Consider the following 230,686-nt stretch of genomic DNA (forward strand, 5'->3'; position numbering starts at 1 on the left):
ATTATATGCGCTCCAAGCATCCAATATATCGAGCAAATGGATGAAAAGCCGGAGGACTACTCACAAGAAGATGATGCAGGGCTTGATTTGATTGATTTCTATGTTCTTCCGCATTATCTTACAGCACCATTTAAGAAAGTTACCGAGAAAATAATGACTGAGTTTTCGGATTTGAATCTATGCCCTATTAACAACCATCAGGGAATTGTAATTGATGGTGAAGGTTCAAAGGTTATTTGCAAAGACTAATTTGAAAAATCCTTTTTGGAAACTGGAAAATCGGAATTTTCTTGATGGTGGAGGATGCGTATGGAACATAAGGGCACAATTAGAATAGAAACAGATAGATTAGTTCTTAAACGACATGTATTAGATGATGCAGAAATCATGTTTAAAAACTGGGTAACAGAAAAAGATGTAACAAAGTTTTTAAGTTGGCAACCGCATAAAAATGTCGACGAGACAAAGCAATTACTAATTGATTGGATAGAATCGTATGATAAGCAGGATTTCTATTTTTGGACAATTGAGTTAAAAGATTCGCATGAACTGGTTGGAGATATATCAGTAGTAAGTCTCGATGAGGCAACAGAAAGTGTGGAGCTCGGGTATGGTATTGGAAGCAGATGGTGGGGAAAAGGTATAACTGCAGAAGCAGGAAGGGCATTGGTAAAATTCTTTTTTGAAGAAGTAAAAGTCAAACGTGTATATGCAAAGCATGCTGCAGGTAATCCAAACTCAGGAAGTGTAATGCAGAAAATGGGAATGAAAAAAGAAGGAATAATTAGGCAGTCGGGAACCTGTAATCAAGGTATTGTGGATGAAGTTTATTATTCCATACTTAGAAATGAGTATTTTAGTAATGATAATTGATGAAAAAATCTAATTTAGCGACACACTCGAAAATTTCAGTTTGTAGGGAACAAATCAGACAATTTTATAATAAAACAGCGTTAGAGCATTTATGTGTGAGAGAAAAATCAAGTGTAGGAGAATACATGACATGAAATATACGAATAAGCATATAAAAGAAGAATACAAATTCAATCAAATGTGGCGGACGATCGGAATGATTCTCTTATTGATAGGAATATTTTTGGTGGCATTTGGATTGATTCAGACAAAGAGAAAGATGGATTGTGTTCGACCATTTGAACAGGTATTACAGGAAGAAGCCAATCCTGCGAATCAGACAGCATATATTGATATTATCCAGGTACCGGAGAAACTGGCAGAAAATAAATATGAAGGATATTACCTTGTAACAACGGCAGAGGAAAGCTATATTGTAGGGATGCAACCGGAACAGTTTGCAGATTTGAAGCAGAGAGTTGAAGAGAATGGTACGGCAAGAGTGGAAGGCATGACGAAAGTTGTGACTGACGAGAACGTAAAAAAAATAATAAGTGAGTATATCAATTACAAATTTATTTATATATGTATGACGAAGCTTACCTATGGAAAAATACTCAAGGAAGGATATTTTGTGAATCTGGATATCGGAGGCATCTTAATATTGATTGGAATTTCGATGGTATTAACCCAGGTGCGTGCGATTAAAAAATACAGACATCCATTGGCAGAGCAGATTGACGAAGAATGTAATCAGCCGGAAGCTCTCTGGTTTAATGATTTTAGGATATATTTGACAAAGAACTTTCTTGTATCTGTATATGGTGGAAAGCTGACTGCACTGGATCTGGCAAAGGTACGATTGACAAGACTGTTTGAAACAGTGAAGGGAAGCATGAACGTTATCACTTTGGAGGTAACGACAACAGAACAGGAGAAAATAACTGTCAGCGAGAATGAATGGTCATTTTTTACAATGAATGAAGAAGAGATTACTTATCTGACAGATGTATTCGGTAAAAGAAATATTGAATTTGTTTGTGAGATTCAACCAGATGAAGAAATCGATGAAGACGAAGAGTTTTGAAACGGAAATATTCAAAGGATGGAATTGGGATATTGCATACAATATAATAAAAAAGGTACAGATTTGAGTGAAGAAGATGTGGCTTTACATTTAAATGGGATGATTATAAAGAATTTAAGAAACTTTTAGATAAAGAATATAAAGATTATTTAAGTGTATAACCAGTATTATGAGCAAATTATATGAAGGGACAGATTTGATATATGGGTTTATTTAATAAAATGAAAAATTTTTTTTCGGGCTTTAAGTATAAGCTGGACAGAGAGATTTTAAGGGAATATCTCCAGCATACAATTGATTTTGCTGTCGAGAATAAGTTGCCATTTTGTGATGAATTTTATATTGCCGACAGTCTTGATGCAAAGGATAGATTACATGTCACTATCCTAAATTATGATGTACCGGGAGATGCTGTTTATGAGATTGAGAAGAGTTTTGAGGGAATAGTTATTTTTGCAAATCATGAGAAATGTTATGATCCGGAAAATGATCATAAGTATATTGATGCGGAAGATTTTATAAGCCAAGAGCTTTGCACGTTGCCAGAAGAGTTTTTTGTAGCCATGGATATCGCACCGACTATGCTTGAACAGTATATGATAAAATGAGCATTAGAAGACCGATGGTGTGGAGATTGTTTTGTTCACATAAAATGGAAAAGGTAGGATGGATTGTCGTGATTGTTATCGTGACTATCTTATATTAATTGGAGTAAAAAAGAAATTGAGGGGATATAAGTATCATACGGAAAAATAACTATATTATTTTGAAGAAAAGTACATAGTTTATCCCATTTCTAATATGATTTAATTATGTTACACGTTGATAAATCGGAATTTGGAGGGGAATAACATGAATAGATTTGGTGTAAAGCTAATTCTTTCAATCGTTTCTTTTTTGGCAGTCAATATCTGGCTTATAGGTAAGGGTGTAGCAAAGGGCGCTGCTGACTTTTTCATATCTGCAACGGTTGAGGAAACAATACTATTTATCATTTTACAGCTATTAGTTGTACTGATATATTTTATATATCCTCTTACGGTAAAAAAATATAAAATCATTTACTGGTCTGTATCTGAAGCCTTAGTCATTATTACAGTTCTCTTTTGGGGAATATTTATTGTCGGTCCGATTTGGTTAAAATAAGCAAATTTGAAGTTGTATTATTGAATAAAATGGAGATTTTGATATGAAAGACAAGGCAAACAAGGGTTATTGGCAACGACTTGCAAAAATATATGCACCTTTGATGGAGTCAGATAAGAAGTTTTATAATGCAATCTGCGGATATATTAGAGATTATCTCAAATCTGATATGAATGTATTAGAATTAGCTTGTGGAACAGGGCAGCTATCTTTCCCATTGTCCGATTGTACTAATAGCTGGACGGCAACCGATTTTTCGGAAAATATGATTAAGCAAGCGAAAAAGAGAGGTACAACAGAAAAACTTAGTTTTTGCGTAGCCGATGCAACGGCACTTTCATATGAGAATGAAAATTTTGATTGTGTAGTAATTTCAAATGCACTGCACATTATGCCAGAGCCTGAAAAAGCAATGCAGGAAATTCGTAGAGTATTAAAAAAAGATGGTATTTTGTACGCACCAACCTTCTTATGGGCAGAGAAAAAATCAAGTGGTTTACGAAAGCGATTGATGTCTATTACAGGATTTAAAGCATACAAAGAATGGAACAAGGAAAATTTTTGTGAGTTTATTACGAATTATGGCTTTACAGTCGTCAAAGTGAATTTGGTGGATGGCGGTTTAGCTCCTGTTGGAGTTTTGATTGCGAAAAAAACTAATTATTAAATTCCAGTTTATGAGGATAAAAGGAGGAGAAAAATGAGATATCCGAAATTTTTAGAAAAAGGTGGAACGATTGGTTTTGTTGCGCCATCTTTTGGTTGTAATATAGAACCATATCGGACAGCATTTGGTCATGCACTTGATACATTCCATGCTAAGGGCTATCAGACGGAGCTTGGTCCGAATTGTTATGAAGGCTGTGGTATCGGTATCAGTAACACGCCGGAGAAATGCGGTCAGGAGATTAATGAAATGTACACATCAAAGAAAAATGATGTTCTGATATCCTGCGGCGGTGGAGAGCTGATGTGTGAGACTCTTGATCATATTGATTTTGAACGCTTAAAGAAAGCAGATCCGAAATGGTTTGTGGGATATTCGGATAATACGAATCTAACCTATCTGCTGACAACGATCTGTGATACAGCTTCTGTTTATGGCCCATGTGCGGCAGCGTTTGGCATGGAGCCGTGGCATGCATCGATAGAAGATACATTTGCGCTGCTTTGTGGTGAGAAGAAAAGCCTGCAGGGATATCGTGGATATGAGAAGGAATCCCTGAAGGATGAAGAACATCCGCTTGCACCGTATAATATCACTGAACAGAAGGAACTTCACCTGTATGAAACAGATGCGACGCATGGATCGACTGCTGTCGATGAAGTATTCATGGCAGGCAGACTGATCGGCGGATGTATGGATTGTCTGGTGAATCTGCTTGGAACGAAATTTGATAAAACAACAGATTTTCTGGAACACTATAAAGAGGATGGCTTCATCTGGTTCTTAGAAGCCTGTGATCTGAATGTGATGGCGATCCGCCGTGCTATGTGGCAGATGGAGCATGCGGGATGGTTCCGATATGTGAAGGGATTCCTGATCGGACGCCCGCTGGTGCATGGACAGGAGATGATGGGGCTTGACCAGTATCATGCGGTACTGGATATTATCGCCCACCACAATGTGCCGGTTATCATGGATGCCGATCTTGGACATATCGCACCGATGCTGCCATTGATCTCCGGCAGCTATGCAAGCATTACCGCCTCCGGAAACAACCTTGTGGTTGACATGAAACTGAAGTAGAATGCCCCCTTTGGGATAACGTTGTGTTGAGATTATCTGTTTGAATGTATTTTAGTCGATTGTCAGTCTGTACTGGACTGGCTCAGAATCAATAATAGAAAAACTCGTATAGCATTCTATTCCATGCATATGCCTGATTCGCTCATGCTTATGTGCAAACTCGCCTTACGGGCTCAGACATGCACTCGCATTCGCTGGCAATATGCATGTCATAACGAATTCTATACGAATGTTTTTGTCTATTATCGATCTGATCCAGACCAATGAAGACTGACAACCAGCTATACTGTTCCAAACAGATAATCTCAATTCAGTTTAGTACTCCAAGGGGGATTTTTTAAGTTTGTTTCATTCTAGTGATAAGGCTGATCACGCGTTTATTGGTTTAGATGATAGGCAACAGTAATCCCATTCGGGGAAGTATTTTTATTGATAAGAATATCTTTTAAGCGCACGACAGCCCATCGTTTAAAAATCAATAGTGCAGTCGACTGAGTTTCCTATGATTTTGTGCCATGTCGTCGCCGCAGATGATTTTATTGCGGCAGAGACATGTGCATATAACCATATTGTCTCTTATGATATTACAAAACGGCTGAATTGGTTATACTCTGGCACTAACAAAACAATAGCATAGATTTCGTTATATAATGCATATTGCCAGCGAATGCGGGTGCATGTCTGAGCCCGTAGGGCGAGTTTGCACAGGGGCATGAGCGGATAAGGCATATGCATTAAATAGAAATCTATGCTAGTTTTTTATGTGTCAGAGTATAAGCAATTCAGCCGCTTGGAGTATCAGGCTAAATGCAGTATTCGTCGCCGGCTTCAGGTCGGCTGTTGCAGAGATCCGCGATGGTGGTTGTGTCAACAACACTGCAGATCGCACTGTAAAGCCGCTTCCACAGATTGTAAGTGGAGCAGATGGATTCACGCTCACATTCAGGCGCATCCTCTTCGACACAGGCAACAGGGGCAAGCGTTCCTTCTGTCAGACGAAGAACTGCACCGACTGTAATGTCTTCCGGTGCTTTTCGTAACAGGTAGCCACCCTGTGGACCACGGACGCTTCGGACAAGTCCGCCGGAATTTAATATAGAAATGATCTGTTCCAGATATTTATCAGAGATATCCTCGTTTTTTGCTACATCCTTTATGCTGACCGGCTTACCATTAGAGTTGGCTGCTATATAGATCATAAGCCGTAATGCATATCTTCCTTTTGTTGATATTTTCAATGTAATACACCTCCAAATTACACTATCATAATTCATACTAATTTTCTATGAATTGATTATACACCAGTTTAAAAGAAAAAGCTACAGAAATATTTCTATTTTCCTATTGATAAAGTAGGAATATAAAAGTAAGAATTAAAAATTGAGTTTTCATCAATAATTTGGTATATTGATTTTGTAAAAGGTGGTATATGGGGAATTGGTACTGACTGTTTCTATAAGAAATAGGATAGGATATAGTCAGACCAAACGACAATATAACGGGGGTATGGCAATCAGACAATTTATTATCAAAGAGCACGTTTTTCAATGGGGTATTAGGAAAATCGTTCAGGATACAGGCAATAGAATACTGCCGTCATCTCGATATTGACGTTTCACATCCAACCGGTCAAGGTCTTCGACCGGATTCAATCCATTAAGAAAAAATTTCTAAGTCTTCTGTTAGTGTTGTGCTTTGTTATGGCATTTGGTTCAATAACAGCACTGGCAGCAGAGGGACAAACAACAGACATATGGGATGGTACAGCAGATACAAGCTGGTACACGGGTCATGAGACAGAGAGTGAGTACCATATAACGACGGCAGAACAGCTTGCCGGACTTGCGCAGCTTATTAACACAGGTACTATAACCTTTGAGGGAAAGACTGTTTATTTGGATAATGATCTTGATCTGGATAAACGTGAATGGATATCTATTGGCAAAGGTAAAGGTGGAAGTCAGGCAGCATATAGTTTTTGTGGTATATTTGACGGACAGGGACATGTAATTTCTAATTTGTATTCCCGTGATTCGCTGATGCCAAAAACGAATGTGGGGGATGATGAGGAAAATTGTTATAGACAGGGCTTATTTGGAAATGTCTATGATGGGGAGGTCAAGAATCTTGGTATTGAAAATGCTGATATTATAGTTGATCTCAATGATGCATCTACATATGGGAAAGGTATATTAGTAGACTGGCTTTGTAATTCCAAAATTACAAATTGCTGGACATCCGGTTCTATTTCGGGTGGTGCATATCTGGAGCATTATGTTGGCGGACTTGCAGGATGTACCTTGAGAAATAGTACTCTTACAGGATGTTATTCGACTGCAACTATTACAGGAAATTATAAGGGAACTTGTTATAAAGAAGAAGATGTAATGACGTATTTTGACTGTCTGGGTGGTATTGCAGGAGGAATGCTAGACGGAAGCCTTACAGTCGAAGATTGTTGGTTTTCTGGAAAAATCAATGTTAATTCTGTACAGGCAACAGTTGGTGGAATGGTTGGATATTCAGACAATGCAAGTGTTACTAATTGTATGGTAACTTCTGCAGACCTTGCTGCAGATGAAGGTGGCAATACCTGTTGGCTTGTCTATAGTGGACTTAGTCTTGGTACGGCAGAAAACAATTACTGGCCGGCAGATGACCGGTATCAGGCAACGCTTCTTAAAGAGCAGGATGGAACCGCTGTGTCAGATTTCACATCTGCGGATGTGCTTTCCGGACTTCAGGCAAAGCAGGGAGCAGGCATTGAATGGGTAGCAGGAATCGATCATCCTACATTTGCATGGGATGACAGAAATATTCCGGCAGATTATACAGCAGTTGATGCGGCTATTGCAAAAGCGGACAAGATAGATGGAACACTGTATTCTAATTATGAAGATGTAAAGGCTGCCATTAATGCTGTTGACCGTAAAAAGAGCAAGTATGAGCAGAAGATAGTAGATGCAATGGCAAAATCTATTGAGGATGCTGTTGCAGGTCTGAAAGAGAAAGACAACAATAAAGATAATAATACCCCGGTTACCCCACAGATAAAGACATATACAGTAACATTTAAAGCAGCAGGTGGAAGTGCAGTTAAGGCTCAACAGGTAGAAGAAGGTAAGTTGGTAGGTAAGCCGAAAAAACCAACGAGAAAGGGCTATAAGTTTGCAGGTTGGTATGCAGGAAAGACTGCATATAAGTTTGATACTCCGGTTAAAGCCAATCTGACATTAACTGCAAAGTGGACAAAGATCAAGGTGAAGAAGATCAAGATCACAGGAATGTCCAAGCAGATTGCAGCAGGTAAGAAGATTAAGCTGAAAGTAACCGTAACTCCAAAGACTGCAGCAAATCGTACAGTAAAATGGAAGAGCAGCAATAAGAAATATGCAACTGTAAATTCCAAGGGTGTTGTAACTGTAAAGAAAGCAGGAATAGGCAAGAAGGTAACGATAACAGCGATTGCAAAGGATGGAAGCGGAAAGAAAGCAACCTACCGTATAAAGATCATGAAGAAAGCTGTTAAGAAAATTACCTTAAAAGCATCAAAAACAAAAGTAACTGCCGGTAAAAAGGTAACAATAAAAGCAACTGTCACTCCTGGAAAGGAAGTAAACAAAAAGCTGACATATAAGAGCAGTAACAAGAAGTATGCAACTGTAAATTCCAAGGGTGTTGTTACTACCAGGAAAGCAGGAAAAGGGAAGACTGTAAAGATCATAGCAACTGCAACAGATGGAAGCGGTAAGAAAGCAACTATTAAGATCAAAATTAAATAATGCTTAAAGCAGTTGTATGTAACAAATAAATATAAACCGATAAGTTAAAATAAAGGATGCTGAACCACGGGATAAAGCCTGTGGTTTGGCATCTTTTTCTATTTTCTGAAAAATATTTCTATTATCCTATTGACAAAGTAGGAATAGAGGTGTAATATACATGCATAAGCTAAATCATAGTTTGTTGATAGGAATAAGCGGGAACGAGGTAAAAGGTATGTTGAACAAGTATTATCAACCACAATATTTGAATGAAGACAATCGAATGTGTACTACCAGACAAACGCTATCAGCGGGCGGAATTTACAGATGTTGTCGCTAGAGTAAGCCCGGATAAGAATATCCATGAATGACGAAATGATAAGCTCCGGCATAGGGAGCAAATAACGAATACAGAATAAAATGACAGATAATAAAACGGCAGTACATAATGATAGAAGAAACGGATACGTACATCAGCCGGGAGAAAAGAACAGGAGATTAAAAATTATGGCAAAGAAATCATACAGCGAAAGAAATTTAAAATTTGAAACATTACAGTTACACGTAGGACAGGAAACACCGGATCCTGTAACAGATGCAAGAGCAGTTCCGATCTATCTTACATCATCATATGTATTCCATAACAGCCAGCATGCGGCAGACAGATTTGGCCTCAGAGATGCAGGTAACATTTACGGAAGACTTACAAATCCTACAGAAGACATTTTCGAAAAGAGAATCGCAGCATTAGAGGGTGGCGTAGCAGCACTTGCAGTTGGTTCGGGAGCAGCAGCTCTGACATATGCACTTCAGGCAGTTGCACATAAGGGTGACCACATCGTAGCAGCAAAGAACATCTACGGTGGAACATATAACCTTCTTGCACATACACTTCCGGATTTTGGAATCGAGACAACATTCGTTGATCCATTTGACTATGATGCAATCGAAGCTGCTATTCAGGACAATACAACCGGTATCGAGATCGAGACACTCGGAAATCCTAACTCAGAGGTTGTAGATATCGAGAGAATCGCAAATATCGCACATGCACATAACATTCCATTGATCGTAGATAATACATTTGCAACACCATATCTCGTTCGCCCGATCGAGTACGGCGCAGATATCGTTGTACATTCAGCTACCAAGTTTATCGGCGGACACGGAACAACGATTGGTGGTGTCATCATCGACAGTGGTAACTTCGACTGGACATCCAGTGACAAATACCCATGGTTAACAGAGCCGAACGTATCTTACCATGGAGTAAGCTTTGCAAAGGATACAGCACCTGCTGCATTTGTTACTTACATCAGAGCAATCCTGTTAAGAGATATGGGAGCAACTATCTCACCGGTACATTCATTCATCTTCCTTCAGGGACTTGAGACATTATCCTTACGTGTAGAACGTCATGTTGAAAATGCACTTAAGGTTGTACAGTATCTGAAAGATCAGCCACTGGTTGAGAAGGTAAATCATCCATCCATCTCAGAGGATCCTGAACAGCAGGCATTATATAAGAAATATTTCCCAAATGGCGGTGGATCAATCTTCACATTTGAGATTAAGGGCGGAGCAAAAGAAGCACAGGCATTTATTGATCAGCTTGAGTTATTCTCACTCCTTGCAAATGTTGCAGATGTAAAATCCCTTGCTATCCATCCGGCATCAACCACTCATTCAGAGTGCAACGAGGCTGAGTTATTAGATCAGGGTATCAAGCCGAATACAATTCGTCTGTCCATCGGAACAGAGAACATCGACGATATTATCGAAGATCTGGATGAAGCATTTAAGGCAATCGCAGAATAATCAATAATAAAAACAGTAGATAATTGAACATAAAAATAATAAAAAAATATGGGTGATCGAAGATCATCGGTCACCTGCAAAACGAATAATAGAATCAGAATAGGAGATTAAAGTTATGAGTAAAATTTATAAAGACGCAACAGAGTTAATCGGAAATACACCATTAGTAGAGTTCAATCACATTGAGAAAAAGGAAGGCTTAAATGCAAAGATCCTTGCAAAGTTAGAGTATTTTAATCCGGCAGGAAGCGTAAAAGACAGAATCGCAAAAGAGATGATCGAAGATGCTGAGAGAAAGGGCACATTAAAGCCGGGCGCTACGATCATTGAGCCTACATCCGGAAATACAGGTATCGGTCTTGCATCTATCGCTACAGCAAAGGGGTATAAGGCAATCATCGTTATGCCGGAGACCATGAGCGTTGAAAGAAGAAATATCATCAAAGCATACGGCGCAGAGATCGTTCTGACTGAAGGTGCAAAGGGTATGAAGGGTGCGATCGCAAAAGCTGAGGAGCTCTCTAAGGAGATCCCTGACAGCTTCGTTGCAGGTCAGTTCGTAAATCCTGCAAATCCGGAAGCACACAGAAAGACAACAGGTCCGGAGATCTGGAATGATACAGATGGAAAGGTTGATATCTTTGTAGCAGGTGTTGGTACAGGCGGAACGGTAACAGGTGTCGGTGAATATCTGAAGCAGCAGAATCCGGATGTTAAGGTTGTAGCAGTAGAGCCGGCTACATCACCGGTTCTTTCAAAGGGAACTGCAGGAGCACATAAGATTCAGGGTATCGGTGCAGGATTTGTACCGGATACATTAAATACAAAAATTTACGATGAGATCATCACAATCGACAATGATGCAGCATTTGAAGGCGGCAAAGAGATCGCAAGTATAGAAGGTATTCTCGTTGGTATCTCATCCGGTGCAGCTTTCGTAGCAGCAAAGGAACTTGCAAAGCGTCCTGAAAATGCAGGAAAGACAATCGTAGTTCTCCTTCCGGACAGTGGTGACAGATATTACTCAACTCCGCTCTTTGGATAAAACCAATAAGATTTACATGTGAATATAATATCTTTTCAAAATAATCATTTATCTCAAAACAGACACGCTTCACCATACAGCAATGTGGTGGGGCGTGTTTGCTGTTGTGTCTTTTATACCTGTACAGCTATGCCATACATTATGATAAAAACTTGTGTAAGTTTTTATTCCATGCATATGCCTTATTCGCTCATGCTCCTGTGCAAACTCGCCTTCGGCTCAAACATGCACCCGCATTCGCCGGCAATATGCATGTCATAACGAAACTGACCCAAATGTTTTATATCATAATGTATGGCATAGCTGTACAGGCAATAAAAACTTGTGTAAGTTTCTATTCCATGCATATGTCTTATTCGCTCATGCTCCTGTGCAAACTCCCCTTTTTTGTTGTCGGTGAGCGTGTGGATATGGTATATTATATGAGTATATGAATATTTGGAGGATGAATATAGAGCAAAATGATTTTTTTGAGGATGCTGCATATATGGAAGTTGAGTAACAATAGATAAAAGATACGGAGTAATAAGTTGAGTATGAAGAAATTAACAGAAACACAGAAAAGTATTATAAAGTGGGCATTTGTGCTGGTGCTTCTTGGCCTGATCGTATATGTGTTCCGGGATATGGCAGGACCGATCGCAAAGCAGCTTGTGAAGACAAGCCCTTGGATCGTCGTGCTGATCCTTGTGGCGACATTGCTGTATGGTGTGTTTGAGAGTACGATCACGATGTTATTTGCCAGACAGTATAATCCGACGTTTACATTCAGACAGGCGTTTGGAATGACATATTTTGTGTCATTTTACAGAACGGCGACGCTTGGAAGCGGAGCGGGTGTGTCGGCTCTGGTTTACCTGAATGAGTATGGAGTGAAGACATCAGAAGCATTTGGTATGTATATGATTGAATATGCAGTGCACAAATTAGGCATCGGAATCATGGCGGTGATCCTGTATCTGCTGCATTTCCATTATATGAATGAAACCTTTGCGGAATATGAAGCATATATTGGAATTGGATTTGTGGCTACAGTTATTATTACGATATGTTTACTGTTGTTTGTATGTGCCGGATGGTTCCATCAGATCTTAAAGAAGCTGATGAATCTGGTGAATTACAGAGGACGATTTACAGAAAAGTTTGATAAAATCAAAGAACAGTGTGATATCATGGAAACGGAATCAAAGGAATTGCTGCGCCATTGGAAGCTGCTGCTTGGCGTTCTGCTGATCAACATTTGTAAATTTTCCTGCTGGTTTATGATTCCGTATATTGTACTGTACAAGAGCGGTGCATTTTCGCCGGATGTGGCACTGGCGATCACGACGGTATCAGTCATGCTGGCGGCAGTTATTCCTACGCCTGCAGGAATCGGTTCCAGTGAGTTTGTAATGATCGCAATGTTTGGTGCGATCGTGGGAAGTGCGAAAGCAGGAGCTATGGCACTGCTATACCGTTTTGCAACATTTGTATTTCCATGTGCACTGGGCGCGGCCTATGCAGCGAAGTTTGCAGTTATAAAACAGAGAAAGAATAAGAAGAAGGAAGTCTGACCCGTATGAAATGTGGGATGGATGGAAAAATATCCATCAGCTATATGCTCGATATGATATATGATGGACAGAAACAGGGTAAATACAGATATGAAAAAGTTGGTGGTGGGTATTCTTGCCCATGTTGATTCGGGAAAAACTACATTATCGGAAGCCATGTTATATACGGCAGGCAAGATCCGTAAGCTTGGACGGGTGGATCATAAGGATGCTTACCTGGATACGGATGCACAGGAGCGGGAGCGTGGGATCACGATATTTTCCAAGCAGGCGGTATTTACATATGATGGCATGGAGATTACACTGCTTGATACGCCGGGGCATGTTGATTTCTCGGCGGAAATGGAACGAACCTTACAGGTGCTTGACTATGCGATTCTTGTCATTAATGGTGTGGACGGGGTACAGAGCCATACCGATACATTATGGAAGCTGTTGAAGCGGTACGAGATCCCGACATTTATATTTGTAAATAAGATGGACATGGATGGGGCAGATAAAGATGCTGTTTTCCAAAATATACGAAAAAAGCTGGATGGGGATTGCGTTGATTTCTCATCCGGGGACAGAGATGAACAGATCGCGATGGCAGACGAGAGACTGTTAGATACCTATCTGGATAGTGGTATGGTTGAGGTAGAGGATATCATCGAAGCAATTCTTGACAGAAAGATATTTCCTTGTTTCTGGGGATCGGCACTCAAACTCTCCGGTGTGCAGGAATTGTTGGATGCGATGAATACCTATATGGTGATGCCTGCATATAATGCAGAATTTGGCGGACGGATCTTCAAGATATCGAGAGATGCAAAAGGGGAACGTCTTACCTATATGAAGGTGACCGGAGGAAGCTTAAAGTGCAGAGAGCAGATCGAGGGAACCGAAGGAAAAGTCAACCAGATACGGATTTATTCCGGTGCGCGTTACGAGCCGGTAGAGGAGGCTTCTGCCGGAACGGTATGTGCGGTCACCGGGCTTGGTGAGACATCCGCAGGTCAGGGCGTTGGATGTGAACAGGAAAATGTATTTGCCGGACTGGAACCTGTGTTATCTTATAAAGTCAGCTATCCGGAGGACAAGGATGCAGTTGTCGTGCTCCGGGATATCAGGCAGTTAGAGGAAGAAGAACCTGAGTTACATGTGGAGTTTGCACAGGAGACCGGAGAGATCTTTGTGAAGGTTATGGGACAGGTGCAGCTTCAGGTGCTGACGCAGATCGTAAAAGACAGATTTGGCTATCTCATATCATTTGGTATGGGAAGGATCATATATAAAGAGACACTTGCAGAACCGGTAATGGGAGTCGGACATTTTGAGCCGCTTCGTCACTATGCCGAAGTGCATTTGCTGATGGAACCGTTGGAGCCGGGAAGTGGCATGCAGTTTGATACGATATGCAGTGAGGATGTACTCGATAAGAACTGGCAGAGACTGATCCTGACACATCTGGAAGAAAAGGAATACCGAGGCGTGCTGACAGGCGCACCGATCACGGATATGAAGATCACAGTGACCGCAGGACGGGCACATCAGAAGCACACAGAGGGCGGTGATTTCCGTCAGGCGACATATCGTGCAGTAAGGCAGGGGCTTATGATGGGAGAATGCAGGCTGTTAGAACCCGTGTATGCGTTCCGACTGGAGATCCCTACAGAGATGACCGGTCGGGCAATGAACGATATCACACGGATGCATGGACGATTCGCACAGCCGGAGATCGAGGGTGAAATGAGTATCCTGACAGGAACTGCACCGGTTGCTACGATGCAGGAGTACCAGCAGGATGTAACGGCATATACCAGAGGACAGGGTAAGTTATCCTGTACCTTGCAGGGATATGAGCCATGCCACAATGAAGATGAAGTGCTGGCGGCAAGTACCTATGATCCGGAGCTTGATATGGCAAATCCGGCATCATCGGTATTCTGTGCACATGGAGCCGGATATATCGTGGACTGGTACGATGTGTATGATATGATGCATGTAAAAGAAGATCCGGGATTTGCACTTGCAGGAATGGAAGATGTCCTGCGGAATATAACGTCAGAGCCTACTGAGGCAGACGAGGATAACCGAAAACGGATGGCGCGCGAGCGGCAGGACGCAGGTGCTCCGGTGTATGATGAGAAAGAGTTAGAGGATATATTTGTCCGCACCTATGGTTCAAACAGCCGGGAAAATGCAGCTTATAATAAAGCAGGTTTCAATCGGCATAATAAGAGTGTATCGGAAGCGGACTGGTATGTGAAAAAGGCGGCAGAACATGGTAAAAGCAAAACTACCGGTGCGCAGACACTGTCTGCCGGATCAAAGACGGCGGATACCGGAATTGCCAGACCTGGGGCATACAGGAAGCAAAAGGGTGAGAAAGAATATCTGTTAGTTGATGGGTATAACGTGATATTTGCATGGGATGATCTGAAAGCACTGGCGGCGGTGAACATTGACAGTGCCAGAGATAAGCTGATCGATATTATGTCGAATTATCAGGGGTATGTCGGCTGTGAATTGATCCTTGTATTTGATGCTTATAAGGTGAAGCAGAATCCGGGCAGCATCACAAAGCATGGAAATATCCATGTGGTCTATACGAAGGAAGCAGAGACTGCTGATATGTATATAGAAAAGACGACACATGAGCTTGGCAGAAAATATAAGGTGACGGTTGCCTCATCAGATGGACTGGAACAGTTGATCATCATGGGGCAGGGCGCACTTCGGATGTCCTCCAGTGGGCTTCGGGAAGAAGTAGAACGTGTGAACCAGATTTTGAGAAATGATTATCTCAAATAAAACGGACATGTTTCTGGTATGATCCTGAAAAGATATTAGAGGGAATCGATTCCAAAACAGCTATATGTATGAAATTTGTTAAAAATAGAATGTAAAAGTGAGTATTCTTTTCACAAAATTATATTATATAGATAAAAATATTTGGAATGTTTAAATAAATTTGGAAAAAATAACCAAAGAAAACCATATATTCCTTGAAGTTAATAACAAAATCTGCTAAAGTGAATAGTATGAGCGTACGAATTCAGATGAGATATGGAGGAGGAAGTATGGGAAATAAATTATTTGTAAGACAGATGAAGAGAACCGTTGCCTGCGTTGCGGCAGCAGCTACTGTTTTCTCAATGAATCCGGCAGGACTTCCGTATGCAGGGGGACAGGCTGGGGCATTTGTTGTAGATGCAGCGACTGAGAGTACGGCAGTGGAGATCAGTACATATGAACAGTTTGCAGCTTTTGCAAAAGCGGTAAATGCAGGTACGGCAGAGTCATATGCAAGTGTAAAGCTGACAGCGGATATTACGATACCGGCAGGAACCACATGGACACCAATCGGTAGTGCTGCTAATCCATATACGGGAGTATTTGACGGGGCGGGACATACAGTGTCAGGACTTACGGCAAGTATAACGGCTGCAGAATATAGTCCTGAAGCTCCGTTTGGTTTATTTGGAAAGACACAGGGAGCAACGATCAAGAATCTGAAGATGAGCAATGTAGTACTTTCCGGAGAATCGAGTTCGGGCAGTGGTATTTTATGCGGTCTGGCTGAGAAGACCGAGATCAGCGGATGTACGATTGATAGCAGTTGTTCAATCGTAAGTGATGGTGCATTGATCGGTGGTCTGGCATGTATGCTTACAGGAAGTACGGTTAAGGATTGTGTGGTTGCTGCGGACATTCAGTTGAATGGACAGGCACCGTCTGGTGGTTATGTTTATCAGGCAAATGGTTCCCAAATTATTAACAGTGTATTTAAGGGAACGATCAAGGGCACTGGTGCAATTGTATATACGGGTGGATTTGTTGGAATTAATAATGGTCTGATTGCAAACTGTATCTATTCAGGTTCAATGACTGCGGTTGCTTTTACAACCTGTAGTGCTTTTGCAGGAGAGGCATCGACTTCAGGAACGATAGTTAACTGCTTTGCAAATGGTAAGTTTTCATTAACAGATGGTTCAACAGGTACTACAACAGGTATTTTCAGAGGAAATGGTAACGGTAATAAAGTTGCAAACTGTATTGCAAATACTGCTATGGAACCGATGAATCTGATAGCTGTAGCAGGCAATGTTACCGATTGTGCATTCATGGAGCCATCAGAGATCGCAGCCGGTAATGCTTCTTACAAATTGAATGGATATGCAGCCTCTTTGACAGATGCTGAGAAGAAAGAATACCATACATCCGAATGGAAATCTTTTGTAGAAACGGACAATGGTTCACTGACATTCAGTTCAGAAACCAAGGTTACAAGAAAAGTAACATTTTATGATACAGACAATAATGTGATCAGCGGCGGTTCAAGCTTTATGGAGGAGGGCGCAAAACTCGTATATCCGGAGGCAGCAGACCCTTCCTATATTGCATGGGTAGACAGCAAGGGAAGAATATATGATGAGAATTCAGTTGTTGGTTCTGAAGACCTGAATCTGTATCCACTGACAGAAGGTTATGTGGATTCACTGTTGAATATAAAACAGGTATCGATCACACTGGATAGTGATATTTCTCTGGTATATCTGGTAGATCCGGCTGTTCTGGAACGTTATCAGAATGCGACAATTGTGTACCGGGATGCATCCGGAACGATACAGGGAGCATCGGGCTTGTCAAAAGAACTTACAAAGACCGTAAATGGCAAGACATATCTGTATGGAGAGTTTACAGGAATTGCAGCAAAGGAAATGACGAAAGATATAACAGCAACGCTCGAAGGTACCAGTGATGGTGGAATGACAAATTGCTACAGCAAGGCTTATACAACCAGTGTTGCTGATTATGCAAAACGGCTGATCGCAATGGAAGGCACAAGCAGTGTATTAAAGACACTCTTGGTTGATTTGGTAAACTATGGTGCATCCGCTCAGACCTATTTTGGATATAACACTTCAGATATGGCAAATGCAGATTTTGATGATTATCAGACCTATGCGAGTGCAAAGCATTCATTAACAGGATTTACGAATTCCGGAAGCTCAGTTACAAATTCCGGTGTTGTAAAGATCAGTGGACGAACATTGGTGCTTGAGAACCGTGTTGGTATTGCAGTGATCATTGATACATCTGAATATGACGGAGATGTTTCAGATATTACGATTAATGTCAGTGGAACAGGAGTTTCAGATGTTATAGCAGGTCAGGATCTAAAGCCATATGGCACGAACAAATATTATGGTGTTACATATGAGATTCTTCCGACAAAGATGGATGAAACTTATACATTTACAGTTCAGGTAAATGGTGAAGCGTCAGCACGTATGACCTATGGTATATCTGCTTATGCCTATAATATGAGAAACAACAGCAATACAAAGCTGGTTGCATTACTGCAGGATATCATGGAATACGGTAATTCCGCATTAAACTACTGGCTTGCAAACTAAGAACGATAAGATATTAATATAAAGATATTGAAAATATAAGGAGGGTTTAAAAAATGAAAAAACAGTATGAATCACCAGTTATGGAGATCGTAGAATTTGAGGCAGAGGATATTATTACAACTTCAGGTAATATGCTTCCAACAGATCCAGCAAGCCAGATGTTGGAATAAAAAAAGCTAAATGTATAAAACACAAAATATAGTCACAATATGAAATTGTTTATTATAATATAACAGTTAACACAATAAAATACGGGGGCAGGGAAGTCTTGTACCAAAACCTGCCTCCGTATTTTGTTCATTTGTTATGGTAACGAGGGAAACGCAGCATAAGACAGGCAGAAGTTAGAACAGCCTGAGAAATTGTTATTTATAAAGAGGATATACAATGCAGAAATACATAATGGCGCTGGATCAGGGAACAACCAGTTCAAGAGCAATTTTATTTGGAAAAAATGGAGAGATGGCTGCTGTATCACAGAGGGAATTTACACAGTATTTTCCGGAAAATGGCTGGGTAGAGCAGGATCCGAAGGAAATATGGGCATCTCAGATGAGCGTAATGATGGAAGCAAGAGAGACACTTGGTATTCCAGTAGAAGAGATTGCAGCGATCGGAATTACGAATCAGAGAGAGACAACGATTGTCTGGAATAAAGAAACAGGAGAACCGATTTATCCGGCTATTGTATGGCAGTGCAGAAGAACCGCTGACCGGATCGATGCATTAAAGGCAGAAGGGTATGATACTGTGATCCGGCAAAAGACCGGACTAATCGCAGATCCGTATTTTTCCGCTACGAAGATCGAGTGGATCCTCGATCATGTTGACGGAGCAAGAGAGATGGCAGAGCAGGGCAAGCTGTATTTCGGTACAGTGGATACTTGGCTGATCTATAAGCTTACCGGCGGCAGGGTTCATGCAACGGATTATACAAATGCATCCAGAACGATGCTGTTTAATATTCACACATTAGAGTGGGATAAGGAATTGCTGGAGAAATTCCGGATACCGGAAAGTATGCTGCCGGAGGTGCATAATTCCAGTGAGATCTATGGATACACGGATGAACGGTTATTCGGCGGTTCGATACCGGTTGCAGGTGTTGCCGGAGATCAGCAGGCAGCTTTATTTGGACAGTGCTGTTTTGAACCGGGAGATACGAAGAACACATATGGTACCGGCTGTTTCCTGTTGATGAATACGGGAGACAGGGCTGTTTATTCCGAACATGGACTGCTTACTACGATAGCGATCGGACTGAACGGCAAGGTACAGTATGCACTGGAGGGCAGCGTATTTGTTGCAGGAGCGGCGATCAAATGGCTGCGCGATGAAATGAAGCTGATCGAGAAAGCCGGTGATACAGAGAGAATAGCATTATCCGTTAAGGACAGCAATGGTGTCTATGTGGTTCCGGCATTTACAGGACTTGGCGCACCATATTGGGATGCATATGCCAGAGGTGCGATCCTGGGACTAACCAGAGGCACCACAAGGGAACATATTGTTCGGGCGACCGTGGAATCACTGGCATATGAAACCTACGATGTGTTAAAGGCAATGGAGAATGATTCTGGCATGGAGCTGAAACGGCTGCGTGTAGATGGCGGTGCGAGTGCAAATAATTTCCTGATGCAGTTCCAGGCTGACCTGTTAGCAGGGGAAATTGTGCGTCCGGTCGTAACAGAAACGACAGCACTTGGTGCGGCATATCTGGCAGGACTGGCTGTTGGATATTATGACAGTATAGAAGAGATAAAGCAGAACTGGCAGGTGGAGCGGATATTTGAGCCGCAGATTGATGAAGAGATGCGGAGGATGCTGCTTTCCGGCTGGGAAACCGCAGTAAAGCGGGTGCTTTTATAAAATCAGAATTTAGTAGATAGAATTTGTAAGCTGTTTTCAGATGAATAGAAAATAGCTGCAAATAGCAGGAGATAAAAATATGACAGATAAGATCAAGAAAATACTGGAACAAATGACAATAGAAGAAAAGGCTGACATGGTATGCGGTGCAAGTAATTTCTGCACAGCAGATGCTTCCAGATATGGGGTGCCTGCGATCCGTATGCTGGATGGCGGAACCGGGATCAATTATGAACAGTTGATCGCAGATCTGATCCTTTCCTGGCGTACAAATCCACGCGATGAGGAAGAAGCATGGCTGATGAAGAATTTTAGTGCAACAGAAGAAAGAAATGTTATATTTGATTATTTCCGTCCGGACAAGCTGACAGAAAAGGAGACAAAGGTCTGGAAAAAAGTCCGGGAATATCTGAAGGAACAATTTATAAAGCATACAACCAATAATGATACGACGCTTGCATTTGTTGAAATGGCAGGCGATGCGGCGGCTGATATTATGTCCCCGGCATGCTTTCCGTGTGGCATGATGCTGGGAGCAACCTTTAATCCCGATGTTGTCAATCAGACAGGACATGCACTTGGAAGAGAAGCAAGAGCGTATGGCGTGAGTATGCTTCTTGGAACACCGAATATCAATATCCACAGAGATCCACTGGGCGGAAGACTGTTTGAGGGATTTTCTGAGGATCCGTGTCTGGTAGCAAAACTTGCCCCGGAATATGTAAAGGGTGTGCAGGAGGAAGGTGTTGCAGCAAATATCAAGCATTTTGCTGCCAATAATCAGGAGAAGAACCGTCAGGGAATTAATGAAACGATATCAGAACGGGCATTGCAGGAGATTTATTTTCCTGGTTTCCGTGCCTGTGTAGAGCAGGCGCAGCCTGCGACAGTTATGGCAGCCTATAATAAGATCAATGGAACAGCCTGTACGGCAAATGAATGGCTGTTAGACGGTATTCTGCGTAAATACTGGGGCTTTGAAGGTATGGTCGTATCAGACTGGGGGGCAGTATATGATCCGATCGCAGCGTTAAAGGCAGGCAATGATCTGAATATGCCGGGAATCACAGCAGATCCGGAGAAGGTTGTTCAGGCAGTGGAAGCCGGGGAGCTGACAGAGGAGGAGCTTGACCGGAATGTGGCGAGAGTGCTGGAGCTGATGGACACCTATGGTTCACCGGAATGCTATGATATGTCAGCACAGTATATTATGGATATGTCGAAGCAGGCAGCATATAAGGCAGCCTGTGAGGGAATTGTATTATTGAAAAATGAAAATGAAATCTTCCCAATCCGGTCGAAAGGAAAGGCGGGCAATGATTCTGTATTTGAAACTGTATCAGACGAGGAGGTAATGTCCGGGGTTGTTCTGTGCGGAAGCGGAGCTATCCGTTTATATGACTGTGGTACCGGAAGTGCAGGTATTACGACAGATAAGGACAGCAGCATCTACGAGGGGCTGATCCAGAATGGTGTCGAGGTGAGTATCGGAATACCGGCAGCAGGGAAGCGTGCAGGCATTTCCACCTATATCTGCGTTGCCAGAATACCGGGCATGGAAGGAAATGACCGGAAGAATATGAAGCTGTCCGCGGAGGATGCACAGATTTTGAATCAGATGTTAGATCTGAAACGGGAAAATCCTATGGTCAAATTAGGATTGATCTTAAATGTAAGCGGCCCGGTTGATCTGGCACTCTGGGAGCATGAGCTGGATGGTATTTTCTGTATGTTCCTTCCGGGAATGGAGGGCGGACATGCGATGGCAGATATTTTAACCGGACGTGTTAATCCATCCGGAAAGCTGCCGCTGACCTTCCCGAAGAAGCATAAGGATACACCGACGTATCTGAATTTCCCCGGGGATGGATATCAGGTCAATTATGGAGAAGGGATTTACGTTGGATACAGATATTATGATAAGAAGATGGTAGAGCCGTTGTATCCATTTGGACATGGATTATCCTACAGTCATTTTGAGATCAGCAATGAGCGTGCGATTGCGGATTCTGTTCCGGTGGAACTGGTTTATCCGGATGGCAAAGTGGATAATAAGAAGATGCCGGTGCTGACGGATTCTCTCCGGATCGCTGTGGATGTGATCAATCAGGGACCGGAAGAGTTTTCAGAGGGTATGGAAGTCGTTCAGCTTTATATCAGTGATCCGTATGCGACGATATCAAAGCCTGTAAAGGAACTGAAAGCTTTTAAGAAGATCCGGCTGGCATATGGTGAGCGTGAAAAGGTGACATTCACATTGACGAAGGAGGATTTTGCATCCTTTGACAGTGACCTGCATCAGTGGGTAGCAGAGGAAGGCGTCTATAATATTCTGATCGGCAACAGCTCACGAAATATCGTGTGCAGTATGCCTGTTTATCTGGATGCGAAGACAGAGTACAGCTACAGTCTGCAGACACCGATCAAGGTGCTGTATGAGAATTCTGTGACGAAAGCGCATATGAATCATCTGTGGCTCAGACTGGGACTTGATCCGGCGGATATTGACAATAAATACGAATATGAACCACATACCAGACTGATCAATCTGGTTCATCTGAAATGTGAGAATCCGGATCAGGAAGCACTGGATGAATTCGAACTCCGGGTTGGAAGTCTGAAGCGGGCGTAATGATATATTATTATTAAAAGCTCCCGGGCACTCCATCCCTGCTGCATACTGCCTATACGAAATAACTTGCTGCGATTTCTGCTCATTGCACATGTCTGATTCGTAAATGCTCCTGCGCAAACTCACCTTCGGTGAGAACCTGCGCCCGCATTTACTGACAATGTGCAGTGAACAACGAAATTCTCGCAATGTTATTTCGTATAGGCAGTATGCAGCAGGGGTGGGATGTCCGGGAGCTTTTTCTATGATAGGACAGTCATCGCGGAACTTTAAAGTGAAAAAGTTTATTGCGTTGAAGTAAAAAAGTGCTTGCATTATTTCAAAAAGCTGTTATACTATACTCACGCCAACGCGTTAAAGTGAGAAAATAAATAGAAAGAGCGTTGGATACCCCTGAGAGTTTGAGCGGCTCATCAGGTGATAAAAAAGATTTAGGAGGAAACAGCGATGATAGGCGGAGATATGATCACGTACAGACCTGATATTCAGGTGCTTGATGCTACAATTCGAGATGGAGGACTTGTCAACGATTTTTATTTTACAGATGAATTTGTAAAAGCACTTTATGAAGCAAATTTGAAGGCTGGTGTTGATTATATGGAATTCGGCTACAAGGCTTCCAAGGAGATGTTCGATGTAGAGAAGTTCGGAAAGTGGAAGTTCTGTGACGAAGAAGCCATTCGCAGTATAGTCGGAGAGAATAATACAGAGATGAAGATATCTGTTATGGCGGATGTCGGAAGATGCGATTACAAGACAGATATTATTGACAGAGCAGACAGTGTTATTGACATGATACGTGTGGCTACATACATCAACACCATGCCTGCTGCGATCGAGATGATAGAGGATGCACATGCAAAGGGATATGAGACGACCTGTAACATTATGGCGATCTCAAAGGATCAGGAGTCAGAGATCGATATCGCCCTTGAGATGTTAGGCAAATCAAATGTAGACGGAATCTACATTGTAGACAGCTACGGCTCTTTATACCCGGAGCAGATCCAGAGACTGACACAGAAATATGTGGCAGTTGGAGAGAAATACGGTAAGAAGATTGGTATTCATGCACATGACAACATGAAGATGGCATATGCAAATACTGTTGAAGCAATGAGACATGGAGCAAGCATGTTAGATGGAACGGTAAGCTCTATGGGACGAGGTGCAGGAAATTGCGCGATGGAATTGCTGCTTGGCTTCCTTCGTAATCCAAAGTACAATCTGTACCATATCCTGAAGTTCATTGAGCGTTACATGGTTCCGTTAAAGGAAAAGGGTGATGCTGTATGGGGCTATGATGTACCTTACATGCTGACCGGTATGCTGAACCAGCATCCAAGAGATGCCATTGATTTCATCAAACAGGGCAAACACGAATACGCTGACATGTACAGCTACTTACTTTATCGCGAGTAAGCAACTGTGAGTAGTAGCTTGTGCTGTATTACAGATATTGTTCAGCTTGGCAGATAATAATATATGAAATAAAAATGGAAGACAGTATTTACTATATGTAACAAGTTGGATGTCAAGACTTGCGAATCATATGTAAAACTGTCTTCCATTTTATTTGCGCTTTGGAGACTGTAGATATAATATAAGTTCTGCGAACTTCGAGCAGTATCTTCAAGACGTACTCCGTTCAGAAAAAGCATTGCCAGCCAATGCCGGTATAAGGAAGCACACCAGAAATTTTTCGCAAGTTAATTTCCCAAGTCGGTACCAGCCGACAGTATGGGTTGACGGATATCAACGATCATAGCGAGGCTTTCGTAATGAGGTTTGCGCTAGCTGCCTGCATTAAGCCCATTGTTTGAGCCTGAAAGGCGAGTTTGGGCGACTGCAGGCAAATGGGCGCGTGAACCGAATAGAAAACGAAGCGTATCGGAGATATCCGTCAACCCATACTGTACGGCGTACGGTGGTGTACAGGAAATAAACAACTGTACAAAATGTGGGGTTTGTGGTATTTTTTACTATATGTGTTTTGACAGTCGATTAGGTGCTGTCAGGCGGTCAGAAACGAAAAATAGATTTGATATAAGAGGTGGCAGATAAGATGGATTATAACAAATTAGCAGAATTAATATTCCCGGATATAACAGGAACGGTAGACGATCTCGAAGCAAGATTTCCAAAGAGAGACTTGCCGGAGGGTGCGAAGGTAACGAGATTTGCGCCAAGCCCAACCGGATATATGCATATCGGTGGTTTATATGCTGCTATGATATCAAGAAAACTTGCAAAGCAGAGCGGTGGTGTGTTCTATCTTAGAATAGAAGATACAGACAGAAAGAGAGAGCTTGAAAATGGCGTGGAGGAGATCATCAATTCCTTAAACAAGTTTGATCTTGGATTTGACGAGGGACCATTTGAAGGAAGCCCTGTCACATATGCACCATATAAGCAGAGCGAGAGAAAAGAGATCTATCAGATCTGCGTTAAGAAGCTGATGCAGGAGGGATATGCATATCCTGATTTTACAACTGCGGAAGAACTGGATGCGATAAGAGCAAAGCAGGAGGCTGCAAAGGTAGATATCGGATATTATGGAGAGTATGCAGTTGGCAGAAATCTGACATACGAGCAGATCGAGGAGAAACTAGCAGCCGGAGAACCTTATGTTGTCAGACTTAAGAGCCCGGGCGAAGCAGGAAAGACGGTTGTTTACAGTGACCCGATCCGTGGTAAGATCGAGATGCCTGAGAATATGATGGATGTTGTACTGTTAAAATCTGACGGAATTCCAACCTATCATTTTGCACATGCAGTAGACGATCATTTCATGAGAACAAATATGGTCATCCGTGGTGATGAATGGCTTGCATCCTATCCGCTTCATAAGCAGTTATTTGAACTGTGCGGATTTGAACTTCCTGAGTATGCACATATTTCACCAATTATGAAGATGGAAATATCTGTGGATGAGGATGGAAATGAACATCAGCACAAGAGAAAACTCAGTAAGAGAAAAGACCCGGAGGCAGCCGTTGGCTTCTATCAGGAGCAGGGTTATCCATCCGAGAGTGTATTGGAATATCTTATGACGATTGCAAATTCCAATTATGAGGAATGGCATGCGGCAAATCCAGATAAGACGATTGATGATTTCACATTGTCACTTGCGAAGATGCCGGCTTCCGGTGCATTATTTGATATAGTGAAGTTAAATGATGTCAGCAAAGAGATGATCTCCACATTTTCAGAAGAGAAGTGTTATGAGAAGATCATGGCGTGGGCAAAAGAATTTGATGAGAAGCTGTATGCATTTGGAACAGAAGATAAGGACAGCTTCATGAAGACGATCAGTCTTTGGAAGATGTCTGGAAATAAAGTCCGTAAGGATGTTGGTAAGTGGTCAGATCTGGCAGAGATGTTCGGCTATCTCTATGTGCCGGAGGATGAACTGAAGCTTTCCTACGAGATCGACGAGAAGTATAATGCAGATCAGATGGCAGAGATCATCAATGAATACAAGAAGGATCTGTTCTTAGATGCTGAGAACTGGTTTGCCGAGATGAAGGTAATGGGCGACAAGCTGGGCTATTGCCCGAATGTCAAGGAATATAAGAAGAACCCGGATGCTTACAAGGGATCGATCACAGATGTCTGCACGATTGTTCGTGTAGCAGTAACCGGTAAGAAGAATTCACCGGATCTTGCTACGATCATGAACGTGATCGGCAAGGATCGTACGATCGGAAGACTGGACAAGTTCCTGGCAGCGATCGGCAAGTAAGATAATAGAAATACAGGCAGAGTTTTATATATCTTAAAAAGGAGGCAGTGGCGAATCACTGATCGACAGCGGCGGAACAGAATGTGGAAGTCGACAGGATTTGGCTGCGGATGATTATGAAGAAGAAAACATACGAAGGATACACATATGTAGATGGTGGTGTCTGTGCGGCAAAGGGATTTGTGGCAAATGGTATAAACTGCGGACTGAATTCCGATAAGAATAAGAACGATCTGGGTATGGTTTACAGCAGTACAGTCTGTAATGCAGCAGCCGTATATACACAGAACAAGGTAAAAGGTGCACCAATCCTTGTAACCAAGGAGCATCTGAAGGCAACAGGCGGCAAAGCCATGGCAGTTGTCGTTAATTCAAAGAATGCAAATACCTGTAATGCAGACGGCGTGGAAAAGGCAGAGCGGATCTGTGAGCTGGCAGCAGATGCACTGGGAATCGATGCAGATATGATCATCAATGCATCGACTGGTGTTATTGGTCAGATTCTTCCGATCGAACCATTTGAAGAGCACATGAAGGAGCTTGCTGACGGTTTAAGTGCCGATGGCAATGATAAGGCAGCAAATGCGATCATGACGACAGATACAGTTGATAAGCAGGTTGCAGTAGAATTCACACTTGGTGGCAAGACCTGCCGCCTGGGCGGAATGGCAAAGGGAAGCGGTATGATCCATCCGAATATGGCAACCACGCTGAACTTTATCACAACGGATGTTGCAATCTCAGCCGATATGATCCAGAAGGCTCTGAGTGAGATCGTAAAGGTAACCTATAATTGTCTGTCTATAGATGGTGATACATCGACAAATGATACTTTAAGTGTCATGGCAAACGGACTTGCAGGAAATGAAGAGATCGTAACAGAAAATGACGACTATGCAATTTTCAAGAAAGCACTGTACATCGTTATGGAGTGTATGACGATGATGCTCGCAAGTGATGGAGAGGGCGCAAGCAAGATGCTGGAATGTACAGTATCTGGAGCACCGGATCAGGATACAGCGATCATCGTTGCAAAGAGCATTATCCGTTCCCCACTGACCAAATGTGCGATGTTTGGTGAAGACGCAAACTGGGGACGTATTCTCTGTGCGATCGGATATGCAGAAGCGGATTTCGATATCGATAAAGTAGATGTAGATCTTGAATCTGAGAAGGGTATCGTAGAGGTATGCAGAAACGGTTCCGGTATTCCATTTTCTGAGGAAAAAGCCTCTGAGGTATTATCTGAGGATGATATCTATATCAACGTCAATCTGAATCAGGGCGAAGCATCCGCCAAGGCGTGGGGCTGTGACCTGACTTATGATTACGTTAAGATCAACGGTGATTATCGTTCATAAATAAAAAGTGCCACCGATAGACGGTTAGCCTTGATATGATGAGTTAAAAATAACCCCTTTTATTAGACCTTTTTGTCTAATAAAAGGGGTTCACTTCAAGGCTGGGAGATTATTTTTTATACTTATAGTGCGCTGATTAGCGTGTTCCAAATGAATCTGTCCAGAGTGGCATATAGCCGCTTCGGCTGGCTACTGCTTGGGAAGCCAGATTTGTAACAGACGCACTATATTTAACTGGTAAGTTTTGCCCTTCTTCAGCTTTAAAGATGTTTTATTCAGCGCGGCTTTCTTGGCCGTGGTCTTGCTTGCAGTAAGGGTGGCATCATTTGTGGTTGTATTTGTAGTAGAAGTGGCAGTATTTATAGCTGCGGTCTTACTTGTGGCAAGGGCAACATTGGTGCCTGTGTATGTACTGACAGCGGAAACTGTGCGCTCATTTAAAGTTGCTGCCTGAACTGCTGCCTGTGCTGGCAATGCAGTTACGATAACCATACCAAGCAGGCTGCATCCGATGATTGTACGTTTCCAGAAAGAATTGGAATGTTTCATAGAAATTACCTCCGAATTATGTAATTAAAATATTTGATCTGTTAACTTAATAAGTCCCCCATATCAGCGAATGCAGATATTTATATTATATATGTAATTTTAGACAGGAACAACCGGAAATATATGGTGACGTCCCATTTTATATTTTAGAATTTCGTATGCAAAAAAGAACTCTATAATGAGATCCTTTTTGGAAGAGACGCAGCTATGACCCTTTGGCTGATGTCATATATCAATCAGCAGGAAGTCTTATAACGAGACTGCCTGCTTTCTTTAATTCCGTTTCTTTCATATTTGTTCAAAAAACTTCAAAAAAGTGCAAATTAATGATTGATTCTGAACGAAATGTGTGCTAATATAAACCTAAGTTGAACGAATATGATTGATTTTGAACGAAAAAACGGTTATAATGCATATATATGAATTGAATTGCAAATAATAAAATGATTTGATAATAAGGAGACCTATATATATGCTTACGGAAGAAAGATATAACAAGATACTGGAAGCTCTGAAGAACAAAGGAACGATCACAGTTGCAGAAATGACAGAGTGCACAGGAGCATCAGAATCAACCATACGGCGGGATCTTATCGCTCTCGATGAAATGGGAAAACTGAATAAGGTACACGGAGGAGCTACAGCAGTTGCACACCAGTTTATTGCAGATGAGATTGCGGTCAGTGTAAAAGAGCAGCTCTGTGTGGAAGAAAAGAAAGCAATTGCGCGGTATGCGGTGAATATGATCAATGATGACGATTTTATTTTCATAGATGCAGGAACAAGTACCGGATGGATGATCGAGTATCTGGAATCAACCAGAGCGACATTTGTCACAAACGGAATTGCACATATCAAACGGCTGATGAACAAAGGACTTCGGGCATACATGATCGGAGGACTCGGAAAGCCGGTCACAGAATCTACGGTAGGTGCAGATGCTGTAAATAATATGAAGATGTTCAATTTCTCAAAATGCTTCCTTGGAACCAACGGTGTACATACAGATTACGGTTTCACGACAGTTGATGTAGAAGAAGCACTTGTAAAGATGGAAGCGGTCAACCGATCTTATGCGAGTGTTGTCCTTGCCGATCACACGAAGTTTGACAAGGTTACAGCGGTTACATTTGCAGGAATCAAGAAGGCGTGTATTATCACCGACCGACTTGTAAATGATAAGTATGCAGATGCAACAGTCATAAAGGAGGTAATGAAGGAATGATCTACACAGTAACTTTCAATCCGGCAATCGATTATGTTGTCAGAATGGAAAAACTGGAAATCGGTTCGGTAAACAGAAGCAGAGAAGAAGCCCTGTTCTACGGTGGAAAGGGAATCAATGTTTCGACAGTCCTTAAGAATCTGGGCGTAGATTCTGTAGCACTTGGATTTGTTGCAGGCTTTACCGGAAAAGCGATTGAAGAAGGAGTCGCTGCCCTTGGTGTAAAAGCTGATTTCATCACGGTTTCAGATGGCGTTAGCAGAATCAATGTTAAGCTGAAAGCCGGAGAAGAAACAGAGATCAATGGAAAAGGCCCCAATATCAGCGATGCAGAACTGGAAGAACTTTATAAGAAATTAGATGGTTTAACAGACGGTGACTGTCTGGTTCTGGCAGGAGCGATCCCACCATCTTTACCATCTGATGTGTACGAGAAGATCATGGCAAGACTTGCAGGCAAGAAGGTTGATATCGTAGTCGATGCTACGAAGGATCTCCTGTTAAATGTTCTCAAGTATCATCCGTTTCTTATCAAGCCGAATAACTTCGAGCTTGGAGAAATGTTTGGCGTAACACTTCATTCCGATGAGGAGATTGAAGAATATGCAAAGAGATTACAGACACTTGGAGCAAGAAACGTAGCGATCTCCATGGCAGGAGACGGATCTATGCTGCTCACAGAGACCGGAGAGACATACAGAATGGGCGTTCCAAAAGGAAAAGTTGTTAATTCTGTAGGAGCCGGAGATTCCATGGTGGCAGGATTTATCGCAAGCTATTTTGCAGAGCATGATTACAAGAAAGCATTAAAGTACGGCGCAGCAACAGGCAGTGCAACTGCATTTTCAGAAGGACTTGCAACAAAAGACCAGGTTGAGAAACTTTTAGGACAATTTTAACAGTTGGGGAAAAGGGAGAAGAACCGACTGACCTGACCAGATCCTGATAAACCGGTATTTGAGTAAAGGAGAATGAGTATGAGAATAAGGGAGTTATTAAAAAAAGAAGGAATTGCCCTTGGTGTAAAAGTAGATTCTAAAGACGCAGCGATCGATTATCTGATCGATCTTCATGCAAAATCGGGCAATATAACAGATAAGGCAGAATTCAAGAAAGGAATTCTTGCAAGAGAGGAATCCGGTTCGACCGGAGTTGGAGAGGGAATCGCAATTCCTCATTCCAAGAATGCAGCAGTTAAGCAGCCGGGACTTGCAGCTATGACAGTACCGGACGGTGTAGATTATGATTCATTAGACGGACAGCCTGCAAACCTGTTCTTCATGATCGCAGCACCGGAAAAGGGCGCAGATGTACATCTGGAAGTATTATCAAGACTCAGTATGTTGCTGATGGATGAGAACTTCAGAGCAGAACTTCTTGCAGCAAAGAATGCAGATCAGTTCTTAGATATCTGCAGCAAATATGAGATGGAAAAGTTCGCGGATGAACTTGGAGAAGCAACAGAAGATAAGAAAGAAAACGCACCGGAAAAGACAGGATACAGAGTCCTTGCAGTTACAGCATGTCCGACCGGTATCGCACATACATTTATGGCAGCGGAAGCCCTTGAGAAAAAAGGAAATGAAATGGGCATTTCGATCAAGGTTGAAACAAATGGATCCGGCGGTGTTAAGAATCGTCTGACAGCAAAGGAGATTGAAGAATGTGACGGTATTATCGTAGCAGCCGATAAGAATGTAGAGACCGCAAGATTTGACGGCAAGCCAGTTCTTTTTACAAAGGTAGCAGATGGTATCCACAAACCGGAAGAGCTTATCAATAAAGTGATCGATGGCAAGGTTTCGGTGCATCATGAGAGTGGAAAGAAAGCAGAGGAAGAAAGCGCAGGCGGTGTTGGAAGTCAGATCTACAAGCATCTGATGAGCGGTGTATCCCATATGCTTCCATTCGTTATCGGTGGCGGTATCATGATCGCACTGGCATTTCTGATCGATACAATCTGTGGATATGGTTCAACCGGTGGTTCAAACTTCGGTACCTGTACACCACTTTCTGCATTCTTTAAATATGTCGGAGATCTGTCCATGGGACTGATGGTTCCGGTACTTGCAGGTTATATCGCATATTCGATCGCAGATCGTCCGGGTCTTGCAGTTGGATTTACCGGCGGACTTCTTGCTTCATCCGGTAATGCAGCGATCGCAAAATATATATGGGCAGGTGCAAGCCTTTCCCCATTCCAGAATTTTATCTCAAAATTCGGTTTTGTAGGCGAAGGCTCCGGTAATACAGTATCCGGTTTCTTAGGTGGTATTCTTGCAGGTTTCCTTGCAGGTTATATCGTACTTTTATTAAAGAAGATGTGTTCAAAGTTCCCTCAGTCATTAGAGGGTATCAAGCCAACATTGATCTATCCGTTAGTTGGTATTTTCCTTGTAGGCGTATTGATGGTATTTATCTTTAATCCATTGATCGGCCTTGTAAATACAGGACTTTCCAATATGCTTACATCACTTGCAGATAAGAATCTGTTAGCTCTCCTTGGTCTGATCCTCGGAGCAATGATGGCGATCGACATGGGCGGTCCTATCAACAAGGCAGCTTATGTATTCGGCTCGGGAATGCTTTCTACAGCAGCAGACCTTGTATCAGCCGGTGCATCCCAGAGTGATGCAGCCGTTCAGGCATGCTACATTTCCATGGCAGCCGTAATGATTGGCGGTATGGTTCCACCAATGGGAATTGCACTTGCATGTAAGCTGTTCCCTAAGAAATTCACAAAGGCAGAAAGAGGATCAGCCGTTTCTAACTTTGTAATGGGTTGTTCCTTCATCACAGAGGGTGCGATTCCATTTGCAGCAGCAGATCCGCTTCATGTTATCCCATGTACCCTGGTTGGTGCAGGTGTAGCAGGAGCATTATCAGCAGCATTCAAATGTACACTGATGGCGCCACACGGAGGAATCTTCGTATTTGCAACAGTAGGACATCCATTATTCTACATTCTTTCATGGGTGATCGGTTCTGTAGTAACCTGTTTACTGCTCGGTCTGATCAAGAAAAATGTAGCAGAAGAATAAAAACAAAAACCCTATCCTTTTTAACAACGGTGGGAACAGAAAGAATCTGTTCCTGCCGGATATAAATAAAACAGGGATATTTCAAATATTAAATCAAAAGTAACAATGTTGATCATGCGTTTGTCCGAATCGGACAAATGATAAAAGAGATATAAAAAGGAGAAGATAATTATGGTATCACAGACAGTTAAAGTTATTAATGAGCAGGGATTACACATGAGACCGGCAGGAGTATTTGCAAAGGAAATGACAAAGTTCAAATGTAACGTAACAATCGATATTGCCGGTAAGAGAATCAACGCAAAGAGCGTTATGCTGATCATTGCAGCATGTATTAAGTGTGGAACAGAGATGACAATTGAGTGTGACGGTGAAGACGAGCAGGCAGCTCTCGCAAAGGCAGTAGAGTTGGTTGAATCCGGTCTTGGCGAATAGTCAGACAGCATTCTTTCATCTGGAAAGCGGGGTAGAAGATATGTTAAAAGGAATAGGCGGCTCAGCCGGTTATGGCATCGGAAAGGTTGTCATCATCAGTGATGGCAAACCGGAATATAAGCAGCATACAGTAACAGATACAGATGCTGAACTTCAGAGATTTGAGAATGCTATGGAAGTTTTTGTTGAAAAGACTCAGAAAATGGCAGATGCAATGAAAGAAAAGGTTGGAGAACATAATGCAGAGATCCTGGAAGGGCATATCGTTTTGATAAGTGATCCATTTATGCAGGATCAGGTCAAGGAGTTGATCGGTAATGGCGAATGTGCAGAAGCAGCCGTTGACAGTGTATGTGATATGTTCGTATCCATGTTCTCCCAGGTAGATGATGAACTGACCAGACAGAGAGCAACTGACGTAGGAGATATCCGTGTCCGTATGCTTAAGATCCTTACCGGTACGCCGGATATTAATATCGGAGATGTTCCGGCAGGTACAGTGATCGTCGCAAAGGATCTGACACCATCCATGACAGCAGGAATCGTAAAGGAAAATGTAGCAGGTATTATCACCGAGATTGGCGGTAAGACTTCTCATTCAGCTATTCTTGCAAGAGCACTTGAGATCCCTGCTGTACTTAGTGTAGATGGTATCGTAGATCAGGTGTCCGATGGTATGATGGCAGTTGTAGACGGATGCGAAGGCGTTTGCATCTTAGAACCTGCGATGGATGAGATCGCAGAATATGAGACAAAGCGTGCAGATTACCTGAAAGAGAAGGAACTGCTTCAGATCTACAGAGGAAAAGATACAGTAACTGCTGATGGAACAAAGGTAGCTTTATATGGCAATATCGGCAATCCAGAGGATGCCAAAGGTGTTGTTGCAGCTGATGGTGAAGGCGTAGGCTTATTCCGTACTGAGTTCCTGTTCATGGGAACAGACAGTTTGCCAACAGAGGACGAGCAGTTTGAAGCATATAAGGCAGCAGCCGAGACGATGCAGGGTAAAGAAGTTATTATCCGTACACTGGATGTCGGCGGTGACAAAGATATCCCGTATCTCGGATTGGAAAAAGAAGACAATCCGTTCCTTGGTTTCCGTGCAGTCAGATATTGTTTGAAAAATGAGGACAGCTACAAGGTACAGCTTCGTGCATTGCTTCGTGCGAGTGCATTTGGCGATATTAAGATCATGGTTCCGCTTGTTACCTGTGTGGATGAGATCCGACGGGTAAAAGAACTGGTAGCGGAACTTAAGAAGGAGTTAGATTCAGAGAAAATCGCATATAACAAGGATATTCAGGTCGGCGTTATGATCGAGACTCCTGCAGCCAGCCTGATCGCAGATCTTCTGGCAAAGGAAGCTGATTTCTTCAGTATCGGTACAAATGATCTGACCCAGTACACAATGGCAGTTGACAGAGGAAATGCCAAGGTTGCATATCTGTATTCCGCATACAATCCTGCTGTTCTTCGTTCTATGAAGAATGTTATTGAAGCAGGAAATGCAGCAGGCATCATGGTAGGTATGTGTGGTGAAGCAGCTGCTGATCCGTTACTGATCCCACTTCTGATCTCCTTTGGACTGGGAGAGTTCAGTGTATCGGCAACTTCTGTTTTAAGAACCAGAGGCACAATTGCCAAATGGTCAAAGGCAGATGCAGATGCGCTTGCAGCAAAAGCATTGTCCTTATCCACAGAAGCTGAGGTGGCTGAACTGTTAAAAGCCTTCGCAAGATAAGCCAAAAGCCCATATCTGTTTTGTTTGGAACAGAATGAAAGATATTAAAAGCAACTAGTACTATAATTACACCTATTATTCCGCAAGTCGTTTGCACTTTATTTTAACGCAGCGGTACTAAGCTCCTTGCCTATGGCAACTCGCTAAGGACCGGCGTTGAAAAAGGCTTGCTACATAATAGTGTAATATATAGTAACTGTTGCTTTTGTAATATATCGGATAGTTCCAAACAAAACAGATATGAAAGTTTCTGCAATTAGCGCAGGCGAGGCTTAAAAAGTGCATTATTTTCTGAGACGGTTTTCTGCATATTTGAATAGCAGGGTAAATGTCAAGAATACATTTTTTACAAAATTTGAAAGCTTGAGTGTGGGGTTTTCACGAATTTCTTACGAAAATTAATTTGCACTGGAATTTTATGGAAAATATTTGGTAATATTAATAATATAGAAGTCTGAAATAAAAAAGTTATTTTTTAGCCGTAGCGGCAAGACGAAACAGGGCACATATTGGCAGTTGGAGATGTTTTCAATAGGTAGAGAGGAAGATAGGTTATGTTTGAAAACGAAAAAGTGAAACATGTAAAATTTGGTGAGGGAAATGTAGTTGAATGTGATGGTACACACATCCGTATTTTATTTCAGTGTGAGAATATAGAAAAGACTTTCACTTATCCAACCGTATTTGAGAAGTTTGTAAGATTTGACAGTCAGGACGCACAGGACAGGGTCACAGATGATCTGAATACCGCAAAAGAGGAGGCTGCAAAGCTGGAAAATCTCAGAAAATTATTCATGGCTGAGCAGGCAAAGAAGCGAAAGCTGGAGAAAGCAGCCAAGGCGGCAAAGAAAAGATAAAGCAAGAGCACCCGGTCGGGTGCTTTTTCAATTGTCTTGTGTTCTTCTCTGGTATCCGTTACTATCCATGCATAGTGGAGATAATAGCTATGAAAAGGGTTAATCACTATGTATGGCTTTTTTTTACATTTGTTTATAGGCGTTACCCCATTCGACCATAGAGTCAAGGATTGGCTTTAAGGTCTGTCCGAGGTCGCTTAACGCATATTCTACGCGTGGCGGAACCTCCGGGTATACGGTTCGGGTGATCAGCCCGTCTTCTTCCATTGAGCGAAGGCTGTCGGTCAGAACCTTCTGGCTGATACCGGTCAGATCGCGTTTGAGTTCGTTGAATCGCCATGGACGCTGTAACAGATTTCTTATAATAAGCAGCTTCCATTTACTTCCGATCAGAGCAACGGTCGTTGCAACCGGACATTCTGGTAATTCTTCTTTTGTTAACATAACATTACCTCCATGTATTTGTTTTATATCTAACATTTATTTTGTACCCAATATTCTTTTTTCTTGTTACATCCAATTATAATCTAACATCCTATGTGTGGTCAATTAGTTACAAAAAGGTAACCGGGGTTACTTTTTTGTGACCAGGTAATAAAAAAGTGCGTACTTTTTTCGAAAATCAGAATTTGTTATGTTGATAATGCAAGAGGGCAACAGCCCAAAAATAAAATTATCAGGAGGTAACAGAAGATGGCATTATCAAATATTGCAGATTGGGAAGACGATAAGGACAAGCAGGCAGGTGCAGCATGTGGAGCATCCGACAAACCGGCAGCGTGCGGAACAGCATGTGGAGCGTCTGACAAGCCGGAGCAGAAATAAGATGAAGAAATAAGGAGGCATGGACAGGATGAGTCAGTATTTTGCATTTCAATGGCATATCACAGATGAGTGTGATCAGCGGTGTAAGCACTGTTATATATTTTCAGGGACAGGATGTAAGGAATTAAAGAGCATGACCTGGGAGCAGATGCAGGAGGTTGTGGCGAACTGTGAAGATTTCTGTAAGGTCTATCACAGAGTACCGTACTTCTATATTACTGGCGGCGATCCTATCCTGCATCCTGATTTCTGGAAATTGATGGTTCTGTTAAAGAGCAAAAATATTCCATTTACAATCATGGGAAATCCATTCCATCTGAACGATGAGATCTGTAAAATGTTAGCCGTTTGTGGCTGTGAAAAATACCAGATGTCGTTAGATGGAATGAGAGAGACCCATGACTGGTTTCGGAAACCGGGCAGCTTCGATCTGACGCTGGAAAAAGTCGGCTGTCTGAATCGGGCAGGAATCCGGAGCATTATCATGAGTACGGTTTCAAAGACAAATATGCATGAGATACCGGATATTATCGATGCAGTTGTTCAGGCTGGCGTGGATGTGTATGCATTTTCAAGATATGTACCGACCGGTGGAGAGGTCGATACCAGCATGACACCGGAGGAGTACCGGGAGCTTTTGTCTGTCTGTGATGCGAAGTATAAGGCATATGAAGCGGCAGGCTGCAAGACGTATTTTAATAAAAAGGATCATCTGTGGACGTTATATGAGTATGAAACAGGAGCGTTTACGCTGCCGGAAAATGCACAGGTAGGCATGATCTATGCGGGTTGTAATTGTGGTAACTGCCATATCACGATCTCATCAAATGGTGACGTGATGGCATGCAGGCGTGTTATGGACAGCAAGGTGGCAAATGTATTTGAGGACCGGCTGGCAGATGTGTGGATCTGTCAGATGGAGAAATACAGAGATTATGAGAAATTCAGCAAATGCAGCAAGTGTGAATTAAAAGCATGGTGTAGAGGGTGTCCGGCTGTTGCAAATGGAACGACCGGGAGCTTTTACGGAGCAGATCCTCAGTGCTGGAAGACAAGAAATGAGATTACTGGGGAGGTGCTTCCATGTTAACAAGAAAACAGGGAAGAATTAAAATTGTAGAGTAAACAAACGCAAACAGGAATGCGGATGTCTGGTTATTTTGTATTGGAGGAACGATAGATGGATTTAAAAACATGCTTAAAGAAGATGCAATTGGTAGGAGTTCTTGCATTTGCAACAGTGGATAAGGATGGTGCGCCGCAGATACGGAATATCAGTGCGATCCATTATGAATCGGATGCCCTGTATTTTTATACGGCAAGGGGGAAGAATTTCTGTCAGGAACTTCTGGAAGATGGACGGGTTCAGATCCTTTGCTATACAAAATATAAAGAGATGATACGACTGTCGGGAAAGGCATATGCGGTGCGCGAGGAAGAACAGGAGAAATGGCGTGATACCATCTTTGAGGAGCAGCCTTATCTGGCAAATGTCTATCCGGGTAATACCAGAAGTATAGGTATTATATTCTGTATTGATCAGGGTGAGGTAGAATATTTTAATCTGGGCGTGAATCCGATATTTCGTGAGACATACAGCCTTGGAAATGCTATAATCCGGGAAAAGGGGTATGTGATAACAGATGCCTGTATCGGCTGTGGTAAATGTGAGAAACTCTGTCCTCAGAGGTGTATCGAGAGAGGAACACCATATAAGATCAATCAGCAGCATTGTCTGCATTGTGGAAATTGTTATGAGAACTGTCCTGTTCAGGCAATCATGCGAAAGTGACCGATAGAAATAATGAAATGGATATACAGACAGAAACAGAGCGACAGATTATGAAAAAGATTAAGTATAGAAATGATAAAATAACATTTGAAACATTTTTGTCCGGGACACCTGCCAGAGATTATGTGTTCCAGAAGACGCCATATGAGGAACAGATCCGTTTGGCTTCCCAGATGTTACAGGATGCAGAGTACGTTCTGGTTGGAGCAGGAGCAGGGATGAGTGCAGCGGCAGGCGCGCAGTATGGCGGAACATTTTTTGAGGAGAATTTCGGAGAGTTCCAGAAGAAATATGGAAAAGGGCCATATATGCAGGATATGTATTCTGCAGGCTTTTACCCGTACCCGGATGAAGAAAGCTACTGGGGCTACTGGTCGAAACAGGCGATCCTTGGCGGTATTGATCTGGATGTGACACCGCTTCATAAAACGTTTTTAAGTATGTTTTCCGGTAAGAAGATATTTGTCTTAAGCACAAATGCAGATGGTCAGTTTGTCAAAGCAGGGTTGCCGGAAGATCAGATCTTCTGCACACAGGGAGATTATTTCCATATTCAGTGCGGAAAAGGCTGTCATGATAAACTTTACGATGCGGTAGATCTGTTCCGGCAGATGGATCAGGCACGGAGGGATTGCAGGATACCGATCTATATGGTTCCGAAATGTCCGGTGTGCGGCGGGGCTATGGACATGAATCTGCGAAAAGATCAGCATTTCGTTCAGGATGCAGCATGGTATGATGCGGAGCAGAGATTTGGAGATTTCCTGTCTGAGGCAGAGAAAGGCAGATTGGTGCTGCTGGAACTTGGCGTTGGATTTAACACACCAATGATAATTAGATTTCCATTTGAAAAACTGGTCAGAGAGAATAAAAATATCTCGATAATCCGTCTGAATCTGAATGAAGCAGTTGTGCCGGAGAGTCTTGGTGACCGCGCGGTCGGAATTAATGCAGATATGAAAGAAAGCATTACGGATATAGAGCGTTGTGTGGCTGGGATGTAACGGACATTTGGCGCTATGCGGCAGAAAAATAACGGATGAAGGATTTCCAGAGATAGTGTAATAAATAGTAAAACAGAAAGTCTAAATATGGAAGGAAGCAGAGATTGATGAATCACGAGGAACAGAGAAAATGGCTGATCCGGAATTTGCTGGATGAAGATACATATTATAAGAATTACAGAATTCCGGAAGATGAACAGGAACAGAAGGATCTTCTGCGCTCCCTGATGAATGTACGGATGCCGAAGAAGATCAGTCAGGAATTTTTAAGGATTCAGGACGAATATCTGACGGAGGAAAATGAAAAGGCAGGAGTCATAGATCTTACAGAGTTGTTTCCGACAAAATCAGATGACCGGATCTATCTCTGGCAGGGAGATATAACAGCACTAAAGGTGGACGCAATCGTGAATGCCGCAAACAGTCAGATGTGCGGTTGCTTTCGTCCAATGCATAATTGTGTGGACAATATCATTCACTCAAAGGCAGGAATAGAGCTCAGGCTGCGCTGTAATGATATCATGCAGGCGCAGGGACATGAGGAGCCGACCGGACAGGCAAAGATCACACCGGCATTTAACCTTCCATGTAAATATGTACTTCATACAGTAGGTCCGATCGTGCAGGAACGGCTGCGGAAGGAACACGAAGAATTGCTGGCATCCTGTTATTGTTCCTGTCTGGAGCTTGCAGAAGAAAATGGAGTATCAAGTATTGCCTTTTGCTGCATTTCGACAGGCGTATTCATGTTCCCGAATAAACGGGCAGCGGAGATCGCAGTAGAAACCGTGCAGAAGTATCTGGAAGAAACAGGAAGCCGGATGCAGGTGGTATTTAACGTGTTCAAGGATGAGGATTTACATATATACAAAAGGTTACTTGAATACTGAGAATACTTACTTCATAAAAACTTCATACAAAAAAGTTCTTGACTTGGAGTAAAGTTCAAAGAGTATGATAGGAGTGTACGAAAAAGGTATACTCCTTTTTAGTATATAAATACGGAAAGCATCAGAGCATAGGCGCATAAGCGCTGAAACAAGTTTAAGTAAGATGGAGAGTGATAGTATGAAGACTACAAACAGAGAAGAATTTGAGAAGCAGAACGTATTTGGAACAGGAAATGCAAATACAGCATTTGCACAATATTTTATTGGGGATTCCTTTTTGAATCCGCTGACAGACACGAAAACAGGATTGTTTCTTGCAAATGTAACCTTTGAGCCGGGATGCCGGAATAACTGGCATATCCATCACGCAACAAAGGGCGGCGGACAGCTCCTGATCTGCACAGCCGGAGAGGGCTGGTATCAGGAAGAAGGAAAAGAGGCAGTCAGTCTTGTACCGGGAACTGTAATCACGATTCCGGCAGAGGTAAAGCACTGGCATGGTGCAAAGAAGGATAGCTGGTTTTCCCATATCGCAGTAGAAGTACCGGGTGAGAACTGCAGTAATGAATGGTGCGAACCGGTCACGGATGAAGAATATAATAAGTTAGCATAGGAAAGGTGGATCTATCATGGCAGTAAAACAGACAGCAGGAAGAACACAGCTTGGAGAATTTGCTCCAAAATTTGCAGAATTAAATGATGATGTATTATTTGGCGAGGTATGGAGCAGAGAGGATAAGCTGTCCCTCAGAGACCGGTCACTGGTAACTGTAGTTGCATTAATGGCACAGGGGCTTACCGATGAATCCTTCCGTTATCATCTGATGAGTGCAAAGGCAAACGGAATCACACAGGAGGAAATTGCAGAGATCGTTACACATGCAGCATTTTACTGTGGATGGCCGAAGGCATGGGCAGTATTTCGTATGGCAAAAGAAGTCTGGGCAGAAGAAGATAAGTAGTATAGAGTCTCTTGCATTTCTTCTAATCCTGTGGTAGTGTGAAACGAGATATACAGACAGGAGACAGCATGGAAAAGTTAATATTAATACATGTAACAGACAGCGAATACCGTAAAATACAGAATATTGCAAGCCGGATGAAGATCACCGTAGATCGGATACCGGATGAGATAGTGACAACGAATTATAAGTTGGGTGAGCTTGTAAATGGAACCTATAAAAAAGTAGCAGAAATGGCAGATGCAACGGATCAGACTGGGAAAAACGCAGCTAAACATTCTTCGAGTGCAGTGACTGCGGGTATGCAGACAAAGAGCCGGGCAGACAGCCTGATTCTTTTATGTAATTTGAAGGAAAAACGTCTGGACAAGATGCTATTCGAGCTTCGGCATGGTGATGTGAAAGTGGATTACAAGGCGATCCTGACACCGAGCAATCAGAACTGGACAGTGAAGCTTCTTATGCAGGAGCTTCGCAAGGAGCGGTTTGTAATGATGCGAAAGTAGAAAATGGAGCGTACAGAGAGAACTCTGTATGCTCCATTTTTTGTAGTGAATTTCGGTGATGCAATAGCAGATTTGCTATGATAAAGATGGCAGACATCATGTCAGGCTTTCGGCTGCTGCTGGGTGATACAGTGGATATTGCCGCCGCCGTAAGCAATTTCTTCGGTACGGACACCGACAACCTTACGTTCCGGGAACATGGACTGTACCTGACGGATTGCAAGAGCGTCATTTTCATCACCGTACTGTGGCAGGATGATGCCGCCATTTACGATCAGAAAATTCAGATAAGAGGCGATCGCAAGGTCACCGTTTTTTCTTGGAGTGCTTCCGGGAACTGCATCGACTGTTTCCATGCCCTTCAGATAAACCGGAGCTTTGGTTGTACAGAGCTTATGGACGATCAGTTTCCTGCCTTTGGCATCTACAGCATTTGACAGGGTGTGGTAAGCGGCCTGTGCTTCTTTATAGAATGGGTCAGTCGGATCATCCGTATAGATGCAGGCAACTTCACCGGGACGGACGAAGCAGGCGACATCATCGATATGTCCATTTGTCTCGTCGGGATCGATGCCGTCCTTGATCCAGATGATCGTATCGACATTCAGATAATCTTTTAATTTCTGCTCGATCTGAGCTTTTGTGAGATGAGGATTTCTTCCCTTTGACAGCAGGCACATCTCGGTGGTGATCAGTGTACCTTCCCCATCGACATGAAAAGAGCCGCCCTCTAATACGAAATCATCAGTTCGGTAAGAATCAATCTGTTCCAGTTCGCAGATCTTGGATGCGATCTGATCATCCTTATCCCATGGAAAATACAATCCGTCGACCAGTCCGCCCCAGGCATTAAAGGTCCAGTCACAGGCACGGGTTTTGCCTTTATCATTTATCAGAAAAGTTGGTCCCATATCTCTGCACCATGCATCGTTACTGCTCATTTCAACGATCCGTACGCCGGCAGGCAGCATGGTTTTTGCATGTTCATATTGTGCGGCAGATACGCACATTGTAACAGGTTCGAATTCTGAGATCGCAGCAGCTACATTTGCAAATGTTTTTTGTGCCGGTTTCGCACCGGCTCTCCAGTTGTCGGTTCGTTCCGGCCAGATCATAAAGATCTGCTTTTGTTCTTCAAATTCTCCCGGCATACGGAAACCGTCAGCCTTTGGGGTCGAGTTTGTAATAAGTTTCGCCATTCCTGTATCCTCCTTGTATCGCAAATAAAATATCCATATCGTGTTTGAAAAATCATCTCTTGCAGGCAGGAGATTTTTCAGTCTTATATTTGATAAAACAAAAAAAGAAGCAACTCATTTTCTGAATTGCTCCGTTGCATGTGTCTGTATTTATTTCTTATTACGATAGCACAGAGATTATTGAAAATCAATATGGAATTGGATCTTACAGATCATTTACCCGTCCCATGAACAGGATCATTCCGGTATCCTGATCTTCAATGACATAGACAAATGGCTGGTCAACGATGAAGTTATAGGTTTCTTCCGGTGGCATCATAGCAGTTTCCTTTATTATGATATCCGTCTCCGCGGCAGCCTTTGTTCCGTTTTCATCAACGATCACTTTTGCTTTGTGAGAAACGGAAGATACCGCGATGCCATCTGCGATCTTTGAGAAATCAGCAGAAGCATATGCAGACCGGATTCCAAGTCTGTTCAGGATATCATCCAGACCGTTGATACTCTGTTCATCTGTGAATTTTGGAAGCTGAATGGTCTCTATCTCAGGAGAATCAGCATTATCCAGAGAGTCGATAAGTGCCTGTTTCTCATCACTGCTTAAAGCATCGAACAGGTTGGTGATCGTATCGCCTTCTTTAGATGGAAGGAATACTTTCATTACAACAGAATCACCATCGTAAGGAAGTACGATTCCTTTTATCGATCCGCTATCCGCATAAGAGAATCGTTCATCGTACAGATGCATCATTGGTACGGTAGAATCTCCGTTTGTTCCGTGAAAAGTATCATCGTATGTGTTACCCTCTGTAAATGGTGTCTGCCATTTTCCTTCAAAGTAAACCGCATTAATGAGCATCATAACAGTATTTGTCGAAAGTTCATTCATGATGGATGGGATCATCTGATTTGTATGTTCATTTACCCAGTTGTTTACATCCTTCACAACCTGATCGGCATGATCCGTAAAATCGGCTTCATATATCTCACCATGGTAATAGGTCTTGGCCGGAAGCAGAAAATCATCTGAGATATTAGCCGCCCAGTCTTTTCCGGTGGTCATCCAGATGGAATTTGCAGTATTTACATATGTCTGCTTGGACCAGTCTTTGTTCAGATAGCTTTGCATTTCCGTATTCCAGGTTGAAAGATCTTTGATGCCAAGTGTTGATTCCAGTTCCGTTTTCGTTTCGCCCCCGGCACCCTGATCGAGCATGGACAGTGCACTGGAAATACTGTAAGGGGAATAAAAACAGTTGCTGTCTTTTGGAAGTGCATCATACAGGTCAAATGCAAAATTGTTGACACCGTTTTTAAGTTCCTCATAGGAATCGACGGGCGCCGGTTTTGCTCCGACTGCGATGTCACTTCCGAGTTCCTTTGATGCTAAAAGTTTTTGTTTGGTGACGCTGCCGCCATTATTATCTGCGTTTCTGCATCCTGCAAGACTTGTGCACAGACATGCACCAAGTAATAAGCTGATTATCTTTTTATTCATAAATAATCCTCCATTTCTTTCGTGGTCAGATATGAATAATACTAACATATATCAGTGAATAAGAATATTCAAAAAAATATATAGTCTTATCAATGTCCGGTTTATTTGCTTCTTTAATTTACATACGAAAGAAAATGGAGGATTTATGGAATTATTTTAAAAATTTTTATTCTTCGGTCACGGAATAGGTGGCAGCTTCATCCGATAAGGATTCCGCATCTACACCGAGATCTTTTTCCGCATTTACAAACCATGCCGGAGTATCGGAAGATACATTCATGTTGTTGAAGATATAAGTACCATCTGCATCAAACAGATATTCGGCATAGCCATAATCATCGGCAGTTCCGCCTATGACGATCACATGTGTGATATGATCGGCATCCGTGTAATCATATCGGAAGTAGGTATCTGTACTGCATTTGTCTGTGATATCGGTCTGCTGTCCGTTCAGGGTGAAATACAGTCTTCCGGCTTTCGCGGTGACATAGGTTTGATCGGTTGATTCGATACGGAAAGACATGGTAGCGTCTTCTGCATCGTATTCGACCTTCGTACCATTTGCAGTAGAGAATACCTTATGCACCCAGGTGCTTCCGGTTGCTGCCAGACAGATGCCATTTGACAGACAGAAGATGGCTGCCAGTCCGGCAACTGCGTAGGAAAGTCTGCGTGTGATCGTGTGGATCCGCAGCTTCTTTGAGCGTTCCGTGGTGATGTTGATGACTGCATCTGAGTGGATCATGTCAAATGTTTTCTTATAGCGTTCTTTATTCTGATTGTTCATAGTCCCAAGCCTCCTTTAGGGTGTCACGAAGCACGGTACGTCCGCGGTTTAACCGGACCTTTATGTTGCTTTTGCTGATCTTTAGAATGTCTGCAATTTCCTTAATGGAATAGTCTTCATAATAAAACAGATGGATCACTGTCCGGTATTTTTCCGGCAGCTTCATGACTGTTTCAAATAATTCCTGGCTTTCAGTATCAGAAAAATTCAGTTGTTCCATATAATCTTCCAATGATGTCCGGTTCCTGTGCCAGAGGGCTATACTTTAGTAGGACGATAAATAATGCGTTTCTAAATTGAAAATAGGCTATCAAAATCGGTCTTGGAACTTCAAAAAAATATTTTGATTTTCTTGAAAAACAGTTCCGCTTTGTACCCCTATTTTCTCCTATTAGCAGAGGGAGTAATCCCTGTAATGCTAAATCGGATTACATAAGGAAAGGAGGATAAGAGAATGTCAAGGAGTTCAAAGATTACAGCACTCTATGAGCGTTTGTCGAGAGATGATGATCTTAATGGTGAGTCAAATTCAATCACCAATCAAAAGCAATACTTGGAAGATTACGCCCGAAGAAATGGTTTTACGAATATCCGTCATTTTACTGACGATGGTTTTTCGGGTGTAAATTTCAATCGTCCGAGTTTTCAGGAGTTGATTAAGGAAGTAGAAGCAGGAAATGTCGCAACGATTATTGTTAAGGATATGAGCCGATTAGGGCGAAACTATCTGCAAGTCGGTTTTTATACGGAAGTTCTGTTCCCACAGAAAGATGTCCGTTTCCTTGCGATAAATAACAGTATCGACAGCAATAATGCTTCTGACAATGACTTTGCCCCATTTTTGAATATAATGAACGAATGGTACGCAAAAGACACAAGCAATAAAATCAAGGCTGTGTTTGACGCCCGTATGAAAGACGGAAAGCGTTGTAGCGGTTCAATTCCCTATGGATATAACCGATTAGCAACCGACAAACAAACGCTTGTCGTTGACCCTGTGGCTTCTGCGGTGGTAAAGCGTATCTTTTTGCTTGCCAACGAGGGCAAAAGTCCGAGAGCAATCGCTGAATTGCTTACCGAAGAAAAGGTTTTAATTCCGGCTGCACACGCAAAGGAATATCACCCCGAACAGTATAACGGAACAAAGTTTTCAGACCCGTATCTTTGGGGAATGTCAACCATAAGAGCGATTTTAAGCAGACAGGAATATCTCGGTCATACTGTTTTGCGTAAATCGGTCAGCACCAATTTCAAACTGCACAAAAGAAAGAATACCGATGAAGATGAACAGTATGTATTTTATAATACGCACGAGCCTATCATCTCGCAGGAACTTTGGGACAGCGTTCAGAAGCGAAAGAAACGAGCGAACAGGACAGCGGCAAGAGGAACGCATAGCAACCGTTTAAGCGGTTATCTGTACTGTGCGGATTGTGGCAGAAGAATGACCCTGCAAACGCATTACAGTAAAAAAGACCGTTCGGTGCAGTATTCTTACCGTTGCGGCGGATATGCAAGCAAAGTAAACTCCTGCTCTGCCCATTCAATTAGTGCTGATAATGTTGAAGCCTTGATATTATCGGCTGTCAAACGATTATCAAGATTTGTTCTGAATGACGAAGAAGCCTTTGCAAAGGAACTTCAAGCACTTTGGAATGAAAAGCAGACAGAAAAGCCAAAGCACAATAAATCGGAATTGCACCGTTTTCAGAAGCGATACGATGAATTGTCTAAACTTATTCGTGGCTTGTATGAAAATCTTGTTTCGGGATTACTGCCCGAAAGACAGTATAAGCAACTGATGAAGCAGTACGATGACGAACAGGCTGAGCTGGAAACGAAGATTGAGGAAATGGAAAAGGAACTTACCGAAGAAAAAGTAAATGCTGTTGATATTAAGCATTTCATTTCTTTAATTCGCAAGTGCAAAGAGCCGACAGAAATTTCCGATTTGATGTTTGCTGAACTCATTGACAAGATTGTGGTTTATGAAGCAGAGGGTGTGGGAAAAGCAAGGACACAAAAGGTTGATATTTACTTCAACTATGTCGGGCAGGTCGATATTGCCTATACAGAAGAAGAACTTGCTGAAATAAAGGCACAGGAAGAACAGATTGAGATGGAACGCTTGGCAAAACAGCGTGAGCGTGAAAAAGCCTACCGAGAGAAGCGAAAGGCGAAAAAACTCGCTGAAAACGGTGGAGAAATCGTCAAGACAAAGATATGTCCTCACTGTCAAAAAGAGTTTGTGCCTACAAGTAACCGACAGATATTCTGTTCAAAAGATTGTTGCTATCAGGCAAGGCAGGACAAGACAAAAGCCGACAGAGAAGCTGAAAAAGGAAATCATTATTATCGTCAGCGTGTCTGTGCTGTGTGTGGCAGTACCTACTGGCCTACACACAGTCAGCAGAAATTCTGTTCCGAAGAATGTCAAAAGATAAACCATAACGAGAAGTCTTTGGAATTTTATCACAAGAAGCAGAAGGAGAAATCAGAATGCAAAGATTTATTACAGACGAAAGAACTGGTATCCAGTACGAACTCATCGGAGATTATTACTATCCCTGCTTGACGATAGAAAACGAAGAACCGCCTACGCTCACAAAATACGGAAGAATGAGGGAAAGATATTTGAGGGAGCATAGGAAAGTCTTATATTGCAATCTGCTTACAAGCGGAAAGTTATATGAACACCTTGCTGAAATTGATACTTCGGCGTGTAATATGGCGGAGTATCTGATAAAGGAAATGGCAAGAAAACAAGGTGTGACGGAACAACTGAAAGCGGAGGATATGATGAGATGGGTCGGATTGATGAATAATATCCGAGCCTGTGCAGATGAGATTGTATTGAACGATATTGTGTATTCCTAATAGCATACCAGCCGAAAAGGAACTGCTGTCTTTACTGATGGCAGTTTTCTTTTTCGGGAAGTATTCAAGAAGTCATTAAGTCGTGAGTGTAATGGAAGTGGTTAAATTGAAAGTTCATAAAGATGGTATGATGTGTTAAAATGAGAGTGATGAATTGTAATTTTCCGCATTGAATATTAAGAGACTTGTAGGTGTAAGCCTTTTGCTGTTTTATTATATTCTTTCAAAAAATGAAAGCTAATCTTTGAATAAATATTTTTTGAATTTAAGTGACGCTTGACACATTTTTCCCGTTTATTAGGGTGAAAGGCCTTAATACAAGGGAAAGGAGGAGAAGCCTATGGATGATAAGCAGATATTAGATTTATATTGGGAGCGCTCCGAAGCTGCTATATCCGAAACTTCAAAAAAATACGGAAAGTATTGCAGATACATAGCCTTTAATATTCTTCACAATGACGAAGATAGCGAGGAATGTGTAAATGATACTTATTTAAGAGCTTGGAACAGCATACCGCCTAACCGTCCATCTGTCCTAAAAACTTTTTTAGGGAAGATTACTCGCAACCTATCTTTGGACAGGTACGAACTGCTTAATGCAAAGAAACGTAATGGTGGGCAAATGCCATTGGTTTTTGATGAAATACAAGAGTGCATACCATCGTTGGATAGTACAGAAAACATTGTTGAAGAAATCGCTCTAACGGATATTCTCAACCGCTTTCTTTCTTCCCTGTCATTAGAACAGCGAAAAATCTTTATGAGAAGATATTGGTATTTATCGCCCATTAAAGAAATTGCAACGGAATATGGTATGAGCGAGAGCAAAATCAAGATGTCATTATTTCGTTCAAGGAACGAACTCAAAAAATTGTTAGAGAAAGAAGGTATCTCTGTATGAAAGAAAAGAAACTTTTAAGGGCATTGGGAAATGTCGATAATCAGTATATTAAGGAGGCTGAACCTATGAAAAAAACAAGTAAAATAACTAATCGGCAAAAATGGGTGTCTGTTGCAGCTTGCTTCGTACTCGTTGCTGTGATTGGAGTGGGAGTTTTTCAAAGCAATCTGTTTGGTACAAAAAACGATATTGCCACGCTGAATGATGGAGAAACAATTACTTTTGTTAAAAATGACTTATCACAATCTTCAATTAACTTAAATGTAACAACAAGACCTTTGAGCGATGCTGAAATTGAAATGCTTTTTGCAGACTTGCCTGTTACCGCAGATGCTTATTTTGATGCTGACAATCATAATATTCTGGGTTTTGAGGGAAAAATTGATGATACAAGAATGGTAGTTTCTAAACAGGGTGTAAATCTATTAGATACTATCATTGATGGAAATACAATCACTTCAAGTGTAGACGGCGTTGATATCAACGCAGGATATTTCGTAACAAAGTCAAATAGTCAAGGTGTCAAAACCGTAATATATTATGCAACCTTTGATATGGGAGAGAACACTATTTATGTAGAGTATTCTGGCGTTGAAAATGAAAGTGAAACTGTAAAAAACAACTTGGCAGACACAATTTTGAAGTTGATTGAGAACGGTGCATTTGATTTGAGCCAAATCCAAGAATAATCTGCAAATTTCATATACTAAGAACTTGATGTAACACCCTATACCCTTAAAAAATAGGGAAAGTAATATAAAGCCCCAAAAAACAAGTCTAAAAAGCTCTATTAGAACGGTATCTTCGCTTTTTGCCTGTTCTTATGATTATAATTTTAGTGGTCACGTTTTTTGCTACTTGAATGACAGAAAACATCGTAGAAATACGGTGTTTTTTGTTGCCCCAAACCCTACAATTTCATACATAACCACAGGTTAGTACAAATACCTTGCGTGATTTTTTTGAAAGGCTTAGAAAGGCAATTTTGCCCGATTTTCGCCCCGAAAAATGACAGAAACAAGGCTCTGAGTATCTTTCCTGTGGTTTTTTTATTTTCAGACGGAAAGGAGGATTGATATGCCGAGAATGAGTAAGAAACGGAAACAAGATTGGGCATTGTTTCTGAACGAAAGAAATCGCATTACCTACAACGAACTTTGCAGAAAATGCAGTAATGACTGCAAGCAGAGTTTCCGTTGTATCGTGGTGCTTTGCCCTAAGTATTTATCGAAAAGGAGAACGAAGAAAAATGAAGCAAATGGAAAATGAAATGAATGTAAATGTCCCTCTCGAAGTTATTAAGGCAAGTGAGATTGAGCCGAAGGAAGTGAAATGGCTGTGGTATCCGTATATTCCGTACGGCAAGGTTACGCTGTTGCAGGGCGATCCGGGCGATGGAAAAAGCAAGTTAATGCTGTCAATCGCCGCACTGCTCTCTAAGGGCGAACCTCTGCCTTTTACTGAAACGGAAGAAAATGAGCCTATGACTATCATCTATCAGACAACGGAAGATGATGCAGACGATACGGTAGTACCCCGATTTAACTCTGCCGGTGGGAACGGAGAAAACCTTATCTTCATCAAGGAAGATGAAAAGTCTTTATCCTTTGGAGATAACCGTATTGCTGAAGCAATCGAAAAGTATCACGCAAAACTTTTAATTCTTGACCCGATGAGTTCCTATATCGGAGAGAACTGTTCAATGAACAATGCCAACGAAACAAGGGCAGAGTTTAATCACTTGATTGCAGTTGCAAAAAATACTGGCTGTGCCATCGTGATTATCGCCCATATGAACAAGATGAGAGATATAAATCCTCTTTATCGCACCAACGGTTCGATTGATATTGCGGGTGCTGCAAGAAGTATTCTTGCAATCACACGCACACCGAACAAAGAAGCACCAGCGGAACGATATATGGTGCAAGTGAAATCTAACCTTGCCCCGACAGGCTCGGCAATTCTTTTTGAGGTGGCAGAAAAGGGAGTGGACTTTATCTCTGAAATGGAAATGACAGCAGAAGAAGCGTTCCAATCCCTCGCACCCAAAATGGGCAGACCGAACGAAAAGGAAATCAAGGCGAAAGAATTTCTTTTGGAAATGCTGAAAGACGGAGAAATGCTTTCTTCGGATTGCGAAGAAAGACTTGAAGCCGCTGGGTTCAAAAAATCGACCATCAAAAAGGCAAAGAAGAAAGCAGGAGTTATCTCCCGAAAACAAGGCTTTCTGTGGTACTGGTCTTTGCCGATGGGCGATATACCGAGAGAATAAAAGCAGGCTGTCTGATGGCGGGACAGTCTGTTTTTATGATGGAGGTATCAAAAGGAGGTCAAGGGGGAACACCCTTGCCCACGACATCTTTGCAGACGAAGTCTGAAAGTGTCATAGTGGGTTACACACATTCAGAGAATGTTGTGTAATGGCTTCGCCCTGTCTGGAAAGGAGAGAAAAATGGCAAAAACCAATAAGGCGGATATGAGTTGTGCAAGGGTAAAACAGTACACCGCTTTTGATGTGAGCAAGGCGGAAAGGCACAATGAACGCAAGAATGAAACCTATGAAAATATGAATGTGATTACGGAACGCATAGCCCTTAATGTGCATTTCAAAAAACCGACTGTCCCAACCTATATGGAGCAGTTAAAGCAGATGGAAACAGACGGGTTAGTATCGCTTCGTGGACTGAGGAAAGACGCTACCCTTTTCAATGAGATTGTGATTGATGTGAATACGATGTACTTCGAGCGTAACGGTGGTTATGAATATGCAAAGCAGTTTTATGAAGAAGCCTATCATTTCATCGAAGAAAAATTCGGTGCTGATAATGTTATATCGGCAGTAATGCACGCTGATGAAATCAATGTAGCCGCAACCGAGGAACTGGGAAAAGAGGTTTACCATTATCATCTTCACGCAATGGTTCTGCCTGTTGTGGAGAAAGAAATCTTATGGAGTAAGCGTTGTAAAAACCCCGAACTGCGAGGAACGGTCAAGGAAGTGGTTAATCAGATAAGCCATTCAAAGAAATGGAAATCGGATATTCCAATGACCGATGAAAAAGGAAATCCATTGTTAAAGAAGAACGGCAAGCCGATGTTTCGAGCTTCGTACAGCATACTGCAAGATGAACTGTTTAATTATATGACGGAACGAGGGTTCAAAGGCTTTTAGCGTGGCGAATACGGAAGTACAGCAGAGCATTTAACTTCCCTGCAATATCAAATCCAACAGGACAAAGAACGATTGGAGAAGTTGCAGAAGCGTATTCAAAAGGAACAGGTTAAATATGAGCCTGCCCGTCATATCTCAAAGACCTTAAACGAGATTGACGGTATGGGACAGAAAACCTTTACGGGCAAGATGGCAATATCCAAAGAGGACTACTCACAACTGACTGCCCTTGCAAAAGAGGGAATTACCAGTCGTGCGGAAATCAATAAGTTGGAGCAGAGTGCAAATTATTACCGACAGAAATATTTTGACAGTGCAAACGCATTGGAGAGAATGAAAACCAAATACAACGAACTGAAAGAAAAGTGCAGACCTTTTCTTGAAGCGTTGGAGCATTTCCCCGAAGTTGCTAAACTTTTTACCGAAAAAGTGAAGCAACTTTTTTCTTTTAAGGAAGCACAGGAACGAGCCGAAAAAGAAGCGAGGGAAAAAGAAAGACAAGAGCGTATTAAGGCACGAAGAAACAAGCGTGGTATGGAAAGATAACCATTTCCATTATACTCACGACTTAATGACTTCTTGATATGTTCCGATGAAACAGGCTGTATTTGTGGGGTGTTCCAAACGGAATGCCCCACAGTCAATTTATGAAAAGGAGAAACGGACTATATGAAAGAAAACACTTTATCTTATACAACGCGAATAGGCAAAACAACTTTTATTGTCAATGTGAAGCAATCGGAAAGTGCGAAGAAGCCTTTGAATACGGTGTTTCAAGAAATATGCCGACACGAGATGTTAGGCGTTTTTTCAGCAGATAAATATTTGAATTTAGAAAACTTACAAAAATCATCTTGACAAACTCGTTCCCGAAGGTGCGAAGCATATTTTTTGACTGATTGATCGTAACCCGGATCAGCCATGCCCGGATATGCATTTCATCGTTAAAATCCACGGCACCTGAATGATAGCGTAGAAATGTTTCCTGAACAACATCTTCGGCATCCTCCCGGTTCTGACAAATGGAAAATGCAATGCGGAACAGATTGTCCTGATACATTTGTATAACAGTTTGTGTTGGTAATCGCATAGTCACATCCTCTTTTCTTGTGTTAAAAGGCCTTTCAATAATAACACAATTCATCCGGTTTAAAGGTTACAAAAATACAAATTATACTTGCATAAAATTTGTATTGTTTTATCATTTGATAGTGTAGGTATGAAATGACAGAAAGAGAGAAAAGATAAAATGGTAAAATGTTTGTTAGTTGGCGTTGGAGGCGGCATAGGTGCAATTCTTCGATATTTGATTGGTTTAATACCGGTGGGAGCACAAAACAACTTTCCGATAAAAACATTATTGATTAATGTAATAGGAGCATTTGTTATTGGCTTAATTTCTGTGTCGGCAGAAAAGTATCAGGTATCACCACTTCTGGTTTTGACATTAAAGACGGGAGTGTGTGGTGGATTTACGACGTTTTCTACATTTGCGTTGGAAACAGATCAATTAATACAGAGCGGGAATTACGGATTTGCGATACTTTATATAGGATTAAGTGTGATATTAAGTGTTGCTGCGGTGTTTGCTGCACAAATACTTATGAAGTAACGATGAAACGATGAAGATTTATGGGAATAGAGGGCTGACGATATGGATAAGAGAGAGCAATATATAGATAAACAGATTATAGAGCAAATAATGGAACTGCGAAAGCAGCTCCACCGGATCCCGGAGCATTCCATGCAGGAAGTAAAGACAAAACAGTTGCTGATGGATTTCTTAAAATCGCATACAGCATTAGAGATCGTAGATTGTGGGGCATGGTTTTATGCGGTGAAAAGAGCATATGATCGGGTAACCACAGAAAATGATAAAACATTCCATGTGAGTGAAGTGGCTGCGGAAATACCAGAGCAAATGACGGAATATAAGCCACCGATTGCATTCCGGGCAGATATGGATGCGGTATGTGGCAAGGATGGAAAGCCGGGACATTTCTGTGGACATGATGGACACAGCAGTGTGCTATGTGGACTTGGCTTGTATCTGGACAGCAGAAAAGATCCGTTGACACAGGATGTATATCTGATCTTCCAACCGGCGGAGGAGATTGGAAAGGGCGCAGAGCTTTGCAGAAGCCTGATCAAAGAAAAGCATATCGGAGAAATCTATGGCTTTCATAATATACCGGGGAAGTCGCTTGGAACGGTACTTGTGAAGGATGGAACATTTGCATGTGCTTCAACGGGCTTAGAGATCCACATGACAGGAACGCCGAGCCACGCAGCATATCCGGAAGCTGGCAGAAATCCCGGATATGCACTTGCCGGACTCTTGCTTCAGATTGAAGAACTGACAGAGCAGTTTAATGAGACAAAAGGATTTGTCCGCATGACTTTGATCGGGATGGAACTTGGAAGTGAGAACTATGGTGTAGCGGCATCGGACGGATATCTGAGACTTACCGTTCGAGGTGAAGGCGAACAGGTATTTCATGATTATCTGGCAGAGATTCGTAAGCTGGCAGAAGTTATGGCACAGAAGGAAGCTCTGGAACTTTCGATAAAGGAGATTGAACGGTTTCCATCTACGGATAATCATGCGGAACAGGTGCAGAAGATCCGGGCGTGTGCGGCTTCTCAGCAGATTCCATATATGGAGCTGCCTGAACCGATGCGCTGGTCGGAGGACTTCGGTTGGTATTTGCAGGAGACAAAGGGAGCATTTTTCGGCATTGGTGACGGAGAGGATTATGCTCAGCTTCATACGGAACATTTCGAATTTCCCGATGCCATACTTGAAACCGCAGTTACTATGTTTGCCGGGTTGTGTGTTGACATAAAAGAGGGGGAATGTTAATATAATATCAAAAGATGCTACCGATAGACGGTTAGCCTTGATAATGTTTTGGTCACAAAAAGGACCGCTCACAGTTTACCGGGCTGGGCGGTTTTTTTGTGCCTATTTATTGCTCTTAGAACCAACGGTATAACCAAGAGCAAAGCAAGTAATGCATAAGCTGATAATGGCTATAAAAAGCTCCGTTGTAAGCATAAGCACCGACCTCCTCAACAGATTTCCATAAATGGATTTCTATGTAAACACAGGCTATAACTCCTGTGGAGAAGACTGACCGCCTACCGAATAGGGTAGCACCGTGATTATTATATCAAACAAATGTTCTGCATGCAACTTTAAATAATTATAAATGTTCACTTGTCAGATAACACAAATCTGGTATATAATGAAAAAAGAGCAGAGAGGTTCGACGATGTGCGAATTCTCTGTTTTTTTTACTTTATAGGAAAGTACGCCCTATTCATAAGTTTATTGTTGATGATTGAGGGATGGAAAATATGTCTTTAATAATTATTTTAAGCCCAATGTGGCTGAAAGGAGAAAATAGATGAGAAGACAGGACAGAGCAGTTACAGATCCGGTGAAGATCGAGCAGATCATAAAGAAAGCAGGCGTGGTTCATCTTGGAATGGTGGATGAGGGAAAGGCATACATCGTTCCATTGCATTATGGATATATTTATAAGGATGGAGGACTCACGTTATATATGCATGGCGCAACGGAAGGACGCAAATATGACGTGATCGCAGCCAATCCAAATGTATTTATCGAGATTGATACAGATATGGTACTGACCAGTGGTGGTGAAGTTCCATGTGAATATGGGGCAAATTATGCTTGCGTGATGGGAGAAGGAACTGCCAGCATTCTGACCGATGTTGATGAGAAGGTTATGGGACTGGAGCTTATAATAAAGAGTCAGCTGGGAAGAGATTTTATCATTACAGAACCAATGACAAAATTGGTGAATGTGATCAAGGTTGTTGTTCCGGAATTATCGGTAAAAATGAACCAAGAAAAATAAATAGTTGGCAGTAGTTGAATGATGTAAGAGACAGAGATTAGGAAATTTAGGAGAATCCAAAATGGAAGCGAATCGTATCGAAGAAAAAATATATAAATATGGTGCGGATATCCTGGCATCAGAGGGTATGCAGAAAGAAAAAACATTTGTGCAGCATGGTTCAATAACCTGTTACGATCATTCCCTGCGGGTGGCGGAGAAAAGTCTGGAGCTTGCAGAGAAATGTTCCGCATATATTGATGAACGGTCGCTGGTGCGTGGAGCACTGCTTCATGATTATTTCTTGTATGACTGGCATGAGAAGGATGGCGGACATCGGCTGCATGGTTTTTTTCATGCAGAACGAGCCTTGCATAATGCCAGACGGGATTTCAATTTGAACTTCATTGAGCGGGATATCATCCGAAAGCATATGTTCCCACTCAACATAACACCTCCAAAGTTCCGGGAGAGCTGGATCGTAACATGGGCGGATAAGTTGTGCGCCGCCGAAGAAACCACCAGAGTCCTCCGCCTTGCCGTCACAAAAACCGTCAGAGGCTGATCATAATGCAGCATGCTGCATATAGCTAAAGAATAATATTGACATCTATAGAAAAAGAACAACATTATACATATTTTCGCAAGCTGTTTGCAGCCCGATAAGTGTATGATCTTGTTCTTTTTTTATTACGTTTTTTGATAGAAATTATTGATTTATGTAAGTACATCCTATAAAATAAAAAAGGTTTTGTAAAAAAACGAAGAATTATCACTGAAGAAAATATTGATATGAATTGACAAAGAGATATGAGATTGTACTAGAAAACAGAGATGTAGACATATATATTTTTATGTAACAGACCTCTTTTTACGCCGGTCCTTAGCAATCTGCGATTAGCAGAGAGCTTAGTACCGTTGCGTAAAAATAGAACGCAAGTGTTCTGTGAAATAAAGAATATATATGGATACATCTCGTTATGGAAGCATTTGTTGAGGAATGTCATGAGAGTTTTAGAAAAGAGAGGAAAAGGCAATGGGCGGATTTTTTGGCGTAGCATCAAAGCAGGATTGTGTATTTGATTTGTTCTTTGGTATCGACTACCATTCACATCTGGGAACAAGACGAGGCGGAATGGCAGTATACGGAGAAGACGGATTTAATCGTGCGATCCACAATATTGAGAATGCACCATTTCGTACAAAATTTGACAAAGATGTTCAGGAAATGAGTGGTCATATGGGAATCGGATGTATCTCCGATTACGAACCGCAGCCATTGATCGTACGTTCTCATCATGGCACTTATGCACTTACAACAGTCAGTAAGATTAATAACATAGGTGAACTTACAAAGAAGCTGTTCGAGAATGGACATTCTCACTTCTTAGAAATGAGCGGCGGCGATATCAATGCAACGGAGTTGATCGCAGCACTGATCAATCAGAAGGAAAATCTGATCGAAGGAATTCAGTTTGCGCTTGATTCTATCGATGGTTCTGTATCCATTCTGTTGATGAATCAGGCGGGAATCTATGCAGCCCGTGACAAATACGGCAGAACACCGGTTGTTATCGGTAAGAAAGAAGATGCCTATTGTATAACCTTTGAGAATTTTGCATATAAAAATCTTGGATATAAGGACTATAAGGAACTTGGACCGGGAGAGATCGCTGTCGTGACAGACAAGAACTGTATCACGCTGGTCAATCCGAATAAAGAAATGAAGATCTGTACCTTCCTCTGGGTATATTATGGTTATCCATCCAGTTCCTATGAGGGCACAAGTGTAGAGCAGATGCGGTATAATTGTGGCAAGGCGATGGCGAAGCGTGATAACGTAAAGCCGGATATTGTAGCCGGGGTACCGGATTCCGGTATTGCTCATGCAATCGGCTATGCAAATGAATCCGGAATCCCATTTTCCAGACCATTTATCAAATATACACCGACCTGGCCACGTTCCTTCATGCCAACGATCCAGAGTAAGAGAAATCTGATCGCTAAGATGAAGCTGTTAGCAGTGGATGAACTAATCCGTGATAAGAGCCTTCTTCTGATCGATGACTCGATCGTACGAGGAACCCAGCTTCGTGAGACAACAGAGTTCTTATATGAGAGTGGTGCGAAGGAAGTACATATCCGTCCTGCCTGCCCGCCATTATTATATGGATGTAAATATCTGAATTTCTCTCGTTCATCATCAGAAATGGATCTGATCACCCGTCGTGTGATCGATCGTCTGGAGAATGGAAATGTAACCGATGAGGTATTACAGGAGTATGCAGATCCGGAATCTGAGAAATACGAAACAATGGTTGAGGAGATCCGTAAGGAACTGAACTTTACATCATTGCGTTTCAATCGCTTGGACGATATGCTGGAATCCGTTGGAATCGATAAGTGCAAGCTGTGTACTTATTGTTGGGATGGTAAAGAATAGGGAAAAATCATTCAGAAAAGGTCAAAAAAATTTAAAATCGCTCTTGACAACAAAAAAACAGAGTGCTAAATTAGCAGTTAACAAAGAGCAAATGCAACGAACAGAATACGATCATTAAAAAAGGAGTATTTCAGAGAGCCGCCGGGTGGTGTGAGACGGTGTATGTTTTTAGTGATTATCCTCTGCGAGCAGTGCACTGAATTCCAGATATGGACATTAGGTGTCACCGGTTTTCTACCGTTACAAAGAAACTTATTTCTACAGTGTGAGCTTATGAGATGAGGTTGAGTGGTCATTTTTTTGAATGGCAAATAAAGTGGTAACGCGGAAGTTTAAAGGCTTTCGTCTTTATGAAATTACATGAAGACGAAAGCTTTTTTTAATTTATAGGAAAGGTTGTCCTATAAAAGATATGTTTTTGTATAAACTCTTTGTGAACATACTATAATCAAGTATCTGCCACATGGCGGAAGGAAGGAGAATGATATGAATAGTTTGGTAATTATTCTTATCGCAGTAGTAGTTTTAGGAGCTGGCTATTTAGGTTACGGAAGATGGCTTGCTAAGAAATGGGGCATAGATGCAAATGCAAAGACCCCGGCCGTTGCAAATGAAGATGGAAAGGATTATGTACCATCATCAAAGCTTACAGTATTTGCACATCAGTTTTCATCCATCGCAGGTGCGGGACCTGTACAGGGACCAATCATTGCGGCAATGTTTGGATGGGTACCGGTTTTACTCTGGCTGCTTGTCGGAGGCGTATTCTTCGGTGCAGTACAGGATTTCGGTTCTCTGTATGCATCCGTTAAAAATGAGGGTAAGTCCATCGGACTTGTTATTGAGAAGTACATAGGCAAGGCAGGAAGAAGATTCTTCTCACTGTTCTGCTGGCTCTTTACACTTCTTGTTATTGCAGCCTTTACATCTATGGTTTCATCAACATTTAACGGATTTACAACAGGTGCTGACGGAGCAGTAACAAAGAACTTTAACGGCGCAGCAGCCGCTACAGTATCTATGTTATTCATTGTTGTCGCTATGGTGCTCGGTGTTGTTATGAAGACCTGCAAGAATATGAAGGAGTGGGTGAAAGCAATCGTAGCTATCGTCCTCATCGTTGCAATGTTTGCAGTAGGTATGAAGCTTCCTTGGTACTTAAACGGTAACCAGTGGAACTACGTTATCATGGCATATCTGTTCCTTGCATCCGTACTTCCTATGTGGTTACTTATGCAGCCAAGAGATTACATGACAACATTCATGCTTGTTGGTATGTTGGTTGGAGCATTTGTCGGTGTTCTGGTTGGACATCCGGATATGGGACTGAACGCTTTCAATGGTTTCACAGTTGTATCGTCAACAGGTGCTAAGAGTTATCTGTTCCCAACACTGTTTGTAACGATCGCCTGTGGTGCGGTTTCCGGTTTCCACAGCCTTGTTTCATCAGGAACATCATCAAAGACGATCAGAAATGAAAAAGATATGTTATTTGTAGGTTATGGTGCAATGATCCTTGAGACACTCCTCGGTGTTATCTCATTGATCGTAGTTGGTGCAGTAGCAGTTGGAGGAAAAGCACCGGAAGGACTTACACCATTCCAGATCTTCTCACAGGGTATCGCAGGTTTCCTTGAGAAGTTCGGACTTCCAAATTCAGTAGCGAATGTATTCATGACCATGTGTGTATCAGCACTTGCTCTTACATCACTTGATTCAGTCGCACGTATCGGACGTATGTCATTCCAGGAGCTGTTCATGGGAGATACTACAGATCCATCCCAGATGCCTGTATGGCAGAAGATTCTTACAAATAAGTATTTAGCTACAGTTATAACATTGTTCTTTGGTTACCTTCTCTGCAAGGGTGGATATTCAAATGTATGGCCACTCTTCGGATCAGCAAACCAGATGCTTGCAGCACTTGTACTGATCGGTGTAGCAGTATTCCTCAAGGCAACAAGCAGAAAGCATGCAATGCTTTATCCACCAATGCTTATAATGCTTGCTGTAACATTTACAGCTATCGTTCTCAACGTAATTGGAAATATCCAGAAGTTCCAGGCCGGAACCGCTACATTCCTTGTTGAAGGACTTCAGCTCATTGTTGCAGTATTCCTTATCGTACTTGGTATCATTGTAGCAATTACATGTATCAGAAAACTTGTTCTTATGAAGCATGAGAAGACTGCTGAAAAGGAAGCATAAAATAATATTCAAATAAAAAACAATAAACGTAAAATAAATAATAATTCTAAATCGTAAAAATAATATTCATTGAAAAACTGTGGATGGGAAGATATACAGATATCCTCCCACCACAGTTTTTGCGTTATAGAGAGGTATATAATAAAAACAATATAATAAGGAAATTTTCTATATAATACTGGATAAACATTTTTTATACATAAGAGTTGTCTTTAAAATACCATGGAATTGACAATCTTTATCAAAACGCGTATGTTTAATTAAATGTTAGTTTATAACTGGATAAAATCAGTTCAAGATAAAAGCAAATAAATCGTCTATTTAAGCAGATAGTGTTTATAATAAAACATGGCACGGGAATATAGCGGTTATCAGTGTATTTAGCAGAAGCGTAGCGAGCATTTCGTAAATGAGGAACACACTAGCAGCGAATGCGGTGTGCTGTTTGAGCCCGAAGGGCGAGTTGCACAGAGAGCATGAGCGGATAAGCCGGTGTGACGAATAGAAAGCGGAGCGTATTTGCTAAATGCACTGGTAACCGCTATATAACCGGGGCATGTTTTATCACAAGAGTAGTGGTTAAATAGACGATTCAGCGAAAAAACAGGAGGTATGAAGATGAAGCTGGTAGTATGTTTTCCGGGAATCGGCTATCACTGCGACAAGCCACTGTTATATTATGGCAGGCGCGTAGCAGAATCCGTAGGATATAAAGAATATAAGAACGTAGAATATGTGAATCGGATCGGAAACGTCAAAGGCGATCCGGTAAAAATGCAGGCAGCATTTGAAGACCTGTACGGACAGACAGAGGAAATATTAAAAGATATAGATTTTTCCGGGTATGACAGCATTTTATTCTTATCAAAAAGTGTAGGAACGATCATTGCGACTACTTACGCAGAACGACATAAGATACCATGCAGGCATGTGCTGTATACTCCGCTTGAGGCGACATTTGACAATTGCGCATCTGATCTGTCGGGGAGAGCGATAGCATTTACAGGAACGGCAGATCCGTGGGTGGAGAGCACCGCTGCAATTACAGATCGGTGTCAAAAAGCAGGGATTCCGGTTCATGTGATAGAGAAAGCAAATCATTCCTTAGAGATAGCCGATGTATGGAAGAATCTGAATAATCTGGAAAAAATCATGACGGTGACGGCAGAATTTATTAAATAATGTGTATTGTTTATTGTGATATATGCCACTGCCGCCTGTATAGCCTGCAGAATCATAGCGAGCATTTCGTAATGAGGAACACGCTGGCAGCGAATGCGGGTGCCTGTCTGAGCCCGAAGGGCGAGTTGCACAGGAGCATGAGCGGATAGGCGCGTGTGACGAGTAGAAAGCGTAGCGTATTCTGCAGGCTATACAGGCGACAGTGGTATATATCACAATAAACATTTCATCTATAGACTGGCAAAAAATATCTTGACTTTGAGCAAACTCCAAGTGCTATAGTAAGGAAAAATCAAATGAAGGATGGTGGCGCAGATGACGATCAAGGAAGTAAGTGAGAAATTTGGTATCTCACAGGATACCCTTCGGTATTATGAGCGTGTAGGGCTGATTCCACCGGTTACAAGAACTCCGAGTGGAAACAGAGATTATCAGGAATCGGATCTTGGCTGGGTAGAAAATGCAGTTTGTATGCGGAATGCCGGCGTTCCGATCGAGGCATTGATTGAATATGTGAAACTGTATCAGATGGGAGATACGACGTTTGAAGCAAGACGGCAGCTATTGCAGGAGCAGTATGACGTATTGCAGGAGCAGAAAGAACAGATCGAGGCGACCATGAAGCGGCTTGCCTATAAGGTATCGCGTTATGAGAAAGCGGTACAGACCGGCGTATTGTCATGGGACAAGGAGGATTGTTAGAACATTATGTATATTGAACAGATTAACGGACCGGAAGATGTAAAGAAATTAAATATAGAAGAAATGACGACGATGGCAGCAGAGATGAGACAGGCATTGCTGGTTCGTGCAAGTAAGCACGGCGGACATTTTGGACCGAATTTTGGTATGGTAGAAGCAACGATTGCGATGCATTATGTATTTGAGTCACCAAAGGACAAGATCGTATATGATGTATCCCACCAGAGCTATCCGCATAAGATGCTGACAGGCAGAAAGGATGCTTATCTCTACGAAGAACATTACGATGATGTATCCGGATATACAAATCCAAAAGAAAGTGAGCATGATTTCTTTGAGATCGGACATACATCTACATCTGTCAGTCTTGCCTGTGGCCTTGCGAAAGCCAGAGATCTGAAAAAGGAAGACGGCAACGTGATCGCTGTGATCGGTGATGGTTCATTAAGCGGTGGCGAGGCATTGGAAGGTCTTGACTATGCGACTGAGCTTGGCGGCAATCTGATCATTGTTGTAAATGATAATGACATGTCGATCGCTGAGAATCATGGTGGCTTATATCAGAATCTGAAACTGCTTCGTGAGACAAATGGGCAGGCAGAATGTAATCTGTTCCGTGCGATGGGACTTGATTATGTATATGTAGATAAAGGAAATGATATTGCTGCATTGATCGCAGCATTTGAATCTGTAAAAGACAGTAAGAAACCGGTTGTAGTGCATATTAAAACTTTAAAAGGAAAAGGCTATGCACCGGCAGAACAGAATAAGGAACAGTGGCATTGGTGTATGCCATTTGACCTTGAAACAGGAAAGTCTTTGATGGAATTTGACGGAGAAGATTATTCCGACGTAACCAGAGATTATCTCTTAAAGAAAATGAAGGAAGATCCATCTGTAGTTACGATCACATCGGCAACACCTACCGTTATGGGATTTACAGAGGATAAGAGAAAAGAAGCGGGCAGCCAGTTTATTGATGTAGGTATCGCAGAGGAGACAGCGGTTGCACTGGCATCCGGTATTGCGGCAAATGGCGGCAAGCCTGTATATGGTGTATACAGTTCATTTATCCAGCGGACATATGATCAGTTGACACAGGATCTGTGTATCAATAACAACCCTGCAACGATCGTTGTATTTGCGGGATCTGTATATGGAATGAATGATGTGACACATCTTGGATTACAGGATATTCCGATGCTTACAAGTATTCCGGGGCTTGTGTATCTGGCACCGACAACCAAAGAGGAATATCTGGCAATGCTTGACTGGAGCGTGGAGCAGACAGAGCATCCGGTTGCGATCAAGCTTCCGGGAGCTGCGATGGTATCGGACGGAAAGGCTGTAACAAAGGATTTCAGTCAGTTAAATAAATACGAAGTAACTAAAAAGGGAAGCAAGATTGCCGTTATCGGTGCAGGTACTTTCTATCAGCTTGGAACAGATACGGCAGCATTGATCGAGGAGCAGACAGGAGTTGCGCCAACCATCATTAACCCGCTGTATGTTTCCGGTGTGGATGAAGAACTCTTGAATGGTCTGAAGAAAGATCATGATATCGTGATTACGTTAGAGGACGGTTATCTGGAAGGCGGTTTCGGTCAGAGAATCGCCGGCTTCTATGGTGATTCTGATATGAAGGTTCTGAATTACGGTTTAAAGAAATTCTTCTATGACCGCTACGATGTAAATGAAGTGTTAAAAGAAAATCATCTGACAGCAGAACAGATTGCAGAAGATGTGAAGAAGGTTTAACAGTATAAAAAATCGCTTACAGGTAATATTAATCAGAAATAATGTTTGATAAAGGAGATTAAACAATGTCGATGATTAACAGAGAAGTAAGCGATTTTTTTGTGCATGCATATCAAAATGGTGAATTTAAAACGGTAACCAGGGACGACATATTAGGCGGATGGAGTGTATTTTTCTTCTATCCCGCAGATTTTACATTTGTCTGCCCGACGGAGCTGTCAGATCTGCAGGATAAATATAAGGATTTTAAAGCTGCCGGCTGTGAGGTTTATTCCATATCAACAGATACGCATTTTGTGCATAAGGCATGGCATGATACATCGGAAAAGATTGGAAAGATCACGTTTCCGATGTTGGCAGATCCAAATCATGAATTATGTGAAGATTTTGAAGTGATGATCGAATCAGATGGGATGGCTGAACGTGGCAGCTTCATCATCAACCCGGAAGGGCGAATTGTTTCCTATGAAGTCAGTGCAGGAAATGTCGGACGAAATGCAGATGAACTGTTTCGTAAATTGCAGGCATGCCAGTTTGTTGCGGAGCATGGAGAAGAGGTCTGCCCTGCCAAATGGCAGCCGGGAGAAGCTACGCTGCGTCCAAGTCTGGATCTTGTAGGGAGATTGTAAGAATGAAGAATGAAAATATGTATGATGTGGTGATTGCAGGCGCGGGACCGGCGGGGCTTACAGCAGCTATTTATCTGGCGAGAGCCTGTTACCGGGTGCTTGTTGTCGAGAAAGAGAAGATTGGCGGACAGATCACGATAACAGAAGAGGTGGTGAACTATCCGGGGATAGAGAAAACAGATGGAAAATCCCTGACCGCTGCTATGTACAGACAGGCAGAGAATTTTGGTGCAGAATTCCTGATGGCAGAGGTTGAAAAGCTGGATGTAGATGGAGAATATAAAATCGTGCATACAAATAAGGGCGACTTTTCCTGTTACGGAATTCTGCTCGCAACCGGAGCACATCCGAGAATGATCGGATTTGAGGGGGAGAAACGGTTTAAAGGACGGGGCGTAGCTTATTGCGCAACTTGTGATGGAGAGTTCTTCACCGGCAAGGAAATATTTGTTGTGGGTGGCGGTTATGCTGCTGCGGAGGAAAGTGTATTCCTTACCAAGTATGCCAGCCATGTGACGATATTGATCCGGGGTGAAGATTTTTCCTGCCCTAAATCATCGGCGGATAAAGCCAGAGCAAATGAAAAAATTACGGTGCTTACCAGTACTGAGATTGTCCGCGCGGAGGGTGAAGATGTCCTGACAACACTGGTGTATAAAAATGTGAAAACAGGAGAAGAAAGTGTATATCATGCGCCAAAAGGAGATACGTTTGGTATTTTCGTATTTGCCGGATACGAGCCGGAGACTTCGTTGCTGCAGGGAAAAGCAGAGATTGATGAAAAGGGATATGTAATTACGGATGCTTCCGGACAGACCAGTATATCGGGTGTTTATGCGGCTGGCGATGTCTGCCAGAAAAATCTTCGTCAGGTAGTGACGGCAGTCGGTGATGGTGCAGTTGCAGCGACAGAGCTTGAACGGTATGTGGCAGCCTTGCAGAAAAAGCATGGAGCAGAGTCATCACGGGATTTACAGGAAAATAAACAATCAAAGGAGAAGAATGTTACACAGGAGAAAAAGCGTGAAGGAATGCAGCCTGTGGTCGCTGAAAATACCGGATATGAAATGCATAAAACTGGACAACAGAAACAGCCGGAAGCAGAAGATTCATTGTCGGACGAGTTCTTTGATGAAGAGACGGAAAAGCAGTTAGATGAGGTCTTTGACCGCATGGAGCATCCGCTGATCCTGAAATTATATCTGAATCAGAAGCAGGAGTCAGTGCAGCTAAAACAATATATGGAAGCTATGAGCAGACGAACCGAAAAGCTCAGTGTAATCGTAGCAGAGGAAGGGGCAGACGGGGATTCTGTTCCGGCAAACGAACGACCATTTGTCAGGATTTTGGGAGAAGACGGAAGTGATACCGGGCTTGGCTTCCATGGTGTACCGGGTGGACATGAATTCACTTCTTTTGTGATTGGATTGTATAATGCTGCCGGACCGGGACAAGAAGTGGATGCACAGATTATGGAGCGTATTCATGCGATCAAAAAGCCGCTTCATATCAAGATTCTTGTAACACTTGCCTGTTCCATGTGCCCCGATCTTGTCATCGCAGCACAGAAAATAGCCGCAGAAAATCCACAGGTTACAGCAGAGATTTACGATGTGATGCTATATCCATCTTATCAGAAACGCTATAAGGTTATGAGCGTACCGTGCCTTGTTGTGAACGATGAACATGTAGCATTTGGAAGAAAGACATTACCGGGGCTATTAGACTATTTGGATGAGATTTTATAAAATAATAGAGCATCTCTTTACTGGATATATATTCGGTAAAGGGATGCTCCTTTTATTTTGAATAATTTGTGATCGTGTAAAATAGGATATTAGACAAAACAGATTAAATAAAAAGATTGACACCCTACAAAATAGGGTATACTATTTAGGAAAAAGGAGGGATGAATTAACGAATGATAAGAACATTTATTGAAATACCATTATTTACAAAACGGTGGAAAGAAATAGGGCTTGGGGAAGATGAGTTACGAGCATTGCAAATTATGCTATTAAAAAATCCAGAATCAGGACCGGTAATGGAAGGAACTGGTGGAATACGTAAGGTACGGTTCCCATTAGAAAATAGAGGAAAGAGTGGTAGTGTTCGTGTATGTTATACGGATTTTGCAGAATATGAAGTTACCTATCTAATAACTGCATTTGAAAAGAAAAGTCAGGAAAATCTGACAAATGAAGAAAAAAATGTACTTAAGAAGTTGGTAAAATCTTTGAAAGAGGAAACGGCAAAGAATAGGAGATGATTTCTATGGGTTCATTATTTGATGATTTAAAACAGGGATTGGAAGAAGCAATAGAGTATGAAAAAGGACAGGGAAAAGCTCGCGTAAAAACATATATGATAATGCCAGTGAAAGAATATTCAAATACAGAAATTCGTGAGATCAGGATGCGGGCAGGAATGACACAGGGAGTTTTTGCATCTTATATGGGTGTTTCGAAGAAAACAGTAGAGGCATGGGAGTGTGGCAGAACACACCCAACCGGACCAGCGTTTCGTTTGCTTGATATCTTAGCTTCCGAAGATCTGGATGAAACAGAATTTGTAGTAGCAAAATAATAAGAAGGACGTTCTTTTCGTTTTGAAAACTTACATTTGTGTACAACAGGATACAAATAGGATATAATTGCCATGTATGATAGGTTCAGAATCTAAGATATCGAAAGATTAAAAATGAATTCTGGAAATGGGGAGCGTTATGAGTTACAACATTTTACTGGTAGAAGATGAAGCAGGAATTGCAGAGGGCATCATGGATTACATGAAAGAGAGTGAGATCACATTTACCTGGGCGGCGGACGGAGACGAGGCACTTGCTCTGGTGTACGAACACGAATATGATCTGGCACTTTTAGATGTGATGCTGCCGGGGACAGATGGATTTGAGATATGCAGAGCCATCCGGGCAAAGAGCTACGTTCCGATCATTTTTCTGACAGCCAGAGGCAGAGAAGAAGACCGGCTTTACGGGTACGATCTCGGTTGTGATGATTACGTTGTGAAACCATTTTCCATGGCAGAGCTTCAGGCGAAGATCCAGTCATTTTTGCGTAGGTCGAAAGGCTTGTGGACGAAGAATCAGGTGATCCAGGTGGGAGCCATCAGGATGTATCCGGACAGACTGCTTGTTGAGGCAGCAGGAGAAGAAGTCCGGCTTGCACCAAAGGAATATGCGATGCTCAAATACCTGATGGAGCATAAAGGCATGATCGTGACAAGGGATGATATGCTTGTCCGGTTATGGGGGTATGATTACGATGGTGGTGACCGTGTGGTTGACAACCATGTAAAGAAGCTTCGCAAAGCACTTGGTGACAGCGGCAAACTTATAAAGACTATATTTGCAAAAGGATATCGGATGGAGTAATCAGATCAGAGAGGTGGACTATCATATGAAGAAAAAAGAAAAGAAATATTATGGGAAAAAAAAGAAGTTTTATTCCTTCTTTTTAAAGATTTTTATTCCGTTTATTATTGTAACATCGATACTTGGGGGTATCATTACAGCATTTTTAAACCTGACATTTCAGAATAATATATCGAGCAATGTGCAGGCAGCAGAAAAGACGGTCCGTCAGGCAGGCGTAAAATACTGGGATATTTATCAGACGGAGCTTGAAGAACAGAAAGACGCAGAGTACGAGTTCCAGACACCGTATAATCATTATATTGGAAATATGATATATTTGAATAATCTGTCAATGGCTGTGTTAAATGACAGCGAGGTGGTCAGTATGCAGGGATTTATTCATCTGTATCAGAAGGACGATGCCGGTAATCTGACCGAGATCACGGATCAGAAGGATAAGGTATTTCTTCAGATCAATGATACATCTGAGAACAAATATATGTTGTATTGTGATAATGATATATTTGGAACTGCTGTTCCTGAAATGAAGGATATGTCTACGGATTTTTCATTCGATAAAATGAATGAGGTCTATGTGTCAGGAATGCAGTTTTATCCGGCTTCCTATACCTGTTTTGCAGATGGGGAGGAACAGAAAAGAACGGTATCAGAGATACCGGATGGTTATGTGAAGCTGGATCAGAGTTCGGAATTTACCATTCCGCATGGAGTCGTTGGCTGTATACCAATATCGTTAAAGGTTGACCGGTATACAGGTACGGATGATATCGTGAATGATTATCAGAATAATTCCAATTGGGAATATGTGGAAGATACAGAAAAATGTTCATACGGCACACATGTAGTCTATGCATTTCCTATCAACAATGATAATACTGCTTTTGCGGTCATAGATTATCATTATAATATTGCAAAGTCATTGATGGGACATATGATCATTTACACATGGCTTGGAGTAGTGCTTGGAAGTGCATTGATCTCACTTGTGATCGCATATATAATGTACAGATCTTATAAATCAGCGTATGATATGGAGCAGTACAGACGAACAACTTCAAATGCGATGGCGCATGATCTCAAAAGCCCGCTTGCCGTTATTTCTCTGTATGCCGAGAATCTGAAATCAGGAAAGAATCCTGAGAAGAACCAGTATTATATGGATGGGATATTAAATGAAGTAAAGGCAATGAATGAACAGGTTGCATCCATACTTGATATGGCAAAGGCAGAGGATCTAAATACAGAGCTTCATAAGACTAAAGTTGATATTGGAAGCATCATAAATACGGCAGCAGAGGTATATGCGGAAACAATTAAAACTAAAAATATCAGGCTTGACATTCAGGGAAGCTGCCAGATCGATGCAGACGAGACTCTGATGTATCAGGCAATTATGAATATGATGGATAATGCGGTTAAGTATGTTACAAAGGATGGAAAGATCACAGTTCAGATGAGCAATGAGAGCCTTTCCATTCAGAATACAAGTGAGCCGATTCCGGAAGATGTTTTAAAGAGTATCTGGAATCCATTTGTCAAAGGGGATAACAGCAGACATGGACACAAAGGAACCGGGCTTGGCTTATCCATCGTCAAAACCATCATGGATCGCCATGGATTTACCTGTGAGATGAAAAACGCAGGTGACGGTGTGAAAGTGAAAATTAGGTTTTAGTAGAAATAAGTTATTTGTTTTATTTGAATAGGATACATTTTTGTGATATCGCCATACCATATAAGTGTGGCAAGTCACAGTTATGGACTGGTCGAAAGACCCAGATCCAACCAAAAGAACAGGCGGGGGAACTCCCCGCCGTTTTGTTTTTTAGAACGATATATGTTTAAACAACGCAACTGCACATAATACAATGGCAAGTGGTACATAGAGGTAGCGTCCGATGGAATACCAGAGTGTGCCACGATTCTCTTTGCTGCCGCAGTTGACGGCTTCGAGCAGTTCATCCTTCTTCATGACATAGAACCATGAGACAGCGCCGATGGTTGCGCCGATCGGGATAATGTAGATCGAAACAATATCCATCCAAGGTCCCCATTTGGAGATCATTTCCATACCGATGCCACAGCCAAGGCATAACACACCGATGATGATCAGGACTGCGGTACGGCTGAGCTTCGGAAACTGGTGTAAGAGTGATTCAGCAACCGCCTCAAACATATTCTGAAGGGAGCTTACACCGGCGAAGATCATTGCTATATACAGGATAATTGCAAATAACCGTCCGAGCGGAATATTCTGTAAGATGGTCGGCAGGGTAACAAAGAGAAGGCTTGGACCTGCTCCGACATCAACGCCATAAGAGAAACATGCCGGGATAATGACCAGTGCTGCGACAACGGCAGCGATCGTATCAAAGATCGCAGTATGTCTGGCAACCCCGACAACATCTTCATCCTTTGACAGATAAGCGCCATAGACGATCATGCCGCTTCCCGTAACTGACAGGGAGAAGAATGCCTGTCCCATTGCCCAGATCCAGATCATAGGATCAGCAAGCTTTGACCAGTCCGGTGTGAACATGAACTTATATCCTTCTGCTGCGCCCGGAAGCATAGCAACACGGACTGCAAGGATCAGAAAAATGATGAAGAATAACGGCATCATGATCTTATTTGTCTTTTCTATACTATGTGCACCGAAGAACAGAGTCAGAAGCGTTCCGGCTACCACGATAATGTGAAGCGGGATCACGGAGAACGGTTTGGATGAAAATGAATCAAACCAGGCTGCTGTATCTTCATGCATTAAAGTTCCGACCAGAGAATCAAGGAAGGCTTTTAAAATATACGAAACGATGATCGCATAACCGATCGCGATACATAAGGAGCCTGCAAGTGGAAGCCACCCAAGCAGTCCACCTGCAGTACCGGCTTTTTTACCTCTTGTTTCCCATGCATATTTATAAGCACCAAGTGTTCCTGTTCCGGCTCTTCGTCCGACTGCAAATTCGGTCGGAAGTGCCACATAGCTGAATATAAAGATAAAAAGCAGGTAGATCAGCAGAAATGCGCCGCCACCATTACTTCCCAATTTATTTGGAAATCCCCAGACATTTGCCATACCAACGGCAGAACCAACAGAAGCCAGAATGAATCCCCATCTGCTTCCAAAACTTTTCGTATTTTTATTACTCATAAACTAACCCTATCTATTTCTTTATTATATAGATGATTGCGTAATTCAGATTTATAAACTAGCATGAATGGTTTGACTTACCAAAACAGTGGCATTTGAGTCCGCCGGTCCTTAGATGGCACATAAGTGGCATCTTAGTACCGTTGCAGGACGAAACGAGCGGAAGCGTCCACTGGTTGGTAATGTCAGAATCATTTATGCATATTAGTAACTAATGCTTACGCAATTATCTATACGTGCCATACTGTTCCAGTTTAAAGGTTTACAGTCGAAAAAGCAACAAAAATATTATTAACCTATTGACATGGTAGGTGAATAGGAATATTATCTTTGTAGCATAATTTGGAAAGAGGGAGAAATACTATGGTCATCTCGTCAAAAGGACGGTATGCATTACGCGTTATGGTTTATCTGGCGGTAAATCATGATGGCAGTTTTATACCATTAAAAGAAATATCACAACACGAAGAGCTGTCACAGAAATATCTGGAAAGTATCACCCGGATGCTGTCAAAAGCACATCTGATCGAAGCAGCAAGCGGACATGGAGGTGGCTATCGTCTGACCAGAGAACCGGAGGAATACAGTGTGGGAGAGATCCTCAAACTGACCGAAGGAACCCTTGCACCGGTATCCTGCCTGAAGGATGATTCAGTACCGTGTGACCGGTCGGAATTATGTTATACATTACCGATCTGGCAAGGACTTGCCGATCTGATCAATAATTATTTTGATAATATGACACTTGCTGATGTGGCAGGAAAAGCCGGACAAACAGTGAAAGAATAGATGAATATACAGGAGGCACGAATATGTCAGAGAAACAGTTATTAAATGTAAAGAATTTGTATGTAGATGTAGAGGAGAAGCAGATTCTTCACGGTGTTGATCTGTCGATTGGAAAAGGTGAGACACACGTTCTCATGGGACCAAACGGAACAGGTAAATCAACACTTGGCTATGCACTCATGGGAAATCCAAGATATACCATAAAGAGCGGAGAGATCTGGTTTCAGGGTAAAAATATTACAGAGGCGCCTGTCAATGAGCGGGCGAAAGCAGGAATCTTCCTGTCCTTCCAGAATCCATTAGAGGTTCCGGGTGTGACTTTAAGTTCATTTATCAGAAATGCATTGGAGCAGAAGACAGGAAAAAGACAGCGTTTATATGATTTCAAAAAAGAGCTGGAGCGTACAATGGAGATCCTTCAGATGGATCCATCCTATGCAGAGCGTGATCTGAATGTCGGATTTTCCGGTGGTGAGAAAAAGAAGGCAGAGATCTTACAGCTCCTGATGCTGAAGCCTTCACTTGCAATCCTTGATGAGACAGATTCCGGTCTGGACGTTGATGCTGTAAGAACAGTATCTGCCGGTATCGAAGAATACCAGAAGAATTGCAAGGGCAGTCTTCTGATCATTACCCATAGCACGAAGATTCTGGAGTCCTTATCTGTTGATCATACACACGTTATGGTAGAGGGTAAGATCATACAGACTGGTGATGCATCTCTGGTAGAGGAGATCAACCGGAATGGATTTGCAAAATACGAGAAGACAGAGCAGAACCTGTAGTCTTTGAAAGGAGCATCCGATAGATATGAAAGAAAAAACATATGTAGAAGACATAGACAGAAATATATATGACTTCAAAGATGATGAAAAAGATGCTTATAAGATCAAGGCAGGACTGACACCTGAGATCGTTGAGCAGCTTTCAAAAGAAAAACATGATCCGGCATGGATGCAGACCTTCCGTTTGGAATCCCTGCAGATCTATAACAATATGGAAGTACCGGACTGGGGACCATCGATTGAAGGTCTGAATATGGATAACATCGTAACCTATGTCAGACCAAATACAAATATGAAAGCAAAATGGTCTGATGTGCCGGAAGATATCAAGAATACATTTGAACGACTGGGCATCCCACAGGCAGAGAGAAAATCTCTTGCAGGTGTCGGAGCACAGTATGATTCCGAGCTGGTATACCACAATGTCCGTCAGGAGGTAGCTGAAAAGGGTGTTGTATATACCGATATGGAGAGTGCATTAAATGGCGAATATGCAGATATGGTAAGAAAGCATTTTATGAAGCTGGTTCGCCCAAATGACCACAAGTTCGCAGCTCTTCATGGTGCTGTATGGTCAGGCGGTTCCTTTGTATATGTGCCAAAGGGTGTATCCGTTGAGATTCCATTGCAGTCCTATTTCCGTCTGAATGCACCGGGAGCCGGACAGTTTGAACATACCCTTATTATCGTGGATGAGGGCGCGGATCTTCATTTCATTGAAGGCTGTTCTGCACCAAAATATAACGTGGCAAATCTCCATGCCGGATGCGTGGAATTATTTGTCGGTAAGAATGCGAAGCTTCGTTATTCGACGATCGAGAACTGGTCAAAGAATATGTATAACCTGAATACAAAACGTGCAGTTGTAGAAGAAGGCGGAACGATCGAATGGGTTTCCGGTTCCTTCGGATCCCATGTATCCTATCTGTATCCAATGAGTATCCTGAAAGGAAAGGGCGCGAAGATGGAATTTACCGGTATCACGTTTGCTGGAAAAGGACAGAATCTGGATACCGGAGCAAAGGTCGTTCACAGTGCACCGGATACCAGTTCCTACATTAATACAAGATCTATTTCAAAGGATGGAGGTATCAGTACTTTCCGTTCTTCCGTTGTAGTAGCAAAGGAAGCAGAGAATGCCAAGGCAGCAGTATCCTGTCAGTCGCTGATGCTGGATTCTATCTCAAGATCTGATACGATCCCGGCGATGGATATTCGTACCAGAAAGGCAAATGTAGGACATGAGGCACAGATCGGCAGTATCAGTGATGATGCGGTATTCTATCTGATGTCCCGTGGTATGAGTGAGGAAGATGCCAGAGCTTGTATCGTCAGCGGATTTGCGGACAACGTATCAAAGGAGCTTCCGCTGGAATATGCTTTGGAAATGAACAATCTGATCCGTCTGGAAATGAAGGGCAGTATAGGTTAGGAGGAAATGAGCAATGGACAAGAATACGATCAATATTAATAAACTTCCATCCAAAACATGGTACTGGCTTCATATGAATGATACAAAGGTTTCATGGAATCCTGATATAGCACCATGTAAGGTGACGGTAGAGGAAGCATTTGAGGATAAAGAGACAAACAGCCTGATATCCGGGGATGCAGCAGAATTTGCCACAGTTGAGAGTGGAGCAGGAAGAGAGGCTGATCCGATTTTTGCAGATGTGCAGACAGAAAAAACAGTTCTGACTGCTTCGGGCAAAGACGCAAAGGCAACAATCCGTCTGGCTGTTGATGGAACGACAGCAGGGTCTGCGGCAGGTGCATGTTATCTGACAGCAGAAGAAGGTACGGATACAACCATAATTGAGACATTTACAAAGAAAAGTGAGCAGGCAGGTTCACTGGCATATCGTACGATGATACAGGCAAAGAAAGACAGCCGTGTCCGTCTGGTACAGGTATTTATGCAGGATGAAGAACAGACTCTGTTAAATGATATCGGTTGTGTCTGCGATGAAAATGCAAAGTTCGATATCCTTCAGATCTTTATCGGAAAAGGTGATCTCTATAACGGAATCCGTACAGATCTTAAGGGTACAGGAGCAGATACACAGGTCGAGATCGGCTACCTTGGACAGAAGACACAGAAGATTGATGTGAACCTGATCATAAATCACTTCGGTAAGAAGACGAATTGTGAGATCCAGGTAGATGGAACCTTAAAGGATGCAGCAGAGAAAGTATTTCGTGGAACGATCGATTTCAAGAACGGCGCATCCGAATCCACAGGTGCAGAGACAGAAAATGTACTACTGCTTGGTGATGATGTGATCAATAAGACGATCCCGATCATTCTCTGTGCAGAGGAGGATGTAGAAGGTTCTCACGGTGCAACGATCGGTGAACTGGATGAGGAGACATTATTTTATTTTGAATCAAGAGGCATCGACAAGGAGACTGCGGAGGATATCATGACCCGCGGCAAATTCGAGATGTTATATCGCCACATAGGAGACGAGCAGACACAGAAGCTGGTAGAAGCACAGCTTGCGGAGGTAATGGCAGATGATAGAGAAGAATTATAAAGAGGATTTTCCGTTATTACAGACAAATAAAACCATTTATATAGACAATGCGGCTACAGCACAGAAGCCGGCAGTTGTAATTGAAGCAGAGAAGCGTTTTTATGAAGAAAGCAATGCAAATCCGCTTCGTGGTTTCTATCCGCTGAGCCTTGCAGCAACAGAAGCATATGAAGATGCCAGAAAAGTTGTGCGTGATTTTATTCATGCAGATTCTGAAAAAGAAATCATCTTTACAAGAAATACAACAGAGAGTCTGAACCTTGTTGCATACAGCTATGCATGCAGTCATTTGAAAGCAGGAGATGAGATCGCAGTCAGCATCATGGAGCATCATAGCAACATTCTCCCATGGCAGATGGCAGCGAGAATGACAGGTGCAACGGTCCGGTATCTGAACTGTGAGAAGGACGGTACTTTGACAGATGAGACACTTGCAGCAGGAATCAATGAGAAGACAAAGCTTGTAGCGATCGGACAGGTATCCAATGTCCTCGGTTGTGTGAATCCGATCAAGAAGATTTCAAAGCTTGCACATGCGGTCGGCGCGGTTATTGTAGTAGATGCGGCACAGAGCGCACCGCATATGCCGATCGATGTCAAAGATCTGGATGCGGATTTTCTTGCATTTTCCGGTCATAAGCTGATGGGACCGATGGGTATCGGCGTGTTATATGGAAAAGAAGCATTACTGGAAGAGATGCCGCCATTTATGACAGGTGGCGAGATGATCCAGTCCGTAACGACAGAAGGAGCGGTATGGGCTGAGCTTCCGCATAAGTTCGAGGCAGGAACTGTAAATGCGGCCGGAGCAGCCGGACTTGCAGCCGCAATTTCATATATTAATAAGATTGGATTTGAGACAATCGAGCAGAGAGAACTGGAACTGACCCGACATGCGATGGAAGGACTTGCAAAGATTCCACATGTTCATGTGATTGGCTCAGAAGATCCTGCAAACCATACCGGTATTGTGGCATTTACGATCGACAACGTACATCCACATGATGTCAGTGAGATCATGGCAGCAGATGGGATCGATGTTCGTGCCGGACACCATTGTGCACAGCCGCTGCTTACTTATCTGAGGGTATATAATACAACAAGAGCCAGCTTTATGTTCTACAATACGATAGAAGAAGTCGATGCATTTGTAGAGAGTGTTGCAAATGTCAGAAGGAGAATGGGATATGGAGAATAGAAGTTTTTATAATGAAATCCTGACGGAACACAATATCCGACCGGAATTCAAGCATGATCTTCCGGATGCGAACATTGTACTGGAAGGTGTAAACCCGAACTGTGGGGATGATATCTGGTTGAAATTAAAAGTAGAAAACGGAATTATCGAAGACGGAGCATTTGTCGGAGACGGCTGTGCAATCTCACAGGCGTCCGCAGATATCATGCTCGGCATGATTGTTGGCAAGACCGAGAAAGAAGCATTGAAGCTTGGAAAACTTTTCTTAAAGATGATACAGGGCGAAGCAACCGATGAAGAAATCGACGAACTCGAAGAAGCTTCCGCCTTAAAAGACATTTCCCATATGCCTGCCCGTGTAAAATGCGCAGTCCTTGGTTGGCATACCCTGGAGGAAGCATTAAAAAAATAAACGAAAAACAGCTACTGTCATATGTCAGACGACATAGATAGTAGCTGTTTTAAAGTTTTCAGTTATTCACGCTGTGTAACTTCGAACTGTTTTCTATAACGTGGATAATAAAAGAATGCATGACATCTTTATGTAGCAAACCTATTCGAACGTCGGTCCTTAGCGATCCGCATAAGCGGGAGCTTAGTACCGTTACGTGAGAATAGAGTGCAAACGATTTGCGAAATAAAGGGTGTCATGCATTCTTTTATGTGTCACAGTCTATAATACTTTCGAAAGGAAATCCTTCAGTCGAGGATTCTTCGGATTGCCAAAGAATTCTTCCGGCGTTCCGGTTTCAAGAATCTGCCCCTCATCGATGAAGAGGACTTTATTGGCAACCTCCTTGGCGAAGCCCATCTCATGAGTAACCACGATCATGGTCATTCCTTCTTTTGCAAGATCCTTCATCAGGTCGAGAACTTCTCCAACCATTTCAGGATCAAGAGCAGAAGTCGGTTCATCGAATAAGATCACATCCGGATTCATAGCAAGTGCACGGATAATGGCAACTCGCTGTTTCTGACCACCGGATAAAGTAGAAGGATATACATCTGCTTTATCTTCCAGACCGATCCGTTTCAGAAGTTCTTCTGCCTTTGCTCTTGCCTCGGCAACAATCTGAGATTTACTTGTTGTAATCTCAATTTTCTCCTGTTTTTCTTTGCGGAACAGGTTCGTAAGCGGAAGCATACGATTATGACGCTTTGCTTTTTTTAGATCCTGACAACGCACCAGTACAGGAGCAAGCATGATATTTTGAATAACCGTTTTATTATTATACAGATTGAAATGCTGGAATACCATTCCCATATGACGACGGTGGATATTGATATCAACCTTCGGGTCGGCAATGTCGACACCATTGAAGATGATCTGACCGCCGGTCGGGTCTTCCATACAATTTAAACAGCGAAGAAATGTACTTTTACCAGAACCTGAAGGACCGATTACAACCATTATATCGCCTTTATCGATTGTGACATTGATGCCTCGTAAAACTTCATTGTCACCAAAGTGTTTTTCAAGATTAATGACGTCTATCACTCTTTCTCAGGCTCCTTTCCATAAGTTTGATACCAAGGCTGATCAGAAGCACCATCACAATGTAGATCAGTGCCATAACCAGATATGGGATCATGAATTCGTAGCTGTTACTACCAATATAGTTAAATGCTACATATAAGTCAGTAGCACCAACAAAGCTTACAACAGATGTTTCCTTGATCAAAGATATAAATTCATTTCCCAGAGTAGGCAGAATATTTTTGACTGCCTGCGGGATCACGATCTTGCGCATGGTAGTTGCAAAACTAAGTCCCATGGCACGACCACCCTCCATCTGTCCGGGATCAACAGAAAGGATACCGCTTCGCATGATTTCGGAAATATAAGCCCCACTGTTTAGACCGAATACAAGCATTGACACCTGTACACCGCTCATATGACCTCCTGCGATAGGGAGCAGAACATAGTAAAACAGCAGTAACTGCACGACCATAGGAGTTCCACGGAAGAATCCGACATAGACGCTGCAGATTGCATCTAAAACTCGTGGCAGTCGTTTATATTTTGGAATGACGCGGACAGTTGCAATGATGGTTCCGATCAAAATACCGATGATCAGACCGGTTATGGCGATGATAACGGTATTCTTCAGACCTTCAACAACCTTTACATATCCTCTGTTATCAATGAATATTTCTATGAACTTTTGTATTTTACTTGAAATGTCTCCCATGAAATATCCTTTCAATATCTATCAGATAACAGGTAATTGTAAAATATAGATACACTGAATCAGCAGAACTGTTTTAGCAATTTACAATTACCTGTTACCATATATTTTCTTCACGCGAGGAACGCGTGATTCTTATAGCATATTTTTACTGCATAGCATTTAATGATTTTGTAATGGCAGCAGCAGGAGCAGAATCAATAATAACATAATTTAAGTTACCATTTAACAGATCCTGAACTGCAAGAGAACCGTTCTTGTAACCGGTAGATGTCATCTTAAGACCAGCGAATCCCCAGTCATCATCACCTTCGCAGTAGAACTGTCCGGTTGTACCTGTCTGGAAACCAATCTTGCTGCTTGAATCCTTAGCGTTAAGGATTGCATTTACATCATCGGCAGTCTTACATTCGTCAAATTCTGTGTTGTCTGATGGAACGATCAACTTCTGGGAAGCCTTGTAGTAAGAATCTGAGAAAGCTACATATTCTTCACGATCCGGCTTGATTGTAAGACCGGCCATAGCGATATCACATTTCTGCTGACCAACGGAGAGACATACAGCATCGAAATCCATGTTCTGGATAACCAGCTCCTTACCGAGCTTGTCAGCAAGTGCCTTAGCGATCTCCATATCGATTCCGTAGTAGTTCTCACCCTTTGTATACTCAAATGGTTCGAATGCAGCGTTTGTTGCTACAACTAACTGATCCTTGCTTGAGTCTAATGTAGCTGATTCAACAGCAACAGGTTCGCCATCGCCGAAGTAGTGATTGCAGATCTCTTCAAAAGAACCATCTGCATTCATATCCTTGATAAATGCATTTACCTGATCCAGTAACTCCGGCTGAGTCTTATCTACACCGAAAGCATACTGCTCATCTGTCAGATCGATCTCGATAACTTTGGCTGTCTTCTTGTCGGATGACTTTTTGCTGTCATCGCTCTTGCTTCCGCAGGCTGTCAGAGAAGCCATAGCCAGAGCTGCGGACATCGTAATTGCTAAAAATTTTTTAAGTTTCATTTTCATTACTTCCTTTCATTCTTTTCTGAATAAATATACCATTGTGTTTTGAAAAATGCAATTTATATATGCAAAAAAATGCTGAAAATTACAGGTTTTATGCAGGTTTTATAAATGCTTTTCGTATTTTCCGCCAATATGCATACCTTCTTTTACGACAACAAAGGCGTGTTCATCGATGTTTTTCAGTCCGCGGCGGAGATGAACACATTCATATTTGGAAAGGATCGTAACGATCATATAAGTTGTTTCTTCGGTATAACCACCACGCGCCTCCCACCAGGTTGCATCCCGGTGAAATTCATTTACGATGTAATCAAGGATGGCTTCCGGTTCTTCTTTTGTATAGATCACAACTTCGGTATTGATGTTCTGCGTATGTGCTTTGTCAGTCATCAGAGTACTGACAGCGGAATAGATAATGCTGTATACGGCTGTCGGGATACCAAAAAGGATTGCACAGATGCCGTAGACAACAGCATTAACTGTCAAAGATACCTTTCCCACGCTGAAATTTTTGTATTTCTTGGTAAAGAACATACCGACGATATCCATACCGCCACTGGAGCCGCCGGAGCGTAAGGAGATACCGATTCCTGTACCGGCGAGAAGTCCACCCATAATGCTGGCAGTCAGGCTGTCATTGACCAGAGGTGTAGCCGGAATTGGAAATATACTTAAGAATATCGTCTGACTGATCAGGCAGACCAGTGTCCGGCTGAAGAAACTTTTGCCGATTGAGATATATGCCATGATAAATAAAGGTATATTTAAGATAAAGTTGATAATACCTGCGATATCGGTTCCTGATGCAAGCGATGGAAATACTTGGATCAGTAAGGTTCGTATGATCTGGCTGATACCAAGGACACCGCCGTTATACAGACTGGCGGGGACGATAAAGAAGTTGATTCCGGCGGCAAATAAAACCATGCCGCCGATCGCAGCAGCATTTCTTTGCCAGAGTGTTTTGTCTTTGAGATTCATATGCATGCCCTCCCTTATTAATGCTTGTACAGCTTGTGTAGATTATGAGCTTCAACCTGTTGATACTATCAAGACAGGAACGCTTTTGTAAATATTTATATGTAAAGTATAAAATATTTCCGGTAAAAAAGCATCTAAAATATAAGGAAGACTTGATCATAAATTGCAGAATTACAGGTTGTGGGGCGGAAGTGAATGCAGTACAATAATGCAAGCAGAAAATATGTGTTAAGAGGATTAGAAGGATGAAAAAGATTTTATATTTTATAAAGAAGGAAACCGTGTTATCGATCGCGGTCGTGCTGGCAGTGATATCAGTATTTTTTGTAGTTCCTGACAGAGAATATATTTCGTATATTGATTTCCGGACACTGGCGATCCTGTTCTGCCTTATGAGTATCGTTGCCGGCTTGAGGAATATTGATGTGTTTGATAAATTAGCAGAACGACTGTTATCAAAGGTGCATGGGATCGGAGGAGTAACGGTAATCCTTGTATGCTTGTGTTTCTTTATGTCGATGTTTATAACAAATGATGTATCACTTATTACATTTGTGCCGTTTGCAATTATAATAATGAAGAAACTGAATCCGGACACTGATAGCAAATGGATGCTAAAAGTAATTGTCATGCAAACGATTGCGGCGAATCTTGGCAGTATGTTGACACCTCTTGGTAATCCTCAGAATCTGTATTTGTATGGAAAAGCAGGTATAGGTATTGCGGAGTTTTTAAAGATCATGCTGCCGTATACAGTCTGCGCATTTGCTTTGTTAATGGCATGGATCGGTCTGGCATCCATGGTTCGAAAAAGAAAGTTAAGTCATGATGGGAAGACAGAAATAAAGCAGAACAAAGGCTTAGACTCTGTTGAAGATAAAGCTTCAACGAAAAGACAGAAGGATTCGTTGAGTGCTTCCGGTTCAAAATGGGAGAAAAAGGATGCGGAATGGATTGAAAAATTTACAGCATATCTTATTCTGTTTGTCATAAGTCTGCTTGCGGTTTCACATATTCTTCCGTATGGTGTGCCTTTCGCGTTAGTATTTTTATATTTGCTTCTGCGTGACCGGAAAATTCTGACACAGGTTGATTATTCTCTGTTATGTATTTTTATCGCGTTATTTATATTCATCGGTAATCTTGGACGTATCCCGGCATTCAGTCAACTGCTTTCGGATATATTGACCGGACGGGAGGTGGTCACTTCGGTAATTGCAAGTCAGGTAATGAGTAATGTTCCGGCTGCGATTTTGTTATCCGGATTCACAGACCATATCCGGGAGCTGGTGATCGGAACCAATCTCGGGGGACTTGGAACGTTGATAGCATCAATGGCAAGCCTGATCAGCTTCAAATATGTTGCAAAAGAGGATCGGTCATTTAGGGGCAGATATTTTCTGGAATTTACAGTTGCAAATGTTATTTTCCTTTTTATAATGATGATTCTTTATTGTTTACTTTCTTAGCATAATCAAGTAGAACAGCAGGGACGGAGGTATGGATGATCTCACTGACGGTTATTTTAGAAAATGATTTGTGTGTCATCAGTTCTTTTAATGTAGCTGCCAAAGCTTTTTTGTATTATAAGAAACTTCTTCGTTTGTTATAAGAGATCCTTCCATTTTCTTCATGTTAAACAAGCGATATGGATATTCAGGTTCAGGATCAGATCGATGACATTCTGGCAGAAAGTAAAGGATCTTTTCTAAATAAATATATATTAGAATCAACCCCGCTCCGGGTATACTGTGTATTTTATATCAGGTATATTCGGGGCACTTTTTTATGCTTCTGAAGTAGATAAAATGACAAGATGTGTGCAATTCCTATACGCAGCTTTTGTTACAGAACAAAAAACGACGGTTCAGAACAAATAAATAGAAAAATCGCATATAGCCTCTTAAACTATAACCATCGTACGAAATACATAACGGATGGCGCTTAAAGGGAAAGGGGAAAAATATGGCATTATATGGTCTTGATTTCTGGGAATGGCTTAAAAAATTTGTAGGCTGGGGAAAATAAAAAAATATTATGGAGTTGAGCGGAAAAATATTTTGACAGACAATATTTATCTATATAAAACAATGACAGTTTATGATTCTAAAGGGGGCTTTTAATAAAAGGGGGATTGTGAACAGAAAAATTTATAATAGTTAAAATTGTATATCTAGCAAAAGAAACAAAATGACTGCGGTTGTTAATGGTGGCATTAACAGAACATAAAAATAGTCCAAGTAATTTGGGCTATTTTTTTGTCTGTTTTTCTCGAAATATGTCGAATAGCGAACTTATTATTGTAAATAAAAAAGAAATAACGTATTATTTTAAATAGAAAAGAATGGGGGTGTTTTTATGAATATTGTTATTTGTGATGATGACGATAAAGTAATAAAAAATGTAGCGAATGTATGCAGGAATGTATTGTCGGTAAAGTCAAAAATTAGTGCTTTTCATTCTGCTGAAAGTCTGATACAAAATCTGACAAATGATGAAGAACTTGTGGATTTGTTTATATTAGATATAGAGATGCCGGGAAAGAATGGATTGTGGTTGAAAAAAGAATTGGAACAATATCGATATGGAAGTAGTATCATATTTTTAACAAGTCATGATGAAATGATTCAAGAAGCGTTCGGCAGATATGTTATAGGTTTTGTAGATAAAGTTAGTTTTGATAAAAATACAAATGTTTTAGCAGATAAATTAAGATTGTTTGAACAGGTAGAAAGTGGAAAGAGAGTAGTTAACTTAAAGGATGAGTTAGGTAGCTTTTGTATACAGTACGATAGAATCATAAAAATTATGTCCGAACATGTCTATACATATATTGAATACACTACTGGTAAAATAGTAAATGGCTTATTTATGACAGATAAGAAGTTAGTTAGACGTTCTTTAAAGGATTGGGAAGTTGAATTAGGGAATAGTTTCTTACGGATAAGTAAAAGCTGTATTGTTAATATGGAATACATTCAGAGACTTGATCACAAAGTGATTTTAAAAGATGGGTCTGAAATTTCAATTCCAAGATCCAACATCAATAAGTGCCGTGACTGTTACTTTGAATTTTGCAAGACAAAAATGAAATGGAATTAGCATGATAGAAATTTTTTTATATAACAGTATTGAGATTATTAAATATTTTATAATCTTTTCGTTTTTATTCCAGGGAAAATTTTATAAAGATAAGAGACAATGGTTTAGAATTGGAATATGTCTGATAGGTTTTATAATAGAAATATATTTAATACAAAGGAAAGTTTCCTTTGTATCAGTTTTTTATATATTGTTCATCGTGTTACTTTTATATGATGGCAAAATGAAAAATAAAATTATAGTGTATGTATTATCATTGATAGGTGTTAATTATATTGATACTGCGATGTTTGTAACATTAGGATATTTAATAAAAGGAAAAATATGGTGGTATTATATTTATGATGCAGGATGGATTAAGATATATGCAAATATAATTTCATTTATTATAGTCATATTGATCGTTTTGGGATGCCGCAGATTTGTTAGAAAAAATATGTTGAATAGGAAAATTGAGACCTTGCAATGTTCCTTATTATCAGTAGCAATGCTGAGTCTTTATTTCATTTTTATAATTATGATGATGACTATGGCATATGGGAAACCAGAAAACAGGGCACGGCTGTATAACATTATTGGGCTTACCTTTGCTATAATCGTTGCTTGTATTATTGTATTCTTCCTACATTCAAATCGTTTAAAACACCAAAATGATGTACACATAGAAACGGAAGGGCTTTATGGCGAAAGTTTAGGATTGAAATTGGCATATGGTGAACAAGTTCATGATGATTATGAGAAGGTTCGGCAGTTCAGACATGATTTCAGACACCATATTGCAGCAATGGAAGGTCTGGTCTATGGTGGAGAATATTCAGAATTGGAGAAATATATGGGACAATTATCCCAGAAGGATAAAGAGTTAAATCGAGAACGGGTTCGGTATACCGGAAACTTTATGGTTGATTCTATTATATTTGGCATTACAAGGGATCAGAAATTTAAAGAAGTTGATTTTCAATTTGATGGTGGATTGCCAAGCAATCTGGGTGTTAAAGATATTGACATTTGTGGAGTTCTGGCGAATGCTCTTGAAAATGCAATGGAAGCGTGTCTGAAAGGAAATGATAGGAAAGCGGTTATTATGAAAGCTGGCTGTTATGAAAATATGATCAGTTTTCAAATTAAGAATACATATGACAGCAGCCGTTATAAAGCATTGGCTGGCGGTGAATTTTATTCTTCCAAAGAGGGAGATGGTCATGGATACGGAATCCAGAATATGGAACGTATGGTAAAATCCTATAATGGGAGAATGGAGTACAACGTAGATCCGGAATGGGTAACAGTCGATATCTTTTTACAGCAAAAAGATGAGATATAAAAGGATATTCTGACATATTGAGGATTCTTTTTAGGTAAATAATTATAAACTTGTTTTCCGTTCGGATATCCATTACAATCAAACTTGGAGAGACGGAGGTAATATACAAAGCTAAAATATGCATGTTATTCTGTTCTATCAGTATTAAGAAAGGAGATAGAACATGGATAACGAAATTGTATATTCCTCCAATGCTACTGATCAGAAAGCACAGTATGATGCCAGTGCCAAGCGGCTGCTTGGACAGAAGATCATATTGGCGCATATACTGATCAGGGTAGTAGAAGAATTTAAAGGCATGGATGCAGATACGGTTGTATCATTGATTGAAGGTGAACCGTATATCAGCCAGATTCCGGTTGAACCTGGACTAATGAACAAAGAAGCAGTGGATGTCAGAACCGGTGAACGGATTGTCGGACTGAATACAGAAAGTTCCGAAATTGATGAGGGAAAGATATATTTTGATATTATTTTCTATGTACAGATGCGGGATGGATTGGCAAAGATGATCATCAATCTGGAAGCACAGAAGAATGAACCGACAAAGTACTTTATCTTAAATCGGGCAATCTTTTACACCGCAAGACTGGTGTCATCCCAGAAAGAGCGGGAATTTACAGGTTCTGACTATAACGAGATCAAACAGGTATATTCCATCTGGATTTGTATGAATATGGAGAAGAACAGTCTGAGTCATATCCATATGGTGAAGGATGATCTGGTAGAGGGACAGGATTGGAAAGGCAATCTGAATATTCCTAACATCGTGATGATTGGGCTGGCAAAGGAGATACCACCCAAGGAAGAAAGATATGAATTGCATCGATTGCTTGGAACACTATTGTCACAGACAATGACGGCAGAACAAAAATTGAAGCTGATGAAACAGGAATATAACATACCGGTAGACAGACGCAGTATAAGGAAAGAGGTGAATATCATGTGCAATCTGAGTGAAGGCGTAGAAGAAATGGGATATGCAAAGGGCGAAGCCGCTGGCAGGGTAGAAGGAAAAATTGAATTTATTCTGAATATGCATAAGAAAGGCTACTCCTTAGAGCAGATCATGGATGTAACCGATATGAGCGAAACGGAAATTAAGGCAATTATAGGCTAAAGACACAGGCAGAACAGATAGCATGTATATTTTAGTAGAAGTCCAGATATGGTAGAGATGCTGTATCTGGACTTTTTTGCTCCAATAATATCCCTGACATAGCGCCGGAAACAGGTGGAACTTTATCTTTGTATCCGTATTTTGCCATTGAGAAAACCAACCATTTTACATATAATTGAAGAATGGAATAAAATGCAGAACAACTGTCGGATGATGTGGATAAAATATACGGAAGGAGCATGGATAAATGGAAGAAAATAAAACGTATATAGCGATTGATCTGAAATCCTTCTATGCTTCCGTAGAATGCAGAGAGCGGAACAGAGACCCCCTGACCACAAATCTAGTAGTGGCAGATCCGAGCCGAACAGAGAAAACGATCTGTCTGGCGGTATCCCCTTCTCTTAAGGCATATGGAATACCGGGCAGGGCGAGATTGTTTGAGGTTATTCAGAAGGTAAGGGAGGCAAATAACGCAAGAAGACGGAATATATCGGATCATCATTTTACCGGGACATCGGATGACAGCACGAAGCTGGGGACAGATCCGACTCTTCAGCTGGATTATATTATTGCTCCGCCGCGCATGGCACTTTATATGGAATACAGTACACGGATCTACGACATTTATTTGAAATACATTGCGCCGGAGGATATTCATATTTATTCGGTCGATGAGGTATTTATGGATGTGACCAGCTATCTGAATATCTATCATATGACAGCCAGAGAATTAGCCATGATGATGATACGGGATGTATTAAAGACGACCGGAATTACAGCGACGGCAGGAATCGGAACCAATCTGTATCTTTGTAAGATCGCGATGGATATCGTGGCGAAGCATATCGAACCGGATAAGGATGGAGTGCGGATCGCGGAGTTGGATGAAATGTCATATCGCAGGAAGCTCTGGAGTCACAAGCCGATCACAGATTTCTGGCGTGTCGGTCAGGGCTACGCGAAGAAATTAGCCGAATATGGACTATACACGATGGGCGATGTGGCGAGATGCTCGGTCGGAAAGGCAAATGAACTATATAATGAAGATTTACTATATAAGTTATTTGGCATTAATGCAGAGCTGCTGATCGATCATGCATGGGGATATGAGCCTTGCACGATCGATCAGATCAAGGCATATAAGCCGGAGACGAACAGCATTTGCACCGGGCAGGTACTGCATTGTCCGTATGATTTTGATAAGACAAGGCTGGTTGTGAAGGAAATGACCGATCTTATGGCGCTTGATCTGGTGGACAAGGGACTTGTTACGGATCAGATCGTGCTTACGATCGGATATGATATTGACAATCTGACAGATCCGGCGAGAAGAAAGAAATATAAAGGGGCGGTTACGACGGATCGATATGGACGAAAGGTTCCGAAGCATGCGCATGGGACAATCAATCTGAAGCGGCAGACCTCATCGACGCAGATGCTTATGGATGCGGTAATGGAACTGTATGACCGGATCGTCGACAAGGATCTTTTGATCCGGAGGATCAATATTACTGCGAATAAACTGGTGGATGAACATACTGTCACAAATGACGATGCGTATGAGCAACTTGATTTTTTTACAGATTATGAGGCTGTAAAAAAACAAAGGGAGAAAGAGGAAGCGGATCTGGAACGGGAACGCCACATGCAGGAAGCCATGCTCAACATCAAGAAAAAATATGGAAAAAATGCGATCCTGAAGGGCATGAACCTGCAGGAAGGGGCAACGGCGAAAGACAGAAATGCACAGATCGGCGGACATAAGGCATAAAGAGGTATATATAACATGCAGGATCAGAACAACCATAAATATGATGATATCATTCATTTGGAACACCCTGTTTCAAAGACACATCCGCAGATGTCACTCTATGACCGGGCGGCACAATTTGCGCCGTTTGCGGCACTGACAGGACATGCGGCGGCGATTCGTGAGACTGCCAGACGGACAGATGAGAAACGGGTGCTCAGTGATGAAGTATTGGAAGAATTGAATGAGAAACTAAACATTATTTCAGCCAATATAGGTACAGAACAGTTAGTGGATATTACCTATTTTGTACAGGATGAGAGAAAAGCCGGAGGAGAATATGTTACGCATTCCGGTATCGTTAAGCGAATCGATCTGTACAGGAGAGCGGTGATCATGGCAGATGCAGCGATCATACCGATTGAAGATATCAGTCGGATAGAAAGCGATCTGTTTTCCGGTTTGGAGTAACGTAAAAATTATATGAAAATGCCTGAAAATTACACCTTTACAGTATTTGTTAATAGATGCTATAATGGACTATATTGTGCGATTTCGGCAGTGTAGTATTCCTGAGTCTTGTGTGGAGAGTCGGGAAAAGAGAAAGGAAGGATAAAAACGTGTTTAAGATTGTTAGAACAGAAGCGTTGACAGATGCAATCTATCTTATGGACGTGGAAGCACCAAGAGTAGCAAAGAATTGTCTTCCGGGTCAGTTTGTAATCGTAAGAGGCTCAGAAGATGGAGAGAGAATTCCTCTTACAATCTGCGATTATTCAAGAGAAGCAGGCACGATCACTATCGTATTCCAGGTAGTAGGTGCAGCAACAGAGATGATGAAGAATTTAAAGGTTGGAGACAGCTTTACAGATTTTGTTGGACCGCTTGGCCGTCCGTCGGAATTAGTAGAAGAAGATTTAGAGACATTAAAGAATAAGAAGATCTTATTTGTAGCCGGTGGTGTAGGAACCGCACCTGTATATCCACAGGTAAAATGGTTACATGAGCATGGAGTAGCCGCTGATGTTATCATCGGTGGAAGATCCAAAGAGCTTATCATTCTGGAAGAGCAGATGAAGGCAGTTGCCGGAAATCTCTACATTACAACAGACGATGGTTCATATGGAAGCAAGGGCGTTGTTACAAATGAGATTCAGAAGCTTGTAGACGCAGGCAACAAATATGATGTATGCGTAGCAATCGGACCGATGATCATGATGAAGTTCGTTTGTAAGCTTACAAAAGAGCTTGAGATCCCTACAGTTGTCAGCCTGAACCCGATCATGGTAGACGGTACCGGTATGTGTGGTGCATGCCGAGTAACAGTTGGCGGCGAAGTAAAATTCGCATGTGTAGACGGACCTGAATTTGACGGACACCTTGTAAACTTCGAAGAAGCTATGGAGCGTCAGCAGATCTATAAGACACAGGAAGGCAGAGCATATCTTGCAGCCAAGGAAGGCGACACCCATCATGGTGGATGCGGACAGTGTGGAGGTGACAAATAATGGACGTTTTAAATAGAGTACCGGTTCGTGAACAGGAACCTGCGGTTCGTGCAAAGAATTTTGAAGAAGTATGTTACGGATATAATGAAGAAGAAGCAATGGCAGAAGCAGCAAGATGTATCGGCTGTAAGAATGCACAGTGTGTAAAGGGCTGTCCTGTTTCTATTGATATTCCTGGATTTATCGCTCATGTAAAGAAGGGCGAATTTGCAGAGGCATTCCAGGTGATCAGCAAATCATCAGCACTCCCTGCTGTATGTGGCCGTGTATGTCCACAGGAGACACAGTGTGAAGGTAAATGTATCAGAGGCATCAAGGGCGATCCTGTATCTATCGGTAAACTGGAGCGTTTCGTTGCTGACTGGGCAAGAGAGCATGGCATTAAGCCGGAACCGGCAGCAGAGAAGAATGGCAAGAAGGTTGCAGTTATCGGTTCCGGTCCATCCGGTCTTACCTGTGCAGGAGATCTTGCAAAGATGGGTTACGATGTAACAATCTTTGAAGCACTTCATGAGACAGGCGGCGTACTGGTTTATGGTATCCCTGAATTCCGTCTTCCAAAAGATGGCGTAGTAAAGAAAGAAATCGAAAATGTAAAATCCTTAGGTGTTAAGATTGAGACTGACGTTGTAGTCGGTAAATCTGTAACAATAGATGAATTAATGGAGGAGGAAGGCTTCTCAGCAGTATTTATCGGTTCCGGTGCAGGACTTCCTAAGTTCATGGGTATTCCGGGTGAGAATGCAAATGGTGTATTCTCAGCAAATGAGTACCTGACAAGAAGTAACCTGATGAAGGCTTACAAGGAAGGCTCTAACACACCTATCATGGTTGGTAAGAAGGTTGCCGTTGTCGGCGGTGGTAACGTAGCAATGGATGCTGCAAGAACAGCACTTCGACTTGGCGCTGAGACACATATTGTATATAGACGTAGTGAAGAAGAACTTCCTGCCAGAGTAGAAGAAGTACATCATGCAAAAGAAGAAGGAATCATTTTTGATCTCCTTACAAATCCAACTGAGATCCTTGAAGATGAAAAGGGCTGGGTTAAGGGCATGAAATGTGTTAAGATGGAACTTGGTGAGCCGGATGCATCCGGTAGAAGAAGACCGGTTGAGATTCCTGATTCTGAGTTCGTTATGGATGTGGATGCAGTTATCATGTCACTTGGTACTTCACCAAACCCACTGATCTCATCTACAACAAAGGGACTTGATACAAATAAGTGGAAATGTATTGTTGCTGATGAAGCAAACGGACAGACCACAAAGACAGGTGTATATGCCGGTGGTGATGCAGTTACCGGTGCAGCTACAGTTATCCTTGCTATGGGAGCCGGAAAGGCAGCAGCAAAGGGCATTGACGAGTACCTCAAAGGACTCAACTAATATATAGTCTTTGAAACAAAATAAAGGATGGTATTATCTATTATTCCACAAGACGTTTAATAGTAATACCATCCATTTATTTTTGAATCAATACGACGGTTAAAATAATTGAGGTCTTTTGAGATCTGTTTTAATAAGAGATGGTGGTGTTTGCAGCAGATGAACTGACAGGCCTGATCTGGGCAGCGGCATTGATGCGTCCGTCAAAGAGCACAAAGGATATGGAACTGAAATCTCTGAAGAAAAAATACAAGAGCAAGGGATTTGCTGCAGGCTGTTCCAGAGAAGTGATTGAACGTGGTGCTGCACAGCTTAACTGGGAGCTTGAGAAGCTTCTGACCATGACATTACAGGCAATGGCAGCAACGGAGGATGAGATCAAGGCAGAGATGGAAGACCTGTAAATCCCGCTAATTTGCTAGCACTTTAGCGCATTACAACTTAAGAAAATCCTGCTTTTTCATTAAAAAGATAAAAAAATTCATAAAAATCATATTTTTACTTGATAAATTCAAGTCTATTGTTTATAATCTTAAGTGGAAATTTTCTTAAAGAGAAAATACTACTCCAAATGAATTTCGCAGAGATGCGATTTACTTATAATTAATTTAAGGAGGATTTTAAGATGTCATACGTTGATGAAGCGCTGGAGATCGTAAAGAAGAAAAATGCTGACCAGCCAGAATTTTTACAGGCAGTAACAGAGGTTCTTGATTCACTTAGACCTTGTATCGATGCAAACGAGGAGCTCTACAGAAAGAATGCGATTCTTGAAAGAATCACAGAGCCGGACAGACAGATCATGTTCAGAGTACCTTGGGTAGATGACAATGGACAGGTTCAGGTAAACAGAGGTTTCCGTGTACAGTTTAACAATGCTATTGGACCATACAAGGGAGGATTAAGACTTCATCCTTCAGTTAATTTAGGTATTATCAAGTTCCTTGGATTTGAGCAGATCTTCAAGAACTCACTGACAACACTTCCAATCGGTGGTGGTAAAGGCGGTTCTGATTTCGATCCTAAGGGCAAATCAGATAGAGAGATTATGGCATTCTGCCAGAGCTTTATGACAGAGCTCAGCAAGTATATCGGAGCAGATGTTGATGTTCCTGCTGGTGATATCGGAACAGGCGGAAGAGAGATCGGTTTCATGTTCGGACAGTATAAGAGAATCCGTGGATCATTCGAAGGTGTTCTTACAGGTAAGGGACTTACATATGGTGGATCACTTGCTCGTACAGAAGCTACAGGATATGGTTTATTATACTTAACAAACGCATTATTAAAGGATCATGGTATTGATATCGCTGGTAAGACCTGTATCGTATCCGGTGCCGGTAATGTTGCAATCTACGCGATCCAGAAGGCACATCAGTTAGGCGCTAAGTGTGTAACATGTTCAGATTCAACAGGTTGGATTTATGATCCGGAAGGAATCGATGTTGACTTACTTAAGGAAGTTAAGGAAGTTAAGAGAGCACGTCTTACAGAGTACGCAGCAGCCAGACCAAGTGCTGAATACCATGAGAAGAAGAACGGCGAGCACGGTGTATGGAATGTTAAGGGTGATATCGCATTACCATGTGCTACCCAGAATGAATTAGACTTAGACGATGCAAAGGCATTAGTTGCAAATGGTATTATCTCTGTAACAGAGGGTGCTAACATGCCTACAACATTAGAGGCTACTAAGTACTTACAGGAGAATGGCGTATTATTTGTAGGTGGTAAGGCTGCTAACGCTGGTGGTGTTGCGACATCTGCACTTGAAATGAGCCAGAACTCAGAGAGACTTTCATGGACATTTGAAGAAGTTGACGGCAAGTTAAAGGGAATCATGGAGACAATCTACGCAAACATCAGCGACGCTGCTAAGCGTTACGGTGTAGAAGGCGACTATGTTGCAGGTGCTAACATTGCCGGTTTCGAAAAGGTTGTAGAAGCTATGCTTGCTCAGGGCGTTTGCTAATCAAATGCCGGTCAAAATCTGACGATAATTATTATATAGTAAATGTTAATATAAGATCCCGGAATCGTGATATGCGGTTTCGGGGTTTTCTTTGCGAGAAAACAATTACAGAAAAGAAAATTTAATAACGCTTTATTTCGGAATATGCAGATAAAATCTATAATGATTTTATGGAAAGTTTTTGATTGAATCTATGGATATCTTTTCGTATAATGTAGATATTATATGCTTTTTACATAAAAAAGGAGGATGTTGATATGGGAAGAGATATTGTACTTGCAAAAATAAAAAAAGGTGGAATCACAGCGATTGTCGGCGGAGCGGTGTTAATGCTGATTTTCGGATTGATCACAATAGGTGTGATGTCAGATAATGCAGATGACGGAATGGGTATGATCATTTTATTTGGTTTATTTGCATTATTAGGAATTGTATTTATCATAATGGGGATTCGTAATATTGTACGACCTGAAAAAACCGGCTATTTGAAAAATAACCCGCAGCTTTTGGAGATGGCCGACCAGTTATATTCGCATATAATATATGAAGACCAATATGTATTGATTTCTGATAAGGTGCTTGCAAATAAGAAACAGCCGACACAGATGACCTGGCTCTGGGATGTATATCTGATTTATCTGCATACTACATCGACGAACTTTATTCCAACCGGAAGTGAATATGTAATCGAAAATCGTTTTCCAAAGAACCGTGTTGCTATTAATGTACTGGCAAGAGGAAAAAAGAGTAAACAGGAGTTGTTGAATGTACTTGCACAGGCATGTCCAAATGCGAGATTTGGATATTCTGATGAGGGACTGGCATATCTTCAGTATATGAGAAATCAGGATCTTAGAAATATTCCGAATACACCTTATTATCAGGGGGTACCGGTGCAGATGCAGGACAATGTGCAGCAGTAATTAGAATATGCAGTAGGAAGATAAAGTATAGATAGAATGTGTAACAAAAGGCAGATACTGTGACAGTAGATCGATACTGCATAGAATAACAGTTTACATAGTGGAGACTTAAGAACAGATAGAAAGCAGGAATTGAGATGGAACGTAAACATGAATATCAGACAAAGAGCAGACAGATGATCCTTGATTATCTGATCCGGAATAAAGATCGTGCCGTTCATGTGTCGGATATTATACAGCATATGGATCAGGAAGAGTGTTCGGTAAACAAGACAACTGTATACCGATATCTGGATAAGCTGGTTGCAGAGAAGACACTGATGAAATATGTGGCTGATAAGGGCGAAAAAGCAGGATATCAGTATGTAGAACAGCCATCCAGATGTCAGAAGCATCTACATCTGCAATGCTCCGAATGTGGAAAGGTCATCCATCTGGACTGTGATTTCATGAAAGAGATATCAGAGCACATTTTGTCTGATCATGGGTTCACACTTTGCTGCAAGGATTCCATTTTATATGGTGTTTGCGACAAATGCAGTAAGAAAGAAAAGAAAGAAATAGAAAAATAAAACCAGATAACAGGAATTTCCATGCTGAAAATTGAATATTTCTGATAATAGGAGTTGACATTGGGGAAAATAATGCTATAATCTGATAATGCAACTTGGTTGCAAATTATATTTTTAGGAATGAGATGGATAGTATGGAATTGTTATTTGATTCGTTTTCAGATGCACTGATCGATAGTGTAAAATTAATACCATTTTTATTAGTGACATATCTGCTGATGGAATGGTTGGAGCAGAGAACAGAAGAAAAGCAGAAGCAATATATGCAGTCTGCCGGTGCGTTTGGTCCGTTGGCAGGTGGAGCACTTGGAATCGTTCCACAGTGTGGATTTTCCTGTGTGGCAGCGAACCTTTACAGTGGTGGTGTGGTTACAGCAGGAGTTTTGCTTGCAGTATTTATGTCAACCTCTGATGAGATGCTCCCGATCTTTATTTCGCATACAGTAAATGCCGGTACAATTATTCGTATCCTGCTTACAAAAATGTGCATTGCGGTCGTTACAGGTTATGCAGTCGATCTTGCAAATAAATATATTCGCAGAAGATATCTGGCAGGAAGAAAAACGAAGCGTACAGCGTCTTCAAAAAACGATAATTCTAAAATTACAGACAGTGCAGATGAATCAAAGCATTCTGGATATTCCGTTCAGGCAGCACAGACAGTCAATGCAGAATGTACACATAATAAAGATACTCAAACACATAATGGAAAAAGTGTGCATGTGCATGATGAAAAAATTATTCATACCGACGATGAAAAAAGTACACACACACATCATGGACATATCCACTATGATGGTACAGACATAGAAGAAAAACATATCCATGATCTGTGCGAGCAGGAACACTGCAACTGCGAGGACGGAATCTGGATGTCGGCATTAAAGCACACCTTGAAGATTACGGTATTTATCCTGGCGGTATCCTTTGTGTTAAATATTATTATCGGTATCGCAGGGGAAGATGCGATTGGAAGACTTCTTGGTGATGTACCGTTCCTTGGAGAAGCAATGGCGGCACTGATTGGATTGATACCAAACTGCGCACCATCTGTTATTATTACGGAGCTTTATCTGGATGGTATGCTCAGTGCCGGAGCAATGATGTCAGGCCTGCTTGTCAGCGCAGGCGTAGGACTTCTGGTATTGTTCCGTATGAACCGCCACAGATTGAAAGAAAACATTATGGTCGTTGGAACCTTGTATGTTACTAGTGTGTGCTGGGGGTTGTTGATCAATCTGTTGGGTATCACATTTTAAATAGAAAGAACAGCGAGAACAGAAAGAATGGAGCAGAAAACAGCAATAGTTATCGGGGCATCAACAGGAATTGGTGCAGCAACGGCGGAAGCCCTTGCACAACAATATAAAAAAATAGCCATAACGTCATTTCGTCATCCGGAAAAGCTGAAAGAGGTTCAACAGAAGATACTTGCGCAGGGCACAGATTGTTATGCAGAGACCGGTGATGCCGGAGATTTTACATTTGTGAAGCAGTTTATAGAACATGTAACCGAACAGTTTGGGGAGAAGATTGATCTGTTGGTCAATAATGCCGGAATTTCTTATGTCGGACTGCTGACGGATATGGATGAAATGGACTGGAAAAGGATTATAGATACGAATATAACGTCAGTATTTAACACATGCCGGCAGGTTGTGCCATACATGGTGCATGCACATAAGGGACGTATTATCAACATTTCATCTGTATGGGGCAATGTTGGAGCCTCCTGTGAGGTAGCGTATTCAGCGACCAAAGGTGCGGTCAATGCATTCACAAAGGCACTTGCGAAGGAACTTGCACCAAGCGGCATAGCGGTAAATGCCATTGCATTTGGTGCAATTGATACTGCGATGAATGGACATCTGTCATTGGAAGAAAAAACCGTTCTGGAAGAGGAGATTCCGTTTGGCAGGATGGCTACAGAGAAAGAAGCCGCAGATTTTATCGTAACGACAGCAAATGTCGGCAGCTATCTGACCGGTCAGGTCCTGACCTTTGATGGTGGCTGGCAGTAGTCTGGTAAACGTTTGCATTTTCCCTAATTTTCTATTGAAAAATTGTTCATATTGCTATAAAATAATCTATGCAAAGTTGCGCAGATATGGGGTAGAGATTATGGGAATAAAGTTTATTAAAAAGAAAAAGAGTGAGGTTGCTGCGGCAAATACATTGGCAGATCTGAGAACGACAGTAGATAAAGATGGCAATGTTGAGATCGTTTCGAAGAATTTTACAATGACAACTAGTCAGCAGCCGAAGAAGGAAGCAGAGGCTTCGGAGTGGACATGTTGGGGCTGCGGACATGTAAACAGTGGAGAAGTTTGTGAGGTCTGTGGGAAAAAACGGGTACAGAAGTAAAAATATATGGAATCGGTTGATTTTTAAAACAGAGAGTATAGAAGTGGAAAAGGATTCTTGTATGAAAACATATAAGGATTCTTTTTTTATGTCGGGGAAATGGACAAAATACAGGATTGTATATTATATTGGTCGATCATTTGCCGCGGATACATAAGAAATTGGAAATGCAGGTTGAAATTTAAAAGTTCGTTTGGTATACTCATTAGGTGATTTTTAGGTGTTAATGAAGAATCATAGAATAGTAATGCTTTTGGTGCATTTGTGATGCATGGAACTGGTAGGCTGTTTTAAGAACAATCGGATGTTCCTAGGATGCATTATAGTATATATTAAATGGAGGCCAGAAAATGGGAAAAAAAGTATTGAGATTATTTCTGGAAACAATGCTCAGAGCACTTGTAATTATTCTTGCAATTGGGATAGTTATTATGGGAGCACTGCTTATAAAGACCTTAGTAAAGAATAATTCTCTGAAAGACAGTAAGAAAACAACAAATGGAAAAGAGATCGTAACAGAAGCAGGAGATGAAAATGATCCTACCTTCAAGAATGGAGATGGAGAAAACAGTGGATCAGATGGCTCAGACGAAGCGGGTTCCGTTGCTTCCACAGATGCGAAGATCCTTGTTATCAATGCGACAGGAACAAGTGGCGTTGCCGGTGCATGGAAGACAGCATTAGAAGGCAAGGGCTATACTTCTGTAGAAGTTGGTACGTATACACAGTCTGCAATTGCAACCTCAAAGGTATGTGTATCCGGTTCATATGATGGAGCAGATCTTGCTGCTGAATTAACTTCGCCGGAGATGTCAACGGTAGATTCCGTAAGCGCATCTGATTGTGATGTATCAATTGATGGATATGATATTATCGTTATTATAGGAACTAGCGATATTAAAAATTAAACAGAACAACTGGAAGAACATGTATTTGTACAGGTTGCCCATACAAAAAACAGGTATTGTCACAGAAGTGTGACAGTACCTGTTTTTTGTTTTAGATGCACATGACTACACTGGAATAAATCGGACATACTATAAAAAACTGTATGAAAGGCGGTTTATATGAAAAATATTGGCGAAGTGATAGAAACATATGCATTGCTTACGGTGGCAGCATTTCTGATGTCGCTTGGGGTTGTCTGGATTTTTAACAGTGAACAGATCGTGCCGGGTGGTGTGACAGGAATTGGAATTATAATTGAGAATTTGACAAAAGGGATGGGAAACGGAGAAACAGGCATACCGGTCTGGCTGAGTAATCTGGTGATCAATATACCTCTTTTTATCTGCGGATATTTTCTATTGGAAAAGAAGAGCATGATAAGGACAGCATATACAACAGCCGTTTCAACAGTATTCATGGCGGCTATTCCCACATTTCCGCTTGCAACACAGGATAAACTGCTGAATATGATCCTTGGCGGTGTTATGTTTGGCTGTGCTTATGGGCTGATGTTCCGGCAGAATGCTTCCTCCGGCGGGGTTGATCTGATGGCATTGATCCTGAATCATCTGCGGCATGATATAGGAGCACCATTATTTCTTGGCGGGATCGATCTGGCGATCGTTGTGGCAGGCGGACTGGCATTTGGATTTGAAAATATGCTGTATGCAGTTATTGCGATTGCGATATCGACAAAATTATCCGATGTGATCGTGCAGGGACTCCGGCATGGAAAACTGGTATATATTATTTCTTCCCATTGTGAAGAGATCAAAGCCTGTATCATGAATGAGATTGGAAGAGGTGTGACGGTATTAAATACCAGAGGCGGTTACACGAATGAAGGGCGTGTAATGATTATTTCTGTTTTGTCAAGTAGGCAATTAGTAGAATTAAAAGATAAAATAAGGACAATTGATGAAAATTCTTTTCTCATTGTAGGGCAGGTTACGGAGGTTTTTGGTGAAGGTTTCACAAAATTCTCGCCTTAAAAGTTCTTAAATCGACGCGAATATCGTCAAAATGTTAGTTTTTTTGCGGTCGTATACAAAACAAACAAAACATTAAAATTTTTTTTGGGCAATAATCATATGGTTTAAAGAAGGGGAATGTTGTAAAATGACACTATGTTCAGAACGAATGAATAAATAAAACAATACTATATAATATTTACGGAGGTATTTGCAGAATGGCAAGTTTATCACTTAAGAACATCTATAAGGTATATCCTAACGGATTCAATGCTGTTAAGGATTTCAACCTTGAAATTGAAGATAAGGAGTTCATCATTTTCGTTGGACCTTCAGGATGTGGTAAGTCAACAACTCTTAGAATGATCGCAGGTCTTGAGGATATCAGCTCAGGTGAGTTATGGATCGGCGACAAGCTTGTAAATGACGTAGAGCCTAAGGACAGAGATATTGCAATGGTATTCCAGAACTACGCTCTGTATCCACATATGTCAGTATATGACAACATGGCATTCGGACTTAAGTTAAGAAAGGTTCCAAAGGAGAAGATCGACAAGGCTGTTCATGAAGCTGCTAAGATCCTTGACATTGAGCACTTACTTGACAGAAAGCCAAAGGCTTTATCAGGTGGTCAGAGACAGCGTGTAGCTATGGGTCGTGCAATTGTTCGTGAGCCTAAGGTATTCCTTATGGATGAGCCACTTTCAAACCTTGATGCGAAACTTCGTGTACAGATGCGTGTTGAGATTTCCAAGTTACATCAGAGATTACAGACAACCATCATTTACGTTACACATGACCAGACAGAGGCTATGACACTTGGTACAAGAATCGTAGTTATGAAGGATGGTATCATTCAGCAGGTAGATACACCACAGAACTTATACGATAAGCCATGTAACTTATTCGTAGCTGGTTTCATGGGTATGCCACCTATGAACTTCATTGATTGTAAGGTAGTTAAGTCTGGATCAGACATTCTCTTAATGTTCGGTTCACACTCAATCAAAGTTCCAGACAGCAAGGCTGAGAGACTTATCGCACTTGATGCAGTTGATAAGGAAGTTGTTCTTGGTATCCGTCCAGAAGATATCCACGATGAGCAGCTCTTCATCGAGTCTTCACCAGAAAGCGTTATTGATGCAAGAATCAATATCTATGAAATGTTAGGTGCAGAAGTTTACTTATACTTCACAATCGATCAGTTCGATATCACAGCAAGAGTTAATGCTCGTACAACAGCAAGACCTGGTGATACAGTTCAGTTCGCATTTGACTTAAGCAAGATTCATATCTTTGATAAGGAAACAGAGGAAATCTTAGTAAGCTAATAGATGCTACATACTTAATATTTATAAACAAAGAGGGAAAATGCAGAAAATTCTGCATTTTCTCTTTTTTTTTTTTGAAATATGTTTTAGAATAGGTACAGTAGTGTATTTTGTTATTCGTATGCTTTCCGGGAGGTTTATCCGTCGGGCAGAATGGATAAGGAAAGAATACAGAATCCGAATATAAGAATAAGGAGTGTAGAATATATGATATCGAACCAGATACTTCAGGATACGATTGATGGATTAAAGAATATTACAAGAACCGATTTATGTGTTCTTGATACAGAAGGTAAAATACTTGCATCAACATTTAAGGATGTCGATGACTGCGAAGAGGCAGTGCTTGCGTTTGTGGATTCCCCGGCAGAGAGTCAGGCAATTCGTGATTACCAGTTCTTCAAGGTATTTGACGATAACCAGTTAGAGCATATCTTACTTGCAAAAGGTGAGACAGATGATACCTATATGGTAGGTAAGATCGCAGCATTCCAGATCCAGAATCTGTTAGTTGCATACAAGGAGCGTTTTGATAAGGATAACTTTATCAAGAATCTTCTGCTGGATAATCTGCTTCTTGTTGATATTTACAACCGGGCAAAGAAACTGCATATCGATACAGATGTCAGAAGAATCGTATTTATCATTGAAACCAAGAATGAGAAGGATACCAATGCACTTGAGACGGTTCGTAATATCTTTTCAACAAAGACAAAGGATTTTATCACTGCTGTAGATGAGAAGAATATTATTCTTGTAAAGGAAGTAAAGCAGACAGAGTCCTATGATGATATGAATAAGATTGCAAAGGTCGTTGTAGATATGCTGAATACAGAGGTTATGTCTTCTGTTCATGTATCTTATGGTACGATTGTAAATGAGATTAAGGAAGTATCCCGTTCTTATAAAGAAGCAAAGATGGCACTGGATGTAGGAAAGATCTTCTACGAGAACCAGAATATCATCGCATACAGCAATCTGGGAATCGGACGTCTGATCTATCAGCTTCCACTTCCGCTTTGTAAGATGTTTATCCGTGAGATTTTCGATGGCAAGTCACCGGATGAATTCGACGAAGAAACACTTACGACGATTGATAAGTTCTTTGAGAACAGTCTGAATGTATCAGAGACATCCAGACAGTTATACATTCACAGAAATACTCTGGTTTATCGTCTGGATAAGCTTCAGAAGAGTACAGGCCTGGATCTTCGTGTATTTGAGGATGCGATCACATTTAAGATCGCGCTGATGGTTGTAAAATACATGAAGTATATGGAGTCATTAGATTATTAAAGGTAAAAGCTGGTCTCTTTGTAATATATTGTATGCATGATTTACACATATATTTCACATTTAGTTGCTATACTTGCAAATGCAAAGAGAGAGAAAGTACAGACAGTTAAAGTTGAAAGGAAACCATTATGATAGAGTTAGAGAATGTTACTATGACCTACCCGGGTGGTATGACGGCTCTGAAGAATGTTAATATCAATATAGAAAAAGGCGAGTTTGTCTTTATCGTTGGAAGCAGTGGATCTGGTAAAACGACATTGATCAAGCTCTTATTAAAGGAACTAGATCCGACATCCGGTTCTATCCGTGTAGCGGGATATAATTATAAAACGATCAAAAAGAAGAATATCCCAAAGGTCAGAAGAAAGATTGGAGTTGTATTCCAGAACTTCCGACTGTTAAAGGATCGTACCATCTATGAGAATGTCGCATTTGCACAGAGAGTTATACAGACTCCTGCAAGATATATCAGAAGACGAGTACCTGCTATGCTGACGCTGGTAGGACTTGCTGATAAGTACAAGTCATATCCAAAGGAGTTATCCGGTGGTGAACAGCAGAGAGTTGCCATGGCAAGAGCTTTGGTAAATAATCCTGAGATCATCCTTGCCGATGAGCCAACCGGTAACCTGGATCCGAAGAACTCAGAGGATATTATGGAGCTGCTGGACGATATCAATAAACGTGGAACGACAGTTGTTGTAGTTACACATAATAAGGATATCGTAAATGAGATGCGAAAGAGAGTAATCACACTGAAGAAGGGTGTGGTTATCAGCGATGAAAAACAAGGTGGTTATATAGATGAAGATTAGTACATTCTTTTATATCCTGAAACAGGGATTTACAAACATCAGAAGAAATATATTGTTCTCCCTTGCATCCATCGGTACAATTATTTCGTGTTTGTTTATATTTGGTATTGTATATGCAGTTGTTGTTAACTTCCAGTCCGGAATGCAGGATCTGGAGAACAACGTAACGATATCTATCTTTTTTGATGAAGATATTCCGGATGAAACGGTTCAGTTGATCGGAGAGCAGATCCGTGTTCTTGATTATGTGAACACAATGGATTTTATCAGTGCAGATGAAGCATTTGATAAATTCTGTGAGCAGAACTATGATGATCCGGAGGCAGCAAAAGCAGCTTTTGGTGATGACAATCCGTTAAAGAATTCTGCTTCTTATGAGGTAACATTGAAGGATGTATCCAAACAGGCTGAATTTGTAGCATTTGCAAAGGGACTGGACGGTGTAAGAAATGTCAGAAGCTCAGAGGTAACGGCTGATAGTATTTCGACATTATCATCACTGGTCGGTTATGCTTCCGTCGGTATCGTTGTGATACTGATGCTGGTATCTATCTTCCTGATCAGTAATACGATCACGATCGGTATTACCGTTCGTAAGGAAGAAATTGCGATCATGAAGCTGATCGGTGCAACAAACTTTTTTGTACGTGCACCGTTCATAATAGAAGGTATTATTATCGGAGCAGTCGGTTCTGTTATTCCGCTTTATCTGTTATATATTATGTATCAGAAGATTCTGGAATATGTGGCAGGACGATTTGCAGTTCTGACATCAGTATTTGCATTTGTAAGCAAAGAGGAACTGTTCCGTACGATGGTACCGGTAGGCTTAATACTTGGTATAGGTGTAGGTTTGTTTGGTAGTTTGATCACTACCAGAAAACATTTGAAGGTTTAAGGGAGGTTTTATTTTGAAGAAATTTCAGATCCCATTGATGAAGAAATTCAAAAAGACAGCAATTGTTGTCGTATGTGCAGTTGCACTTGCGGCAATACCGCCGGTTTCCAATGTCTCAGCAACTACCATGCAGGAGGCACAGGACAGCAAGAATGAAGCAGAGGGAAATAAAAAAGATGCACAGAATGTGCTGGATGGTCTGCAGGAGAGACAGAACCAGTTGATCAGTGATGTTGAAGTACTTGATAAACAGGTTTCTGATATTCAGACAAAGATCACTGCAAAAGAGGAAGAAGAAGATCAGTTGAATACTGAGATCGATGATACAAAGGAAAAGCTGGCAGCAGCCCAGGTTGAGGAAGATAATCAGTATGCAGCAATGATGAAGCGTATTCAGTATCTCTATGAAAACGGAGAGGTAGAATACATAGACACACTGATGTCATCTGCTTCCTTTACAGATATGTTGAATAAATCAGAATATGTTGAGCAGATTTCAAGCTATGACCAGAAACAGTTAAATGCATTGATTCAGACCAGACAGGATATTCAGGATTACGAAGCAACACTGGAAAAAGACCTGAAAGAGGTTGAGAGTGTTAAGGCTGATCTTGAAACTGAAAAAGATAATCTGAATACAACAATTACAGAGAAGAATAATAAGATCGCAGAGTATTCCAAGGATATTGACGCTCAGGCAGCTATGGTTGAACAGTATCAGAAAGAGATTGATGCAGCAGATGCAGAGATGGCAGCCATTCAGAAGCGACTGGATGAGCAGCGTGCAGCACAGCAGCAGAGTGGCGGTAGCAGCGGAAGCAGTGAGCCACAGTACTATACACCAAGCGGTGGTTCTTACATGTGGCCTGCTACACAGGGAAGCCGGATCAGTTCTTACTTCGGACCAAGATCTTCACCTACAGCAGGTGCAAGTTCGAACCATAAGGGAATTGATATTCCATGTCCAACCGGTAGTGATATTGTTGCATCAGCAGCAGGTACAGTTGTTGTATCACAGTACAGCTCATCTGCAGGATACTACATCATGATCGATCATGGAAATGGTGTATCGACAGTATATATGCATAATTCCCAGTTGGTTGTCAGTGTAGGACAGAGTGTTGAACAGGGACAAGTAATTGCCAAGGCAGGAAGTACCGGATACAGTACGGGTTCCCATTGCCATTTTGGAGTTATGATTAATGGATCTTATGTAAATCCACTGGATTACCTGTAAAAAGGCAGAAAGTTGGGATTCATACAAGTATGATAACCAGTCAGAAATGTGAGATTTTACAGAATTACACATAGGATAAAGCAACAGACAGATCGGGTGAAAGCTGGATTTGTCTGTTGTCGTTTATAAAAGGAAATTTTCGGGAGATATTCAAAAGGCTAACATGATACAAATGAATATGAATGATTATTTCTAAGAATATGAAAGGATGCAGAATGTGCGATGCGCATTGCAAAAGGTAAAATGAAGCATAATTTTAAGAAATGGATTCTTGGTGTGGCAGTTATAGCCGGATGTGCGGGAATGATGGGATGCTCCTTTACGAAGGACAATACAAAAAGCGGCGATTTGAATACGGATGCCGGAAAACGGCATGATGATCTGGAATACAATGGTTCTGTTGTGGATGAAGATACACTGGAGAAGCTTGCAAGTCTGGAGACAATCATTGATCAGTCGTATTATTTTGATACATCGGATGAGGATATGCAGAATGGTCTGTATGCCGGGCTGATCGAGGCATTGGATGATCCATATGCAAAATATTATACACCAGAGGAATTTGCAAAATTGCAGGAAGACAGTTCCGGAGAATATGCGGGCATCGGTGTTGTTGTGAGACAGGATGAAGATACTGGATATGCAATCGCAGTCAGCATTACAGAAGATTCCCCGGCATCAGAAGCTGATATTAAGCCAGACGATCTGATCTGTAAGATCGATGATTATGAGATTCAGGAATCTGATGATTTGGACTATCTGGTTACAAAGATCCGTGGAGAAGAAGGTACGGATGTCACTCTTGAGATCTACAGACCAAGCGAACGGAAGTACCATACAGTAACCCTTACAAGAAGAAAACTGGAAAACAGTACAGTTTCTTATTATATGGCAGATACAGATAAGAAGATCGGCTATGTCCGTGTAACACAGTTTGTTGCGAATACAGGTGCTTTGTTCAGAAAAGCAGTAGAAGATCTGCAATCACAGGGAATGACAGCGCTGATGATCGATCTCCGTTCCGATCCGGGCGGAATGTTATCAACGGTTGTTGATATGTGTGATTATCTGCTCCCTGCCGGTAAAATCGTATATCAGGAAGATAAGAATGGAAATGTCTTATCAACGTATGAGTCTACGGATGAAGAGCAGCTAGATCTACCGATGGTAGTGCTCGTAAACGGAGAAAGTGCAAGCGCATCCGAGATCATGACAGCGGCATTAAAAGAATATGGCGTAGCAACGATTGTTGGCGAGAACACATATGGCAAGGGAATCGTACAGTCGGTTATTCCGCTTTCTGATGGCTCAGCAATAAAGCTTACAACTGCCAAATATTTCACACCAAATGGAAATGATATTCACAAGAAGGGTGTAGCACCGGATATCGAAGTAGAACTTCCGGAGGATTATGTTTCCGATGATTTCCAGGGCGAGAAAGATACACAGTACCAGAAGGGGCTGGAAGTCCTGCGCGGGAACGTAAAATAGAGTAGGATTAGGTGTAGAAAATAGAGTAATTACATGGTATAATATGCGTAAGCATTGAGCCGTGCCAAAACAAACTCTGATGATTCGGCTGCTTGCAGACGAAAGCATTAGAGTTTATTTTGATAGGGCGAAAGCCCGACAACGAGGAAATACGAAGTATTTGCGAGTGGCACGGTTAAGAAAAATAAAGGAGAAACTTTCATGAATAAGGAATTGATTATCGTACTGGACTTTGGTGGACAGTACAATCAGCTTATTGCACGAAGGGTCAGAGAATGTAATGTTTATGCAGAAGTACATCCGTACACTATGAGCATTGACGAGATCAAGAAGATGAACCCGAAAGGCATTATTTTCACTGGTGGACCGAATAGTGTATACAAGGCTGATTCACCAAGTTACAGCAAGGAAATTTTTGAACTGGGTATTCCAATCCTTGGAATCTGTTATGGTTCACAGTTGATGGCACATGTACTCGGTGGCAAGGTAGCAACTGCTCCGGTCAGTGAATATGGCAGAACTGAGGTAACAGTGGATAAGAATTCCATTTTGTTTAAAGATGTAAATAAATCAACGATCTGCTGGATGAGTCATACCGACTATATCGCAGAAGCACCGGAAGGATTTGTATCAACTGCAACGACTCCAAACTGTCCATTTGCGGCAATGGAAAATGCAGAGAAGAATTTATATGCAACACAGTTCCATCCAGAGGTTATGCACACAGAAGAGGGAATGAAGATGCTTCGTGCATTTGTCATGGATGTATGTAAATGCTCCGGTGACTGGAAGATGGATTCTTTCGTTGAAGATACGATCAAGAGTCTGCGTGAGAAGATTGGAAATGGAAAAGTGCTCTGTGCATTATCCGGTGGTGTAGATTCATCGGTTGCAGCCGTTCTGTTATCCAAGGCAGTCGGCAAGCAGCTTACTTGTGTATTTGTCGATCAGGGACTTCTTCGTAAGAATGAGGGTGATGAAGTCGAGGCAGTATTTGGTCCGGACGGTCCATATGATCTGAATTTCATCCGTGTAAATGCGCAGGATCGTTTCTACCAGAAACTCGCAGGAGTTGTTGAACCGGAAGCAAAACGTAAGATCATCGGTGAAGAATTTATCCGTGTATTTGAGGAGGAAGCAAAGAAGATCGGTGCTGTTGACTTCTTAGTACAGGGAACAATTTATCCTGACGTGATCGAATCCGGTCTCGGAAAATCTGCAACGATCAAGAGTCACCACAACGTAGGCGGACTTCCGGATTATGTTGATTTCAAAGAAATCGTTGAACCGCTTCGTCTCCTGTTCAAGGACGAGGTTCGTAAAGCGGGTCGTGAGCTTGGCATCCCAGAGTATCTGGTAAGCCGTCAGCCATTCCCAGGTCCGGGTCTTGGAATCCGTATCGTTGGGGAAGTAACTGCTGAGAAGGTTAAGATCGTTCAGGATGCTGACTATATCTACCGTGAGGAGATTGCAAAAGCAGGTCTTGATAAAGGACTTGGACAGTATTTTGCAGCTCTTACCAACATGCGTTCTGTTGGTGTTATGGGCGATGAACGTACCTACGACTATGCAGTTGCACTTCGTGCCGTATGCACCAGTGATTTCATGACTGCTGACTGCGCGGATATTCCGTTTGAAGTATTGCAGAGAGTAATGACAAGAATTATTAATGAAGTGAAGGGTGTTAATCGAGTAATGTATGATCTGACGAGTAAGCCACCTGGAACGATTGAGTTTGAATAAATCGAGTTGCTTAAAAAAGCCAGTGTTTATGCGGGTTTCAGCGATTTCGATTAGTCTTTTGATAACAAATTGATAACAGTCATAGCAAGTGCCATTATTCTTGTTATCCAGTGGTTTATGGGTAACGGAACAATTAACAGGTGGCTTGCAGACTAAAGTTCGGAGCTTGGCTCTGAACAAATTCCATATTATAAACTAAGCCCTTAGCTGTGGTTAATAACCATAGTTAAGGGCTTTTTTGTCGTTGCCAAAGCATCTGTAGGGAGCTGCCAGTGGCAGGTCCTGTAGGTGCTTATTTATCTTTCAAGTGGTCTTTGAATGCTTCCACGAGAGCGTCACTTAATTCCTGTGATGGAACTTTTGCCCAACGCTGTGTGGTGTCGAACTCTGGATAATGGTAACGCCAGTTATCGTATTCTTCTCTGTTGATTTCTTCGGAAGATAGCTTGTCTGCCTGTTCTTTCCAAGCATACAGCATTTTGAGGAGTTCATATGCTTCTCTGCCTTTGTCCTTGTTGACCTTTAAGCATACCTCTCCGTCTGCTTCACTGACAGTAAGACCGTAAATATCTTCAAGGGTAAACAGAGTGTGCATAAGACCGATATAGCTGTCTATGTCAGGAACATCAAGAGCCTGTGGAGAAACATCAAGCACCTGTGCCAATGCATTTGTAAGGTCTGCTTTCGGTTTGCGTGTACCAGTTTCGTACTGTGCCAAACGCACATCAGCACTCTTTTCTGGAAAACCGATTGCTGTACCGAGATACTTTTGTGTCATACCACGCATTAGTCTGAAAAAATGTATTCTTTCGCTGATAGCCATAATGATACGCTCCTTTTATATTTAGTGAAATAAGTATAGCAGAAATGTTTAGTGGAAGTCAAGAAAAACCGAAACAAAAATGTTTAATATTTTCTTTGCAACCACTTGACAATAGCAAATATGTTTAGTAAAATAAATTACGAATTAAACAAATATGCTTAATGCGACAACTGAATGACCGTCCGAAAAGCCAAACCGCCAAGACCTCGTCGGAGCAAGTTCCGTATCGTTCGCTTGTGTGCAAGCACAAAAGCTCATTCGCTGCACTGCTCCTCCTCTTCCCCAAAAGTCTCCGACTTTTCGGGAACCCCTATACGAGCGAGCGCCTGATGTACTGCGGTGCATTGGGACAGCACAGCGCCTGCCGACAAGCAGGAGTGCCTGTTGGAACTTTAACACGGAGAAAGCGGCAAGCAAAAAATTATTTTAAGAAAGGAAGAAAAAGGATATGGAAAACAGATTTATCCGAGCCGAAGATGTGGCTCAGGAACTAAACGTATCAAAACCTTATGCATATAAACTCATCAGACAATTAAATGAGGAATTGAAAGCAAAGGGCTTTATTACGATTGCAGGGCGTGTAAATCGCCAGTATTTTTACGAAAGGCTCTACGGAGCAGGAAAGGGGGAAATGTAAATGCCGGTATTTAAGAATGAAGATAACGGTACTTGGTATGTGATGGCAAGGTATGTGAACTGGAAAGGGGAACGCAAGCAGAAATGCAAGCGTGGCTTTGCTACCAAACGAGAAGCACAGGAATGGGAAAGAATGTTCAAATTGCAGACTTCTTCAGACCTTGATATGAGTTTTGAAGCCTTTACGGAGCTTTATATCAATGATGTGAAGAACCGTTTGAAGGAAAACACGTGGCTTACCAAAGAGCATATCATACGCACAAAGATACTTCCGTATTTCGGGAAACTGAAAATCAGCGAGATTTCCACAAAGGAGATTATTACTTGGCAGAATGAAATGCTTGCCTATCGTGATGAGAAGAAAAAGCCTTATTCACAGACGTATCTGAAAACGCTGCACAATCAGTTGTCCGCCATTTTCAATCACGCTGTCCGCTACTATGAACTGCGTTCCAATCCTGCGGCAAAGGTGGGAAATATGGGACGTGAGGAACACAAGGAAATGCTGTTCTGGACAAAGGAAGAATACAAGAAATTCTCTTTTGAGATGATGGACAAGCCTGTTTCCTTTTATGCGTTTGAAATGCTTTACTGGTGCGGTATCCGAGAGGGCGAGCTGTTAGCTTTGACTCCGGCAGATTTCAACTTTGATAAGGAAACAGTCACAATCAATAAATCCTATCAGCGTTTGAAAGGGCAGGATGTGATTACTTCTCCGAAAACGAAAAAGAGCAACCGCACGATTAAAATGCCGAAGTTTCTGTGTGAGGAAATGAAAGAATATCTCGGTATGCTTTACGGATTGAAGAAGAAAGACCGTATCTTTACGGTGACGAAAAGCTATCTTCATCACGAGATGGACAGAGGGGCAAAGGCGGCAGGCGTGAAGCGTATCCGCATTCACGATCTCCGTCACAGCCACATTTCACTCTTGATTGATATGGGCTTTTCTGCGGTGGCGATTGCTGACCGAGTTGGTCACGAAAGTATTGATATTACTTATCAGTACGCACACCTCTTTCCGTCAAAGCAGATTGAGATGGCAGAAAAATTAGATGATTTAGGGAAAGGAGATTTTGAAAATGTCAGCTAAGAACAGAGATAACAAAAATCGTTGGAGGAATATCACAGTAGGGTTTCGAGTATCGCCCGAAGAAAACGAACTCATTAACAGAGCTGTAGCTCTATCAGGATTGCCAAAACAGGAGTATTGTTACCGCCGTTGCTTAAATCAGGATGTGGTGGTACAGGGCAATCCGAGAGTGTATAAGGCGTTGAAAACGGAATTTGCCACAGTCCTTGCGGAACTGAAAAGGATTGAAGCAGGAAAAGGTGTGGATGATGAACTGCTGAGTGTAATAGAACTGATTTCCATTATTCTCGGCGGTTTGAAAGGAGAGGATGCGAATGGAGAATAAAAAAGAAATGACTATTCCAAATGTATCTGCGGCAACAGATGCGGAACAGTCACTTTCCAAATGTACTGACAATAGTATAGTCAATCAGGATACGGATTTCAAGGGGTACGAGCAATCTTTTGAAGAAATGCAAAGGGAAATACTCAGACAGTTAGACCCTTCCTATCTGAAAACAGTATCAATGACAACGCTGTATGATACGGTGTTTGAGGTTCAGACACCACTTATCGACGGTCTGCTCCAAAGGGGAACTTACCTTTTCGTAGGTTCCCCGAAAGTGGGAAAGAGCTTTATGATGGCACAGCTTGCCTATCATATCAGCACAGGCACACCGCTTTGGGAGTATAAGGTGCGTAAGGCAACGGTGCTTTATTTTGCCCTTGAAGATGATTACCCACGTTTGCAGAAGCGATTGTTTCAGATGTTCGGTGCAAAGGAGACAGGCAATCTGTATTTCGCAACGGAATGTAAAACGGTCAATGGCGGACTGGAAGAACAGATAAGAGGGTTTATGAGGGAACACCCAGACACAGGCTTGATTATCATAGACACCTTAAAGCGTGTGCGTGAAGCAGGCGGAGCAGATTACAGCTACGCAAGTGATTATGATGTTGTGGCAAGGCTGAAAGCGTTGGCAGACAGTTACAAGGTTTCAATGCTTATTGTTCATCATACACGCAAACAAAAATCGGAAGATATATTCGATATGATTTCAGGCACGAATGGTCTGATGGGTGCGGCAGACGGTGCATTTGTTCTCAGTAAGGACAAGCGTACTTCCAACAATGCCACACTTGATGTTGCTGGCAGAGACCAGCAGGATATGAAAATCCATCTTGTAAGGGACAGCGAGCGATTGGTGTGGAACTTTGCAAAATCGGAAACGGAGATGTGGAAAGAACCGCCCGAACCTCTGCTTGAGAAGATAGCGGATACGCTCTTTTCGGAAAGTGACAGATGGGAAGGAACTGCTTCGGAACTTTGCGAAAGGCTTGCGGTGGATATAAAGCCGAATGTACTTTCTTTAAGGCTCAGTATCAACGCAAGCAGGCTGTTTCGTGATTACGGTATCCGTTATCAGAACAGCCGCACACACGACGGAAGAAAGGTTTCACTTTGGAAAGAAACCGAGCAGACGGCGTGACAAACGGTGTCAAAGGTGTCAATGTTTTTGAGAGCAGCACGCTGTGAAAAACATTGTCACCATCGTCACACTTTGACACCGGATAAAGTTTAGGGGAGTGTGCAGAGAGTGCCTTTTCAAAGGCGGCTCTTTGGTCTCGCCTGCTGGCTCGGTCGGTTCGCAGGCGTGTGTGCCACCGGCACACGCTCACCCCTCGGAGAGCCTTCGGAGAACGCAAAACCTGTTTACAGGTCGCATTTTTGATGGGTGTACCCGTCAAAAGTGCTTTTGCGTTACTTTTGACAAAAGTAACAAAACCTGAGAATGTTGAAATTTACAGATGGGAGATGAAAAAATGCAGAGAACGATAAGTGCAATGGTCGGTAAAGGCTCGGTCAATCACAATAGCCGAAAGTTCCGAGCAGAAAATGTAGACGGAACTCGTACTCATCTCAATATCGACTACTGCAATGAAAATATAAAGACAGTTTATCACGAATTGTTTGATGAAGCATTGGAAAGATACAATGCCAAGCAGATAAGGTCAGACCGAAAGATAAAAGATTATTATGAAAAAATCCGAAGTTCCAAGCAGGAAAAACCGTTCCACGAAATCATTTTACAGGTGGGCGGTAAGGGAAATATGAACGCCGATACGGAAAACGGAGAACTGGCAAAGCAGATTTTAGATGAATACTATCAGGGTTTTCAGGAGCGAAATCCACAGCTTCGGGTGTTCTCGGCTCATCTGCATATGGATGAAGCTACACCACATCTGCACATAGATTTTGTACCTTTTACCACAGGCAGCAAGCGTGGACTTGATACAAGAGTGTCACTAAAGCAGGCTCTTGCAACGCAAGGTTTTAAGGGCGGCAGTCGTGGCGATACGGAGTGGTCGCAATGGATACAGTCCGAAAAAGAACAGCTTGCGGCGGTGATGGAACGTTATGGGATTGAGTGGGAACATTTAGGCACACACGAAAAACATCTTTCTGTTTTGGATTATAAAAAGCAGGAAAGAGAAAAAGAAGTGGCGGCATTAGGTGCGAAAATCGAGCAGAAACAGATTGAATTTGATGTGTTGTCGGAACGAGTATTGAACTATGATAAGGCAAAAGACGAGCTGTCAAATCTTGAAATAGAGCTTGATACTGCACCGAAATATCAGTTGCCAGAACCAGAGAAATTTATGACTGCAAAGGCATATAAAACCAAAATGGCAGAGCCGGTTGTAAGGAAATTGAAGCAACTTGTCAAAACGGTGCTTGCCCGCTGCTTTGAGGGGTGGGACAACTATCATAGGCTGAATACAGCGAATGCACAGTTATACCGCACCAATCAGCGTTTGGAGAAAGTCAATGAAAGATTGACCGAAGAAAACAAAATCCTAAAAGCAGAAAATAAAGATTACAGCCTGCTCCGTAAGGTTTTTGGTCGCAAACAGATAGATGATTTGTTGGAGCAGGCAAGAACAGTTAAAGGTCGCAAGCGTGATAATACACGATCACGATAGACAAAAATCACAGGAGGAAAAGGAAAATGACAAAGACAATTTTTGAAGAAATGGGCGGAACTTATAGACAGGTGGGTGATTATTTATTGCCGAACATCACAGTACCAGCCGAAGAAGAAATAGAGCCGATTGGTTTATGGGGGAAACGACATGCAAGGCATTTAAAGGAACACTATAAAGTGTTATATATGAACCTGCTGACAAGCGGAAAGCTGCATAGTTATCTTGCAGAAGTCGATAAGCAAGCAGAGGATATGTTTCTTCGACTGGTAAAGGAATATGCCGACAGACAAGATGTGACGGAACAATTAAAGAAAGATAATCCCTACGAATGGATTGGAAGAATGAATAATATTCAGGCTTGTGTGAGGGAAGTTGTAGGAACGGAGTTGATTTACACATAAGCGTTTTACGGTATGGTGCTCCTGCGTTTGCTGGAGTGCTGTGGTTGTGGTTGTAAAGAGGTTGTGAAAGATTGAATTTCGTAATGGTTGGATGTATAATTAGGAAGTGAAAATTTTAATTTGCACTTCCATAAGGTGAAATGTATTGACACAAAAAATACAGTATGATAGTATTGCCATTAGAAGAAAGAAAGGCACATTTTGTGTAAGGTGAGGAAATGATTAATAGATAATTTGATTTAAGTAAGACACATATAGTTATTGAGCCTGTAGAGAATAGGTTTGTTTTGTGTACGCTTAAGTTGGATTATCGCAAGAGGCATTTCCTTTGTTTTCCTTTTGGAAAAGAAATAAGGGGCTATTTAGCGAGTCTATTTTTGCGTATGCAAAAAAGACTCGTTTTTGTGTGTTCAAAATAATAATTGGCTCAGACTTCGAAAAGGAGAAACTTTAATGTTGCAGATAAAAAAATTAAATTTAACACATAAAAAAGACCTGAGAATAATTCTTAATGATTTCAACCTTGTGCTAAATGATGGAGATAAGGCAGTTATTATTGGAGAAGAGGGAAATGGGAAATCGACATTAATGAAGTGGATATACAATCCGTCGCTTGTAGAAAACTATATAGAAGCAGATGGGGAAAGGATAATGGGACACGAACGTCTTGGTTATCTTCCGCAGGAGATGCTCGATGAAGATAAGGAAAAAACAATATACGAATATTTTTCTGAAGAGGAAATATTCTGGGAGAAAACGCCTAAAGAATTGTCTGTTATTGCGGGAAAATTTGGAATGAAAAATGATTTTTTCTACAGTAACCAGACAATGGGTAGTCTTTCAGGAGGCGAAAAAGTCAAGACACAACTTATGAGGCTTTTCATTCGCGATGTTTCTGTGCTGTTGTTGGACGAACCTTCCAATGACATCGACATTGCGACGCTTACATTACTGGAAAAAATCATAAATGACTGGAAGCACATTGTGCTTTTTATTTCACACGATGAAACGCTGATAGAGCGTACTGCCAACATGGTGATACATATCGAGCAGATTATACGAAAAACAAAGGCGAGATATACCGTGGCAAAGCTTCCCTATAGACGCTATGTGGAAGAACGGCTTCATAAATTTGAAATCCAAAAACAGCGGGCACTGAGTGACCGTAGGGAGAAAAAGATTCGCGATGAAAAATATCAAAGAGTTATGCAGAGTGTACAAGGTGCATTAAGAAGTTGTACCAGACAAGCACCGTCTGTTGCCAAAAACTTAAAGGACAAAATGCATACGGTTAAGGCAATGGAACGAAGATTTGAAAAAGAAGATGAAAATATGACTCAGATGCCGGAACAGGAAGAAGCAATCTTTGTCAAATTAGGGGATGAAAACTCACACATTCCCGCAGGAAAAACGGTCATAGAATATGAACTTTCAAAGCTTGTGACTCCGGATGGCAAAAGAATTTTAGCAGAAGGAATTCATTTAAAAATAAAAGGTTCAGAAAAAATCTGTATGATAGGAGCCAACGGGGCAGGAAAAACGACTCTTCTAAAAAAGATAGCGGAAGAACTCCTAAATCGGAATGACATTAAAGCAGAATATATGCCTCAAACTTATGAAGACCTGCTGGATTTGGATGTTACACCGGTTGATTACCTTGATAAAACAGGAGATAAAGAAGAGCGTACAAGAATTAGAACATACCTTGGTTCACTTAAATACACACCAGATGAAATGGAGCATCCGATTCGGGAGTTATCAGGCGGACAAAAGGCGAAAGTGCTTCTCTTGAGGATGAGCTTAAGTGGTGCAAATGTTCTTATTCTGGATGAACCGACAAGAAATTTTTCACCATTGTCCGGTCCGGTAATAAGAAAAATGCTCCGAGAATTTCCGGGGGCTGTCATTAGCATTTCTCACGATAGAAAGTATATTGAAGAGGTGTGCGATAAAATATATCAGCTAAATCCTAATGGATTACAGCTAATTGGTGATTGATAACAAAAAGGATGAAAGACTGACAAATTTCAGGCTTTTAGTGAGTTGGAAAGCATACAAAGATTTGAATTTGGAGGATAGATTATGGTACGTACAGAAGATGCATGTGAAATTATAAAATATGCTTTGCAAAACGAAATTAAAGTATATTTAGATGGCGGATGGGGTGTTGATGCACTTCTTAAAAGAGAATCAAGAATACACAATGATATTGATTTGTTTGTTGAACTGAAACATTATCATGATTATATTTATGTGATTAAGCAGCATGGATTTGAGGAAGTAAATACTGATTATACAACGGATGGTCATACTGTCTGGAAAGATGATAAACAAAGAATCATTGATTTACATTGTTTTGAATTTACAGATGACGGAATTGTTTATGAGGGAGATATATTTCCATCAAAAACTTTTTCCGGTATTGGAAAAGTTGGAGATATAACTGTTTCTTGTATTGAACCATTGAGTCAGGTAATGCTTCATTTGGGATATGAACACGATAAAAATGATGTGCATGATGTGATGCTGTTGTGTGAAACATTTCAAATAGCAATACCAGATGAATATAAGGAAAAGTAAAATTTCAGTTTTGTGTTGAATCTCTAAGCAAAATAGCTTATAATTTGACATGCTACATATAGTTATTATCCACAGTTATCGAGTAGGTGTTATCAATGCCGATAACAAAATGATAACATTAGCTCGTATAGGCAGGATAATATGGATATATCAAATAATCAAAAGAACGAGAAACATTACAGAGAATAATTCCTAAACAAAAAGCGTTAGTCTTTGTAGAGTTTGAATAATGTACATGAGCCAAGAAATGCCGATTTTACGGCGTTTCTTGGCTCGTTTTTTGCCCAGTGACAATCAAATGACAATAATTTTGGAAATGTTGGCTGGATAATTAATTTAAGTTAGTATCTTAATAATGGCGCTAATACACTTTGAATTGTTCCGTTATCCATTTCTTGCTCTATTAATAAATCGACAAAAGAGTTGAGGATGGATTCTTGAGAATCCCCACATCTTTCCTCTAATATTTTTAGAACTACATCCATTTTTTGCTTGCATAGTTTTCGTGGACTTTGAGCATTGCATGCAGTATATCTGTTGTCTGTTAAAATAGTATTGATTTCACAGTGGTAATTATTACGGATGCAAGAAGTAAGATTAGCATCTCGATTTTCCAAGTGTTCAATTAGCCAAGATTCTGGCGTACATTTTAATGAAAAGATGAGATCACGGTTTTGCTCATATAGTTGAGCAAATTTTTGATTGTTATGTATTGCCTCTGTAAATACATCATCATCTAAAAGTGCATATACCTTTGAGCGTTCAAAAAGTTGGTGTCTAGTATTTTTTGCTAATAGGGCTGTTTGCTCATATCCACCAACCGGAATAATGCAATACATCATGGATTTAATGAGGGTATTAATATTGGCATACTTAGCTATCATTGCTTTTAAAACAAGCCTAGCCATATCATCTTCGACAAAGAAAATGGTATCAAAAATAATATTTGATTCAAAATCTACGTAACCGATTGCCTTTGCTGGATAGCAAGGTGTAGAAATAACAGTATTTTCTGAGGCATCATTTTCCATCAACATAATCTTATTTCTATGTGTTGATTTTATCATAGTGATAGAATGTGTCGAGATGATAATCATTAGTCCTTTCTCAGTAGCTTTTTCATTTAAATAATCCAAAAGATTCTTTTGAATTCGGGGATGTAAAGCCATTTCGGCTTCGTCTAACAGAAAGAGAGAGTTGGACGCAGTTGTATGTAAACGTTCTACTAATCTTATTATTGCGAGTTCACCAGTACTGAAACGTTTTTCTGAGTAATATTTCCTTCCATCTTTTAATATATAAAAGTAGGTTGAATTTCTTCCACGACCATTGACGTTTCTTAAACGTTTAAGATTGTTGTATTTTGTGGTTTCAAATATTTTGTTAAGTGATTCAATAATTGTACTTTCTACATCAACTAGGTTTCCACTTCTAATTTCTTCTTGAGGTACATCAATTCTTTTTGAATCAGCTTTAATAAAGATTGTATTTTCGAATCCAAATTCTCTTTTTAATAATGGAGAACTATTGGTGCGAGGAGTACATGCCCAACGTCGGGTGCCTTTCCGAAATTTAATGTGTGCATGTTCAGTTATGTATTCAATTGAAGAAGCAGAATATTGGTCAATATTATTTGTATTATTAGCAGATGTGAAGTTTGTAGCAAAAGCATATGGATTACATATTCTGTCAAGACAAGTGAGTAACGTGGTTTTTCCAGCACCATTAGCACCAACTAGCAAGTAAACACCATTATCATTTGGAATGTCAAAAGTTAATTGTTTAATATTTTTGGTATTTTTTATGATTATCCGTCGCATATTTATCTCCTTTTTTAGTATTTTGAAGTAGATATAAATATCTACTCCTTCTTCGGTTTCCTTTTTCTTTTCACATACGAAAAATCCGGAAATAAGTCTTTAAGCAACTCAGCAATTTCTCCTGCTTTTTCATCCTCATTCATATTCTGAACAAGTAGTTGGTCGTCATCGTCAAGATTCAACGAAACAGTATATTCCTTATCCGAATCTATCGGATTCATCGGAAACTTTATCTCTTTGAAATAATATTCTGTTTCGGTTATTTCACCATCCCCCAGTTTATCTCGTAGGCGTGCCCAATGCTCAACCATCTTCTTGAAGTTATCGAGGTCTTCCTGCGGGCGGGGACCGGCACTTGGAAGCCGTTTTTCAAATTTGAAGCATATTTCTCCGTCTTTCATTGTAGGGCGTAGTCCGTATGCCCATTCGATGTCAAACAGAACATGGAGTGCACTGAAGATATTGGCAACATCCGGATCTGATAATGCATAAAAACTGACACCTAGATTGTTGGCAATATTGAGCAAAGTCGCTTCGTCCGGATATCGGTTTCCAAGCTCATAGTTTCGGATTGTGGATTCGTTTAGTCCGCATTTATCTGCCAATTCCTTTTGCGTCATTTCTGCCGCAATTCTGAAATTTCTAATTAAAAAGCCTACCCGGCTGGTGAATTTTTCGCCCATTTTTAACAGCTCCTTGTAAGTGTAATGAGTGTTGTAGCATGCATGAAAACACGAGGTACAAATCATACATATACATAGATTATAACATCAACAGTACAAAAGTGAAATGTTTTTTGCTAAAAAGTATTGACAGTGCAAAAAATGAACTGTTAATATAAAACACATCAAAACCGTTCAGAAATGAACTGAATAATAAACGAAAGAGAGGAGGCATTTGCTTATGGAGAACAAACGATTTTTAACAGCGCAGGATGTCATGGAAATGCTGGATGTATCACTATCCTATGCGTATAAGCTGATACGGCGACTGAATGCAGAACTTGAGTCTGAAGGATTTGTGACAATAAAAGGGCGTGTCAGCACGCAGTATTTTATGAAACGAATCTACGGGCTATCTACGGATAAGGAGGTGGGATAGATGGCGGTTATCAAGAATAATAAGACTGGAATGTGGGAGGTGAGAACCTATTATAAGGATTTGACCGGAGCAAGGAAACAGAAAACCAAGAGGGGCTTTGCCAAGAAGAGCGAAGCCCTTGAATGGGAGCGGAATTTCAAACTGAAAGAGAACCAGAGTATCAGTATGAGCTTCAAAAGTTTTGTGGATATTTATCTGACGGATTTAGGACCAAGAATAAAGCGCAATACTTTTCTGACAAAGAAGCACATTATTGAGACAAAGATTCTGCCTTATTTCGGGAAACGAAAACTGGATGATATTAGGACTCCAGATGTCATCCAGTGGCAAAATGAGATTATGATGCTGAAGAAGGATAATGGGGAGTTATTCTCCCCTACTTATCTGAAAACCATCCATAATCAGCTCAGTGCCATATTAAATCATGCAGTAAATATGTATGGTCTGAAAGATAATGTGGCACGAAAAGCCGGGACTATGGGAAAGGAAGAAAATAAGGAAATGGAGTTTTGGACGCAGGATGAATTTCAGGCATTTTTAGAGTGCGTGGTAGATAAGCCTATTTCCTATTATGCATTTGAAATGCTTTATTGGACAGGTATTCGTGAAGGTGAACTGCTTGCTCTGACGCCGGCAGATTTCAATTTTGAAAAGAAGACACTCCGAATAAATAAGTCATATCAGAGGCTGGAAGGCAAAGATGTGATTACAGACCCGAAAACACCAAAGAGTAACAGAACAATTGTCATGCCGGATTTTCTTGCTGTCGAGATGGAGAATTTTATAAGCAGTCTTTATGGAATAAGGGATGATGACAGAATTTTCACTATTTCAAAAAGTTATCTGCATCATGAGATGGACAGAGGTGCAAAGCTTGCAGGAGTGAAGAGAATACGAATTCATGGATTACGACACTCGCACATTTCATTGCTAATCAATTTAGGATTTTCAGCATTGGCAATAGGTGAAAGAGTCGGACATGAGGCGGTAGATATCACATATCATTATGCACATTTATTTCCAACGGTGCAGACGGATATGGCAGCACAACTGGAAACAGAAAGGGAGGCGTTAGTCAATGTCAGAAAAGAATAGAGACGATAAAAACAGGTGGCGGAATGTGACAATAGCATTCCGCATGTCACCAGAGGAAAACGATGAGTTGAATAACAGAGTGAAGCTCAGCGGATTTCGTACCAAGCAGGATTATATAATCCAGAGTGTTCTTCATCAAAAAGTGGTTGCTACAGGTAACCCGTTGATGTTGGTACAATTCCGGCAGAACTTACAAAGAATTGAGCATGAGCTTGAGAGGATAGAAAAGGAATCGGATATGGATGGGGAGTTACTTACTCCCATCCGTTCCATGCTGGAAATATTGGAAGGTTTCAAGGAACAGTCGGGAACATTGGCAGATATGAAACAGCTTACAGTACCAAATGAGGAATAACAGATATTTTTGTATAAAGGAAGTGACTGCTATGAGCGAAGAAACATTATTTGAAAAATTAGGTGTGAAATACATAGAAAAAGACGGCATATTTTATCCGTTGATTATATTAGGTGGAGAGAAGAACAGTAAAGATGTTGGTAAATATGGTCGTATGTGGATGGATTACATACAGAAGGAATATCTGCAGCGATATAGAAGCCTGGTACGATTTGGAGAATTACATGACAAAGCAACCGAGGTAAATGAAGTAGCTTATGAATTGCTGGAAGATATTGAAAATGAGTGGTTACATAAACATAAACCAAAGCAGTCGAATTCTTTTGTGGAAATGTATCGGCTACGAACTCAGGCAAGGATGATTGCAGAGGAGGTAGTGTTGCATGACGTGGTGAACTGTTTTCATTAGGAACTGGCACGGGTATTAAAGGAGCTGTGTATGGTAAATGATATGCCGCATATCTGCGGCTCATAAGCTCCCTCAAGGGAGCTTTATCCGGATCGCAGAGCCGTATAGCCACTCCGGCGAGGAGCGCAAAACCCGCTTGCGGGTCTGCATTTTTGATAGCTAAGCTGTCAAAAGTGCTTTTGCGTTACTTTTGACAAAAGTAACAAAACCTTCCCAGGGAAATCTGCTGTTTCGTGCCGTATCCGGCACTCATTACGGATAAGAAGGAGGTGCATATATACATACCAAAAGAGGAGGATTTTGACTATGGAAAGAACTATCAGTTTTATGAATGGGGAAGGTTCCATCGGGCACAACACGAGAAGATTTATAGCTGACAATGTAGATGCCAGCCGTACCAAGAATAATATCACTCTTATCCATGAGGATATTAAGCAGGCATATCACAAATTGTTTGACGAGGCACTTAAGGAATATAATGCAAAGCAGAAACGCAAGGATAGGCAGATTAAAAGTTATTATGATAAGATTTCAAGAAGCAAGCAGGAAAAATTATTTTATGAGGTTATCGTTCAGATAGGCAACAAGGATGATACCGGAGTAGGTAGTTATTCTGCAGAGGGTGCAACATGGGTGCTGAAGGATTATGTGAAAAAGTTCCAACTTCGAAATCCACAGCTTTATGTGATTGGTGCCTATATTCATTTGGATGAGGAAACACCACATTTGCATCTGAATTTTATCCCGTGGGTATCAGGCTGTAAGAGAGGATTGGAGACAAAGACAAGTCTTAAGGCTGCATTAGCGACAAGAGGATTTGTAAGTGAAGGAAAAGGCAATACCGAATGGAAGCAGTGGGCAGAGGCAGAGAAAGATGATATTGCCCTTATTATGAGCCGGTACGGAATTGACTGGAAAAAGAAAGATACACACAATAAGCATTTATCCGTACTGGATTATAAGAAGCAGGAACGGGCAAAAGAAGTGGCTGAACTTGAAGAGGAGATAGAGGGGGCACAAGTTGTACTGGAATTAAAAGAGGAACGGATTGAGTTTCTGGAGAAAGAAATTGCAGTTGGAAACAACGGATTTACGCTTAAAGAATTCGGAATTAAGGCTGGAATATTATGAGAATGTAGATAAGCTCACAGATAAACAGAAGGAAATTGAGGTGGCGAAAAAAGAGGCTGACAAGTGGATGATGATTTCGGATACTGCAAAATTACAGACTGAACGGGCTGAATTTGAACTGGAAGAGGCGGAAAGGCTTAAGAAGGAACTGCTTGGTGCGGTCGATGGAGATGATTATCTGAAGGAACAGGTGATAGAGCTGAGGTATCAGAACCAGATATTGCGGGAGGAGAATCGTAGCCTAAAGGACAAGCTGGAAAAGGCATATGAGTTTATGAAACAGTTTGTGATTGGTGGGATTAATCTGCTGGAGAAGTTTATGGAGTGGATCGGAGAGAAGATCAAGGATGTGGGGAGAGGAAGGTGATGTGAAAAATTCACAAAAAAGAAAGGAAATTAATGTGGAGAATTCATGAGAATTGTGGTAAAATTACCTTGGGATTTTGTCTTTATTTCGATGAATGGGAATGCTATTTTTAAGTAATATTGGAAATATGAGTCCAGATTATTGAACATATATGATATGTATAATGCTGTTAGATAGACAATTTTCTAATTACTTATTAAGGAAGTTAGTTATTATGCGAACAATGTTATTGAGCTTCAAGCCAGAATGGTACAATAAAATTATGGATGGTAGCAAGCTATTTGAGTATAGAAGAACATTTCCAAATGAAGAAATAATGGCATATATGTATGTTAGTTCTCCTGCGAAAATGATAGTTGGAAGGATTCATTTAGGTAAGAGAATTGATATTAACACATGGAGAGAACAATACAAGTCGGATAAAGGAGTGTGTGAAAGAATAGATGGTTTTCTTACAAGACATACTTACGCAATGCCGGTATTGTCTTTTCAGATGACAAAGGAAATAGAATTAGAAACACTTCGCAAGTTTAATCCCAATTTTGTATGTCCTCAAATGTATTATTATTTGGATAATTATCCAGAATTGTTTGATTTTATAAAGAAAAATGCAACTGACATTGGGGAATTGCACATTAATTCATTTGTGAATATTGGAAAAGATGAGATTTGCAGAAAAAAATATTAGGAGGTATGACATGGGTGATTTTGGTGAGGCAGAAAGACGAATATTAGGATTTATGTCAGAAGGGACAGAGTTTGTCTTTGAAGGAAAAGAATATGCAGTAGTTTTATCTGGGAAACCAACATGTCGTAAAGGAGAACCTAAAACAGACATTTATATTTTGGCAGAATCAGATGAGGGTGATATTGAAATTAAAATTTCTTATAAGAAAGAAAATGCTGATTTTATTGAAAATAAGATGAGTGCAGAACGCGCAGAACAATTATTTGGTGAAGATTGGATAGACATTATTGAGCAATCTACTACAGCCATTCAGGATAAATTTTATGAACGAATGTTAATCTATAAAAATGGATTTAGAAGAACTGAAAAAGGCTCAATTACCCTTGGGTGGAAATTTGAATTGCTTAATAAAAGTGGTGGAGATTTATCAGGAAAAATGTTACTTACGGATGAACAGGTAGTAGATGTTTATGCAGGAAATAATCTTTCGCCAGATAAGAGAAATGCCAGTGTTTGTGGGCAAATAATAAGAAATAGCGGTGTTGCTAATTACATATTGATGGATGAGAATGTGCATTCTGCGCAAGATGTAATAGATAAAATGATTCCAATAAGAGAATATGTAATGATGCATCCTGATATTTATTTTGCATGTAAGGCTTTAAATTATAGAACTTTTGCAGAAAAATGGGATGGAAATAGACCATTATCAGTTCAAGTAAATTGGGACGCAATTGATAACAGATTAGTTCCCGAGCTTGTTTTTGACAAGCCTTTGATAGTAAAAGGTGATGAGGTGGCTGAAAGACTTATTCATTATATGCGTAAATTAAATATCAGAACAACAGATGATATTGATGAGGATAATTCAGGAACTGATAAAATAGTATAGAGGTGATAACATGGCTGTTATTTTAGAAGAAAGAGGGCGTGGTAAATTTAAACCCGCTCCGGATTATAAAGTTGATGAAGTAAAAGAACTTCTGAATAGAAAAATTGAAGAAGAAAGACAGGCATTTGCAGATTGTAGTGAAGAGATTGAGTTTGATAAGCTCAACTATGATCCAAACAAGTGGAATCTGCTGTCACTATTTTCGGGATGCGGTGGGCTGGATTTGGGTTTTGAATTAGCAGGCTTAAAAGCAGTTATGGGCGAAGAAGTCATGGAAGCAGCATTTGCTGACAAAAAGGTCTTTGATAAAAATATCAATAATAATGTATTCAATACGATTTATGTAAACGATATATTTGATGAAGCAAGAGAAACCTATGCACAGAATGCAGGTAAATATATATACATGGACAAGAGTGACATAAGAAAAATAAAGGAGTTTCCAAAGGCAGATATTGTATTAGGCGGCTTCCCTTGCCCGGGCTTTTCAGAGGCTGGACCGAGATTGGTTGATGATAAGAGGAACTTTTTATACTTGCATTTTATCCGTTGTTTGATACAGAGTAAACCTAAGATTTTTGTAGCAGAAAATGTAAAAGGCATGATGACTCTTGGAAAGGGTGAGGTTTTCAAGCAGATTGTTCAGGACTTTGCAGCAGCAGGATATACAATTTATCATAAGTTGCTTAATTCGGCGGAATATGGTGTTCCACAGATAAGAGAACGAGTAATTTTGGTAGGAGTAAGAAATGATATTGATTTCGAATATGTACATCCTCAAGCAACACATGGATATAGTGTAGATGGGTTGAAAGAAGTAGTTACTCTGCGTGAAGCAATTGGTGATTTGGAGAATGATCCTGGGGAATATTTTACGGGTTCTTACTCAACTATTTTTATGTCACGTAATCGAAAAAAACTTTGGTCACAGCCAAGTTTTACGATTCAGGCATCCGGTAGACAGGCACCTATCCATCCTGCAGGAGAGCCTATGGTACATGTAGGTAAGGATAAGTATATCTTTAGCGATGGTGAAGAAAACAATAGGCGCCTATCTGTGAAGGAAATTGCAAGAATCCAGACATTTCCGGATTGGTATAAATTTAGTAGAGGTACAAACAGTAGAAACGATAATGCAAAGTTGGATTTGGTTTATAAACAGATAGGAAATGCGGTGCCAGTACGTTTGGCATTGGCTGTTGCGGAACCGATTGCAGAGTTTGCAAAGAAACAATTGGAACAAGAAAAAGAAGATACAAAGTGTGTGATTGTTCAAGAAACAGAGAAAAGAATGATGGCATGACTTGGAAATAAGTGGTAAGTGGCAAAAGCAGGAGGATTTATGAGAATTATAGATTTATTTTCGGGAGCAGGAGGGTTAACCTTCGGATTCTACTATAGAATAAAACAGAATAGATTTGTAAGAAACAGAAAAAATTCTTTTGTTTTTGCAAACGAGATAGACTCATTTGCAGCAGAAGCATTTGAAGCTAATTTTCCAGATATAAAAATGTTAAACGAAGACATAAAGCTGTTAGATAAAGACAGAATTGAAAAATTAATAGGAGATGAGCCAGTAGATTTAATTATTGGAGGACCTCCTTGTCAATCATTTAGTACAGTAGGACAACGGATGTTCGATGAAAAAGCTACATTGTATGAAGAATATTTAAGGATTTTGAGTATTGCAAAGCCTAAGATTTTTCTTTTTGAGAATGTCAAAGGGATGCTTTCTATGAGAGAAACATTCTATAAGACAGACAGTGATGGGAATATAGTATATGAGGTGAAAAAGAATAAAGAAACCGGAAGTGAAAGAAAATATCCTGTTGTTGAAAGATATGGTAGAAAAATAATTGATATTATAAAAGAAAAGTTTGCGTTTATTACTGATGATTTGGGATACAATATTAGTTGTGAGGTGCTAAATACAGTTGATTACGGTGTGCCTGAAAATAGAGAGAGAGTTTTCGTTGTTGGAATAAGAAAAGATTTGGATATAGAATGGAGTTATCCAACGAAAATTAAGGAAAGTAAACTTTCTATCAAAGAGGCAATATCGGATTTACCAGCTGTTTTAGAAAATGAAAATATTATTCAATATAACTCTCAACCTCAAAATGATTATCAAAGGTTGATGAGGGGAACTAATAATGTATTAACAGAGCATTATTGTGGCATATATGGAGATAAAATAAGGACAGTAATAAAAAATGTTAAGCAAGGTGAGGGAAAGGAGGACTTTAACAAATTGGTTGATGCAGGATTGATTGATAAAAAATATCGATTGACATCGGGATATAAAAATACATATGGTAGATTGATTGAAAATATTCCGGCACCAACAATAACCAATAATATGACAGCACCTTCGGGATTAAGGTGTATTCATTATTCTCAGAATAGAGCATTAACTCCAAGGGAGGGAGCGAGAATACAATCGTTTCCAGATTGGTTTGAGTTTAGGGGAGGAGTTGGTAGTGTCACTACACAGATTGGAAATGCAGTGCCACCACTAATGGCTATAAAGTTAGCAAGGCAGATAGAAAAATTGTTGAAAGGATAGAGTATATGGTTACAGACATAGAAAAGAATGAAATTAATAATAGAAATACGAGTGATGCTATTTATTTTAATTTCTCATATGCAGCATTAAAGCTTTTGGGTAAAAATTTGTACAACAATGCAGCTAATGCTATATCGGAATTAGTTGCAAATGGTTTGGATGCAAAGGCAAAAAATGTGTATGTGTACATTGATATGTCTGATAAGGAGCATTCAATTATAGAAATCATAGATGATGGAATCGGAATGGACTACGCAGATTTAGCTCGGAAATATGTGTGGATTGGAAGAAATAAAAGAAATGATGCTGATTTGCTTGAAGATGAAAAAAAGAATGTAATGGGAAGAAAAGGAATTGGCAAATTAGCAGCATTGTATTTATCAAATAATTATTATATTCTGACAAAAAAGGAAGCTGTTGAAAAGGTGGATCAATGGGAAATAAACCTATCAGCATATAACGATTCAGATTTTCCTAAACTTGATCGAGTTGCTGAAAAGATTTGTTTAGTGAATAATAGTATATGGGAAAAGAATAATCATGGAACAGCAATTGTGTTGAATAATGTAGACTTGAGGAGAAATGGTACAAAAAGAATAGAGGCTTTAAAAAGAGTATTTGCAGATTTCTATTTGGTTGATGAGTTATCGTCAAGCATATATGTAGCTGTGAAGACTAATAAAAGTGAAAAAATAACATTTGAAAAAGTGGATAAGTTTGTTGCTTTTAAGAACTTTTATGCAATATATGATAATACAACTAAATGTCAATATAAAAAACTCAATGAAAAAATAGCCTTTTCATGGCTATCAAAGTATCCGCATATTGCAAATAAGAAAAGAGAAACTATAATTTGGCAGGGAGATGATTTTAAGCATAGAGGGAAAAAATACTTTAAAACTGAAAGTGGAGATTTAATTGAGAAAGAGTACGAGTTGACTGGCTGGATTGGAGTGCACGCTACAATAGAATCTAAGAATGCTTTGGATGAGAAGTTTATAAGAAATGATATATATCAACCAAATAGATTAAGAATTTATGTGCGAAATAAGTTGGCAGTGGCTGACTTTTTTGAAATGCATCCAAGTACCCAGGTATCAGCTAATTATGTTGAGGGCGATATTACATTTAATATATTAGATGATGATGATTTGCCAGATATTGCAACATCAAGTCGTCAAGATTTTCTGGATGATGAGCGTGTAGAGTTATTGATATCTATTTTGGATCCTATAGTAAATGCAATGTTTAAAGCGAGAACTGAAATAGGTCAAAAAATTAGAAGCGAAAACGAAGAATACGAAAAATATTTAAAGAAACAAGAAGAAGAAAAACGTAAAAAGGAGGAAGAAGCTCGTAAAAAGGCAGAAGAACAAGCAAGGGAAGCAGAACAAAAACAGAAAGAGGCTGAACAAAACAAGAAAGAAGCAGAAGAAAAGCAAAAAAAGGCAGAAGAAAGAGCGGAAAAAGAACGGCAAAGAGCCCGATATATACTGAATGTAAGTGGTGTTGAGGACAAAAATATTATGAATTCTATACACAGTATATATAATATGTCAAATCGAGTAAAAGAGAATTTGGATGATTTGAGTGAAGTGGTTCAGCATTCGGATAAAGGAATGAAGAAATTGGAAAAGGCAGTAATGTCGAATCAGAGAATTTTATCCGTGTCCAAAATTATTTCAAAAGCGGGGATGATTGTAGATAATAATGATGCTTCAAAGCAGGTTCAATTAAATTTATTTATAAGTGAATATGCAAATGATGTTCTTTCATGTATTTATGATAAAAGTGATATAGATATTGAATGCAATGTTGATGCGGATTCTGAGTATACAATAAAATTAAAGCCTTTATCGTTTATTATGATGATGGACAATATTGTTGGAAATGCAATAAAAGCCAATGCAACCAAACTTAGAATAGTTGTTGATGACAAAACAAAGGAATATCACATAATTAAGTTTATTGATAATGGAGACGGCATTGATAAGTCCATAGATGACATTGGTAGCCTATTCGAATTTGGCGTTACCACAACTAATGGTTCAGGATTGGGATTATTTTATGCAAAAAAATATATGAATGATTTAAAAGGAGAAATAGAGATAGTACCGAATGAAGATAAAGGGATTTCGGTAGTGTTAAAATTTAATAAACAAAAGAAATGAGGAAAAGAATATGCTACGAGATTTGACATATAAGGTCATTGTAATTGACGATGATCCAGATTTGTATGAAGATTATATTGAAGAGATAGAAGCTACACTTAAAGATCAGGGATATTTATTAGAACATGATAGATATGAGGAAATAGATGAATTGGAAGAAAACTCATTAGAAGATGTTGATCTTTTCTTGGTAGATCTCAAATTTGGAAACGAAGATAAAGGACCGGAATTTATATCTAAGATTAGAGAAAATTACTTTACGGATATTCTGTTCTATTCATCGGATTCTAAAGCGATAATTGAAAGCCGTTCAAAGGGAGAATATGAAGGTGTATTTTTTGCTATAAGAGATGAAAATAAGAATGAAATAAAAGATAGAATTAAACAATTAATTGATAAAATGATAAAGCGTTCTAATACACCTCTGGCTTCTAGGGGATTAGTATTAGGATGTATAGCGGAATTAGATAATATAGTTAAAGATAAAATTCATTCGCTACTTATGAAAATCGGTCCGCAACAAACTGAAAAATTGCTGAATGATTGTACAAAGCTTTATTTTAATTCATATAGTGGAAATTCAGATAAAATTAAAGAATTTTTTGGGACTGATTTTCATAAAGGGAAATTGCAGTGGTGTGAGGTTAAAGAAAAATATAATAAATATGATGTTTCAAACTTGGTAGAAAATGTAGCAATTACGGATTCAAATAAAAACTTTCGAGTTTTACTTAAAACCTATGAGGCACTTAATGGTAAAGATGATACATATAATATTATAAAAGATTTTATAGAACTGCTTTCAGATAGGAATATCTTTGCACATGTTCGTGAAGAAAAAAATGATGTCGGGCAGTATCAATTTAAAAAGCTAAATAATGACGAGTATTTGGTTTTGTCAGATGAAAAATGTATTGAATTGAGAACTAGCATTATAAAGTATTATGAATTAATCAGCGGTATTATGTGACAACAAAATGACAATACAATCTTTCAAAAATCCACATAACAGGTAGAATCAAAACAAAACTCCTTTGCTTCTGCCACTAAAACCAATGAAAAACACTACACAGCAACTTTGCAAAGAGGAGTTTGAATAAAGGGTTAAATCCCTACAAAGCCTGTATTTATGGGCTTTGTAGGGATTTTTTAGATGGTATTGGGTACGATTTGTGTACAAAATTTTATTTTGATAAATGTATAGCTTTATCAAGCGTCCGTATAACGTGGGGTATTAAAAATAAAGTTAGGGGTACAGTCTTCGTATAGTTCAATGCCTAATGTTGTCATAATAAGGTATGTAATGTCAAAGTATAGACAGCTATCATAACATCGTGTCCTTTTATTATCAAGTCTTCCAAGTGTAAGTGTTTTACAAGAATCGTTTGCGGCTATAAAATGTTCATCAGGAATCTTATTATAATCTGATATTAATACAATATTTGTATATTTAGTTCCATCATTGTAAAAATAATTTTTTTCTGAAATAACATGTTTAAAGATGGAGGTAAGAAAATTATCATAGTCTTCATCAACCTTTTTTGAATAAATGCATAATTCACCATTGGGACATTGAAAACCTAATCCGTCATACTTAGATAATAAAAAAGTGGTATTTGCATTATAAATGGGATCGTCCTTTGAGAAAATGAAATTCACTGGTATTTGATAATCTGGTCTATGTATATCACATTGAACTAATATGAGCTGTAGGAATTTAGGTAATTCAAATTTTCGATCAATGTATTGTGGATAGAGCTGATATACTTCTTTTATTGCTTGGTTTAGAAAATTAAAGTCAATTATAATTACAGAATCGCATTCATATTTTCCTGAATAGCCAGTAGGTATTGCTTGAACGGAATTTCGTTTTTCATCAATTTTTGTTTCTATATATGACCAATCATTCTGAGGGCAATAATCTAAAATTCCATTAATAAAGTTGCAGATATAAAGTTGAAGCTCTCTTAAAACCAAATCAATTTTATAACTTTCGAAGATTAGTGATTCAAGACTTTGACCATTATGTATAATATTTGTTCGTAAACCAATTTCCTTTCCATGTTCGTCTTTTTTTGACGTCAAGTATTTAAAACGTTCGCAGATGAAATTGTATTGTGAAAAGCTGTCTGCGGAATAAGGGGCAATTTGTGCTTTGTTTTTTTGCATTTTTTGATATTCAAATGGATTACCTAAATAATCTATGAGAGTCATTGCTTGCATAAATTTATTGGTAGCTGTAGGTAAATATAGAATATCGGAATATAGTCTAAATGCGTGCTTTATTATATTGGATATAATGGTATTGTTTTTATATAAAGATGAAAATATATAATCTATTGATGGCTTCATAAGAGAAACATTAACATTTAATGAATTGCCGAGTGTTTGGCTGGTTACATAGTTTTTCCCAGAAATAAAAGTAGCAGCTTGCATTGCAATAGAAAATAACAAAAAACCACATAGATTTCCTTTTATGTATCCTGCACGTTGTGGTAAATTGGAAACTTTATCGAAATTTGAATAAATATATCTAAATACATTTATAATTTCTTCTGCTTGGTTTAGAGCCTTTTTCATGAGTTCATCTTTAACACTTGGAAAAAGGCTTCCAGTAATAATCATTTGAGGTGCAACTATTGGAAATGTAATTATAGCTGCATCATAAAAATTGTCTTTTATTTCTTGAAAAGAAAAGTCATATCTAGAACCTTGAATAACAGAAGTATCCAAAGTATGTTTGGGATAGATATTTATGTTACCATTTATGACATATTTTTCACTTATATTGAAATCTTTAATAGGAACTAGAACTACAGCCATGGTGGGATCCAAAAAACTATAATCACTAGCAATTGAGTATAACGATTGTTCCATAATATTATTTCCTCCATATAAAGATAAAACTTATATTTTATGTGCAAATAAAATATATCTGCACAATATACTTGGGGTATAGCGTTTCGGTAAGAAGTTGTTTAGTTTTTGCTAATATTCGGATTCAATCCCATCTTATCCATAACCTCATCATGTGCCTTCTGAATCTTAAGCCGTTCCTGCCATGGTTCCGATTCCGGATAAATATCCATCCAGAGGTTAAAGTCTGCCTCCGCTTTCAGCAGAGCTTCCCCACGCTTCTTAACATCTTTTATTTCATTACATTTCTCAACTTCTTCCATATATTCTTCATATCGGTCTAACCATGATCGCATCAAAGATAATGTTCCAAAGCTGATTCCAACCATATCATTTCCATCTTTATCCTGGTATTCAAAGAGATGTCCGGCGTATTGCCGGAATATCTGAAAAAGTCTGTGTATGGCTTTTATACCATCAAAATTAGAATTTGCCAGCACTTCGGGATTGACAGATAAAGCGTCTGCTATTTTTTCAAGGGATGATGGCTTGGGATTTCTTCTGCCTCTTTCATAGGCACGAATGTAGGCTTCACTTGCTCCAACCATTTCTCCTAATTGTCTTTGAGTAAGATTACGTTCTTGCCGAATATGTCTTATGTTTTCCCCGGTGGTCATAACAACATGCCTCCTGCTCTAAAGCTATATTTTTGTGAAACTGTTTAACATCATATATAGGATAACACACAAGAACAAAAAAATAAAGCAAAAAGATATTGATGCGAAACAAAAGTTACGATATTATAAAAGCGCAACAAAATGATACTGTGCAGAAGCAAATACAAGAATAGGAGGAACCAATATGAACGAAAAAATCTATTACAGTGCGGAGAACATTGCAAAGATGCTTGGTGTGAGTATGGGGAAAGCCTACAAAATCCTTAGAGAAATGAATAAGGATTTGGCAAGTAAAGGATTTCTCACAATCGCCGGGAAAATTCCGGTGGAGTATTTTAAGGGAAAATGGTACGGAGGAGCAAAGGAGGTAAGTGCATGAGCTGCAATGCAAAGAAAGATCCCCAATGGTACGTGGCGGATACAATATCGTTGGACAGATTGGACGGGAACCAAAAAGAAATCACAAAAAAGAGGTTTTAAGACCAAGAAAGAAGCAGAAGAATGGTACGCACATTTCATGTTGCAGCAATCATCTGATCCGACGATGACACTGGTGGACTTTTGGGAGATTTATAAGGCGGATATGGAAAAGTGCTTACGAAAAACTACAATGAAGCAAAAAGAGTATGTAATGAATGACAAGGTGCTACCATATTTCGGAAAGACGCCAATTAATGAAATCACAGCTTCCATGATACGCAAATGGCAGGGAGAAATGATGGAAAAAGGTTTTAAGACCACATATCTGAAAACAATACATAATCAGCTTAGTGCGATTTTGAATTATGCAGTAAATTTCTATGATTTGCGTTCCAATCCCTGTCGTAAAGCCGGAAGTATGGGAAAGAGTAAAGCGGATGAAAGACCGTATTGGACGCTGGAGGAGTTTCAGAAGTTTTCAGATGCGATTATGGATAAGCAAGATTCATGGATTGCCTTTCAGATTTTATTTTGGACAGGTATGCGGATAGGAGAATTGCTGGCGTTACAAGTGAAAGATATTGATTTTGAGCAGGGAACCATAACTGTTGACGAATCTTTGACGAGGCTTGATGGAGAGGATCTGATTACGGCACCAAAGACGGAAAGCTCGGTTCGTGTGATTACGATACATAAGGAATTGCAGGAGGAACTTAAGGAATATATTGCGACATTGTATCATGTGAGACCGGGAACACGTCTTTTTGCTGGACGGACAAAGAGCTTCTTTGAGTACGAAATGGAGCGTGGAATAAAGATGTCGGGAGTAAAGAAAATTACAGTTCATTGTATTCGTCACAGTCATGCAACGATTGTATGAAAGAACACACACTGAGGCTGAGCTTCTGGCGGGTTAAAATGGGAAAAGTTTCTCATTTTAATTTGTACTAAATCTTGACATAGGACCAGACGTATCCTTCGATACAGCCGAAATTGATAGAAAAGTATTTGCAGAAGAAATGAGCAAATGGTGAAGTGAAAAAGATTTTTTCAGATTTTGAGGAGCAGATCATTACCTGCGATATGGATGCAGATTGTATAGTTTCTGAAAATGATGAAAAAGTATTTGCGATGGTATTTGTATCTTGTATAATAATTTTACAATGATATTTTTAATTCAGCAGATAATTTTTACCGAAAAGTATGCTGCTCATTAAAAACAATGGCAAATGGGTATTTTTATATCCAGATATACAAATGATAAACAGGAGGTTTTTTATGGATAAACACGTAGAAAAAGCAATGCAGTTAAGAAGTAATGCGATGTGCCCGAACTGCGCGGAAACGATAATGATGACCTATGCAGATGAGCTTGGTTTGTCGGAGAGCCAGATGAAGGCACTTGGTACAAATTTTGGCGGAGGAATGAAGTCAGGCAGTACATGTGGAGCTGTGACAGGTGCGCTGATGGTGCTTGGTGCATTGGGAATTTCAGATCCGCATATTGTAGGAGAGTTCCAGAGAAAAATGAAAGAGAATCATAATGGTATGATTAATTGCTTTGATCTGTTAAGGGCAAATGCACAGGCGGGTGGTCAGAAGAAACCGCACTGTGACGGCATGATCAAAGAAGCCATTGAACTAATAGAAGAATATAGGTAATACCCTGGGAGGAGAAACATTATATGAGAGGAAAAAGAGGACTTTTAACAGGCTTAGTTATTTTATTGGTATTTGGTATATTTGCGTTTCAAGGGGTAGATATAGAAGCATATGCCAAAGAAACAACTTCGAAATGGACGGTAACTACGAGTAAAAAAACTTATGCTTATACAGGAAAGAAAATTAAACCTAAAGTTACAGTAAAGTATAAGGGGAAGAAATTAAAACCGAAGAATTATAAGATTACATATCCTTAAAATCCGGTCAAACCGGGTAAATATAAAATCAAAGTAACCTTAAAAGGCAAATATAAAGGTAAAAAAATAAAAGGAAGTAAGACGATAGAATATAGTGTAGCACTTCCCACTATAAAAGGCTTAAAAAGCACATTTTACAGAAACGATACTTACGGTGATAAGTTATATTTCAATTGGGATATGAATAATGCTACTATGAAAATGGATGGATATGAGCTTGAGGTAAGAAACAATGGAACCATAGGGGATAAGGTTACGAAAAGAAAGATAGAAACTTATTATGGCGGCTTCTATCTATATGTTAGTGAATATGAAATAACATATACATTTCGCGTACGCACCTATAAAAAAATAGGCGGAAAAACATATTATTCCAAGTGGTCAAAAGTAACGAAAAAGATACCGCTACCTGATTATCATATGACGACTAAAACAGTAAACGGAATAGATCTTGCTTACAAAACGGATGAGTTTCCTTTCTTTCAATATACAAGTTATGCGAATTATAATGATGAAGCAAACAGGACTTCAAAGGATTTTGCACAGTGCTATTTTCCGATCTTTATTAAACAGAAGTTGAAAAATGATGTTGTAATTCATACAGAGTATAATGGAAAATGTGGATTTAACAGTTTTTCAAATACACAATATATCCCAGACAGAAAAAATGTCCAGGTAGCGACAAACATATCGGTGGTATATTATGATGAAATGCCGGTGGGAGACAAAATGCAGCAGACGCTTTATAAGCAAGGATATATTGGGTATATACTTGTAAATGTAAGCTGTCTGCTGGATAAAAAACAATCGGTAGATGTGTATTTTGGTGATACGAAGGTTGTAACATTGGTGTCGAATGGATTTTCAAATTCTGTAGAATATAACCGTAAAAAATATTGGGAATATGATCCGTTTTTAGAGCCTGTGTATAACTATGATAGAGAGGTGCGTTTGAAAGGTATTTTAAAAGATGTTGCCCAATGCGCACCCGATATGACAGATTATGAAACATATACAGCACTTAATTATTGGATCAGTAGTCATAGTTATTCAGAGTATACATGCTGGGGTGCGGCGACGGTAGCAAATGCCATGACAGAACTTGGTTATCCCTATATAATATTATTCTGTTCATATGATGGGGAAAATGGTCTTTATAATGATTATAGCCGGTATTATTCTGCTGCAAGTAAAAAGCCGCATAATGCAAGTGGACATATGGTGACACTGATTTTTATGGGGCAGGGTAAGTTTGTAGAATGTGAGGTTCAGGGGTATGCATCGGACAGTTCAGAATTTAAGTTTGATCCTACGGGTTGGCATAAACCAACTTATAGTACATTAACTTCTGCATCATGTAAGTTCGCTTTGAATGAATATAATACGATCGAAGAGTTAATGAAGGGTGATTATTATGTAGATATCAACAAGTATGATCCATATGACTGGCATACATGGCCCGCTCATTTAGAGTAATAGTGCAAATAGATAAAAGTACTTGCATATTTATCTGCATTTATATATAATGGAAAAACATCGAAAATAATTGAAAAGACAAGGTATATATTAGGACGAGGCTAAAAGTCTGTCCGGATATATACCTTTTTTATATTATTTTCAATGGAGGTGCTGATATGGCATACAAATTTACAGAAAAAAGAAACAACATTCAGGAACAGACCACATATGTGCTCTACATGATCGTCAGCAGTTATTTTCACAAAAGCATCTGTAATTCCCGAACATTGGAGACATCGTTGTATCTTCATTATCTGGAGATGCCGAAGAGCCAGCAGGAAAATCTGGAGAAGCAGGTGATCCGAAGATCGGAACAGGATCTTGGGGAAGTCATGTCTGTGCTTTCTCAGATGAATTGTGAGGTCGTGTTTACCCACAGGGATAACCGATACTAACAGTTGCTTTATTAGGTAGTATATTGATGATGCTTGTTGGTACAATGATAAAACTTAGTATATCGATAGAGGACAAAACACGGTATGAATTTGTTATTTACGATAAAGAATATGTTGTTCTTTCATCATCAGGCGATTAAATTTTAGTTGTTCCGTTCCAGATAGATAATAATGGCGGCTACATATTTAATACAAAAGAGTATATGTTTAAAGATTCTTATAGTGGGGTAAATGAATATAAAAATATAGAAAGATGTCCTAAAATAGTGAAGAATGCAAATTGAAGTATTAAATATAGATAAAAGGAGAAGAAAGATATCATAAAAATGGCAGAAATTTGGATTTTATACCCTTGTTCCCCACCCATGAGGGAACAAGGTATGAAATTTATCAGGAAATAGTGTCAAAATATCCTATATAATTTACATTATATTTCCCATTTGGAAACAGATAGTGATATAGATCAACAAAATAATCATCTGTCATACTGGCAATAAAATCAACTACGATGTCATTCGGATCACTATTCCAGTATTCATCTATGAAAGTATTTACATTAAAATAGCGGGAAGCCTTATTGGCTGTTCGCAGATATTCAATATGGTGTTTGTACAGAATAGAGTTTTTATCATGGTTTTTTGCTTGTTTTAATAGTTCTGTATAAAGTTCATAAAACATTGGTCTGACATTATTTGTGTACATAGTCTCAATTTTAGGATCACCATATATCCATTCATAGTTTTCTTTTTTGGCGAGGGAAAAAGCTTCATAGATTTCTTCGTCCATGCTGATGTATGATTTTCCATAACTGTTTTCTATAATACTGACAGTCATGTTATTAATAATTTCTGCATTTGTAGTGCCAATAGCTCCGGAGGAGAATGGAGGCTGTTCTGGAACAAGTCCAATCTTGGCTGCATCCTGCCGATCCTTTCCGATATATGCAATAATATCACTGATACGCATAATACACCCTTCTAAAGTTGATGGGATTTGTTTTTTATTTGCAGTGATGTCGGTATAGCAGCTTTCAACATTTCTATCAAATTCAGCAAAAGTATTCAGTTTTTTAGGGGTATATTCCTGTTGTTCCATTTCACCATTATGACAAAGAATTCCGTCCAGGACCTGTAAGCTGACATTTCGGCACACCAGTTTATCCAGAACCCGGACACTTTGGACATTATGATTAAATAAGCGGCTTGTATTTTCTGAATATAATTCATTCAGGAAACGTTCTCCTGCATGACCGAAAGGGGTATGTCCGATATCATGACCAAGTGAAATCGCTTCGATAAGATCTAGATTAAGATTGAGACTTGCGCCGATTGTGCGTGCAATTCTTGAAACTAACTGTACATGAAGTGCACGGCGGGAGACATCATCGTTTTTATAGCAGGATAGAACCTGCGTTTTATCTGAATATCGATTGTAATAATTATTATGTAGGATTTTTTCGACGTCCATTACAAAAGCAGGACGCCAGAGTTTTGGATTGTCATGATTCGCATATCGCCTGATGATCTGTGTATCTTTACATGCGTATGGATTTTCTGTATGTTTTATGCGGTCTTCTTTGATCCGTTCAGAAATTTCATTGGATAGTGAATGATATTGACTCATATGTTACCCTCCCTTTAATAATATATGTATACAATATACCAGAAATTTGACAGACAAAAAAGTATTTAATTTAATAATTTATTACAGATTTTGATGGGTGGAAGCAAAATTCCTCTCCACCTTCTTCATATGTCTTACATACACGATAAACAGTGCGCATCCGGTAAATATCCATGAAGCCGCATATACATTCAGCAGCCAGTCAAATGTTGAACGCAGGCGGAAGACTGTTCCAAGCCAGATCAAGCGGAAAACAACCGTTCCTAAGATGGTGAAGATTGCAGGTTCCACTGATTTGCCCATACCACGGAGAGCGGCACTTTCAACCTCGTAAGTAGTGGTTAGACCTTCCAATGAGCAGACATGATACATACGGATCAAAGCATAGGCAGCGACTGCTGTACTTTTTGTGTAGATTCCGACGAAAAAGTCACTCCATACGATAAAGATAACTGCGAGAATCTCTGTGAAGACAATGCCAAACAGCATATTTAACCAGAACACCTTCTTGCAGCGTTTGATGTTTCCTGCGCCATAGTTCTGGCTGGTGAAGGTGACCGTTGCCTGTGCAAATGCATTTGCAATGTCATAGGTAAAATATTCAAAATTAAGTGCAAGAGAAGAACCTGCAATCGCAAATTTGCCAAATGAATTAATACCACTCTGGATAAAAACATTTGAGATCGAGAAAATGGTTCCCTGGATACCGGATGGAATACCGATCTGAAGGATCTTGCGCAGATACGAGCGTACAATCTTCATCCGGTTGAACCGAAATGCAAATTCATCATCTCTGCGGTAAAGGTATACCATGACCATAACAGCACTGATAACATTAGAGATTACAGTGGAAATGGCAACACCGGCAACACCCAGATGAAAGCAGATGACGAGGATCAGATTCAGGATGACATTTACGATACCGGAGATGATAAGATAGAACATTGGTCGTCTGGTATCACCGAAGCTTCGCAGAATGGCAGCTCCAAAATTATAAACGGTCATAAACGGAATGCTTAAGAAATAGATGCGGATATATAACAGTGCTTCGGCAAGAACACCGGACGGAGTACCGGATAGTTCCAGAATGATCCGGGCAGAGGCAAAGCCGAGGATCATAAGCCCAAGTCCGAGAATTGTGCCAAATGTCAGGATCGTATGTACCATATCGTTGATCTTGTCGCGCTGTTTTTGACCGATCAGATTAGCGAGGACGGCATTTGGTCCCACAGCCAGACCGACGATCAGGTTGACAAAGATGCCGACCAGAGCCACACAGCTTCCGACTGCAGCGAGCGCATTATCTCCGGCAAATCTGCCGACAACAGCGACATCTGCGGAGTTGAATAATTGCTGTAAAATGCTGCTGAATGCAAGCGGCAGTGAAAAAAGGATCAGCTTGCCAACCAATCCCCCGTTTAACATATCCATTTCTTTTGACTTTATCGTTTTCATATCTATAATCCCAAAGTAGTATTTTCAAATAAATTTTTTCAAACATTAGAAGCAGAATCTATTTAAACACTATCGACAAATGTCGTCAAGATTGGATTATAAAAAATACGTTTTTCTGTAATGTTTTTCAGTTGTGTTGTCATATAAGCGATGGAAGGTGAATAAGGAATTAAAAACACTTTGCAATACAACATTAAATATTATTAATGTGATATTAATGTCAGATTTAACATTTTTTTCAAACGTTGTGATATACTGAAACAGATATTGGCAAAGATATGGTAAAGAAACAGTAAAAATGCTTCGTGCATAAAGAAGTGGAACTGGAAATGAGGGATTATGGAGAGTAAGAAAAAATGGATATTTAATATAATATTTTTGCTTCTGATCTTTGCAGCAACCCTTTATGGTGTGTTTCATGGCAAGGATATGGGGCGGATCATCGAAATAATTAAAACTGTGAACCCGTTTTGGTTGATTCCCGGCGTTATCTGTGTAATAATCTTCATATGGGGAGAATCTATCATTATTCATTATCTGATGCATTCACTAGGTATAAAGGTAAAGAAATGGATCTGCTTTTTATTTTCATCCGTTGGCTTTTTCTTTAGCTGCATTACTCCGTCTGCATCGGGCGGTCAGCCGGCACAGGTTTACTATATGAAGAAAGAAGATATACCGATTCCGATCTCAACGATGGTATTGTTGATCATAACCATTATCTACAAGATGGTACTGGTACTGCTTGGTGTTGCATTGGTGATCTTCGGGCAGGGATTTATACATCGGTATTTATCGGATGCAATCTTCTGGTTTTATCTCGGACTGGGATTAAATGTGGTGTGTGTAGCGATTATGGTTGTATTTGCATTTCATCCGAATTTTGCAAAGTCAATTATGATCAAAGGGCATATTTTGTTAGAAAGAATCCATATATTAAAACATAGAAAGTCAAGAGCAAAGAAGCTGGTTCAGTCGATGGATCAGTATCGGGGGGCTGCTGTTTATTTGCAGGAAAATAAAAAGGTGCTGATCGTTGTATTTCTTATTACGATGGTGCAGCGGTTTGCGTTGTTTGCAGCAACCTGGTTCGTATATCTTGCATTTGGATTAAAAGGAACATCGGCGTTTACCGTGATACTTCTTCAGGGATCGATCGCGGTTGCAGTTGATATGTTGCCGCTTCCGGGCGGAATGGGAATCAGTGAGAAGATATTCCTTGATATCTTCCTTCCGGTATTTGGAAGTATGCTTCTCCTTCCGGGTATGGTATTGTCCCGTGGCCTGGGGTATTATACGGAACTGATCCTCAGTGCGATATTTACGATTGTTGCAAATTTTACTATTGGAAGAAAAAAGAAAAGTGTGGTAGAGAAATGTTAGGTGTTTATGATTATACAGTAATTCTTACATATATCAGTCTGATGGTGTCCATCGGTGGTATGTTATTTTCGTTAAATGGCGACTGCCGGATGGCGCTTGTATGTCTGGCAATTTCCGGTTTGTGCGATATGTTTGACGGCAAGGTTGCACGGACAAAGAAAGATCGTACAGAGGTTGAAAAACGATTTGGAATCCAGATTGATTCTCTGGCGGATATTGTCTGCTTTGGAGTTTCACCGGCAATCCTTTGCTACCGCATGGGAATGCGTGGATTGACTGGTGTTGCGATCCTGTTATTCTATGTGCTGGCAGGTCTCATCCGTCTGGCATGGTTCAATGTTTCTGAGGAAGTCAGACAGGATGAGACAGAGGAAAAACGTAAATATTATCAGGGACTTCCGATCACATCTATGGCTGTGCTTTTGCCACTTCTGGCAGTATTTAAGCCGATGCTTGGCAAGCGGGAATTCATGCTTAGCCTTCATGCGTTGGTACTGTTGGTCGGTTTGCTGTTTATTACAAATTTCAAATTCCGTAAACCAAAGAACCGCACACTGGCGATCATCGTTGGCGTTGTAACGCTGGCGGTACTTCGAATGCTCCATATATGGTAGGAGAAGATTGGAGAAAAGAAAATGAGTATCATATATATAGATCGAAAAGGACATAAAAGACAGGGCGAGACCGGTCAGGATCGCCTGCTTGCATTTATCTATGGACATGCAGTGACGAGGTGTCTGATCCGTCCCTTTCTGTCACCGGTAGTGTCCCGCATAGGCGGGGCATTTTTGGATACCCGGATTTCAGGACTGGCAGTTCCGGGGTTTGTAAAGAAGAATGGCATTGATCTGTCCTTATATGAGAAACAGATATTTGATTCATATAATGATTTTTTCACTCGAAAGATCAGAGCAGAAGAACGACCGGTTAATCCGGATGCAAATGCGCTGGTCAGCCCAAGTGATGGAAAGGTCAGTGTGTATAAGATCCATGAAAATGGACATTTTCTTATTAAACACACCGGGTATACATTGGAACAGTTGTTGCAGGACAAGAAGCTGGCTAAGCGATATCTGGACGGACATATTTATGTGATCCGATTGACGGTAGATGATTATCACAGGTATTGCTATGCAGCAGATGGAAGAAAATCCGAACAGCGTAAGATAGCAGGAATTCTGCATACGGTGAACCCGGTTGCAAATGATGTCTGTCCGATCTACAAGATGAATTCCAGAGAGTTTTGTCTGATAAAGACGGAGCAGTTTGGAACGCTTCTTCAGATGGAAGTCGGGGCATTGATGGTTGGTAAGATCAGTAATAATCAGCAAGGCTTGGGATTTGTTCATAAGGGTGTTGAAAAAGGACGATTTGAATTCGGCGGTTCAACGATCATTCTGTTGACACAGAAGAATGTCGTGATACCGGATCAGGATTTATTGGAACATACCGGATCAGGAATGGAAACACTGGTGAAAATGGGAGAGCAGATCGGACGATCAGCGAACCGTTTGGATGCATAATTGGATATGCAGATATATATCGAAAGAATAGTCAGGTGATCATAAATGAAACCAAGATCAGAAGCAAGTAAAAACCTATATCAGATGATGCTTGACCGGGGCTATCCGGTGGAATTCTGCGAGGTTATAACACAGAATCTGAATACAGATTTTACAGCCGGTCGTATGATCGGCTATTTGTCACATTATCAGACCCTTCCTATGGAGGAGGTCGTAGATGAGATGCTCGCGATCCTCACAGACCGCAACCGCATCATGCAGAAAAAAGAACTGGAGCGTAACAACGCCAAGTGGAATGAATACCTGGCAAATGGCATTCCTAATGACGGGGAGTAATGCCGAGATTCAGATATTTTATATTTATAATAATACCCCTATTGATATAACATGAACGAGAAATCGTAGTGTGTTATTCAATAGGGGTATTGTTATAAATAGAAGTATCTGAATCTCGCATTATCCCTGTTTTAGCCGATTCCGCCTAATGCGATTCCAAGTATTAAAACCAGAATGCAGATAGGGCAATAGACATATTTACAGATTGGCAGGAATTTGTCTGTGAACTTCTTTTCACGTCCAAGGTTTACCTGCTCCTCTACATATTTCTTACCGCATACCCAGAAGAACATGATTCCGGCAAGTCCTGCACCAAGCGGGCAGATATAGATGGACAGAACATCCATCCAGCCGGATACGATTCCCTGAATACAGATGGATACGATCACGCCGATTCCTGCGATCACACCACAGGATAATTTACGATTTAATCCAAGCTTTTCCTGAATCGTTGCGATCGGAGCTTCGTACAGATTGATCAATGAGGACAAGCCTGCAAAGAATACTGCAACGAAGAAGATCATGGCGATGATATGTCCGCCCGGCATAGATTTGAACAGGGCAGGCAGATAGATGAACATAAGTCCCGGACCACCCTGGTCTAACTGCGCACCGGTCGTTGCCATAACCGGAATGATAACGAGGGCTGCAAGTAACGCAGCGATCGTATCAAATAAAGCAACCTGTCCGGCAGCTTCCGGTATATTTTCTTCGTCCGGCAGATAAGAGCCATAGATCAGTGTCCCATTTCCTGCAACAGACAGGGAGAAAAATGCCTGGCCAAGTGCGTAGATCCATGTCTTTGGATCGGCGAGAACCTTTGGCTCGATCCGAAAGATATATTTATATCCTTCGGCAGCACCCGGCTGGCAGGCGGTATAGATCGCAAGAATGATAAACAGGATAAAGAACAGAGGCATCAGGATCTTATTTGCCTTTTCGATTCCGTTTCCGATACCAAACATCAGAATGATAATGCCGACAGCGAGTGCAATGATCTGCCACAGGTTATTGCCGAATGCAGAAGCGGTTGAGCCAAATGCGGCACCAAAGGATTCTACATTTTCCGGTGCAAGTGTTGAACCGGTAAATGCACCGATCATATATTTTAAGATCCAGCCCATTACGACAGTATAGCCGATCGCCATGGCAAGTGCGCCAAGTACCGGTATAAAACCAAGAAGTTCGCCAAGTTTTTGTTTACCCTTTGTTCCACAGGCATAGCCGAAAGCGTCGACCGGACCGGATTTGGTAGCACGTCCGAAACTCATTTCGCCGATCACACCGGTGAATCCGATCAGGATAACGAATATGAAGTAAGGGATCAGATAAGAGCCTCCGCCATAGAGGGATACTCTGGTTGGGAACATCCAGATATTACCCATGCCGACCGCTGAGCCGATACAGGCGAGGACAAATCCCCATTTGTTGTTAAATGATTCACGTTTTTTCATCTTTTGATAACTCCTCCAAACAAATTACATACCCATATACTATACAGGAAAATGTGGGATTACGCCAGCAAACTTTTCGAAAGTTTTCATGGTATGGCAGAAAAGAATGTTGTTATTGTCATATTATCGTAGAATTTATATAATGAAAAAGGATGAGAAAATTCTCTGGGATGCACGAATTATCCCAACTGCAGATATACAAAAGAGATGAAATGACAGGAGGAAATACATGAAGATAAGAGATATTATAGGGCAGGAGAAAGCAACATTGTCATTTGAGGTTTTTCCACCGAAGAAGGATACAGATTTTGCAAGTGTGGAAGCTGCGGCACTTGGAATTGCGGCATTACGGCCGAGTTATATGAGTGTTACATATGGGGCGGGTGGCAGCACAAAAGGACATACGATCAAGCTTGCAAATGAGATTCAAGAAAAATACGGAGTTCCGACGATTGCGCATCTGACCTGTGTATGCGCAAATAAAGACAGCATCCGGACAGCACTTTCTGAAATGAAAAATGCAGGGATTGAAAATATCCTGGCACTTCGTGGGGATATTCCAAAGAATTATGATGGACAGGTATTTACTGATTTTGCTCACGCATCGGAGCTGGTAAAATTAATAAAAGAGAGCGGAGACTTCTGTGTGGGCGGAGCTTGTTATCCGGAGGTTCATCCGGATTCTGCAAACAAGCAGGATGATATTGCAAACCTGAAAAAGAAAGTGGAAGCGGGATGTGAATATCTGACTACACAGATGTTTTTTGATAACAATATTTTCTTTAATTTCATGTATCGTATCAGAGAAGCTGGGATTGCTGTGCCGGTGATTCCGGGAATTATGCCGATCACGAAGCGGGTTCAGGTGAAAAATGCCGTCAAATTATCCGGCTGCAATGTGCCGGAACGTTTCAAGAATATTGTTGACCGGTTTGGAGATACCGAAGCTGCAATGAAGCAGGCAGGTATTGCTTATGCGACTGATCAGATCATAGATCTTCTGGCAAATGGCGTAAAGCACATTCATGTATATTCCATGAACAAGCCGGAGGTGGCAGCAGGAATTCAGGCAAATCTGTCTGATATTTTGCTGGTTTAAAAGATGTACGATTTTTTGTGCATATAAAACTGTAATATAAAGCCATAAACGGGTTGACTGTATAAAAAATACAGGAAATTCAAAGAAAATCGGAACTTTATAGGACAGAACAAATGTACAGGAGATCGGAATTATGATAAAAGGATATTTTGTAACGGAAGGTTATATGGGATATGTAGATGGAAGATACCAGCTTTTTGCGGATGAAACAGATTATATTGAATACATGGAAGAATAGAATCTGGAAGCGTCATTCTTGCAGAGACATTTCTGTATAATCAGCTACTCACTATATATAACTCGCTGTGGTTTCTATTCCATGCACATGCCTGATTCGTAAATGCTCCTGTGCAACTCGCCTTCGGCTCATACAAGCACTCGCATTTACTGGCAATGTGCATGTCATAACGAAATCCTCGCTGATGTTATATTATAGTGAATAGCTGGTTATACGGAAATGCTTTTGCAAGAATGCCGCTTTTTATAATTCTTTTATAATTGAACCATTGTTTTATGCGAATGCTAATAGTAACATGTGTAGTATATGAAAATAATAAGAATATAATTTTGAACTTGATGAGTGCAAGATTGCAAAATTGAGAAAACAGGAAAGGATGATGGTTATAGATGTGTACAGCAGCGACGTATAAAACGAAGGATTTTTATTTTGGCAGAACGTTAGATTATGAATTTTCTTATGGGGATGAGATTACGGTGGCGCCGAGAAAGTTCCCGTTTGAGTTTCGTCATATGGGAAAGAGGAATTCACATTATGCGATCATTGGCATGGCGCATGTGGCAGGTGGGTATCCGCTTTATTATGATGCGATCAATGAAAAGGGTGTCGGTATGGCGGGACTTAATTTTGTTGGAAATGCAGTTTATCAGGCAGTAGAAGCTGGCAGGGATAATGTTGCACAGTTTGAATTTATCCCGTGGATACTTGGACAGTGTGCGGATCTGGACGAGGTACGGGCATTGCTTGACCGGATGAATCTGGTCGGAACACCTTTCAGCGAACAGCTTCCATCGGCACAGTTACACTGGATCATAGCAGATCGAAATGCTGCGATCACAGTTGAGTGTATGGCGGATGGAATGCATATACATGAGAATCCGGTCGGAGTTCTCACGAACAATCCACCATTTGAGACACAGATGTTTTTATTGAATAATTATCAGGGCTTATCTCCGAAGCAGCCGGAAAATACTTTCGCAGAGCAGCTGCAGTTACAGTCTTACAGCAGGGGCATGGGTGCACTTGGTTTGCCGGGTGATCTGTCGTCAGCGTCACGATTTGCGAAGGTCGCATTTACAAAAATGAATTCGAAATCCGGTGACAGCGAGGCAGAGAGTATCAGCCAGTTCTTCCATATTCTCGGATCGGTCGATCAGCAGCGTGGATGCTGTGAAGTGGCAGATGGCAAATATGAGATCACACTCTATACTTCCTGCTGTAATGCAGATAAAGGAATTTATTATTATACAACATACGACAACCACCAGATCACAGGTGTGGATATGTACCATTGTGATCTGGATGGCTCCGAGCTTTTTAGATATCCACTGGTTCAGGGAGAACAGATCCACTGGATGAATTGATATACCTATTTGGTAGAATGTAAACTGGTGAGAGGAAAAATGTCATAAGGACATTGCGAGGTGAAAACACAGAATGAATTATTATATCAGTGATCTGCATTTCTGCTGTGCCAGCCAGCTTTCAGGCAGCGGAAGCGGATATGACGAAAGAGAATATAAGACACTGGAAGAAATGCATACCGATATGCTTGCCAGATGGAACCGGAAGGTGACAAACGGAGATACGGTCTATATTCTTGGCGACATCAGTAAGCGGGGAAAAAGTGAAGAATTGATTGCACTCGTTGCGCAGTTAAAAGGACATAAGATTCTTGTGCATGGGAACCATGATGATCTGTCAGATTACAGGCTCCGGCAGTTATTCGAGGAGGTCTGTAATTACAAAGAGATTACAGACAACATTCGAGGAAATGCATATAAGCTGGTGCTTTGTCATTATCCGATCCTGTTCTGGAATGGTCAGCATAGAGGGAATATCCTGTTGTATGGGCATACACACCAATCCCCGGAGGATGTGTTTTTTCAGGACTGCATAAAGCGGCTGAATGAACGCAAGGATCTTCATGAGGAAGACCAGGATTTTCTGGCGATCAATGTCGGGTGTATGCAACCGTATATGAATTATGAGCCACAGTCATTGAAGGAACTGTTAGAAGCAAGAGAAATCGAGATCCCGGAAAAAAAGAAAAAAGGAAGGTAATTTCAGATGAAAAGTACATTAATTAAAGATACAACAAAATCAGAACGAATTGCACTTGTAAAACAGTGGGAGGAAGAAGAAGGCTGTGAGAATTCCGGTATGAATTTGATGGAATATTTCAGAGATTACATTGATGGCAAGAAAGAAATTGCAGAAGTAAATGCTGCATTTCGCACAAATTATGTAGTAGAAACACCGGAAACAGAAGAAAAACCTATGTGTGGTATGGGCGGAAGAAGATTTTAAGTATATAATTATTCTTATCAAAATGACCGGAACGGCAAAAAAATAAAAAATTGCCGCTCTGGTCATTGATAGAAATAAAATACAAAAACGCAACAGGATGGAATGAGCTTATGCAGAATATATATAAGCAGATCGCGGACAATTTGATCGCATGGTATCCGGAGCATGCCAGAGATCTTCCATGGAGAAAAGATAAAGAACCGTATCATGTATGGTTGTCGGAGATCATGCTGCAGCAGACGAGAGTGGAAGCAGTAAAAGAATATTACAGAACATTTTTGCAGGAGCTTCCGACGATTGAGGCGCTGGCAGAGGTAGATGATGACCGCCTGATGAAACTTTGGGAAGGACTTGGATATTATAACCGTGCAAGAAATCTGAAAAAGGCAGCAGGAGAAGTGGTGATAGAATGGCAGGGAAACTTCCCTGCAGAATACGATGAGATCCTGAGCCTGCCGGGAATCGGAGAATATACGGCGGGAGCAATCGGCTCGATCTGCTTTGATCTGCCCACTCCTGCAGTGGACGGAAATGTCCTCCGGGTATATACCAGAGTGATGGAAGATCCGTCAAATATCGACAAGCAGGCAGTAAAGAAGAAAATCCGGGAGGAGCTTCTGCAGGTGTACCAGTATGGACATTGCGATATGCTGACACAGAGTCTGATGGAGGTTGGAGCAACAATCTGTCTGCCAAATGGTGCGCCAAAATGTGAGGTATGTCCACTACAGGAATTGTGTAAAGCTCATAAGCATGATTCCTGGCAGCAGTATCCGGTTCGTGAAGCAAAGAAGAAACGGAAAGTGGAAGAAAAAGCGGTGCTGATGCTTCGGTATGAAGATAAGGTTGCGATACGGAAGCGGACAGAGAAAGGGTTGTTACATGGATTGTGGGAATTTCCGAATCTTCCCGGAAGCTACAGCACACAGGAGATCCTTTCGTATGTAACGTCAAAAAATCTCCACCCAAAAGAAATCTGGATGGAGACAACATATACACATATTTTTTCCCATGTAGAATGGCATATGAAAGCCTTTTATATGGAATGTATGGAACAGCAGGCGAAAGATCTTCGTTGGGTTACATTAGAAGAGCTGAAGCAGGAGATTGCGATTCCGTCAGCATTTGCACCGTTTAAAGATCTTTTAAATTCCGGTGTCTGATGACCGGGCGTTAATAAAATCCAGAAGCAGACGTTTTACCTGAGTATATTTCTTTTCCGGGATTGGGATTACAAAGCCATCGGACATTGTAAGTTTAAAACGTTCAATTGATGATGCGAAATCAGGATTGATCAAATAACTCTGGTGGCAACGCAGGAAATAATCCGGGAAGCGTTTTTCCAGAGAAATCAGACTTTCTGTAATCTCGTAGGAATTGGAGGTTGTATGGATATTGGAGTGTCTGCCATGGGATTCTATGTACAGGATCTGATTCCGATTCAGAAAAAGCAGAGATTTATCTGTACCCTTAAACGACAAACGTTCCGAGCGGGATACGCCGGCAAGCGGCATTCCGCGGAATTTGGAATCGTAATGCACCGGATAGATGGTATCTCGTTCATCGTAAGAGATAGCATTTGAGATATGGCAGAGCCGAATCTGAGGAACTCCGTTGTTCATGATCCAGGACAGATGAATCCTCTGATTAACCCGATTCATGCTGTTATCAGGCCATATCGTATCAACCATAAAGAACATAATGATCTCAACTACCCGGTTGCTGGTCGTAGCAAGAGGAGTAATAACCAGATCATGAAGAACAAATTTTAATTCGTGCTGTTCAGACAGAAATGTGTTGACCAGTACTTTTTTTGTGCGAATCACCTGTTTTTCGGCAGGACCGATCCACAGAATATCTTCATGGCATGCATCGAGAAATGGCGTAATGTTGTTGTCATAATATTGTGTCAATATCTCGCCTGAAAGAGAAACAAAATCCTGAATTGTCATGGGGTGCTCCCTTCTTTTTTTCTATTTTAATCAGAACTATATAAAAATACAACCCGCAAATTGGACAGTGCGTGTATGTTTGATTCGATAAGAAGAGGTAAAAAAGATAAAAATAAATGAAATAAATGGCAAATACTATCCGTTTGGTTAGTGTACAAAAAGTGGTGCAGGGTGATATAATTTGACTATGATCGACAATAGATCAGTGCATTTGGGAATTTAGTATAAAGAAAAGAGCGTGAGACCGATGTGGGGATATCGGTGATGACCGGCAGATTAGGGACTGCCGGTTTTTCCTTTTTATACAGCATGATTTTTCAAAAAGTGATTTGTGAAGTAATATCCGATTAAGCGATAATTAATTCTCAATATAATAGAAACAGAATTGACATATACCCATGTGGGGTATATATTAAATGCGACATAATGAATACGAAAGAAGGAATTGAGATGATAAAGACAACTTTAAAAATTGATGGAATGATGTGTGGTATGTGCGAAGCCCACATGAATGATGTGATCCGTAAGAATTTCAAGGTAAAAAAGGTAACTTCTTCTGCCAAGAGCGGGGAAACGGTGATCATTAGCGAGGACAATATCGATACTGAGGCTGCAAAGAAGGCAATCAAGGATATCGGTTATGAGATGCTTTCCGCAACCAGTGAGCCATATGAGAAAAAGGGCTTATTCCATTTTGGAAAGTAGCAAAAATATCGCAATCAAAATAAATTGTTTATAAGCAGTATAACATTAGACAGATATATCCACTCTGAAAATATCAATGCATTTTCTATTCGATACACATGTCTGATTCACAAATGCTCCTGTGTGAACTCGCCCTTCGGGCTCAGACATACACCCGCATTTGTTGACAATGTGTATCTTATAACGAAAAATGCATTGAATTCTTTTCCGAGTGGATATATTTGTCTAATGATTAAATGCATGCGTACAGGCAGTTTATTTTGATTGCGAAGTTTTTTTGTAAATTTCAAATTGCATATAAAGATAGAATTTTGTCGAAAGAGATAGTATAATCAGGCTAACGCTTTTGATAGGAGATATGGAAATGTTAGTATGTGATTATATTGTAAAACAGATTGATGGGGAATATGCGCATCTGCAGAATCTGGATGGTTCCGAAGAAGATAAGCTGGTTGCAAGAGCCTTGCTGCCGAATGGGATCGCAGAGGGAACGAAGCTGCACTACGAGCTGTTACAGTATGAGATTATACAGTAAGCAGAGCTGGAGGAGAGCATAAGAATATGAACTGGAATCGAAAAGAACTGAGAAAAGGCGCGTGGAACACGGTGTTTAAGCGTGGAACGATGGCGTGGCTTGCACTGGTTGCAGTCTGCTTCATCTTTGCATTTTTAGGTGTCGATGAATTTGCACAGTCGACATTTGTAAATGGGATTGACAAGGCAATCGGACTGGATACTTCGCATGTAGCAAGTAACGTGGAAATCTTAAAAGACTATGCTGTAAATACACCGATTGTAAAGGATGTTCCGTTTATACATTCGGATTTTGTGATCGGACTGATCGATGTTGCTTCCAAGAGTCAGACATGGATCATTAAGCTGTTAGGCGCAAATGCCGCCTATCTGGAACGTAATACCGGAGAAGTGATCATTGCACTTCTATTATCTGCATTTATTATGATGATCGTGCATTTCTTTATTCAGAGTGCAGCCATCGTTGGAAAGAATCGGTATGCGATGGAGTGCCGGTACAGTGATAAAGTATCAATCAACCGTATGTTTGCACCATTTCATTTTAAACATTTATTGAGATTGATCTGGACGATGTTCGTATATAAGGTGGTTCTGTTCTTATGGAATCTTACGATCGTCGGTGGTATATACAAATTCTATCAGTACCGGATGATTCCGTATCTGGTTGCAGAGAATCAGACACTTAGCTGGAAAGAGGCAAAAGCTTTATCCAAAGAAATGACAAATGGATACAAATGGAAGATGTTCGTAACAGATCTGTCATGCATTCCTGTTATGCTGTTAAAGCTTGTTCCGATTGCCGGTCTGTTAGTAGCAGTACCGTTTGATGTAGAGATCGACGTGGAGATGTATTTTCATCTTAGAAAGAGAATAGACAGTGAAGCATTTGTTGAGCGTGCATTTGACGGAGCACCATACTGTAAAGGTATAGAAACTGCTGTGCCGGTATATCTCTTGCAGGATGCAGCAGTAGAAGTACCAAAGGGAATCAAAGTCAAGAGTGAATACCGGCTGACGGATTTCATCTTTTTCTTCTTCTCATTCTGTTTTGTCGGCTGGGTGTGGGAGGTTATGCTCCACATCGTCAGAGATCATGAGCTCGTAAACCGCGGAACAATGTATGGACCGTGGCTTCCGATCTATGGTGTCGGAGGTGTCGTTATTATCTTCCTGTTAGACCGGTTTAAGGCAGATAAATTGAAATTATTCCTGATGTCTATGGGTATCTGTGGCGTGCTCGAATATATCGCAAGCTGGATTCTGGATTTCTTCTTTAATTCCCACTACTGGAATTATAAGAAATTCTTCCTGAATTTAAATGGAAGGATCTGTCTGGTCGGCTTACTTGCATTTGGCATCGGAAGTCTGTTCGGTGTCTATATCGCGGCGCCGAAGCTCAGCCGCTTTATGCATAAGAAGAGCCGGAAAACACAGATCCTGATCTGTGCTGTCTTAAGCACGGCCTTTATCGTTGACCTGATCTGTTGTGCGTTATTTGGCTTCAATGCCGGATCCGGCGTAGGTGGAACCTATAACTAAGGAAACGAATCCCCTCCGACAGATGAAACCACATACATATAATCATCTGCCGGAGGGGTTTCTATGTTAGTGATTCTGGTCCCGCCAGTTTTTGGGGGAGATACCATATATATTTTTAAAAGCTCTTGAGAAATGCAGTTGGTTTGGATAGCCGACTGCATTTCCTATATCTGCAATTGATAATTTAGTCATTTTCAGCAGCTCTGTTGCTTTGGACATCCGATAGTTTATCAGGAATTCCTGTGGCGTTTTGCCAATGGAGTCATGAAAGATCTTTCCCAGATAGCTGCGGTTGATGCCGCAACAGGCAGCTATATCTTCGATAGAGATGTCATAAGGGAAATTCTGCTCTACGAAGTTTATCGCTTCTTTTATATAGTAATCGCTCATTTTACCGGTTTTTATCATCTGGGTAGAGGCGGTGGAACGGGTGAGTGCATCCAGAAAAAGGTAGGAATGACCGATTAGGTGAAATGGCGGTTCGTTTGGGTGATTGGCAATATAGAGCATTTCGTTCATCATGATTTCCCGGTATTCCTTTGAGGTAGCATGATAGATGGGCTGGTCTTTTGAAAAACCGGCAATGTCCAGTGCTTCTTTTACCCGTAATCCATCAAATTCCAGCCAGGTATATTCCCATGGGTTTGTCTCATCTGCGATATAGGTGCTGATCTGTCCCGGATACAGAAGAAAGCCCTGTCCGCTTTTGATCGAATAATTTCTAGTCTCTCCTTTTTGGTCCTGTGCCATTAAAAGTCCGGTTCCGGAGATAACATAATGAAACAGATAGTGGGTTCTGGCAGCCGGACCGAACTGATGGGCCGGTGTACAGCGTTCCCATCCGTACTGATATAGTCCAAGATCTATAAATTTCTCATTTGGAAATATAGAAAAAAGGTATTCATGCATAAAAAAACCTCCAAAAATTAGAACAAATACACAATATAAACTCTACTGTTTTCTACTATATACCAAAATGCTAGATAAATGCAATAGTGAGACAAAAATAATGCATTTTGGTATAAAACTGGCGTTATTACGATATTTTAACAAGCATTATGATATGTTAGAATGAAAACAACTTAAAAAAGCATATTATAAAAGAAGGGAGAAATGTATTTATGCTAAAAGGGAAAAAACTATTATTTGTACTTACAATGATGACTGGTTTCTGCTTACTGGCGGGGTGTGGCAAGAATAATAAAGACGGAAAAACAGTGATCGAACTGGTACAGTACAAGCCGGAAGCAACCTCTTATTTTGAAGAAGTTGAGGAACGGTTTAATGCCAGTCATGATGATATTGAATTGAAGATCAGTTCTCCGAACGATGCAATGACGGTGCTGAAGACCAGATTTGTTCGTGAAGATAATCCGGATATCATTGGTATTGGCGGTGACATCAATTATTCGAATTTTATTGATGCCGATATGTTGATGGATATTTCTGATTTTGACGGACTGGCAGATATAAAGGAAAATTATCTGACAATCTGTGAGAATCTGAAATTCATTCCAACAGAAGGAACATACAGTGTTCCATATGTGGCAAATGCTGCCGGTATCCTGTACAACCGGGATATGTTTGAGGAGCATGGATGGACGATCCCGGAAACATGGGACGAGCTTCTTGCATTATGCGATGAGATTGAAGCAGAAGGAATTCTTCCGTTTTATATGGGCTACAAGGATACATGGACCTGTCTTTCTCCATGGAACAGTGCAGTAGCTTCATTGACATCTTCGACTGTATGTAAGGATGTTAATAAGGGAGAAACGACATTTTCCGATCAGTATGTTCAGGTTGCGGAAGAAATGAAAACCCTGCTTCAGTATGGAGAAGCCAATCCGGTTGCATATTCTTATAATGATGCTTGCACAGCATTTGCAAAAGGTGAGTCGGCAATGTATATGATCGGAAGCTATGCTGTACCACAGATCCAGTCAGTAAATCCGGATATTAATATTGATTCATTTGTATTCCCGGCTTCTAACAATAAGGATGACATGGTTCTGACATCCGGTGTAGATCTTCAGTTCTGCGTGATGGAAGACTGTCCGAATAAGGAAGCAGCCTATGAAGTCCTTCGTTTCCTGTTAGAGGATGAAAATGTACAGGACTATATAGACAATCAGAACGCAGTACCTTGTAAGAAAGGTGATTTCAAGCTTGCATCTATGTTAGACGGTATGCGGGAATATCTGAACAACGGAATCGTGACTGATTATCAGGATCATTTTTATCCATCTGAGATGGCAGTAGATGCATTGATTCAGACCTACCTGTTAGATGGAGATACAGAAGCGTTTTTGAAGAAATTTGATACGGAATGGAAACGGTACAATCGTGACCTGATCACAAAGGTTCGCAAATATGAGCAGGAGCATTCCGGAGAGGAGGAATAGAAATGGATACAAAAAAGACAGAAGATATGAAGTTTGTTAAAAAGAAAAAGAAAATGTCCGGGAAATCCAGAACATTTATGTTGATCACAATTCCTATCGTAGCATTGTTCTTTACATTCAACACATTGCCTTTGATTCAGGGTGCGATTTACAGCTTTACCAATTTCCGTGGGTATGGCAGCTATGAGTGGGTTGGTTTTCGAAACTATATTGATCTTTTTCATGATGCCAGAGTTGGTTCATCCTATCTGTTTACATTTAAGCTGGCTATAGTAACGACGATCATCGTAAATGTTGTCAGCCTGATCCTTGCGATGGCATTAAACAGCAAGATACGTTTTAAGAGCGGTCTGCGTGGACTGTATTTCCTGCCAAATATCTTAGGCGGTCTGGTTGTTGGTTATATTTTTAACTATTTCTTTACTTATATTCTGCCACAGATTGCAATCATGCTTGGTTTTGAGGGAAACAGTATGCTGGCAAGTTCTAAAACGGCCTGGCTTGCAATCGCAGTAGTATGTGCATGGCAGTCGATCGCGATGAATACGATCATTTATATATCCGGTCTTCAGACAGTTCCGGAAGATGTATACGAAGCAGGATCTTTAGATGGTGCAACCGGATTTGCAAAATTCCGTTATCTGACATTTCCACTGATCCTTCCGTTTTTTACAATTAATGTAGTCCTTTGCATGAAGAACTTCCTGATGGTATTTGACCAGATCATGTCGTTGACAAAGGGTGGTCCTGCGCAGAGCACAGAATCCATTTCCTACCTGATCTACAACAATGGTATGAGTGGCGGACAGTTTGGATTCCAGAGTGCAAATGCAGTCGTGTTCTTTATAGTAATCGTTGTGATATCTGTATTACAGATGCGTTTCCTGGGTAAGAAGGAGGAACAGTTATGAAAAAATCGCAGAGACAGATCAGAAAAGAATATAAAGAAAAGGGGATTAAGACAGGAAAAGAACGATATAATATCGGGGTTACGATTCTGTTGATCCTTGGTCTTGTAACCATCCTGTTCCCATTATATATGACGGTTATGATCGCATTTAAGCAGCCATCTGAGATGACAAATGATATCCATGGAATCTTATCTCTTCCGCAGCACTGGAGTCTGAGTAATTTTAAGGAAGCTATGGAGGTAACAGATTTCTGGCATTCTCTCGGTAACAGTTTATTTATCACACTGGCAACTATCGCATTATCGATCGTAATACATTCCCTGATTGGTTATGTACTTGGACGAAGCAAGAAAAAGAATCGGATCTATAATGGAATTTATCTTTATCTTGTCAGTGGTATGTTCGTGCCATTTGCTATTTTGATGATGCCGCTTGTAAAACAGACAGCAAAAATGGGATTGGCAAATATGATTGGTGTGGTATTACTTTATACAGTATTTTATCTTCCGATGAACACAATGTTATATGCAGGATATCTGAATAATCTTCCGCTTGAACTGGAAGAGGCAGCTTGTGTTGACGGAGCCACTACATGGACGACTTACTGGAAGATCATCTTCCCGAATATGAAACCAATGCATGCAACGGTTGCGATCCTTACAGCCCTTGGCACATGGAATGACGTTATGACACCGCTTGTAATTATGTCCGGTGATCAGAATACACTTCCGCTTGCGCAGCTGAATTTCCAGACTCAGTTTGGAACAAATTACAATCTGGCTTTTGCATCTTATCTGTTAGCGTTACTTCCGATTCTGATCTTCTATATTATTTGTCAGAAACATATCATATCAGGTGTGGCAAACGGAGCAGTAAAATAAAAGGAGACTTAATTTATGGCTATTATATATAACAAAGAGAAAAGAATATTTTCTCTCCATACGGAACATACAACTTATCAGATGATGGCCGATACACATGATTATTTGCTTCATCTGTATTACGGAAAACGCTTGGATTCGGAAATGGATTATATACTGACTTACTATGATCGAGGTTTTTCAGGAAATCCATATGATCTTGGAAACGATCGTACTTATTCCCTGGATGCACTTCCTCAGGAATTCCCTGTTCTTGGAACCGGTGATTACAGAACAACGGCAGGAAAGATCCGTGAAGCAAATGGCTGTATGGCACTTGATCTTCGCTATACAGGATATCAGATTCAGGATGGTAAGTATGATCTCCCGGGACTTCCGGCAGCACATTCTGAAGCTGCACAGACTCTGTGCATATATCTGAAGGACGAAAGAGTCGGTGTAGAGGTAACATTATTATATGGCGTATTACCTGACTGCGATGTAATAACCAGAAGTGTAAAAGTTACAAATGTCGGAAAGAATGAAATCTATCTGGAGAAGCTTTCCAGCGCATGTCTTGATCTTTTGTATGGAGATTATGATGTACTGACATTTTATGGCCGGCATGCAATGGAACGGAATATGCAGCGAACACCGGTAACACATGGCAGACAGGTAATCGGAAGTAATCGTGGTACGTCCGGACATCAGTATAATCCATATATGATCCTTGCGGAACATGGCACAACAGAGACCGCCGGAGCCTGTTATGGTGTATCACTGGTGTACAGTGGAAGCTTTGAAGGAAGCGTAGAATTAGATCAGTTTGATCAGATCCGTCTGGTTATGGGTCTTCAGGAGGATTTCTTTTCCTATCAATTAAAGCCGGAGCAGACATTTTATGCCCCAGAAGCAGTTCTGTCATATTCAGCGTATGGAATGGAACAGCTATCCAATCAGATGCATCATTTGGTGAGAGAGCATATCTGTCGCGGGAAATATAAAGATCAGATCCGTCCGGTTCTTGTAAATAGCTGGGAAGCCTGTTATTTTGATTTTAATGGTGAAGCGATCGTTAATCTTGCGGAGCAGGCTGCAGCACTTGGTGTAGAGCTTCTGGTCATGGATGATGGCTGGTTTGGCACAAGAGATGATGACAATTCATCCCTTGGTGACTGGATTGTAAATGAAGATAAGCTGGGCTGTTCTCTTACGGAGCTGACAAAACGGGTTCATGACAAAGGTGTTCAGTTTGGTATCTGGATAGAGCCGGAGATGGTTTCAGAAAACAGTGATCTTTACAGAAAACATCCGGAGTGGGCAATTCAGGTTCCCGGTAAACATCCGGTACATGGCAGAAATCAGCTTGTACTTGATTTTGCAAATCCGGAGGTGGTGGATCATATCTATGAACAGATTGCAGCTGTCCTCAGGCAGGGCGATATCAATTATGTGAAATGGGATATGAATCGAAGCTTATGTGATATATATTCCGACAGTATGGTATGGCAGGGAAATGTAATGTATGACTATATGCTTGGTGTATATGACCTGCTGGAACGCCTGACGCAGGCATTTCCGGATATGTTATGGGAAGGCTGCTCCGGCGGTGGCGGAAGGTTTGATATGGGTATGTTGTATTATACACCACAGATATGGTGCAGTGATAATACAGATGCAGTTGATCGTATCCGTATCCAGTATGGTACATCGTTTGCGTATCCTTTATCAACGATGGGAGCCCACGTATCTGCGGTGCCGAATCATCAGACCGGCAGAGTGACGGACATGAAGACCAGAGGTGTGGTTGCCATGACAGGTGCATTCGGATATGAACTGGATCTTGGAAAGTTATCTGAGGAAGATAAGACGGCAGTCCGTGAACAGATCAAAACCTATCATGAAGCAGCACCGGTTATTTTAAAAGGAGATTATTACAGATTAAGTAATCCGTTTGAGGCGGAATATGGAGCATGGATGTCTGTCGATGAAGAAAAAAAACATGCAGTTGTAGGTGCTGTTTTATTAAATACACATGGTAATCATCCTGTATTTTATATTCGATTGAGAGGGCTTGCGCCGGAACGTTCCTATCGGGATAAGGAAACAGGTATTGTTTATTCAGGAGCTGCTTTGATGGAGCTCGGTATGCCGTTTACGATAGTATCCGGTAATTATCCAAGCTATCAGATCCTGCTTGATGCAGTAGAATAAGAATAAATAAATAGGACTCCCCGGTTTCTGTTTGCAGAGATCGGGGAGTTTGGCAAAAACAATAGAGTAAAAGATATATAAGATGATCAGAAATGAGGTGACGGACAGATGGATACGAAAGAAATTACAGTATCGGATCTGGCACAGGAACAGATCAGAAATGCAGAACGATTATTTCCGTTGATCCGGGAAAAAACAAAAGAAAGAAAAGAGAAAAAAACAGTCATATCGGTATCCGGAGGTTCTGGTGTTGGTAAGACCGGAATGGCTTTCTTACTTCAAAATATGTTTGAAAAACAGGGAAAGAAATCACTTATTATAAGTGGGGACAATTACCCGCATCGGATTCCAATGTATAATGATGCAGAACGAATTGCGAGATTTCGTATGTCCGGGTTAAATGGACTTATAACTGAAAGGCTATATACAGAAGAAGTAAAAGAAAAACTATTAGAGCTTCAAAAAGCCGGAAGGGACGCAGAAGAACAGGAGGACATGCAGTGGTTATCCACATATCAGAAGTATGGAGACAAGGCTCTTACAGACTATCTGGGTACGGATCAGGAACTGGATTATGAAGCTGTGTCGAATCTTCTCATGCAGTTTCATGGAGGAACCTCACAATTGCTTCTACGTCATATGGGAAGAACTCCGGATGATATCTGGTATGATCGCAGGGATGTATCAGATACAGATATTCTGATTCTTGAATGGACACATGGAAACAGTGCATACCTGCAGGGGGTGGATGTATCTGTTGTATTGATCAGTACGCCGGAAGAAACACTTGAAAACCGAAAGAAGAGGAATCGTGACACTGCCATTGACAGTCCATTTGTAGCCAGAGTATTAAGAATTGAGCAGAAAAAGATTAATGATGGACTGGATCGGGCAGATATCATTCAGGATATGCATGGCAGGATTTATACGGAATAGTAAGTGAACAGGAGGTTATAGAATATGAGGAAAACAGAGATAGAAGAAACAAATATGACAGATATAAATAAAATTGAAAATGGTCCAATGCTGAATCTGTATCCGGACAGTCTTGGCGGAGATCTGGAAGCTGTTGCGGATTTATTTGAAAGAGATGGATTTGCAGATGCATTTTCCTCAATGTATATACTACCGAGTATTTACCATTCTGATCTGGATCGTGGTTTTTCTGTAATCGACTATGATCTTGAGGAGGCATTTCATTCTGAAAAGGCACTATTACGGTTGGGCAGACAGAATATTGATCTGAAGCTGGATTTTGTGTTAAACCATGCGTCTGTACAGTCGCCACAGTTTCAGGATTTGTTGGAGAATGGAAGTCGATCGGAATATCGTGACTTTTTTATTAACTGGAATACATTCTGGGAAAACTGTGGAGAAATGACAGAAGACGGCTATATACAACCGGAACAGAAGTATCTGGATCCGATGTTCTTCCGCAAACCGGGATTACCTCTGTTGATGGTGGAAATGGCAGATGGCAGTCGGATTCCATACTGGAATACGTTTTATCAGGAGATTCGGGATACTGAGGATTATCATACCAGATATTTGGGACAAATGGATCTTAATATTAAATCAGAAAAGGTCTGGGACTTTTACCGTGAAACCATAAAAAAACTGGCAGGTTACGGAGCAAAGATAATCCGTCTGGATGCATTTGCATATGCCCCAAAAGCACCGGGACGCGCCAATTTCTTAAATGAACCGGAAACATGGGAATTTCTTGAACAGATCCATAAGCTTGCACAACCATATGGAATCCGCCTTCTTCCGGAGATTCATGCCGGATATAAAGAGAAAAAGTATAAGCTGATAGCAGAGAAGGGATATCTGACGTATGACTTTTTCCTTCCGGGGTTGATCCTGGATGCTCTTTACAGAGGCGATGGCACTTATCTGGAGCAATGGGCAAAGGAACAGATAAAAGAGAATATTCATACTGTGAATATGCTTGGATGCCATGATGGAATACCGGTACTTGATCTTGCCGGATTGTTGCCGGACGACAGGATTGAGGATCTGATCCGGCTGCTTGTGGATCGTGGTGGTTTTGTAAAGGATCTTCACGGTAATAAAAAGATGTATTATCAGGTAAATACGACATATTATAATGCACTTGGCGAAAATGAACAGGCATTGTTATTAGCCAGAGCATTACAGATATTTATGCCGGGAAAACCTCAGGTCTGGTATTTGGATCTGTTTGCCGGATCTAATGATTATGAGGCAGTGAAGCGAGCGGGTGCAGGTGGACATAAAGAGATCAACCGGACAAATCTTTCACAAAAAGATATAGAGTCAGGACTTGAAAAGGAGGTCGTAAAAAAGCAGCTTGAAATGTTGAAATTCCGGAAAGAATTTCCGGCATTTGGATTTGATGCGGAAATGACAATCCGCACAAAGCCTGCAGCGCAGATCTCTGCTCAGGCAGAAAATGCTTTGCATTTTGCAGAACTACCGGCGGACCAGATGTATAACCGTATTTATATCACCTGGAAAAAGGACGGTTATCTTGCCCGTCTGTCCGCAGACCTTAAAGCCCATACCTACCGGATTCAGGCTCTTGATCCATCCGGCAACCTGGTCTGGCAGTCGTAATATAAATAATGGATTCGAGTGATTCGGCAGGCTGGCACTTCCTACATATGACATTAGCGTATTTTCGTTATGAGGTTTGCACTAGCTATCAGCATCAAGCCCATGTTTGAGTCCGTAAGGACGAGTTTGGGCGACTGCTGATGAATAAGCGTGCGAACCGAATAGAAAATAAAGCAGATCATATGTAGGAAGTGCCAGCCTGCCGGATCACTCGAATCCATTGTTTATGCAGACTTATTTCTCTGGAAAAAGCTTGCGGAAGATCAGACGGATAAATGGACCGCAATAAAAAAGCTGCCAGAAGAAAGCTACCGGGAAGTTTAAGAAAGTGGTCTGGAGCCACACGGCTGCAAACTGACGACCGGCATGCTTGAATAAAATAGTGGCAACAAGGCTCATGCAAGGACACATAATGCAGATGATCATGGTAGAAATTGCAAGCGTGATGATGATCGGGCGGTCATCCGGCTTCACGAAGCGGAATGCAAGAGCATGTGCAGCCTTATCTACAAACAGGAATTCAAGTAAAAAGGCAACCGGCCACATGATGATAAGCTCATGAAAGGCGGCTAAGAAAACGGAGTTTGACATTCCACCCGTGTTTAGGGAAATGTTGTAGCAGATCATGGCATAGACCATAAGAAAAGACATCATTAATGTGAAAACAATGTTTTGAAATAAAGTTTTTGGCATAAAATAAATCTCCTTTTTGATAAATAATCTGAATAAATGCAGAACCAAAACTGCAAATATCTTAAAAATAAGCACAAAAAAGACACATGTGTTGTTCGTTATCAAGTGATATGCTCATCCGTCGGCAAACGAGGTGAAATATCAGGAGCACACTTGTGTCGTTTCCAATTTTATACCAAAGCTTTTTCTTCAATTTTTACAACGTCGGTCATTATACTAAGCTTTTAGTAAAAATGCAAGTGAAAATTTCATATTCAAACTTATAAAATTTCATATGCAGGTATAAAGAATATCATAGGTGAAAACAGATAATTGTATACGCAATAATACATGGATTTGTTTGACTTATAAATGGGTAGATGCTAGTATCATAGTTATGATCATTATGTGGGAGGCAGATGGATATGAACAGTGCACAGAAGATATGTATGATTGTCGGAGTGGGTTTTGCAGGAATAGGGCTTTTTATGACATTGATCTTTTTATTTGCATTTGGTAAGCCCGGGGCATTTATATTAATTCCATTAATGTTTGTGGTACTTGGATTATGTTTTATCGTGACGATCCTTGTTATGCTCCATAACAAGAAAATGATCCGTGTACATGGTGAAAAGTATACAGCGAAGATTTATGGTTATGTAAAAAATACATCTTATATGGTAAATGGCAGATTTCCTTTAAATGTAAAGGTGCATTATTTTGATAATTATGGTATCGAGCGGGAAGTGATCCTGCCGACTTCGATCAGTGGAGGAGCGGATTCCATGTTCCCGATCGGAATGACGATCGATATCTATGAATACAATGGTAAGTACAGTTATGATCCTGCTTCTGTCCGTGGAGAACGGCTCAGAAGAGAAGAAGAGCTGATGGACAACAAGCCGATCGATCCGGAACAGCTTCACCTGATCGCAGTCCGATGTTCGAACTGCGGTGCTTCTTATAAGGCAGCAACCGGATATGCCAGCCGCTGCCCTTATTGTGGTGGTTACCAGAATGTGTGATAAAGCACTGATGTTTGCCGGAACGTGTGATGAAGCTGTTGCCGGAATGCGATGATGCCGGCTGACTATTTAGCCACGCCCGAGGATCGCATCCATATCCTGCTCAGGAGCCGTGATCGGCTGCAGGTTGTAGGTGTCAACCAGAAAACGGACAACGGTCTCTGTCATGAATGCCGGAAGGGTTGGGCCGAGATAGATGTTTTTGACACCGAGGGCAAGCAGGGTTAAAAGGATGCAGACAGCCTTCTGTTCATACCATGAAAGAACGAGAGTCAGAGGAAGCTCGTTGATATCACAGTTAAAAGCTTCTGCCAGTGCAAGGGCAACTTTGATCGCACTGTAAGAATCATTACACTGTCCCATATCTAAGATCCTTGGAATTCCATCGATCTCACCCAGGTCGAGATCATTGAATCGGTATTTGCCACAGGCAAGTGTCAGAACGAGAGAATCCATAGGAGTCTGTTTTACAAATTCCGTATAATAATTTCTGCCCGGATGGGCACCGTCACAGCCGCCAACTAAGAAGATGTGTTTGATATCACCATTCTTGATGGCGGCTGTAAGTTTATCTGCATGGGAGAGGACTGCGCCATGAGCAAATCCTGTTGTCAGGATATGACCGCCATTGATACCGCTCATGCTGTGATCGTGTTCATAGCCGCCCAGCTTTAGGGCATGCTTGATGATCGGAGTAAAATCCTTCTTGCCATCCTTTGTTCCCTCGATATGCACCATTCCTTCATAGCCGACAACAGAGGTAGTGTAGATGCGATCCTCATAGCTTGGGCGTGGGGGCATCAGGCAGTTGGTTGTAAAGAGGACGGGTGCAGGGATATTTTCAAATTCCGTCTGCTGGCTTTGCCATGCAGTTCCGAAGTTGCCGGCAAGATGCTTATAGGCGGCTAATTTTGGATAGCCGTGAGCCGGAAGCATTTCGCAATGTGTATAGACATTGACACCGGTTCCTTCGGTCTGTTTTAAGAGCAGATCCAGATCACGGAGATCATGACCGGATACAACGATGAAAGGCCCCTTTCGGATATCGGTGTGAACCTTAGTCGGCGTTGGTGTGCCGAAGGATTCGGTATTTGCCTTATCGAGCAGTTCCATGCACTGATAGTTCACTTTTCCAAATTCCATAATAAGCTCGATCCATTCTTCTACCGAGTGTTCACGGTTCACTTCACACAAGCCCTTATAGAACCAGGTTGTTACGGTATCATTTTGATAGCCGAGATTCATTGCATGATGCGCATATGCGGCCATTCCCTTTAAGCCGAACAATAACGTGGAGCGGAGTGACACGATATCGTCCGTACCATCCCACAGGCTGATTACCGGGATATCATGTGGATCTTTCAATCCACAGGTCGGAGGATTGATATTTGCTGTTGATGAATTCATATTTGTATCTGAGAAGTTCATATTTGCAATTGATGAATTCATATTTGTAGTCGGGAAGTTCTTATATGAGATATCTGATATGCTACATATGTCTGTAGGCATACAGCGCATGATATCCTTCTGGTTTTTCTGCACTTCGTTGATGTAATCTTTGATTGATTTATCATCAAAATTCACATTTGTAAGTGTTGTAAATAAACCATCGATCAGCAGACGGTCAGCGGATTTTCGGTTGTTCAAGTATCGGGACAGAAGTTTGGGATCTGTCTCTTTTTTCTGTTGTATGGATTTCTTTGTAAGCTCGGCTGCTTCGGCAAGTCGTATCAGTTCACAGATCAATTCGTCCTGCAGATTGGATGTCGAGGGCTGTTTACCGCAGACTCCGGTATTTACACAGGCTTTATTGCCAGCCGTCTGCTGGCACTGAAAACAAAACATATTTGACATGGGATAACCTCCTGATGGAATTTTACTGATGAGTGCGGAATCGCATATATACTGTGTTGGTAAGTCATGCTGTTCATGTATGAGCAATATATATAATAATTCTGCAATTATCTTTTTAAACATATTTAGTATCGTCGGATGTTTCCGGAATTATACAGGCAAAACCTTTCATTCAGTGTAAGTGTTATTTGAGGAAGATATCTGATAGTATAAATATTGTCAGATATGGTGGGTATGAAATTAAGAAATAAATTATGATACCCCCAGGAGCCGGGCAGCAGCGGGTATGAGAGCGAGAAAAAGAATGCGATACCCGCAGAAGCAAACAGGCGAGGGTATGGGAGAACGAAGAAAACCATGATACCCCCAGGAGTCGGGCAGCAGCGGGTATGAGAGCGAAAAAAAGAATGTGATACCCGCAGAAACAAACAGGCGAGGGTATGGGAGAGCGAAGGAAACCATGATACCCCCAGAAGCCAGGCAGCAGCGGGTATGAGAGTAAGAAAAAGAATGCGATACCCGCAGAAACAAACAGGCGAGGGTATGGGAGAGCGAAGGAAACCATGATACCCCAAGAAGTCAGACAACAGCAATTAAGAAAGTACAAGGAGGCGGCAGCATGGATGCATTATTAGAGATAGAAGATTTGAAAAAATATTATGGCAAGGAACCGAACCAGACAAAGGCATTGAACGGAATCACATTTCAGGTGATGCCGGGCGAGTTTTTAGGAATTATGGGAAGCAGCGGTTCCGGCAAGTCAACATTATTAAATTGTATCGCAACAGTGATCCAGCCGGACAGTGGCAAGATCCGGATGAAAGGTACAGAGATACAGAGATTGAAGGGCAAGAAGCTGGCAGGATACCGTGGCAAGGAGATTGGATACCTGTTTCAGAATTTTGAACTGCTGGATAATCTGACCGGACGTGAGAACATCATGGTTCCATTGTCGATTCATAACATATCGGAGGCAGAGGGCGGAAAACGTCTGGAGCAGTTAGCGAAATATCTGGAGATCACCGAGGTACTGGATAAGTTCCCATCGCAGATGTCAGGCGGACAGAAGCAGAGACTGGCAGCAGCCAGAGCGCTGATCCTGAATCCGGGTATCATTCTGGCAGATGAACCAACCGGAGCACTTGATTCCAGAAATGCCAAAGCCTTAATGGAGAAATTAGCCGGTCTGAACCGGGATGAGAAGGCAACTGTTTTGATGGTAACGCATGATTCCAATGCAGCAAGCTATTGCAAGCGGATACTTTTTATTCAGGATGGCGTGATTTTCCATGAATTAAGACGTGATCTGCTTGCTGAGACACAGCAGCAGTTCTATGAAAGAATCCTGCAGGTTATGGCACAGTTGGGAGGGGGCAGTGCAAATGTTCTTTAAACTGATCCGAAAAAACAGTAAACGAAACAGAAAAGAAAACGGTTTATTTTTCTCCTCGTTAGTAATATCCATCGTGGCATTCTATATTATCCTGTCACTTTCTTCACAGGATGTTATGGTATTCCTTAAGAAAATGGAGAGTGATGCGGTAGATCGTCTGTTCCAGATCATACCTGCATTTTTTGTAATGACACTGGTGATCTTATTCTTCCTGATCTACTATGCAAGCAAATTCCAACTGGAACGAAGAAGACACGAATTTGGCGTCTACCTGATGATGGGAATGAGGAGAAGCAAGCTATTCGGGATGCTTCTTGCAGAAGATATAGGAAGCAGTCTGGCAGCACTTGTAACAGGACTTCCGATCGCCATTTTATTATCCGAACTGATCAGTCTGATCACAGCCAAATGTGTAGGACTTGGGATCGTCGGTCATCAGGTAACATTCTCCATTCAGGCAATCATAATAACGGCTGTTGGATTTCTGGTGATCAAGCTGGTTGCATTCCTGATCTTAAGCGGGAAGATCGCAGGACAGGAGATCGGTGCATTATTAGTTGATACACCGGAGGGAACAAAGAAGCAGTTCCCGGCTGGTGTCTATGCGGTAAGTTTCGTTCTCGGTATTATCTGTCTGGCTGTGGCATACAGCATGGCGATTGGAGGAAGATCATGGACGACACTTCGTAAGATGTCTGAGACAATATTGATCGGTTTTGTTGGTATGCTGCTCTTATTCTATGGCATGCGGTTTTTTATCGACCGTCTGGCAAAACACAGCCATGGGGGAGCTGCCCTTCGGGTATTTAACTTCCGTCAGGTGCAGGAAAATGTTATAAGAAAATCCAGTACCTTATCGATCAGTTCTATTCTGATCCTTGCAGCTCTCTGCTGTTTTGGAGCAGGAATCGTGATCGCATTTTCCTATGGAAATGAAAAGGAAAATATCCATATCATGGATTATACATTTGAGAATTACGAAGAAGATCAGAAACAGGGTGTGGAAAATGTAAAAAAGCTTCTGACAGACAACGGACTGGAACAGGATTTTTCCGATCTGTTTGAGGTGCGGGTCGGTCATCTTATTCCGGGTGCAAATGATGATTATGATGTATTTGATCTGTCATCCGTTATGAGCCGGGTAGAACAACTGCCGGATTCAGAGGATAAAGATATTCTGCTTAACAATCTGGAATATGTGTCATATCCATATCTGATCTCTTTGAGCGGATATAATCATGTACTCGAACTTGCAGGGAAAGAACCTCTTGCATTGTCAGACGATGAGGCGGCAGTATTTAAAAGTCTGGAATTTACATCGGATAGTATGAATCAGAATATAAATGATATTCTGGCAGACCGCCCGGAGGTGGCATATCTGGATCATAAGATGTATCTGACCGGTAAGATACAGAACACACCGCTTATTACCGACCGGGCAATTACATTATCCTTTGCCCTGATCGTGCCGGATGAAATATTTGACAAATATACATGGGACAGCACGATCTATCTGAATGGTGTGCTGGATCAGTCAAAGGTCAAGGGAGATAACCTGCTTCAGTCGGTCATGCAGATGAATGATAAACTTGCGCAGATCGATTTTGCAGCAAAAAATATTGAATATGAAAGTTATCTGAAAAATATGGGACGCCGGATGTTCTATATCGTAGCAGCAAGTTATATCACGATCTATCTGGCGATCATTTTCCTGATCATTGCAAATACTGTGATCGGGGTACAGTTCCTGATGGGACAGCAGAAATCCGGCCGCAGATATAAGACACTGATCCGGCTTGGAGCAACCTATGAACTGCTCTGCCGTTCCGCAAGAAAACAGATCAACTGGTACTTTGGTATGCCGGTTGTCGTTGCAGGCATCAGCAGTATCTTCGGTGTGCGCGCCGTCCTTACACTGGTTTCCGGTATGATCTCAAATAGTATCCGAGATGCCATGCTGCTTGCTGCAGCTATGATTTTGTTGCTCTGTGTGGTAGAATGCATTTATATGGCATTTGTAAAACGGTCAAGCAACCGGTATCTTCTGACACTGATGGTACCGGAACGTGAGGAGTAGATTCAGAGCAGATGAAGATCAATGGCGATGGCGTGAAACCTTGACTGATAGATGAGGAGTAGATATGAAGCATATAGCAGTGGTAGAAGATGAAGATATGATGCGGGAAGAACTGGAAGCTATATTGCAGAAGGCGGGCTATCAGACCAGCGGTATCACGGATTTTGAGAATGCGGCAGCAGCTATTCTTGCGGCATCCCCGGATCTGGTGCTGCTCGATCTGAATCTGCCGGGCATGGGTGGATTCCAGATCTGCCGGGAACTGAAGCAGAAAAGCTCCATACCGGTTCTGGTTCTGACGTCGAGGGATCAACTTCAGGATGAACTGCATGCCCTGGATCTGGGCGCAGATGAATTCCTGACGAAGCCGTGCAGAAAAGAACGTCTGCTCGCCAGAGTATCCAATGTGTTGAAACGGTACGAGGGAAGAAATAACCTTTTGGAAGGAAATGGATTTCTCCTTGACCGCCAGACCTATACTTTATACATTCATAACCAGTCTGTTATCCTGCCGCAGAATCAGGGAAAGATTCTTGAGATATTCTTAGAGCACGGATCGGATATTGTGACGAAAGAAGAGCTTTGTATCGCCTTATGGGGAACGGCAGAATTCATCGATGAAAATGCCTTACAGGTGAATCTTACAAGACTGAAAAAGACAATGGCAAATCTTGATATGCCACAGCAGATCATTCCTGTGCGTGGCGTCGGATATCGTTTTGTCGGACAGACATCGGAGAGGTAGAGATGGAACATATATCCATAAAGGAGATCGGACAGATCATAAAACAGAATAGATTCTGGCTGGGGATCATCGGACTGCTTGATCTGCTCAGTATCCTGCTGTTATGGTTGATCGATGCACAGGCATTTCAGGTGATCGCAATATCGGTAATTCTGTTCAGCCTGCTGGTATTTGTAACGGCTGTTCTTTATCTGGCAAAGAAAGAGAGAAAACGGAAGAAAGCATTTGATGAATTCCTTGCAATGCCGGATTCCTATCATGAGGAACAACTGCTTCATGATGCGGAGAATCTGCAGGCAGAGATCAGAAGCTTCAGTCAGATATTACATGAGCAGATGGATCAATGCGCGCAGACGAAGCTGCAGCTAAATGATTATGAGGAATATGTGGAAGCATGGGCGCATGAGGTAAAGACGCCGCTTGCCCTGTTGACATTTATGCTGGATAATCACAGAGACGAGCTGTCAGAAGATGTGGTATGCAAGCTTGACCGGATCAACTGTCAGATGCAGAGATATATCGACCAGATGTTATACTATGCCCGTTTAAAGGGGGCGAGAAAAGATTACAGATTCGAGTCGGTCCATACGGAAAACTGTGTAAAAGAAGTGCTGGAGGATTTCACGCCACTGTTAGAAGAACAGAAGATACAGGTTTGGCTTGATATAAAAGAGAACACAGTATTTACCGATAAACGTGGCTTTGCTTTTATGCTTGGACAGTTTATCAGTAATTCAATCAAATACAGCAAAGGAAAGGATAAACAGCTCCGGATCTCCTGTATCAGAGAACATGAGAAGATTATTTTATCTGTCCGGGATAATGGCATGGGTATTAAAGCCTGCGATCTTCCGTATGTATTTGAGAAAGGCTTTACCGGAGATTCCGGTGACAGGCGGAAGAAAGCAACCGGGATGGGACTTTATCTTGCAAAAGAAATGGCACATGACCTAAATGTGGAAATGGATGTTTCCTCTGATGAAACTGCAGGCGGCTGTGAGATAAAAGTATATTTTCCGGTGGTAGAAGAATAAAAGTAAAGAAACCAAATGGGAATCCTGTAAGTTTGGATTCCCATTTGGTTTCTTTGCTTTTATTTAAGATAATGTTCCGGTTTTGGAACATGACAGAGTAACGGATTTTGTAATGGAGTTCGTTACAGTCCCATTATGGGATTTTTGCCCTGTTGCAGATGCGGTAGCACGGTTCCCTGATTTAGAACATTTTTTGTTGACTATGTTCCAACCTGCTGCATTTGTAGATGTGGTCATAGAAACAGAGGTACATGTTGATGTGCTTCCATCATAAGAAAAAGTACCAGTAACTTTTACATACCAGAGAACTTTTCCATCTGCATCTTTGCAATAAATAGTTTTCGATCCTGTTTTACTTTTTGTAGTAGAAGCTAGAGTGATTATATTGTGCGAGTTATCTTCTATCACGGTTTCAAAATAAACTAAATCGGTAGTTTTTTGATATTCATAATCAGATGCTTCACAATGTATAGGAAAAAATATAAAAAGTGAAAAAATGATAAGACATAATGAGAGTGTTTTTTTAATATTTTTCATTATTAATTATACCCCCGATCATATTCTGTTACTTCTTGTATGATTGTATTGCCTTCTTCATCAGTTTGTTCTTCTTCAATAACAACTGTATCATATACAATTTGTTGTTTGACAGCATCTTTATATACTAAATAAGTCGTGTATAAATGATATGTAGTTATTATTACGATTGCAACGATAATAAATGAAAGAGCAACTTTAATAACATGTGAAATATGTAATTCTTTTCGAATTGTATCAATGTCTTTTTCAGAAATATAATTGTTTACAAGTTCATGTGGGTCACCAAATTCAGTTACTAACGCCTCATAGGATATAGAAGGTCTGGTCTGAGCCATTTCTTCTATATCCTGGCGTAAGTTGGTGATAAATCTACGCTCTGCTTTGTGCATGGTAGGCAACAGATGGCGCACTTTGCGCATATACCTGTTAATTTCCCCTTTTTTCTTCGTGTTCATCTGTTTGTTCATCTCCATTAAATCTTAAAATGTCCTGAATTGCCTGATTGGTCTGGTAGTAATCATGTAACAAAAGATCTAATCGTGTTTTCCCGCTATCCTCTAAGTGATAGTATATACGAATCATTCTTTTTCCCACTTGTTCCTTATGATCAGAGATATATCCGGCATCAATTAATTTGTATAATGCCGGGTATAATGAACCAATCGGAATATCAATGACGCCATTCGTTTCCTGTCTTATGATCTGTGTCAGCTCATATCCATAGTAATCCCGTAAGCTTAACAGATGTAAGACCATTAGTTCGACGGATCCACGTCGAAAGTTGCTTTTTCGATCCATTAGAACACCTCAATTTCAAGGTTTTAATATAACATATATCATTTATTTTGTAAATATACAGAAAAACTAAAATACTATTGACATATACACTTTGTGTTATTAATATATAGATAAAGCAAAACTGTATAGGGTATGAGGGGGAGATGACGATTAACCTTCTCGCTTCTTAATGTTACATGAATTATAAGTTGAAGTTTATGCTTGTATGTGGCTTTGACTGGTATCGTGGCAGCGTGGAAAACATGTAAAAAGTTTTTCATAGTTTATACAATCAGGAGGAGAATAAAATAATGATCAAAAAAAGAATTGGTAACAAAATAATTCTTGCTACAATTGCTGGTATGCTTGTTTTAACTGGTATGGGAATATCGGAGTCAGTATCAAGTGCAGCTAATACATCGGATACAAAATGGGAGGCCGTGCTAGATGAAAATTCTACGCAGGTAAAATATACCAATAAAAGGAGAAAGGATACTAATTCAAAAATTTATATCTACTGGAGTCTAACGTATGGGTCTGGTCTTAGTGCAATTTCAGTAGGGGTTTATGGATGCACTGGCGATAGTGCAAAGAAATATCCTGCGGGTAGATTGGATGGAGACAGGAAACGTTTTTATGGTATAAATGGAATGGGAAAGTATGCAATGACTAACTATGTAAATGAATTAAAGTATTCTTATGCCAAGCTAGGTTTTAAGTCACTTTCGGGGTCAGGTGTAGCAAAAGGTGTATGGAGTCCAGATTGTGCTGGATCATATACAGTATTGAAATAGAAGAAAAATATTCTAAAATATATTTTCAACGAGAATTAAAAGGTGAAAAAGTTATGGACAGTTTGTAAAAGGATGTTAACTAGATTCCTATTTCAACTGGAAAAATTGTTGCTCATGAAGCTAATAATTTAATTATTCAGTTAAATCTATCTACCTATTGTCATGAATTTATGGAGAATATATAACGACTGAGCAGCATTTAATGTGAACAAGAATACAAAGCATATCTTTACCAGGATTGACTCATAGCATTATGAAAGAGATGGTTTTCTGCGGGGGACAGGAGACCATCTTTATTCATTTATTTATGCAGGTAATAAATCAGATATCTGCCAGGATGAAAGGAAAAAGGACGAAGTGAATAAAAAGAAGAAAATAGCAGGTATTGTATTGGCAATTGCTGTGTTTTTAATAATTGGAGCCCGGATCTGTTATGTAACTGCACATGCCAGACTGCCGGAACAGAATGTGATCGCACAGGGAGAAAATCTGACATACAGAGGATTAACTTATCAGATCAAAGACGCTGTTTTATGGAATTATGAGGATTATTTCAAAGAACATCCAGAATATCAGAGTTATCAGGAATCGCAGCTTACAGGAGAAAATACGAAGTTATTGATGGTCGCATATACAGTGGAGAAGATTCAGGACCAGAATGTGCTGGAAACGATGCCTTCAATTCAGTATTTCCATGTATTTAATCAATTTGATCCATTCTTTTTCAGTGATCTGAATCCGTCATTATCGGATGGAACATTTGTATCGGGGGATACCCTTTATATTCCTTATGAAATATATAAGGCGAACCTGACAAAGGAACAATGGGAACAGGTGGAGAATAATCAGGTGATATATGAGATGGTTCTCGGAACATATCCGGTGAAAAACAGATTACAGATCACAGATATTGAAATGGAGGGAGAACAGTGAGACAGGTTGTAAGCTTGGAATTAAAGAAAGCGTTCCGGACAAAGGGGTTTTATATTGCACTGATGGTTGGATTGTTGATCAGTCTGTACCATACAGTGTGGATTTACAGATATGCTTATGCTCCGAATAATGTTGAATACGAAAAGGTTACGGAATTGGGGGAAATGGATAAGGAATATGGATACTGGTATGAGATCGGTGTTCTGGATGGATGGTTAGGAACGGAGCTGCTGTCGCCCTGCAATCAGCTATTCTATCTGTTGCTGCCATTTCTGGCAGTACTTCCATATGGAAGCCAGTTGTTTTCTGAATGGAACAATGGGTATGCCGGGCAGATGATCATACGATGTGGACGACGCAGGTATCTGACAGCCAGAGGAATTGCAGCATTTGTAAGTGGAGGATGTGTGATAGCAATACCATTGCTTGTTAATTTTCTGTCGATTGCCTGTTTTATGCCGATTATTGGAACAGACCCAATGGCATTACAGTCGGTTGTGCCGGGACGGGCACTTCTGGGTGACATTGTGTATGAAGCACCGGCGTTGTATGCAGCATGGTATATTTTTATAGATTTTATCTATGGCGGTTTATTTGCACTGATGGCGCTGGCAATCACACAATTCTGTTACAACCGGTTTGTATTGATGATCCTGCCACTGATGTTTAACTGCTGTATGTATTATGGAATCCACAATCTGATCCCGGATATAAATGCATATAATATCAGTCTGATCCCAAATCCTGCACAACAAGGCATGAAGCTTACCTGGCATTCTCTGTTCTTATCAATGTCAGGAATGTTTCTGATCCTTATAGTGCTGTTTGCTGCAAGTAACTATAAAAAAGATGTATTAAGAACTGGAGCAATGGAATGAAAATAGAAATTACTAATTTGAAAAAAGTGATAAAGGGAACTATCGTACTGGATGATATTAATTATACATTTTCTGGTGGCAGGATCTACGGCTTATGCGGGAAGAATGGATGTGGCAAGACTATGCTGATGCGTTTAATAGCAGGCCTGATCTATCCAAGTTCCGGAACTATACGGATCAAGGATAAAGTGCTTGGTAAAGATATTTCATTTCCGGAAAGTGTTGGTATGTTGATTGAGAATCCATCATTTCTAAATGATTATACAGGGAAACAGAATCTGGAGATGTTGGCTGGTCTTCAGAAAAATGTCGATAAGGCAGAAGTACGCCGGGTGCTGGAACAGGTGGGACTGGATCCGGATGATAAGAGAAAATTTTACAAGTATTCACTTGGTATGCGGCAGCGTCTTGGAATCGCAGCAGCGATCATGGGAAGTCCGGAACTGATCTTGTTAGATGAACCGATCAATGCGATCGATACAGATGGAGTGCAGGAGATCCGTGCAATTATTCGTGGGCTTTCGGCTGAAAACCGTATCATTATCGTTGCCAGTCATGATAAATCTGAAATGGATTATCTAGCAGATGAGAAAATTTATATGTCAGAGGGAAGGCTTATAAAGGAGACGGAGAATGATCGTTAAGTTTTTTCAACATGATATCCGGCAGGGGCTGGTAAAATATATTGGACGATATATTCTGGCTGTGCTGATTGGTGCGATCGCCTGTGGGATGGTCGATCAAGCTGGCGAGTACTTCCAGCAGTGGTATGGACAGAACCTGTCAATATGGGAATATGGTTTGAATCTGTTTCAGGGACAGAGTCCTTTTGTATTTACAAAAGGAAGCAATAATTCATTTGAGGTTCCAATGACGTGGTTTATGCTGTATCTGTGTCTGATGTTCTGTGTTGGAGATTATATCCGGCAGGATATGCATGGATTTGGTATGTATATGATGGTTAAGAGCAGGAAACGTTCAATCTGGTGGTGCTCGAAATGTGTCTGGTGTATTTGTGTGAATCTTCTGTATTTTGCATGTGCATGGCTTGGAACACTTGCGTATGCGTGGGCACGGTATGGAGAGATATCATTCAGGGATCATATAACATTGGCTAACATGATATACGGAACAGATTTTATAGGAGTCGGGGCATCAGATCTGCTTGTGAATCTGCTTGTTTTACCATTAATGGTTGGAATCATACAGTCTCTTCTTCAGATGATACTTACAGTACAGTACAGCAGTTCAGCAGGTATGGTTGTTGTATTTATGATGTTGGTCGTAAGCAGTTATTATGGCAGTCGTTATCTTCCGCATGGATATGCTATGATCACCCGTTTTTTCAGTAGTGATGGAGCAGATGCACTGTCTGTCAGGTTTGGATTATTGTATCTGACCATTTGGATCATTGCTTTGTGGGTGATCGGCTATATCATTGTCCGGAAAAAAGATGTATTTGGCAGGGAATAGGGAGCAATTTTGTATAAACGAAGTTGAATTTGTCCGTTTTCTGCAATATTTTGCCATTTTATGCAAAGGAGGGTTGTTGGCGGAGTCGGCATACAGTATAGTATATAAAAAAGAACCCAATATGAAGGAGGAAATCAAATGAAAAATGTATTAAAAACTTTAACTGGTATCTTGTTAGTTTTTGCCATGGTGGTAACAACAGGTATCAATAGCAATGCAGCAGGTATCAAAACGAATGATGGAGTACAGGCTGCGGAACAGACAACAGAGGCAGTATTGTGCGGAAATAATGTGCATGGAGGTGTTACAACACATGCATGGAAATTATGGATGGGTACAAACACAAAGGTAAGTTTTGATAACCTGCATGCTGTATATGGTGTATCAAATAAGCTTCGGAAGGCAGACTGGAAAGTATCCGATAAGAAAATTGCCAAGGTTGTAAAAACGAAGAATGGTATGCAGATTAAAACAGGCAAGAAGGCAGGTTCTGTAGTTTTACAGGCAAAGTACAGAACATCATCAGAAACGGTTGTTTATAAGCTGAAGATCAAGGTTGTGAAATCAACCTCTGCATACAAGGGAAAAGCTGTGAAAACAGAACTTGTTGAATTTGATCCGGAGTATATGGTAGTTACTTATGTATTGTACAATGGAACAAATAAAGAACGTACATTCAGCAATATGAGAGAACTCAGAAAATATGAAAATGGCAAATGGAAGAAGGTAGACGAAAAGAATATAACGATATCAGAGGGATATGTTCTTCCGGCACATAGCTGCAAGTATTGGACATTCAATCTGGCAGGCCGGTATGATCTTTCAAAGTTAGAGAAAGGTCAGTACCGTCTGTATGTTGGATATAGCAACAAGTATGTATCATTTAAGATAAAATAAACAATGCAGGGAAACGGTTTACTACCGCTTCCGGTATGCTCCCGGAGTGATGCCATATTTCTTCTTGAAGCTCCGGTTGAAGTAGGACAGGTTAAAGAAACCGCAGCTTTCTGCGATGGACAGGATGCTGTCATCGGTTGTGACAAGAAGTCTGGCTGCGATATTTAACCGGAAGTCACACAGATAGGTGGTAAAGGATACACCCATCGTATTCTTAAAAAAACGCATAAAATGGGATTCAGAGAATCCACAGTAAGAAGCAATGTCCGCAATGGATATTGCTTCTTTGTAGTTTCGGTCGATATAAGACAAGATCGCTTTGGTACGATCCAGATTCTTTGCATGATTCTTCCGGTCTGAGGTCTCTGCCTTTTGCTCTGCATGGGCATACAGGGTATAGAAGAATTCAAAATAACAGCTTTTTAGAGCAAGCCGGTATCCTTTTGGAGTAGATGAGCAGAGCACATCCACCCGGTTCAGGCAGGAGGACAGGGCTTCATATAAAGGATCGTCGCGATCATAGATGCTTTTGATATTTAGTTCATCAGAGAGCAGAGGCAGAAAAAACTCACTGTCCAGAGTATCGTGGTTTCTGGATTGGAACAGGTCAACTGAAAAGATGATATTCTCATATTCCATTGAATAGGAGGCATACTGGGAGATGCCGTGGATCCTGCCCGGCAGGATCAGAATGATATCCCCTTCCTCTACATAGTGCGTCGTGAAATCCAGCGTTACATTTCCTTTCCCCTTTTTGATATATATGATCTCCATATAGGGATGCCAGTGAAGTGGGACAGCATTGAAGTCCAGTGGTATGGAGCACAGATAGGTATTGTAAGGAAACAGTGGATCCACATGCGCTTTGGTCTCCATGTAATTTTCATATTCTAAGCTGTTCATATATAACCTCTCTTTCCTGCCTTTTCTGCTATTTTATTCCTGACAAACAGGTGGAGATGTATGACCGTATCCACTCCATGTAACATTAAATGAATCTTGATAAAATCAAACATGATAGAATAGTATCATAAAATGCTCTTATTATGCAAGAAAGAACAGAAAAAAGATACTAGAATACAAACCAGAACAGACATTCCGTATATAAGACCTTTACCTTACCTTTACCTTTATTAAATGCAGGCAACTGGATAGCTGTTCAATAGAAAATTTAATAAAGAGGTATCAGATATGAAGAAAGCGTTAGAGCGTGGTGCAGGAATCCTCCTGCCGGTCAGCAGTCTCCCATCCCCATATGGAATCGGATCTCTGGGGAAAGAGGCATATGAATTTGTTGACAGGTTGAAGGAGGCAGGCCAGCGTTACTGGCAGGTGCTTCCAATCGGACCAACCAGCTTTGGTGACAGTCCGTATCAGTCATTTTCAGCATTTGCAGGCAATCCTTATTTTATCGATTTCGACATTCTGATTCATGAAGGTTTACTGACACAGGAGGAGGTAGATGCATATAGCTGGTACGATCAGCCGGATGACATTGATTACGCTCGCCTGTACAGACAAAGGTTTGAGGTATTGAGAAAAGCATATGGCAGATCGAAGCATGAGACATCAAGGCAGTATGCAGAATTTCTTACGGAAAATGAAAGCTGGCTTCCGGATTACGCCCTTTATATGGCGGTCAAGGCAGACCATGGGAATAAAGAATGGTTAAGCTGGGAAGAACCGGTTTTAAAGAGAGAAGAAACAGCACTTCGTAAGTGCGGGGAACAGTTACACGACGAGATCGGATTCTATATGTTCCTTCAGTTCAAATTCGATGAGCAGTGGAAGACACTCAAATCTTACGCCAACCGTCATGGTATTAGTCTGATCGGCGACATTCCAATCTATGTAGCACTGGACAGTGCAGATGTATGGGCAAATACAGAACAATTTCAGTTAGATCATGATCTACAGCCTGTGTGTGTAGCCGGTTGTCCACCGGATGCATTCTCCGATTACGGTCAGAAATGGGGCAATCCTTTGTATGACTGGGATCGAATGGAGCAGGATGGGTTCTCTTGGTGGAAGAACCGGATCCGTAAATCAGCCAGTCTCTATGATGTGATCCGTATCGATCATTTCATAGGGGTTGTACGGTACTATAATATTCCGGCAGACGGAGAGCCGAAGAATGGCTTCTATCTGGAAGGACCCGGAAAGAAGCTTGTAGATGCGATCGACAGTGCCAGAGGAAATGCAAAGGTGATCGCAGAAGATCTGGGAGTCGTTGTGCCGGAGGTACAGAAGCTGGTGAAGGAATCCGGATATCCGGGAATGAAGATCTTACAGTTTGGATTTGACGGAAATGCGGAGAATGAACATGCAGCGCATAATCACGAAAAGAATTACGTTGTCTATATCGGAACACACGATAATGACACATTAAAAGGATATATCGAGAATGCATCAAAGGACAATCTTACATTTATGATGAAATATCTGGGAGCGGCAAATGAGCAGGAGATCCCGGAGAAGATGATGCAGGTATTATATATGAGCCCTGCCGATACAGTTATCGTTCAGATGCAGGATCTGCTTGGAAAGGATAACGAAGCACGGATGAATCTTCCATCTACGATCGGTACAAACTGGCGCTGGCGGATGAAGAAGGGCGAATTTACAGACGAGATCAGAGACAGATTAAGGGAATTAACAAGAGTATATGGAAGAAATGCTGTGAAACAGTATTTTTGTAAGGAGGATATAATGTTAACAGAGATTTGTAAGAAGAAATATAATAAAACGATCAAGGAATGCAGCAATGAGGAGATCTATTTTGCGCTGCTTGATATGACAAAGGAATTAGCAGAAGACAAGGTTACAGAAGATGGTAAGAAAAAGGTTTACTATATATCAGCAGAGTTCCTGATCGGTAAGCTGTTATCCAATAACCTGATCAATCTTGGAATCTTTGATGAAGTAAAACAGGTGCTGGCAGAAAACGGCAAGAGCATCTATGATATCGAAGAAGTAGAGCCGGAACCATCCCTTGGAAATGGCGGACTTGGACGACTGGCAGCCTGCTTCCTTGATTCGATGGCAACACTCGGACTTCCGGGAGATGGTATCGGGTTAAATTACCATATGGGTCTGTTCAAGCAGGTATTTGAGAATAACTACCAGAAGGAGACTGCAAATCCATGGATCGAGGCAGACAGTTGGCTGACAAAGACCGATGTAAGCAACACGATCCGGTTTGGAAACTGTACCGTACAGTCCAGAATGTATGACATCGATGTGACAGGTTATGAGAACCGCACAAATAAGCTGCATTTATTTGATATTGAGAGCGTGGATGAGAGCATCATGGAGCCGGATGGCATTAGCTTTGATAAGACAGATATCAAGAAGAACCTGACACTCTGTCTCTATCCGGATGACAGTGACGAAGCCGGCAACTTACTTCGTATCTATCAGCAGTATTTCATGGTTGCAAATGGTGCAAAGCTGATCCTTGCAGAGGCAAAGGAGAAAGGTTCAAATCTTCATGATCTTGCAGATTATGCAGCCATTCAGATCAATGATACACATCCGTCTATGGTGATCCCTGAGTTGATCCGTCTGTTGATGGAAGAGGGTATCTCCTTTGATGAAGCAACAGAGATCGTAACCGATGTATGTGCTTACACCAATCATACGATCCTTGCAGAAGCATTGGAGAAATGGCCGGTTGCTTATCTGGAGAAGGTCGTTCCACAGCTTATGCCTGTGATCCGCATGCTGGATAAAAAGGTCAGAAACCGTTATAAGGATGAGCGTGTTTATATCATAGATGGTGATTCCCGTGTGCATATGGCACATATCGATATGCATTACAGCCACAGTGTAAATGGTGTTGCTTATCTTCATACCGAGATTCTGAAGAATTCAGAGCTGCATCCATTTTATGAGATCTATCCTGAGAAATTCAACAATAAGACAAATGGTATCACATTCAGAAGATGGTTGTTACACTGCAATGAAAAGCTGGCAGCCTACATCACAGAGCTGATCGGACCGGATTACAAGAAGGATGCCGATAAGTTACAGGAGCTGGCTTCTTACTATAAGGATAAGAACGTATTAGAAGAGATCCTTGCGATCAAGCAGAGCAATAAGGCAGTCTTAAAGGACTACCTGAAAGAGACACAGGGAATCGAGATCAACGAGAATTCGATCTTTGATATCCAGGTCAAGAGACTGCATGAATACAAGCGTCAGCAGATGAACGCCCTCTGGGTGATCTACAAATATTTTGAGATCAAGAAGGGACATCTGCCTGAGACTCCGATCACAGTTATATTTGGAGCAAAGGCTGCACCTGCTTATACGATCGCAAAGGACATCATTCATCTGATCCTCTGTCTGCGGGAGCTGATCGACAATGATCCTGAGGTAAGTCCGTACTTGAAAGTTGTCATGATCGAGAATTATAATGTATCAAAAGCAGCAAAGATCATTCCGGCATGCGATATCTCAGAGCAGATCTCACTGGCATCCAAGGAAGCATCCGGAACAGGAAATATGAAGTTCATGCTAAACGGTGCGGTTACTCTTGGAACCCGTGACGGTGCAAATGTAGAGATCGGAGAACTGGTGGGCGAGGATAATATTTATTTCTTTGGTGAATCCAGTGAAGAAGTGATCGAGCACTATGCAAAGGCAGACTATGTGGCAAGAGAGTATTATGAGAAGCCGGAGATCAAGAAGCTGGTAGACTTTATCGTAAGTGATGAGCTGCTTGCGATCGGTCAGAAGGAAGCTCTTACCAGACTTCATAACGAGCTGATCGTAAAAGACTGGTTTATGACACTTCTTGATGTCTGTGATTACATTCAGACAAAGGAACAGGTGCTTGCTGATTATGAAAATCGTATGGGCTGGGCCGAGAAGACTCTGGTAAATATCAGCAAGGCAGGCTTCTTCTCCTCTGATCGTACGATCGCAGAATATAATAAAGATATCTGGAAGCTGTAAAATGTGTTAAAATAAGATATATATTTCCACCATAGAAAGGCGTTGATAGATATGTACAAGATATTGATCGTAGATGATGAGAAGATAGAAAGAAACGGTATCCGGTTTCTTTTAAAAAAACTGAATCTGGAATTTGAGATTGCAGAGGCGGTAAATGGTGTGGATGCACTGGAGAAGCTGGAAAAAGAAGATTTTGATATCCTGCTTACAGATGTAAAGATGCCTTTCATGGATGGAATCGAACTGATCGACCATGTTGTGAAGGAAAAGAAAAAGCTGCGCACAGTCATATTCAGCGGATGCAATGAATTCGACTATGCAAAGAAAGCAATCCGGCTGGGTGTTGTTGATTATATTCTAAAGCCGGTCGATCCAAATGAATTCAAGAATACCCTGAATAAGGTTGTAAATGAATTGGAAGAGGCAAAGGCTTCGGACGAGTTTAAGAATAAGAGCATGGAATTCTTATATGAGCATGCGCTCTATATGCTGTTGAACGGAACGGATGTTACGAAGCTCAGACAGGAATACAGCGGATTATCGCTTGATCTGGGTAAATTCAAGAATATGCTTTTGATGGAATTCAATCATGATTTCTTCGGCAGACGTGGAGTGGATTTCAAAGAAAATGAGAACTTAAAGTCAATTGGAATCCTGCAATATCTGAACCTGAACCAGCAGCAGGAGATCTTATTCTTAGGGGATGAGATGAATATTCTCCGTAAGACAAATGAGATCGTAAAGATCATCAAAGCCGATTATGATGCTGACTGTTACATAGCGATATCCTCTGATATCGGTGATCTGTCCGAAGTGGCAGATAAGATGGAAGAACTCGAAGTGCTGATGGAGAACAAATTCTACCATCCGGAGATTCATGTATTTTATCCGAACATGGAGGGCGAGACTCCGGGTATTATCCAGTTCGATGATGATACCTTTATGAAGCAGATGAAACAGGATATCAAGATGAAGGATGTGGAAGCACTCCGGGAGCATTTCCAGAGATTCTGTGAGAAGTACAGACATAAGACAGAGTACTCCCAAATCTATATCAAGTTCCTGTTCTCGAATCTGATGAAGGATATCTACGGAAGCATTGATGAGACTGACGAAGCAGAGCTAAATAAAGACATTGAGAAATTATATATGGCGACAGATTTTCAGGTGTTGACGGAGCTTGTCGAAGAAGCGATCCGGAGACTGGAAACCTGTTTTGCAGGAAAGACACAGATGGCGCATCGGGAAGTAGAACTGGTGAAGCAGTATATTTACCGGAACTATGGAAGCGAGCTTGGAATCGATATGCTGGCGGATATGGTACATCTCGCACCGAGCTATCTAAGTACGGTATTTAAGAAGGAAACCGGACAGAATCTAAGCAAATTCATCAAGGCATACCGGATGGAACAGGCAAAGGATATGTTAGAGAACAGCATGACGAAGATCGTAGATATCAGTGTGGCGTGCGGATATCCGAATGTGTCTTACTTCTGTTCCAGCTTCCGTGAGTTCTTTGGCGTGAGTCCGCAGAAATTCAGAGAGAGCGGAGGACAGGCGGATGCATAAAGAACGAATAGATAAAAGGATAAAAAGAGGGTTCCAGAATCTGCGATTATCCGGCAAGCTGTTGGTCATTTATATACTTGCCGGGTTTCTTCCGATCATGATCACGCTGACGATCACCTACCATGAGATGAAGAAGATCCTGTGGGATCGTGAGACAATGATCCTGGAATCGTATCTGACACAGACGACAGATGCGCTTGATAATGAGTTAGAGATTTATAACAATCTTTCTAATTATATATCCTATAATCAGTCGATCGCGAAGATCTTAAGCTCAGATCAGAGTACATATCAGAATTATGAGCAGGTGGCAAGTGTTATAGATCCCCTGCTTTCTTCTATTATGTATTTTCATGATGATGTAAAGCAGGTAACGATCTACACGGATGCCTGTCAGGTGAAGCACGGCAGTACGATCGCCCCCATTACCACGCTTGAAAATGAAGAGACGAACTATGGAATAGTTGACGATAACCAGATCCACTGGATCGTGAATGCGAAGGATAAGACTGCGTATTCGTTAAACCGCATGGCCATGCTGGAGCAGAAAAAGGCGAAGGGTCTGCTCTATGTAGGGGTGGATTATGACAGCGTATTCCAGCCGTTTAATAACGAAACGGTATTTGATAATTATGGCGTTGTGATAGAGGATGCAGAAGGTAACTGCATCTTTAAAAAGAGTGTATTTACAGAAGAAAAACAGCCGTATGAATTATCAGAGGAACAGTTCTTTGCAACAGTAGGGCAGAAGGATTCCGGTTATCAGTTTATTAAGCGGGAGTCGAAGGCATCCGGCTGGAAGATCTGGATCTATAAGCCGGATCGACTGATCATTTCTTCGATTCAGCCAATCTTAATAATTGCTGCAGCAGCAATCCTGGTCAGTCTGATCGCAGCAGTCGCATGTATCCGTATAATTTCCGAGTTCATAACGAAACGTATCAGTAAGCTTCAGAAGAAAATGCGTAATCTGGAAACCGGGAATCTTGGTATGGAGATTGAGAATGACAGTACGGATGAGATCGGTGATCTGATCAATGGTTATAACAGTATGACGAAGCGTCTGGATGCAACGATCAATGAAGTATACCGAAGCAAGATCAAAGAAAAGGAATATGAGATGCGGGCGTTGCAGGCGCAGATCAATCCGCATTTCCTGTATAATTCCCTGTCTATCATTAACTGGAAAGCATTAGAGGCAGACCAGGAGGATATCAGTCGTATCACGTTGTCGTTGTCCACCTTTTACCGGACAGCGTTAAATAAGGGAAAGAATATCCTGCTTGTCCGGGATGAGATCGCGAACATCAAAGCATATCTGGATATCCAGCTTACGATGCACGATGACAGTTTCGATGTTATCTATGATATCGATGATTCCATTTTAAAATATGAAACACTGAACCTGATCTTACAGCCGATCCTCGAGAATGCGATCCATCATGGCATAGATCTGAAACAGGATGGCAGAGGAGAGATCCGGATCAGTGGAAAAGAGGACGATAAAGATATCCGGTTTGCGGTATCCGATAATGGTGTCGGTATGACCCAAGAACAGGCGGAGCTGATACTGACTGCCGATTCGAAGGGCTATGGTGTGCGAAATGTCAATGAACGTATCAAACTGTATTATGGCGCGGAATATGCGGTTTGTATCGACAGTGAAGTTGGCAGGGGAACGACTGTCACGATCCATTTTCCAAAAGAACTGCATGCAGAAATCAAACATTCATAAAAAACCAACATGTTTCTGAAATTATTGATATATACGGTGAAACGGTTCCTTTTTATAATAATGTCATAAGGTAAAGGTACTGCAAAAGTATTAAAAAACAAACAAAAAACATGACTTATTTAAAGGAGGAACGGTTATGAAGTTTAGAAAGTATGCAGCAATTGCACTGGCAGGAGCTATGTGCATGTCATTACTCGCAGGATGTGGAGATAAGAAGGATGATACATCTAAGGATTCCACAACAGCATCAAATGCAGAGGTAACATCAGGAGAGAGTACTGATGCATCTGCAGAAGAAGAAAACATTAAAGCAACAATTACAGTATGGGGACCTGCTGAGGATCAGTCACCGGATTATGGTGAATGGCTTCAGGGAAGATGTGAAGCATTTAATAAGGAACATCCAAATTGGGATCTTTCATTTGAATATGGTACATGCAGCGAGGCAGATGCAGGAAAGACCGTAACACAGGATGTATCCGCATCAGCAGATGTATATATGTTCGCAAACGACCAGTTACAGACACTGATCGATGCAAATGCAATCTCGGAGTTAGGCGGAAGCACAGCAGACTATGTAAAGTCAACAAACTCACAGGCAGTTGTGAATTCTATCACAGTAGATGGCGGAATCTATGGTGTTCCGTTTACAACAAATACATGGTTTTTATACTATAACAAGAAAGTATATTCAGACAGCGATGTAAAGAGCCTTGATACAATGCTTGAAAAAGGAAAAGTTGCTTTTCCTCTTACAAACGGCTGGTATAATGCAGCATTCTATCTTGCAAACGGATGTACATTATTCGGTGATGGTACAGATAACGACGCAGGAATCAATTTTGGCGGAGACAATGGAAAGGCTGTTACAGATTACCTTGTAGATCTTGTAGCAAATAAGAATTTTGTAAATGATGAATCCGGTGTTGGTATTTCCGGTATGACAGATGGATCTATCGCAGCTATGTTCTCCGGTTCATGGGATTATAAGGCATTACATGATGCACTTGGTGACGATCTTGGAATCGCAGCTATGCCTACAGCCAAGATCGGCGGATCTGACAAGCAGTTACTTTCATTCGCCGGTTCAAAGGCAATCGGTGTAAATCCAAACTGTGAATATCCACAGGTAGCAGTAGCACTTGCCCTGTACCTTGGTAACGAGGAATCACAGCAGTCACATTATGAAGCAAGAAGTATTGTTCCTTGTAACACAAATCTTTTAGAGAGTGATACGGTAAAGAATGATGCATTAGTAACAGCTCAGAACGATACCTTCAACAATACATCTATGATCCAGCCGTTCGTACCTAAGATGGGTAACTTCTGGACACCAGCAGAGAATTTTGGTAAGGCACTCTTGAATGGTGAAGTTACACATGATAATGCTGCTGAGCAGACAGAAGCATTCAATACATCATTGAACACAGATGTAGCAGAGTAAAAATAAACAGAGCATAAGACGAAGTGTTCCATTTCCACAGGGGTGGTGGAACACTTTATCTTATGAAAGAAACGCAAAAACGTAACATTTACTTTGAGACGGAGGTGTCAGGATGGCTGAAGCGACAGTAAGCAAAAAGAAAAAAATAAGACGAAGTGATTATCCATATACTGTTTTCAAGGCCATGAGAAATGGTGACTGGATCACCAGATTATCGTTCCTGATCATGGGATTCGGAAACATTGTCAGAAAACAGTTTGTAAAAGGTGTATCATTTCTGGTACTTGAAAGCATATTTATTTATTTCATGATAAAAAACGGTGCATCTCTTCTGACCGATTTCTTCCATCTGGGAGGAGCAGAACAGGAGAAGGTGTGGAATGATGCAAAAGGCATATTTGAATATACACAGGGTGACAATTCTCTTTTGATGTTATTATATGGAGTAGCCACGGTATTTATCATATTTGCATTTGTATGCCTCTGGGTAGTCAGTGTCGAGAGCGCATATCGTGCACAGTGCCTGCATGATGCAGGGAAGAAAGTTCCGGGATTCACAGATGATATTAAGAGTTTATTTGATAAAAACCTTCATATGTTTCTGCTTCCACTTCCGGTACTCGGGATTGTTGTTTTTACGATCCTTCCGCTCGTATTCATGATCTGTATGGCATTTACAAATTACAGTAAGCTGGATTCTCATACAGTATTGTTTAACTGGGTAGGACTGAAAAACTTTGCCAAGATTTTGAATTTTAATGACGCAGTCGGAAGTACATTCTGGTCTGTTCTTGGGTGGACACTAGTATGGGCGGTTGCTGCGACATTTACCAACTATATCTTCGGTATGATCCTTGCAATGGTCATCAATCGAAAGGGAACAAGATGTAAGGGTGTGTGGAGGTCGATCTTCATGTTATCCGCAGCCGTTCCACAGTTTGTATCCCTGCTTTTGATGCGTACGATCTTCAGTCAGAATGGTATCGTAAATACCTTATTACTGAATCATCATATCATCGACAATGCAATTCCGTTCTGGAGCAACGCAACCATTGCCCGTATCATGGTTATCGTGATCAATATCTGGATCGGTATTCCGTTTACCATTATGCAGGTGACCGGTATCTTACAAAGTATACCGGAAGATATCTATGAGGCCGCAAAAGTAGATGGAGCCGGACCGGTGAAGATCTTCTTTAAGATCACACTTCCATATATGTTATTTGTAACAGCTCCGTATCTGATCACGACCTTTGCAGGTAATATTAATAACTTTAATGTAATCTATCTTCTGTCAAACGGAGCACCGATTCCGGTTGGAAAGACAGCAGGAAAGACCGATCTTCTGGTTACCTGGCTCTACAAGCTGACAGTTGATAATCAGTATTATAATCTGGGTGCGGTTATCGGTATCATGACATTTATCGTTCTTGCGATCGTATCTCTGATCACTTATCATAATACAACATCTTATAAAGACGAGGAGGGATTCCAGTAATGACTAAAACAGGTAAGAAAATAAATGGAAAACAGAAGCTTACACCATCGGATATCGTTGTTCATATTATACTGGTAATTCTTTCCGTGATCTGGGTGATCCCGATTCTGTGGATCGTTCTGATCAGCTTCCGTGGAGAAAAAGGACAGTATGTTTCTACATTGCTGCCAAAGGCGTATACTCTTGGCAATTACACAAAGTTATTTACAGATACTGGTATCCTGAATTTTCCGAAGATGTTCATGAATACTTTGATTATTGCGATCTTCTCCTGTATAATATCTACAGTATTTGTATTGGCGATGTCATACTGTATGTCGAGAATGCGTTTCCGACTGAGACGCCCATTTATGAATGTAGCATTGATCCTTGGTATGTTCCCGGGATTCATGGCTATGATCGCAGTTTATTATATCTTAAAGGCGATCGGACTGTCAGAAGGATCCTTGATCCGTGTTGCACTTATCCTGGTTTATTCCGGTGGTGCAGGCTTACAGTTCTATATTGCAAAAGGCTTCTTTGATACGATTCCGAAGTCGATCGAGGAAGCAGCTTATCTGGACGGAGCAACCAGATGGCAGTCGTTTACTAAGATCATTATTCCGTTAAGCCGTCCGATCATTGTATATACGGTTCTGAATTCCTTTCTTGCTCCTTGGATTGATTTCGTATTTGCAAAGGTTATCTGCCGTGCAAATAAGGATTACTATACCGTATCTATCGGACTTTGGAATATGTTAGAGAAAGAATATGTGTATCCGTGGTTCAATTCCTTTGCAGCCGGTGCGGTGCTGATCTCAATTCCGATCATCATTCTGTTCATGTTTATGCAGAAGTGTTATCGTGAGAGCTTCTCCGGTGGTGTAAAAGGTTAAGGGATCATATGATTATTTGCTTATAGTTTGGTTGAAACAGAGGAATGTATATGATTACAGGTTCGTATTTAAAAAAGATTATTTCATGTGTGCTGATTATAAATTTATTGATCTTATGTGGATGCGGTGATTCCGGGGCTACCCCCTCCACCCGGGAGAATGCAGAGACAAAAGAAGAATATGAAGCTGCGTTATATACAGCCCGCACGACACCTTACGGAAAATATCCGGAACAGCTTACCTACACACTGGGTAAGCTGTCCGGAGCAAATAATTCCAATCTCCCGGATGGCGAGACGTATGAAAATAATGCTTATACAAGGCTGTTGAATGAAAGGCTAAATGTTCAAAACCAGGATGTGTTTGAGGCTATGGATGAGCAATATACCGATAGTGTGACCATGGTGATCGCACAGAATGATCTTCCGGATGTGATGATCGTGGAGGATCTGGATGAGCTTCAGTATCTGGTGGATAATGATATGATCGCAGATCTGACAGACAGCTATAATAACTGTATGAGCGATACGATCAAGAATATATATGGAAGCTATGGTCGGGATATCCTTGATGTTGTAACCTTTGGCGGGAAGATCATGGCGATACCGGAAACGAATATCTCAGACGGACCGAATCTGATCTGGCTTCGTAAGGATTGGATGGATGCACTTGGGCTGTCCGCACCGAGAACACTCTCGGATGTAGAAGAGATCATAAGACAATTTAAAGAAAAAGATCCCGGACATAATGGGGCAGGAAATACCGTAGGGCTTGTATGTGATACCAGTCTCTGCGGCGGTTGTGGTTATAGCAGCGAATACACATTAGATATTATATTTGCTGCATATGGTGCATTTCCGAAACAGTGGATTTATGATGAGGACGGCAATGTTGTCTATGGTTCGGTTCAGCCGGAGGCGAAAGAGGCACTTGCCCATATCCATGAGTTGTATAAAGAGGGAATTCTGGATCAGGATTTTCTGATGCGGACGAGCAGTAACCTGATCGAGCTGATCGTGGATGGTCAATGCGGTTCTTTCTTTGGCCCTTGGTGGGCGCCGAATAATCCACTGATGCAGGCAGTGGAACAGAATAAAGATGCCGAGTGGCAGCCTTATCTGATCGCAACAGAGGAATCCGGACTTACCAGTTATCATACACAGAATCCTTCCAGTAAGTATATTGTAGTGCGTAAGGGTTATGAATATCCGGAGATTGCATGTAAGATTGTTAGTGTATTATTTGACTATTTGCGGTATAATGACAGAGACAATCAGGAGATTGTCGATTATTATAAAGAAAATGTAGACCCTACCGCCAGACCGTTTGCGATTAATGTAGATTACAACAATGCTTTGCAGATCTGCTATGGAGAATTGAATCATGTATTTGCGGGGGACAAATCCGCAGATGATCTGAACGTACTGGAATATTCCTATTATGAGGCATGCGAATCCTATCTGAAGGATGCGGAGAATGCCAGTGCGGAAGATTGGGCGGCGTACGCTTCCCGTATCACAGCCTGTAAGATCTTAAACGATGGAAGGACAAACAAAGTAGAGTCGTTATATTTTGGAGAAACGGAAACGATGGTCACAGACTGGTGGAGCCTTGAGAATCTGGAAAGTGACACCTATCTAAAGATTGTAACCGGCGAGAGCTCACTCGATGAATTTGATCGTTTTGTCGAGAATTGGTATCAGAATGGCGGGGAAACGATTACAAAAGAGGTACGGGCTGAGATAGAATAAGAAGTTTCCAATGTTTTTATACGGAGGCATATTAAGATGACAGAAAGAGAAAAAATGATAGCAGGATTCGTTTATGATCCATCTGATGATGAATTAATACAATTAAGACAGAATGCGCATCGGTTGAGTAAGGAGTATAATGACTGCTTTGAGACGGATGAGAAACGCGAGAAGATTCTGGCAGAGCTGATTCCGAATAAGGGTAAGAATGTATATCTTCAGGGACCGGTTCAGTTCGATTACGGCTGCTTTACCGAGATAGGCGAGAACAGTTATGCGAATTTTAATTTTACCTGTCTGGACTGTGCACCTGTTAAGATCGGCTGCAATGTATTTATGGGACCGAATGTTTCTCTGCTGACACCGATGCATCCGTTTCGTTTTCAGGAGCGTAACATTTATAAGAGGGAAGACGGCGTGTATACAGACCGGGAGTATGCGAAGCCGATCACGATCGGAGATAACTGTTGGCTGGCAGGAAATGTAACAGTATGTGGCGGTGTAACGATTGGCAGCGGTTCTGTGATCGGAGCGGGAAGCGTGGTTACGAGAGATATCCCATCGGGAGTACTGGCTGCCGGAAATCCATGCAGAGTCATTCGCGAGATCACGGAGGAAGACTGTTTAAAGTAGAATTATATTGTTGAGAAAAAGAAATGGGAGTCTGTCAATGAAAAAGTTGACAGGCTCTTTTTGAATCATTAAACTGAAAGAAGAGTAATTTTTGTAAAGGAGTATGAAACATGAAAATAGGTATTTTAGGATATGGAAATCTTGGACGAGGTGTTGAGTGTGCGATCAAGCAGAATCCGGATATGGAGCTTGCAGCGGTATTTACCAGACGTGCACCTGAGACAGTATCGATATTAACAGAGGGAGCAGCCGTTTGTTCTGTAAATGATGTGGAGCAGTGGAAGGATAAGATCGATGTTATGATACTCTGCGGCGGCAGTGCTACCGATCTGCCGGAGCAGACACCAAAGTATGCAGAGATGTTCAATGTTGTAGACAGCTTCGATACACATGCAAGAATTCCGGAGCATTTTGCAAATGTAGATGCTGCCGCAAAGAAGAATGGTCATGTCGGCATCATCTCAGTAGGCTGGGATCCGGGTATGTTCTCTTTAAACCGTATGTATGCAAATGCAATCTTACCGGAAGGTCGTGATTATACATTCTGGGGAAAAGGTGTCAGCCAGGGACATTCCGATGCGATCCGTCGTGTAGAGGGTGTTAAGGATGGCAAGCAGTACACGATCCCTGTAGAAGCAGCACTGGAAGCAGTCAGAAATGGTGAGAATCCCGAACTTACAACCAGACAGAAGCACACAAGAGAGTGCTTTGTTGTATTAGAGGATGGTGCCGATCCTGTAAAAGTTGAAGAAACGATCAAGAACATGCCAAACTATTTTGCCGATTATGATACAACGGTTCACTTTATCAGTGAAGAAGAATTAAAGGCAAACCACAGTGGAATTCCTCATGGTGGATTTGTGATCCGTTCCGGTAAGACCGGCTGGAATCTGGAAAATAATCATGTGATCGAATACAGCCTGAAGCTGGATTCCAACCCGGAATTCACATCCTGTGTCATCGTGGCTTATGCAAGAGCAGCATACCGCCTGTACAAAGAAGGACAGAGCGGATGTAAGACCGTGTTCGATATAGCACCGGCGTACTTGAGCGCAAAAGACGGAGCAGAACTCCGCAAGAGCTTGTTGTAATAAGGAGAATTTTAAGATGAGCGTTGTTTTGGATGAGATGAAAACGAGAAGAAGCATCCGGAAGTTCAAACCGGATATGGTTCCGGCGGATGTTCTGGATCAGATCATTGAAGCAGGAACATTTGCTGCAAATGGCAGAGGCTTGCAGTCTCCGATCATTATTGCGGTAACAAATAAAGAGATGCGGGATAAGATCATGGAGATGAACCGTATGATCGGCGGCTGGGAGGAAGGCTTTGATCCATTTTACGGAGCACCTGTTATATTGATCGTACTGGCAGATGCATCCTGTCCGACTGCTGTCTATGACGGAAGCCTGACGATGGGAAATCTGATGCTTGCCGCACATGATCTTGGAATCGGAAGCTGCTGGATCCATCGTGCAAAAGAAGAATTCGAAAGCGAAGAAGGAAAGCAGATCCTTGAAGGCCTTGGAATCACCGGCGACTATATCGGTGTCGGACATTGCGCACTTGGATTTACGGATGGAGCGTATCCTGATGTTATTCCAAGAAAGGATAACAGAGTATACTATATTCGCTAAGCATTTATTGACATTCTGAAAAAATATGGTAGAATAGCCACGAAAACGAATGAAGTGGATTTTTCCGGATAATAAATAAGTCATCTTTTCGCCACACAGCTATAAGTGAAACCATTTATAACTGTGTGGCGTTTTTATGTAGAGAGGGAGAAACATATGAACGAAGAATTTATGAAAGAACGATCGGTGCTGCCGCTGCTTTTGTCAATGGCACTTCCGATGATATTATCGATGTTGGTCAATTCTCTGTACAACATTGTGGACAGCTTTTTTGTAGCGAAGATCAGCGAGGATGCGATGACAGCTCTGTCGCTTGTCTTTCCGATCCAGAATTTTGTAAATGCGGTAGCCATCGGTTTTGGCGTGGGAATCAATGCGGTGATCGCGTTCTATCTCGGCGCAAAGGAACCGGACAAGGCAAATGCAGCAGCGTCAAAGGGTACTCTTCTTTCTGTTGTTCATGGTGTGATCATGACAGTAGTCTGTATCCTGATCATGCCGGGATTTCTGCGGATGTTCACATCGAATGAGACAGTTGTTCAGATGGGAATTCAGTATTCGATGATCGTATTTGCATTTTCTGTTATTATTTCCATTGATCTGTCATTTGAGAAGATCTATCAGGCAGTTGGAAGAATGGTTGTTACAATGGTCGGACTTGGCGGTGGATGCCTGATGAACATTGTATTAGATCCTCTATTGATCTTCGGTATCGGACCATTTCCGAAAATGGGAATCCGGGGTGCTGCACTTGCAACCGGACTTGGACAGGTGTTTACCCTGTTGATCTATCTGTTTGTCTATGTGTTCCGTCCAATATCCGTAAAGATCGGCAGACGATATCTGCATACGGAGGATTATCTGACAGGGAAGTTGTATGCGATTGGTATTCCGGCTATTCTTAATATGGCACTTCCGTCCCTGCTTACGACTGCACTGAATGCGATATTAAGTACCTATTCACAGATCTATGTTGTGATCCTTGGAATCTATTATAAATTGCAGACATTTTTATATCTTCCTGCAAACGGCATGATCCAGGGTATGCGTCCGGTAATTAGCTATAATTACGGAGCGGGAGAGCATAAGCGTGTCCGCAGCATTTATAATATTACACTTACGATCATTGGTCTGATCATGGTATTTGGAACAGTGATCTGTCTGATCTTCCCGGCTAAATTGATCGGAATGTTCTCGGATAATCAGGTAACGATCACGGAGGGCGTGACGGCACTTCGGATCATCTGTGCCGGATTTATTGTTTCTTCGGTATCCGTGACTTCATCCGGTGCATTAGAGGGACTTGGCAAGGGTACGCCATCATTGATGATCTCCCTGCTTCGCTATGTGGTTGTCATCATTCCGGCTGCATTTGTACTCAGTCGTATCTTTGGTGTTGTCGGTGTCTGGAATGCGTTCTGGGTAGCAGAACTGATAACAGCAGTTGCCGCACTTTTCATTTACCGACAGGCAGTTAAGAGAAAAAGTTAAGATTTCATAGATTGCACAGTTGCATGAAAAAGAAGATAATAAAAGAAGAAAGAAGGATTTATATGTGGTTTGTATTTGCATTGTTGTCGTCTGTATTTGCGGCATTGACATCAATTCTTGCAAAGGTAGGTATTGACGGAGTAAATTCGAATCTTGCAACAGCGATCCGAACAGCAGTTGTGCTTGTGATGTCATGGGGCATGGTGTTCCTGACACATACACAGTCCGGAATCAGCGCGATCGGGAAGAAAAGCTGGTTGTTTCTGATCCTATCAGGACTTGCAACCGGAGCATCGTGGTTGTGTTATTATAAAGCACTTCAGATGGGAAATGCATCCAAGGTAGTACCAATTGATAAATTAAGTGTCGTTATTACATTGATTCTTGCATTTGTATTCCTGCACGAAGAATTTACGATGAAGTCGATCATTGGTTGTGTACTGATCGGACTGGGAACTTTGTTGATGGTGTTATAAATAGATTAAGATAAGAGCGCAGGCGGCACAGATAAGGTGTATATTTTAGTAGAAGTCCGGATATGGCAGAAATGCTGTATCCGGATTTTTTATGGTTAAACTTGTTTTCCTTTTTAATATCCATTACAATCAAACTTGGAGAGACGGAGGCAATATACAAAGCTAAAATATGCATGTTATTCTGTTCTGTCGGGAAAGGGGATGGGACATGGATAACGAAATTGTATATTCCTCCAAGGCTACTGATCAGAAAGCACAGTATGATGCCAGTACCAAGCGTCTGCTTGGACAGAAGATCATACTGGCGCATATACTGATCAGGGTAGTAGAAGAATTTAAAGGTATGGATGCAGATACGGTTGCCTCATTGATCGAAGGTGAACCGTATATCAGCCAGATTCCGGTTGAACCCGGACTAACGAACAAAGATATGGTGGATGCCAGAACCGGTGAACGGATTGTCGGGTTGAATACTGAGAATTCTGAGATTGATGAAGGAAAGATATATTTTGATATTATCTTCTATGTACGGATGCGGGATGGACTGGCGAAAATGATCATCAATCTGGAAGCGTCGCAGACAATGACGGCAGAACAGAAATTGAAGCTGATGAAACAGGAGTATGACATACCGGTAGATAGACACAGTATAAGGGAAGAGGTGAAGATCATGTGCAATCTGAGTGAAGGCGTAGAAGAAATGGGATATGTAAAGGGCGAAGCCGCGGGCATAGTCAAAGGTGAAATAATAGGCGAAGCCCGAGGAAAATCGGAGATTATCCTGAAAATGCATAAGAAAGGCTATTCCTTAGAGCAGATCATGGATGTAACCGATATGAGCAAAGCGGAAATTAAGGCAATCATAGGATAAAGACATAAGCAGAACAGATAACATGTATATTTTAGTAGAAATCCAGATATGGCAGAAATGTTGTATCTGGATTTTTTTGTCGAAATTTAAATAATTAAGAAATATTTTGTGAACTATTGACAGTTATTTTTTTTTTATAATGTTTATGCTTTTTTAGAGACATCAAACAAAAAGTGTCAGATACAGATAAAATTGTGTTTAATTGTACCTAGCACTGTTTCTAAAAATGGGAAAAAGCAATGTAACTTATAAAAACAAGGAGCATAAGAGAAAAGGAGAGATGAATGAAAATGATGCAAAAGAAGATAAGAAGCCTGATCTATGCGGGCTTGGGATTGATTTTATGTGTGTTGCTGTGTGGCGGGGGCGGTATGACAGCACAGGCGGAAGAGTCAAAGACATATGGTGATTTTACATATGAAGAAGCTAAGGATGGAATTACTATTACCAAGTATAAAGGTGATAAGAAAAAGGTTGTAATCCCGGATAAGATTAATGGGACAGAGGTAATAAGTATAGGAGATTCTGCATTTTGGAATTGTAGCAGTTTAACCAGCATAACAATACTGGAGGGAGTAACAAGTATAGGAGATTTTGCATTTGATCTTTGCTTAAATCTGACCAGTATAACGTTACCAAATAGCTTAACGTGTATAGGAAGCTATGGATTTGCAACTACTGATCTAACGAGTATCACCATACCTGAAAATGTAAGAAGTATAGGATGCGAGGCTTTTTTTTCATGTGATAAATTAAAAAAGTAGTATTGCCGGAGGGGATAACAAGAATCTCCAGTAAAACATTTGCTATGTGCAGCAATTTAACCAGCATAACGATACCGGATAGTGTAACAAGTATCGGTAAGGGAGTTTTTTTTAGCTGTCCGAAATTAAAATCGGTTGTTATACCAGATAGTGTTATTGAAATTGACGTATTTAAAAAGGGTGAGAATGAGAGTGGATATTGGTGGACAGTTTTTAACCAAAATACTACAGTTATTTGCAATAAAAATTCCGTAGCATATAAATATGCAAAGGAGAATAATATACCAGTTAAATTAATGCCAAAGCCTGCTAAGAAAGGTACAATTCTTACAGTTCCTTCTAAGAAGATTAAAGTAAAGGTAACTTCATCTTCAAAGAAGAATCCAACTGTTGCTGTTATGAAGATCACAAACAAGAAAGCGAAAAAACTTACCATACCATCTACTGTAAAGGTGGGTGGTGTTACCTATAAAGTAACAGCGGTTGCGAGCCAAGCATTCAAGGGTAACAAAAATCTGACAAATATCACGATCGGAAGGGGTATAACGAAGATTGGCAATGAAGCATTCGCCGGTTGCAAGAATCTGAAAAAGATCACAGTCACAGCAGGAAATCTTACAACCATCCGTAAGAGTGCATTCAAGGGCATAAATAAGAAAGCAACCATTACTGTGAAAGGCACAAAGAAAGCAAAGACAGCTTTAAAGAAACAGCTGAAAAAGAAATCCGTCGGATACGTAAAGACGTGGAAGATTAAATAATTAGAAAATAGTTAATGTAAGCAGGATCGGTATTATATGACGTGGTATAATACCGGTCCTTTTTGCCAGAAAATCATTGACAAAGAACCTTTTCAGGCCCTATAATTTTGCCTAGCGTTTTAGTAGGTTATTTAGGAGAGATAGACATGTTAACACAGTTTTCCCGGACAGAATTATTGCTTGGTAAAGAAGCAATGGACAAATTGGCAAATTCAAAAGTAGCGGTATTCGGCGTTGGAGGCGTTGGCGGTTATGTGTGCGAAGCTCTGGCACGGAGCGGTGTCGGTTCCTTTGATCTGATCGACGATGATAAGGTATGCCTGACAAACCTGAACCGCCAGATTATTGCCACCAGAAAGTCTGTGGGGAAATATAAAACAGATGTTATGAAAGAACGGATTCTGGACATAAATCCGGATGCTAAGGTCGAGATGCACAAATGCTTTTTCCTGCCGGAAAATGCAGATGAATTCCCATTTGACTCTTATGATTATGTTGTAGATGCGGTAGATACGGTTACGGCTAAGATTGAGCTGGTGCTCCAGTCACAGAAAAAAGGAGTGCCGATCATCAGCAGTATGGGTGCAGGAAACAAGCTGGATGGCAGTATGTTTCAGGTAGCAGATATTTATAAAACAAGGGTATGTCCGCTTGCAAAGGTTATGCGTCGGGAACTTAAGAAGCGTGGCGTGAAAAAGTTAAAGGTTGTATATTCGGAAGAACAGCCGGTAAGACCACTTGAGGATATGTCGATCAGCTGCAGAACAAATTGCATCTGCCCTCCGGGAGCACAGCATAAATGCACAGAGCGGAGAGATATTCCGGGCAGTGTGGCATTTGTTCCGTCGGTTGCAGGACTGATCATTGCAGGTGAAGTGGTAAAAGATTTGTGCAAAGAAGAAAGGCAGCGTGCATATGAGCATTACAATAGCGGAATTAAAGAATCGAAATAAAGACAGTTACCAGTTGATCGATATTCGGGATGCCATTGAGATCTCTCATGGGGCAGTGCCGGATGCGGTCATGGTTTCGGCAGAAGACATAGAGACAAGCAGCGAGGTGGATAAGGACAAGTTGCTTGTTTTTGTTTTATAGTGATATGAATGAAACACAGATTACAGGAGAAGATGATATGTATAAAATTACAAAAGATAAGCTGACATTTATACTTTTTTTAGTAGGTATGAGTCTGTCCTTGAGTACAATTTTGAATGGATATCAGATTATGAGTAATTGGATTCAAAAATATGAAAGTCAGGATGGTATTTCAAAGTATAACGCTTATATTAATATCTACTCTACCACAGGAGCAACGGAATATAAATTGAATGATATAGAAGAATATCGACAAATACAGGAGATGGCGGTTCGGAGTACAAAAGCAATTCTGGAGCGTATAAGCGATGTTAGTTGTGATGCTGTAATCAGAGGAGATGAGTTTTCGATTGGCAGTTGTGAGGAAGATGCGGATGAAGTGCAGATTGCAGTGGCATATCATGGAAACTGGAACAGATTGCTTGAAAGTGGCAGATATCCAACAATGGAGGAATGGAATTCGGATAACATTTATCTTGTAGTAGGACATGGATGGAAGGATTCAGTAACAGTTTCAAAAGATGGAACGGAATGCTTGTCATTAGATGGAATTGATTGTCAGGTGACTGGGTATCTGGAATCATTTGGAAATGATTCAGATAAAATGATTATTGCGTTTGGCTCGTTAGAAAACTGGACATCGGAATCAGATGTATTTTTGAACCGGATAGCCGATGGAATGACCTATACTTCATCTTCTTATCTGGGAATGACAATCCAGCTTATGGATAAGAGTGTTCCGGTTGCAGAGCAGGCTGATGAATTGATAGAGATATTTGGACAATCAGATAATTATTATGCACAGCTGCTGGATCATTATGAGAGTCAGACAGATGTGTATATCGTTTATAAATTAAAAGCAGCTATTCTGATATTACTGTACATAGTGGGTATTATAAATTGCATAATGATTGCAAGAGTATGGTATGCACGACAGAAAAGAGATTTTGCAATTATGAAAACAGTTGGAATAACAGATAGACGAATCATAGAGTGGCAGTTGGTACGAATCGGGATATTAATGGGAATTTCTATTATTGTTGCAGGATGTTTACAGATTTTCTATTGTCTTGCAATGAAAAAGAAGATGACGTTTGTCTGGAATACATATATTTTGTGGTATTTTATATTTATGATTGGTATTTTGTTGCTGGTATTACTTTTTCCAATCTGCAAGCTGTTAAGACAGCTGGTGCCTGCAAAGGAGGTTAGGGATTAAGTATGAGAAAACGAAATATAATACGTTTAGCAGCAGATAATGTTATGTCTCATGTTTTACAACTGGGTGGTAATATTGTGTTGGCAATGGTGTTATTGCTTTTGATTGCTGTGCTGATCAGTGTTTATAGTATGTCAACCAATATCAGACATTCTTTGCAAGAGTCAGGAATCAGGAATATAGATACCTTGTGTGAAATCCGTTTTTTGGATGAACTGGATAGTGAATTACAGTCTGACCCGGCAATGGATATAATAAAATCAGTGGATGGAGTGGAAGCTGTAACCTGTGCGTGGCAAACAGGATATATAAATACCGATCCGGCATTGGAGAAATTGAAAAATATTCAGACAGGCCATAGTTTTCAGGCAATCGATGATGAAGATGGAAAAGATGGCTTATATTATATTGAAATAGATGCAACCATTCAGAATATATGGAAGATGAAATTAGACGAAGGAATCCTAATCGAAGAATTAAAACCGATGGAAGATGGCATGTATTTATATCTGGGATCTGCATATAAGGACAAGATAGAAGTTGGAACAAAATATATTGGCGAAGTGGGAGGTCAGTCATATACATATGTAGTTGCCGGGATATTAGAAAAGGGACAAAGTTTTCCAGTTTCACAAATGGAAATGCTGGATTTTTCAGATGTTACAGGAACAATTCCGTTGGATTATGAAGTGTTAGCCTGCCCGGGAGAGATATTTTGTAATAATTCGGATTTCTATTTTTCTATAAAACAAGGACACTCTTATGTAAAGATAAAGAGAAGTCTTATGCAAAAGCTGGCAAAGGCTGGATATAAAGATATAAAAGTGATTGATATTGGTAAAGCAATAGAAAATGGAGAAGAAATGAGTCGGAAGATTAATTATAATATTATTCAGATGTTAATTCTGGTGGGACTCACATTTTGTATTGTACTTTTATGTATACAGATACTTGATTTTTTGCGGAGACGAAGAGAGTATGGAATTATGCTGACGGCGGGATTTTCAATGAAAAATATAACCTGGATGATCCTATGGGAGAATATTCTTAAGTTTCTTCTAGCCTATGGCTGTTCATTATTTCTTGTATGGTGGTTGTTTATTCATATAATAGAGCCTGATCAGTTAATGGTATTTTCTTACAGAAGTATATACTGGAAGCGAGTGGTTCCTATCCTTGGAGAGATAAGCATACTATTTGTTGCATTATCAACAATTTGCCCGGTATTTATGATTTATAAGTGTTCACCGATTGATTTGTTAGGAAAAGAAGGAGAATAGTGATGATAAAACTTCGAAATGTTACAAAAATATATGAGCATCGGGAGCTTCCGGCGCTTAAGGATGTATCACTGGATGTCCAGGATGGGGAATACATATCGATCATGGGACAATCCGGATCAGGGAAAAGTACATTATTAAATATTATTGGGACTATGGATTATCTGACAAGCGGTGAATACTATTATAATGATATTGCTGTTCATGAGATGAAAGGAGATAAGCTTCACGAATTTCGTCGTAAACATGTGGGATTTGTATTTCAGAATTATGCCTTAATGAAATCTTATACGGTATTTGAAAATGTAGAACTGCCATTACTGGCAGGCAGATATTCCGGTAGGGAAAGAAAAAAACTGGTGAATGAAATGTTAGAATTTACAGGAATCAGGGATTTAGCAGACAAAAAGGTAACCAGGATTTCAGGTGGGGAACAGCAGCGTTGTGCGATTGCAAGATTGATGGTGGCAGGGGGAGAGTTGATCCTTGCAGATGAACCGACAGGCGCATTAGATCATGAAATGGGAATCGCGATTATGGAGTTGTTAGAAATGTTGAATAAACGAGGAAAGACATTGATTGTGATAACACATGATCAAGAGATAGGAAGTCGGGCGGATCGTGTGATACGTCTTGCAGATGGACAAATATTGGAGGAAGCAAAGTGAGAAATAATTTGGGGAAAGTCACGCTTATGATATCTATATTATTGTGCTTTGGGGGATTAACTGCTTGTGAAAGTGCAAAAGAGAAGAATATATCATATGTAGGGGATGCGGCAAATAGTTTGCATATTCCGGATAGTTATATGGAAGAATGGAAAGTAAATAAGAATACAGTTAAGCTTGCGATAGAGGGTGTTGAATATATACCAGATTCTGATTTTAGAATATATGAATATAAGCAGATTCCGAATGCTGCAAAACAAAAACAGGAGATTGTTGAAGCTGTGTTTGAGGAAGAGAAAGGAATTTTTGAGAACCGTTTGGAAAATGATTATAAGAATCTGTGCAGAGAGGATCTGGAAACCATACATATATATCAGGAGAAAATTCGAGAATATTATTTGGATCAGGGACAAACATCACAGGCAGTTTCCTGCGATCAAGAAATAGAAAATATTATTGCCTGTGAGGCAGGTGCATCAGATAAACGAGCATTGATACAGAATTATGAGGGACAGAAATATGTTGGATATATCGGAGATAATTTATTCCTTTTGACATTTAAAGAAGAAAATGATTGTATTACAGGAATTACACTGGAGAATTATCTGGGAACTGCGGGTTTATATACATATTACGGAATGAAGACGGATGATACGATCACATTGGAAAATCATCTGGGAGATGTAACAGAATGTATTGTTGACTTAGAGAATACAGTGGAAAACAGATGTGCAAAAGATATGGATTGTGCGCGTGATGAAGCCTTGTTGTTTTTGGAAGCATGTGGAATTACGGATGTAGAGATTTTAGAAGAAGGACCGCTTGGTTATAGTACGTTTGAAAGTGCAAGACCAATTGATTTTAATGGCTATTGTTTTCAGTTTACCAGAGCTGCAGGCAATAGAGGGGCATATATAGCTGAAACGGAGTTGTTTGCGCCATATCCGTTCTGCACATCTGAATTATTTACTGTTTGTGTTGACGATAATGGTGTGATGAATGCGGAACTTTATATTGCAGGGGTGCAGGCAGGAGAAAAAGCAGTAACATTAATGGATTTTGAAGATATAGAACCGAAATTCGCAGAACAATATGAGGCATTTTATGCAGCATATCCAGGAATTGATAAACCAGCGGCATTTAATTTTATGGAGCTTGATTATATGCTTGTGGAGGGGGAAAAATTAGGGACGTTTGAGTACAAACCTGTTTGGCTCGTGGCGTATTATGAGGATTTGGATATCTGTTATACATATGATTATTTTTATTTTCCTGATTCGCTGCTGGTAATTGACGCTGAAACAGGAGAATATATTGACTATCTAAAACAGAGCTGTTTTCGTTTATATTCTTCAAGAGTAGCTGTTTTCCATAATTGCATTGACAAAGTAACTTTTTAGGTCATATAATTGCTTGGTATTTTAGTGTAGGTTAAATATATATGAAAGATTATTGGTGCACTAGGAAGAAAGGCAGCGTGCATATGAGCATTACAATAGCGGAATTAAAGAATCGAGATAAAGACAGTTATCGGTTGATCGATATCCGGGATGCCATTGAGATTTCTCATGGGGCAGTGCCGGATGCGATTGCGGTTCCTGCGGAAGAAATAGAGACAAGCAGCGAGGTGGATAAGGACAAGCTGCTTGTTATTTTCTGTGCGAGAGGCGTAGTCAGCATCGACGTAGCGGAGCATTTGAAAGAAAAAGGATATCAGGCAGAGAGTCTGGAAGGCGGTTATGCTGCATGGCTGTTAGATGTTATGAGCAAACCGGAGGAGCAGAACAAGGCGAAGGATGTTGAGCTGAGCCTGCGTAAGAAATTCAAGAAAAGCATTTGGTCAAAGTTCACCAAGGCGATCAACACATATGAGCTGGTGAAGCCGGGAGATAAGATCGCGGTCTGCATTTCCGGTGGTAAGGATTCTATGCTGATGGCGAAATGTTTTCAGGAATTGAAGCTGCATAACAAATTTGAATTTGAAGTTAAGTTTCTGGTTATGGATCCCGGTTACAGTGAGGCGAACCGGAAGGTTATAGAAGAAAATGCAAAAAGTCTGAATATTCCGATCACGATATTTGAATCGGATATATTTGAATCTGTATTTACGGTTGAGAAGTCGCCATGTTATCTGTGTGCACGAATGAGACGAGGACATCTGTATCATTTTGCACAGGAGCTTGGCTGTAATAAGATTGCACTTGGTCATCACTATGATGATGTAATTGAAACCATATTGATGGGTATGCTGTATGGTGCACAGGTACAGACGATGATGCCGAAGCTTCACAGCACGAATTTTGAAGGGATGGAACTGATCCGACCGTTATATCTGGTGCGTGAGGATGATATCAAGGCATGGAGGGATTATAATGGTCTGCATTTTATCCAGTGTGCATGTAAATTCACGGACACCTGTACGACTTGTAATAACGAGAATCGTTCGAAACGTGTTGAGATCAAGGAACTGATTCAGACTTTGAAGCAGGTAAATCCTTATGTGGAAGGGAATATTTTCAAGAGTGTGGAAAATGTAAATCTGGACACGGTTGTTGCATGGAAGCAGCACGGAGAGAAGCATCATTTTCTGGATGCATATGACAGGAAAAATATCTGTACAGAAAATGATTCAAAGGAATAATGTAACTATTTGACAATAAACAAGATAGGAAGAGAAAATACAAATGAAAAGCAGACAAATCAGAAATTCACTCCTGTTAGTTCTTACGGCATTTATCTGGGGAACCGCCTTTGTGGCACAGAGTAAAGGCGGACAGGCACTGGGACCATTTTCTTTTAATTGTATACGAAGTCTGGTTGGAAGTGTAGTATTGCTTCCGGTAATCAGGTTACTTGATAAAATTAATCCAAATAATAAAAAGCCAAAGACAGCCGCAGAACGGAGAAAGTTATGGATCGGTGGACTGTGCTGCGGAATGGCATTGTTCTTTGCAAGCTCTGCACAGCAGCTTGGTCTGTATTATGGCACTCCGGCAGGCAAGGCCGGTTTTCTGACGGCTTGCTATATTCTGCTGGTTCCGATTCTTGGTTTGTTTTTAAAGAAAAAATGTGGTTGGAATATCTGGCTTGGAATGGTGATCACGATTGTAGGACTTTATCTTTTATGTATGACAGCGGGGCCGCTATCATTTCAGAACAGTGATCTCTTTGTATTGCTCTGTGCATTTTTGTTTGCTATACATATTCTGGTGATCGATCATTTTTCACCATTGGTTGATGGTGTACGGATGTCCTGTATCCAGTTCCTGGTTGCCGGGGCATTCAGTGCGTTTCCGATGTTCTTTTCAGAGATGGGACATTCGGCAGCAGGAATAGCAGCATGGCTTTCACAGTTACAGTCATGGGATGCATGGGTTGCAATTCTGTATGCCGGTGTGATGTCGAGCGGTGTTGCTTATACCTTGCAGATTATTGCACAGAATGGACTGAATCCGACGCTGGCATCTATGATCATGAGTCTGGAATCTGTATTTTCAGTACTTGCCGGATGGGTGATCCTTGGTGAGGTGTTGACCGCCCGCCAGCTCCTTGGCTGCCTGTTGATCTTTATTGCAATTATCTTCGCACAGATTCCTGTGGGGGAGAAGAAAGAAGCATAAAACAATTTTAGTAGCATTAAAAATATGCGCGCCAGCTTATCACTATATTTTATGGAGCAGACCTATTTGAACGTCGGTCCTTAACGAGTCACCAATAGGTGACGAGTTTAGTACCGCTACGTGAAAATAGAACGAGAGTGTTCTGCGCAATAAAGATATAGTGATAAGCCAGCGCGCATATTTTTTAGATAAAATCAATATATTATTTCTTCTTCTTTTCTTTCAGAATCTTCTTAATAGAATATTTCTCTAACGAATCCTCAAATATCTCACGGAGCGGTCGTGCATTTTTCATAGCAAGGAAGAAATGAGATTTTTCCTTGCGGAGCTCAGCTTCCTCTAACAGATGCTGTTTGAGTTCATCGATTTTAACGACGATCTCGTATTCAGTAGCCAACTGACGGATCTTGACGATCAGGTTGAAGGAGTAAACGATATCAATCAGGAACACGCCGTAGAAGAATCCGATAAAGAATGAAAATGCAAGATTTCTGGATAACCAGTCAAGTGCTGATAAAACATGTGGATGGATCAGCAGGTAGTAGATCGCGCCGAGAACTGCCCAGAAGAATGAAAACAGTGGACAGATGATTCCCTGAATATTGCCCCATCGTTCTGTGTAGTCCCAGAGTTTTACATTCATTCCCTTAATGAAGATCAATCCGGTGATGTATTCGATCACGGTCATAGCGATCGCCATAAATACAAATAAAACAATCTTCTCAATGATTGGATGTTCATCCAGAAATGACAGGTTAATAGATGCTAACATATACAAGACGCATAGTCCTGATCCATATAGCGGAAGGTAAGGACCGACCAGAAAGCCGGGATTTACCCATTTCTTTGTTGTTCGACCATTTGGAGAACAGAATCTGCGGAAGAACAATTCAATCACCCATCCGATCAGACTTCCGATAAAAAATAAAAACAATAAGACAAGAGCTTTATTCATAATATTTCAACCTTTCTGATTTATATTTTTCCATAGAATTATGGCTCTTTTTTCATTGATACAAATTGTGACATATCGCGGTCATAAAGTCAATAAATTAAATGCTTTCTCAAGTTGTTTGTATTGAAAAAGTATGGCAAAATGTGGTACTCTCAGATCAGGTATATGAGGCATTGCAGATAGTGAGAAAGTATATATCTGCATTTTAGAAAATGAGGGATAGGGAGATATGTATAAGATCAGAGAAAATGCGGATCGGGAGAAATGTATCCTGTTGATTCCAGCAATGTTAGATGCACATTTTCCATTGTTAAAATATGCGTTTTATTCAAAAAATTATCATCCGGTGATTTTAAAAAATGAAACGGATATAACGGATATTGGATTAAAATATGTCAATAACGATATGTGTTATCCGATCATCTTAAATGCAGGACAGATGATAGCAGCTCTTCAATCAGGGAAATATGATCTGAACCGTACAAAATTATTAATGCCGACTGCCGGAGATGCATGTCGTGGTTCAAATTATCTGCATGTGTTAAAGGCGGCTGTTCGGAAAGCAGGATTTCCGCAAGCTCAGGTATTGTCGTTAAACATTCAGGGATTGGAGAAGGGGGAGCAGATGAAGCTGGAACCTGATATGGTCTGGCGTGCGTTATTTGGATTGTTTTATGGTGATATTCTGATGCTTTTACTAAATCAGGTCAGACCAAATGAAGTGCATAAAGGTGAGGCACAAAGGAAATGGAAGAAATGGATCAGGATTCTTGCATATGATCTTCGGGAAGGAAAACATCTGACAATTTCAAGAATGAAACAGAATTTTATAAGGATTGCGGCGGATTTTTCAAAAATTGAACTGGTGAAGCCGAGAAAGCAACGAATAGGGATCGTCGGAGAGATTTATATAAAGTATTGTCATTTGGGAAACTGGGATATGATCCGTTTTCTCGAAAAGAATAATTGCGAATCCCATACAAATGGATTATCCTGGTACGCGATGTATTATATAGATTCGCATTTATCGGATGTAAGCAAAATAGAACAGGTGGCTTATCGTATTGGGTTAAAACTGTTCGGAAGTCTTCAGAGATCCATGATTGCAGCAATGCGGCAGTATGGATTTTATTCGATGGAAGAATTTCAAATAATGAAAAAAGAGGCTGATGGTTATGTAAACTGGACATATAGAACAGGTGATGGCTGGCTGATCGGTGCAGAGATGGTAGGACATATTCTGCATGACTGCAAAAAGGTATTGGCAGTTCAACCGTTTGGATGTATGCCAAATCATATCTGTGGGAGGGGATTGTATCCTTCCATTCAGCAAAAGCTTCCGGAAGGGCGTATTGTGAGTGCTGATGTAGATTCCGGTTCTTCAAAGTTGAATGTTTATAACCGTGCCAGAATGTTGGTGGATATGCATATTTAACAGAATAGATGGTAATCTTTCTCAATATGCGGTATACTTACTGTGCATTCTTTAACAAAAAATGAAAACATAACAGACAAAGGAGAAAATTGTCATGAATATAAAAGAGATGCAGGATGAAATAATGAGAATAAAGAAGGAAAAGGATATTTGTATTCTTGCACATGCCTACCAGAGCCATGATATCTGGGAAGTAGCTGACTATGTAGGAGATTCCTTTGGCCTTGCACAGAGAGCAGCGGAAGCACCTCAAAAGACTATGATCATGTGTGGTGTGCGTTTTATGGCAGAGACTGTAAAACTGTTATCACCGGAAAAGACAGTATATCTGCCGGAGCCGGATGCCGGATGCCCGATGGCAGACCAGATCGACTATGATCTGTTAGCTGCCCTTCGTGAGAAGAATCCGGATTATACAGTTGTAGCATATGTGAATACTACAACAGAAGTAAAGACGTTGAGTGATGTCTGTGTTACATCTTCTTCGGCAGTAAAGATCGTGAAGAATATGCCGGAAAAGGATATCTTATTTATTCCTGACTGTAATCTCGGTTCATGGGTAAAGAAGCAGGTACCGGAAAAGAATATTAAGCTGGTGTCGGGCGGCTGTCCGACACATGTCAGAGTAACCGTAAAAGATGTAGAGAAAGCAAAAGCAGCTCATCCAAACGCATTACTTCTGGTACATCCGGAATGTTTAAAGGAAGTAACGGAGCTTGCAGACTATGCCGGAAGTACAACCGGAATTATGGATTATGCAGCAAAGAGTGATGCAAAGGAATTCATCATCGGTACGGAGAACAGTATCGTGTCACACCTTCAGCTTGCACACCCAGGGAAGCGTTTCTATGCATTGTCTAAGGATTGTGTATGCCACAACATGAAGATGACGACACTTGGTGATGTCTATAACTGCGTGGTAAATGGTGAGGGCGAGAGCATTACCCTTACAGAGGAGACAATGCAGAAAGCCAGAAAGAGCATTGACGCGATGCTGCGCCTTGGCTAGAAGCCGGATGATCACTGTATTTCATATAAACAGAAATAGCAGGAAAAAATGCGAAACTTACTTTGCTTCGATTGGTTTTTATATGCACGGGATTTCGGACACGATAAAATCGTTGTGTCCTCCATCCCGGCACAAAACCATCGAAACGCAGGCGTTTTCGCAACATTTTCCTGCTATTTTGTTTATTATACAATACGGTGATCTGTCCGAGAGGTCAGTTTACATAATCTGATATCTGGTATTTGCATATGTGACATATTGATATGGTCAGTTTGGATATAAGAAAAAGTTTGAAATTGAATATTTCAATATGGTCAGATAATTTTATAATAAATCCTAGCAGGTTTGTAGTGAATCTGTTCGTGATTTTGAGTAGTGATATTCAAGGATGAATATGTTACAGATAAATACACACATCAAATGAAAAAAGGAGTTACGATTATGGCAAACAGACAGTATGAATTAAACAAAGAATTGGCACAGATGTTAAAGGGTGGCGTTATCATGGATGTAACAACACCGGAGCAGGCAAAGATCGCCGAGGCAGCAGGTGCATGTGCAGTTATGGCACTGGAGCGTATTCCGGCAGATATCAGAGCAGCAGGCGGTGTATCAAGAATGAGTGATCCTAAGATGATCAAAGGTATTCAGGATGCAGTATCTATCCCTGTTATGGCAAAGTGCCGTATCGGACATTTTGTAGAAGCTCAGCTTCTTGAAGCAATCGAGATCGATTACATTGATGAGAGTGAAGTTCTTTCACCTGCTGATGATGTATATCACATCGACAAGACAAAGTTCAAAGTACCATTTGTATGTGGTGCTAAGGATCTCGGCGAGGCACTTCGTAGAATCAATGAAGGTGCATCCATGATCCGTACAAAGGGTGAACCCGGTACAGGTGATGTTGTTCAGGCTGTAAGACATATGAGAATGATGAACAGCGAGATCGCACGTATTTCTTCTATGCGTGAAGATGAATTATATGATGCAGCAAAGGTTCTTCAGGTTCCATATGACCTTGTATTATATGTACATGAGCACAAGCGCCTTCCGGTTGTAAACTTCGCAGCAGGCGGTGTTGCTACACCGGCAGACGCAGCTCTTATGATGCAGCTTGGTGCTGAAGGCGTATTCGTTGGATCCGGTATCTTCAAGTCAGGAAATCCGGAGAAGCGTGCAAATGCCATCGTTAAGGCTGTTACAAACTTCACAGATGCAAAACTGATCGCTGAATTATCAGAGGATCTTGGTGAAGCTATGGTTGGTATCAATGAGAGCGAGATCGAACTCCTTATGGCTGAGCGTGGTAAGTAAAATATCAGACAGACAAATAGATGCGGATATCGTAATGATGGATGATCGACATAAGCGAAAGGATGAACAGACACGATGAAGATAGCAGTATTAGCGGTTCAGGGCGCATTTATCGAACACGAGAAAATGTTAGAGAGCCTTGGAGCAGAAACAATAGAACTCAGACAGAAAAGTGATCTGGAACAGGATTTTGACGGTATCGTTTTGCCGGGTGGCGAAAGCACTGTTCAGGGTAAGCTGTTAAAAGAGCTTGATATGTATGATGTATTAAAAGAAAAGATCGAACAGGGCATGCCGGTTCTTGCAACCTGTGCGGGACTGATCCTTCTTGCAGAAGAACTGTCCAATGATGATAAACGTCATTTTGCGACCCTTCCGGTCTGCGTAAAGAGAAATGCATATGGCAGACAGCTTGGAAGCTTTCATTATGATGGCGAGATCAAAGGTCTTGGAGTATATCCGATGGAATTTATCCGTGCACCATATATCGAGAGTGTAAAGCCGGGTGTTGAGGTATTAGCCGAGGTAGATGGTCACATTGTAGCGGTAAAATATCAGAACCAGATCGCACTGGCATTCCATCCGGAGCTTTCCGATGATACCCGTATTCATCAGATGTTCTTAGACATGATCAAATAAAGACTGTAAAAGCAAACAATAAGATAACGGTATTTATTATTGAGCAGGTTGACTGTACGCTAATAAATACCGTTTTTTATTGTTCATATATAAGAACTATGTGATATCCCGCCCTGCGCCTGTCCTTATAGAAATGCCATTGCGAGGATTTCGTTATGAACTGCACATTGTTAGTAAATACGGGTGCTTGTTTGAGCCGAAGGCGAGTTAGCACAGGAGTATTTACGAATTTAACATGTGCAGTGAGTAGAAAACGCAGCACGGCATTTCTATAAGGACAGGCACAGGGCGGGATGCCATAGAGTTTTTGTCTATCTATAGAATGTAAAAAACTTGCATAATGCTTTCTTCCCACATATAATATTTTATAACTATGGTATCGCAAAGGGGGTGTGATGCCGGCAGGAATAATGTGAAGGGCGGTTTGCTATGCTGACATATGCACTGGAAAATCGAGGAACAGATACGTTATATGAATATCTGTACAAGCAGATCAAAACAGATATTTTGTCTAAGAAGCTTGTAGCAGGGGAACGTTTGCCATCGAAGCGTCTGCTTGCAAAAAATCTGAATGTCAGCACGATCACCGTGGAAAATGCATACAGTCAGTTGGTTGCCGAAGGATATATATATTCGATTCCGAAAAGCGGTTATTATGTTACGGACATTTCGGCAGATCTGATGAAGCCGTTGCCGGAGCGACCGGCGAAGCAATTTGAAAAGCCGAAAGAAAAGAAAACATATTTTGCGGATTTTGCCAGTAACTCAACGGTAGAGGATGCGTTTCCATTCAGCATCTGGTCAAAGCTTTTAAAAGAAGTGATGGCGGAAAACAGCAAAGAGCTGATGTCCCGATCACCGTCCAAGGGTGTCTATGAGCTGCGAAGCGCCGTAGCAGGCTATCTGTATCAGTTCCGTGGTATGGATGTGAAGCCGGAGCAGGTCATCATAGGAGCCGGAACAGAATATCTCTATGGTCTTATCATTCAGCTGCTTGGCTATGACAAATGTTATGCGGTCGAAGATCCGGGGTATCAGAAGATATCAAGGATCTATCAGGCGCAGAATGTATGCTGCAAATTTGTGGCAATGGATGGAAATGGGATCAATATGGAGGCTCTGGAAGAATCTGGCGCAGATGTACTTCATATTTCGCCGGCGCATCATTTTCCGACCGGACTGGTAACACCTGTCAGCAGGAGATATGAATTGTTATCTTGGGCATCAAGAAAGGACAACCGCTATATCATCGAAGATGAATATGACAGTGAATTTCGACTGGTTGGCAAGCCGGTACCTACACTTGAAAGTATCGATGTGGGCGAAAAGGTCATCTATATCAACACATTTTCCAAGAGCCTTTCCTCTACGATCCGTATCAGTTATATGGTTCTCCCGGAGAGTTTGATGCGGCGATATGATGAGATGCTCAGCTTTTATGCATGTACGGTGTCAAATATCGAGCAATATACACTTGCAAGATTTATCACCGATGGTTGTCTGGAAAAACACATCAACCGCATGCGTAATTATTACAGAGAACAGCGGGATCTGGTGCTTGCCTGCATTAAAAAATATATGAATCCGGACAAGATTCGTATTCGCGAAGAGAATTCAGGGCTGCATTTTCTGTTGGAGATTGATACGAATTACAGTGACGATCGGCTGCGGAATAATGCCGAAGCAAGAGACGTTCACATTTCATTTCTCAGCCAGTATTATAGAAATACCGAAAATGCCAGATATCATACACTGGTCATTAATTATTCCGGTATCATGCCGGAGCATATAGAAGAAGCAGTCAGAAGATTGATTGAAAGTATCGAATAAAGAGTGTGCGGATGTTAATATAAGGAACCATATAAGGAGGAATCATATGAAGATATCGTTTGATACAATCGCAGAATCAGCGATCGAGAATTTTAAAGGGGGAGAAGGAACATTCCATGTGCATATGTTTCAGGATATGAATAACAAGATCATGAAGGGCAGACTTGTGCCTGGTTCATCGATCGGAACACATACACATGAGACAAACAGTGAAATTATTTATGTACTTTCCGGTGTCGGAACGATGGAGTATGAGGACACCAAAGAGAAGCTGTATCCGGGCGACTGCCATTATTGTCCGCAGGGAGCAACCCACAGCCTGTCAAATGAAGGCACCGAAGACCTCATATTCTTCGCCGTTGTACCGGAACACGAGCACTAGAGTCGTACGCTTCGCATAATCACTAATGCCTGTATATATATATTTATTCCGCAGAACACTTTCGTTCTATCCTACTCTGTATAACTTCGAACTAATCTCGGCAAAGCCTCGCTAAGGTCTCAGTTATCACGTAGCGGTACTAAACTCCTCACCTTACGGTGATTCGTTAAGGACCGATGTTCCGGATAGGTATGCCCCATCTGAAAATGTCACTGTACAGCCACCACCTCACACACTGTGAGGACGTTGCCGTTGATGTGGAAGCGCACGTCGAAGCCTGCGAAGGCGACGCCATATCTGCGGTCGGGATCGTGCTGGTAGCCGGGACGCGGATCTTCTGCAAGAATGCCAATCAGGGCAGGACGCTTGGCTTCCGGAATCATTGCAAGAAGCTCCGGCGGAAAGATGACATCCAGCTTTTCCGTATGAATGTGTTCGGTAAAACCACTGGTGGCATCCGGGTGGCAGTCTGTGTATGGAATATAAGGTTTGATATCATATACAGGAGTACCGTTTAACAGATCGACACCAGAGATATGCAGGATTGGACCATAGTCATCGGTATATTCAATTCCTGTCAATTTTACAGAAGACAGACCTATATTATTTGGGCGGAACGGCGATCTGGTCGCGAATACGCCCATTCTTTTATTGCCGCCAAGTTTTGGCGGCTTTACTGTTGCACTCCAGTTCTCCCGTTTGGCTTTATGGAATTCCCACAGGATCCAGATGTGGGAGAAATCCTCCAGCCCCCGGAAGGCTTCCGGCTGCCTGTATTCCGGCAGAAAAACGACCGTTCCGGTCAGTTCATCCACCAGACCGCTCTGTCTGGGAATTCCAAATTTTTCCTGAAAATCTGTATATACATGTCCGATGATATTCATATCGTTCTTTTCTTTATCCTTTCGTAAAACGAAATTGTATCTGCTGTTCATAGTAACATGAATATTTTTTATTTTCCATAGAAACTCATAAAGTGCGTTTCTTCATAATTTTACATTTCTCCCGTTTACACAAAGTTTTTACTTTCACTTTACTTTGAGATGGTGATGTATTTTACATAGATGCCGTATGATAATTCTGCGATCCGGAAAAGGGCGCGCGATCCGGTTTCGCAATTTACATAATTTTGAATGGATCAGAAAGATGAACGATTCTGAGTCCAAAGAGTCAATTGGAGGAAAATTAAAATGAAAAAAGGAAATAAGATTTTAGCGTTAACATTAAGTGCAGCACTTGCGGCAGGATGCCTTGCAGGATGTGGAAGTAAAGGTGGTTCAGATTCCAAGAGCGGAAGTTTTGATACATCACAGGAGATCTCAGTTGTATCCAGAGAGGAAGGATCAGGTACAAGAGGAGCATTTGTGGAACTGACTGGTGTAGAAGAAAAGGACGCAGATGGAAATAAAGTTGATAAGACAACTACGAGCGCGATTACAGCAAACAGTACAGAAGTAGTTCTCACAACAGTTGCAGGAGACGATTATTCGATTGGTTATATCTCACTTGGAGCATTAAATGATACCGTAAAGGCAGTTAAGATCGGCGGCGTTGAAGCAACAGCAGATAATATCAACAACGGTACATACACATTATCAAGACCATTCAACATTGTAACAAAGGGTCAGGTAAGTGATGTAGCACAGGATTTTATCAACTATATTATGAGTGAAGATGGACAGAAGATCGTATCAAGCAATGGTTACATCGAGATTGCAAATTCAGGAGCATTTAAGTCTTCAGGAGCAACCGGTAAAATCGTAATTGCCGGGTCATCATCTGTAACTCCTGTTATGGAGAAATTAACAGAGGCATATAAGGCAGTGAACAGTGGTGCGGATATCGAGCTTCAGGAATCTGATTCAACAACAGGTATTACAGCAGCGGCAGATGGTACATGTGATATCGGTATGGCATCCAGAGAACTGAAGGATAGCGAGACAAGTGAAGGACTTACAGCTACTGTAATCGCAATGGATGGTATCGCAGTTATTGTAAATAAGAATAACCCTGCAACTGATTTAACTACCGATCAGGTAAAATCAATCTTTACAGGAGAAGCAGCAACCTGGGCAGATGTCAAATAGTAAGGAGTGTCCTCTATGCAAAAGTTTAAAGAAATATTCATGCATATCGTATTCCTGTTAGCGGCATTTGTATCGATAGCAGCAGTTTTATTGATCTGTGTGTTCTTATTTGCAAGTGGTATTCCTGCCATGAAGGCAATCGGTCTGACAGATTTCCTCTTTGGCAAAGTCTGGAGACCGACCAATGATTATTTTGGAATCCTTCCGTTTATTCTTGGCAGTATCTACGTTACGGCCGGGGCAATCGTGATCGGCGTTCCGATCGGACTTCTGACAGCGATATTTTTATCAAAATTCTGCCCACCAAAAGCATATAAGGTCATTAAACCATTTATCAATCTGATGGCAGGAATTCCATCGGTTGTATACGGATTTTTTGGAATGTGTGTACTTGTTCCGGCAGTCAGACAGATTTTCGGAGTGAACGGAAATACAATGCTTACCGCATCTGTACTGCTTGGCATCATGATACTTCCGACGATCATCAGTGTATCTGAAACTTCGATCAGTGCTGTCCCGGATAAATATTATCAGGGTGCATTAGCACTTGGAGCGACACATGAAAGAAGTGTATTTCTTACCGTAGTACCGGCTGCAAGATCCGGTATCATGGCAGCGATCATCTTGGGCGTTGGTCGTGCGATCGGTGAGACAATGGCTGTTATCATGGTGGCGGGAAATCAGGTCCATATGCCGAAAGGATTGATGAAGGGTGTTAGAACCATGACTGCAAATATCGTAATGGAAATGGGTTATGCCCAGGATCTTCACAGAGAGGCTCTGATCGCAACAGGTGTTGTATTGTTTGTATTCATTCTGATCATTAACCTGCTGTTTTCAATTTTAAAAAGAAAGACGGTGAACTAAATGGGAAAAAGAAATTTACTTGCGGAATATAAAAGACGTCCCGGCTCACTGATCCTTCGGATACTTGTTTATCTGGCAGCAGCTTTGACGTTGGTTTGTATTGCTTTTATTTTGATCTATATTCTTGCAAAAGGAATTCCGAATCTGACACCGGATCTGTTCAAGCCGGAATATACATCGGATAATTGCTCGATGCTTCCGGCATTGGTTAATACGTTGTTTATGACATTACTGTCACTGCTGATTGCGGGACCGATCGGTATCTTCGCAGCTATTTATCTGGTGGAGTATGCAAAATCAGGAAATAAGCTGGTTGGAATTGTACGTATCACTGCAGAGACACTGACAGGTATTCCATCTATTGTATATGGTTTGTTCGGAATGATCTTATTTATGACAAAGCTTGGATGGGGATTGTCCCTGCTGTCCGGTGCGTTTACACTGGCGATCATGGTGCTTCCGGTTATCATGAGAACAACAGAAGAAGCCTTGCTGGCTGTTCCAAAGTCATACAGAGAAGGAAGCTTTGGACTTGGTGCAGGAAAACTTCGTACAGTATTTAAGGTTGTTTTACCGAGTGCTGTTCCGGGTATTTTATCCGGTGTTATCCTTGCAACCGGGCGAATTGTCGGGGAGACAGCAGCGTTGATCTATACGGCAGGCAGTGTGCCGAGAATAGCGAAGAATTTATTTTCTTCCACACGAACCTTGTCCGTACATATGTATCTTCTTTCCAAAGAGGGACTTCATACGGATCAGGCATATGCAACAGCCGTTGTTCTTCTTGTATTCGTAGTATTGATTAATTTCGCATCCGATGCAATTGCAAAGAAAATGTCGGCGAAAACAGAAAAAGACAGATAACAGATAGATATAAACGGAGATAAATCGATGAGCAATATAAAATTTGATGTAAAAAATCTGAATCTTCACTATGGTAAATTCCATGCGTTGAAAGATGTAAATATGGAAATACCGGAAAAACAGATTACAGCATTTATTGGACCTTCCGGATGCGGTAAATCAACATTCTTAAAATGTTTAAACCGTATGAATGATCTGGTGGAAGGTTGTAACATCACGGGTGATGTGAAGTTAGATGGTGAAGATATATTTGACGGAATGGATGTAAATTTGCTAAGAAAACGGGTTGGAATGGTGTTCCAGAATCCGAATCCTTTCCCAATGAGTGTATATGACAATATAGCATATGGTCCAAGGACACATGGTATCCATAATAAAGAAAAACTGGATGAGATCGTAGAAAGGTCTCTCAAGCAGGCAGCAATATGGGATGAATTAAAAGACAGACTGAAGAAATCGGCACTGGGTCTTTCCGGCGGACAGCAGCAGAGACTTTGCATTGCCAGAGCACTTGCGGTTGAACCGGAGGTCTTACTGATGGATGAACCAACATCAGCGCTTGACCCGATTTCTACGTCAAAGATCGAAGATCTTGCTATGGAGCTGAAGCATGATTATACGATTATCATGGTTACACATAATATGCAGCAGGCAACCCGTATTGCAGACAAGACAGCATTCTTCTTACTGGGTCAGGTGATCGAATTTGATGATACCGAGAAGATGTTCTCGAAACCACAGGATAAGAGAACTGAGGATTATATCACAGGAAGATTTGGTTAAAAGGAGTAAAGATAATGAGGACAAATTATGACAGACAGTTGAAAAAACTCAATGATGAAATGGTTGAGATGGGATCCATGATCGAGGGTGTGATCGAAAAGGCGATCAAAGCACTTGTAAATCAGGATGTTGATCTGGCACAGGAGGTTATCCGCAGGGATGATCAGATCGATCAGCAGGAAAAGGATATTGAGAGTCTGTGTTTTAAACTTCTTTTAATGGAGCAGCCGGTTGCAACAGATCTTCGTCAGGTTTCATCTGCGCTCAAAATGGTAACGGATATGGAACGTATCGGTGATCATGCAGCAGATATTTCTGAACTGACGATCCAGATGGCAGGCAAACCTTATGTAAAAGAATTGGAACATATTAAGGCAATGGCAAAAGAAAGCATGGTCATGTTGGTTGACAGTATAGAAGCATATGTGAATCTTGATCTTACAAAAGCAAGAAAAGTTATTGCCCAGGATGATGTGGTAGATGATCTGTTTATAAAAGTGAAGAGTGAATTGATCAATCTGATCCACAGGAATGCAGATGCAGGGGAACAGGAAACCGATCTTTTGATGGTTGCAAAATATCTGGAGCGGATTGGCGATCATGCAACGAATATTTCAGAATGGGTCATATATTATATAACAGGAGAACATATTTCCGGAAATTAAGAGTCTTATAGGATACAGGATCAGGAGGTGATTGTCATGAGACGTATATGGAATATGACAGCAGATGCCGGTAAAGGAAAAAGTAAACAGCACCTGATAAAAATGTTTTTGTTATTGAACAGTATCGTCTGGGGCGTGATCGCTGTGGTTGTAGCTGTCACGTTGAAAGGAATCGGGCTTATGTCATCATGGAGTATGGCAGAGAGCATTTTGGTATCGGCAGGATATGGTATTTGTCTGGTAGGATTGATTGGCGGTATCGTATGTATTTTACAAAACGACGGTCCTGACAGAACGTATCTTGAACAGCGACAGGAAGAATATTAAACGCATTCAGCGTGAAATGTAAAACAAATTTTAAAATTTTACACAGACTTTACGTAGGAATCCTTTCCTTTTTACATACCTGTTATACGATGATGTGCGAAGGTACAAATGTCTAATTTATGTAAAAAGGAAGGAATTTTTTTATGAGTATTTTTGATGTACTTGCACTGTTTGGCGGACTTGCATTGTTTTTATTTGGTATGAACGTAATGGGAGACGGTCTGACCCGTGCGGCGGGCGGTAAGATGGAACGTATCCTTGAAAAGCTGACTTCAACGCCGATCAAAGGGGTGCTGCTTGGAGCGGCTGTAACAGCGGTTATTCAGTCATCATCGGCTACAACCGTTATGGTTGTTGGCTTTGTAAATTCCGGGATTATGAAACTGCGTCAGGCGGTCGGCATTATCATGGGTGCCAATATCGGTACGACAGTTACTTCCTGGATCTTAAGTTTGTCAGGAATTCAGGGAGACAGTATCTGGATCCAGATGTTAAAGCCATCCTCATTTTCTCCGATCCTAGCGGTTATCGGTATTGCATTTCTGATGTTTTCCAAGAATGAGAAAAAACATGATATTGGCATGATCTTTTTGGGATTTACGATCCTTATGTACGGAATGGATGCAATGAGCGGTGCGGTTGCTCCTCTTGCAGATGTTCCTGAATTTGCAAATGTGCTTTTAATGTTCTCAAATCCTATACTCGGAATGATCGTAGGAACATTATTTACAGCAATCATCCAGAGCTCATCGGCATCGGTTGGTATCTTACAGGCACTTTGCATGACAGGAGCAGTTACATATGGAACGGCACTTCCTATTATAATGGGACAGAATATCGGTACTTGTGTAACGGCATTATTATCCAGTATCGGAGCAAAGAAAAATGCGAAACGTGCAGCTTTTGTACATCTTTACTTTAATCTGATCGGAACCATTCTCTTTATGATCGTATTCTATTCGATCAATGCATTTGTAAATTTTGGTGTATTACAGGATATGGCAACTCCGGCTGGCATAGCAGTGATCCACAGTATTTTTAACATTCTGACAACAATTGTATTGCTTCCGTTTGGAAAGGGTCTTGAGAAGCTGGCAACTCTTACGATCCGTGAGAAGGAAGAACCTGTTGAGGAGATTGCGGAGCTTGTACCGTTAAAGCATCTGGATGCAAGATTTCTGGAGCAGCCGGCGTTTGCCGTTACACAGAGCATGGATGTTATGAATCAGATGGCAGGGTATTCAGCTGAAGCGTTATACGATTCATTAGAGTTGCTGAAGGATTATTCGGATGAGAAATGGCAACGTGTTGAAGCTTTGGAAGATATCGTAGACAAATACGAAGATGAACTCGGAACATATCTGGCGAAAGTCAGCGGAAAAGAACTGGCGGAGGAAGACAGCAAACGTGTATCCAATGGGCTTCATTGTATCGGAGATTTGGAGCGTATCTCCGACCATGCATTAGCAATCGCAGAAATTTATGCCAAGATGCACAAGGAAGAAATGGTGTTCTCAGATAAGGCAATGGCAGAATTAAATCTGTATTCAAATGCAGTTTATGAGATCATGAGCATGACCTGTAAAGCGCTGAATGAAGATGATATGAAGATAGCAAAGCGGATTGAACCATTGGAGGAAGTAATTAATGGACTGAATGCTACGATCAAAAAGCAGCATATCAAACGTCTGCAGAAGGGAAAATGTACGATCGAGCTTGGTATTGCCCTTGAAAATCTTCTGAATAATTATGAACGTGTGGCAGACCATTGTTCAAATGTGGCTGCATCATTGCTTCAGGTTAAGACAGACAGCTTTGATACGCATGAGTATCTAAACCGGGTCAAACAGGAATCAAATGTAGAGTTTCAGGCGATGTACAGCATGTATAAGGAAAAGTATAGTTTATAGTAAAGTATACAATATCATAAAGTGCAAATTACTTTGACCATATATTAGAAATATATTATTATAAATAAGAAAGAACAGAGACAGGAGGAACGGCAGATGCAGGCATTGATTTATATTGTAGAAGATGATATGAACATTCAGGAAATAGAAATGTTTGCCTTAAAGAACACGGGATACGTAACAGAAGGTTTTGCGAATGCGAAGAGTTTCTTTTCCAGAATAGCTGAGAAGATTCCGGATCTGATTCTGCTGGATATCATGTTACCGGATCAGGATGGACTGGAGATTGTCAGAAAGTTAAGAGAACGTCCGGAGACTGTGCGCGTGCCGATCATTCTTGTGACGGCAAAGACAACAGAACTTGATAAGGTAAAGGGACTGGATATCGGAGCAGATGATTATCTGACAAAGCCATTCGGCGTAATGGAGCTTATATCCAGAGTTAAAGCATTGCTTCGCAGAAGTAAGAGTATTCAGGAGGATCAGATTCTTCGACTGAAGAACGTAACCCTTGATTCCGAGAAACGTATCGTGCAGGTGAATGATGTTCCGTGTGAGTTGACCTTTAAGGAATTTGAATTGTTAAAGCTGCTAATGATCAACGCCGGAATTGTACTGCGGAGAGAAGTGATCATGATGGATGTGTGGGGAACGGATTACGAAGGTGAATCCAGAACTCTTGATATGCATATCAAGACGCTGCGCCAGAAACTGGGAGATGCAGGGAATATGATCAAGACAGTTCGTAATGTCGGATATAAGATGGAATGAGAACGGATAAGAATAAATAAGAAGAAACAGGAAAATCTTATAACAGAAGAATCTTATAACAGAAAGAACAGGTTTTTATGGAAGAACAGAAAGATAAAAAGGATAAAAAGGTCAGAAAAGACAAACGATTATCCAGCAAGATCAACAGTCGCTTTATAGCATTGACGCTGATTGCGATATTGTGTACGATGATACTTTCGACAACGGTTTATTATGATCTGTTTAAAAAGGAGATCATGCGCGATCTGGAAAATTACACACAGACCTTGAAGAGTGCAGGATTATTTGATGATATCAGTGAGCTCCGCAATGTAAGGATTAAGAATACAGAACTGCGTATTACATTAGTTGCACCGGATGGAACGGTTAAATATGATAACATGGCAGATCCGGAGTCCATGGGAAAACACAACGACAGACCGGAGATCGAGGAGGCATTTGAGAAAGGAGAAGGCGAGGATACCCGTCTTTCCCAGACGCTCAATATGAGCACATTCTACTATGCGATCCGGCTTTCAAATGGTTGTGTACTTCGTGTATCAAAGGAGACAAGCAGCATTGTCAGTGTATTTTTGAAGGGACTTCCAAGCATGACAGTTATTATGCTGGTGCTTGTGACTGCCGTGGTTCTGATATCACGATATCTGACAAAGAGTATCGTCCGTCCGATCGGACAGATGGCAAAGGATCTGGATCATATTGATGATATTAACGCCTATAAGGAGATCCGTCCATTGATTGATACAATTAGGGAACAGCATAGTGATATTATGGAGAATGCACAGATGCGACAGGAATTTACGGCAAATGTATCTCATGAGTTAAAGACACCTCTGACAGCGATCTCCGGTTATTCTGAGCTGATTGAAAACGGGATGGCGACAGATGGTGATGTCAGACGATTTGCTACAGAGATCCATCGTAATTCAAATCGGCTGCTTACCCTTATCAATGACATTATTCGTCTGTCAGAGCTTGATGTAACAGAGAATGCACCGTCTATGGAACGGATCGATCTGTGCGCGGTTGCAAGATCGAATGTGGATATGCTGATGCTGTCGGCAGAAAAACATAACGTTGCATTGAAGTTTTCCGGTCAGCCAAGTTATATTATGGGTAATAAGATGATGATGGAAGAACTGGTATACAATCTGACCGATAATGCGATCCGATATAATAAACCGGATGGAACCGTAGAAGTAACTGTGTATTCTTATGAGAAAGATCATTCAGTTGTCATGAAGGTGAAGGATACCGGTATCGGAATACCTGAGGGGCATCTGGGGCTGGTGTTCCAGAGATTCTACCGGGTCGATAAGAGTCGGTCGAAGTCGACCGGAGGAACCGGTCTCGGACTTGCGATCGTAAAACACATCGTAGCGCAGCATGATGCGAAGCTTGATATAACAAGTGAACCGAATGTGGGAACAGAGATAACGATCACCTTTCAGGGCAGATAAAAAGACAAGGAAAAGGAGCCTGTAAGAAGTTAGGAAACAGGCTCCTTTGATTTATAAGTATTCACACACACCGATTTGAAATTCAAGATTGTATGTTATTTACTATTCTGATACTATATTAACACACGCTATTTTAAATTTCAAGGTAAAAATGTAAGAAATGCACAATCCATTTTATTAAAAATATACAAAACTTTACCGGGATAAGAAATTTTAAGGCGTGAAAAAGATGAAAATACGATTTACCACTGGTAATTTTCGGTTTTTGTTGTATATATATAGTGAACGGAAAAATGATAGGACAATGAGTTAAACAGGTTGATTTAGACACAGATAGGAGGTTTTTAACATGTCATTAAATGATTATGTAAAAGCGCAGAAGCTTGGTGAAAAGAGATATCAGGCTGCACTTTCCAAAAATGAATATCCATATCTGCCGGTACTGGATGAACTGATCACGAATTCCGATATTGCAGGCGAAGTAAATCTTGGTTTACAGCATATTTCTCTCGATCGGGTTGTAGGTACAGCGACAAAAGGCCGTACTACAGCATTTGCAAGTAACTTCATGCCTATATTAGATGCGAATTCTGAATTCGGAAATAAATGGTCATCTCTCTGTGACTCTCATATAGAAGAAGGAATCCATGATCCGATCAAAGTATATGAATATATGAATAAATTCTATGTCATAGAGGGAAATAAGCGTGTCAGTGTACTGAAATATTTCGGTGCGGATTCTGTCCCTGCGATGGTAACCAGAAAGCTGCCGAAGCGGACAGATGAGCTGGAAAACAAGATTTATTATGAATTTGTAGATTTCCATAAGCAGACAGGAATCAACTATATATGGTTCACACAGCTTGGCGGATATGACAAATTAAGAGAATATATAGGATTGACACCGGATGGTGAATTTACGGATGATGATCGTATGAACCTGAATTCGGCACATCTGGCATTTGATACAGCATACAGGCAGAAAAACGGCAGTGACAGTCTTCCAATCACGGTAGATGATGCGATGCTTGTATTTTTAAATGTATATGGATACAGGGCATTACAGGATATGTCCTATGATGAGGTAAAGGCAAATCTGGAAAAGGTCTGGGACGAGATCGTGCTAAGTGCACAGAAGAAGAAGATGACGATCGTTCCGAAGCTGGAACCGGTAGAGTCAAAGAAGAAACTGTTCAGTATCACGCCGGTACCGAAGAAGCTTAAGATTGCATTTGTTTATGATAAAGAGCCTGAGAATTCTGTATGGATCTACAGCCATGATCTCGGAAGAATGGGCGTAGAAGGCAAATTTAAGGATCGGGTTGAGACACATACTTTTTCGAATATGGATGATAATACGAAGCTTGCAGAATGCCTGGAGCAGATTGCACAGGACAAATTCGATGTTGTATTTACAACCGGTCCGGAGATGCTTCCGGAGTCATTAAAGGCAGCGATCAAATATCCGGAATTGAAGATATTAAACTGCTCGTTAAATGTATCGACCAGCCATGTCAGAACGTATTATGCGAGAATGTATGAGGCGAAGTTTATAACCGGTATTATCGCAGGTTCACTCTGTGAGGATGGCAGGATCGGTTATGTGGCTGATTATCCGATCTATGGAACGACGGCGAACATCAACGCATTTGCGATGGGAGCAAAGTTTGTGAATCCAAGAGCGAAGATCTATCTGGAGTGGTCAAAGGTCAAAGGCTCCGATCCGAAGAAACGGTTTAAGGAACTGGGCATTTCTTATGTATCCGATAAGGATATGATCACACCGCTTACGGCCTCCCGTGAATTCGGTCTGTATTCCTGCGATGGGGACGAGATATCGAACCTTGCGATGCCATTTTACAACTGGCGCATATTTTATGAGAAGATCGTTCAGTTGATTCTGGATGGTAACTGGAAGCTGGAAGAAAAGAACGAGAAAGTAAAGGTTCTGAATTACTGGTGGGGCATGTCTGCCGGAGTGATCGATGTGATCTGTTCGAACCATCTTCCGGTTGGAACAGCCAGACTGGTAAATCTGATGAAACAGCTGATCAAGGATGGTACGGTAAGTCCATTCTACGGCAAGCTCTATTCACAGAATGGAGTGGTTCGTGATGATGAAGATGGTGAGATGAGCCCTGAGGAGATCATGAAGATGGATTGGCTGGCAGATATTGTTGTTGGTTCGATCCCGACTCTGGATGAGCTGGTAGAAGATGCCAGAGATGTTGTTACCTTCCAGGGAGTAAATACGCCGGAAAATCTGGAATTGAAAAAAACTACAGACATAGTATAATAAGGCTATGCGGGTCTTGTGATCCGGAGTACGAATGTAGATGAGCGTGTTTTCTTTATGGAAACAGGCGGGGTACAGTTTCGTAGAAAAGAAAAGAAAACACGGAGATACGGATATGAAGATTCTTGTTCTGGCGGATGCAGAATCAAAATACCTATGGGATTATTTTGATAAGAAAAAATTAGAAGGAATTGATCTGATCATTTCCTGCGGTGACCTTGCACCGCAGTATCTGTCGTTCCTTGCGACATTTACGCATGCTCCGGTTCTGTATGTATATGGAAACCACGATACCTGTTATGCAGACACACCACCGGATGGCTGTATCTGCATCGACGATCGAATCTATGTATATAAAGGAATACGGATCTTGGGTCTTGGAGGCTGCATGGAGTATCAGTACAATGGTGCGCCGCATCAGTATACCGAGAAAGCAATGGAGAAACGCATCCGTAAGCTGGGTCGGCAGATAAGAAAACATCGTGGATTTGATATTATGATCACGCATGCCCCTGCGTATCGGATCAATGATTCCGAGGATCTTTGTCATACCGGTTTCAAGTGCTTCCGGACAATGATCGAAGACTATCATCCGCAGTATCTGGTACATGGTCATGTGCATAGTAATTATGGCAGGGATTTTGCACGGGAATCCAGATACCTGGATACCACGATCATAAATGCATTTGAAAAATATATTATAGAAATAGATGAGACTGCCTTACAGGCAGCGAAATAGTCTTGCAAGCCAGGCGAAAGTTTGATAAACTTAAGCTTGGCTTAAATACTATATTCGAAAGGAGATAGAGGTTTGGAAAAGGGAAGTGCAGAGTACGAGAAAATTTTAGATGAACTGGTTGGTTATTGCAATGATTCAGGTACGATCGATCAGAACCTCTATGTTACATATGATGTTAAGAGAGGCCTTCGTGATTCAAATGGAAAAGGTGTCTTAACAGGTCTGACAGAGATTTCAGATGTATCCGGTTTTGCAGTTCAGGATGGTGAGCTGGTGCCGGCAGATGGAAGACTCTATATTCAGGGATATAATATCGAAGATCTGGAACGTGGATTCCACGGAAGCAAGTTTGGCTTTGAGGAGACAATCTATCTGCTTTTATTCGGTGAACTGCCGACCAGAACTCAGTTTAATAAATTTAAGGAATTGATGGAGACGTTCCGGGAGCTCCCAAGAAAGTTTGCTCGTGATGTGATCTTAAAAGCACCAAGTAAGAATATGATGAATGTCTTACAGCGTTGTGTGCTTACTTTATATTCATATGATGACTGCCCGGATGACATCAGCATTCGAAATGTCCTTCGTCAAAGTATGGAACTGATTGCACAGTTTCCGCTGATCGCTGCATATGGCTATCAGGGCTATAAGCATTATTATCAGGATAAGAGTCTTATCATTCACAATCCGAAGCCGGGCCTTTCGACAGCAGAGAATTTCCTTCGCCTGATCCGTGCGGATAAGAAGTATACTGAGCTTGAAGCGCAGGTACTGGATATCTGTCTGGTGCTTCATTCAGAGCATGGTGGTGGTAACAACTCCACATTTACAACACATGTTATATCATCAACCGGAACTGATACCTATTCAACCGTTGCCGGTTCTCTCGGTTCTTTAAAAGGACCGAAGCATGGTGGTGCGAACCTGAAGGTTCAGCAGATGATGGATGACTTGAAGGCTCATGTAAAAGACTGGAGCGATGAAGCGGCGATCCGTGAATATCTTCAGGGACTGCTTGATAAGAAGGGCTTTGATCATAGCGGTCTGATCTATGGTATGGGACATGCTGTTTATACGGTGTCCGATCCAAGAGCCAAGATCCTGAAGCGTTATGCCGGAAGACTTGCAGAAGAAAAGGGTATGCAGGAGGAGTTCAAGTTGTACACGGATATTGAACGGATCTCTATGGAGCTTCTTGCAAAGAAGCGAAACTCCGTTATCTCTGCAAATGTCGATTTCTACAGTGGATTTGTATATCGTATGCTTGATATACCGATTGAACTGTTTACTCCAATCTTCGCGATTGCAAGAATCGCAGGCTGGAGCGCACATAGAATAGAAGAGTTGGTAAATGCCGGTAAGATCATCCGTCCGGCTTACAAATATGTCGGAACGCATAAGACATATCTGGATATGGACGAGAGAAACTGGTAGGACTGTATAAAATAAATACGGGACAATTATTAGGTTTGCTTCACAAAGATAATAATTGTCCCGTATTTGTTTATTTACTCCATCTTCCGGCAGCGCCGCATGGCAGTACCAGACCGGAGCCTGTAACCGGAAGTCCTACTTCGTCGGAGATAACATGACCGCCGAATTTAGACTGTACCTCGGTTGCTATCATATAGGTAAGAACGGCTGGTGCAAGTCCGGTCGTATAGGAATTGACCAGGAAGAAAAGCGGATCATCGCAGAGCAGCTCGCTGCACAGCTTGATAAACGGATGTATCTTTTCTTCGATCTTCCAGATCTCGCCCTTTGGTCCTCGGCCGTAGGATGGTGGGTCCATAATGATCGCATCATAGTGATTGCCACGGCGGATCTCACGTTCTACGAATTTTACACAGTCATCAACGATCCAGCGGATCGGAGCATCTTCGAGTCCGGATGAGACTGCATTTTCCTTTGCCCATGTAACCATGCCCTTAGAAGCATCAACATGAGTAACTGCCGCACCTGCTTTTGCTGCCGCACAGGTTGCACCGCCGGTGTAAGCGAAAAGGTTTAATACCTTGATCTCTTTCTTTTTCGATGAGCGGATCAGGTCAGAGAACCAGTCCCAGTTGGCTGCCTGTTCCGGAAACAGACCGGTGTGTTTGAAGCTGAATGGTTTTAGGTTAAAGGTCAGATCTTTATAATGAATCGACCATTGCTGCGGAAGGTTAAAGAACTCCCATTCACCGCCGCCCTTATTGCTGCGGTGGTAGTGACCATTTAGTTGCTTCCAGCGTTTATCTGTTTTTGGAGTTGACCACAGAACCTGTGGATCGGGACGAAGGAGAATGTATTTGCCCCATCGTTCCAGTTTTTCTCCATCTGAACAATCTATTACTTCATAATCCTGCCAGTGATCGGCTGTCCACATAATCGATATCCTCGTTTCGTTTGAAATATTTATATAAAACTACTATATTATAAGGTGCAGTCATTTTCAAGTCAACGATGAAATCTGCATAGAAAGAAAATGAAATCGGCATATAAGGAAAACAAATTGACCGATATCTGCCGGGGTGATAAAATCACAGCAGTAGAGCAAAACGAAAATGTATAATTGCAATAGATAATTTGGGATATAATGAATGCCAAATTATTTGCTCGTGAAAATGTTAATTATGTGAAGGACATTTCATGAGCTGTGTTTCACAAAATGATAAGCAGATACAAGACAGAAAACATGGAGAAATATATGGATATTATAAAAGAGATCGCGGAGACACATCCACATAAGGTCGTACTGAGCAATGGAAAGGGAGAATACAAGAAGATCATATTTGCCCGAAAGGTATTAAAGGGCAGAAATGCATACCAGCTTGAGAAATATACACAGACGCAGGTCTTTCATGAGAATATCGAAGAAGGAAGGCTGGCAGAGCATATTGCGATGCATTTTCCGGCAGAGTTTAAGCAGATGAATGCATTTTCTCTGACGACAGATTATGATGTAAAAGCAGGCAAAAAAGGAAATCTGGCAGTCAGCCGCAGACAGGCGGAGAATAAGACGATATTGGTCGGCGGTAATAATCGCAAGAAGAAATATATTCTGGATGAGGGAATGGATATTCCTGCATTCCGGGAGCTTGGAATATTTACCAAAGAGGGAAAAGTAGTTTCCTCCATGTATGATAAGTTCCGTCAGATCAACCGCTTTATCGAGATGGTCGATGATGTGTTAAAGACTTATAAAGGCGATGAGATCAACATTATTGATTTTGGATGCGGCAAATCCTATCTGACTTTCTTCTTATATTATTATATAGTAGAGATCCGTCATATGACGGCACATATCACAGGGCTTGATCTGAAAGAACAGGTAATAAAGAACTGTAATAAGCTGGCAGAAAAATGCGGATATACAGATCTGAAGTTTAAAATCGGTGATATTAATGGATACCGGACAGACCGTAAGGTGGATATGGTAGTGACCTTGCATGCCTGTGATACGGCAACTGACTATGCGCTCTATAATGCGATCTGCTGGAACACGACATACATCTTATCTGTTCCGTGCTGCCAGCATGAGTTAAATAAACAGATCCGGTCGGAGGAGTTGTCGGCACTGACCAAGTACGGAATCATCAAGGAACGGACAGCGGCATTGATGACTGATGCGATCCGTGGGTGTATGCTGGAATATTGTGGATATAAGACAGATCTGTTGGAATTTATTGATATTGAACATTCACCTAAAAATATTCTGATCCGGGCAGTGAAGAAACCGGTATCAGAGGAGAAACGGGAGCGGGCAAAAGCAGAAGCGGAACGGTTGTGCCGGACCTTTGGCATTCACCAGACTCTGATGCAGCTTGTGCTGACGGAAGAAAGGAGCCATTCATGAAGCGGATTTTAATATATGATTGTAATACAGTGGATACCGTTTATGCACCGCTTGTATGCAGAGAGATCATGATTCAGGATGATCTGATCGACCGTCTGGCATGCGGCTATGTTTCAAAAGCTTCGAAAGAAGAACTGCAGAAGCAGGGATTTCGCGTGATGGGAGCAGAAGAACGGGGAAATCATGCCGGCTGCACTTTTATAACAGAATTGGTTGCCCATGCATTTGACCGGCAGGTCGAAGGAATCGATATTGTGACCGATGATGATACGATCCTGGCGGCAGTTGTAAAGGCACAGGAGCAGGGCAAGAATATTCGGGTATTTGGCAGTAACGCACACAGTGAATCGTTTATCCGCAGATGTAATCGCTTCTGTTATATAGATATTTTGCAGGGCTATGAACCGGAACAGTGTCTGACACCATTATCAGAGATTGTATCTGATGTCTACCGCATTATAATAGAAGAAAGAGCTTCGGGTATCTGTACAGAACTGGCAGGATTGATATATAAGCTCACAAAGCTGCACACAGAATTCGATACCAGAAACTATGGATATACCAGCATGGAAGAACTAATCCTGAAAAATGGAAAAGATATTCAATTCTATAAAGCTGGAGAGCAGTATTATCTCGAGATGATCGATGACCGGGAAAACGTAGAACACTTTATCACATCGTATCTGTCAGAACGGAATAACAAGATAGATGATATGCAGGAGCTGTTTGATGCATTATCAGAAGAATTCGAACGATTTGATACCAGAAATTATGGTTACGCATCGGATATCGCTTTCCTTTTAAGTTTCCCGAAGCTGGAAATATATAATAACAGGGGCGTGAAGCTGAAGCAGAGCTTTAAGCTGAAATAAGCGATAACGTTTCTATTGTGCATTATATATAGAAGAAACAGATAAAATATAACAGTATGACGGATGAAGAAATGCAGGGAAATATAATAAAAAAATTCTTAAAAAATATAGAAAAAATGCTTGCATTCCGCAAAAACGTGTTATATAATCAAACGTGCTGTGACATGATAGCGTTGAAACGGAGGTTGCTGTATCGTATAGATATAGGTTTTTCGTGGAGCGAATGTCAATAAAAAATTACTGACGACAAGTCACTGTACCAATAACTGTCTATCAAAAGGATAGAAACGACG

Annotated in this window: 214 protein-coding genes, 2 pseudogenes and 1 other annotated feature (1 of these 217 cut by a window edge); of the genes and pseudogenes, 184 read left to right on the top strand and 32 right to left on the bottom strand. The window is 41.0% G+C overall.

What is annotated here, in order from left to right; translation table 11 throughout:
* The 7 genes from DXB77_RS00795 to DXB77_RS00825 form a co-directional block, all read left to right on the top strand.
* On the top strand, positions 1-249 hold the final stretch of the coding sequence (locus tag DXB77_RS00795; RefSeq protein ID WP_015534087.1) for a Type 1 glutamine amidotransferase-like domain-containing protein. Its footprint begins 354 nt before the window's first position; only the last 249 of its 603 coding nucleotides appear in the window; the start codon falls outside the window, past its left edge; the stop codon is at positions 247-249.
* Between the two features lie 60 nt (positions 250-309).
* The gene (locus DXB77_RS00800) at positions 310-873 is read left to right on the top strand and encodes a GNAT family N-acetyltransferase (RefSeq protein ID WP_015534086.1); all 564 of its coding nucleotides are present in this window, start codon (positions 310-312) and stop codon (positions 871-873) included.
* Positions 874-1,003: 130 nt separating this feature from the next.
* Complete coding sequence (locus tag DXB77_RS00805; protein ID WP_055145659.1) at positions 1,004-1,939, top strand: hypothetical protein; 936 nt, start codon at positions 1,004-1,006, stop codon at positions 1,937-1,939.
* Positions 1,940-2,142: 203 nt separating this feature from the next.
* Complete coding sequence (locus DXB77_RS00810) at positions 2,143-2,547, top strand: hypothetical protein (protein WP_015534085.1); 405 nt, start codon at positions 2,143-2,145, stop codon at positions 2,545-2,547.
* 244 nt (positions 2,548-2,791) lie between these two features.
* Positions 2,792-3,085: a hypothetical protein gene (locus DXB77_RS00815; RefSeq protein WP_004853536.1), complete on the top strand. Its 294-nt coding sequence runs from the start codon at positions 2,792-2,794 to the stop codon at positions 3,083-3,085.
* A gap of 43 nt (positions 3,086-3,128) precedes the next feature.
* On the top strand, positions 3,129-3,752 hold the full coding sequence (locus tag DXB77_RS00820; protein ID WP_117551380.1) for a class I SAM-dependent methyltransferase: 624 nt from the start codon (positions 3,129-3,131) through the stop codon (positions 3,750-3,752).
* A gap of 33 nt (positions 3,753-3,785) precedes the next feature.
* Complete coding sequence (locus DXB77_RS00825; protein ID WP_117822223.1) at positions 3,786-4,835, top strand: S66 peptidase family protein; 1,050 nt, start codon at positions 3,786-3,788, stop codon at positions 4,833-4,835.
* A gap of 803 nt (positions 4,836-5,638) precedes the next feature.
* Here the strand turns inward: DXB77_RS00825 and DXB77_RS00830 are convergent.
* Entirely contained in the window at positions 5,639-6,073 is a 435-nt protein-coding gene (locus tag DXB77_RS00830) for an Rrf2 family transcriptional regulator (protein WP_118615380.1), read from the bottom strand.
* A gap of 462 nt (positions 6,074-6,535) precedes the next feature.
* Here DXB77_RS00830 and DXB77_RS00835 point away from each other — a divergent pair, with 462 nt between their 5' ends.
* The 11 genes from DXB77_RS00835 to argJ all read left to right on the top strand — a co-directional run bounded on the left by DXB77_RS00835 (position 6,536) and on the right by argJ (position 28,027).
* Complete coding sequence (locus DXB77_RS00835) at positions 6,536-8,617, top strand: Ig-like domain-containing protein (RefSeq protein ID WP_118662459.1); 2,082 nt, start codon at positions 6,536-6,538, stop codon at positions 8,615-8,617.
* A 489-nt stretch (positions 8,618-9,106) separates the two neighbouring features.
* On the top strand, positions 9,107-10,417 hold the full coding sequence (locus tag DXB77_RS00840) for an O-acetylhomoserine aminocarboxypropyltransferase/cysteine synthase family protein (RefSeq protein WP_117822220.1): 1,311 nt from the start codon (positions 9,107-9,109) through the stop codon (positions 10,415-10,417).
* A gap of 115 nt (positions 10,418-10,532) precedes the next feature.
* Positions 10,533-11,462 carry a cysteine synthase A gene (gene cysK, locus DXB77_RS00845; protein ID WP_021944777.1) on the top strand — a complete coding sequence of 310 codons (930 nt, stop codon included), beginning with the start codon at positions 10,533-10,535 and terminating at the stop codon, positions 11,460-11,462.
* A 536-nt stretch (positions 11,463-11,998) separates the two neighbouring features.
* On the top strand, positions 11,999-13,018 hold the full coding sequence (locus DXB77_RS00850) for a lysylphosphatidylglycerol synthase transmembrane domain-containing protein (RefSeq protein WP_117822217.1): 1,020 nt from the start codon (positions 11,999-12,001) through the stop codon (positions 13,016-13,018).
* A gap of 90 nt (positions 13,019-13,108) precedes the next feature.
* Positions 13,109-15,811 carry a TetM/TetW/TetO/TetS family tetracycline resistance ribosomal protection protein gene (locus DXB77_RS00855; protein ID WP_243013863.1) on the top strand — a complete coding sequence of 901 codons (2,703 nt, stop codon included), beginning with the start codon at positions 13,109-13,111 and terminating at the stop codon, positions 15,809-15,811.
* A 269-nt stretch (positions 15,812-16,080) separates the two neighbouring features.
* Positions 16,081-18,420, top strand: coding sequence for a hypothetical protein (locus DXB77_RS00860; RefSeq protein WP_118662460.1), 2,340 nt, complete (start codon positions 16,081-16,083; stop codon positions 18,418-18,420).
* 387 nt (positions 18,421-18,807) lie between these two features.
* A complete protein-coding gene (gene glpK, locus DXB77_RS00865) occupies positions 18,808-20,289 on the top strand; it encodes a glycerol kinase GlpK (protein ID WP_118662461.1) in 1,482 nt (493 codons plus the stop codon).
* 79 nt (positions 20,290-20,368) lie between these two features.
* Entirely contained in the window at positions 20,369-22,921 is a 2,553-nt protein-coding gene (locus tag DXB77_RS00870; RefSeq protein WP_118662462.1) for a glycoside hydrolase family 3 N-terminal domain-containing protein, read from the top strand.
* Positions 22,922-23,368: 447 nt separating this feature from the next.
* A complete protein-coding gene (locus DXB77_RS00875) occupies positions 23,369-24,343 on the top strand; it encodes an aldolase catalytic domain-containing protein (RefSeq protein ID WP_021944785.1) in 975 nt (324 codons plus the stop codon).
* A gap of 643 nt (positions 24,344-24,986) precedes the next feature.
* Complete coding sequence (gene gltX, locus DXB77_RS00880; protein WP_118662463.1) at positions 24,987-26,666, top strand: glutamate--tRNA ligase; 1,680 nt, start codon at positions 24,987-24,989, stop codon at positions 26,664-26,666.
* Positions 26,667-26,782: 116 nt separating this feature from the next.
* Positions 26,783-28,027: a bifunctional glutamate N-acetyltransferase/amino-acid acetyltransferase ArgJ gene (argJ, locus tag DXB77_RS00885; RefSeq protein ID WP_118662625.1), complete on the top strand. Its 1,245-nt coding sequence runs from the start codon at positions 26,783-26,785 to the stop codon at positions 28,025-28,027.
* Positions 28,028-28,216: 189 nt separating this feature from the next.
* On the opposite strand, the gene DXB77_RS00890 is transcribed toward argJ, so the two are convergent.
* On the bottom strand, positions 28,217-28,576 hold the full coding sequence (locus DXB77_RS00890; protein WP_118662464.1) for a hypothetical protein: 360 nt from the start codon (positions 28,574-28,576) through the stop codon (positions 28,217-28,219).
* A gap of 472 nt (positions 28,577-29,048) precedes the next feature.
* Here DXB77_RS00890 and DXB77_RS00895 point away from each other — a divergent pair, with 472 nt between their 5' ends.
* The 6 genes from DXB77_RS00895 to DXB77_RS00920 all read left to right on the top strand — a co-directional run bounded on the left by DXB77_RS00895 (position 29,049) and on the right by DXB77_RS00920 (position 35,878).
* Positions 29,049-29,801, top strand: coding sequence for a DeoR/GlpR family DNA-binding transcription regulator (locus DXB77_RS00895; protein WP_008400090.1), 753 nt, complete (start codon positions 29,049-29,051; stop codon positions 29,799-29,801).
* Positions 29,798-30,700 carry a 1-phosphofructokinase gene (pfkB, locus tag DXB77_RS00900; RefSeq protein ID WP_118662465.1) on the top strand — a complete coding sequence of 301 codons (903 nt, stop codon included), beginning with the start codon at positions 29,798-29,800 and terminating at the stop codon, positions 30,698-30,700. Before DXB77_RS00895 ends, pfkB begins: the two co-directional genes overlap by 4 nt.
* Before the next feature lie 78 nt (positions 30,701-30,778).
* Positions 30,779-32,842, top strand: coding sequence for a fructose-specific PTS transporter subunit EIIC (locus tag DXB77_RS00905; protein ID WP_117822208.1), 2,064 nt, complete (start codon positions 30,779-30,781; stop codon positions 32,840-32,842).
* Between the two features lie 171 nt (positions 32,843-33,013).
* Entirely contained in the window at positions 33,014-33,277 is a 264-nt protein-coding gene (locus DXB77_RS00910) for an HPr family phosphocarrier protein (protein WP_008400082.1), read from the top strand.
* Between the two features lie 40 nt (positions 33,278-33,317).
* Positions 33,318-35,021 carry a phosphoenolpyruvate--protein phosphotransferase gene (ptsP, locus tag DXB77_RS00915; protein WP_118662626.1) on the top strand — a complete coding sequence of 568 codons (1,704 nt, stop codon included), beginning with the start codon at positions 33,318-33,320 and terminating at the stop codon, positions 35,019-35,021.
* A gap of 554 nt (positions 35,022-35,575) precedes the next feature.
* Positions 35,576-35,878: a hypothetical protein gene (locus tag DXB77_RS00920; RefSeq protein ID WP_008400078.1), complete on the top strand. Its 303-nt coding sequence runs from the start codon at positions 35,576-35,578 to the stop codon at positions 35,876-35,878.
* A 123-nt stretch (positions 35,879-36,001) separates the two neighbouring features.
* On the opposite strand, the gene DXB77_RS00925 is transcribed toward DXB77_RS00920, so the two are convergent.
* On the bottom strand, positions 36,002-36,322 hold the full coding sequence (locus tag DXB77_RS00925) for a helix-turn-helix domain-containing protein (protein ID WP_117808288.1): 321 nt from the start codon (positions 36,320-36,322) through the stop codon (positions 36,002-36,004).
* 249 nt (positions 36,323-36,571) lie between these two features.
* On the opposite strand from DXB77_RS00925, the gene acgA reads away from it, so the two are divergent.
* The 8 genes from acgA to DXB77_RS00965 all read left to right on the top strand — a co-directional run bounded on the left by acgA (position 36,572) and on the right by DXB77_RS00965 (position 41,857).
* Positions 36,572-36,703: an ACGX-repeat peptide gene (acgA, locus tag DXB77_RS00930; RefSeq protein ID WP_117808289.1), complete on the top strand. Its 132-nt coding sequence runs from the start codon at positions 36,572-36,574 to the stop codon at positions 36,701-36,703.
* A 28-nt stretch (positions 36,704-36,731) separates the two neighbouring features.
* Complete coding sequence (gene acgM / locus DXB77_RS00935) at positions 36,732-37,793, top strand: radical SAM/SPASM domain protein, ACGX system (protein WP_118662466.1); 1,062 nt, start codon at positions 36,732-36,734, stop codon at positions 37,791-37,793.
* 90 nt (positions 37,794-37,883) lie between these two features.
* On the top strand, positions 37,884-38,495 hold the full coding sequence (locus DXB77_RS00940) for a 4Fe-4S binding protein (RefSeq protein WP_118615398.1): 612 nt from the start codon (positions 37,884-37,886) through the stop codon (positions 38,493-38,495).
* Positions 38,496-38,545: 50 nt separating this feature from the next.
* Positions 38,546-39,499: a Sir2 silent information regulator family NAD-dependent deacetylase gene (locus DXB77_RS00945; protein ID WP_118662627.1), complete on the top strand. Its 954-nt coding sequence runs from the start codon at positions 38,546-38,548 to the stop codon at positions 39,497-39,499.
* A 107-nt stretch (positions 39,500-39,606) separates the two neighbouring features.
* Positions 39,607-40,389: a protein-ADP-ribose hydrolase gene (locus DXB77_RS00950; RefSeq protein WP_118662467.1), complete on the top strand. Its 783-nt coding sequence runs from the start codon at positions 39,607-39,609 to the stop codon at positions 40,387-40,389.
* 178 nt (positions 40,390-40,567) lie between these two features.
* Positions 40,568-41,002 (top strand): cupin domain-containing protein, encoded by a 435-nt coding sequence (locus DXB77_RS00955; protein ID WP_117808293.1) that lies wholly within the window; start codon positions 40,568-40,570, stop codon positions 41,000-41,002.
* Between the two features lie 16 nt (positions 41,003-41,018).
* On the top strand, positions 41,019-41,351 hold the full coding sequence (locus DXB77_RS00960) for a carboxymuconolactone decarboxylase family protein (RefSeq protein ID WP_021944795.1): 333 nt from the start codon (positions 41,019-41,021) through the stop codon (positions 41,349-41,351).
* 68 nt (positions 41,352-41,419) lie between these two features.
* A complete protein-coding gene (locus DXB77_RS00965; protein ID WP_118483319.1) occupies positions 41,420-41,857 on the top strand; it encodes a DUF3783 domain-containing protein in 438 nt (145 codons plus the stop codon).
* 101 nt (positions 41,858-41,958) lie between these two features.
* Here DXB77_RS00965 and aguA read toward each other — a convergent pair whose 3' ends face one another.
* The 4 genes from aguA to DXB77_RS00985 form a co-directional block, all read right to left on the bottom strand.
* On the bottom strand, positions 41,959-43,056 hold the full coding sequence (gene aguA / locus DXB77_RS00970; protein WP_118483321.1) for an agmatine deiminase: 1,098 nt from the start codon (positions 43,054-43,056) through the stop codon (positions 41,959-41,961).
* 205 nt (positions 43,057-43,261) lie between these two features.
* Positions 43,262-44,554: a serpin family protein gene (locus tag DXB77_RS00975; RefSeq protein ID WP_117808296.1), complete on the bottom strand. Its 1,293-nt coding sequence runs from the start codon at positions 44,552-44,554 to the stop codon at positions 43,262-43,264.
* 166 nt (positions 44,555-44,720) lie between these two features.
* Positions 44,721-45,341: a hypothetical protein gene (locus tag DXB77_RS00980; RefSeq protein ID WP_118483323.1), complete on the bottom strand. Its 621-nt coding sequence runs from the start codon at positions 45,339-45,341 to the stop codon at positions 44,721-44,723.
* Entirely contained in the window at positions 45,325-45,573 is a 249-nt protein-coding gene (locus tag DXB77_RS00985) for a sigma-70 family RNA polymerase sigma factor (RefSeq protein WP_347559458.1), read from the bottom strand. The genes DXB77_RS00980 and DXB77_RS00985 overlap by 17 nt, the downstream gene beginning before the upstream one ends.
* 222 nt (positions 45,574-45,795) lie before the next feature.
* On the opposite strand from DXB77_RS00985, the gene DXB77_RS00990 reads away from it, so the two are divergent.
* The 8 genes from DXB77_RS00990 (at position 45,796) to DXB77_RS13180 (ending at position 52,837) form a co-directional block, all read left to right on the top strand.
* Positions 45,796-47,916: a recombinase family protein gene (locus tag DXB77_RS00990; RefSeq protein WP_117599152.1), complete on the top strand. Its 2,121-nt coding sequence runs from the start codon at positions 45,796-45,798 to the stop codon at positions 47,914-47,916.
* On the top strand, positions 47,841-48,218 hold the full coding sequence (locus tag DXB77_RS00995) for a TnpV protein (RefSeq protein WP_054325472.1): 378 nt from the start codon (positions 47,841-47,843) through the stop codon (positions 48,216-48,218). The genes DXB77_RS00990 and DXB77_RS00995 overlap by 76 nt, the downstream gene beginning before the upstream one ends.
* Positions 48,219-48,558: 340 nt before the next feature.
* Positions 48,559-49,119: a sigma-70 family RNA polymerase sigma factor gene (locus DXB77_RS01000; protein WP_071428839.1), complete on the top strand. Its 561-nt coding sequence runs from the start codon at positions 48,559-48,561 to the stop codon at positions 49,117-49,119.
* Positions 49,116-49,808: a hypothetical protein gene (locus tag DXB77_RS01005; protein ID WP_054690455.1), complete on the top strand. Its 693-nt coding sequence runs from the start codon at positions 49,116-49,118 to the stop codon at positions 49,806-49,808. Before DXB77_RS01000 ends, DXB77_RS01005 begins: the two co-directional genes overlap by 4 nt.
* Positions 49,809-50,196: 388 nt before the next feature.
* Positions 50,197-50,388 (top strand): hypothetical protein, encoded by a 192-nt coding sequence (locus tag DXB77_RS01010; RefSeq protein WP_054325471.1) that lies wholly within the window; start codon positions 50,197-50,199, stop codon positions 50,386-50,388.
* Complete coding sequence (locus DXB77_RS01015) at positions 50,369-51,391, top strand: AAA family ATPase (protein ID WP_173783928.1); 1,023 nt, start codon at positions 50,369-50,371, stop codon at positions 51,389-51,391. The genes DXB77_RS01010 and DXB77_RS01015 overlap by 20 nt, the downstream gene beginning before the upstream one ends.
* Before the next feature lie 180 nt (positions 51,392-51,571).
* Positions 51,572-52,291 (top strand): plasmid recombination protein, encoded by a 720-nt coding sequence (locus DXB77_RS13175; protein ID WP_243023324.1) that lies wholly within the window; start codon positions 51,572-51,574, stop codon positions 52,289-52,291.
* A gap of 162 nt (positions 52,292-52,453) precedes the next feature.
* Complete coding sequence (locus tag DXB77_RS13180) at positions 52,454-52,837, top strand: hypothetical protein (RefSeq protein WP_243100119.1); 384 nt, start codon at positions 52,454-52,456, stop codon at positions 52,835-52,837.
* A gap of 178 nt (positions 52,838-53,015) precedes the next feature.
* Here the strand turns inward: DXB77_RS13180 and DXB77_RS13185 are convergent, their stop codons facing one another.
* Positions 53,016-53,381, bottom strand: a complete 366-nt coding sequence (locus DXB77_RS13185) for an RNA polymerase sigma factor (RefSeq protein WP_242996105.1) — start codon at positions 53,379-53,381, stop codon at positions 53,016-53,018.
* Between the two features lie 159 nt (positions 53,382-53,540).
* Between DXB77_RS13185 and crcB the strand changes: the two genes are divergently transcribed.
* From crcB to DXB77_RS01105, 15 genes are all read left to right on the top strand, one after another.
* Positions 53,541-53,903, top strand: a complete 363-nt coding sequence (gene crcB, locus DXB77_RS01035; RefSeq protein ID WP_117808299.1) for a fluoride efflux transporter CrcB — start codon at positions 53,541-53,543, stop codon at positions 53,901-53,903.
* A 42-nt stretch (positions 53,904-53,945) separates the two neighbouring features.
* Positions 53,946-55,154, top strand: coding sequence for an amidohydrolase (locus DXB77_RS01040; protein ID WP_021944802.1), 1,209 nt, complete (start codon positions 53,946-53,948; stop codon positions 55,152-55,154).
* A 547-nt stretch (positions 55,155-55,701) separates the two neighbouring features.
* Positions 55,702-56,178 carry a pyridoxamine 5'-phosphate oxidase family protein gene (locus DXB77_RS01045; RefSeq protein ID WP_021944803.1) on the top strand — a complete coding sequence of 159 codons (477 nt, stop codon included), beginning with the start codon at positions 55,702-55,704 and terminating at the stop codon, positions 56,176-56,178.
* 61 nt (positions 56,179-56,239) lie between these two features.
* A complete protein-coding gene (locus DXB77_RS01050) occupies positions 56,240-56,722 on the top strand; it encodes an HD domain-containing protein (RefSeq protein ID WP_021944804.1) in 483 nt (160 codons plus the stop codon).
* Between the two features lie 471 nt (positions 56,723-57,193).
* A complete protein-coding gene (locus DXB77_RS01055; protein WP_021944805.1) occupies positions 57,194-58,600 on the top strand; it encodes an amidophosphoribosyltransferase in 1,407 nt (468 codons plus the stop codon).
* 87 nt (positions 58,601-58,687) lie between these two features.
* Positions 58,688-58,953 (top strand) — a binding site (T-box leader).
* A 133-nt stretch (positions 58,954-59,086) separates the two neighbouring features.
* On the top strand, positions 59,087-60,808 hold the full coding sequence (locus DXB77_RS01060) for a carbon starvation CstA family protein (protein ID WP_118662468.1): 1,722 nt from the start codon (positions 59,087-59,089) through the stop codon (positions 60,806-60,808).
* A 618-nt stretch (positions 60,809-61,426) separates the two neighbouring features.
* Positions 61,427-61,990, top strand: coding sequence for an alpha/beta hydrolase (locus DXB77_RS01065; protein WP_118662469.1), 564 nt, complete (start codon positions 61,427-61,429; stop codon positions 61,988-61,990).
* Positions 61,991-62,305: 315 nt separating this feature from the next.
* Positions 62,306-62,692: a MerR family transcriptional regulator gene (locus DXB77_RS01070; RefSeq protein ID WP_021944808.1), complete on the top strand. Its 387-nt coding sequence runs from the start codon at positions 62,306-62,308 to the stop codon at positions 62,690-62,692.
* Positions 62,693-62,698: 6 nt separating this feature from the next.
* Positions 62,699-64,450: a 1-deoxy-D-xylulose-5-phosphate synthase gene (locus DXB77_RS01075; protein WP_118662470.1), complete on the top strand. Its 1,752-nt coding sequence runs from the start codon at positions 62,699-62,701 to the stop codon at positions 64,448-64,450.
* Positions 64,451-64,515: 65 nt separating this feature from the next.
* Complete coding sequence (gene ahpC / locus DXB77_RS01080) at positions 64,516-65,079, top strand: alkyl hydroperoxide reductase subunit C (protein WP_118662471.1); 564 nt, start codon at positions 64,516-64,518, stop codon at positions 65,077-65,079.
* 2 nt (positions 65,080-65,081) lie between these two features.
* Positions 65,082-66,827, top strand: coding sequence for an FAD-dependent oxidoreductase (locus DXB77_RS01085; protein WP_118662472.1), 1,746 nt, complete (start codon positions 65,082-65,084; stop codon positions 66,825-66,827).
* A gap of 173 nt (positions 66,828-67,000) precedes the next feature.
* Entirely contained in the window at positions 67,001-67,348 is a 348-nt protein-coding gene (locus DXB77_RS01090; protein WP_008399964.1) for a type II toxin-antitoxin system RelE/ParE family toxin, read from the top strand.
* Positions 67,349-67,353: 5 nt separating this feature from the next.
* The gene (locus DXB77_RS01095) at positions 67,354-67,665 is read left to right on the top strand and encodes a helix-turn-helix domain-containing protein (protein WP_021944812.1); all 312 of its coding nucleotides are present in this window, start codon (positions 67,354-67,356) and stop codon (positions 67,663-67,665) included.
* A 139-nt stretch (positions 67,666-67,804) separates the two neighbouring features.
* On the top strand, positions 67,805-68,473 hold the full coding sequence (locus DXB77_RS01100; RefSeq protein WP_118662473.1) for a response regulator transcription factor: 669 nt from the start codon (positions 67,805-67,807) through the stop codon (positions 68,471-68,473).
* Between the two features lie 25 nt (positions 68,474-68,498).
* Complete coding sequence (locus tag DXB77_RS01105; protein ID WP_118662474.1) at positions 68,499-70,151, top strand: HAMP domain-containing sensor histidine kinase; 1,653 nt, start codon at positions 68,499-68,501, stop codon at positions 70,149-70,151.
* Between the two features lie 150 nt (positions 70,152-70,301).
* On the opposite strand, the gene DXB77_RS01110 is transcribed toward DXB77_RS01105, so the two are convergent.
* Complete coding sequence (locus tag DXB77_RS01110; protein ID WP_118662475.1) at positions 70,302-71,630, bottom strand: sodium-dependent transporter; 1,329 nt, start codon at positions 71,628-71,630, stop codon at positions 70,302-70,304.
* Positions 71,631-71,993: 363 nt separating this feature from the next.
* On the opposite strand from DXB77_RS01110, the gene DXB77_RS01115 reads away from it, so the two are divergent.
* Genes DXB77_RS01115 through sufU form a run of 6 tightly spaced genes read left to right on the top strand, consistent with a single transcriptional unit; the run spans position 71,994 to position 77,351 of the window.
* A complete protein-coding gene (locus DXB77_RS01115) occupies positions 71,994-72,419 on the top strand; it encodes an Rrf2 family transcriptional regulator (protein ID WP_021943695.1) in 426 nt (141 codons plus the stop codon).
* A 23-nt stretch (positions 72,420-72,442) separates the two neighbouring features.
* Positions 72,443-73,204: a Fe-S cluster assembly ATPase SufC gene (gene sufC, locus DXB77_RS01120; protein WP_118662476.1), complete on the top strand. Its 762-nt coding sequence runs from the start codon at positions 72,443-72,445 to the stop codon at positions 73,202-73,204.
* Between the two features lie 25 nt (positions 73,205-73,229).
* Positions 73,230-74,636: a Fe-S cluster assembly protein SufB gene (gene sufB, locus DXB77_RS01125; protein WP_021943693.1), complete on the top strand. Its 1,407-nt coding sequence runs from the start codon at positions 73,230-73,232 to the stop codon at positions 74,634-74,636.
* Between the two features lie 13 nt (positions 74,637-74,649).
* A complete protein-coding gene (locus tag DXB77_RS01130) occupies positions 74,650-75,741 on the top strand; it encodes a SufD family Fe-S cluster assembly protein (protein WP_118662477.1) in 1,092 nt (363 codons plus the stop codon).
* A complete protein-coding gene (locus DXB77_RS01135; RefSeq protein WP_118662478.1) occupies positions 75,722-76,939 on the top strand; it encodes a SufS family cysteine desulfurase in 1,218 nt (405 codons plus the stop codon). Before DXB77_RS01130 ends, DXB77_RS01135 begins: the two co-directional genes overlap by 20 nt.
* Positions 76,929-77,351: a Fe-S cluster assembly sulfur transfer protein SufU gene (gene sufU / locus DXB77_RS01140; protein WP_182439414.1), complete on the top strand. Its 423-nt coding sequence runs from the start codon at positions 76,929-76,931 to the stop codon at positions 77,349-77,351. The genes DXB77_RS01135 and sufU overlap by 11 nt, the downstream gene beginning before the upstream one ends.
* 261 nt (positions 77,352-77,612) lie before the next feature.
* Here the strand turns inward: sufU and DXB77_RS01145 are convergent, their stop codons facing one another.
* The 4 genes from DXB77_RS01145 to DXB77_RS01160 all read right to left on the bottom strand — a co-directional run bounded on the left by DXB77_RS01145 (position 77,613) and on the right by DXB77_RS01160 (position 81,139).
* Positions 77,613-78,437 (bottom strand): amino acid ABC transporter ATP-binding protein, encoded by an 825-nt coding sequence (locus DXB77_RS01145; RefSeq protein WP_008399945.1) that lies wholly within the window; start codon positions 78,435-78,437, stop codon positions 77,613-77,615.
* Positions 78,421-79,131 carry an amino acid ABC transporter permease gene (locus DXB77_RS01150; RefSeq protein WP_118662480.1) on the bottom strand — a complete coding sequence of 237 codons (711 nt, stop codon included), beginning with the start codon at positions 79,129-79,131 and terminating at the stop codon, positions 78,421-78,423. The genes DXB77_RS01145 and DXB77_RS01150 overlap by 17 nt, the downstream gene beginning before the upstream one ends.
* A 145-nt stretch (positions 79,132-79,276) precedes the next feature.
* Entirely contained in the window at positions 79,277-80,158 is an 882-nt protein-coding gene (locus tag DXB77_RS01155; RefSeq protein ID WP_347470675.1) for a transporter substrate-binding domain-containing protein, read from the bottom strand.
* 102 nt (positions 80,159-80,260) lie between these two features.
* Positions 80,261-81,139: a YitT family protein gene (locus DXB77_RS01160; RefSeq protein ID WP_044944542.1), complete on the bottom strand. Its 879-nt coding sequence runs from the start codon at positions 81,137-81,139 to the stop codon at positions 80,261-80,263.
* 245 nt (positions 81,140-81,384) lie between these two features.
* Here DXB77_RS01160 and DXB77_RS01165 point away from each other — a divergent pair, with 245 nt between their 5' ends.
* The 24 genes and pseudogenes from DXB77_RS01165 to guaA all read left to right on the top strand — a co-directional run bounded on the left by DXB77_RS01165 (position 81,385) and on the right by guaA (position 107,895).
* Positions 81,385-82,608 (top strand): SLC13 family permease, encoded by a 1,224-nt coding sequence (locus DXB77_RS01165; RefSeq protein WP_118662481.1) that lies wholly within the window; start codon positions 81,385-81,387, stop codon positions 82,606-82,608.
* A gap of 889 nt (positions 82,609-83,497) precedes the next feature.
* On the top strand, positions 83,498-84,241 hold the full coding sequence (locus DXB77_RS01170; RefSeq protein WP_118483356.1) for a LytTR family DNA-binding domain-containing protein: 744 nt from the start codon (positions 83,498-83,500) through the stop codon (positions 84,239-84,241).
* A gap of 1 nt (position 84,242) precedes the next feature.
* The gene (locus DXB77_RS01175) at positions 84,243-85,565 is read left to right on the top strand and encodes a GHKL domain-containing protein (protein ID WP_118662482.1); all 1,323 of its coding nucleotides are present in this window, start codon (positions 84,243-84,245) and stop codon (positions 85,563-85,565) included.
* 163 nt (positions 85,566-85,728) lie between these two features.
* Positions 85,729-86,685: a hypothetical protein gene (locus DXB77_RS01180; protein ID WP_118662483.1), complete on the top strand. Its 957-nt coding sequence runs from the start codon at positions 85,729-85,731 to the stop codon at positions 86,683-86,685.
* A gap of 247 nt (positions 86,686-86,932) precedes the next feature.
* Positions 86,933-88,459: a DNA methylase gene (locus DXB77_RS01185; RefSeq protein ID WP_118662484.1), complete on the top strand. Its 1,527-nt coding sequence runs from the start codon at positions 86,933-86,935 to the stop codon at positions 88,457-88,459.
* A 15-nt stretch (positions 88,460-88,474) separates the two neighbouring features.
* Complete coding sequence (locus DXB77_RS01190) at positions 88,475-88,909, top strand: hypothetical protein (RefSeq protein WP_118662485.1); 435 nt, start codon at positions 88,475-88,477, stop codon at positions 88,907-88,909.
* A 149-nt stretch (positions 88,910-89,058) separates the two neighbouring features.
* On the top strand, positions 89,059-89,946 hold the full coding sequence (locus DXB77_RS01195) for a sulfide/dihydroorotate dehydrogenase-like FAD/NAD-binding protein (protein WP_021945016.1): 888 nt from the start codon (positions 89,059-89,061) through the stop codon (positions 89,944-89,946).
* Positions 89,946-91,334, top strand: coding sequence for an NADPH-dependent glutamate synthase (gene gltA / locus DXB77_RS01200; protein ID WP_021945015.1), 1,389 nt, complete (start codon positions 89,946-89,948; stop codon positions 91,332-91,334). Before DXB77_RS01195 ends, gltA begins: the two co-directional genes overlap by 1 nt.
* Before the next feature lie 143 nt (positions 91,335-91,477).
* A pseudogene (locus DXB77_RS01205) lies at positions 91,478-91,738 on the top strand (hydrolase); the annotation flags it as partial.
* A 221-nt stretch (positions 91,739-91,959) separates the two neighbouring features.
* Positions 91,960-93,306 (top strand): NADP-specific glutamate dehydrogenase, encoded by a 1,347-nt coding sequence (gene gdhA, locus DXB77_RS01210; RefSeq protein ID WP_118662486.1) that lies wholly within the window; start codon positions 91,960-91,962, stop codon positions 93,304-93,306.
* A gap of 257 nt (positions 93,307-93,563) precedes the next feature.
* On the top strand, positions 93,564-94,229 hold the full coding sequence (locus DXB77_RS01215) for a phage holin family protein (RefSeq protein WP_117822191.1): 666 nt from the start codon (positions 93,564-93,566) through the stop codon (positions 94,227-94,229).
* A 137-nt stretch (positions 94,230-94,366) separates the two neighbouring features.
* Positions 94,367-94,801, top strand: a complete 435-nt coding sequence (locus DXB77_RS01220) for a transcriptional repressor (RefSeq protein WP_117808319.1) — start codon at positions 94,367-94,369, stop codon at positions 94,799-94,801.
* A 134-nt stretch (positions 94,802-94,935) separates the two neighbouring features.
* Complete coding sequence (locus tag DXB77_RS01225; RefSeq protein ID WP_243100120.1) at positions 94,936-96,060, top strand: putative manganese transporter; 1,125 nt, start codon at positions 94,936-94,938, stop codon at positions 96,058-96,060.
* 27 nt (positions 96,061-96,087) lie between these two features.
* Positions 96,088-96,822 carry an SDR family NAD(P)-dependent oxidoreductase gene (locus tag DXB77_RS01230; RefSeq protein ID WP_118662488.1) on the top strand — a complete coding sequence of 245 codons (735 nt, stop codon included), beginning with the start codon at positions 96,088-96,090 and terminating at the stop codon, positions 96,820-96,822.
* Positions 96,823-96,922: 100 nt separating this feature from the next.
* Positions 96,923-97,165, top strand: a complete 243-nt coding sequence (locus tag DXB77_RS01235) for a hypothetical protein (protein ID WP_117808322.1) — start codon at positions 96,923-96,925, stop codon at positions 97,163-97,165.
* A 350-nt stretch (positions 97,166-97,515) separates the two neighbouring features.
* Complete coding sequence (locus DXB77_RS01240) at positions 97,516-98,073, top strand: LytR C-terminal domain-containing protein (protein ID WP_118662489.1); 558 nt, start codon at positions 97,516-97,518, stop codon at positions 98,071-98,073.
* 159 nt (positions 98,074-98,232) lie between these two features.
* Positions 98,233-99,105 (top strand): YitT family protein, encoded by an 873-nt coding sequence (locus DXB77_RS01245; RefSeq protein ID WP_118662490.1) that lies wholly within the window; start codon positions 98,233-98,235, stop codon positions 99,103-99,105.
* Positions 99,106-99,302: 197 nt separating this feature from the next.
* Positions 99,303-100,415, top strand: a complete 1,113-nt coding sequence (gene ugpC, locus DXB77_RS01250; RefSeq protein WP_021943138.1) for a sn-glycerol-3-phosphate ABC transporter ATP-binding protein UgpC — start codon at positions 99,303-99,305, stop codon at positions 100,413-100,415.
* A 207-nt stretch (positions 100,416-100,622) separates the two neighbouring features.
* Positions 100,623-101,711 (top strand): helix-turn-helix domain-containing protein, encoded by a 1,089-nt coding sequence (locus DXB77_RS01255; protein WP_021943137.1) that lies wholly within the window; start codon positions 100,623-100,625, stop codon positions 101,709-101,711.
* 128 nt (positions 101,712-101,839) lie between these two features.
* Entirely contained in the window at positions 101,840-102,526 is a 687-nt protein-coding gene (ftsE, locus tag DXB77_RS01260) for a cell division ATP-binding protein FtsE (protein WP_021943136.1), read from the top strand.
* Positions 102,516-103,424, top strand: coding sequence for a permease-like cell division protein FtsX (gene ftsX, locus DXB77_RS01265; protein WP_117822188.1), 909 nt, complete (start codon positions 102,516-102,518; stop codon positions 103,422-103,424). Before ftsE ends, ftsX begins: the two co-directional genes overlap by 11 nt.
* 13 nt (positions 103,425-103,437) lie before the next feature.
* Entirely contained in the window at positions 103,438-104,661 is a 1,224-nt protein-coding gene (locus DXB77_RS01270) for a M23 family metallopeptidase (RefSeq protein WP_243100121.1), read from the top strand.
* A gap of 222 nt (positions 104,662-104,883) precedes the next feature.
* Positions 104,884-106,152, top strand: coding sequence for a S41 family peptidase (locus tag DXB77_RS01275; RefSeq protein WP_243100122.1), 1,269 nt, complete (start codon positions 104,884-104,886; stop codon positions 106,150-106,152).
* A gap of 201 nt (positions 106,153-106,353) precedes the next feature.
* Positions 106,354-107,895 carry a glutamine-hydrolyzing GMP synthase gene (gene guaA, locus DXB77_RS01280; RefSeq protein ID WP_044944527.1) on the top strand — a complete coding sequence of 514 codons (1,542 nt, stop codon included), beginning with the start codon at positions 106,354-106,356 and terminating at the stop codon, positions 107,893-107,895.
* A 292-nt stretch (positions 107,896-108,187) separates the two neighbouring features.
* Here the strand turns inward: guaA and DXB77_RS01285 are convergent, their stop codons facing one another.
* Entirely contained in the window at positions 108,188-108,718 is a 531-nt protein-coding gene (locus DXB77_RS01285) for a helix-turn-helix transcriptional regulator (protein ID WP_009247529.1), read from the bottom strand.
* Positions 108,719-109,166: 448 nt separating this feature from the next.
* Here DXB77_RS01285 and DXB77_RS01290 point away from each other — a divergent pair, with 448 nt between their 5' ends.
* The 8 genes from DXB77_RS01290 (at position 109,167) to DXB77_RS01325 (ending at position 116,395) form a co-directional block, all read left to right on the top strand.
* Positions 109,167-109,355, top strand: a complete 189-nt coding sequence (locus tag DXB77_RS01290; protein WP_009247528.1) for a transcriptional regulator — start codon at positions 109,167-109,169, stop codon at positions 109,353-109,355.
* Complete coding sequence (locus DXB77_RS01295) at positions 109,356-110,447, top strand: site-specific integrase (protein WP_009247527.1); 1,092 nt, start codon at positions 109,356-109,358, stop codon at positions 110,445-110,447.
* The gene (locus DXB77_RS01300) at positions 110,437-110,772 is read left to right on the top strand and encodes a hypothetical protein (protein WP_009247526.1); all 336 of its coding nucleotides are present in this window, start codon (positions 110,437-110,439) and stop codon (positions 110,770-110,772) included. The genes DXB77_RS01295 and DXB77_RS01300 overlap by 11 nt, the downstream gene beginning before the upstream one ends.
* On the top strand, positions 110,762-111,916 hold the full coding sequence (locus tag DXB77_RS01305) for an AAA family ATPase (protein WP_009247525.1): 1,155 nt from the start codon (positions 110,762-110,764) through the stop codon (positions 111,914-111,916). Before DXB77_RS01300 ends, DXB77_RS01305 begins: the two co-directional genes overlap by 11 nt.
* A gap of 334 nt (positions 111,917-112,250) precedes the next feature.
* The gene (locus DXB77_RS01310) at positions 112,251-113,411 is read left to right on the top strand and encodes a plasmid recombination protein (protein WP_009247524.1); all 1,161 of its coding nucleotides are present in this window, start codon (positions 112,251-112,253) and stop codon (positions 113,409-113,411) included.
* A 26-nt stretch (positions 113,412-113,437) separates the two neighbouring features.
* Entirely contained in the window at positions 113,438-113,815 is a 378-nt protein-coding gene (locus tag DXB77_RS01315) for a TnpV protein (protein ID WP_009247523.1), read from the top strand.
* 453 nt (positions 113,816-114,268) lie between these two features.
* A complete protein-coding gene (locus tag DXB77_RS01320) occupies positions 114,269-115,813 on the top strand; it encodes an ATP-binding cassette domain-containing protein (RefSeq protein ID WP_009247522.1) in 1,545 nt (514 codons plus the stop codon).
* 84 nt (positions 115,814-115,897) lie between these two features.
* Positions 115,898-116,395, top strand: coding sequence for an aminoglycoside nucleotidyltransferase (locus DXB77_RS01325; protein WP_009247521.1), 498 nt, complete (start codon positions 115,898-115,900; stop codon positions 116,393-116,395).
* Between the two features lie 341 nt (positions 116,396-116,736).
* On the opposite strand, the gene DXB77_RS01330 is transcribed toward DXB77_RS01325, so the two are convergent.
* The gene (locus DXB77_RS01330) at positions 116,737-118,215 is read right to left on the bottom strand and encodes an AAA family ATPase (RefSeq protein ID WP_118662491.1); all 1,479 of its coding nucleotides are present in this window, start codon (positions 118,213-118,215) and stop codon (positions 116,737-116,739) included.
* A gap of 41 nt (positions 118,216-118,256) precedes the next feature.
* Positions 118,257-118,898 (bottom strand): helix-turn-helix transcriptional regulator, encoded by a 642-nt coding sequence (locus DXB77_RS01335; protein WP_118662492.1) that lies wholly within the window; start codon positions 118,896-118,898, stop codon positions 118,257-118,259.
* Positions 118,899-119,118: 220 nt separating this feature from the next.
* On the opposite strand from DXB77_RS01335, the gene DXB77_RS01340 reads away from it, so the two are divergent.
* The 12 genes from DXB77_RS01340 (at position 119,119) to DXB77_RS01395 (ending at position 129,960) form a co-directional block, all read left to right on the top strand.
* The gene (locus DXB77_RS01340; protein ID WP_118202656.1) at positions 119,119-119,316 is read left to right on the top strand and encodes a DNA-binding protein; all 198 of its coding nucleotides are present in this window, start codon (positions 119,119-119,121) and stop codon (positions 119,314-119,316) included.
* On the top strand, positions 119,317-120,411 hold the full coding sequence (locus tag DXB77_RS01345) for a site-specific integrase (RefSeq protein WP_118662493.1): 1,095 nt from the start codon (positions 119,317-119,319) through the stop codon (positions 120,409-120,411).
* Positions 120,395-120,766, top strand: coding sequence for a hypothetical protein (locus DXB77_RS01350; RefSeq protein ID WP_118662494.1), 372 nt, complete (start codon positions 120,395-120,397; stop codon positions 120,764-120,766). Before DXB77_RS01345 ends, DXB77_RS01350 begins: the two co-directional genes overlap by 17 nt.
* A gap of 31 nt (positions 120,767-120,797) precedes the next feature.
* Positions 120,798-121,175 carry a TnpV protein gene (locus tag DXB77_RS01355; RefSeq protein ID WP_118662495.1) on the top strand — a complete coding sequence of 126 codons (378 nt, stop codon included), beginning with the start codon at positions 120,798-120,800 and terminating at the stop codon, positions 121,173-121,175.
* 306 nt (positions 121,176-121,481) lie between these two features.
* Positions 121,482-122,306, top strand: coding sequence for a plasmid recombination protein (locus DXB77_RS01360; protein WP_243100123.1), 825 nt, complete (start codon positions 121,482-121,484; stop codon positions 122,304-122,306).
* Positions 122,245-122,673, top strand: coding sequence for a hypothetical protein (locus DXB77_RS01365; protein WP_147353795.1), 429 nt, complete (start codon positions 122,245-122,247; stop codon positions 122,671-122,673). The genes DXB77_RS01360 and DXB77_RS01365 overlap by 62 nt, the downstream gene beginning before the upstream one ends.
* A 214-nt stretch (positions 122,674-122,887) precedes the next feature.
* On the top strand, positions 122,888-123,361 hold the full coding sequence (locus tag DXB77_RS01370) for a hypothetical protein (protein ID WP_118662497.1): 474 nt from the start codon (positions 122,888-122,890) through the stop codon (positions 123,359-123,361).
* 10 nt (positions 123,362-123,371) lie between these two features.
* Positions 123,372-124,253 carry a hypothetical protein gene (locus DXB77_RS01375; protein ID WP_118662498.1) on the top strand — a complete coding sequence of 294 codons (882 nt, stop codon included), beginning with the start codon at positions 123,372-123,374 and terminating at the stop codon, positions 124,251-124,253.
* 10 nt (positions 124,254-124,263) lie between these two features.
* A complete protein-coding gene (locus DXB77_RS01380) occupies positions 124,264-125,556 on the top strand; it encodes a DNA cytosine methyltransferase (RefSeq protein ID WP_118662499.1) in 1,293 nt (430 codons plus the stop codon).
* A 39-nt stretch (positions 125,557-125,595) separates the two neighbouring features.
* Positions 125,596-126,819: a DNA (cytosine-5-)-methyltransferase gene (gene dcm, locus DXB77_RS01385; RefSeq protein ID WP_118662500.1), complete on the top strand. Its 1,224-nt coding sequence runs from the start codon at positions 125,596-125,598 to the stop codon at positions 126,817-126,819.
* 5 nt (positions 126,820-126,824) lie between these two features.
* On the top strand, positions 126,825-128,990 hold the full coding sequence (locus DXB77_RS01390; RefSeq protein WP_118662501.1) for an ATP-binding protein: 2,166 nt from the start codon (positions 126,825-126,827) through the stop codon (positions 128,988-128,990).
* A 10-nt stretch (positions 128,991-129,000) separates the two neighbouring features.
* On the top strand, positions 129,001-129,960 hold the full coding sequence (locus DXB77_RS01395) for a hypothetical protein (protein ID WP_118662502.1): 960 nt from the start codon (positions 129,001-129,003) through the stop codon (positions 129,958-129,960).
* Between the two features lie 239 nt (positions 129,961-130,199).
* Here the strand turns inward: DXB77_RS01395 and DXB77_RS01400 are convergent, their stop codons facing one another.
* A complete protein-coding gene (locus tag DXB77_RS01400; RefSeq protein WP_118662503.1) occupies positions 130,200-131,867 on the bottom strand; it encodes a hypothetical protein in 1,668 nt (555 codons plus the stop codon).
* Positions 131,868-131,968: 101 nt separating this feature from the next.
* The gene (locus tag DXB77_RS01405; RefSeq protein ID WP_118662504.1) at positions 131,969-132,523 is read right to left on the bottom strand and encodes a helix-turn-helix transcriptional regulator; all 555 of its coding nucleotides are present in this window, start codon (positions 132,521-132,523) and stop codon (positions 131,969-131,971) included.
* A gap of 184 nt (positions 132,524-132,707) precedes the next feature.
* Here DXB77_RS01405 and DXB77_RS01410 point away from each other — a divergent pair, with 184 nt between their 5' ends.
* From DXB77_RS01410 to DXB77_RS01435, 6 genes are all read left to right on the top strand, one after another.
* On the top strand, positions 132,708-132,902 hold the full coding sequence (locus DXB77_RS01410; protein ID WP_118662505.1) for an ICEBs1 excisionase: 195 nt from the start codon (positions 132,708-132,710) through the stop codon (positions 132,900-132,902).
* Positions 132,903-132,908: 6 nt separating this feature from the next.
* Positions 132,909-133,823, top strand: a complete 915-nt coding sequence (locus tag DXB77_RS01415) for a site-specific integrase (protein ID WP_118662506.1) — start codon at positions 132,909-132,911, stop codon at positions 133,821-133,823.
* Between the two features lie 398 nt (positions 133,824-134,221).
* Positions 134,222-134,605, top strand: a complete 384-nt coding sequence (locus DXB77_RS01420) for a C-GCAxxG-C-C family protein (RefSeq protein WP_118662507.1) — start codon at positions 134,222-134,224, stop codon at positions 134,603-134,605.
* 23 nt (positions 134,606-134,628) lie between these two features.
* Complete coding sequence (locus tag DXB77_RS01425) at positions 134,629-134,862, top strand: hypothetical protein (RefSeq protein WP_118662508.1); 234 nt, start codon at positions 134,629-134,631, stop codon at positions 134,860-134,862.
* Positions 134,863-135,057: 195 nt separating this feature from the next.
* Positions 135,058-136,338, top strand: a complete 1,281-nt coding sequence (locus DXB77_RS01430; RefSeq protein ID WP_118662509.1) for a hypothetical protein — start codon at positions 135,058-135,060, stop codon at positions 136,336-136,338.
* Between the two features lie 158 nt (positions 136,339-136,496).
* Positions 136,497-136,775, top strand: coding sequence for a hypothetical protein (locus tag DXB77_RS01435; RefSeq protein WP_117807100.1), 279 nt, complete (start codon positions 136,497-136,499; stop codon positions 136,773-136,775).
* A 390-nt stretch (positions 136,776-137,165) separates the two neighbouring features.
* Here DXB77_RS01435 and DXB77_RS01440 read toward each other — a convergent pair whose 3' ends face one another.
* Both DXB77_RS01440 and DXB77_RS01445 read right to left on the bottom strand, forming a co-directional pair.
* On the bottom strand, positions 137,166-138,398 hold the full coding sequence (locus DXB77_RS01440; RefSeq protein ID WP_118662510.1) for an HD domain-containing protein: 1,233 nt from the start codon (positions 138,396-138,398) through the stop codon (positions 137,166-137,168).
* A gap of 81 nt (positions 138,399-138,479) precedes the next feature.
* Positions 138,480-139,853, bottom strand: a complete 1,374-nt coding sequence (locus DXB77_RS01445; RefSeq protein WP_118662511.1) for an MATE family efflux transporter — start codon at positions 139,851-139,853, stop codon at positions 138,480-138,482.
* 339 nt (positions 139,854-140,192) lie between these two features.
* Between DXB77_RS01445 and DXB77_RS01450 the strand changes: the two genes are divergently transcribed.
* Genes DXB77_RS01450 through DXB77_RS01465 form a run of 4 tightly spaced genes read left to right on the top strand, consistent with a single transcriptional unit; the run spans position 140,193 to position 143,095 of the window.
* Positions 140,193-141,236: a lysylphosphatidylglycerol synthase transmembrane domain-containing protein gene (locus DXB77_RS01450; protein ID WP_118484378.1), complete on the top strand. Its 1,044-nt coding sequence runs from the start codon at positions 140,193-140,195 to the stop codon at positions 141,234-141,236.
* Positions 141,230-141,850: a CDP-alcohol phosphatidyltransferase family protein gene (locus tag DXB77_RS01455; RefSeq protein ID WP_008399837.1), complete on the top strand. Its 621-nt coding sequence runs from the start codon at positions 141,230-141,232 to the stop codon at positions 141,848-141,850. Before DXB77_RS01450 ends, DXB77_RS01455 begins: the two co-directional genes overlap by 7 nt.
* A 21-nt stretch (positions 141,851-141,871) precedes the next feature.
* Positions 141,872-142,759: a phosphatidylserine decarboxylase gene (locus DXB77_RS01460; RefSeq protein ID WP_118662512.1), complete on the top strand. Its 888-nt coding sequence runs from the start codon at positions 141,872-141,874 to the stop codon at positions 142,757-142,759.
* 45 nt (positions 142,760-142,804) lie between these two features.
* Positions 142,805-143,095, top strand: coding sequence for a hypothetical protein (locus DXB77_RS01465; RefSeq protein ID WP_118662513.1), 291 nt, complete (start codon positions 142,805-142,807; stop codon positions 143,093-143,095).
* A 131-nt stretch (positions 143,096-143,226) separates the two neighbouring features.
* Here DXB77_RS01465 and DXB77_RS01470 read toward each other — a convergent pair whose 3' ends face one another.
* Positions 143,227-144,549 carry a sodium-dependent transporter gene (locus DXB77_RS01470; protein WP_117807108.1) on the bottom strand — a complete coding sequence of 441 codons (1,323 nt, stop codon included), beginning with the start codon at positions 144,547-144,549 and terminating at the stop codon, positions 143,227-143,229.
* A gap of 229 nt (positions 144,550-144,778) precedes the next feature.
* Between DXB77_RS01470 and metF the strand changes: the two genes are divergently transcribed.
* From metF to mutY, 5 genes are all read left to right on the top strand, one after another.
* Positions 144,779-145,648 carry a methylenetetrahydrofolate reductase [NAD(P)H] gene (gene metF / locus DXB77_RS01475; protein ID WP_021943305.1) on the top strand — a complete coding sequence of 290 codons (870 nt, stop codon included), beginning with the start codon at positions 144,779-144,781 and terminating at the stop codon, positions 145,646-145,648.
* Between the two features lie 627 nt (positions 145,649-146,275).
* Positions 146,276-147,250 (top strand): choloylglycine hydrolase, encoded by a 975-nt coding sequence (gene bsh / locus DXB77_RS01480; protein ID WP_118662514.1) that lies wholly within the window; start codon positions 146,276-146,278, stop codon positions 147,248-147,250.
* 73 nt (positions 147,251-147,323) lie between these two features.
* Entirely contained in the window at positions 147,324-147,950 is a 627-nt protein-coding gene (locus DXB77_RS01485) for a metallophosphoesterase (protein WP_118662515.1), read from the top strand.
* Positions 147,951-147,956: 6 nt separating this feature from the next.
* Complete coding sequence (locus DXB77_RS01490; protein ID WP_008399828.1) at positions 147,957-148,196, top strand: hypothetical protein; 240 nt, start codon at positions 147,957-147,959, stop codon at positions 148,194-148,196.
* A 110-nt stretch (positions 148,197-148,306) separates the two neighbouring features.
* Positions 148,307-149,359 carry an A/G-specific adenine glycosylase gene (gene mutY, locus DXB77_RS01495; protein ID WP_243100125.1) on the top strand — a complete coding sequence of 351 codons (1,053 nt, stop codon included), beginning with the start codon at positions 148,307-148,309 and terminating at the stop codon, positions 149,357-149,359.
* Here the strand turns inward: mutY and DXB77_RS01500 are convergent.
* Positions 149,342-150,148, bottom strand: coding sequence for a LytTR family DNA-binding domain-containing protein (locus DXB77_RS01500; protein WP_118662516.1), 807 nt, complete (start codon positions 150,146-150,148; stop codon positions 149,342-149,344). The two genes, mutY and DXB77_RS01500, sit on opposite strands and share 18 nt — an antisense overlap.
* A gap of 450 nt (positions 150,149-150,598) precedes the next feature.
* Between DXB77_RS01500 and DXB77_RS01505 the strand changes: the two genes are divergently transcribed.
* From DXB77_RS01505 to DXB77_RS01515, 3 genes are all read left to right on the top strand, one after another.
* Positions 150,599-150,853: a heavy metal-associated domain-containing protein gene (locus DXB77_RS01505; RefSeq protein WP_021943313.1), complete on the top strand. Its 255-nt coding sequence runs from the start codon at positions 150,599-150,601 to the stop codon at positions 150,851-150,853.
* A 364-nt stretch (positions 150,854-151,217) separates the two neighbouring features.
* Entirely contained in the window at positions 151,218-151,388 is a 171-nt protein-coding gene (locus DXB77_RS01510; protein ID WP_021943314.1) for a hypothetical protein, read from the top strand.
* Positions 151,389-151,414: 26 nt separating this feature from the next.
* A complete protein-coding gene (locus tag DXB77_RS01515) occupies positions 151,415-152,926 on the top strand; it encodes a DUF975 family protein (RefSeq protein ID WP_118662517.1) in 1,512 nt (503 codons plus the stop codon).
* Between the two features lie 66 nt (positions 152,927-152,992).
* On the opposite strand, the gene DXB77_RS01520 is transcribed toward DXB77_RS01515, so the two are convergent.
* Complete coding sequence (locus tag DXB77_RS01520) at positions 152,993-153,835, bottom strand: AraC family transcriptional regulator (protein ID WP_118662518.1); 843 nt, start codon at positions 153,833-153,835, stop codon at positions 152,993-152,995.
* Positions 153,836-154,047: 212 nt separating this feature from the next.
* Here DXB77_RS01520 and DXB77_RS01525 point away from each other — a divergent pair, with 212 nt between their 5' ends.
* The 6 genes from DXB77_RS01525 to gtfA all read left to right on the top strand — a co-directional run bounded on the left by DXB77_RS01525 (position 154,048) and on the right by gtfA (position 161,914).
* Complete coding sequence (locus tag DXB77_RS01525) at positions 154,048-155,331, top strand: extracellular solute-binding protein (protein WP_118662519.1); 1,284 nt, start codon at positions 154,048-154,050, stop codon at positions 155,329-155,331.
* A 53-nt stretch (positions 155,332-155,384) separates the two neighbouring features.
* On the top strand, positions 155,385-156,242 hold the full coding sequence (locus DXB77_RS01530; protein WP_347470664.1) for a sugar ABC transporter permease: 858 nt from the start codon (positions 155,385-155,387) through the stop codon (positions 156,240-156,242).
* A complete protein-coding gene (locus DXB77_RS01535; protein ID WP_181986464.1) occupies positions 156,239-157,123 on the top strand; it encodes a carbohydrate ABC transporter permease in 885 nt (294 codons plus the stop codon). The genes DXB77_RS01530 and DXB77_RS01535 overlap by 4 nt, the downstream gene beginning before the upstream one ends.
* Positions 157,124-157,138: 15 nt before the next feature.
* Positions 157,139-159,316: an alpha-galactosidase gene (locus DXB77_RS01540; protein WP_118662520.1), complete on the top strand. Its 2,178-nt coding sequence runs from the start codon at positions 157,139-157,141 to the stop codon at positions 159,314-159,316.
* 108 nt (positions 159,317-159,424) lie between these two features.
* Positions 159,425-160,252 carry a zeta toxin family protein gene (locus DXB77_RS01545; RefSeq protein ID WP_118662521.1) on the top strand — a complete coding sequence of 276 codons (828 nt, stop codon included), beginning with the start codon at positions 159,425-159,427 and terminating at the stop codon, positions 160,250-160,252.
* A gap of 24 nt (positions 160,253-160,276) precedes the next feature.
* A complete protein-coding gene (gtfA, locus tag DXB77_RS01550; protein ID WP_118662522.1) occupies positions 160,277-161,914 on the top strand; it encodes a sucrose phosphorylase in 1,638 nt (545 codons plus the stop codon).
* A 234-nt stretch (positions 161,915-162,148) separates the two neighbouring features.
* On the opposite strand, the gene DXB77_RS01555 is transcribed toward gtfA, so the two are convergent.
* Positions 162,149-162,607, bottom strand: coding sequence for a DUF2798 domain-containing protein (locus tag DXB77_RS01555; protein ID WP_021943324.1), 459 nt, complete (start codon positions 162,605-162,607; stop codon positions 162,149-162,151).
* 404 nt (positions 162,608-163,011) lie between these two features.
* Between DXB77_RS01555 and DXB77_RS01560 the strand changes: the two genes are divergently transcribed.
* Positions 163,012-163,611: a zinc-ribbon domain-containing protein gene (locus DXB77_RS01560; RefSeq protein WP_021943325.1), complete on the top strand. Its 600-nt coding sequence runs from the start codon at positions 163,012-163,014 to the stop codon at positions 163,609-163,611.
* 69 nt (positions 163,612-163,680) lie between these two features.
* On the opposite strand, the gene hcp is transcribed toward DXB77_RS01560, so the two are convergent.
* Positions 163,681-165,465: a hydroxylamine reductase gene (gene hcp / locus DXB77_RS01565; RefSeq protein WP_347559459.1), complete on the bottom strand. Its 1,785-nt coding sequence runs from the start codon at positions 165,463-165,465 to the stop codon at positions 163,681-163,683.
* A 619-nt stretch (positions 165,466-166,084) separates the two neighbouring features.
* On the opposite strand from hcp, the gene DXB77_RS01570 reads away from it, so the two are divergent.
* From DXB77_RS01570 to DXB77_RS01585, 4 genes are all read left to right on the top strand, one after another.
* The gene (locus tag DXB77_RS01570) at positions 166,085-166,858 is read left to right on the top strand and encodes an ABC transporter ATP-binding protein (protein WP_117785600.1); all 774 of its coding nucleotides are present in this window, start codon (positions 166,085-166,087) and stop codon (positions 166,856-166,858) included.
* Entirely contained in the window at positions 166,848-168,935 is a 2,088-nt protein-coding gene (locus DXB77_RS01575) for an ABC transporter permease (RefSeq protein WP_118662523.1), read from the top strand. Before DXB77_RS01570 ends, DXB77_RS01575 begins: the two co-directional genes overlap by 11 nt.
* A 64-nt stretch (positions 168,936-168,999) precedes the next feature.
* Positions 169,000-169,680 (top strand): response regulator transcription factor, encoded by a 681-nt coding sequence (locus DXB77_RS01580; protein WP_117822169.1) that lies wholly within the window; start codon positions 169,000-169,002, stop codon positions 169,678-169,680.
* A 2-nt stretch (positions 169,681-169,682) separates the two neighbouring features.
* Entirely contained in the window at positions 169,683-170,714 is a 1,032-nt protein-coding gene (locus DXB77_RS01585) for a sensor histidine kinase (protein WP_118662524.1), read from the top strand.
* A gap of 63 nt (positions 170,715-170,777) precedes the next feature.
* On the opposite strand, the gene DXB77_RS01590 is transcribed toward DXB77_RS01585, so the two are convergent.
* The 3 genes from DXB77_RS01590 to DXB77_RS01600 are packed head-to-tail and all read right to left on the bottom strand — an operon-like array spanning position 170,778 to position 172,052.
* Positions 170,778-171,251, bottom strand: coding sequence for a hypothetical protein (locus tag DXB77_RS01590; RefSeq protein ID WP_118484405.1), 474 nt, complete (start codon positions 171,249-171,251; stop codon positions 170,778-170,780).
* Positions 171,252-171,253: 2 nt separating this feature from the next.
* Positions 171,254-171,709, bottom strand: coding sequence for a DUF6120 family protein (locus DXB77_RS01595; protein ID WP_118484407.1), 456 nt, complete (start codon positions 171,707-171,709; stop codon positions 171,254-171,256).
* Positions 171,681-172,052, bottom strand: coding sequence for a PadR family transcriptional regulator (locus tag DXB77_RS01600; protein WP_117785606.1), 372 nt, complete (start codon positions 172,050-172,052; stop codon positions 171,681-171,683). The genes DXB77_RS01595 and DXB77_RS01600 overlap by 29 nt, the downstream gene beginning before the upstream one ends.
* A 290-nt stretch (positions 172,053-172,342) precedes the next feature.
* Between DXB77_RS01600 and DXB77_RS01605 the strand changes: the two genes are divergently transcribed.
* The 6 genes from DXB77_RS01605 (at position 172,343) to DXB77_RS01630 (ending at position 177,006) form a co-directional block, all read left to right on the top strand.
* Positions 172,343-172,825: a hypothetical protein gene (locus DXB77_RS01605; RefSeq protein WP_117785607.1), complete on the top strand. Its 483-nt coding sequence runs from the start codon at positions 172,343-172,345 to the stop codon at positions 172,823-172,825.
* A 357-nt stretch (positions 172,826-173,182) separates the two neighbouring features.
* Positions 173,183-173,758, top strand: coding sequence for a hypothetical protein (locus DXB77_RS01610; RefSeq protein ID WP_117785608.1), 576 nt, complete (start codon positions 173,183-173,185; stop codon positions 173,756-173,758).
* Positions 173,755-174,636: a hypothetical protein gene (locus DXB77_RS01615; RefSeq protein WP_118484409.1), complete on the top strand. Its 882-nt coding sequence runs from the start codon at positions 173,755-173,757 to the stop codon at positions 174,634-174,636. Before DXB77_RS01610 ends, DXB77_RS01615 begins: the two co-directional genes overlap by 4 nt.
* Positions 174,633-175,280 carry an ATP-binding cassette domain-containing protein gene (locus DXB77_RS01620; protein ID WP_117785610.1) on the top strand — a complete coding sequence of 216 codons (648 nt, stop codon included), beginning with the start codon at positions 174,633-174,635 and terminating at the stop codon, positions 175,278-175,280. The genes DXB77_RS01615 and DXB77_RS01620 overlap by 4 nt, the downstream gene beginning before the upstream one ends.
* Positions 175,270-176,109 (top strand): hypothetical protein, encoded by an 840-nt coding sequence (locus DXB77_RS01625; RefSeq protein ID WP_117807131.1) that lies wholly within the window; start codon positions 175,270-175,272, stop codon positions 176,107-176,109. Before DXB77_RS01620 ends, DXB77_RS01625 begins: the two co-directional genes overlap by 11 nt.
* 138 nt (positions 176,110-176,247) lie before the next feature.
* A complete protein-coding gene (locus DXB77_RS01630; RefSeq protein ID WP_117807132.1) occupies positions 176,248-177,006 on the top strand; it encodes an immunoglobulin-like domain-containing protein in 759 nt (252 codons plus the stop codon).
* A gap of 21 nt (positions 177,007-177,027) precedes the next feature.
* On the opposite strand, the gene DXB77_RS01635 is transcribed toward DXB77_RS01630, so the two are convergent.
* Positions 177,028-177,909: an AraC family transcriptional regulator gene (locus DXB77_RS01635; RefSeq protein WP_117807133.1), complete on the bottom strand. Its 882-nt coding sequence runs from the start codon at positions 177,907-177,909 to the stop codon at positions 177,028-177,030.
* A 288-nt stretch (positions 177,910-178,197) separates the two neighbouring features.
* Here DXB77_RS01635 and malQ point away from each other — a divergent pair.
* The 24 genes and pseudogenes from malQ to DXB77_RS01745 all read left to right on the top strand — a co-directional run.
* A pseudogene (gene malQ, locus DXB77_RS13190) lies at positions 178,198-179,667 on the top strand (4-alpha-glucanotransferase); the annotation flags it as partial.
* A 48-nt stretch (positions 179,668-179,715) separates the two neighbouring features.
* Positions 179,716-181,965, top strand: coding sequence for a glycogen/starch/alpha-glucan phosphorylase (locus DXB77_RS13195; RefSeq protein WP_242995996.1), 2,250 nt, complete (start codon positions 179,716-179,718; stop codon positions 181,963-181,965).
* 51 nt (positions 181,966-182,016) lie between these two features.
* Positions 182,017-183,534: a response regulator gene (locus DXB77_RS01645; protein ID WP_117807135.1), complete on the top strand. Its 1,518-nt coding sequence runs from the start codon at positions 182,017-182,019 to the stop codon at positions 183,532-183,534.
* Positions 183,527-185,269 (top strand): sensor histidine kinase, encoded by a 1,743-nt coding sequence (locus tag DXB77_RS01650; protein ID WP_117807136.1) that lies wholly within the window; start codon positions 183,527-183,529, stop codon positions 185,267-185,269. The genes DXB77_RS01645 and DXB77_RS01650 overlap by 8 nt, the downstream gene beginning before the upstream one ends.
* Before the next feature lie 136 nt (positions 185,270-185,405).
* Positions 185,406-186,713: an extracellular solute-binding protein gene (locus DXB77_RS01655; protein WP_117807137.1), complete on the top strand. Its 1,308-nt coding sequence runs from the start codon at positions 185,406-185,408 to the stop codon at positions 186,711-186,713.
* Positions 186,714-186,825: 112 nt separating this feature from the next.
* Positions 186,826-188,211, top strand: coding sequence for a sugar ABC transporter permease (locus DXB77_RS01660; protein ID WP_117807138.1), 1,386 nt, complete (start codon positions 186,826-186,828; stop codon positions 188,209-188,211).
* Positions 188,211-189,086, top strand: a complete 876-nt coding sequence (locus DXB77_RS01665; RefSeq protein WP_008399798.1) for a sugar ABC transporter permease — start codon at positions 188,211-188,213, stop codon at positions 189,084-189,086. The genes DXB77_RS01660 and DXB77_RS01665 overlap by 1 nt, the downstream gene beginning before the upstream one ends.
* A gap of 50 nt (positions 189,087-189,136) precedes the next feature.
* Positions 189,137-190,837 carry an extracellular solute-binding protein gene (locus DXB77_RS01670; RefSeq protein WP_242997294.1) on the top strand — a complete coding sequence of 567 codons (1,701 nt, stop codon included), beginning with the start codon at positions 189,137-189,139 and terminating at the stop codon, positions 190,835-190,837.
* Between the two features lie 36 nt (positions 190,838-190,873).
* Positions 190,874-191,470 (top strand): sugar O-acetyltransferase, encoded by a 597-nt coding sequence (locus DXB77_RS01675; RefSeq protein ID WP_117807140.1) that lies wholly within the window; start codon positions 190,874-190,876, stop codon positions 191,468-191,470.
* A gap of 110 nt (positions 191,471-191,580) precedes the next feature.
* Positions 191,581-192,561, top strand: coding sequence for a diaminopimelate dehydrogenase (locus DXB77_RS01680; protein ID WP_117807141.1), 981 nt, complete (start codon positions 191,581-191,583; stop codon positions 192,559-192,561).
* Positions 192,562-192,577: 16 nt separating this feature from the next.
* Positions 192,578-193,105, top strand: coding sequence for a nitroreductase (locus DXB77_RS01685; RefSeq protein WP_021943348.1), 528 nt, complete (start codon positions 192,578-192,580; stop codon positions 193,103-193,105).
* A 156-nt stretch (positions 193,106-193,261) separates the two neighbouring features.
* Entirely contained in the window at positions 193,262-194,596 is a 1,335-nt protein-coding gene (locus tag DXB77_RS01690) for an MATE family efflux transporter (RefSeq protein ID WP_117807142.1), read from the top strand.
* Positions 194,597-194,658: 62 nt separating this feature from the next.
* Positions 194,659-195,072 carry an EamA family transporter gene (locus tag DXB77_RS01695; protein ID WP_021943198.1) on the top strand — a complete coding sequence of 138 codons (414 nt, stop codon included), beginning with the start codon at positions 194,659-194,661 and terminating at the stop codon, positions 195,070-195,072.
* 208 nt (positions 195,073-195,280) lie between these two features.
* Positions 195,281-195,943, top strand: coding sequence for a hypothetical protein (locus DXB77_RS01700; RefSeq protein WP_118662632.1), 663 nt, complete (start codon positions 195,281-195,283; stop codon positions 195,941-195,943).
* Between the two features lie 284 nt (positions 195,944-196,227).
* Complete coding sequence (locus DXB77_RS13200) at positions 196,228-196,707, top strand: leucine-rich repeat domain-containing protein (RefSeq protein ID WP_242995965.1); 480 nt, start codon at positions 196,228-196,230, stop codon at positions 196,705-196,707.
* Positions 196,708-196,751: 44 nt separating this feature from the next.
* Entirely contained in the window at positions 196,752-197,468 is a 717-nt protein-coding gene (locus DXB77_RS13205; RefSeq protein ID WP_242995967.1) for a leucine-rich repeat domain-containing protein, read from the top strand.
* A 146-nt stretch (positions 197,469-197,614) separates the two neighbouring features.
* Positions 197,615-198,421, top strand: a complete 807-nt coding sequence (locus tag DXB77_RS01710) for a tRNA threonylcarbamoyladenosine dehydratase (RefSeq protein WP_117807144.1) — start codon at positions 197,615-197,617, stop codon at positions 198,419-198,421.
* Positions 198,384-198,563 carry a hypothetical protein gene (locus tag DXB77_RS01715; RefSeq protein WP_181986466.1) on the top strand — a complete coding sequence of 60 codons (180 nt, stop codon included), beginning with the start codon at positions 198,384-198,386 and terminating at the stop codon, positions 198,561-198,563. Before DXB77_RS01710 ends, DXB77_RS01715 begins: the two co-directional genes overlap by 38 nt.
* A 37-nt stretch (positions 198,564-198,600) precedes the next feature.
* Positions 198,601-199,782, top strand: coding sequence for an ABC transporter permease (locus DXB77_RS01720; protein ID WP_147353796.1), 1,182 nt, complete (start codon positions 198,601-198,603; stop codon positions 199,780-199,782).
* Positions 199,783-199,784: 2 nt separating this feature from the next.
* A complete protein-coding gene (locus DXB77_RS01725; protein ID WP_117807146.1) occupies positions 199,785-201,062 on the top strand; it encodes an ABC transporter permease in 1,278 nt (425 codons plus the stop codon).
* A gap of 2 nt (positions 201,063-201,064) precedes the next feature.
* Positions 201,065-201,730, top strand: coding sequence for an ABC transporter ATP-binding protein (locus DXB77_RS01730; RefSeq protein WP_182439415.1), 666 nt, complete (start codon positions 201,065-201,067; stop codon positions 201,728-201,730).
* The gene (locus tag DXB77_RS01735; protein WP_117807147.1) at positions 201,727-203,130 is read left to right on the top strand and encodes a hypothetical protein; all 1,404 of its coding nucleotides are present in this window, start codon (positions 201,727-201,729) and stop codon (positions 203,128-203,130) included. The genes DXB77_RS01730 and DXB77_RS01735 overlap by 4 nt, the downstream gene beginning before the upstream one ends.
* 83 nt (positions 203,131-203,213) lie before the next feature.
* Positions 203,214-204,371: an ATP-binding protein gene (locus DXB77_RS01740; protein WP_117807435.1), complete on the top strand. Its 1,158-nt coding sequence runs from the start codon at positions 203,214-203,216 to the stop codon at positions 204,369-204,371.
* 43 nt (positions 204,372-204,414) lie between these two features.
* Positions 204,415-205,350 (top strand): DMT family transporter, encoded by a 936-nt coding sequence (locus DXB77_RS01745; RefSeq protein ID WP_118484415.1) that lies wholly within the window; start codon positions 204,415-204,417, stop codon positions 205,348-205,350.
* A gap of 202 nt (positions 205,351-205,552) precedes the next feature.
* Here DXB77_RS01745 and DXB77_RS01750 read toward each other — a convergent pair whose 3' ends face one another.
* Positions 205,553-206,305 carry a putative ABC transporter permease gene (locus DXB77_RS01750; protein WP_118484417.1) on the bottom strand — a complete coding sequence of 251 codons (753 nt, stop codon included), beginning with the start codon at positions 206,303-206,305 and terminating at the stop codon, positions 205,553-205,555.
* 229 nt (positions 206,306-206,534) lie between these two features.
* On the opposite strand from DXB77_RS01750, the gene DXB77_RS01755 reads away from it, so the two are divergent.
* The 6 genes from DXB77_RS01755 (at position 206,535) to DXB77_RS01780 (ending at position 212,917) form a co-directional block, all read left to right on the top strand.
* Entirely contained in the window at positions 206,535-207,740 is a 1,206-nt protein-coding gene (locus DXB77_RS01755; protein WP_118484419.1) for a 2-hydroxyacyl-CoA dehydratase, read from the top strand.
* A gap of 94 nt (positions 207,741-207,834) precedes the next feature.
* Positions 207,835-208,749 (top strand): quinolinate synthase NadA, encoded by a 915-nt coding sequence (gene nadA / locus DXB77_RS01760; RefSeq protein WP_118484421.1) that lies wholly within the window; start codon positions 207,835-207,837, stop codon positions 208,747-208,749.
* Between the two features lie 441 nt (positions 208,750-209,190).
* Positions 209,191-210,066, top strand: a complete 876-nt coding sequence (pdxS, locus tag DXB77_RS01765) for a pyridoxal 5'-phosphate synthase lyase subunit PdxS (RefSeq protein WP_021944999.1) — start codon at positions 209,191-209,193, stop codon at positions 210,064-210,066.
* 75 nt (positions 210,067-210,141) lie between these two features.
* Positions 210,142-210,705 (top strand): pyridoxal 5'-phosphate synthase glutaminase subunit PdxT, encoded by a 564-nt coding sequence (gene pdxT, locus DXB77_RS01770; RefSeq protein WP_021944998.1) that lies wholly within the window; start codon positions 210,142-210,144, stop codon positions 210,703-210,705.
* Between the two features lie 429 nt (positions 210,706-211,134).
* Positions 211,135-212,535, top strand: a complete 1,401-nt coding sequence (locus DXB77_RS01775; protein ID WP_117785646.1) for a PLP-dependent aminotransferase family protein — start codon at positions 211,135-211,137, stop codon at positions 212,533-212,535.
* Between the two features lie 46 nt (positions 212,536-212,581).
* On the top strand, positions 212,582-212,917 hold the full coding sequence (locus DXB77_RS01780) for a cupin domain-containing protein (protein ID WP_117785647.1): 336 nt from the start codon (positions 212,582-212,584) through the stop codon (positions 212,915-212,917).
* A gap of 209 nt (positions 212,918-213,126) precedes the next feature.
* Here DXB77_RS01780 and tsaA read toward each other — a convergent pair whose 3' ends face one another.
* On the bottom strand, positions 213,127-213,801 hold the full coding sequence (tsaA, locus tag DXB77_RS01785) for a tRNA (N6-threonylcarbamoyladenosine(37)-N6)-methyltransferase TrmO (protein ID WP_118484455.1): 675 nt from the start codon (positions 213,799-213,801) through the stop codon (positions 213,127-213,129).
* A 306-nt stretch (positions 213,802-214,107) separates the two neighbouring features.
* Between tsaA and DXB77_RS01790 the strand changes: the two genes are divergently transcribed.
* The 12 genes from DXB77_RS01790 (at position 214,108) to DXB77_RS01845 (ending at position 227,117) form a co-directional block, all read left to right on the top strand.
* The gene (locus DXB77_RS01790; RefSeq protein WP_118484423.1) at positions 214,108-215,004 is read left to right on the top strand and encodes a substrate-binding domain-containing protein; all 897 of its coding nucleotides are present in this window, start codon (positions 214,108-214,110) and stop codon (positions 215,002-215,004) included.
* A 15-nt stretch (positions 215,005-215,019) separates the two neighbouring features.
* Positions 215,020-215,871, top strand: a complete 852-nt coding sequence (gene pstC / locus DXB77_RS01795) for a phosphate ABC transporter permease subunit PstC (RefSeq protein ID WP_118484425.1) — start codon at positions 215,020-215,022, stop codon at positions 215,869-215,871.
* Positions 215,872-216,735 carry a phosphate ABC transporter permease PstA gene (gene pstA, locus DXB77_RS01800; RefSeq protein ID WP_118484427.1) on the top strand — a complete coding sequence of 288 codons (864 nt, stop codon included), beginning with the start codon at positions 215,872-215,874 and terminating at the stop codon, positions 216,733-216,735.
* Between the two features lie 27 nt (positions 216,736-216,762).
* Positions 216,763-217,518, top strand: coding sequence for a phosphate ABC transporter ATP-binding protein PstB (gene pstB / locus DXB77_RS01805; RefSeq protein WP_008402764.1), 756 nt, complete (start codon positions 216,763-216,765; stop codon positions 217,516-217,518).
* Positions 217,519-217,532: 14 nt separating this feature from the next.
* On the top strand, positions 217,533-218,183 hold the full coding sequence (gene phoU / locus DXB77_RS01810; protein ID WP_117807157.1) for a phosphate signaling complex protein PhoU: 651 nt from the start codon (positions 217,533-217,535) through the stop codon (positions 218,181-218,183).
* 36 nt (positions 218,184-218,219) lie between these two features.
* The gene (locus tag DXB77_RS01815) at positions 218,220-218,510 is read left to right on the top strand and encodes a hypothetical protein (protein WP_117807158.1); all 291 of its coding nucleotides are present in this window, start codon (positions 218,220-218,222) and stop codon (positions 218,508-218,510) included.
* Between the two features lie 143 nt (positions 218,511-218,653).
* The gene (locus DXB77_RS01820; protein ID WP_118616347.1) at positions 218,654-220,420 is read left to right on the top strand and encodes a Na/Pi cotransporter family protein; all 1,767 of its coding nucleotides are present in this window, start codon (positions 218,654-218,656) and stop codon (positions 220,418-220,420) included.
* Positions 220,421-220,516: 96 nt separating this feature from the next.
* On the top strand, positions 220,517-221,191 hold the full coding sequence (locus tag DXB77_RS01825) for a response regulator transcription factor (RefSeq protein ID WP_117807160.1): 675 nt from the start codon (positions 220,517-220,519) through the stop codon (positions 221,189-221,191).
* Positions 221,192-221,268: 77 nt separating this feature from the next.
* Complete coding sequence (locus tag DXB77_RS01830) at positions 221,269-222,651, top strand: ATP-binding protein (RefSeq protein WP_118662528.1); 1,383 nt, start codon at positions 221,269-221,271, stop codon at positions 222,649-222,651.
* Positions 222,652-223,000: 349 nt separating this feature from the next.
* Positions 223,001-224,947, top strand: coding sequence for a BMP family ABC transporter substrate-binding protein (locus DXB77_RS01835; RefSeq protein ID WP_118616351.1), 1,947 nt, complete (start codon positions 223,001-223,003; stop codon positions 224,945-224,947).
* Between the two features lie 115 nt (positions 224,948-225,062).
* The gene (locus DXB77_RS01840; RefSeq protein WP_117807436.1) at positions 225,063-225,686 is read left to right on the top strand and encodes a metallophosphoesterase; all 624 of its coding nucleotides are present in this window, start codon (positions 225,063-225,065) and stop codon (positions 225,684-225,686) included.
* Between the two features lie 72 nt (positions 225,687-225,758).
* Positions 225,759-227,117: a citrate/2-methylcitrate synthase gene (locus DXB77_RS01845; RefSeq protein ID WP_117822143.1), complete on the top strand. Its 1,359-nt coding sequence runs from the start codon at positions 225,759-225,761 to the stop codon at positions 227,115-227,117.
* Positions 227,118-227,187: 70 nt separating this feature from the next.
* Here DXB77_RS01845 and DXB77_RS01850 read toward each other — a convergent pair whose 3' ends face one another.
* On the bottom strand, positions 227,188-228,051 hold the full coding sequence (locus DXB77_RS01850) for a class I SAM-dependent methyltransferase (RefSeq protein ID WP_117785655.1): 864 nt from the start codon (positions 228,049-228,051) through the stop codon (positions 227,188-227,190).
* Positions 228,052-228,372: 321 nt separating this feature from the next.
* On the opposite strand from DXB77_RS01850, the gene DXB77_RS01855 reads away from it, so the two are divergent.
* A complete protein-coding gene (locus DXB77_RS01855) occupies positions 228,373-229,521 on the top strand; it encodes an SAM-dependent methyltransferase (protein ID WP_226801050.1) in 1,149 nt (382 codons plus the stop codon).
* Positions 229,518-230,393 (top strand): OST-HTH/LOTUS domain-containing protein, encoded by an 876-nt coding sequence (locus DXB77_RS01860; protein WP_117807165.1) that lies wholly within the window; start codon positions 229,518-229,520, stop codon positions 230,391-230,393. Before DXB77_RS01855 ends, DXB77_RS01860 begins: the two co-directional genes overlap by 4 nt.
* Positions 230,394-230,686: the final 293 nt, after the last annotated feature.

Source organism: Clostridium sp. OM05-9, from assembly GCF_003481465.1.
GTDB classification, from domain to species: Bacteria; Bacillota; Clostridia; order Lachnospirales; family Lachnospiraceae; genus Coprococcus; species Coprococcus ammoniilyticus.

What these genes read in the sequence shown, in the direction of transcription:
- DXB77_RS00800 (WP_015534086.1), top strand. Translation starts at nt 310, where the DNA reads ATGGAACATAAGGGCACAATTAGAATAGAAACAGATAGATTAGTTCTT.
- DXB77_RS00805 (WP_055145659.1), top strand. Translation starts at nt 1,004, where the DNA reads ATGAAATATACGAATAAGCATATAAAAGAAGAATACAAATTCAATCAA.
- DXB77_RS00810 (WP_015534085.1), top strand. Translation starts at nt 2,143, where the DNA reads ATGGGTTTATTTAATAAAATGAAAAATTTTTTTTCGGGCTTTAAGTAT.
- DXB77_RS00815 (WP_004853536.1), top strand. Translation starts at nt 2,792, where the DNA reads ATGAATAGATTTGGTGTAAAGCTAATTCTTTCAATCGTTTCTTTTTTG.
- DXB77_RS00820 (WP_117551380.1), top strand. Translation starts at nt 3,129, where the DNA reads ATGAAAGACAAGGCAAACAAGGGTTATTGGCAACGACTTGCAAAAATA.
- DXB77_RS00825 (WP_117822223.1), top strand. Translation starts at nt 3,786, where the DNA reads ATGAGATATCCGAAATTTTTAGAAAAAGGTGGAACGATTGGTTTTGTT.
- DXB77_RS00835 (WP_118662459.1), top strand. Translation starts at nt 6,536, where the DNA reads ATGGCATTTGGTTCAATAACAGCACTGGCAGCAGAGGGACAAACAACA.
- DXB77_RS00840 (WP_117822220.1), top strand. Translation starts at nt 9,107, where the DNA reads ATGGCAAAGAAATCATACAGCGAAAGAAATTTAAAATTTGAAACATTA.
- cysK (WP_021944777.1), top strand. Translation starts at nt 10,533, where the DNA reads ATGAGTAAAATTTATAAAGACGCAACAGAGTTAATCGGAAATACACCA.
- DXB77_RS00850 (WP_117822217.1), top strand. Translation starts at nt 11,999, where the DNA reads ATGAAGAAATTAACAGAAACACAGAAAAGTATTATAAAGTGGGCATTT.
- DXB77_RS00855 (WP_243013863.1), top strand. Translation starts at nt 13,109, where the DNA reads ATGAAAAAGTTGGTGGTGGGTATTCTTGCCCATGTTGATTCGGGAAAA.
- DXB77_RS00860 (WP_118662460.1), top strand. Translation starts at nt 16,081, where the DNA reads ATGGGAAATAAATTATTTGTAAGACAGATGAAGAGAACCGTTGCCTGC.
- glpK (WP_118662461.1), top strand. Translation starts at nt 18,808, where the DNA reads ATGCAGAAATACATAATGGCGCTGGATCAGGGAACAACCAGTTCAAGA.
- DXB77_RS00870 (WP_118662462.1), top strand. Translation starts at nt 20,369, where the DNA reads ATGACAGATAAGATCAAGAAAATACTGGAACAAATGACAATAGAAGAA.
- DXB77_RS00875 (WP_021944785.1), top strand. Translation starts at nt 23,369, where the DNA reads ATGATAGGCGGAGATATGATCACGTACAGACCTGATATTCAGGTGCTT.
- gltX (WP_118662463.1), top strand. Translation starts at nt 24,987, where the DNA reads ATGGATTATAACAAATTAGCAGAATTAATATTCCCGGATATAACAGGA.
- argJ (WP_118662625.1), top strand. Translation starts at nt 26,783, where the DNA reads ATGAAGAAGAAAACATACGAAGGATACACATATGTAGATGGTGGTGTC.
- DXB77_RS00890 (WP_118662464.1), bottom strand. Translation starts at nt 28,576, where the DNA reads ATGAAACATTCCAATTCTTTCTGGAAACGTACAATCATCGGATGCAGC.
- DXB77_RS00895 (WP_008400090.1), top strand. Translation starts at nt 29,049, where the DNA reads ATGCTTACGGAAGAAAGATATAACAAGATACTGGAAGCTCTGAAGAAC.
- pfkB (WP_118662465.1), top strand. Translation starts at nt 29,798, where the DNA reads ATGATCTACACAGTAACTTTCAATCCGGCAATCGATTATGTTGTCAGA.
- DXB77_RS00905 (WP_117822208.1), top strand. Translation starts at nt 30,779, where the DNA reads ATGAGAATAAGGGAGTTATTAAAAAAAGAAGGAATTGCCCTTGGTGTA.
- DXB77_RS00910 (WP_008400082.1), top strand. Translation starts at nt 33,014, where the DNA reads ATGGTATCACAGACAGTTAAAGTTATTAATGAGCAGGGATTACACATG.
- ptsP (WP_118662626.1), top strand. Translation starts at nt 33,318, where the DNA reads ATGTTAAAAGGAATAGGCGGCTCAGCCGGTTATGGCATCGGAAAGGTT.
- DXB77_RS00920 (WP_008400078.1), top strand. Translation starts at nt 35,576, where the DNA reads ATGTTTGAAAACGAAAAAGTGAAACATGTAAAATTTGGTGAGGGAAAT.
- DXB77_RS00925 (WP_117808288.1), bottom strand. Translation starts at nt 36,322, where the DNA reads ATGTTAACAAAAGAAGAATTACCAGAATGTCCGGTTGCAACGACCGTT.
- acgA (WP_117808289.1), top strand. Translation starts at nt 36,572, where the DNA reads ATGGCATTATCAAATATTGCAGATTGGGAAGACGATAAGGACAAGCAG.
- acgM (WP_118662466.1), top strand. Translation starts at nt 36,732, where the DNA reads ATGAGTCAGTATTTTGCATTTCAATGGCATATCACAGATGAGTGTGAT.
- DXB77_RS00940 (WP_118615398.1), top strand. Translation starts at nt 37,884, where the DNA reads ATGGATTTAAAAACATGCTTAAAGAAGATGCAATTGGTAGGAGTTCTT.
- DXB77_RS00945 (WP_118662627.1), top strand. Translation starts at nt 38,546, where the DNA reads ATGAAAAAGATTAAGTATAGAAATGATAAAATAACATTTGAAACATTT.
- DXB77_RS00950 (WP_118662467.1), top strand. Translation starts at nt 39,607, where the DNA reads ATGAATCACGAGGAACAGAGAAAATGGCTGATCCGGAATTTGCTGGAT.
- DXB77_RS00955 (WP_117808293.1), top strand. Translation starts at nt 40,568, where the DNA reads ATGAAGACTACAAACAGAGAAGAATTTGAGAAGCAGAACGTATTTGGA.
- DXB77_RS00960 (WP_021944795.1), top strand. Translation starts at nt 41,019, where the DNA reads ATGGCAGTAAAACAGACAGCAGGAAGAACACAGCTTGGAGAATTTGCT.
- DXB77_RS00965 (WP_118483319.1), top strand. Translation starts at nt 41,420, where the DNA reads ATGGAAAAGTTAATATTAATACATGTAACAGACAGCGAATACCGTAAA.
- aguA (WP_118483321.1), bottom strand. Translation starts at nt 43,056, where the DNA reads ATGGCGAAACTTATTACAAACTCGACCCCAAAGGCTGACGGTTTCCGT.
- DXB77_RS00975 (WP_117808296.1), bottom strand. Translation starts at nt 44,554, where the DNA reads ATGAATAAAAAGATAATCAGCTTATTACTTGGTGCATGTCTGTGCACA.
- DXB77_RS00980 (WP_118483323.1), bottom strand. Translation starts at nt 45,341, where the DNA reads ATGAACAATCAGAATAAAGAACGCTATAAGAAAACATTTGACATGATC.
- DXB77_RS00990 (WP_117599152.1), top strand. Translation starts at nt 45,796, where the DNA reads ATGTCAAGGAGTTCAAAGATTACAGCACTCTATGAGCGTTTGTCGAGA.
- DXB77_RS00995 (WP_054325472.1), top strand. Translation starts at nt 47,841, where the DNA reads ATGCAAAGATTTATTACAGACGAAAGAACTGGTATCCAGTACGAACTC.
- DXB77_RS01000 (WP_071428839.1), top strand. Translation starts at nt 48,559, where the DNA reads ATGGATGATAAGCAGATATTAGATTTATATTGGGAGCGCTCCGAAGCT.
- DXB77_RS01005 (WP_054690455.1), top strand. Translation starts at nt 49,116, where the DNA reads ATGAAAGAAAAGAAACTTTTAAGGGCATTGGGAAATGTCGATAATCAG.
- DXB77_RS01010 (WP_054325471.1), top strand. Translation starts at nt 50,197, where the DNA reads ATGCCGAGAATGAGTAAGAAACGGAAACAAGATTGGGCATTGTTTCTG.
- DXB77_RS01015 (WP_173783928.1), top strand. Translation starts at nt 50,369, where the DNA reads ATGAAGCAAATGGAAAATGAAATGAATGTAAATGTCCCTCTCGAAGTT.
- DXB77_RS13175 (WP_243023324.1), top strand. Translation starts at nt 51,572, where the DNA reads ATGGCAAAAACCAATAAGGCGGATATGAGTTGTGCAAGGGTAAAACAG.
- DXB77_RS13180 (WP_243100119.1), top strand. Translation starts at nt 52,454, where the DNA reads ATGGGACAGAAAACCTTTACGGGCAAGATGGCAATATCCAAAGAGGAC.
- DXB77_RS13185 (WP_242996105.1), bottom strand. Translation starts at nt 53,381, where the DNA reads ATGCGATTACCAACACAAACTGTTATACAAATGTATCAGGACAATCTG.
- crcB (WP_117808299.1), top strand. Translation starts at nt 53,541, where the DNA reads ATGGTAAAATGTTTGTTAGTTGGCGTTGGAGGCGGCATAGGTGCAATT.
- DXB77_RS01040 (WP_021944802.1), top strand. Translation starts at nt 53,946, where the DNA reads ATGGATAAGAGAGAGCAATATATAGATAAACAGATTATAGAGCAAATA.
- DXB77_RS01045 (WP_021944803.1), top strand. Translation starts at nt 55,702, where the DNA reads ATGAGAAGACAGGACAGAGCAGTTACAGATCCGGTGAAGATCGAGCAG.
- DXB77_RS01050 (WP_021944804.1), top strand. Translation starts at nt 56,240, where the DNA reads ATGGAAGCGAATCGTATCGAAGAAAAAATATATAAATATGGTGCGGAT.
- DXB77_RS01055 (WP_021944805.1), top strand. Translation starts at nt 57,194, where the DNA reads ATGGGCGGATTTTTTGGCGTAGCATCAAAGCAGGATTGTGTATTTGAT.
- DXB77_RS01060 (WP_118662468.1), top strand. Translation starts at nt 59,087, where the DNA reads ATGAATAGTTTGGTAATTATTCTTATCGCAGTAGTAGTTTTAGGAGCT.
- DXB77_RS01065 (WP_118662469.1), top strand. Translation starts at nt 61,427, where the DNA reads ATGAAGCTGGTAGTATGTTTTCCGGGAATCGGCTATCACTGCGACAAG.
- DXB77_RS01070 (WP_021944808.1), top strand. Translation starts at nt 62,306, where the DNA reads ATGACGATCAAGGAAGTAAGTGAGAAATTTGGTATCTCACAGGATACC.
- DXB77_RS01075 (WP_118662470.1), top strand. Translation starts at nt 62,699, where the DNA reads ATGTATATTGAACAGATTAACGGACCGGAAGATGTAAAGAAATTAAAT.
- ahpC (WP_118662471.1), top strand. Translation starts at nt 64,516, where the DNA reads ATGTCGATGATTAACAGAGAAGTAAGCGATTTTTTTGTGCATGCATAT.
- DXB77_RS01085 (WP_118662472.1), top strand. Translation starts at nt 65,082, where the DNA reads ATGAAGAATGAAAATATGTATGATGTGGTGATTGCAGGCGCGGGACCG.
- DXB77_RS01090 (WP_008399964.1), top strand. Translation starts at nt 67,001, where the DNA reads ATGATAAGAACATTTATTGAAATACCATTATTTACAAAACGGTGGAAA.
- DXB77_RS01095 (WP_021944812.1), top strand. Translation starts at nt 67,354, where the DNA reads ATGGGTTCATTATTTGATGATTTAAAACAGGGATTGGAAGAAGCAATA.
- DXB77_RS01100 (WP_118662473.1), top strand. Translation starts at nt 67,805, where the DNA reads ATGAGTTACAACATTTTACTGGTAGAAGATGAAGCAGGAATTGCAGAG.
- DXB77_RS01105 (WP_118662474.1), top strand. Translation starts at nt 68,499, where the DNA reads ATGAAGAAAAAAGAAAAGAAATATTATGGGAAAAAAAAGAAGTTTTAT.
- DXB77_RS01110 (WP_118662475.1), bottom strand. Translation starts at nt 71,630, where the DNA reads ATGAGTAATAAAAATACGAAAAGTTTTGGAAGCAGATGGGGATTCATT.
- DXB77_RS01115 (WP_021943695.1), top strand. Translation starts at nt 71,994, where the DNA reads ATGGTCATCTCGTCAAAAGGACGGTATGCATTACGCGTTATGGTTTAT.
- sufC (WP_118662476.1), top strand. Translation starts at nt 72,443, where the DNA reads ATGTCAGAGAAACAGTTATTAAATGTAAAGAATTTGTATGTAGATGTA.
- sufB (WP_021943693.1), top strand. Translation starts at nt 73,230, where the DNA reads ATGAAAGAAAAAACATATGTAGAAGACATAGACAGAAATATATATGAC.
- DXB77_RS01130 (WP_118662477.1), top strand. Translation starts at nt 74,650, where the DNA reads ATGGACAAGAATACGATCAATATTAATAAACTTCCATCCAAAACATGG.
- DXB77_RS01135 (WP_118662478.1), top strand. Translation starts at nt 75,722, where the DNA reads ATGATAGAGAAGAATTATAAAGAGGATTTTCCGTTATTACAGACAAAT.
- sufU (WP_182439414.1), top strand. Translation starts at nt 76,929, where the DNA reads ATGGAGAATAGAAGTTTTTATAATGAAATCCTGACGGAACACAATATC.
- DXB77_RS01150 (WP_118662480.1), bottom strand. Translation starts at nt 79,131, where the DNA reads ATGGGAGACATTTCAAGTAAAATACAAAAGTTCATAGAAATATTCATT.
- DXB77_RS01155 (WP_347470675.1), bottom strand. Translation starts at nt 80,158, where the DNA reads ATGAAAATGAAACTTAAAAAATTTTTAGCAATTACGATGTCCGCAGCT.
- DXB77_RS01160 (WP_044944542.1), bottom strand. Translation starts at nt 81,139, where the DNA reads ATGAATCTCAAAGACAAAACACTCTGGCAAAGAAATGCTGCTGCGATC.
- DXB77_RS01165 (WP_118662481.1), top strand. Translation starts at nt 81,385, where the DNA reads ATGAAAAAGATTTTATATTTTATAAAGAAGGAAACCGTGTTATCGATC.
- DXB77_RS01170 (WP_118483356.1), top strand. Translation starts at nt 83,498, where the DNA reads ATGAATATTGTTATTTGTGATGATGACGATAAAGTAATAAAAAATGTA.
- DXB77_RS01175 (WP_118662482.1), top strand. Translation starts at nt 84,243, where the DNA reads ATGATAGAAATTTTTTTATATAACAGTATTGAGATTATTAAATATTTT.
- DXB77_RS01180 (WP_118662483.1), top strand. Translation starts at nt 85,729, where the DNA reads ATGGATAACGAAATTGTATATTCCTCCAATGCTACTGATCAGAAAGCA.
- DXB77_RS01185 (WP_118662484.1), top strand. Translation starts at nt 86,933, where the DNA reads ATGGAAGAAAATAAAACGTATATAGCGATTGATCTGAAATCCTTCTAT.
- DXB77_RS01190 (WP_118662485.1), top strand. Translation starts at nt 88,475, where the DNA reads ATGCAGGATCAGAACAACCATAAATATGATGATATCATTCATTTGGAA.
- gltA (WP_021945015.1), top strand. Translation starts at nt 89,946, where the DNA reads ATGGACGTTTTAAATAGAGTACCGGTTCGTGAACAGGAACCTGCGGTT.
- gdhA (WP_118662486.1), top strand. Translation starts at nt 91,960, where the DNA reads ATGTCATACGTTGATGAAGCGCTGGAGATCGTAAAGAAGAAAAATGCT.
- DXB77_RS01215 (WP_117822191.1), top strand. Translation starts at nt 93,564, where the DNA reads ATGGGAAGAGATATTGTACTTGCAAAAATAAAAAAAGGTGGAATCACA.
- DXB77_RS01220 (WP_117808319.1), top strand. Translation starts at nt 94,367, where the DNA reads ATGGAACGTAAACATGAATATCAGACAAAGAGCAGACAGATGATCCTT.
- DXB77_RS01225 (WP_243100120.1), top strand. Translation starts at nt 94,936, where the DNA reads ATGGAATTGTTATTTGATTCGTTTTCAGATGCACTGATCGATAGTGTA.
- DXB77_RS01230 (WP_118662488.1), top strand. Translation starts at nt 96,088, where the DNA reads ATGGAGCAGAAAACAGCAATAGTTATCGGGGCATCAACAGGAATTGGT.
- DXB77_RS01235 (WP_117808322.1), top strand. Translation starts at nt 96,923, where the DNA reads ATGGGAATAAAGTTTATTAAAAAGAAAAAGAGTGAGGTTGCTGCGGCA.
- DXB77_RS01240 (WP_118662489.1), top strand. Translation starts at nt 97,516, where the DNA reads ATGGGAAAAAAAGTATTGAGATTATTTCTGGAAACAATGCTCAGAGCA.
- DXB77_RS01245 (WP_118662490.1), top strand. Translation starts at nt 98,233, where the DNA reads ATGAAAAATATTGGCGAAGTGATAGAAACATATGCATTGCTTACGGTG.
- ugpC (WP_021943138.1), top strand. Translation starts at nt 99,303, where the DNA reads ATGGCAAGTTTATCACTTAAGAACATCTATAAGGTATATCCTAACGGA.
- DXB77_RS01255 (WP_021943137.1), top strand. Translation starts at nt 100,623, where the DNA reads ATGATATCGAACCAGATACTTCAGGATACGATTGATGGATTAAAGAAT.
- ftsE (WP_021943136.1), top strand. Translation starts at nt 101,840, where the DNA reads ATGATAGAGTTAGAGAATGTTACTATGACCTACCCGGGTGGTATGACG.
- ftsX (WP_117822188.1), top strand. Translation starts at nt 102,516, where the DNA reads ATGAAGATTAGTACATTCTTTTATATCCTGAAACAGGGATTTACAAAC.
- DXB77_RS01275 (WP_243100122.1), top strand. Translation starts at nt 104,884, where the DNA reads ATGCGCATTGCAAAAGGTAAAATGAAGCATAATTTTAAGAAATGGATT.
- guaA (WP_044944527.1), top strand. Translation starts at nt 106,354, where the DNA reads ATGAATAAGGAATTGATTATCGTACTGGACTTTGGTGGACAGTACAAT.
- DXB77_RS01285 (WP_009247529.1), bottom strand. Translation starts at nt 108,718, where the DNA reads ATGGCTATCAGCGAAAGAATACATTTTTTCAGACTAATGCGTGGTATG.
- DXB77_RS01290 (WP_009247528.1), top strand. Translation starts at nt 109,167, where the DNA reads ATGGAAAACAGATTTATCCGAGCCGAAGATGTGGCTCAGGAACTAAAC.
- DXB77_RS01295 (WP_009247527.1), top strand. Translation starts at nt 109,356, where the DNA reads ATGCCGGTATTTAAGAATGAAGATAACGGTACTTGGTATGTGATGGCA.
- DXB77_RS01300 (WP_009247526.1), top strand. Translation starts at nt 110,437, where the DNA reads ATGTCAGCTAAGAACAGAGATAACAAAAATCGTTGGAGGAATATCACA.
- DXB77_RS01305 (WP_009247525.1), top strand. Translation starts at nt 110,762, where the DNA reads ATGGAGAATAAAAAAGAAATGACTATTCCAAATGTATCTGCGGCAACA.
- DXB77_RS01310 (WP_009247524.1), top strand. Translation starts at nt 112,251, where the DNA reads ATGCAGAGAACGATAAGTGCAATGGTCGGTAAAGGCTCGGTCAATCAC.
- DXB77_RS01315 (WP_009247523.1), top strand. Translation starts at nt 113,438, where the DNA reads ATGACAAAGACAATTTTTGAAGAAATGGGCGGAACTTATAGACAGGTG.
- DXB77_RS01320 (WP_009247522.1), top strand. Translation starts at nt 114,269, where the DNA reads ATGTTGCAGATAAAAAAATTAAATTTAACACATAAAAAAGACCTGAGA.
- DXB77_RS01325 (WP_009247521.1), top strand. Translation starts at nt 115,898, where the DNA reads ATGGTACGTACAGAAGATGCATGTGAAATTATAAAATATGCTTTGCAA.
- DXB77_RS01330 (WP_118662491.1), bottom strand. Translation starts at nt 118,215, where the DNA reads ATGCGACGGATAATCATAAAAAATACCAAAAATATTAAACAATTAACT.
- DXB77_RS01335 (WP_118662492.1), bottom strand. Translation starts at nt 118,898, where the DNA reads ATGGGCGAAAAATTCACCAGCCGGGTAGGCTTTTTAATTAGAAATTTC.
- DXB77_RS01340 (WP_118202656.1), top strand. Translation starts at nt 119,119, where the DNA reads ATGGAGAACAAACGATTTTTAACAGCGCAGGATGTCATGGAAATGCTG.
- DXB77_RS01345 (WP_118662493.1), top strand. Translation starts at nt 119,317, where the DNA reads ATGGCGGTTATCAAGAATAATAAGACTGGAATGTGGGAGGTGAGAACC.
- DXB77_RS01350 (WP_118662494.1), top strand. Translation starts at nt 120,395, where the DNA reads ATGTCAGAAAAGAATAGAGACGATAAAAACAGGTGGCGGAATGTGACA.
- DXB77_RS01355 (WP_118662495.1), top strand. Translation starts at nt 120,798, where the DNA reads ATGAGCGAAGAAACATTATTTGAAAAATTAGGTGTGAAATACATAGAA.
- DXB77_RS01360 (WP_243100123.1), top strand. Translation starts at nt 121,482, where the DNA reads ATGGAAAGAACTATCAGTTTTATGAATGGGGAAGGTTCCATCGGGCAC.
- DXB77_RS01370 (WP_118662497.1), top strand. Translation starts at nt 122,888, where the DNA reads ATGCGAACAATGTTATTGAGCTTCAAGCCAGAATGGTACAATAAAATT.
- DXB77_RS01375 (WP_118662498.1), top strand. Translation starts at nt 123,372, where the DNA reads ATGGGTGATTTTGGTGAGGCAGAAAGACGAATATTAGGATTTATGTCA.
- DXB77_RS01380 (WP_118662499.1), top strand. Translation starts at nt 124,264, where the DNA reads ATGGCTGTTATTTTAGAAGAAAGAGGGCGTGGTAAATTTAAACCCGCT.
- dcm (WP_118662500.1), top strand. Translation starts at nt 125,596, where the DNA reads ATGAGAATTATAGATTTATTTTCGGGAGCAGGAGGGTTAACCTTCGGA.
- DXB77_RS01390 (WP_118662501.1), top strand. Translation starts at nt 126,825, where the DNA reads ATGGTTACAGACATAGAAAAGAATGAAATTAATAATAGAAATACGAGT.
- DXB77_RS01395 (WP_118662502.1), top strand. Translation starts at nt 129,001, where the DNA reads ATGCTACGAGATTTGACATATAAGGTCATTGTAATTGACGATGATCCA.
- DXB77_RS01400 (WP_118662503.1), bottom strand. Translation starts at nt 131,867, where the DNA reads ATGGAACAATCGTTATACTCAATTGCTAGTGATTATAGTTTTTTGGAT.
- DXB77_RS01405 (WP_118662504.1), bottom strand. Translation starts at nt 132,523, where the DNA reads ATGACCACCGGGGAAAACATAAGACATATTCGGCAAGAACGTAATCTT.
- DXB77_RS01410 (WP_118662505.1), top strand. Translation starts at nt 132,708, where the DNA reads ATGAACGAAAAAATCTATTACAGTGCGGAGAACATTGCAAAGATGCTT.
- DXB77_RS01415 (WP_118662506.1), top strand. Translation starts at nt 132,909, where the DNA reads ATGCAAAGAAAGATCCCCAATGGTACGTGGCGGATACAATATCGTTGG.
- DXB77_RS01420 (WP_118662507.1), top strand. Translation starts at nt 134,222, where the DNA reads ATGGATAAACACGTAGAAAAAGCAATGCAGTTAAGAAGTAATGCGATG.
- DXB77_RS01425 (WP_118662508.1), top strand. Translation starts at nt 134,629, where the DNA reads ATGAGAGGAAAAAGAGGACTTTTAACAGGCTTAGTTATTTTATTGGTA.
- DXB77_RS01430 (WP_118662509.1), top strand. Translation starts at nt 135,058, where the DNA reads ATGAAAATGGATGGATATGAGCTTGAGGTAAGAAACAATGGAACCATA.
- DXB77_RS01435 (WP_117807100.1), top strand. Translation starts at nt 136,497, where the DNA reads ATGGCATACAAATTTACAGAAAAAAGAAACAACATTCAGGAACAGACC.
- DXB77_RS01440 (WP_118662510.1), bottom strand. Translation starts at nt 138,398, where the DNA reads ATGAGTCAATATCATTCACTATCCAATGAAATTTCTGAACGGATCAAA.
- DXB77_RS01445 (WP_118662511.1), bottom strand. Translation starts at nt 139,853, where the DNA reads ATGAAAACGATAAAGTCAAAAGAAATGGATATGTTAAACGGGGGATTG.
- DXB77_RS01450 (WP_118484378.1), top strand. Translation starts at nt 140,193, where the DNA reads ATGGAGAGTAAGAAAAAATGGATATTTAATATAATATTTTTGCTTCTG.
- DXB77_RS01455 (WP_008399837.1), top strand. Translation starts at nt 141,230, where the DNA reads ATGTTAGGTGTTTATGATTATACAGTAATTCTTACATATATCAGTCTG.
- DXB77_RS01460 (WP_118662512.1), top strand. Translation starts at nt 141,872, where the DNA reads ATGAGTATCATATATATAGATCGAAAAGGACATAAAAGACAGGGCGAG.
- DXB77_RS01465 (WP_118662513.1), top strand. Translation starts at nt 142,805, where the DNA reads ATGAAACCAAGATCAGAAGCAAGTAAAAACCTATATCAGATGATGCTT.
- DXB77_RS01470 (WP_117807108.1), bottom strand. Translation starts at nt 144,549, where the DNA reads ATGAAAAAACGTGAATCATTTAACAACAAATGGGGATTTGTCCTCGCC.
- metF (WP_021943305.1), top strand. Translation starts at nt 144,779, where the DNA reads ATGAAGATAAGAGATATTATAGGGCAGGAGAAAGCAACATTGTCATTT.
- bsh (WP_118662514.1), top strand. Translation starts at nt 146,276, where the DNA reads ATGTGTACAGCAGCGACGTATAAAACGAAGGATTTTTATTTTGGCAGA.
- DXB77_RS01485 (WP_118662515.1), top strand. Translation starts at nt 147,324, where the DNA reads ATGAATTATTATATCAGTGATCTGCATTTCTGCTGTGCCAGCCAGCTT.
- DXB77_RS01490 (WP_008399828.1), top strand. Translation starts at nt 147,957, where the DNA reads ATGAAAAGTACATTAATTAAAGATACAACAAAATCAGAACGAATTGCA.
- mutY (WP_243100125.1), top strand. Translation starts at nt 148,307, where the DNA reads ATGCAGAATATATATAAGCAGATCGCGGACAATTTGATCGCATGGTAT.
- DXB77_RS01500 (WP_118662516.1), bottom strand. Translation starts at nt 150,148, where the DNA reads ATGACAATTCAGGATTTTGTTTCTCTTTCAGGCGAGATATTGACACAA.
- DXB77_RS01505 (WP_021943313.1), top strand. Translation starts at nt 150,599, where the DNA reads ATGATAAAGACAACTTTAAAAATTGATGGAATGATGTGTGGTATGTGC.
- DXB77_RS01510 (WP_021943314.1), top strand. Translation starts at nt 151,218, where the DNA reads ATGTTAGTATGTGATTATATTGTAAAACAGATTGATGGGGAATATGCG.
- DXB77_RS01515 (WP_118662517.1), top strand. Translation starts at nt 151,415, where the DNA reads ATGAACTGGAATCGAAAAGAACTGAGAAAAGGCGCGTGGAACACGGTG.
- DXB77_RS01520 (WP_118662518.1), bottom strand. Translation starts at nt 153,835, where the DNA reads ATGCATGAATACCTTTTTTCTATATTTCCAAATGAGAAATTTATAGAT.
- DXB77_RS01525 (WP_118662519.1), top strand. Translation starts at nt 154,048, where the DNA reads ATGCTAAAAGGGAAAAAACTATTATTTGTACTTACAATGATGACTGGT.
- DXB77_RS01530 (WP_347470664.1), top strand. Translation starts at nt 155,385, where the DNA reads ATGTCCGGGAAATCCAGAACATTTATGTTGATCACAATTCCTATCGTA.
- DXB77_RS01535 (WP_181986464.1), top strand. Translation starts at nt 156,239, where the DNA reads ATGAAAAAATCGCAGAGACAGATCAGAAAAGAATATAAAGAAAAGGGG.
- DXB77_RS01540 (WP_118662520.1), top strand. Translation starts at nt 157,139, where the DNA reads ATGGCTATTATATATAACAAAGAGAAAAGAATATTTTCTCTCCATACG.
- DXB77_RS01545 (WP_118662521.1), top strand. Translation starts at nt 159,425, where the DNA reads ATGGATACGAAAGAAATTACAGTATCGGATCTGGCACAGGAACAGATC.
- gtfA (WP_118662522.1), top strand. Translation starts at nt 160,277, where the DNA reads ATGAGGAAAACAGAGATAGAAGAAACAAATATGACAGATATAAATAAA.
- DXB77_RS01555 (WP_021943324.1), bottom strand. Translation starts at nt 162,607, where the DNA reads ATGCCAAAAACTTTATTTCAAAACATTGTTTTCACATTAATGATGTCT.
- DXB77_RS01560 (WP_021943325.1), top strand. Translation starts at nt 163,012, where the DNA reads ATGAACAGTGCACAGAAGATATGTATGATTGTCGGAGTGGGTTTTGCA.
- hcp (WP_347559459.1), bottom strand. Translation starts at nt 165,465, where the DNA reads ATGTCAAATATGTTTTGTTTTCAGTGCCAGCAGACGGCTGGCAATAAA.
- DXB77_RS01570 (WP_117785600.1), top strand. Translation starts at nt 166,085, where the DNA reads ATGGATGCATTATTAGAGATAGAAGATTTGAAAAAATATTATGGCAAG.
- DXB77_RS01575 (WP_118662523.1), top strand. Translation starts at nt 166,848, where the DNA reads ATGTTCTTTAAACTGATCCGAAAAAACAGTAAACGAAACAGAAAAGAA.
- DXB77_RS01580 (WP_117822169.1), top strand. Translation starts at nt 169,000, where the DNA reads ATGAAGCATATAGCAGTGGTAGAAGATGAAGATATGATGCGGGAAGAA.
- DXB77_RS01585 (WP_118662524.1), top strand. Translation starts at nt 169,683, where the DNA reads ATGGAACATATATCCATAAAGGAGATCGGACAGATCATAAAACAGAAT.
- DXB77_RS01590 (WP_118484405.1), bottom strand. Translation starts at nt 171,251, where the DNA reads ATGAAAAATATTAAAAAAACACTCTCATTATGTCTTATCATTTTTTCA.
- DXB77_RS01595 (WP_118484407.1), bottom strand. Translation starts at nt 171,709, where the DNA reads ATGAACACGAAGAAAAAAGGGGAAATTAACAGGTATATGCGCAAAGTG.
- DXB77_RS01600 (WP_117785606.1), bottom strand. Translation starts at nt 172,052, where the DNA reads ATGGATCGAAAAAGCAACTTTCGACGTGGATCCGTCGAACTAATGGTC.
- DXB77_RS01605 (WP_117785607.1), top strand. Translation starts at nt 172,343, where the DNA reads ATGATCAAAAAAAGAATTGGTAACAAAATAATTCTTGCTACAATTGCT.
- DXB77_RS01620 (WP_117785610.1), top strand. Translation starts at nt 174,633, where the DNA reads ATGAAAATAGAAATTACTAATTTGAAAAAAGTGATAAAGGGAACTATC.
- DXB77_RS01625 (WP_117807131.1), top strand. Translation starts at nt 175,270, where the DNA reads ATGATCGTTAAGTTTTTTCAACATGATATCCGGCAGGGGCTGGTAAAA.
- DXB77_RS01630 (WP_117807132.1), top strand. Translation starts at nt 176,248, where the DNA reads ATGAAAAATGTATTAAAAACTTTAACTGGTATCTTGTTAGTTTTTGCC.
- DXB77_RS01635 (WP_117807133.1), bottom strand. Translation starts at nt 177,909, where the DNA reads ATGAACAGCTTAGAATATGAAAATTACATGGAGACCAAAGCGCATGTG.
- DXB77_RS13195 (WP_242995996.1), top strand. Translation starts at nt 179,716, where the DNA reads ATGTTAACAGAGATTTGTAAGAAGAAATATAATAAAACGATCAAGGAA.
- DXB77_RS01645 (WP_117807135.1), top strand. Translation starts at nt 182,017, where the DNA reads ATGTACAAGATATTGATCGTAGATGATGAGAAGATAGAAAGAAACGGT.
- DXB77_RS01650 (WP_117807136.1), top strand. Translation starts at nt 183,527, where the DNA reads ATGCATAAAGAACGAATAGATAAAAGGATAAAAAGAGGGTTCCAGAAT.
- DXB77_RS01655 (WP_117807137.1), top strand. Translation starts at nt 185,406, where the DNA reads ATGAAGTTTAGAAAGTATGCAGCAATTGCACTGGCAGGAGCTATGTGC.
- DXB77_RS01660 (WP_117807138.1), top strand. Translation starts at nt 186,826, where the DNA reads ATGGCTGAAGCGACAGTAAGCAAAAAGAAAAAAATAAGACGAAGTGAT.
- DXB77_RS01665 (WP_008399798.1), top strand. Translation starts at nt 188,211, where the DNA reads ATGACTAAAACAGGTAAGAAAATAAATGGAAAACAGAAGCTTACACCA.
- DXB77_RS01670 (WP_242997294.1), top strand. Translation starts at nt 189,137, where the DNA reads ATGATTACAGGTTCGTATTTAAAAAAGATTATTTCATGTGTGCTGATT.
- DXB77_RS01675 (WP_117807140.1), top strand. Translation starts at nt 190,874, where the DNA reads ATGACAGAAAGAGAAAAAATGATAGCAGGATTCGTTTATGATCCATCT.
- DXB77_RS01680 (WP_117807141.1), top strand. Translation starts at nt 191,581, where the DNA reads ATGAAAATAGGTATTTTAGGATATGGAAATCTTGGACGAGGTGTTGAG.
- DXB77_RS01685 (WP_021943348.1), top strand. Translation starts at nt 192,578, where the DNA reads ATGAGCGTTGTTTTGGATGAGATGAAAACGAGAAGAAGCATCCGGAAG.
- DXB77_RS01690 (WP_117807142.1), top strand. Translation starts at nt 193,262, where the DNA reads ATGAACGAAGAATTTATGAAAGAACGATCGGTGCTGCCGCTGCTTTTG.
- DXB77_RS01695 (WP_021943198.1), top strand. Translation starts at nt 194,659, where the DNA reads ATGTGGTTTGTATTTGCATTGTTGTCGTCTGTATTTGCGGCATTGACA.
- DXB77_RS01700 (WP_118662632.1), top strand. Translation starts at nt 195,281, where the DNA reads ATGGATAACGAAATTGTATATTCCTCCAAGGCTACTGATCAGAAAGCA.
- DXB77_RS13200 (WP_242995965.1), top strand. Translation starts at nt 196,228, where the DNA reads ATGAAAATGATGCAAAAGAAGATAAGAAGCCTGATCTATGCGGGCTTG.
- DXB77_RS13205 (WP_242995967.1), top strand. Translation starts at nt 196,752, where the DNA reads ATGTGCAGCAATTTAACCAGCATAACGATACCGGATAGTGTAACAAGT.
- DXB77_RS01710 (WP_117807144.1), top strand. Translation starts at nt 197,615, where the DNA reads ATGTTAACACAGTTTTCCCGGACAGAATTATTGCTTGGTAAAGAAGCA.
- DXB77_RS01715 (WP_181986466.1), top strand. Translation starts at nt 198,384, where the DNA reads ATGAGCATTACAATAGCGGAATTAAAGAATCGAAATAAAGACAGTTAC.
- DXB77_RS01720 (WP_147353796.1), top strand. Translation starts at nt 198,601, where the DNA reads ATGTATAAAATTACAAAAGATAAGCTGACATTTATACTTTTTTTAGTA.
- DXB77_RS01725 (WP_117807146.1), top strand. Translation starts at nt 199,785, where the DNA reads ATGAGAAAACGAAATATAATACGTTTAGCAGCAGATAATGTTATGTCT.
- DXB77_RS01730 (WP_182439415.1), top strand. Translation starts at nt 201,065, where the DNA reads ATGATAAAACTTCGAAATGTTACAAAAATATATGAGCATCGGGAGCTT.
- DXB77_RS01740 (WP_117807435.1), top strand. Translation starts at nt 203,214, where the DNA reads ATGAGCATTACAATAGCGGAATTAAAGAATCGAGATAAAGACAGTTAT.
- DXB77_RS01745 (WP_118484415.1), top strand. Translation starts at nt 204,415, where the DNA reads ATGAAAAGCAGACAAATCAGAAATTCACTCCTGTTAGTTCTTACGGCA.
- DXB77_RS01750 (WP_118484417.1), bottom strand. Translation starts at nt 206,305, where the DNA reads ATGAATAAAGCTCTTGTCTTATTGTTTTTATTTTTTATCGGAAGTCTG.
- DXB77_RS01755 (WP_118484419.1), top strand. Translation starts at nt 206,535, where the DNA reads ATGTATAAGATCAGAGAAAATGCGGATCGGGAGAAATGTATCCTGTTG.
- nadA (WP_118484421.1), top strand. Translation starts at nt 207,835, where the DNA reads ATGAATATAAAAGAGATGCAGGATGAAATAATGAGAATAAAGAAGGAA.
- pdxS (WP_021944999.1), top strand. Translation starts at nt 209,191, where the DNA reads ATGGCAAACAGACAGTATGAATTAAACAAAGAATTGGCACAGATGTTA.
- pdxT (WP_021944998.1), top strand. Translation starts at nt 210,142, where the DNA reads ATGAAGATAGCAGTATTAGCGGTTCAGGGCGCATTTATCGAACACGAG.
- DXB77_RS01775 (WP_117785646.1), top strand. Translation starts at nt 211,135, where the DNA reads ATGCTGACATATGCACTGGAAAATCGAGGAACAGATACGTTATATGAA.
- DXB77_RS01780 (WP_117785647.1), top strand. Translation starts at nt 212,582, where the DNA reads ATGAAGATATCGTTTGATACAATCGCAGAATCAGCGATCGAGAATTTT.
- tsaA (WP_118484455.1), bottom strand. Translation starts at nt 213,801, where the DNA reads ATGAATATCATCGGACATGTATATACAGATTTTCAGGAAAAATTTGGA.
- DXB77_RS01790 (WP_118484423.1), top strand. Translation starts at nt 214,108, where the DNA reads ATGAAAAAAGGAAATAAGATTTTAGCGTTAACATTAAGTGCAGCACTT.
- pstC (WP_118484425.1), top strand. Translation starts at nt 215,020, where the DNA reads ATGCAAAAGTTTAAAGAAATATTCATGCATATCGTATTCCTGTTAGCG.
- pstA (WP_118484427.1), top strand. Translation starts at nt 215,872, where the DNA reads ATGGGAAAAAGAAATTTACTTGCGGAATATAAAAGACGTCCCGGCTCA.
- pstB (WP_008402764.1), top strand. Translation starts at nt 216,763, where the DNA reads ATGAGCAATATAAAATTTGATGTAAAAAATCTGAATCTTCACTATGGT.
- phoU (WP_117807157.1), top strand. Translation starts at nt 217,533, where the DNA reads ATGAGGACAAATTATGACAGACAGTTGAAAAAACTCAATGATGAAATG.
- DXB77_RS01815 (WP_117807158.1), top strand. Translation starts at nt 218,220, where the DNA reads ATGAGACGTATATGGAATATGACAGCAGATGCCGGTAAAGGAAAAAGT.
- DXB77_RS01820 (WP_118616347.1), top strand. Translation starts at nt 218,654, where the DNA reads ATGAGTATTTTTGATGTACTTGCACTGTTTGGCGGACTTGCATTGTTT.
- DXB77_RS01825 (WP_117807160.1), top strand. Translation starts at nt 220,517, where the DNA reads ATGCAGGCATTGATTTATATTGTAGAAGATGATATGAACATTCAGGAA.
- DXB77_RS01830 (WP_118662528.1), top strand. Translation starts at nt 221,269, where the DNA reads ATGGAAGAACAGAAAGATAAAAAGGATAAAAAGGTCAGAAAAGACAAA.
- DXB77_RS01835 (WP_118616351.1), top strand. Translation starts at nt 223,001, where the DNA reads ATGTCATTAAATGATTATGTAAAAGCGCAGAAGCTTGGTGAAAAGAGA.
- DXB77_RS01840 (WP_117807436.1), top strand. Translation starts at nt 225,063, where the DNA reads ATGAAGATTCTTGTTCTGGCGGATGCAGAATCAAAATACCTATGGGAT.
- DXB77_RS01850 (WP_117785655.1), bottom strand. Translation starts at nt 228,051, where the DNA reads ATGTGGACAGCCGATCACTGGCAGGATTATGAAGTAATAGATTGTTCA.
- DXB77_RS01855 (WP_226801050.1), top strand. Translation starts at nt 228,373, where the DNA reads ATGGATATTATAAAAGAGATCGCGGAGACACATCCACATAAGGTCGTA.
- DXB77_RS01860 (WP_117807165.1), top strand. Translation starts at nt 229,518, where the DNA reads ATGAAGCGGATTTTAATATATGATTGTAATACAGTGGATACCGTTTAT.